This is a genomic window from Cryobacterium sp. TMT1-66-1, from assembly GCF_004403435.1.
GTDB lineage: Bacteria > Actinomycetota > Actinomycetes > Actinomycetales > Microbacteriaceae > Cryobacterium > Cryobacterium flavum.
In genome coordinates this window covers 1-183677 of sequence record NZ_SOGP01000001.1, presented here as the reverse complement: position 1 = coordinate 183677, position 183677 = coordinate 1, and the positions used below count along the sequence as shown (strand labels likewise).

Genomic DNA, 183677 nt, shown 5'->3' with positions numbered 1-183677 from the left:
GCAAGTTTGAAACTGACAAGAACAAATCATTACTGACTTGCTTTGTTTAGTTGCCCAACCGAAGTCAGGACTTGTTCAATATTATTTCCAAAGGAATCTCCCGGCTGCAACCCGCTAGAAACGGGTGGGCAACCACGAGGTTTTTGGCATTTGACATTGTGCACGCTGTTGAGTTCTCAAGGATCGGACACACCCAGCCGCCGGCCACGAAGACCATTGCACTGGAGTACTTCTCTTATTTCTTGTCGCCCAGCACGAGTTAAATTGAATCGACTTCGTGTGAACTTCATCAAGTCACTGTCACGCGGAAAATTCCGGGCTATTTTGACTTGGGATTGGTCCCGCTTGAGGCCGGAAGCGCTTGTCTTTTTCCGAACCTGTGGGGTGACTTAGATGACATTACGGTGAATCCTGATACCCCGCAACTCACTGCTACATCCCGGGCGTGTCGGGGGCGGTCATCCGCTCGAAACACGCCCGAAATGCCCCTCGCGGGCCTCCCGGCGCGTCCGGGCCCACCTCCTAGCCGTGGGCCCAGTTTATAAACTGGGCCCACGGACGGGGCCTGGGCCCCGTCCGAAAGCAGGGAAGCGCGGAGGCTAGGGTTCGGGGGCGAACGCCACGAAGAGTTCGCTCACCGAGTTGTAGTACTGGTCGGTCCTGCCCTTATGCGTCATGCCGATACGAAGGCACACCCGCTGCGACGGCCGGTTGCTGGGCGTGGTCACCGCCACCACCCGATCGAGTCCCGTCTTCCAGCCTTCGGCCAACACAGCGGATGCCGCTTCAGTCGCGTAGCCGTGGTGCCACGCGTTCGGGTGAAAGTGCCAGCCGATCTCGGTATCCCCCGACGGCACGAGCGGTGTCACCGGACTCGACGCCGGAATGGACTTGAGTAATAGGTTGCCGAAGATCTCGCCGGTGTCGGCATCCGTCACCGCTCGAATGGCATGAATGGGATGTTCCATTCCCTGCCAGCGGTTGATCACCGCGATCGCCTCGGCGCGGTCGGTCATCACCCGTGGATTCAACCCGATGTGTTGTTGCACGGACCACAGCGAATACAGGCCGAAGACGAAGTCGGTGTCATCGAGGGTCCAGGGGCGCAGCAGCAGGCGTTCGGTTCGAAGAGTTTCCACGTCGACATCTTGCCACCCGCATCTGCCGACCCCCTGCAACGGAGCCGTCGAGGTGGCTACTCGACGAAAATACCCGCGAGCGTCTTCTTGCCGCGGCGCAGCACCGCTACTCCCCCGGGAAGCACCGATCCCTCAATGGTCAGGTCGACACTGGTGACCTTCTCATTGTTCAGGTACACCCCACCCTGCTGAACCGCACGCCGGGCGTCACCGATGCTCTTCGACAGCTCGGTGTCGACGAGCAATTGCAGCACGGTCGCGTGCGGCGCCGTCGTGGTGTGCGGAAGTTCGCGCAGGGCGGCCTCCAGAGTGTCCGGGTCGAGCTCGGCCAGGTCACCCTGGCCGAACAGGGCCTCGGCGGCGTGGATGGCAGCATCCGTCGCCGCCTGGCCGTGCACGAGGCTGGTCACCTCGAGCGCGAGCCGGCGCTGCGCTTCTCGGCGGAACGGTTCGGTTTCGACGAGTTCGGCGAATCGCTCGATCTCACTGCGTGAGAGAAACGTGAACACCTTGAGCCGAAAGACCACGTCGGCATCATCGGTGTTGAGCCAAAACTGGTAGAAGGCGTAGGGGCTCGTGAGGTTCGGGTCGAGCCAGACCGCGTTGCCCTCGCTCTTACCGAACTTGGTGCCGTCGCTGTTGGTGATGAGCGGGGTGCCGATGGCGTGCACGGTGCCGCTTTCGGCGCGACGGATGAGATCGGTTCCGCTGGTGAGGTTGCCCCACTGGTCGCTGCCACCGGTCTGCAGCACGCAGCCGTAGCTGCGGAACAGTTCGAGGTAGTCCAGGCCCTGCAGAATTTGGTAGCTGAACTCGGTGTAGCTGATGCCGGCGTCGGAATTAAGACGCGCGCTGACGGCATCCTTTTTGAGCATGGTGCCCACGCGGTAGTACTTGCCGATTTCGCGCAGAAAGTCGATCGCGCTCAAGGGCGCGGTCCAGTCCAGGTTGTTCACGAGCGTGACGGCGTTCTCGCCCTCGGAACTCAGGAACCGGGAGACCTGCGGCTGCAGGTAGCCCACCCACTCTGCCACGGTGTCGGTGGGAGTCAGCGTGCGCTCGGCGGTGGGGCGCGGGTCGCCGATGAGTCCGGTGGAACCGCCGACCAGGCCGAGCGGATGATGCCCCGCCAGTTGCAGACGCCGCATCAGCAGCAGCTGCACCAGGTTGCCGAGGTGCAGGCTCGCCGCGGTCGGGTCGAATCCGCAGTAGTAGGTGATCGGGTCACCATCGAGCAGCGCTTTGAGCTCGGTTTCGTCGGTGGAGACGTGCACGAGGCCGCGCCAGTTGATCTCCTCCCACACGGAATCGAAGGAGGGATCATTGGTCTGCTGGGCAAGGATGGTGGGGTCTGACACGCGTTCAGATTACCAGCCGGGGCCGCCTCACCGAATCGGCGGCAGCATCCGCTCTCCTCGTGCGACAATTCAGCCTAAAGCCTATACTGGGCTTGATTTAGCCTCTGGGCTTAATTAGACTGAATGCAGGACGGAGCCTGCGCCATGTTTGTCATCACCGCTGACCAGATAGACAGCCGCAACGATCACGATCGTGCGCGGGAGATGATCGCCCGGCTCCTGGCGCAGAATCCGGATGCCTTCAGCCTGCCGCCCGACCAGACCGCCGGCGATGAGATTCAGCTGCTCGTGTCGGCGGCCCGGCCGACGCTCTCCACCATTCTCGCGCTCCATCGGTCCGGCCACTGGAGCGTCGGGCTCGGCGTGGGAAGCGTGCGCACTCCCCTGCCGGCGTCTACCCGGCAGGCCACCGGCGGTGCGTTCATCGCGGCCCGCGATGCCGTGGTGCGCGCGAAGCGAACCGAGGCGCACTTTGCGCTCGAGGTCAGTCCAGCTGATGCAGCCGCCCCGGGCATCGAGGCACTCGTCACCATGCTGTTGCTGCTGCGTCAACGCCGTACCCCCCAGGGCTGGGAAGCCGGCGACCTCTTCGAAAGCGGGCTGGCCCAGACCGATATCGCTGCCGAGCTTGGAATCACGACCGGGGCCGTGAGCCAGCGACTCAAGGCAGCGCAGTACCGGGTCGATCAGGCAGCCCGACCGGCGTTGGTTAGGCTGCTAGAGCAAATCGACCACGACGCGAACGAATCGGAACCCCTATGACTTTCACCGTTCTCACGTTCCTGTACTGGGTCGCCCTGATCCTGGTCACCCTGGCCTCGCTCACCTGCGCCGCGATCGCCTTCAAACTGCACCGCCAGCTCTACGCGATCGCTGCCATGGCCACACTCGCCCTGGCCCTCGTGCTCGCCGCGGTCCCGATGGGCCCCGGCCCCAGCGCGTTCGGTATCGTGCTCGGAATGCTCGCGCTGGCCCTCGCCGTGATCGGCGGCGGCCCGGTCGCCGTGCTCGCCCTCGATCTGGCCACCAACAACTCGGTACCGCCCGGCCAGCACGGCGGAATCATGGTGCTGAACGCCGGCAAACCGGCCCCGACCATGGCCGGGGTCAGCGACCCGGAGACCCACGAGGTGCTGCGGGGCGGCGTGACCATCGGCATCCTGGAACGTCTGGCCGTGGCCGGCGCGATCCTGGCCGGCTTTCCCGAGGCCATCGCCATCGTCGTCGCCATCAAGGGTGTCGGCCGGTTCACCGAGCTGGCCGCAGCCGAATCGCGTGAGCGGTTCATCATCGGCACCCTGTCGAGCCTCATCTGGGCCTGCGGCTGCGCTGCCCTGGTGCCGATGGCGCTGGTCTAGCGACGCGCCTGCCGGGTCGATCGCCGATACGGCGAAACGGATGCCTCCCCCGGCACCCAGAAGCGCCACGGGTACTCGACTTCCCCACCGAGACCGCTCACCCCGGTACGCGGCCCGGTGGCGAAATCGGCGCGGCGGGCCGGCACCTCAAGGTCGAACGGCGCCACAGTCAGATCGGCGCCGTCATCGCCGAGCACAATGCCGAGGGCCTTGGTCAGCCGGGCCGGGCCGCGCGCGAGGTCGGCATCCGTTTTTGACGTCAGGCGTCGACTGCGGGCCTCGTCGATTCCCGCGACGACCTCGCCGCCGCGCAGGAGTACGGCCGATGCCTCACCGTCCGGCGAGCAGACAACGTTGGCGCAGACGTACATGCCGTAGCTGAAATAGGCGTAGAGATGCCCGGGCGGGCCGAACATGGTTTGCGTGCGGGGTGTGCGACCGCGAAAGGCGTGCGAACCGGGGTCGCTCTCGCCGAGGTAGGCCTCAACCTCGGTGATGCGTACGGAGACCGCCCCACGGGTCACTAGCGCGCCGAGCAGCAGCGGGGCGACCTCGAGTGCGGGTCGCTCCAGCAGGCCCGGCGCGAACGTCACTACTACCGGCTGAGCGCGGCCGTCAGGTCGCGTACGCGGGCCACGAGGTGGGCGCGCTGCTCGGCGACTCGCACCGGAGCGGTGCCGCCGGCGCCGTCACGGCTGTCGACCGATCCACGGATGGTGAGAACGTCGCGCACTTCCGGAACGAGGTGCGGCGAAATCGCCAGCAGCGCCGCGTCGTCGACCTCGTGCAGGTCGAGTCCGTTGGTCTCGGCGAACTTCACCAGGGAACCGGTGATTTCGTGCGCGTCACGGAACGAAACGTGGCGTTTGACCAGCCATTCGGCGACATCGGTGGCGAGGGAGAAGCCCTGCGGTGCGAGCTCGGCCATCCGCTCGGTATGGAAGGTGAGGGTCGCGACCATGCCGGTGAAGGCGGGCAACAGTACTTCGAGGGTCTGGATCGAGTCGAAGACCGGCTCTTTGTCTTCCTGCAGGTCGCGGTTGTAGGCGAGCGGCAGTCCTTTGAGCGTGGTGAGCAGCCCGGTGAGGTTGCCGATCATGCGGCCCGACTTACCGCGAGCGAGCTCGGCGATGTCGGGGTTCTTCTTCTGCGGCATGATCGAGGACCCGGTGGAATAGGCGTCGTCGAGGGTGACGAACCCGAATTCGCGGGTGTTCCAGAGAATGATCTCCTCGGCCAGCCGCGACATGTCGATGCCGATTTGCGCGGTGATGTAAGCGAATTCGGCGACCAGGTCGCGGCTTGCGGTGCCGTCGATGGAGTTCTCGACGACGGCGGCGAAGCCCAGGTCGGTGGCAACGAGGTGCGCGTCGAGACCGAGGGTGTTGCCGGCGAGGGCGCCGGACCCGTAGGGCGAGGCATCCGCTCGCCGGCCCCAGTCGGCGAAGCGGTCGAGGTCGCGCACGAGCGGCCAGCAATGCGCCAGCAGGTGGTGGGCAAGCAGCACAGGTTGGGCGTGCTGCAGGTGGGTGCGGCCGGGCATGATGGCGTCCTCGTGCGCTTCGGCCTGTGCGGCGAGGGCGTCGATGAGCTCGATCACGAGCGAGGCGAGAATGGCGGCGTGGTCGCGCAGCCACATGCGCACGAGCGTGGCGACCTGGTCGTTCCGGCTGCGGCCGGCGCGCAGCTTGCCGCCCACCTCGACACCGATGATGTCGATCAGGCCACGTTCAAGAGCCGAGTGTACGTCTTCATCGGCTTCGGCTGGCAGAAATTCGCGGGCGACGACGGCGCGCTCGAGTTCTTCGAGCGCGCCGACCATCTGGGTCAATTCGGTGTCGGTGAGATATCCGGCGGCGGCGAGGGCCCGCGCATGCGCGCGGCTGCCCTGCAGGTCGTATTCCGCCAGCATCCAGTCGAACTGGGTCGACTTGCTCAGCCGCGCCAGTTCCGGCGACGGTCCCCCGGCGAAACGGCCACCCCAGAGGGCGCCAGCTCGGCCGGCGCGGTTTTTCTCACTCGACACGCGGGCCCTACTTCGCGGCGGCGTCGCGGCGTGCGGCGACCTTGCTCGGCAGCGACCACAGTTCGATGAATCCCTTGGCCATGGTCTGGTCGAAGGAGTCGCCGGTGTCGTAGGTGGCGAGGTTGAAGTCGTACAGGCTGGTCGTGCTCGAGCGTCCCGTGACGACGGCGGTGCCGGCGTGCATTTTCAAGCGGATGTCGCCGGTCACGTATTTCTGCGTGTCCTCGATGAACACGTCGAGGCTCTTCTTCAAGCCGGAGAACCAGAGTCCGTCGTAAACGAGTTCTGCCCATTTACTCTCGACGCCGCGCTTGTAACGGGCTACGTCACGCTCGAGGGTCATGTTCTCGAGTTCTTCGTGCGCGGCGATGAGCGCTATTCCGGCGGGGGCTTCGTAGATTTCACGGCTCTTGATGCCGACCAGACGGTCTTCGACGATGTCGATGCGGCCGACACCCTGGTCACCGGCGAGACGGTTCATGAGCTGGATCATCTGCAGCGGACTGACCTTCTTGCCGTCAATAGCGACGGGCACGCCCTGCTCGAAGGAGATGACAACCTCGGTCGGGGCGCGGGTGACCGAGGGATCCTGGGTGTAGGTGTAGAGGTCTTCGATTGGCGCGTTCCACGGGTCTTCGAGGAATCCGGTTTCGACGGCGCGACCCCAGACGTTCTGGTCGATGGAGTACGGGCTCTTCTTGGACTGCGCGATGGGCAGGTCGTGCTTGGCGGCATACTCGATGGCCTTGTCGCGGGTCAGTTCGAAGTCGCGCACCGGGGCGAGCGAGGTCAGCTCGGGGGCGAGGGCCGCGACGGCCGCTTCGAACCGAACCTGGTCGTTGCCCTTGCCGGTGCAGCCGTGGGCGACGCTGTCGGCGCCGAGTTCGATGGCGGTGGAGGCGAGGTACTTGGCGATCAGCGGACGGCTGATGGCCGAGACCAGCGGGTATCGCTTCTGGTACAGAGCGTTCGCCTTGAGCGTCGGCACGATGTAGTCGTTCGCGAACTCGTCCTTGGCGTCGATGACGATGGATTCGACGGCTCCGCAGTCCAGGGCGCGCTGACGGATCACGTCCATGTCTTCGCCCTCCTGTCCGACGTCGACGGCGAGGGCTACAACCTCTTTGCCGGTGGCGTCCTTGAGCCAGCCGATGCCGACCGAGGTATCCAGCCCGCCCGAGTATGCGAGTACAACGCGTTCCGCCATGGTTCTCCCTAAATCTTGATCTGTCTAAAGTTTACGTGTTGCGGCGCGGCCCCCGGTCGCCCGCCTGCACTGCGGACGGGGCCCAGGCCCCGTCCCGGGGCGAGGGGTCGGTCAGGCTGCGTTTTGCGCGAGCAGCCAGACCAGCAGCGCCTTCTGGGCGTGCAGGCGGTTCTCCGCCTCGTCCCAGATGATGCTCTGCGGGCCGTCGATGACCTCGGCGGTGACCTCGTAGCCGCGGTCGGCCGGCAGGCAGTGCATGAAGTGCGCGCCCGGCTTGGCCAGGCCCATGAGCTGGGCATCGACCCGGTACTGACCGAGGTCGCCGAGCCGCGCGGCCTTCTCCTCTTCTTTGCCCATCGACACCCAGGTGTCGGTGATGACCACGTCGACGCCCGCGACAGCCTCACTCGGGTCGGTGAAGAGGGCGACCGAGCCGCCGGTGCGGGCGGCGATGACCGTCGCATCCGCTACCACCTGGTCGGTCGGCGTGTAACCGACCGGTGAGGCGATGCGCACGTGCATGCCGGCAGTGGCACCGGCGAGCAGGTAGGACTGGCCCATGTTGCAGGCGCCGTCGCCGAGAAAGGCGAGGGTCTGGCCCGCCAGGTCGCCACGGTGTTCGCGAATCGTGAGCAGGTCGGCGAGCAGCTGGCAGGGGTGGAAGTCGTCGCTGAGCGCGTTGACGACGGGCACCGTGGTGCCGAGCGCCATTTCTTCGAGCCCGGCCTGGCCGTAGGTGCGCCAGACGATCGCGGCGACCTGGCGTTCGAGCACGCGGGCGGTGTCGGAGGCGGTTTCCTTGCCGCCGAGCTGGCTGTTCGCGGTGCTGATGATGAGCGGGCTGCCTCCGAGGTCGGCGATGCCGACGGCGAAGGAGACCCGGGTGCGGGTGGAGGACTTGTCGAAAATGACCGCGACGGTCTGCGGGCCAGCGAGCGGGCGCACCGCGAATCGGTCTCGCTTCAGCTCCAGGGCCAGATCGAGAATCTCGGCCTGTTCGGCCGGGGAGATATCGTCGTCGCGCAGGAAATGGCGGGTCACGGTGTCACTTTCGGTTGTCGTTGTTCAGTTGCAGAGCGGATACCGCCCCACCGTCTTAAAATCACACGCGCCAGCGTAAAACCGGCGCAAAGTGGGATTCGTCCAGCCTAGAGGCTGGCGAGGGCGCGCCCGAACCGCACTTGGAAGTCGGCGATTTCGGCGTCGCCCACGATCAGCGGCGGGGCGATGCGAATGCTGGTCTCGTTGGCGGCGTTCACGATGAGTCCGTTGGCCAGGGCGGCCGCACCGAGCTTCAACGCGACCGGTTCGGCCAGGCCGACGCCGAGCAGCAGGCCGCGTCCGCGAACCTCCTCGATCAGCGGCGAGTGGAAGCCGAGGATGATCTCGCGCAACTGCTGGCCTCGCCGGAAGGCATTCGCGGCGAGGTCGTCGCGTTCGATCACGCCGAGCACGGCGTTTGCTGTCGCGGTGACGAGCGGGTTGCCGGCGAAGGTCGAGCCGTGCTGGCCTCGCCGAAACAGGTCGGAGGCCCAGCCGAAGGTGACCAGCGCACCAATCGGAACACCGCCACCCATCCCCTTGGCGATGGTGACGGCATCCGGAAGAATCTCAGCGTGGTTGTAGGCGAACCAAGCGCCGGTGCGGGCGATGCCGGTCTGGATCTCGTCGATGATCAGCAGAACGCCGTGTTCGGTGCAGAGTTCGCGGGCGCGTTTGAGAAAGCCGTCGGGCAAGTCGATGACGCCGGCCTCGCCCTTGACCGGTTCCAAGAACAGGGCGGCGACGGTGTTGTCGATCGTCGCTTCGAGGGCCTTGATCGTGCTGTCGATGTGTTCGACCCCGCCGGGAACCGGTTCGAACGCCTCCCGCATGTGTGGCTTGCCCGAGAGCGCGAGTGCGCCCATGGTGCGACCGTGAAAGGAGTCGTGCAGCGAGATGATGCGGTTGCGATGGCCCGTGTTATTCAGCCGGGCCAGTTTGAACGCGGCCTCGTTGGCCTCGGCGCCGGAGTTGCAAAAGTAGACGCGACCTTCGTCGCCAGCGCCGGTGATGCGCTTGAGGCGTTCGGCCAGTTCAATCTGCGGCGGCGTGGCGAAATAGTTGGAGACGTGGCTGATGGTGCTGATCTGCTTCGTGACCGCCGCGACGACCTCGGGGTGGGCGTGACCGAGCGAGTTCACGGCGATTCCGGCCAGAAAGTCGAGGTACTGGGTGCCCTTTTCGTCCCAGACGTAGCAGCCTTCACCGCGCACGAGCATCGCCAGTGGCGGGCTGAACGTGCGCATCATCGAATCGGCGAACCGGTTCTGCCAGGGTTGGTCGGTCATGCGGGTACTACCTCCGTGCCAATGCCGCTTCCAGTGAAAATTTCGAGCAGGATCGAGTGCGGCACTCGCCCGTCGATGATCGCGGCCTTGGCGACTCCGCCGTCGACAGCGTCGAGGCAGGCCGTCATCTTGGGAATCATGCCCGATTCCAGCTCGGGCAGCAGGCCACGCAGCTCGAGAACGTCGATGATCGATACGAGCGAATCCCGGTTCGGCCAGTCGCGGTAGAGCCCCGCAACGTCGGTGAGAATCACGAGTTTGGCCGCGCCGAGGGCGATCGCGAGTGCGGCAGCAGCAGCGTCGGCGTTGACGTTCAGGGATTGACCCGGGACATCCGTATCTGGGGCGATCGATGACACCACCGGGATGCGGCCGGCCGCTAGCTGCGCGAGCACGGCTTCGGGGTCGACGCCGACGACGTCACCGACGAGTCCGAGGTCGACCTCGACGCCGTCGATGACGACGCCACGACGCCGTCCGCGAAACAGGCCAGCGTCCTCACCGCTGAGCCCGGCGGCGAGCGGACCGTGCTGATTGATGTGGCTGACCAGGTCGCGGTTGATCTGGCCGGTGAGCACCATGCGCACGACGTCCATCGCCTCTGGGGTGGTCACCCGGTAGCCGCCGCGAAACTCGCTCTCGATGCCGAGGCGTTTCAACATGGCCGAAATCTGCGGGCCGCCGCCGTGCACGACGACCGGGCGGATGCCCGCGTAGCGCAGGTAGACCATGTCTTCGGCGAAGGCACGCTGCAGGTCTTGGCTCACCATGGCATTACCGCCAAACTTCACGACGATGATCTGGTCGTGAAAGCGTTTGAGCCACGGCAAGGCTTCGATCAGCGTTGCCGCTTTAACGGATGCTTCGGCCTGGCTGGTCTCGTCGAGCTGGGTTCTGGGTGTCTCGGTCATGGTCAGCTCGAGTACGCGCTGTTCTCTTCGACGTAGTCGTGGGTGAGATCGTTGGTCCACAGGGTGGCCGTTTCGTCCCCCGCGTGGAGGTCGATCAGCACGGTGACCGAGCGCTTCGTGAGGTCGACGAGGTCGCGCGGCTGGTCGGGCTCCCCCGCGGTACACACCTGCACACCGTTGATGGCGACGTCGATGCCGTACGGGTCGAAGGCGGCGTCCTTGACCGGGACGGTTCCGGCTGCGGCGAGCACGCGGCCCCAGTTCGGGTCGTTACCGAAGATGGCCGACTTGAACAGGTTGCTGCGGGAGACGGCGCGGGCCACCGTGACGGCTTCGTCTTCGGAGACCGCGTTGGTGACAGTGATGGCCACGTCGTGCGCGGCGCCCTCGGCGTCGCCCTGCAGCTGAAGGGTGAGGTCGCGGCAGATCTCGACGAGCGCTGCGGTGAATTCGGCCAGGTCGGCGCTAACGCCGCTGGCCCCGGAGCAGAGCAGGCTCACGGTGTCATTGGTCGACATGCAGCCGTCCGAGTCGAGGCGGTCGAAGGTCACTCGCGTGGCCGCGTGCAGCGCAGTGTCGAGCTCAGCCGAGTCGAGCACGGCGTCGGTCGTGATGACGACGAGCATGGTGGCCAGTCCGGGCGCGAGCATACCGGCCCCCTTGGCCATGGCGCCGATGCTCCAGCCGGCCGGGGAAGTGTGCGCGGCCTGCTTCGGCCGGGTGTCGGTGGTCATGATGGCCTGCGCGGCCAGGAGGCCGGCGGCGGGGGTGGTGGCGGCATCCGTTTTGATGGCGAGGGTCGCGTCCCAGACGCCCGCGGTGACGAGGTCGAGGTTGAGCTGTTCGCCGATCAGGCCGGTGGAGCAGACCAGAACGTCGCCGGAGGAGAGGTCGAGCCGCTTCGCGACCGCTTCGGCGGTGGCGTGCGTGGTCTGAAAGCCGATGCTGCCGGTGTAACAGTTGGCCCCGCCGGAGTTCAGCACGATTGCGCTGACCTGGCCATCGCTCATGACTTGGGTGCTCCAGATGACGGGGTTGGCCTGGCAGCGGTTGCTCGTGAACACGGTCGCGGCGTTCTGCAGCGGGCCGAGGTTCTGCACGAGGGCGAGGTCGAGCCCACCGGACTTCTTCAGGCCGGCAGTGACGCCGGCGGCAGCAAAACCGGCGGGAAGGGTGACACTCACGGAGCAACTCCATTCATGGTCAAACCGAGTGTTTCGGTCAGACCGAGGGCAATATTGGCGGATTGGATGGCAGCGCCGGCGGTGCCCTTGACGAGATTGTCGATCGCGGTGATGGTGACGACCCGGCCGGCTGCTTCGTCGACGGCCAGTCCGATCAGTGCGGTGTTGGCGCCGAGTACGTCGGCCGTGCGCGGAAAATGTCCGTCGGGCAACAGGTGCACGAACGGTTCGTCGGCGTAGGCGTCCTCCCAGGCAGCGCGCACGGCGGCGGCGCTCGTTCCCGGCACGAGTCGAGCGGTCGCCGTGGCGAGGATTCCGCGGGACATCGGCACGATCACCGGGGTGAACGAGATGGTGGCGTCGGGGGACGAAGCGGATGCTGCGCTGGTCGGGTCGGCGGGGCCCGCCGCCGCGGCCCAGCGCAGCAACTGCACGATCTCCGGAATGTGCCGGTGCGTGCCGCCGACCGCGTACGGGTTAGCTGAACCCAGGATCTCGGCCGCGAGGTTCGGCACCTTAAGGCTCTTGCCGGCGCCGCTCGGGCCGACGGCGAGCACGGCCACGAGGTCCTGCGCTTCGATCACGCCCGCGTGGATTCCGGGGGCCAGGGCGAGGGCGACGGTGCTGGCGTTGCAGCCGGGAGCGGCGATGCGGCGAGCGCCGACGAGCCGGTCGCGCTGTTTGCCGGCGCCGATGGGCAATTCCGGGACACCATAGGTCCAGGCGCCGAAGTAGTCGCCGCCATAGAAGGCCGCCCAGTCGTCGGAATTCTCCAGGCGGTGGTCGGCGCCGCAGTCCACCACGAGGGTTTCGGCGGGGAGGTGGGCGGTGATCTCGCCGGACTTGCCATGCGGCAGGGCGACGAAGACGACGTCGTGGCCGCTGAGATTCTGCGGCGTCGTGTCGACCAGGGTGAGCTGGGCGAGGGAACGCAGCGAGGGTTGAACGTCGATCAACCGCTGCCCGGCGTTGCTGTGCGCGGTGACCGTGCGCACCTCGAATTCGGGGTGTCCGGCGAGCAGCCGCAGCAGTTCGCCGCCCGCATACCCGCTCGCGCCCGCCACTGCCACCGAAAAAACCATGTGTTAAACCTAGCGCGGCCCTGGCGGCCCCGTTTCCGCGCCGGGCGCGGCGTCATGCGCGGGTCGGGGCGCATCCGCTTGCTGCGCCGCACCCCACCGCGCACGGCTCGTGGCACCCGGTCGGCTCGCAGCACCCGTCCGGCTCGTGGCCCGTGTTTGCGAAGCTCGCACGTGTTCAAACCAGTGCCACGTTCCCCAACACGTGCCACGAGGAACGGATGCACCTCCTGCACATCACCCCTTGGCACGAATACTCCACAGATCGTCTCCAGGTCACGGCTCACCCTCGTGCCCGCGGCACACTGGCCACATGCGCGAGATCTTTGAGACCTGTGAGGCCCTGCACGATGGTCTGATCCCGGCCGAGGCACTGCGCGCCTCGGGCATGAACTCCCATGCCGTGGATTCACTTCTCAAACGCGGCGAGCTCGTGCGGGTGCGACGGGGGTGGTATGTCCTCGGCCCGCGCTGGGAGGAGATCGGTGCAGATGGTCGATACCGCCTCCTCGTTCGGGCGACAGCGGCCCAGGCCAAACGTGACTTGATGTATTCGCACCATTCCGCCGCCGCACTGCACGGACTGCCTCTTATTGGCCAGTGGCCCCAGGGCGTGCATGCCATCGATCCCGACACCGCCGGTGGCAGCAGCTCGAGGCTCCTCACGACTCACCGAGGGCCGGTCGACCCATCCCCCGTGATCATCGACGGCGTCCGAGTAACGAGCCTGTCGCGCACTCTGATCGATGTGGCCGCGACGTCGAGCTTTCTAGTCGGAGTCACGATGATCGACCACGTTCTACATTGTGAAGCAGCCCGGATGGCCGCCGCCCAACGGTCCGGGAGCGTAGGCGCACCACCGATCACTCATGCGACCCTGCTGACCGAGCTGGATGGGGTGCAGCCGAGAAATGGGCACCGGGCGGCCGAGAGGGCCATCGCATTTGCCGATGGGCTCTCAGCTAACCCCGGCGAGTCGCTCGGGCGCGTGCGGTTCGAGGAATTGGGCTTCGAGATTCCCGAATTGCAAGTGCGTTTCGACGTGGGCGGGCGCACCTACTACGTGGACTACTTCTGGCGAGGGGTGCGCAAGATCGGCGAGTTCGATGGCCACATCAAGTACACCCGTGCGGCGGTTATGGCCGGTCGCGACATCGTACAGGTTGTCGTCGACGAAAAGGACCGGGAGAGCGTTCTACGGCCGGAGGTCAACAGCTTCGACCGGTGGGGATGGAAGCTCGCGCTCTCGCCGCAGGCGTTTTATCGCTTCCTGATGGACAAGGGTGTGCCGCGAGCGCCCACAAGACGCGACAGGTGACGACGGCACGCGCCTGACTCACGAGAGGGCTCGTGGCACTCATGAGGGAAGCCCGCACGTGTTCAAACCAGTGCCAACTTCTCAAACACGTGCCACGAGAAGCGGATGCCGCGCAGCCGGCCCCGTTAGGGCGACTCGCGGCATCCGCTGCCCGCGGGCGGCACAGGCACAGGCACCAGCGCTACTCGCGCAGGGTGGCCCCGAACTGGTCAGCGGCCAGGGCCACGCCGGCCAGACGGGCGGCGCTCGCCTCGGCGGCGGTCAGCGTGCGCTCCTCGCCGCGAAAACGAAGCGCGAAGGTGAGCGACTTGTGGCCGGGTTCGACACCGGCACCACGGTAGTCGTCGACCAGCTCGATGCTCTCGAGCAGCCCACCGGCCCCCTCGGCGACGGCCGTGCGCAGGGCCGCAGCCGGCACTGAGGCCGCGACGACGAGCGAGAGGTCCTGCGTGGCGGCAGGCATCGTGCGAATCGGAGTGACCGTGAGATCCCCGTCGGCCCGCGCGAAGACGAGCCCCAGGTTGACCTCGGCGACGGCGACGACTGCGGGCAGGTCGTAGTCGTCGGCGACTGTGGGAAGCAGCTCGCCGGCGAATCCGACCGATACCGCACGTGCCGAAGCGGTCGCGGCGGGAACGGTGACGAACAGCTCGGCCGTGCGGCCGGGGTGCATCGCCGGGTGCAGGCCCTGGCGCACCTCGATGCGAACCCCGGTAGCCAGAGCCACCTGCTGCACGGCGGCCAGCGCCGACTGCCAGCCGGCAGCAACAGCGGGCTGGTTCGGCTGGTGCCGCACGTCGTTGCCGACGAGAACGACGCCGACCAGCAGTGGCTGCGGAACGATTCCCGCGTAGAGGACCGCCTCCACCTCAGCGCTCGGGCGTTCTCCTCCAGTCGGAAGCACGGGCGTGCCATAGGTCACTCCGGGTTCGGGCCGAAAAACCAGTCCCTGCTCGTAGATGGCGAGATCCACGAGGCCGCGAGAGCGGTTGCGGTGTGCGATCTGCAGCAGGCCCGGCAGCATCGTGGTGCGCAGGAACGGCGCCTCCCCGTCGAGCGGGTTGGCGACCTTCATCTGCGGCACCGAAACGGGCGCCGCAACCGAACCCGCCAGAGCGGATGCCGCACCCGCGTCGGTAACGCCGGCGTCAGCATCCGCTTCGCCAGTTGGCACGGAAACAGACGCCGCACCGGCCGAAGCAGCGGCGGGCGCAACGGCCACGCCAAACAGGTTGTTCGCCGCTTCCGACACGAACGGATAGGTCAAAACCTCGGTGTGACCGGTGGCCGCGAGGGTCTGCGCGACCGTGCGCCGCAGTGTCTGCGTGCGGGTCAGGCCGCGGCCGGGCGGCGCGACGGGCAGCACGGAGGGAATGCGGTCGTAGCCGACGATGCGGGCGACTTCCTCGGCGAGCGTCCACTTGTCGGTGAGGTCGGGGCGCCAGCTCGGCGGGGTGACCTGCAGGTCACCATCGGCCTCGACCAGCGAGGTGCCGATCTGAACGAGGGCATCGCGTACTTCGTCACCGGTGTAGGCAAGGCCGATGAGGCCGGACACGAACCCGGTCGGCAGCAGAATCGGCTCGGGGGCCGGTGCCACGTCGTAGACCGAGCCGAGGTCGTCGGCGACTCCCCCGGCGAGGTCCACGAGCAGCTGTACGACGCGGGCGGCGGCAACGGCGGCCACGCGGGGGTCGACGCCGCGTTCGAACCGTTTGCTCGCCTCGCTCGGCAGCTTGTGGCGGCGGGCCGAGCGCGCGATCGACACCGGGTCGAAGTTGGCGGCCTCGACGAGTACGTTGACGGTCTGCGGGGTGATTTCGGTGCTCGCCCCGCCCATCACGCCGGCCAAGCCAATCGGCCCGGATTCGTCGGTGATCAGCAGATCTTCGACGTTGAGCGTGCGGCTGACTGCGTCGAGCGTTGTAAATTTCTCCCCGGCGGTCGCGCGACGCACGATGATGCCGCCGGCCAACTTGTCGAGGTCGTAGCCGTGCAACGGCTGGCCGAGCTCGAACATCACGTAGTTGGTCACGTCGACCACGAGGGAAATGGAACGGATACCGACCAGCCCCAGCCGGGCGATCATCCAGGCCGGAGTCGGCCGGGTCGGGTCGACGCCGCGCACAACGCGGGTCACGAAGACGGTAGAGCCGATCCGGTCCCGGATCGGAGCCTGATCGTCGATGGTGACCGGGAAGCGGGTGACCGGGGCCACGACGGTGAGGGCGAGGGCAGGGTCGCGAAACGGCACGCCGGTGGCGTGCGAGTATTCGCGGGCGACGCCGCGAATGGAGAAAGCGTAGCCGCGGTCGGGGGTGACGTTGATTTCGACGGCGCTGTCATCCAGGCCGAGCAGGGGAATAGCATCCGTTCCCACCGGGGCGTCGATGCCGAGGTTCTTCAGCAGCAGAATGCCGTCGTGCTCGTCGCCGAGGCCGAGTTCACGGGCCGACGCGATCATGCCGTCGGAGACGTGGCCGTAGGTCTTGCGGGCCGCGATCGGAAATGGGCCGGGCAGCGAGGCGCCGGGCAGGGTCACGACGACCTTGTCGCCGACGGCGAAGTTGTGGGCGCCACAGATGATGCCGTGCACGGCGGGGCCGCCGTCAGCGGCGAGTTCACCGTCGGGGGCAACCCGCACCTGGCACCAGTTGATGGTTTTGCCGTTGGTCTGCTCTTCGCCGACGAATTCGAGTACTTCGCCGACCACGATGGGGCCGGAGACCGCGATTCGGTGAATGTCTTCCTCTTCGAGGCCGACGCTCACGAGGGCAGCATGGACATCTTCCGGTGTGGTGCCGGGCGCGAGGTCGACGTATTCGCCGAGCCAGCTCAGTGGTACGCGCATTAGAGGTTCATTCCGAACTGCTGGCTGAACCGGATATCGCCCTCGACCATGTCGTGCATGTCCTTTACGTCATTTCTAAACATCACAGCTCGTTCTACACCCACGCCGAACGCAAACCCGGAGTACAACTCGGGGTCGATCCCGGCCGAACGCAGCACATTGGCGTGCACCATGCCGCAGCCGCCCCACTCGATCCAGCGTGCGCCGTCCTTGAAGGTAGGGTGCCAGACGTCGAGCTCCGCGCTCGGTTCGGTGAAGGGGAAATAGTTGGGGCGCAGCCGCACCTTGGCCTCCGGGCCGAACAAGGCCTGCACGAAGTGGTCGAGCGTGCCGCGCAGGTTGGCCATGGTGAGGCCCTTGTCGATGGCGATGCCCTCGATCTGGTGGAACACCGGCGTGTGGGTGGCGTCGAGCTCGTCGGTGCGAAACACGCGTCCGGGCGCCACCACGTAGACCGGCAGTTCGCGGCTGAGCAACGCGCGCAGTTGCACCGGCGAGGTCTGCGTGCGCAAAACGAGGTGGGCATCCGTCGGTTCGACGAAGAAAGTGTCCTGCATGGCGCGGGCCGGGTGGTCCTCGTCGAAGTTGAGGCCGTCGAAGTTGAACCATTCGCTCTCGAGCTCCGGCCCTTCGGCGACTTCCCAGCCCATGGCCACGAACACGTCGGCGGCGCGTTCCATGAGGAGCGACGTGGGATGCCGCGCCCCGGCTTTCCAAGCGGATGCTGCAGCGGTCACGTCCACCGTTTCAGCCAGGAGCCGGGCGGCTGCTTCCGCCGTGCCAATCTCGTCTTCGCGAGCGGTCAGCGCCTTGGTCACGGCGCCGCGGGCCTGGCCGACGAGCTTGCCGGCAGCGGCTTTCTGGTTGCCGGGCACGCTGCGCATGAGGGCATTGAGCTTCGACAGCGGAGAGGACTCCCCCGCGTGCTCGCTGCGTACGAGCTTGAGCGCGGCGGTCGTAACGGCTTCGGCGATGGCGGCCAGTGCGGCGTCAACCGCGGCGTTCACTGCCTCTTCGGTAATGGCGGGTGGGTCGATGGGACCAGTGGAATCAGACACAGTCCCTGAGTTTACCTGCCTCAGGCGCCCTGGCTTCTGCTCTGGGCGCCCAGCGCGCGCGGGTCGACCTGCACTGGGTCAATCGGAGGTACCGAGTCGTCCTTGGTGACGCTGCCGGCCTGCGGGCCGGTGCGCTTGGCAATTCGGCGTGCCAGCCAGGACAGTGAGAGGTTCATGGCCAGATAGATGGCGAGCACGATGAAGAAAAACGAGAATTTGTACTGTTCGCCGAAGAAGTTGGCGAGCTGGTTCAGCCCGGCCCGGAGCAGTTCGTTGTAGCCCACGATGAAGGACAGCGACGTGTCCTTGAGTAGAACGACTAGCTGGGCGATGATGATCGGCAGCATCTGGCGAAAGGCCTGCGGGAACTCAATGCGGAACCGGGTGGCCACCGGGGTCAGGCCGATGGCGAGTCCAGCCTCGCGCTGCCCGCGCGGCAGGGCGTTGACGCCGGCGCGGAGCGCCTCACCGATGATGGCACCGTTATAGACAGACAGAGCAGCCACACCCGCCCAGAACGACCCGGTGGAGAACACCAGGAGGATGAACAGCATCATGAGCAGTACGGGCATGCCGCGGAAGAATTCGAGCAGCACCGTGGTGGGCACCCGGATCCAAGCGGATGCCGACAATCGCCCGAAGGAGAACAGCACTCCGATCACGAGCGCGAAGACGGCGGCGACCGCGGCCATGCGCAGGGTCGCAAGGGCACCGAGCCCGAGAGTACGCCAGACCAGCAGGTCATTGAAGACGTCCCAGCGGCTGATATCCCAGAGGCCGGGCTGCACCGCACCGTTGGCGCTGGTCTTGGGCAGGCCGAGCACCACAATCAGGGCGAGCAAGCCACCGGCCAGGATGATCGTGCCGACAACGGAAATGAGACGCGATCGCGCGCGGGACTTCGGTCCGGGGGCGTCGTACAGTACAGAACTCATCGGAGCACCGCCACCTTCTTCTCGATCCTGCCGGCGATCAGGCCAAGAGGAATGGTGATGACCAGGTAAAACGCTGCGACCGCGAGCAAAATCGGGATGACGGCATCACCACGGTCATTGGTCACCTTGCGAGCCGCGCCGAACAGTTCGAAGACGAAGAACGCACCGGCGACCGACGTGTTCTTGGTGAGAGCGATGAGCACATTGATCAGTGGCGGCACCACCATGCGGATGGCCTGGGGCATCACCACGAACGTGAGGGTCTGTCCGAAGGTGAGGCCCACGCTGCGTGCTGCTTCGGCTTGCCCCACGTGCACGCCATTGACGCCGGACCGAAGCGCCTCGGCCACGAAGGGAGATGTGTACACCGTGAGCCCGATGGCTGCGAGCTGAAAGTATCCAGGGCTGAATTCCAGAAGGGGCAGGAGGTAGGCGCAAAAGAACAGTACGAGCGTCAGCGGAGTATTGCGAACCAGTTCCGTGTAGGCGGTTGCGAACACGCGGAAGGACGAGATCGGCGAGATGCGCATCGCTGCGACAACAAGCCCGATAACGGATGCGCCGACTCCGGCGATGAGAAGCAGGCCCAGTGTGTTCCGGAAGCCTTCCAGGAACAGCGGCAGGTTGTCGATGACTGCGTCCACAACTCACCTCCTCGTCTTTGTCTGTCTGTGGTCGGGCTAGAACATGCTGGTGGCCACCGCGGCGACCCGTCCTTGAACGGGTCGCCACGGCTCAATACTGATTAGCGACGTGCTGGATATTAATGTGCCAGGTTTGACCTAGTAGCGGTCGACGGCCGGCGGGGTGGGGGTGTCGAGCACGGTGCCGGCGGTGGATTCCCAAGCCGAGACCCAGCTTCCGTCCGCATACGCTTCTTCGAGCACGTCGTTGATGAAGTTGCGGAACTCGGTGTCATCGTGCGCGAGGCCGATGCCGTAGGGCTCTTCGGTGAATGCGTTGTTGACGACCTCGAACTGTCCGGCATTCTGGTCGGCCAGGCCGGCCAGAATCACGTTGTCGGTGGTCACTGCGGCGACCTCACCGCTGCGCAGCGGGCCGAGGCAGTTGGAGTAGGTATCCGAGGCGATGATATCGGTCGTGAACTCGGCGATGTTCTTCTCCGAGGTGGAACCGCTCACGGTACACACCTTCTTGCCGGCGAGGTCTTCGGGGCCGGTGATCTTGTCGGGGTTGCCCGCGAGCACGAGCAGGTCCTGTCCGGCCGAATAGTACGGTCCGGCGAAGGACACGACCTCCTTGCGGGTGTCGTTGATCGTGTAGGTCGCGATCACGAGGTCGACCTGGCCGTTCTCAATGAACGGCTCGCGGTTGGCCGAAACGGCCTCACTCCAGTTGATGCCCGAGGCTGGGATGCCGAGCTTGGCCGCGATGAGCTTACCCATCTCAACGTCGAAGCCGACGGGGTCGCCGCTGGGGCCGAGCAGGCCGAACAGCGGCTGGTCGAACTTTGTTCCGATGTTGATGGAACCGGCGTCGGCCAGGCGGGCCATGGTGCTTCCCTCGGGGAAGGACACCGCGGTCTCCACGGGGGCGGCGGCATCGGTGGGGGCTCCCGAGTCCGCGCAGCCACTGAGCACGAGCGCACTTGCGATCGCAACGGCCGAAATCACTAGACCTTTTTTGAGTCTCATGGTTTTTCTCCTGATTGCTGGTACTGCTGCTGTGTAAACCCTGTCCACCGATTAGTGGGCAAGTATTTTGGAGAGGAAGTCTTTCGCTCTCATGCTTTGGGGGTTGGTGAAGAATTCCTCGGGAGTGGTCTCCTCCACGATCTCGCCCTCCGCCATGAAGATGACGCGGTCTGCGGCCTTGCGGGCGAAACCCATCTCGTGAGTGACGACGATCATGGTCATACCGTCGTTGGCGAGGTCGACCATGACCTCGAGCACCTCATTGATCATCTCCGGGTCGAGGGCGCTGGTCGGCTCGTCGAGAAGGATGACCTTTGGATCCATGGCGAGGGCACGCGCGATGGCGACGCGCTGTTGCTGGCCGCCGGACAACTGTGCCGGCATCTTCTGGGCCTGATTGGCTACTCCCACGCGGTCGAGCAGGGCCATCGCCTTTTTCTCGGCGTCAGCTTTCTTCAGGCCGCGCACCTTGATCGGTCCGAGCGTGACGTTCTCGAGCACGGTCTTGTGCGCGAACAGGTTGAACGCCTGAAAGACCATTCCGACATCGGCCCGCAGGTGGGCCAGGGCTTTGCCTTCCTCGGGCAGTTTGACGCCGTCGATGGTAATCACCCCGTCATCGATGGTCTCGAGACGGTTGATGGCCCGACAAAGAGTCGACTTGCCCGACCCACTCGGTCCGATGACTACGACCACCTCGCCGCGGTTGACCACGGCGTGGATGTTCTTGAGAACGTGCAGTTCCCCGTAGTGCTTGTTGATGTCTTTGACGACGACTAGCGGTTCCCCCCGGCGAACGGTGATGTTCGACGTAGCCGGGGACGAATCTGATGGCTCCATACCCCCTAACTTAGGTCAGAACGCGGGTCTAGGCATGCCAAACGCCCGGACAGTAACGCATTTGTAACAGTCCGGGCATCCGTCGTTTGTGCTATGCAGCAGGCGAGCCTGCGGTCATCGGCCGTGCCCGTCTCAGCCCTTCGGTCGGTTCGGCAGTCGCAGAAAGAGCGCGACCGCGAGAGCCGTGACGAGGCACAACGCCGTGTTGATGACAATGGCGTCGGACACCCCGCTGAGCACGGTTTCGGACGTCTCGACACCGAGTTGGTTCACCCGGGCTGCAACGATCGCACTCATGATCGGAATACCCAGGGTGATGCCCACTTGCTGGCTCATGGTGGCCAGGCCGGTGGCCAGGCCCTGCTCTCGATCGGGCAGTCCCGAGGTCGCGGTGACCATGAACCCGACGATGACGACCAGGTTGGCCACGCCACCCACAAAGGTAGCGATGAGCAGCAGCACAATGGAACTTCCGTTCGTACTGAGCAACAGCAGGGATCCAGTAGCTGCTGCCTGCACGACAAAGCCCCAGACGATCGACGTCTTCGTGCCCCAGCGACCGATGATGCGGGGGCCAACGATTCCGCCGAGCACGGTCCCGATCCCGAGCACAGCGAACGAGAGTCCAGCCATCAGGGGCGAGTAGCCCAGCGTCTTCTGCAGGTACAACGTGAGTAGAAACACCAGCGACGTCTCGGTGACGAAGGCGAGCATGCCGGCAATGTTGCCCCAGGCGATGGTGCTGCGGCAAAGAACGGCAAACGGTACGAGCGGATGCTCCGCCTTGCGTTCCACCGCCCAGAAGAGCACCAGAAGCAGCACGCCCGCTCCGAGCGACCCCACGGTGACCGGGTCCGTCCAGGATGTCTGCGCCGCTGAGGACAGTCCGTAGACAATGGCCAGGAGCCCCGCCGTCACGGTGATCGCCCCGGGCAGGTCCATTTTCGAACGGTTAGCCGGTCGCGATTCGGCCACAACCATCGGCGCCAGCACAACGACGGCGAACGCGATGGGAACGTTGATGAAGAACGCCCACCGCCAGGAGAGCAGGTCGGTCAGCACACCGCCAAGAATCGCGCCGGTGGTGAAGCCTGCGGCCATCAGGGCTCCGTTGAGCCCGAGGGCCTTCTCCCGCAACTTTCCCTCGGGAAAAGTTGTCGTCAACAGGGACAGTGCCGCCGGAACCACGGCGGCCGTTGCCAACCCCTGCAGAACGCGCGCGATGAGCAGCAGGGCAGGAGACGTTGCCAATCCCCCGATGAGCGACCCGACGCCGAGCACCGCCATGCCCAGAACGAAGAGACGCCGGCGACCGACGAGGTCCCCGACGCGGCCGAAGAGCAGCGTGAACCCGGCCGCGCAGAGGGCGAATGATGTAGCCACCCACTGCAGGGTGTCCAGGCCGAAGCCGATCTCATCGCCGATCGCCGGCAATGCCACGTTGAGAATAGAGAAGTCGACAGCGAGGGTGAAACTCGCAGTCAGGAGCAGCACGAGGATCAGCCTTTGCTTGCCGGTCATGCTCGTGGATGACGTCGCCGCGCCCGCCACAGTGGGTGGCGGTGTTGCGTTCGTCGTCTCGCGGACGCCGTTCGTTTGTGTCATGGGGTGCACCTTCCGGTTGCCAGTGGCGGTTGTCTTTTTCCTGCCTCCAGCCTGTGCACTCCGGCCGGGAACAACCACACCGCGTCGTGCGTATCCCCGGCAAGGGTAGGTAATCCTCGCTCGGGTAGGACAGACTGAAAATATGACTGGCCCCACAGAACTTGGTGAATTTCTCCGGATCCGACGTTCGGGGTTGCAGCCGGAGGACGTCGGGCTTCAGAATTACGGCGTCCGGCGCGTTCCCGGGCTGCGCCGGGAGGAACTGGCGATGCTCGCCGGAGTGAGCATTACCTACTACACGCGTCTCGAGCAGGGCCTGAGCAGCAATGCCTCGGAATCGGTGCTTGAAGCCATCACCAGGGCACTCCAGCTGAATGAGGCCGAGCGCTCGCATCTGATGGATCTCGCCAAGCCGACGAGAACAAAACGTCGCAGTGGCGCGAAACCAGACAAGGCCAGGCCCGGAACCCTTCGCCTGATCGAATCGATGTCGAGCATGCCGGCCGTTGTGTTGGGCCGCCGCAGTGAGGTTCTGGCGTGGAATTCGCTCGGCCATAAACTCGTCGGGTCGCACCTGGACTTCGAGAGTCCGCACTGCCCCGCCGACCGGCCCAATATGACGCGGATGCTGTTTCTCGATGCCCACACGCGCGAGTTATATGCAAGCTGGTGCGAGGAAGCGACACGAGCGGTCTCGTCACTGCGCCTGTTGGCTGGACGTTTCGACGACGACCTGGACTTGATTTCGCTGGTCGGCGAGCTGACCGTAAAAAGTCCGGAATTTGCGAAACTGTGGGCGAAGCATCCGGTTGAGAATTGCATGTCGGGTCTGAAGTACTTCCAACATCCTTCCGTCGGTTCGATGGAATTGGACTTCGAGGTGCTCACCTCACCCGATGAATCGGGCCACCGAATATTGATGTACACCGCCGAGCCGGATTCTCCAAGCGCGGCGGCGTTGCAGCTTTTGCAGTCCACGGCGGCCTGACTCTCGGCCGCAGAGGTGGTTTCCGTCCAGGTCGGAAACCACCCTGAGGCCGGTGCAGACCTACTCGGTCAGAACCGGTACCGGCGCCGCGACCGGCACCCGACGAGGTCTGGCCCAGCGGTCCATCGCCGGCTTTTCGACCAGGGCATACAGCCCCCATCCTCCGAGCAGGGTCGCGCCGAAGAAACCAACCACCACGAGCAGCGCGATCGGGGTGGAATAGGTCTCGTTCCCGAGCAGAATTCGCCCGAAGAAGATCACGACGCCCTGGCACAGATAGAAGCCGAACGAGGTATTGCCCAGCCACTGCATGACTCGGCTGGCCAGGAAGGCGTTCCCGCCCCTCAAGTCGGCGGCAGCACTGGTGCAGATCAGGGCTCCGATAGGAATGATCATGGCCAGCGTGAACGAGTACACAAAGGGCACAACTTGGGCGACGCCGTAGCCCACGAGGCAGAGCAGGAGAGCCTGGTACATCTTGAGGGGAATCCACCGCCCCGACAGCACGATCAGGGCCAGGATCGAGCCGAAAATGAACTCGAACAGACGCGGGGGCGGAAAGATATAGCCGAACCAGAACTGGGTGACCGAAATGGGTGTCAGGGCCGAGACCGGCGTCGCGGGAATGAGGTAGAGCGTGACGAGCTGCACCCCGGCCATGCACAGCACCATGACTCCCGCCCACGCCCAGAGGTGCCTGGGCGGAATTCGCCGCAGAAGGTTGATGATGAGCGGGAACAGCAGATAAAAGAGCAGCTCACTGCACAGGGTCCAGGACGGCGGGTTGACTGCCACATAGACCGATCCATCGGGCGAGTACGAGTTCAGCAGGAAGAGATTCGATATCGCCCCTAGCGGTGTCGTCAAGGCCGCGGCGAACAACACCATCGCCAGTACCCACATCACGATGTGGTTGGGAAAGATCTTGAGGAGTCGACGACGCCAGAAGCGCACGAACGGTTCCCCCGGTCTCGACGCCCACGCGAGCAGGAAGCCGCTAAGCACGAAGAAGAACGAAACTCCCGCGTAGCCCGCCTTGCTGAAGATGGACTCGAGGGTGTCCCCGAGCTCCTGGTCCTCGAACGGGTTCATGGCGTTGTTCGGCGGGATGGGCGAGTTCGACAGGGTGATGTGGAAGCAGAACACCAGGAGCGCTGCAAAAAAGCGCAGCCCGGTGAGCGACGGGAGCTTGCTCCGGACTGCATGGGGCACCGGCTGTAGGTTCGCGCTCATCGCCGGGCCGCCGCTCGGTCTTCAGCGGATGCTGCTGGCAGTTCGATTCCGAGCCGGTGGCCGAAGAAGCCGGTCGGATCCCACTCCAGTTTGGCTTGCTGGAGGCGGGGATAGTTGTCCTTGAAGTACAGCTGTTGCCAACCAACGCCGGAACGATTGTGCTCCGCCATGGCAACGTCCGTGTCGGGATAGTTGATGTAGCAGCCGTCCGTGTCATCACCGGGAACAGGGACTCCACCGGTGGCTGCGAACATGCCCTCGTAGGTGTCTCGCTCCCACCCGAGATAGTAAGCGTCTTCGGCCTGGTCGGACCAAAACGTCTGCAGGCAGAGCTTGAACGATGAGTTGCGCTGCGCGTTTGCCGTGGCGTGTTGTTCGACGGCATTCACCTGCCCACCGAAGGAGAACAGCACCATCATGGTGTTGGGGTTGGTGAAGCCGGGCTTCGTCATCTGCTGGTAGAGCACGCGGAGCTGCTCATTCGAAAACCGCTTATTCATGTAAGCCGACTTGTGCGCCCCCCGGCTGGTGGGATTCGTGATGGTGGGGTTGTCTGTTCCCACGAGTCGGGTGGCCTGCAACCAGGGGATCTCCTGGGGAGTGAAAAAGTCCGGAACGGCCGGAATCTCCCCGTTCGCCGTCGTGACCGGTTGTGGAGTGATTGCGACGCCAGCGAGGATGGCCGCCAGGTATTCCTCCAGTACAGCGCGCGCCTGGGGCGCGCCCGAGTCGATCTGGGTGAACATTCCCAGACTCCCGTGTGCCTTGTGGCTCACGTTGAACAGGCTGCTCAAATTCGCCTCTGGTGTTCCCGGCGCGCGATGCCTCTCGTGCCAGTCACCGAAATTCGTCAGCAAACGGCTGAATTTCTGCTCGTCCAGCTGGTCCCAGGGCAGGCTGATGGCGCTGACGAGAACCTTCGACGGTGCCGGGATGAGCTGCTTCTGGGGAGAAGCACCCCTGGCTCCCGGTGAACGAAACCAATATTTCGTGATGAGTCCGAAATTGCCGCCACCCCCGCCGGTATAGGCCCACCATAGGTCGCGTTTGTCCCCGACATCGTCTCGGGTCGCAACAACGGTTTTTACCGTGCGATCGGCGGCGACGGTCACCACCTCCACGGCATACAGGTGATCGACGGTGAGTCCGTGGGCGCGGGACAACAGTCCATACCCACCACCGGAGATGTGCCCACCAATTCCGACGCTGTAACAGATGCCCCCGGGGATGGTGACTCCCCAGTTCTTGTACAAGGTCTCGTAGACGTTCATGATGCGGGCGCCCGGCTCAACGGCGAAAGCCCGCATGCCTTTGTCGTAGTACACGGCGGTCATCGGCGAGAGGTCCAGGATGACCTGAATCTCCGGGTTGCAGACGAAGTCGGCAAAGCAATGCCCGCCGCTGCGGATCGACACCTTCTTCGTCTGGGCGACGGCATCTCGGAGTGCTGATTCCGCATCCGTCGTTGTGGTGATGAGTCTGACGTAGTCAGGGTTCGCCACAAATCGCTGGTTATTTCCGGTTATCAGATCGGCGTACCGCCCGTCCCCCTTAGGCACAGTGGACCCGTCGGGGGTGTTGGGGCCGGACGATGACGGAATCGAGCCGGTCAGCGTATCGGGCGTGGCCGCGGACAGCGAGCCAGGTGACAGCGCCAGGGCTGCTCCGGCAAGGGTGCCGGTTGAACCGGTGAGGAACAACCGACGGTTGAGCGGGGAAGCTATTGAGCGCTTCACAGGAATTCTCCTGCCGCGGGTGCTCGAACGGTCAAATTTTGGTGCAGGGTGATCTGCGCCTTCGGTGCGACAAAATAGTGCGCGACCGAGTATGAGATGGTGGCGAAGTCGTCCACGCCACTTCCGCTAAAATCGCCCGCCACGATTCGAGCGACCGATTCGCGCGATACCCGCCACTTCAGGAACAAACCCCGCGCTGCGTCGACCGCCTTGTAATACATCGCGCCCTGCCACGGATCAGGTCCGCGCAGCCCGACCAGAAATTCATCGTCACCGTCCCCATCGAAGTCGCGACACATGACCGTGTGGCCCGTTCCCTCCCCGTTCTCATTCGGGTCACCGTAGATATCGAGCACGTGCCGCCTCCACTCGCCCGGGACCCCGTTTTCGGTCGCCGTGCGGGCATACACCGCCACGGTATTTCCGTGGAATGGCTCGACAGCGGCGACGTACGCCAAAGCATTCGTTCCGAGACGTCCCCCGTCGACATCCCCGCTGCCCTTGAATGTGGTCTGCTCGAACTGTGATTCCTCGCCGTCACCGACGTGCTCCCAAGTCCACTCCCTCGCAACCGCGTCGTAGTAGAGCCAGGTCACACCCTCATCCGATGCCATCAGGATGGAATCAAGGTCGGACCCGGGAATCAGGCCTTCCTTTCGGGCAACGCCATGGATCATTCGAAAGTCCCGGTTGGAGACGACCTCCATCGGCCACTCCGCAGCAGACCTGACATCCGCTGGTTGGGTGAAGAGCACGATGGGGAGCACGGCATGCACGCCCTCCACGGCCACGATCGGAAAGCCGATTATCTGCATCACATCGTTGCGTGTGAAGTGACCCAGGCGCAGGCGGTGCATCCCCGTGGCGCGACCAACATAGTGGCGCATCCATTGCTCACTCGTTTCGGCTGCGTTTCCCGGGTTTTCCAACCAATCGATCTTGCCGCCCTCCGGGTCGGCGTGGTGGATCGTTCCGCCAGGGCCGTAGAGCTGGTAGCACACGGCAAGATCGGCCAGACCGTTACCGGTAATGTCGCCGTGGTCCATCCCCACGGGTTCCTTTACCTTGTCCACAACAAGGCGCTTCTGCCACCCAGGGTTCTGGTACCAATAGATCTCACCGAGCGAGAGGCCGTAGCCGACCAGGTCCGGTCGACCGGTTCCCGTGATATCAGCGGCCTCAAGCCAGTACCCGTCGCGAAGGAAGTCGGTGACCGTCTCGGAACCGAAACGCGGTTCGAGGATACGAGACCCGTACGCGGACATCGTCATGCTGCGACTCTCACCGGCTCGGCCCCGGGAACAAAGGGCATGACAGCCGGTCCCCGGCCGAAGAAGTGCGCCACCGCGGCGACGGTGCGTTGGGTGGCGCATCCGTCTCCGTACGGGTTGATGGCCTCGGCCATCTCACGATACGCATCTTCGTCGTCGAGAAGGTGCCGCACCTGTGCCACGATGTGCGGGCGGGACCGGCTGACGAGTCGGGAACTGCCCGTCAGGATCGATTCCTGTCGCTCGGTGATGTCGCGCAGCACGAGCGTCGGCTTGCCGAGGGCCGGGCCTTCTTCTTCAGCCCCCGAACTGTCCGACAAGATGATGTCGCTGCGAACGAGCAATCGGCAGAAGCTCAGATAAGGGAGCGGATCCACGATCGTGACGTTGTCGAGGCCGGAGAGGATGGGAAGCATGATCGAACGCACGAGGGGGTTCAAGTGCAGGGGCACGACAATCCGCACCCCAGGATCCTGGGCGATATCGAACAGTGCGCCCGCGATTTCCCGCATCGGCTGACCCAATGATTCCCGTCGGTGTGAGGTGGCGACGATCACGCGACGCGGATCGTCGTCCAGGTCCTCGAGCGCGGCGTCTCCATAGGAACCGAGGTTCTGCAGCCCCCATTCAAGGGCATCCACGATGGTGTTTCCGGTCACGACGATCCGATTCTCTGGGATTCCCTCGCGAATGAGGTTGGCGCTGTTCCCCATCGTCGGTGCGAGGTGCAGGGCGGCGATTTGACCCACGAGCTTTCGGTTCACCTCTTCCGGATACGGAGATAGGTTGTTACCGCTCCTGAGACCGGCTTCGACGTGGATGATCGGAATCTGTTGGTGCAATGCGGCCAGCGCCCCAGCCAGAGTGGATGCCGTATCGCCGTGAACCATGACCGCGTCCATGCCGGCCAGGTGATCGCCGTCGCTGATGCCTTCGAGGATGCGGTGGGTGACCTGGCTGAGGGTCTGCTTGTCGCGCATAACCCGGAGGTCGAGATCGGGGGTGATACCAAATTCGGCCAGCGTCGAATCCAACATCTCCCGATGCTGCCCGGTTGAAATAAGTATCGGCGTGAATCGGGCGTCTTCCTGCAACGCTTTAATGATGGGTGCGAATTTCACGGCTTCGGGCCGGGTTCCAAAAATTAATCCGATGGTCTTCATGGTGCTCCTCAAGAGGTCGAGCCAGGTTTCGCAAGGGTGCCCCGCACTATGGCGAGGACTCCGAATTCAGATCCGGTGGTATTCGACGGCAAGCCACACGCAGTCGGTGTCGGCGTGGTATTGGTGCCAGGGGTAGTGGAAGGTTCCGCCGACTCCGATGCAGAACGGAGTCGGGTTGGTATTCCCCGGGCTGAGCAACTGATCTTCGTAGAGTGTGTCTTCGTTTTCGGACATGAATTTCTGCATTCGGCCGCGCCCGAGCACCTGGGTGTGCACCTCGATGAAGTCGTGTTGATTGTGAATGCCGCAGTCAGTGCCGGCCGGGCTGAACCAGAGGTTGGCTCGCACCTCGAAGCGGGACGTCCCGATGGCGTTGTCAGTGATTCCGAGTATGTCGGCGCAATTCAGCTCCACCGTCCCCAACCGGTCCTGCGGCGATTTCAGAAGGACCGGAGAACCAAACTGGGAATCATAGAAGTTCGTCCACCCACGGTGTACGAGTTGAGCTTCCTGCACGGCTGGTGATTCTATGGTCAGGACGATGAGTTTCTCGCCGGCGACCGTGCCCTGCCGAAGAATCGTAGATGAGAGGGCGGGGAGGATGCTCCGTTGGGAACCGGAGGTGAACGCGCGGGTGGGTGCCACATTCACGACGATGCCTGCTCCGACGATCGGCACTTCTGCCGGATCGTCGAGCACGCGGGCTGAAATAAGATCGCTGGTGAAGTTAAGGAGTCTCGCTCTTTCCATTTCTTAGGTCCCTCAGTTTGGCCTCTGCGAGGCTTTTAGGACACAAGATGCCGCTTCAGCGGCCCGGGAAGAGAACTGAAACAACGCGGTCACCTGCGCCGATCAACAGCTCTGTTACAACGCCCCCAGTATGGGTGGTGGTATTCCCCAGTATCCACACCCTGTCAGTGATAGGCAGCGCAGGGAGAGGCGGTGACCCGCCGTTCTTGTCAGGATCGACCTATGAGATTCGGCGCGATGACAGCAGCATCCGTGCGGTGGTCCGAGTCGGAAGTGCAGGCCGAAGACGGGTATCGCATCCCGCTCAGAATCTATGACGGTCCCCGAGCCGGCCTGGCCACACTGGTATGGGCGCACGGCGGAAGCTGGACGCGCGGTTCCCTTGAGGACTGGCACGCGGCATGCCTGGCCCTGACCTCCCTGTGCGGCCTTCGTATCGTCAATGTCGGCTATCGGCTGGCTCCGCGGTGGACGCACCCCACCGCCCTGAATGACCTCCTCAGGGTGGTGCGGTGGGCGTCCGCGCATCTGACAGACCCCGCGAGCCAGCTGGTGATTGGCGGGGACAGCGCCGGAGGCACGATTGCCGCTGGCGCTGCATTGTGGTGCCGTGATCACGGAATTCCCCTCGCGGGACAAATACTGGCCTACCCACCCTTGGACCCAGAGTGCACAGCGCCTTCCTACCTCGCCATGCCGGCACGATTCCCGGAGCGTCGCCAGCTTCAACAAGCGTGGGCTCGCTACCGGGGGCCACTCGCCGACCGAATGGGTGAGTCCTACCTGACACCGTTGAACGGGGCAAACCTGTCCGGACTCTGTCGCACCGCCCTCATCACGGGGACCTTCGATCCTGTCTCAGACGACGTGCGATCCTACGCCGCAAACCTGCAGCGCGACGGAGTTCCTGCCCTGTTGCACACCGATCCGGCGCTGGAGCACGGCGACTTTCTGTTTCAGAGAGGACCGCGGCCCAATCCTGTGCACGTCTGGATCAACACAGTGCTGGACACCTGGTTCGACACCACACACGACCACAACAGAATGAGGACCCCACGATGACCAGCCCATACCCGATTGACCTCTCGGTAACAGACAATGCTTCAGCCCTTCTCCGGCACTTCGCCGATCTCCGCGACGGCACGCACGGTGAGGCGCACAGTCGTGCCGACAAGGAGGCTCTGTTCGCGACCACAGCGACGCTCATGGATTCGCCGTGCCGCTCAGCGCTGACAGAACTGAATGCGGCGCTCTTGCTGAACACTGGAACGATCCACAGTACCGGTGTGGCCCGAACGCAGGACGGCGGGCTCGGCTGGTCGTGGACGCTGTCGTGGCCCCGTCAGGTAGCCGCAGAGATCCCTCCGATCACTCTGACGGCCTACTTCGGCCGCAACTTTCACCATCCACATCTCCGCGGAGGGACGGTGCGCGACTGGCCTCTCAACGTATTCACCCCCCTGCAGGCTGCGGGCGAGCTGCCGACGTTACGCGCGATAGCGGCCGCCGAACTGCACAACCTGGTCTTCCTCGCGGATTTCCGCATCGTGCCGGCAACCGGACCTGCTGAAGCAATTTCGCCGTGGTGAGGCTGTCGATTCTTGACCAGTCGCCGATCGCCGAAGGCACGACCGCTGCTGCGGCAATCCGCGACACGGTGCGGCTGGGGACGGTGGCGGCCGAGCTCGGTTATGAGCGTTTCTGGGTGGCCGAGCATCACGACTCCCCCAGTTTCGCCGGCACTGCACCGGAGATTTTAGCGCTCGCGCTCCTCGAAAACACGAGCGGGATCCGGATCGGTACCGGCGGGGTGCTGCTCGCTCGGTACACTCCGGCGAAGGTGGCCGAGACGTTCAATATTCTGGCTGCCTTGCACCCAGGGCGAGTCGATCTGGGGATCGGGCGGGCCGGCGACCGCGACGGTTCATACCCCGCGAAGGTTGTTGAGTTGCACGAGAGGCTGGGTCTCCTGCCCCATGATCCGGAACGCACGGATCTTCGACTCTGGATGCTGGGCGCCGGCCGCAGCACTGCCCCGGTCGCCGGAGCGATCGGAAGCGGCTACGCGCACGCCCACTTCTTGAATCAGGAATCCGCACAGGCTGCCCTGCACGCCTATCGAGACAGTTTTCTTGCGACCGTCCATCGCCCGGAGCCCGAGCCTCTTCTTGCCGTACGAGTCATCACAGCGGAGCACTCCAGCGTCGTGTCCGGGTTGCGGGAGATCGCCCTGCTGTGGCGGTCACGCAAAGACCTGGGTGATGACAGCCCGTTCCCCGCCATGAACGTGTCCTTGGCGCACCGCTGGAGCGGGCATGAAACGACCCGCCGCGCTGCCAACCAGTCATCGATTATTTCGGGAACACCACAGGACGTGAGACGTCAGCTTGAAGATCTGGCCCGCCTCCACGGTATCGACGAGATCATGGTCAACAGCCCGATTGCCGGGTATGCGGATCGAGAAGCTTCGTACGCCTTGCTCGCTGAGGCTTTTGCCCTGGTGCGGAAGTGATGCTCAGGCGCGCTGGGCGAATGCACTTTCATACAGGCAAACGGATGCCGCGGTCGCCAGGTTCATCGACTCGGCTTCGCCGTAGATCGGCACGCTGACACTGCGGTCGACCCGAGCGAGGTCTTCGTCGGTCAGGCCTCGAGCTTCGTTGCCGAACAGCCACACGGTCGGAGCTGCGAGCAGCCCCTCGTTGCGGGCGGTGAGCAAGTCGGAGCCTTTAATGTCGGCGGCGAACAGCTGCAGGCCGGCGGCGCGGGCACGGTCGAGCACGTCGGAAAGGTCGGCCGCGATGGCGACGGGCAGGTGAAAGATGGAGCCGGTCGAGGAACGGATGACCTTGGGGTTGTACAGGTCGACGCTGCGACCGGTGAGGATGACGGCGTCGGCGCCGGCGGCATCCGCTGCGCGAATGATGGTTCCGGCGTTTCCCGGGTCGCGTACCTCTTCAAGGATGGCGACGAGTTTGGGTTCGGCGTTGAAGATCTTCTTCACCGAGGTGGGGAACTGGTGGCAGACGGCCACGAAGCCCTGGGGGGTGACCGTGTCGGCCATGGCCTCGAGCACCTCTTCAGAGACGAACTCCACCTCAACCTGGGCGTCGACCGCTTTCTGGGCGAGGTCGGAGTAACGATCGAGCGCGGTCGGTGTGGCAAACAACTCCACGACCAGCTCTGGACGAAAGGTGAGGGCTTCGGAAACGGCCTGTGGGCCTTCGAGCAGAAACAGACCGGACTCGAGGCGCGCGTCGCGCTTAGCAAGTTTTGCGACGGCACGGACGCGCGGTGAACGTGAATTATCAAGCATGTACCCCAGTTTAGGTGCACAGCGAATGCGCACAAAAAAGGAGCGGGTGACCAGGTCACCCGCTCCTTATTTTGAGCCGTTCACGACATTCACGCCCAGGAGGCAGCCAGTGATGAACGGTTCGGTTGACGCATTACGCCGTGACGGCGACCTTCGGTGCCGAGGTGTCGGCGGGAAGAGCAGCCTTGGCGCTCTCAACGAGGGCGGCGAACGTCGCTGCCTCGTTGACGGCCAGGTCGGCGAGGATACGACGGTCAACCTCGATGCCAGCCAGGCCGAGGCCTTGGATCAGACGGTTGTAGGTGAGGCCATTCGCGCGCGACGCAGCGTTGATCCGCTGAATCCACAGGCGACGGAAGTCGCCCTTGCGTGCGCGACGGTCACGGTAGCTGTAGGTGAAGGAGTGAGTGAGCTGCTCCTTCGCCTTGGTGACCAGGCGTGAACGCTGACCGCGGTAGCCCTTGGCGCGTTCGAGAATAACGCGGCGACTCTTGTGGGCGTTTACGGCCCTCTTTACTCTTGCCATTTTCTACAAATCCTTATTCGTATTTACGAGGCCTGGTTTCCGGTGTTGGAATTTACAGACCGAGAAGCTTCTTGATGACCTTCTGGTCTGACTTGGCCAGCACCTGGTCCTGGTTCAAACGGGACTTGCGCTGCGTGCTCTTGACCTCGAGGTTGTGTCGAAGTCCGGCCTGCTGCTTCATGATCTTTCCGCTGCCGGTGACCTTGAAACGCTTCTTGGTTCCGGAGTGGGTCTTCATCTTAGGCATCTGGTTCCTCCTGTTTCGCTGCCTTGTCGGCAACCTTGTCTGCCTTATCGGCTACCTTGTCTGCCTTCTCGGCAGCCTTGTGGGCGTTGATCTCAGCCTTGGCTTCTGACTTGTTCTTCAACGGGCCAATCACCATGACCATGTTTCGACCGTCGATCATCGGAGTAGATTCCACGGAACCGTACTCGGCGACATCCTCGGCAAATTTTTGGAGCAGTCGTACGCCCTGATCGGGTCGGGACTGTTCGCGGCCACGAAAAAGAATCATGGCTTTGACCTTGTCACCGCTCTTCAGGAAGCCCTCGGCGCGTTTGCGCTTGGTCTCGTAGTCGTGCGTATCAATCTTGAGACGGAAACGAACCTCCTTGAGGATCGTGTTCGCCTGGTTGCGCCTGGCCTCCTTGGCCTTCTGCGCAGCCTCGTACTTGAACTTGCCGTAGTCCATGATCTTGGCCACGGGCGGCTTGGCTTCGGGTGCAACTTCGACGAGGTCGAGGTCGGCATCCTGTGCCAGGCGCAGGGCAACATCAATCGCCACGACCCCGACCTGCTCGCCGTTGGGACCAACGAGACGAACTTCGGGGACGCGTATACGGTCATTTGTACGGGGATCGCTGATGCGTCTCTCCTCTTGGTTAACTTCGTGATCACAACCAGCCAGCGGATGCTGACCAGGGACGAAGAGAGGAAAATCACGCGTTTTCCACACCAACTTTTTCGTTGACGTGTTCCACACGGCACCCTGTCTACCCTCGCCCTGCCACCTTCCCGGAAGAGGTGATAACGCGACGGCGGAGTGCAATCTACCCGGTAACCTTGACGAAGCGGTATGCGCGGGTGGGAGATTCTCCACTTTCGTACCGAGACTATTGTCCCGGAACCAAAGATTAGCCTAGCAGAGGAATGCAGTGAGCCAAAGTTTTGAGCACGATACGAGTTTTGAGCAGGATGCAGCACAAGCCACACGCGATATCGCCGATGTGGCCGCTGTGGAGATCATCACCACGGCCGCGGTGCACCTGATGAGCGCGGCCGCCGTGAAGTGCGGACTGGCCGAAGACCCCGACGCCCAGATCGACCTCGACGAAGCCCGCAAACTCATCACGGCCCTCGCCGGGCTGGTCACGGCAGCGGCTCCCGACATCGCCGATATGCATGCCCGCAGCCTGCGTGACGGACTGCGTTCCCTGCAACTCGCGTTCCGCGAGGCATCCGCCATTCCCGACGCCATCGGCGAGGGCCCCGGCGAGAAGTACACCGGGCCGGTCAATTAGCCCATTTTTTGTCGAGCGGATGCCGCGGTCGCCCCGACCGACGGCATCCGCTTTGTGTTGTGAGCACCGGAGCGGACCCGAGCTAGATCTGGCAGCGGGGGCACCAGAATGTGTTGCGCTGCTCGACATCACTCCGGCCCAGGGTGCCGCGACTGATGCGGGTACCGCAGCGCCGGCACGGCTGGCCGCCTCTCCCGTACACCCACACTTGCGCTCCGCGGCGCAGGTTGCCGGTGGTCGTGCGTTCGTCGCGGTCCTTGTTGGCCAGAAGCAGGCGGCGGGCCAGCGCGACGAGCCCGGCGATATCGCTGACCTCAGCCATGGGCCGGGTCGGCAGCAGTCCACGCAGAAAACAGAGCTCGTTGACGTAGACATTGCCGAGTCCGGCGAGATTGCGCTGGTCGGCGAGCGCGAGAATAACCGGTTGGTCGGGCCTGGCAGCGAGTCGATTGGTGGCCTCGGCACCGTCGACCGCGCTCCAATCGGGGCCCAGCAGGTCGGGCCCGAGATAGCCGACCACCTCCGACTCGGCGCGGGTCGGCACGAGTTCCAGAATACCCAGCTCGAAACCGACGGCGACCCACTCGAGGGTCTGCAGCACGATACGCGCCTGGAACGCCGGCCGGTGCCAGCGCGTGCCCGGCCGGTAGAGGTGCCAGGCACCCTCCATTTTGAGATGCGAGTGGATACTCGTCTCGCCGACCCGATGCAGCAGGTGTTTGCCGTAACTCACGACCTCGTGCACGGTCTGCCCGGTCAGGTCGACGGTGGCGAAGGCCGGCACCCGAATGTCGCAGCCGGTCAGGATGTTTCCGCGCAGGGCCTGGTCGAGGGAACGAGCCGTGCGGTAGACGGTATCGCCCTCAGGCACGCAGCCTCAGCCCCTTCGGCGTTTCGGTGAATCCGGCGGCGCGCAGGGCCGCGCCGAGTTCGGTGCCGATCACGAACACGCCGTTGGCCGTTTCCACGGCGATTTTCTGGATGCGCCCGGCAGTGACGAGGGCGGCCAGACTGGCGGTCGCTGCGGCGAGCACGGCAGCATCCGTCTCGTAGACAACCACAGTCTTGCCACCGCGCTCGACATAGAGCACGAGGCCGCCGTCGACGATCACGACCAGTGCTCCCGCCTTGCGACCCGGGCGGTGGGTGGTGTCCCCGGGCAGCGGCGGCCACGGCAGCGCGGCGCCGTAGGCGTTCGCCGGGTCCGCTGCGGCCAGGGTCACCGCGACGGCTGGCGAGGTGCGTCGGGCAGCGGACGGGTCGGATGCCCCCGCAGCGAAGGTGCGCAGCCGGTCGATGGTGCCGCCGGTGGCGAACTGGGCTGCGCCGAGCCCTTCGATGAAGTAGCCGCGACGGCAGCGGGCCATTTCTTCGAATCCGGTGAGCGTGCGGTAGACGAGCGAGTACCCCCCGGCGATTCCCTCGGCCATCACCGCGCCGCGGGTCACGACGCCGTAGCGTTCCAGCAGGGTCTCCCCCAGCGCGTGCGCACGACGGGTCGGCGAGTCATCGGCCACCGGCAGGATCGACCACCGCCCCGACACCGTTGGTGGTCCGCTGCGACTCGGCAGACTGGGCCGCGGCATCGACCGCCCGCGATGCAGGCGCGCCCGGGGCACGGCGCGGCTCTGCCGGTGCGCGGTATGCCCGCCGGCCAGGAGCGAGCGAACCGGGGCGAAGGTGTCGTTGTTGATCAGCCCGGCCCAGACCAGGTCCCACAGCGCCTGCACCAATTCCTTGTCGTCTTGGCTGCCCACGGCATCGGCGAGCTGGCGAAAGAAGTAGGCCCCGCCGCTGCCGAGGGTCGCGAGGATCTCCTGCTGCAGGGGCGTCGTGTCCACATCGATGGGCAGTGGCAGCGTGAGCTGGGCGGTTTCGGCGAGGTGCAGGCTGACCCAGCCGTCATTGCCGGCGAGGGTTCCCGCGCCCGCCCAGAGTACTTCGCCCGCGTTGGTGAGTTCGTCGAGCATGCCCGGCTGGTAGTCGCTCACTCGGGCTGGTAGAATGAGCGTCTCCCAGGCGGACGCCGGTATGCGCACTCCCTCGAGCTGTTCCACAACGGATGCGACGCCGTCGATTCCGCGCAGCTTACCGCCCACGTGTTGCCAGGCCGGCAAAAACCGGCCGATAGCCTTCTGATCGACGGGTTCCACCTCGTGCCGAAGCGCGGCGAGGGAACGGCGGCGGAGGCGGCGCAGCACCTCGGAGTCGCACCATTCCGGGCCGGTGCCGTTCGGTCGGAATTCGCCGGCCACGATGCGTCGGGCATCAGCGAGGCGGCCGAGGGCAATCTGTACGACGGCCTCGCCCAGCCCGAACCGCTCGGCGACAGCCCGCGTGGTGAACGGTCCATGCGAGCGAGCAAAGCGGCTCATCAGGTCGCCGAGCGGGTCCTTGACGGATTCGGTGAACGCTGCCGGTACACCGATTGGGAGCGGAACCCCGAGTGCGTCGCGCAACCGGCTGGCGTCTTCGACGGCCGCCCAGCGGTCCTGGCCGCCGATGCTCACCCGGATCGCGCGGCGGGAGTCGACGAGGGCGTGCAGGGCGTCGTCGGCGACAAGCGGGTCGGCGGCGGGCTGCGACTCGGGCGTGAGCATCCGCTCGGCCACTTCGATGGTGCTCAGCGGGCCGAGCGTGCGCAGCAGGTCGGCGACGCCTTCCACGCCATTCGCTAAATAGTCGGGGGCGAGCCGTTGCAGCTCCCGGTCGGTCTGGTCGATGACGGTGGGGTCGAGAAGTTCACGCAGTTCCACCCGCCCGAGCAGTTCGGCGAGCAGGCTCGAGTCGATTGCGAGGGCCGTGGCGCGCCGCTCGGCCAGCGGAGTGTCGCCCTCATACATGAACGCGGCCACGTAGCCGAACAGCAGGGTGCTGGCGAACGGGCTGGCGGTCTCAGTTGTGGTTTCGACCAGGCGCAGTTCGCGGGAGGCGATCTGCCGGGCCAGCACCCCGAGGGCCGGCAGGTCGTAGACGTCCTGCAGGCATTCGCGCAGGGTCTCGAGAATGATCGGAAAGGTGGGAAAGGTGCGGGCCACGTCGAGCAGTTGCGCGGCTTTTTGCCGCTGCTGCCAGAGGGGCGAGCGGACACCGGGCTTGTACCGGGGCAGGAGCAGGGCCCGAGCGGCGCACTCGCGAAACCGGGAGGCGAACAGCGCGGAGCCGCCGACCTCGTCGGTGACCAGCTGTTCGAGCTCGTCGGGATCGAACACGAACAGGTCACTGCCGGGCGGTTCGGTTTCAGTGTCGGGGATGCGCACGACGATGCCGTCGTCGCTAGCGACGCAGGAGCCATCGATTCCGTAGCGCTCGCGCACGCGGGCCCCGACGGCGAGTGCCCACGGTGCGTGCACCGGCGTGCCGTATGGCGAGTGCAGCACCACGCGCCAGTCCCCGAGTTCATCGCGGAACCGTTCGACCACGAGCGTGCGGTCGGTAGGCAGCTGGCCCGTTGCACCGCGTTGCTCGCCCAGGAAGGCAAGCAGGTTACTGATGGCGCGCTGATCGAGGCCGCCCACGGCACAGCGCTCCCGCGCCGCATCGGCCGGCAGGCTCCCGACTTCGCGCACGAAAGCACCGATGGCCTGACCGAGTTCAGCCGGGCGGCCGAGGCCGTCACCCTTCCAGAACGGCAACCGCCCCGGCTGCCCAAACGCGGGCACGACGAGTACCCGGTCGTGGGTGATCTCCTGGATGCGCCAGCTCGTAGTGCCGAGCGCGAAGACATCGCCCACCCTCGATTCATAGACCATCTCTTCGTCGAGTTCGCCGACCCGTTTGCCGGTGATCTGCTCGCCGCCGACCATGAAGACGCCGAACAGACCGCGGTCGGGGATGGTGCCGCCGCTGGTGACGGCCAACCGCTGCGCGCCGGGACGGCCGGTCAGGGTGCCGGCGTCGCGATCCCAGACGATGCGCGGGCGCAACTCGGCGAACTGGTCAGAGGGGTAGCGGCCGGCGAGCAGGTCGAGGGTGGCCTCGTAGGCGGAGCGGGGCAGCGTTGCGAACGGTGCGCTGCGCCGAACCATGTCGAACCAGGTCTCCACGTCGATCGGTTCAAGCGCGCAGGCCGCGACGGTCTGCTGGGCCAGAATGTCGAGCGGGTTGGTGGGAACCCGCAGCGATTCGATCGCGCCGGCCACCATTCGCTCGGCCGCGACCGCCGCGTGGATCAGGTCTGCACGGTGCTTGGGGTAGATCACCCCGCGGCTGATCTCACCGACCTGGTGCCCGGCGCGGCCGAGCCGCTGCAGTCCGCTCGACACCGACGGCGGTGACTCGACCTGCACGACCAGGTCGACGGCGCCCATATCGATGCCGAGTTCCAGGCTCGACGTGGCAACGACACAGCGCAGCCGGCCCGATTTCAGGTCGTCTTCAATGAGCGCGCGTTGTTCTTTGCTGACCGAACCGTGATGTGCGCGGGCGAGCAGCGGCTCGGCGCCATCGGTTTGGCCGCTCGCGCCCATCAGTTCGGCTGGCGGGCGAACGGCCGGAGGACTCCCCACAACACCTCCGTGCACCACGGGAACCAGCGCGGAGGCCGCCAGCCTCTCGGCATAGATTTCGTTGAACCGGGCCGTCAGGCGTTCGGTGAGCCGTCGCGAATTGGCGAACACGATGCTCGAGGAGTGTGCCAGCACTTCGTCGACGATGGCCTCTTCGACGTGGGGCCAGATCGATCCGGTCTGCGGCGCCGCGGCCGACGTGACCCCCTCGCGTTGAGGCACCGGCCCGAGGTCGCTCATGTCATCGACCGGAACGACCACACGCAGATCGAACCTTTTCAGCGCGGGCGGCGACACGATCTGCACCGGGGCGGCGCCGCCCAGAAACCGTGCGACTTCGCTCTGCGGGCGTACCGTGGCCGACAGTCCGATTCGCTGGGCCGGCTGATTGAGCAGTGCGTCGAGTCGTTCGAGGGACACGGCCAGGTGGGCGCCGCGTTTGCTCGCCGCGACCGCGTGCACCTCGTCGATGATGACCGTCTGCACACCGCGCAGCGATTCGCGGGCCGCTGACGTGAGCATCAAAAACAACGACTCCGGGGTAGTGATGAGAATGTCGGGCGGCGTGGTGATCAGTTTGCGGCGGTCGGCGGCAGGTGTGTCTCCGGAGCGCACCCCGACCGAGACGTGCGGCGGCTCGAGCCCGAGCCGCTCAGCGGCGCGGCTGACGCCCACCAGGGGGGCGCTGAGGTTGCGTTCCACGTCGACGCCGAGTGCTTTGAGCGGCGAAATATAAAGCACACGAGTAGCGGGTGCATGCTTGGTTTGCTCTGTTCCTGGCGCTGACTCGGTATAGAGCCGGTCGATGGCCCACAGAAACGCGGCCAGGGTCTTCCCTGATCCGGTCGGAGCCACGACGAGGGCGTGCGAGCCCTGCGAAATAGCGTTCCACGCCCCGAGTTGAGCCGCGGTCGGCGCGTCGAACGCTTCGGTGAACCAGGCTCGGGAGGCCAAGGAGAAACGATCGAGAACGTCGGTCATAGGGTTATTGTCGCCTACCCCACCGACATTCGTGCTGCGCAAAATCTAGGCCGAGGCGATGAGCTTCACCCGCAGCGAATCGACACCGGTCGTAATGACCTCGCTCTCCGACCAGCGAGTGCCGAGCCGGCTCAGAATGGCGTCCAGGTCGGGCTGGGTGAGGCCGTCGACCAGTTCCAGTTGAACCACCAGTTCGGGCCCCTCCAGCCGCCCCAACGGGTCGCCGGCTGAGAGCTGAACGGTCAGCACCGACAGCTCCGTTGCGATGGATGCGGCGAACGCGTCGGCCACATGATGGCTGGCATAACTCGGTGTCCAGGGCAGGGATTGGGCGATCGCCCAGAGCGCCGGTCGCCGGATGACGAATTCGCCGGGCGAGGTGGGGTCGAGCACCACGAGGTCGGTGTTTTCCTGCGCGGCGGCCAGGGCGACGCGCACGGCATCCGCTGGAACGGGTCGGGCGAGGGGATTCCAGGCCGTCATGGCGGCCGTGGAGGAGAAGGCGGGCAACACGGTGCGGCCGTCGGGACCGGCCACGGTGATGATCGACAGCTCCTGGGTTTTATCGATCGTCTGCCCGCGTGCGTTCAGGGCGGCCTCGCCGAGCTTCGTCACCAGCGGAATCAGCAGGCGGGAACCGCGGATGGCGTCGATGACGCTTTCTTCGCCCGCTTCCCGGGCCTGAAAGCGGGTGAGCGCCTCGGCAAGCGCGGCGGGGGCTGACCCGTCATCGCCGGCGTCCAGATTGGCCTCGAATTCTCGGCCGGCCCAGGGCTGACCGGCCGAATCGGCCAGCTCGTTCGGCTCACCGGGCTGGCCCGGCGAGCTTTGGGAACCGGGCTGGCTCTGTGAACCCGGTCGACCGGAGGGATCGCCCGTTGAGCCGAGGTTGCGCGCCTTTGCCATTAGTCCCCCGCGACGTCCAGGGCCTCGGCCAGAGTGAACGCGCCGGCATAGAGCGCTTTGCCAACGATGGCACCTTCCAGGCCGAGCGGCACCAGCTTGCGCAGCGCTTCGATGTCATCGAGGCTGGAGATACCGCCGGAGGCGATGACCGGCTTGCGGGTGCGATCGAGTACCTGGCGGAGCAGGTCGATATTCGGGCCTTGCAGGGTGCCGTCCTTCGTGACGTCGGTCACGACATATCGAGCACAGCCGGCCTCCTCCAGCCGTTCGAGCACCTGCCAGAGGTCGCCCCCGTCCTTGGTCCAGCCGCGGGCGGCGAGGGTCGTGCCGCGCACGTCGAGTCCCACGGCCACGGCCTCGCCGTATTGCGCGATCACGCTGGCCGCCCACTCCGGGTTTTCCAGGGCCGCGGTTCCGAGGTTGATGCGTTTGACGCCCGTTGTCAGTGCTGCTTCCAGCGATGCATCATCGCGGATACCACCGGACAGCTCGATGTTGACACCCTTGACCTGGCGAATGACCTTCTTGATCACGCCGGTGTTGGTGCCGCGGCCGAATGCCGCATCGAGGTCCACGAGGTGAATCCATTCGGCGCCCTGTCTGGCCCAGTCGGCCGCAGCATCGACGGGGTCACCGTAGTTCGTTTCCGTACCAGCCTCGCCCTGCGTCAGGCGCACGGCCTTGCCTCCGGCCACATCGACGGCGGGCAGGAGGACGAGCCTCGGTGTCTTGTTGAACTCGCTCATTGGTTTCCTCGGTTGTGCGGTCGCAGGCTGCGGCCAATTTCATAGTGGTGGGGCGGATTGTGCAGTCTAGGCGCGCAGTTCTATTAGCGCAGGGTACCGATCCAGTTTTTCAACAAGCGGATGCCCGCCTCGCCCGATTTCTCCGGGTGGAACTGGGTTGCGGTGAGCGGACCGTTCTCGATCGCGGCCAGGAACGGCGCTCCGTGTTCGGCCCAGGTGAGCCGTGGTTCGGGGAACGGGGGCATGACCTCAAGCGTCCAGGACTGCGCGGCGTAGGAGTGCACGAAGTAGAATCGCTCGTCTTCGATCCCGCGAAACAGCTCGGAGCCCGGCGCGCTCGTGACGGTGTTCCAGCCCATGTGCGGCAGGATCGCGGCGGGAAGTTCGGTGACCGTTCCGGGCCATTCGCCGAGGCCCTCGGTGTCGACGCCTCGTTCGACCCCGTGCTCGAACATGACCTGCATTCCCACGCAGATTCCGAGTACCGGGCGATCACCGGCCAGGCGACGGTCGACGATCTCGTCGCCGCGAACCGCTTTGAGGGCCTGCATGACGGCGCTGAACGCGCCAACACCGGGCACTACGAGGCCGTCGGCTTCGAGCGCGACCGTGCGGTCGCTCGTCAGGGTGACGTCAGCGCCGGCCAGTTCGAGCGCCTTGACCGCGGAGTGCACGTTGCCGGTGCCGTAATCGAAGACGACGACCCGAGTCACAGGGCTCCCTTGGTGGAGGGGATGCCCTGCACGAGCGGGTCGAGGGCCTTGGCGAGACGGAACGCACGGGCGAAGGCCTTGAACTCGGCTTCGGCGATGTGGTGCGGGTCGCGGCCGCCCAGCACGGTGACGTGCACGGTCAGCCCGGCGTGAAAAGTGATCGCTTCGAAGACGTGACGCACCATGGAGCCGGTGAAGTGTCCGCCGATGAGGTGGAATTCGAAGCCGGCCGGCTCGCCGGTGTGCACGAGGTACGGGCGACCCGAGATATCGACGACGGCCTGGGCGAGCGCCTCGTCGAGTGGCACGAGGGCATCACCGTAGCGGGAGATGCCCGACTTGTCGCCGAGCGCCTGGCGAATGGCCTGGCCGAGCACGATTCCCACGTCTTCGACGGTGTGGTGCACGTCTATTTCGATGTCACCGCTGGCGCGCACCGTGAGGTCGGTCAGGGAGTGCTTGGCGAAGGCTGTCAGCAGGTGGTCGTAAAACGGCACCGAGGTGTGGATATCGCTGACGCCGGTGCCATCGAGGTTCAGTGAGAGATCGATGCTGGATTCACTCGTCTCCCGTTGCAGGTGTGCGACGCGGGGCGCGGAAATGCCAACAGGTGAGCTCATAGCGCTAGTTTATCGGTCGTCCGAGGCGGGCCAGAGCGTCAAGGAACAGCGAAGTCTCCTTCTCGGTACCCGCCGTCACCCGCAAGTGGTTCGGGATACCGACATCACGAATGAGAATTCCCTCCGCCAGCAGCGCCTCAAACGTCTGCTGCGGGTCGGCCACTCCCCCGAATAATACGAAGTTGCTCCAGCTTCGGTGCGGGGCATAGCCCAGACGGGCCAGCTCGACCACGAGCCGATCGCGCTGTCCACGAATATCGTCGACCATGGCGAGCATCTCCGCGCTGTGCGCCAGGGCAGCGTTTGCGGCCGCCTGGGTGAAGGTGGAGAGGTGGTACGGCAGGCGAACCAGGCGCAGGGCATCCGTTACCGCCGGATCGGCAGCCAGATAGCCGACCCGCGCACCGGCAAAGGCAAAGGCCTTGCTCATTGTGCGTGAGACCAACAGTCGCTCCCGGCCTGGCAGCAAGGTGAGCGCACTCGGAGTTCCGGCGGGCGCGAACTCGGCGTAGGCCTCGTCGACGACGACGATGCCATCGGTCGCGTCGTAGGCGGCGGCGATGGTCTCGAGCGAGAGCGGGGTGCCGGTGGGGTTGTTCGGTGAGCAGAGAAAGATGATGTCCGGATTGGTGCGAATGATCTGGCTCACTGCGGTGGCCGGCGACAGCTCGTAGTCGGCATCGCGCGTGCCGGCAATCCAGGTGGTGTCGGTTCCGGCCGCGAGGATCGAGTACATCGAATAGGTGGGGGCAAACCCGAGCAGGGTGCGCCCAGGTCCACCGAAAGCCTGCAGTACCTGCTGGAGCACTTCGTTGGAGCCGTTGGCCGCCCAGATGTTGTCGGAGGTGAGTGCCTCGCCAAGATACTGCGCGAGTGCCTCACGCAGGGCGGTGAACTCGCGGTCGGGGTAGCGATTCACCGAGCGGATGGCCTCGGCCAGGCCGGCGAGAATGTCGCGGGCCACTGCTTCGGGAATTGGGTGCGTGTTCTCGTTGACGTTCAGGGCCACCGGAACGTGTAATTGCGGAGCACCGTACGGGGTGAGGCCTTGCAGGTTGGTGCGGAGCGGAAGATCGTCGAGAGTGGTCACACTCTCCATGCTACGACCCTGTGCTGGCGCGCATTGCTACTTACGAGTTGGCGGGCAGTTCGAGTCGCTGACCGGGCTGGAGCGTTTCGACGGTGAGCGCGTTCAGTCGTTTGATGTCGGCGACGACGTCGCGCGGGTCGGCGGACGGCGAGACCTCTTCGGCGAGGTCCCACAGGGTTTGGCCGGGTTCGACTGTGATGAACCGGGCAGACCCGACGTCGGTCGGCGAGTAGGCCAGCGTCGCCACGATTCCGGAGTCGGTCGTGTACGACGTGAGGTCGATGCCCGTAGCGGAATTGGATGCTCCGGCCGCTCCCCCGTTGAGGGCGAATGCGACGGCACCGATGACGAGGGGCACGGCTGCGAGGGTCGTGAACACCACTCGCCCACGCCGGGTGAGGTGCAGACGGGTGCCGGGGGTACGAGAAGCGCCGTATTCACGGGCTGTGGGTGCAAGTGCTGTGGTCATGTCAAACCTCCAAGGTAGGCGGGCTGCGAGTCTCGTATCCGGCCCTCGGCCGGGAAGGCCGGATACGAAACTATGTTCCGAATATAACTTCGAACAATCGAACATGCAAGCTTTTTCTGATCCTCACCCCGAATTTCCCGCAACACACTCGAATAAGTGTTTGTTTCAGGGTTCGGAACTGGATAAACTTTCGATAGGACAATTGCTTGATTTACACTCAACCAGACACCACCGACATCCCCGTGTGACACGGTTTCAGACCACGCGGGGCCAACTCCAGGAGGGCACATCGTGACACAGGACACCAGCGGTACCCGTGACAAGGGCGGCACCCGGCGCCGCAAGAGTTTGAGCCAGCGGCAGCTCGCTATTCTCGACGTGATTCAGCGTTCGGTGAGTTCGCGCGGGTACCCGCCGAGCATGCGTGAGATCGGTGACGCGGTCGGGCTCGCCTCACTGTCGAGCGTGACCCACCAGCTCAACCAACTCGAACTCAGTGGCTACCTGCGCCGCGACCCGAATCGTCCGCGGGCACTCGAAGTTCTCATCGAGATTCAGCGCGCTCCCGAAGATGTCGGTACCGGCGACCAGGACAGCTTCCACCCCGGCGTTCAGGTCGGCGACGCCGCGATGGTGCCCCTCGTCGGTCGTATCGCCGCGGGAATCCCGATCACGGCCGACCAACAGATCGACGAGATTTTCCCGCTCCCCCGCCAACTCGTTGGGCAGGGCGAGCTGTTCATGCTCAAGGTCGTGGGTGAGTCCATGATCGACGCCGCCATCTGCGACGGTGACTGGGTCGTGGTTCGCCAGCAGAAGACCGCGGAGAATGGCGAGATCGTCGCGGCCATGCTCGACAACGAGGCCACCGTGAAGGTTCTGCGAAAGCGCGATGGCCACACCTGGCTGCTGCCGCGCAACAGCAACTTCGAACCGATTGTCGGCGACTTTGCGGACATCCTCGGAAAGGTCGTCGCGGTGCTGCGTTCGGTTTAATCGACGAAGGCCCGACCACCAACCGGTGATCGGGCCTGTTTTCGGTCTGCCCCGCTAAACGCCGACGGTGGCACCGAGGCGTTCACGCACCACCCGCGTCGCGGCGAGCATGTTGTGCAGCGACTGCACGGTCTCGTCGTAGCCACGCGTTTTCAGTCCGCAGTCCGGATTCACCCACACTTGGCGTTCGGGAATGGATTCCAGGGCGGTGTCGAGCAGGATGGTCAACTCGTCCACACTCGGTACGCGCGGCGAGTGGATGTCGTAGATGCCGGCGCCGATGCCGTGGTCGAAGCCGCCCGCCTCGATTTCCCGCACAACTTCCATGCGCGACCGGGCCGCTTCGATGCTCGTGACGTCGGCGTCGAGGTTGCGAATGGCTTCGATGACAACACCGAATTCTGAGTAGCAGAGGTGGGTGTGGATCTGGGTCGCATCCGCGACCCCGGCCGTGGCGAGCCGGAAAGACCCGACCGACCAGTCCAGGTAGTCGGCCTGATCCCTCTTCTTCAGCGGCAGCAACTCGCGCAGGGCCGGCTCGTCCACCTGAACGATCTTGATGCCCGCAGCCTCGAGGTCGGAGATTTCATCGCGCAGGGCCAGAGCCACCTGGCGGGCGGTCTCGCCCAATGGCTGGTCGTCGCGCACGAAGGACCAGGCCAGAATTGTCACGGGGCCGGTGAGCATGCCCTTGACCGGCTTGGTGGTGAGGCTCTGCGTGTAGACCGACCAGTCCACGGTGATCGGTGTCGGGCGCGACACGTCGCCCCACAGAATGGACGGCCGGGTGCAGCGACTGCCGTAAGACTGCACCCAGCCGTTCTCGGTCACGGCGAATCCGTCGAGGTTCTCGGCGAAGTACTGCACCATGTCGTTGCGTTCGGGTTCGCCGTGCACGAGCACGTCAAGGCCGATCTCCTCTTGCAACTGCACAACGCGGCCGATCTCGGCGCGCATCAGCTCGCGGTAGGCATCCGCTGCCAGGGTTCCCTTGAGGAACTGTGCGCGTGCTCGGCGAATGTCGGCGGTCTGTGGGAAGGATCCGATCGTGGTCGTCGGCAGTGGCGGAAGGTGCAGCGCCGCCTCCTGGGCGAGGAGTCGATCCGCGTAGTCGCCACGAGTGAAGTCGGCTTCCCTCAGCGCGGCGGCACGGCCGCGCACGGCTCCGTCACGCACGCCGGGGGCGCTGCGCCTGGCCGCCAGGGCCGCCTCGGCCTCGGCCAGCGGCGCCGCGATGGCCTCACGTCCGGCGGTGAGTCCGAGCGCGAGGGTGGCGACCTGACCGACCTTTTGGTCGGCGAAGGCCAGCCATCTGGTCAGTGAGCCCGGCAGCGATGTCTCGTCGGCAACATCGTGCGGCACGTGCAGCAGTGACGTCGAAGTGGACACGGTGACCGAGTCGGAGAGGGCACGCACGCTCTCGGCGGCCTCGAAGGCACCGGTCAGATCGCCGCGCCAGATGTTGTGCCCGTCGACGACGCCGGCGACGAGGGTCTTGTCGGCCAGTCCGGGGACGGCCCGGGGCAGGGTGCCCCGCACCAGGTCCAGCCCGATCGCCTCGACGGCGGTGGCCGCAAGTACCGGCAGGGCGTCGTCGAGGCTGCCGTAGGGCGCGGCAACAAACAGGGCGGGCCGGCCGGTCAGTCGACCAAGCACTCCATAAGCGGATGCGACGGCCGCCAGCGTCTCCGCGCGCGGTACGTCGATGGATTCACTGACCAGGCCCGGCTCATCGAGCTGCACCCAGTCGGCTCCGGCATTCGCTAACCGCGCCAGGAGCGCCGCATACACGGGAAGGAGATCGTCCAGCCGCGACAGGGGCGAAAAGCCAGCCGGGGCTTCGTCACTGGCCTTGCTGAGCAGCAGGAAAGTGACCGGGCCGACGAGCACCGGACGGGTGAGGAACCCGGCCGCTTTGGCCTCGATGAATTCACGTACGATGCGGTCGCCGGCCAGCGAGAACGCGGTCTCCGGTCCGATCTCGGGCACGAGGTAGTGGTAGTTGGAGTCGAACCACTTGGTCATCTCGAGGGGCAGGTTCTCGCCCGCGCCACGGGCCAGCGTAAAGTATCCGGCCAGGTCGAGGGTGCCGTCAGCGGCGACGAGCGAGGCGAACCGGGCGGGAATCGCGCCGACGGCAACGATGGTGTCGAGCACCTGGTCGTAGTAGGAGAACGACTCGGGGATCGACGAGTCGGTGCGGCCCAGCCCGAGACTGGCGAGCCGATCGCGGGTCTGCTGCCGCAGCCCAGCGGCGACGGCCTCCAGGGCCGGCGCGTCGATCGTCCCCGACCAGAACGCTTCGACGGCTTTCTTCAGTTCGCGCCGTCGGCCGATGCGTGGGTAGCCGAGGATGGTGCCGGTGGGAAAGGTGCTGGAAACTGGCGAAATGGGCATGGTGATTCCTTCACTGGAGCGATGATGGCTGGAACGGTCGGAGGAACGAACGTGGTGGGTGGGCCTCGCGCCTGAGCGGCGTGCGGCCTAGGGCATGGCAGCGGGCACTGGCAGTGCCCCACACCCTTCGAGAACCTTCAGCACGGTGTCGTGCTGGTTGAAGGCGTAGAGGTGAAGCCCGGGGGCGCCGCCCGCGAGTACGTCCTGGCCGAGGCGTACGGCGTAGTCGATGCCGATCTGGCGCTGGCCTTCGTCGGTCGGTTCGACCTCGAGCTGGATGGACAGTTCGGCGGGCAGCTTCTCACCGGAGAGCTGCAGAATACGGCGCAACCGGTTCGGGCTGGTCACCGGCATGATGCCGGGAAGGATCGGTAAGAGCACTCCGGCGGAGCGAGCCCGCTGGATGAAGCTCAGGTAGTCGTCGGCGTGGAAGAACAGCTGGGTGATCGCCAGGTTGGCTCCGGCGGCCTGCTTGGCCAGCAGGGTGTCGATGTCTTGGGTGACCGACCGCGAGTTCGGGTGGCCGTTGGGGAAGGCCGCAACGCCGATGCGCACCTTGCTGCGTTCCGTTTTCACCCCGCGGGCACCGGGCAGGCCCGGAATCACCGTCTCGATGTACGGCACCCGTTCGATCTGCACTCGATGGATGAGCTGTACCAGCTCCCCCGCGCTGTGCAGGTCGCCGAGAAAGGGGGTGTCGCCCTCATCCGCGCCCTGCGGCGCGTCGCCGCGAATGGCCAGAAAGCTGCGGATGCCGGCGTCGAGAAACTCGCGAATGAGGCGGCTGGCTTCTGTGTGCGAGGAGCCGACGCAGGTGAGGTGAGCCATGGCATCCACTGAAGTGTGGTCTTTGATGTAGCGCAGCACGTCGAGCGAGGAATTGCGCGACGAACCGTTGGCGCCGTAGGTGACCGAGATGAACTCGGGGCCGGCGGCGGCAAGGTGATCGATGGTGCGGGTGAGAGCGGATGCTGCGGCCACCGATTTCGGCGGGTACACCTCGAACGAGAACGCCGGGCGGGCGTCACACGCGTTGGGCGTTGGGGCGGTCATGGTTCCTCATTCGGCAGAAGCGGTACAGCGGGTGATGGCCGGGCGGCCGCGGACACACCAGAACACTGGTGGGTTTTCGCGGGCGGGTGCCGGGCTCGGCTGTCGCTCCATGCCGGGGAATGGATTCCGTCGGCAACGATTGATTAGACACTAACAACACCAGCGCCGGGTCGCACCAATGTGACAGTTCGTGTCATTGGTGCGCCGACGGGCGGTGGCAATCAGACGGAGAGCGCGGGCAGAATGACGAAGGGGTCGAACTGCGGCTCGATCTCGGGAGTGACGAACGCGGTGACGTGGGTGCCGGTCTCGATGTACTCGGTCGTCTCGATGCGGCCCACGTCGTGCAGAACGGCGATGAGGTCGCCGCGATCATAGGGAATGAGCAGGTCGAGTTCGATCTGCGGTGTCGGCAGCAGCAGCGCAACGGCAGCGAGCACGGTGTCGATGCCCTCACCGGTGCGGGCCGACACGAACGTTGCCTTGGGCTCCAGGCCGCGCAGTACCAGCCGGTCGTCATCGCTGATCAGGTCGCTCTTGTTGAAGACGACCAGTTCGGGAATATCGCGGGCGCCGACCTCGGAGATGACGTCGCGCACGGTGGCGAGCTGGGCCACGGGGTCGGGGTGGGACCCGTCGACGACGTGCACGATGACGTCGGCGTCGGCGACCTCTTCCAGGGTTGAGCGAAAGGCTTCGACCAGCTGGTGCGGCAGGTTGCGCACGAAACCGACCGTGTCGGTGAGGGTGTACAGACGCCCGTCGGCGGTCGTCGACTTGCGCACGGTGGCGTCGAGGGTCGCGAACAGGGAATTCTCGACCAGCACTCCGGCCTTGGTGATGCGGTTGAGCAGGCTGGACTTGCCGGCGTTGGTGTAGCCGACGATGGCGACCGAGGGAACGGCATTGCGCTTGCGGTTGGCGCGTTTGGCCTCGCGGGCCGGCTTCATCTCGACCATCTGCTTACGCAGTTTGGACATCCGGGTGTGAATGCGGCGTCGGTCGAGTTCGATCTTGGTCTCACCGGGGCCACGGGAGCCCATGCCGGCACCGGTGCCACCGACCTGGCCACCGGCCTGGCGAGACATCGAGTCGCCCCAGCCACGCAGGCGCGGGAGCATGTAGGCCATCTGGGCGAGTTCGACCTGCGCCTTGCCCTCTCGGCTCTTGGCGTGCTGGCTGAAAATGTCGAGGATCACGGCGGTGCGGTCGATGACCTTCACCTTGACCACGTCTTCGAGGGCACGGCGCTGGCTGGGCGCGAGTTCGGTGTCGGCGATGACGGTGTCGGCGCCGAGCGCCTTCACGATGTCGGCAACTTCCTGGGCCTTGCCCTTGCCGAGGTAGGTGCTCGGGTCGGGGGTGGCCCGGCGCTGCAGCAGACCGTCGAGTACGGTTGCCCCGGCGGTTTCGGCGAGGGCGGCCAGTTCGCGCATGGAGTTCTCGGCGTCATCGACCGTGCCGTGCGTGTAGACACCCACGAGAACGACGTTTTCGAGCCGCAGTTGGCGGTACTCAACCTCGGTGACATCTTCCAGCTCGGTCGAAAGCCCGCCGACTCGCCGCAGGGCGTTGCGGTCAGCACGTTCGGACTGGTCGCCGTCGTGCTCGCTACCGTCATACTCGCCGGATGCGTGAGTTTGCAGGGCCTGGGCTGCCCCGCTGCGGAACAGGGAGTAGCCGGCAGCTTTGCTGTCGGCGCTGGCCAACACGCGCGCGACGACATCATCAGCGTCTGCGGCGTCTGCGCCTGTGTTTACTACCGCGGTGTTTTCTACCGCGTCGTTGCCCGAGGGCGCCGTTGGATCATTCATCCCATTAACCTTAGTTCAACGAAGTTGAAAGGTTCCTCTTATGTCGTCCGACCACTATTTTTCTCCGGCGCCCGGCACCGTACTGAAAACCCGCCAGATCACCGTGCAACTGCACGGCCAGGATCGGCTCTTGACGACCGCCAATTCGGTCTTCAGCCCCGCCCACATCGACGGTGGCACCGAGGTTTTGCTCAAGTACACGCCTGAGCCGCCGCTGACCGGTCACTTTCTCGACCTTGGCTGCGGCTGGGGCCCGATCGCCCTGCACCTCGCCATGGCCTCCCCCAACGCCACCATCTGGGCCGTCGACGTCAACGAGCGTGCCCTCGATCTCGTGCGCACGAACGCCGCCGCGCTCGGCCTGACCAACATCAACGCCGTGCTCGCCGCCGATGTGCCCACCGACATCAGCTTTCGCACCATCTGGTCGAACCCGCCCATTCGCGTCGGCAAGGACGAACTGCACGGGCTCATGACGACCTGGTTACCCCGCCTCGAATCAGAAGCGGATGCCTGGCTCGTCGTGCAACGCAACCTCGGTTCGGATTCGCTCCAGCGTTGGCTCGCCGCCGAACTCCCCGACAACTTCGAAACCACGCGTGAGGCCATCAGCAAGGGCTTCCGTGTGCTGGCAGTGCACCGCGACTAGCCCAGGTTCAGAACCCCGTCGAAGACGAGCTCTGCCGGCCCGGACAGCGACACGTGCTCGCCGTCCTCGGCGGGGAACATGCGCACTCCGAGCACGCCACCGGGAACCTCGACCCGCCACTGGTGCGGCGCCGATTTGCCGGCCCAGTGCCGGGTGGCGAGGGCGGCCGCGACCGCTCCGGTGCCGCAGGACAGCGTCTCCCCGCTGCCGCGTTCGTGTACGCGCATGCGGAAGCGCCCGACGCCGTTGACGACCAGCGGTTCGTTGGGCACGACGAATTCAACGTTCACACCGTCGGCCGGCTCGGGATCGAGTTGCGGAATGAACGTGAGGTCGGCCGCGTCAAGTTCATCGTCGTCGGCGAGGGCGACGACCGTGTGCGGGTTGCCAACATTGATGCCGAGTCCCGGCCGCGCCACGGGCAGGTTCTTGGTGCGCACGAGCGGTTCGGTGCCGTCGAGCTTCCATCGGCCGAGGTCCACCTGAAAGCCGGAGGCGTTGCGCTGTACGTCCCGCACGCCCCCGCGAGTGCCGATGGTCAGGGTGTCGCCGGGCAGCAGCTCGGCGAGGTCGTTCTCAATCAAGAATTTGGCATACACACGGATGCCATTGCCGCACATTTCCGAGACGGTCCCGTCGGCGTTCCAGTAGTCCATGAACCACTCGGCAGCGTCGTCTTCAGCGAGAGCGGCCGCGCCGTCAGGCAGGTTCTTGCTGCGAACCGCACGGATGATGCCGTCCGCACCGACGCCGAATTTGCGGTCGCACACAGCACGAATCTGCGCCGGCGTGAGCTCCGTTGTTCCGTCGGGATCAGCGAACAGCACGAAGTCGTTGCCCGTGCCGTGGCCCTTGGTGAAGTTCAGAGTGATGCCCATGCTGCCAGTTTACGGGGCGGCCGCTGCGAGACTTTCCGGGCAGCTCAGAGCGGTCGTGCCGGGAGGGCACTGGGCGCACTGCCCCGGTCGACGTGTGCGAGGGCGTCATCGACCCGGTCTGCCGCATCGGATTCGACCCAGTGGGCGTGCGCGTAGCGTTTAAACCAGCTCACCTGCCGGCGGGCATAACGCCGGGTCAGCTGCTGGGTCGCTTCGACGGCCTCAGCTTGGCTGCGCGTGCCGTACACCTGGCCGAGTGCCTGCGCGTAGCCGATCGCGCGGCTCGCCGTCACTCCATTTTCGATGCCGGCCGCAAGCAGCCCTCGGGCTTCGTCGACGATGCCGGCCGCCCACATCCGCTCGACCCGGGCATCAAGCCGCGGGGTGAGCTGCTCGCGCGGCGTACGCAGGCCGAGCAGCACGGTGGGCTTCCAGTAGACCGGTTCCTCGGGCAAGGCCGCCAGATGCGGGGCGCCAGTGAGCTCGACGATCTCCAGGGCCCGCACCAGTCGGCGACCGTTGCTCGGCCCGATCCGCAGGGCGGCCTGCGGGTCGACGGCCTGCAGCCGGGTGTACATCAGGCCGGGTCCGCTCATGCTGAGTTCGGCTTCAAGCCGGGCGCGCAGTATCGGATCGGTGCCGGGAAACTGAAAGTCGAACACGACCGACGAGACATAGAGGCCCGAGCCGCCCACCACGATGGGCACAGCCCCGCGCGCGCGGATCTCGGTGATGACGGCGCGGGCATCCGTTTGGTAATTGCTGACGGTGGCCTCGTCGGTCACGTCCAGCACGTCGAGCAGGTGGTGCGGAATGCCGCGGCGTTCGGGCACGGTGAGCTTCGCCGTGCCGATGTCCATGCCGCGGTAGAGCTGCATGGCGTCGGCGTTGACGATTTCAACCGACTGTCCGCGCTGAATCAGCCTTTCGGCCAAGTCGAGGGACAGCTCCGACTTGCCGGTGCCGGTCGACCCGACGATCGCAATCAGAGCCGCTGGGTCGGCTGTGACCGCTGGTACTGTCGACACGGCTCCTAGCGCTCGTCGTCGTTCACGTTATAGATGGGGATGGTGGTAGAGCCACCCTCGAGCCGCAGGCCGATCGTCGGCAGACCGAGCGAAACGGGGCCGGGGCCACCGGTTGCGCCGCCATGAGCGGGTACCCCGCAGGATTCGACTTCCATACGGTCCCACGCCTCGCCGGCCCGAGTCGTTCGGATGCGGAGCGGCGCACCGTCGGTGGAGTCTGCGATGAGGTGGAAGGGTGCGGCCTGGGTGACGACGACAGTGACCATATCGCCGGGACGGGGACGGGGTGAACCGGCTGGCACGTCGAAGTGCACGAGGCGGCTGTCGGGCGCCCGGCCACTCAGCCGGTGGGTATCGCTGTCCTTGCGGCCCTCGTTGGCGACGAGCAGTTCCACCTCACGGCCGATCATCGCCTGGTTCTCTTCGAGGGAGATGCGCTCCTGCAGGGCCGCGAGTCGCTCGTAGCGGTCCTGCACGACGGCCTTGGGAACTTGGTCAGGCATTGTCGCGGCCGGAGTGCCAGGGCGAATGGAGTACTGAAAAGTGAACGCCGTCGCGAACCGGGCCTGTTCAACAAGCCGCAGGGTTTCCTGAAAGTCCTCTTCGGTTTCGCCGGGGAAACCGACGATGATGTCGGTGCTGATGGCCGCGCTCGGCATCTGGGCACGCACCCGGTCGAGAATGCCGAGGAACTTCGCACCGCGGTAGGAGCGTCGCATCGACTTGAGGATACGGTCGGAGCCCGACTGCAGCGGCATGTGCAGCTGCGGCATGACGGCCGGCGTTTCCGCCATGGCGTCGATGACGTCGTCGGTGAACGCGGCGGGGTGCGGGCTGGTGAAGCGAATGCGCTCCAGCCCCTCGATCTTGCCGGCCGCGCGCAACAGCTTGCCGAAAGCGAGCTTGTCGCCGAATTCGACCCCGTAGGAGTTCACGTTCTGGCCGAGCAGGGTGACCTCGATGGCACCGTCATCGACAAGGGCCTGGATCTCGGCGAGAATCTCGCCCGGGCGGCGGTCTTTCTCCTTGCCGCGGAGGGCCGGCACGATGCAGAACGTGCAGGTGTTGTTGCAGCCGACCGAGATCGAGACCCAGCCGCTGTAGCTGGAGTCCCGTTTGGTGGGCAGGGTCGAGGGGAAGGTCTCGAGGGATTCGAGAATTTCGAGTTGAGCCTCACCGTTGTGCCGGGCCCGTTCAAGCAGGCTGGGCAGGGAGCCCATGTTGTGGGTGCCGAAGACGACGTCGACCCACGGTGCCTTTTCGAGGATGGTGGTCTTGTCTTTTTGAGCGAGGCAGCCGCCAACGGCGATCTGCATGCCCGCGTGCTTGCGCTTGACCGAGGCGAGGTAGCCGAGGTTGCCATAGAGCTTGTTGTCGGCGTTCTCACGCACGGCACAGGTGTTGATCACGACGATGTCGGCCTCGCCGCCATCGGCCGAGACGTAGCCGGCCGCCTCGAGCGAGCCGCTGAGCCGTTCGGAGTCGTGCACGTTCATCTGGCAGCCGAAGGTGCGAACCTCGTAGGTGCGCGCGCGCCCCGACTCGTCGATCGCGGCTGCCGAGGGTGTGATCACGGTTCGGCGGGCTAGTTCGGGGGCGACGATACTCATAGTAGGTATAGTTTACGCGAGCAATTCGGTGTGCGGGCCGTGAGCCAGGCCCGCGCCTGCATCAGCGGCCAGCATCAACGAAAACGCACGCGGGAGGTGCCGCCGCCACCACGGCTGTCCATGGCTGCTTTGACGGCGAGTCGTACCGCTGCCGAGCTGTAGCCCTTACGCATGAGAAAGCCGGTGAGTCGACGGTCGATGGTCTGGTCGTCGAAGCGTTCCATCTGCCCGATGCGCTTGGTGGCCAGGTCGATGGCGCGTTCGGCTTCGTCGTCGGGAAGTTCCTCGAGCTTGTCCATCATGACGCCCGGGTCGAGTTTGCGCCTGCGCATCTCCGCTTCAACGCCGGTGCGGCCGAGGCCCTTGCGCACGTTGTGGCTGTGGATGATCTGGTCGGCAAGCTTGGCTTCGTCGAGGTAGTTCAGCTCAATGAATTTCTCGATGATCCCGCTGGCATCACCGGAGTCGACCCCGGTAGCGTTCAGTACCAGGAGGGCTTCGACCGTGGAGAGGGAGCGGCCGCGCAGCCGGTGCAACAGCACCTTTTCGGCCCGCTCCCGCTGATCGGCCGCATCAGCGACAAAGTCTGCTGCGGTGGCTTCGTCGTCGACCTGGTCGCTGTCGATACTCTCGGCCTCGTTATCGGCGGCGGCCTCTGCCTCCCGAGCGGCAGCCGCCGCGGCGGCGAACCTGTCGGCCGCCGCCGGGCGGGGTTCGAGCGGCGAGCGGCGTTTCATGCCCGGTGCCGCACCGGGCAGGTAGGTCACGGAAGCCAAACCGGAGTCGGCGCGTTCTGCTGCATCGTCCGGGGGTTCGAAGTGCACCATTGGCGTGACCTGCCTTTTGTTGTCGTTGCGGAACTGATGTTTGGTGTGGCGCGGCCGGTTAGGCGATCTTGCGGGCGGGGGCCGCCTTGGTGACGACAGGGCCGCTGGCCAGCACGGCTGCGGCATCCGCTTCGGCCTTAGCCTTGATTTCGGCCTCCAGCGCGATTGCGGCAGCGGCCTTTTCGGCGGCTTTGGCCGCGATGCCCTCTGGACCGACACCGAGCTTGATCAGAATCTTGCGCTCGATCTCGTTGGCCATGTCAGGGTTCTTCATCAGGAAGTTGCGCGAGTTCTCTTTACCCTGGCCGAGCTGGTCGCCGTCGTAGGTGTACCATGCGCCGGACTTCTTGACGATGCCCTGGTCGACACCGAAGTCGATCAGGCTGCCCTCACGCGAGATGCCGATGCCATACATGATGTCGAACTCGGCCTGCTTGAAGGGCGGCGCCATCTTGTTCTTGACGACCTTGACCCTGGTGCGGTTACCGATGGCATCCGTGCCGTCTTTGAGAGTTTCAATGCGGCGAATGTCGAGGCGCACCGAGGCGTAGAACTTGAGGGCTTTACCGCCCGAGGTGGTCTCGGGGCTGCCGAAGAACACACCGATCTTCTCGCGCAACTGGTTGATGAAGATCATGGTGGTGTTGGTCTGACTGAGGCCACCGGTGAGCTTACGCAGGGCCTGGGACATGAGCCGGGCCTGCAGGCCGACGTGCGAGTCACCCATCTCGCCCTCGATCTCAGCGCGCGGAACCAGGGCGGCAACGGAGTCGACGACGATGAGGTCGATGGACCCGCTTCGCACGAGCATGTCGGCGATTTCGAGGGCCTGCTCACCGGTATCGGGCTGGGAGACGAGGAGGGCATCGATATCGACGCCGAGCTTCTTGGCGTACTCCGGGTCGAGGGCGTGCTCGGCGTCGATGAAGGCGGCGATGCCGCCGTTCTTCTGCGCGTTCGCGATGGCGTGCAGGGTGAGTGTGGTCTTACCCGAGGATTCCGGGCCGTAGATCTCCACGATGCGACCACGCGGTAACCCGCCTATGCCGAGTGCGACGTCGAGAGCAACCGACCCGGTAGAAATGGTCTCGACGGGGGCGCGCTCGTCGCTGCCGAGGCGCATGACCGATCCCTTGCCGAACTGACGATCGATTTGCGCGAGGGCGGTTTCGAGGGCTTTCTCGCGGTTCGCTTGTGATGCCATGGTGGTGATCTCCTTGGGTTCTGCACTGTCGCCGGTTGTGAACGGCGCTGCGGGTGTGCGTGGTGGCGCCTATAGGCTGTCGGCCCGCGCAGGGTCGGACCCTGATGCACGTTTCGACAAGGCATTTGCCGACTTTCTCTGAAAAATTCGACTGTACGCCGCACCTCCGACACTGGTCGGGAGCACGATCAAACGGTGCGCAATCTGTCAGATTGTCTGCTGTGGAGGAGCCTATCAAGGCCGAACAGGTATTCGACCATTGTCGGGAATGTTTTTGCGGCGTGTCGAAATATCGGCCTAACCCGAGGAGGCTGAACGACGCTACTGGCGCGGAGCAGGAATGCCGGCACCGTGCCAGCGGCTGCGCGGGACATCGACTTCGGCGCAGAGCGCCAGCCAGACCTCGCGGGCGGGAACACCAGCAGCGAGGGCCTGATCAGCGGTACGCCCATCGAGCGGGGTGAGAACGAGGTCACGGGTGAGCACGCGCCCGTAGGCGTCGCCGAACTCTTCTTTCATCGCGGTGCGAAATTCACTGAGTCGCACGACACTCCTTCAACCTGAAATGACAACCACCGCCGACACTCTGTGTCGACGGTGGTTGATGATACTCAAAATACTAGGAACGCTACCGGTTGATGACTAACGCACCATGAGATCGGCATCGAACGTGTTGACGAACTCGTCCGGTACCGTGTCGGGGAACTGATCGATTCCCTCGATGACGGCGAGACGGTCGCCAACTTCGCGCATGATGACCGAGATCGGGGTTTCCAGTGCATCGGCGACAGAAGCGAGAATCTCCGAAGAGGCCTCTTTCTGTCCTCGTTCTACCTCACTGAGGTAGCCGAGCGCGACGCTGGCTTTGCTTGCGACCTGACGCAGGGTACGCCCCTTTTGCAGGCGGAAGTCCCTGAGCACATCGCCGATTTCCTGACGAACAAGAATCATCGGAACCTCCTTCTTATGCCTAATAACTACCGGAATGCGAAGCTGGATGCTTACAATACTGCATTCATCCGACTCGTTGACACTACCGAGAATCACTGGGCTTTGCTTGTGAATGTCTTCGATGTAACCAGCCCGTAAGAGGAACTATTCCGCGTCACCCTGCGCTATCAGCGCACGCACAGCATCGATCGCTTGGCTCACGGTTTCGGCGCGAATCTCTCCCCGGTCACCATGGAGGTGCAGTGGAACAGCCCAGGATCCAGTACCTTTGGAGAGACCGATGAACACCGTTCCAGCCGGGTGTCCCCCGTCGGGCCCGGGCCCGGCGACACCGGTCGTCGACACACCGATGTCGGCGCGTACGCCGTTCACCGCGAGCAGGGTGCGCACCCCGCCGGCCATCTGCTTGGCGACGTCGGCGTGGACGGGGCCGTGCACGTTCAGCACACTGCTGTCGACGTGCAGCAGGCTGCGCTTCAGGGCAGTGTCGTAGGCAACGACTCCCCCACGCACCACAACGGATGCCCCGGGAATGCGCACGAGCTCAGCCACGAGCAGTCCGCCGGTCAGCGACTCGGCCACGGCGATGGTGAGGTGATGGGTGGTGAGCTCGGCGATCAGCTCGGCCGTCGCATCCGCTGGCCCAGCCGACTGGGCCGGGTGAGTTACGGGGAGTGAACCCGTGACCGTGGCCGGGTCAGGCAACGTCGTGCTTTCGCAGGCGCCAGGCCGAGATCAGATAGTCGAGGCCGGAGACTACGGTGAGCACGAGCGCGATGGTCATGGTGGCCGTGTTGAGCCAGTCCACCCAGTCGCCGAACACCTGGTTGAACGGCAGCAGGGCGAGCGAGATCGACACGGACTGGGCAACGGTCTTGAGCTTGCCGCCGCGACTGGCCGGAATGACCCGGTCGCGCAGCATGACGAAGCGGAACACCGTGATGCCGATCTCTCGCACCAGGATGACGATGGTCACCCACCAGGGCAACTCCCCCAGAATAGATAGGCAGACCAGGGCGCCACCGGTGAGGATCTTGTCGGCGATCGGGTCGAGAATCTTGCCGAGGTCCGTGACGAGGTTGTGGCGGCGGGCGATCATGCCGTCGATGCCGTCGGTGGCGATGGCGATGATGAACAGCACGGCGGCGACCCAGCGCAGGGTATCCTGAGGGCCGTCGGCGGCCAGCAGCATCCAGATAAAAACGGGGGCGAGCAGGATGCGCACGACCGTGATCAGGTTGGGAACGTTCCAGTTACTGGGCCGGGTGACGGATGCTTGTGGTGATGCCATGGTTCAGTCCCTGCCGGTTAGTTTCCAGGCATCCTCGTCGTCCAAGGCGCCGTCCACCTCAGGATACCCCTGTGACATTTTCTCGACCGGGTCATCGGCGTAGCGTGGGTCGGGCGCGGAGGCAGCACGCGAATCGTCGGACTGCGCCTTGAGGGCGTGCTGTTCGTCGTCGGAGCCGCGCAGGCGGGCGAGCACACTCGGCAGCTGTTCCGCGTTCACGAGCACGTCGCGCGCCTTGGAGCCTTCGGAGGGGCCGACGATCTCGCGGGATTCGAGCAGGTCCATCAGGCGGCCGGCCTTGGCGAAGCCGACACGCAGTTTGCGCTGAAGCATCGACGTGGACCCGAACTGGGTGGACACGACGAGTTCCGCCGCTGCAAGCAGCACCTCGAGGTCGTCGCCGATGTCGGAGTCGATTTCCTTGCGCGGGGCGACCATGGAAACGTCGGGCCGATAGTCGGGACGGGCCTGCATGGTGACATGCTTGACGACCTTCTCGATCTCGTCTTCAGTGACCCAGGCGCCCTGCACGCGCACGGCTTTGGAGGCACCCATCGGCAGGAACAGGGCGTCGCCCTGCCCGATGAGCTTGTCGGCGCCGGGCTGGTCGAGGATGACCCTGGAGTCGGTGACGCTCGTCACAGCAAAGGCGAGGCGTGAGGGCACGTTGGCCTTGATCAGACCGGTGACGACGTCGACGCTGGGCCGCTGGGTGGCGAGCACGAGGTGAATTCCCGAGGCGCGGGCCAGCTGGGTGATGCGCACGATGGAGTCCTCGACGTCGCGCGGGGCGACCATCATGAGGTCGGCCAGCTCGTCGACGACGACCAGCAGATAGGGGTAGGGCTTGAGTTTGCGTTCGCTGCCGGCCGGCAGCACGATCTCGCCATTGACGACGGCCTTGTTGAAGTCGTCGATGTGGCGAAAGCCGAAGCTCGCAAGGTCGTCGTAACGCATGTCCATCTCTTTCACGACCCACTGCAGCGCTTCAGCGGCTTTCTTCGGGTTCGTGATGATGGGCGTGATGAGGTGCGGCACGCCGGCGTAGGCGGCGAGTTCGACCCGCTTCGGGTCGATCAGCACCATGCGCACGTCGCTCGGCTTGGCGCGCATGAGCAGGCTGGTGATCATGGAGTTCACGAAGCTGGACTTGCCGGATCCGGTGGAGCCGGCGACGAGCAGGTGGGGCATTTTTGCGAGGTTGGCGATGACGAAACCGCCGCCGACGTCCTTGCCGACACCGATGGTCATCGGGTGGGTGGCATTAGTGGCGGTGCTCGACCGCAGTACGTCGCCGAGGGTAACGATTTCACGGTCGGTGTTGGGGATCTCGATGCCGATGGCACTCTTGCCGGGGATGGGCGAGAGGATGCGCACCTCATTCGAGGCGACCGCGTAGGAGAGGTTCTTGCTGAGCGCGGTGACCCGCTCTACCTTGACGCCCGGGCCGAGTTCGATCTCGTACTGGGTGACCGTTGGGCCACGGGAGAATCCGGTGACCTTCGCATCGACCTGGAACTGGCGCAGCACCTCGGTGATCGACTTCACGACGTCGTCGTTGGCGGCCGAGCGCGCTTTGGCCGGCGGGCCGGCGGTGAGAGTGGATGCCGCGGGCACGAGATAAGGAATGGCCGGGTGGGGGTCAGTGGAGGCGAGAGGGGGAAGGGCCGCGCCAGAGGCATCCACTGCCTGGCTGAGTTCGGGGAAGACGTCGTCGAAGCCGGGTAGTACTTCGGTGTGCCCGGCCGGGTCGTCGGAGTGCAGGCCGGTGGACGGACCGGTGCCGAGGTCGACTTCGCCGGTGAATCGTTTGACGGCGAGCTCCGCCTTGCGCAGGTCTTCGAGCACCTCGGTGCCGTAGTGGTCGCGTTCGGGCGGAGCGGTGTGGTCGGTGACCTCCGATTCGATGGCGCTGTCGAAGCCGCCGCGCGATTGATTGCCGCCAAGCAGCACGCTGAGCGGGTCAGGAGCCAGCTCAGCCGGGCCGGCCTTCGACTCGGTCGACAGCGCGCTGCCGAAGTCGGGGTCTTCCTCGCGCTTGCTGTTGTTGCGCCGCCACCACGGCAGCGCGCCTTCGGAGTCGTCGTCATCGCCTGAAACAACATTGACGCCGTCGAGCTCGACCTGCGCGGTCTTGCCCGGCTTGCCGTTCTTGGTCGCTTTCGTGGCCGCTTGCTCTTCGTCAGCCGTCAGCTGGGCGCCGAACAGCCAGTCGTAGAGCTCCCGGGAACGCTGACCGACCCGGTTCGGCGGGGTCTTGGTGATGATGAACAGGCTCAGCAGCAACAGCAGGATGACGACGATTGTGGCACCGATCGACGTGGTGAGCATGATCAGCGGGGCGGCGATCATCCACCCGATGACCCCGCCGGCCAGCGCGAGGGCCGGCATGCCGTCTTGCGGCTGCGGCTGCACGCCGAAGATATGGCAGAGCCCGGAGATGGTCACCAGCAGAAGGCTGAGTCCGATGCCGATGCGGCCGTTATCGTGCACCGAACTGGGTTTGCGAAACAGCCAGACCGAGAACAGCAGCAGAATGACCGGCAGGGCGAAGGCAACCCGGCCGAACAGGCCACCGAAGGTGTAGGCGTCGAGCCGCTGGGCGACGAGGTTGTTAATGAGGAACCACTCAACGATGGCGCCGGAGATGGCGAGCAGCACGAGAAAGAACGGCAGACCGTCGCGGCGTTCGTCTTTGGAGAGTTTTTCCGGGCCGAGGGCACGGGCGGCGCCGCCCGTGAGGTGGGCCAGGCCCATCCAGGCGCGGGCACCCAGGCTCGGCTTCACGTCGACAGCGGTGAATTTGACGGTCTTCTGCGCGGTGGTACCGCCGGCGCTCGTCGCCCTCGGTTTGCGCGCCGGAGCGCCCTTCGCTGCCGGGGTGCGGGCACGCCCGGTCGACTTAGTGCTCGTAGCCATGAAATAACGCTACCAAGCACCACCGACATTCGGCCGACCCCACGCCCACGGCCCTCGCGACAGGCGGGTATTGCGCACGCGGCAGCATCCGTTTGTCGCGCGTAAGTTTAGTAGCGGATGGCGTCGATCACCTTCACCCGCACCGCGACAAGTGCGGGGATCAGCCCGGCGAGGGCTCCGACCACGGTGGCGCAGACCAGGCCGAGCACGGCGGCTTCGACCGGGAACGGTGGAAAGTCGGTGACCTGGCCCTGGCTGATGAAGTCCTCGACAAATGGACTCTTGACAATGAGAACGGCGGCGATGACGCCGACGATGCCGGCGACGACGGTGGCGACAACACTTTCCATCATGACCGCGAAGAACACCCGGCCGGCGGTCGCCCCGAAGCTGCGCCGAATGCCGATCTCGCGGATGCGCTGTTTGAGCGTGACCAGGGCGATATTGACCAGTCCGAGCGCTCCGAGCAGCAGCACCAGCCCGGCGATGGCGCCGACAGTGAGTTTGAGCGAGAGGTAGGGGTCGCCGTCCTGGTAAGCCGCGAAATCTTGCCGGTTCACCTGCACGAACGCGTCAGCACCCAGGGCGCCCTGAACGTCACGTTGCAGAGCGGTCACGAGCTGTTCTGAGATGTCAACGGGTACCCACAGCTCGTAGGACGGCGGCCCGAATTGAAAATTGGGGTCGGTGACGACCGGCGTGATGGCGGTGAGTGCGTCGGCGAGCATGTACATCGCCGGCTCGGTCTCGTAGGAGAGGGCCGGATAGACGCCGGTGACGACGGCCGTCGTAGAGCCTTCACCGAGCAGGGTGGTGGTCGGGTGAGTGGCCAGGTCGGGTCGGCCAAGGCGGTCCCAGAAAATGGAGTTGATGAGCACAGCCGGAGCGAGCCGGGTCTGGTCGTCATCGGTGAACCAGCTCCCCTCTTCGAGAGTAATGCGGTGCATGGTGCCGTAGGGCGGATCCACCCCGATCGTCTGCACCGGTACGGCGCCGTCGGTGAATTGCACCGTCTGCTGCGTATTGACGACACGGCTGGCGTAGTCGATTTTGTACCGTTCGAGCGCGGTGCGCCAGATTTCAGGCATCTCGGTGGGGGTGGAGCCATCGTTCATCGACGCAGACAGATACAGGCTGGCCGGGCGGCCGCCCGATCGTTCGTTGGATTCCACGGTGGCCTGCTGCGCGACCCCGCCGAGGCCGACCACGGTCGTGATGGCGCAGACGGCGACGGCCACCCCGATCAGGGACAGCATGACGCGGGTCTTATGGATGCGTACTTCCTGCCAGGCCTCGATGATGGCGCCGACCACGTTGCTCGCGAGGCGCTTCATGCTGGCACGCTACTGGCGGGCACGGTGCTGGCGACCTGCAATACGCCGTGGTCGAGCCGCAGATGCCGGGTGGCCCGGGCAGCGATGGCCGGGTCATGGGTGATGGTGACGAGGGCCGCCCCGGATTCGGTGGCGACCTCGTCGATCAAGTCCATCACCGTCTCGCCGGTTTCCAGGTCGAGGGCGCCGGTCGGTTCGTCGGCGAGAATGAGCCGCGGGCCGCGCACCAGGGAACGGGCGATCGCGACGCGCTGTTGCTCACCGCCGCTCAACTTGTCGGGCAGTGAAGCCAGCCGATCTCCGAGGCCAACCCGTTCGAGCATCTCGGTGGCGATGCGGGCGCGCTGCCAGAATTGGCGACCCTCGGCGTAGAGCAGCGGGGTCATCACGTTTTCCAGGGCGGTGCGGCCCTGCAGCAGGTTGAACTGTTGAAAGATGAAGCCCACCTCACGGCCGCGGAGGCGGTCGCGGGCGCCGGAGGACAGCGACTGCACCGGGCGATCTTCGAACAGCATGGTGCCGCTGGTGGGGGAATCCAGCAGGCCGAGCAGGTTCAGCAGGGTGGTTTTGCCCGAACCTGAGCGGCCGACGATCGAGACGCGGTCGCCCACGTTCACCTCGAGGTCGATACCGGAAAGAATCGTCAGCGGCGGCGCATCGATGAGCTGCACGGTACGGGTCACGCCCTCAAGGTGCAGCAGGGTCATTTGGAGATCCCGGTGCTGGAAATGCTCGGCATGTAGCAGACTTGGCTACCATCGGGTTGTGTATCGCAGCCGTCGGCTCCCGGTGCCACGGGGCGCCGGGCACGAACTGGTTGATCAGGTCGCCCTCGACGAGTCCGTCGATGACCTGCACGTTGGTGCCGTCGGTCATGCCGAGCGTGACCGGGCGTTCTTCGGTGCCGCCGTCGGCCAACACGAACCAGACGACACCGGTCTCGGCCGACCCCTTGACCGCAGTTGTTGGCACGACAAGCACGTTTTCGGCGAGGCCGGCCGCGATCGTGATCTGCGCGGCCAGTCCGGAGAACACTGTCACCTCGGCCGGAATCGCACAGGTGACGGTCGTACCGCTCGTGCCCGTCTGGCCGCCGGTCCCACTGTCACCGCCGGCCGCTTCCCCAGCCAGCGGGGTCGTGATGGTCAGGCCCGTGCAGGTGAACGGCGCCGGCCCATTGGTGATCGCGACGGATGCTTCGGTCGGCTTGGATAGCAGCCGATACTGCTGCTCGGGGCTGAGCGCTCCGCTCACCGAGAAGCTCGGTGGTGCCACCTGGCCGGTCGAATCCCCCACGGCCACGCTTTGGCCGTGGATCACCGTGAGCGAGCTCAGGATGCCGGTGATCGGGGCCAGTACCTTGGCGAAGGTGATCACCGGTTTGGGCTGGGTGATGGTGACGTTACCGTCGGCATCCGTTGTTTCGACCGGGTCTTTGATCGTCTCGACCCGAATGTCGTAGATCTTGTCGTCCTTGTTCACGGCCTGGCTGGCAGCCACGAAGATCTCGTCGACCGTTCCGATGGCGGTCGCTTTGACGGCGACGGCCGGGTCGGCGCTGACCGTGCCCGGCAGGGTGACGTCGTTGCTGATGGTGCCGAGGGCAACCGGAATCTGGGGTTCGACGATGACGCCGGTCGGTTCGGCGGGATTACTGTCCACCGCGTTGTCGGGGTAGAACGCCAGCTTGACCAGCGCCACCGCGATGGCCGCGATGACAATCAATCGAAGAATAGGAAAGACCCATTTGCGTGCAACGTTCACGACACTCCCCACACGGCCGACCCGACTTGGTCGCGCTCGATGGGCTGATCCTAGCGTTTTACGAGCGGAGACGCCTCAGCCGACTCCGGCGCCGACGGCGCAAGCGCTTAGCGGGTGGTGCCGGCGATCTTGGGCAGCGATCCGCCGGCGGCCGCGTTGCGGTCGGGGCGGAAGTTGGAGAAGTCCACGCCGGGAATGTTCTGCACCAGCGACAGCTCGTCCTCGATCTGAGCGGCTTCAGAGTCCTCCGGGCCGACCAGGGGCAGGCGAACGCGTGGGCTGCCGATGCGGCCGAGGCCGTGCAGGATGTACTTCACCGCGACGGTGCCGGGAACGTGGGTCATCACGGCGCGCACGAGCGGTTCTAGCTGCTGGTGGGCTTTGGTTGCGACCTTGAGGTCACCGCGGTTGACGGCGTCGACCATGTGCCGGTACGGGGTCGCCGTGATGTTGCCGGTGACTCCGATCAGGCCGGTCGCACCGATCGAGAGGTGTGCCAGAACGTTGGGGTCGTCGCCGGAGAAGTACAGGAGGTCGGTCTGGTTAAGTACCCGGCTGACCTGCGCGAAGTCGCCCTTGGCGTCTTTGATGGCCAGGATGTTGGGGTGCTTGGCCGCGCGCAGGATGGTCTCGTAAGCGATTGCAACACCGGTACGGCCGGGGATGTCGTAGAGGATGACGGGCAGATCGGTGGCATCCGCGATCATGCGGAAGTGGGTGAGGATTCCGGCCTGGGTCGGCTTGTTGTAGTACGGGGTAACGATCATGTTGCCGTCGGCGCCGGCCTTTTCGCTCTGCCGGGCGAGCTGCATGGCGTGTGCGGTCTCGTTCGAACCACCACCGGTGATGATCTTCGCGCGGCCGTTCGCGACTGACTTGCCCACCTCTACCAGGCGGATCTTCTCCGGGTCGGTCAGGGTGCTCGTCTCACCGGTCGTGCCCGTGACGACGATGCCGTCGGCACCGGCGTTGATGACGTCGTCGATGTGCTTCTCCACCCCGGCCCAGTCCACTTCGCCATCAAAGGTAAACGGGGTGACCAGTGCGACCAGCACCTGGCCAAAGGGATTCGTAGAGGTAGACACGAAGTACAGGCTATCGCTTCGCCGCATCCGCTCTGCTACGGGGAGACTCGGCCGTTCTTATTGAATGCGGAGTAGGTGAGGGGCATCAAGGCCTCGAAGTGGATTTCCATCTGCTCGGCGCACATTTCGATTTCGCGCTGCGGGAACGAGGGGAACGTCGTCCCCTCCCGTTTCGTGCGCAGGCTGAGAAAGTTCATCAGCGAGCGAGCGTTGAGCGTCACGTACATGGAGGAGTAGATGTTCAGCGGCAGCACGATGCGCGCGACTTCGCGTGCAACGCCAGCTTCGAGCATCCGCTGGTAGGCCTCGTAGGCGTGAATCGCGGCGGCGCGGGTCTGCTGCTGCACCAGCGCGGTCTGCTCGGCCGTGCCGGGCAGAAAGTCGTAGGCTCCCGGCTTGCCGACCTGCACGAGGTTGCGCTCTGCGGACGGCACGTAGAAAACGGGGTTCAGCTCCCGGTAGCGGCCCGACTCTTCGTTGTAGGAGGCGATGCGGTGCCGCATGAACTCCCGGAACACGAAAATGGGCGCGCGCACATAGAACGTCATCGAGTTGTGTTCGAATGGCGAACCGTGCCGGTCACGCATGAGGTAGTTGATCAGCCCGCGGTCGCGCTTTTCGTCGGCCTCGCTCGCTGAGCCGTCGAGCTGGCTCTGCTCGAGGGTCTGCTCCCCCAGGGTCGACACCCGGGCGGCAAACAGCACGTCAGAATCGTGGGCGCTCGCGCGCACCAGCTCCACGGTCATTTCAGATCGAAACTCAATTTCAGACACCGCCTCAGGCTAGCCGGTCTGCTCGCCGGCACGCCCGCGCGCAGCCGTAATGTCGCGTCACAGTCCCCCGAATAGGCCCGCGCCCACGTAACGTCAACACCATGAACCCACTCGAAGCGATCGGACTGCTACTGGCCCTGTTAGCGGCCACGACCGTTCTTGGACTCGTCTGGCGAGCCCGCCAGGGACGCGTGGCCCGCGTTGCCGGCGACGTCATCACGCCAGCGGATGTCGCGGCCTCGGCCCCGTTCGGCGCCATCGCTACCCTGCTGCAGTTTTCGACCGAGATGTGCGCCCGTTGCCCCGGAACCCGCCGGCTGCTGGGCGACGTGGCCGCTGAGCGCCCGGGAGTCGTGCACGTCGATGTCGATCTCACCCACCGCGCCGATCTCGCCAACCGCTATTCAATTCTTCAAACCCCGACGACCCTGATTTTGGACGCGACCGGGCGAGTGCGAGCTCGCGTGGGCGGCGCGCCGAACCGGGCCGCGATCAACTCGACCCTCGATGCGATCACGCAGCACTCCCACCCCTTCATTACCAGTCAACGGAGCTGACATGTCGACGTCGTCCCGCCCCCCGCTCGATCCGCGCGGCCCCCGCTTCGGCGCAGCCATCACGGCCCTGCTGCTACTCTCGGTCGTGTTTTTGTCGCTGACCAGGGCATCCGCTGCCGCACTGGCGCTGCTGGCTGTGATTACGGCCCTGTTCGCCTGGGGCGCGTTCGCCGGCGCCGGGCGGCACCCCTACGGCCTCGTGTTCAAGCGGTGGGTTCGACCACACCTGGCGCCACCGACCGAGCTCGAGGACGCCGCGCCGCCCACTTTTGCCCAGGGCGTCGGCCTCGTGGTGACCCTGATTGGGCTGGCACTGGGCCTGGCCGGAGTTCCCGGCGCTATCCCCATCGCCGCGGCCGCAGCATTCGTCGCGGCCTTTCTCAACGCCGCCTTTGATTACTGCCTCGGCTGCCAGATCTACCTGCTGCTCGTGCGATTCGGTGTGCTCAACCGGGCCGGCCGAACCGTCGGGAACGCCTGAGCCACCCAGCCCAATGCTGCCGGGACACGCCCGGCAGGGTACCCCGCCTGCTCCCCGGGCGTGTCGGCTGGCTCTCAGGTAATTCCCAGACGGGACTCGTTCGCGGGGCAGGTGAGACGGTTAGGGTGGAATCAATCACCTGGAGGTAACACCATGCCCACGACGCTCACCAGTGAAGCAACCACCGTCTGGACCGGCGATCTTCCGACCGGCTCCGGCACCGTCACCCTCGATTCCTCGCACGCCGCCGAATTCTCGGTGAACTGGAAAGCCCGCGCCGAGGGAGTGTCGAACACGACCAACCCGGAGGAACTGCTCGGTGCAGCCCACGCGGCCTGCTTCTCCATGGCCCTCGCCAACGCACTCGGTTCGGCCGGCCACACTCCCGAGAGCATCCAGACCACCGCGGCCGTCACCTTTGCGGCCGGCACCGGGGTCATTGGAAGCCACCTTCTGGTCAGCGCCAAGATTCCGGGCCTTACCGAGGCCGAGTTCGAGGTGTTCGCCCAGGATGCCAAGGACAACTGCCCGATCTCGAAGGCACTCGCGGGCATTCCCATCACCATTGAAGCCGAACTGGCCTAGGTCAGGGCGTGCGCGTTCTGATCGCCGGAGCCTCCGGCCTCATCGGTCGGGAGCTTAGTCGCCAGCTGGCCGCCGCCGGGCACACCCCGGTGCGGCTGGTGCGGCGGGAAGCCCTCGGCAAGAACGAGGTTCGGTGGGACCCCGCAGCCCATGCCCTCGACGTGAACGTGCTCGACACCATTGACGCGGTCGTCAACCTCTCGGGTGCATCACTGGCGCGGCTGCCGTGGACGGCGGGGTATCGCACAGAGATCCTGAGCTCACGGCTGTCGGCCACCCGCACGATCACCGATGCCCTCGCCCAGGCCGCCACTCCCCCGACGGTTCTCCTGAACGGTTCTGCCGTTGGGGTCTACGGCGATCGGCCCGGGGAGATCCTGAGCGAAACATCCGCTGTGGGAACCGATTTTCTAGCCGACGTCGTTACTCAGTGGGAGGCTGCGGCCCAGCTGGCGCCGGAGCCGACCCGCGTTGTGACGCTGCGCACCGGCCTCGTTCTGGCCAAGGGCGGCGCGCTGAAACCGGTGCTTCCCCTGGCCAAGCTCGGCCTGGCCGGACCACTCGGTGGCGGACAGCAGCACTGGGCCTGGATCAGCCTGCACGACGAGGCCGCGGCCATCGTGCATCTGCTGACCTCGACGTTGTCCGGCCCGGTAAACCTGGTCGGGCCGACCCCGGCGACCTCGAACGACATCATCAAGGCGCTGGCCACGGCGCTGCATCGACCGTTCGTCGTGCCGGTGCCCAAGCAGATCCTGACGCTGCTGCTGCAGGATGCCGCCCGCCAGCTGCTGCTCGCCGACCAGCAGGTCAGCGCCCAGAAGCTCCTGGACGACGGGTTCGAGTTCTTTCATCGCAATCCGGCGACCGCGATCGCCTGGATGCTGCGCCAGCCGTAGCCTACTCGCTACTTCGGCGTGCGCTCGAGTGAGATCGCGGTGCGGATCGCACCGCGAGCGCGCTTGCGGTCACCGGACGCGTCGTAGGCGAGGCCGAGGCGCAGCCAGGCATGCCAGTTCTCCGGCTCAGCTTCGACCGCAGCCTGTGCCGCCGGAAACTGCTCGTCGGCGGCATCCCGGTAGGGGCGACCACTCGGACGCACCGGCAGATCGGTGCCGGGAAGCTCCCCCAGGTCGTCGAGCTGACGCACCAGGCGTTCAGAGCGGATGCCGAACGCAACTTCACGCGCCAGCGCCCAGAAGCCGATCAGCGGCAAAATGAGCAGTGCGAGCCCGATGGCGATGCCGACCGGCTCGCCACTCTGAATGAACGCGACGGCCCGCACTCCGGCCAGCACAAGGTAGAAAACCAGCAGCACCGCCATGACGACGACGGCGATCTTGCCCTTCACTGGAAAGCCTTTTCGGTGGTGCCGGCAATGCCAAATCCCAGATCGACCACCTGATCGAGGCCGACTGTCACCCCGGTAGCCGTTCGGGTCGCATTGAGGGCCAGCAGAATGCCGCTCTCGTAGGCGTTCGGCGAGAGTGTGTTGTGGCTGATCGTGAGGGTTTCACCGGTACCGCCGAGAAACACGTCCTGACGGGCCAACAGTCCGGACAGGCGCAGGCTGTGTACGGGCACGCTCGACACCTGCTGCCCGCGGGCACGTTGGTCGGTGTGCGGCGCGGAGACCGGACCGAGTTCGGCGCGCGCCCGGCCGATCAGTTCGGCGGTGCGCACCGCGGTCCCAGACGGTGAATCGACCTTGGATGGCTGATGGGCTTCAACGATCTCGATGGAATCGTAAAACCGGGCGGCGAGGGCCGCGAACGCCGTGGCGAGCACCGAGCCGATCGAGAAGTTCGGAATGATGATGACACCGGTATCGTCACGACCGGCGAGGCGGCGGTCGAGCGAATCGATGCCGTCCTGGCTCCAGCCGGAGGTGCCGACGAGTACGCGCAAACCGTGCTCGGTCGCAAAGTCGACGACGCTCCGGCTCACGTCCGGTCGGGTGAGGTCGATGGCAATCTCTGCCCCGAGCATCTCACTGAGCTCGCTCTTCGAGTCCAGGCGGGCGACGACCTCAAAACCCTCGGTTCGGTCGATCAGGTCGGAGACCAGGCGGCCCATCTTGCCCGTTGCGCCAATGATGGCCACCGTCGTTGTCATGAGACCAATCTACCAATTGATCGCGCTTGCACTTGCCCGCGCAATAGCCTTGGCAGATGCCTCAGTTTCACGCCGTGTCCGTCGCGGATGCCGCGGCCCTCGCCCTGCTCACAGAATATTTCAGCAGCCCCGAACTGTCGTTTCGGCAACCCCAGGGCACCTACCACCCGACCTATCCGCTCGCGGAGCAGTTCGTGCCGCCGCAGGGCATCTTTCTCGTGGTGCTCGACGAACCCACGAGCGATGGCCCGGTGGGCAACGACGCGAGCGGCGCGTATGTCGGGTGCGGGGGCATCCGTCGGTTGGGTAGCGCCGAAGGAGAGAACGAACCCGTTCGCTTCGAGGTCAAACATTTGTGGATTCAACCCACAACCCGCGGGCGTGGATGGGGGCGCCTGCTGCTGGCCGAGCTCGAGCGGCGGGCGGCAGAACTCGGAGGCGCTGAAGTGGTGCTCGACACCAACGTGGTTCTCGCCACCGCCGGGGCACTGTATCAGAGCACGGGCTACGAAAGCATTCCGTCGTACAACGACAATCCCAATGCCACGCACTGGTATTGCAAGCGACTTTAGAACATCAGGGGTTCCGGCAGCCCGGTACGCAGCTCGACCGGCAGGTGGCCGAGGTCGTTGTGGGTGATCAGAGTCCAGGGACGGCCCGGCTTTTGCTGCAGCACGGTCAAGCCGCAATTGGCCTGATTGATGCCGACCCAGCGCCAATCGGGAGCGCCGAGAACCTCACGCACAAACCAGGCGATCACGAAATTGTGGGTGATCAGCAGGTCGTGCCGCTGGCTGCGGCGCGGTTGCAGAAATTCGGCGACGGCGTCTTCCATCTGCGCTCGTCCGGCGGCGATCTCATCGTCGGTGACGGAGCCGAAGAACGGGTCGTAGGCCGACGGCGTTTCGGCTGCCCGGCCAGAGGGGATGCAGTCGAACAGCAGCGCCGACGATTCGCTGTGCAGGGCGGGCAGTCGTTCCGCCATGATCTCGGCGGTCTCAGCAGCCCGCTGCAGCGGTGAGTGCCAGGCGCCGGTGAACGGAACCCCGCTCAGGCGGTCGGCGATCAGCAGCGCCTGGCGTTTGCCGCGCGGTGACAGCGGACCGTCGTGCAGGCCGTGTTCGGCATCCTGCTGCTCGCCATGGCGTACCAGGTAGATGTACTGGGGCATCATCGTCCATTTCAAAGTTCAGAAGTCCGCCGGGGCGGATGGAGCACAGGCTGTGGGGTGAAGGTCAGCTTGGAAGGATCGCGGCGAAGGCATCATCCTCGAGGGCCCCGACCGCGGCGATCGAGACCGGACCGCTCGCGAGCTCGGCGGCGAGCTCCTGCACATCGGCCGCTGTGACGAGCGCAAGGCGGCGCAGGGCTTCGTCGAGATCGGCGAACTCGCCGAGGGTGATCTCGGACCGCCCCAGCCGAGACATGCGGGTGTCCGAGTCTTCCAAGGCCAAAGCGGATGCCCCGCTCAGCTGGCCGGACGCACGCTTCATCTCGTCAGCCGTGACACCGTCAGCGGCGAGGTGGTGCAGTTCACTCAGCATGAGCTCAGCGACCTGCCCGGCCTTGGCGGGCGTGCACCCGGCATACATGCCGAACAGGCCGGCGTCGGAGTAGCCGGGCGCGAAGGAATAGACCGAATAGGCCAGGCCGCGCTTCTCACGTACTTCTTGGAACAGTCGGCTCGACATTCCCCCACCGAAGATCGAGGTGAGCACGCTCATCGTGACGCGACGGTCGTCGGTTGCCAGCAGGCCGGGCATGCCGAGCAGCAGGTTGGCCTGCTCGAGCGGACGTTTGACGATCGTCAGGGCCTGTCCTTGGTGGATTTCGGCCGGCGCACCGCCACGGCGGCTCACCGGAGTTTGCGCGATGCTGAGGTCCCAGCCGGCCCGTTCGAGCGCGCGGGTGACGGCGTCGACCAGCTGGTCGTGGTCGACGGCACCGGCCACCGTCACGACGAGGTCCTGCGGGCGATAGTTGGCCTGGTAGTGCTCCCACACGGCCGTGCGGGAGGCCGCGCGAATATCGTCGGCGTTGCCGCCGATGGGGCGGCCCAGCGGATGTTTTCCCAGCACGGCTTCGAAAAATCTCTCGTTGGCGACATCGGCCGGGTCATCGTCGGCCATGGCGAGTTCCTCGAGAATGACGCCGCGCTCGGTTTCGAATTCACCTTCATCCAGTTTGGAGGACGTCAACATGTCGGTGAGTACATCGATGGCCATGCCGAGGTCCCGGTCCTGCACCTTGGCGTAGTAGCAGGTGTATTCCTTGGCGGTCATGGCGTTGTGTTCGCCGCCGACCGCGTCGAACGAGATGGCGATGTCCAGTGCTGACCGCGTCGGCGTGCCCTTGAACAGCAGGTGCTCGAGAAAGTGGGTGGAGCCGAAATGCCCCGGTTGTTCGTCGCGGGAACCGACGGCAACCCAGTAACCGATCGTGAGGCTGCGGGCGCCCGGTACTTGCTCGCTGAGAATGCGAACACCGCTCGGCAAAACGGTGCGCCGCACGAGGGCATCGCCGGCGGCCCGAAACGAGAGTTCGGCCTGGTCTAGGGGAAAGTCGACTGCACCGTTCATATCATCCACCACCTTACAAGACCCGATCGGGGCGGCCGCCTCTCCCGTGGGAACTCGCTGGCCTACCCCCAGTTTGGCCAGAATGCTCCGTGGGGTCGATTGCGACAGACTGGTCTGTCTAGGGTGTGTTACAGTCTGGGAGCCGACCGGAGAAAACTCCCGGATTTGCGCTCATCGGGGCTGTTTTCTGCCCCCTAATAAAGGAGTGCCGCATGACCACGCTGACAGCTGAAGCCGTTCGGCCGGCGACGCACGCCAAGGTGCGCATCCTCGCCACCGCCGACCGACTCTTTTATACCGAGGGTGTTCACACCGTGGGTGTGGACCGCATCATCAGCGAGTCGAAGGTCACCAAAGCAACCTTCTACAAGTACTACCGCTCGAAGGACGCCCTCATTGTCGTGTACCTGCAGGGCCGCGACCGCCTGGCTCGCGATTTTCTCGCCAGCCTTGACACGCGATACGACACCCCGGAGCAGCGATTGCGCGGAGTCGTCAACGAGATCTCGGCGCAGGTCATCCGCGAAGGCTTCCACGGCTGCCCGTTCATCAACGCGGCCGCCCAGTTCACCGACCCGGCCCACCCGGTGCGCCAGGCCGTGTCTGCACACCGGGACTGGTACGGCCGGTCGATCGAGGACATGTTCCGCGGCATGGGCCACGCCCGGCCCGGGGACGCCGCCGACGACTTCTTTCTCGCCCGCGACGGCGCCTTCGCCGGTGCCAACCTCGGCGACCCGATCGGTGCCCATACCGCCCTGCTGCGCGCCATCCAGCGAGTACTCGACGAGTCGGGCGCCTAACGCTGCGAGGTCAGAAGGCCGATACCCGGTCGAGGTCGAGCAGGTCGTTACGGCCGAGACGGATGCCCGCCGCCGCGACCAAAGACTGCACCTGGTCGGCCCGGCCCGCGCCAGCCACCGGCGCCACCACGTCGGGCCGGGCGAGCAGCCAGGCCAGGGCGATCGACGCCGGGGCCGTGCCCTGCGCTGCGGCGATGCGGTCGACCACGGCGAGAACGCGCAGCGATCGACGGTTGAGGTAGACCTTGGCGAGCTGACCGCGGGCGGTGTCGGCGGCATCCGCTTTGTTGCGGTACGCGCCGGCCAGAAAACCGTGGGCGAGGGCGAAGCCGGGCATCAGGGCCAGGTGCTGGGCGCGGGCGACGACCGCGACGTCTTTTTCGAGTTCGGCGCGATGTACGAGGTTGTACGGGGTTTCGGCGGCGACAAACTTGGGCAGGCCGAGGGCTGAGAGCACCCGGGCTTCCATGAGCCGTTCCGCCGAGAAGTTCGAGGCACCCAGGTAGCGCACCTTGCCGGCGCGCATCAGCGCGTCCACGGCAACCAGGCTCTCTTCGAGGGCGACGGTCTTGTCGTCGAAGTGAAAATAAAGCAGGTCGACGTAGTCGGTACCGAGCCGCACCAGGCTCGCCTCGACAGCGGCGACGATGCTGCGCTGGGTCAGTCCGGGGTTGTCGAGATTGCGGCCGATCTTCGTGGCCAGCACGGTTTCGGCCCGCGCGCCCCGAGAACGCAGCCAGGACCCAATGATCACTTCGCTTCGGCCGGCCGCGAAGCTGTCGGCGGTGTCTAGAAAATTGCCGCCGAGATCGCGGTGCGCGTCGAGAATGGCCAGGGAGGCATCATTTGTCGCGGTCCAGCCGAAGGCGTTGCAGCCCAGGGCGAGTGGATGCACGCACAGATCGGTTCCCACAATCTGCCGGCGAACCGGGCGCGAACCGACGGTCGTCTCGGACGGCCCCGTCTCGGCATGTACGCGGTCGACCGACATCGCATCCAGAGATGATGACACCACCTGTCGGGGCATTGCGTTCTCCTCCCGGGGTGTTCGCCCGACCTGTGCGTTCTGCCGGGTTTTCTCGTCGTAAAGTGCTCTTGGGCCGACTTTAGGCGAGGCCACCGAGATTTCCCGGCGGCACGCTAAACCGTTACCAAAATGTACGTCGCGGGCGGCCGAACAGGGGGCGGTGGCTGCCGACCGCCAGTCGGTGCGCCCCCGATTTGTTAGACTGAAGATTGCGCAAAAATTGGGCTGCCTGTGCAGGTGCACATCCGCCCTGGGCCGCCGCCTGTCGAATCACGTGATCGATCGGCTGGCAAGGTATCCTGCCCGAATCAGCCGCAGGAAAGCAGCCATGACCACCGACGCCTCCGTGCCCAACCCCCAGGTTCCCCGCGAGGCCCTCCGTCGCCGCACCTTCGCGGTGATCAGCCACCCCGACGCGGGCAAGTCCACTCTGACCGAGGCCCTTCTGCTGCACGCCCGCGCCATCACCTCCGCCGGTGCCACCCACGGCAAGGCCGGCCGTAGCGGCACCGTCTCGGACTGGATGGAGATGGAAAAGGCCCGCGGTATCTCGGTCACCAGCGCCGCCATTCAGTTCGAATACCACGACGCCGTGATCAACCTCGTCGATACCCCCGGGCACGCCGACTTCTCCGAGGACACCTTTCGGGTGCTCTCCGCAGTGGATGCCGCGGTGATGCTCGTCGACGCGGCCAAGGGTCTCGAGCCGCAGACCATGAAACTGTTCGCCGTCTGCAAGCAACGCGGCCTGCCGGTCATCACCGTCATCAACAAGTGGGACCGCCCCGGCGACACTCCCCTGGCCCTGATGGACGAGATCCAGACCCGCACCGGCCTGCTGCCGACCCCGCTGAACTGGCCGGTCGGCGAAGCCGGCGACCTGCGCGGCGTGCTCGATCGCCGCTCCGGCGACTTTCTGCGCTTCACCCGCACGGCGGGCGGAGCGACAGTGGCCGAATCGGTGCGGCTGGATGCCGCCGACGCGGCGATCGAGGAAGGCCCGGCCTGGGCATCCGCTGTCGAAGAATCCGAGCTGCTCGACGCTGAGTCGCAAAATCACGACTCCGAGCTGTTTCTCGACGGCCAGACCACCCCGGTGCTGTTCTGCGCGGCCGTGGCCAACTTTGGCGTACAGCAGCTGCTCGACACCCTGGTGGAGTTCGCGCCGCCGGCCGAAGCCCGCATCGACATCGACGGCAACCCGCGAAAGGTCACCTCACCGTTCTCCGGTTTCGTGTTCAAGGTGCAGTCCGGCATGAACTCCGCGCACCGCGACCACGTGGCCTTCGTGCGCGTGTGCTCGGGCGAATTTCGCCGCGGCATGATCGTCACGCACGCGGCGACCGGGCGGCCCTTCGCCACCAAGTATGCCCAGCAGCTGTTTGGCAAGGAACGCACCGTCACCGACCAGGCCTGGCCCGGCGACATCGTGGGGCTCGTGAACGCGTCGGCGCTGCGGGTGGGCGATTCGATCTTTGAAGACGAGCGGGTGGAGTTTCCGCCGCTGCCGCTGTTCTCCCCCGAACATTTTCGGGCGATCCGCCCCGTGGACTCGAGCAAGCACAAGCAGTTTCGCCGCGGCATCGACCAGCTCGACCACGAGGGTGTCATCCAGGTGATGCGTTCCGAGGTGCGCGGCGAGCAGGCTCCCGTGCTCGGCGCCGTCGGACCGATGCAGTTCGAGGTGGTCGAAGACCGCATGGTGCACGACTTTCACGCCGACATCCGCATGGAAGCGCTGCCCTACCAGGTGGCCCGCAAGACCGACAAAGAGAGCGCGCTCGTGCTCGCCGGAACCCGCCAGGTGGAGGTATTCACCCGCTCCGACGGCACCCTGCTCGCCCTGTTCAGCACTCCGTGGCGCCTGCAGGCCATTGCCAAGGAGAACCCGAAGCTTGTTTTGATCGACATCGCGAACGCGACCGCCGAAGACTTCATGTAGCTGGTTCGTTCAACCAGAAAGGGCCGCATCCTCGTGGAGGATGCGGCCCTTTCTGTTCGGTGCTGCTTACGCGTCGACCACCACGGAGGTGATGACGGGGCTGCGACGGTACTTGCGGTTCATCCAGCGGCTCACGGACTGCGTGAACAGGTCTTCGAGCTCGGCGCCGTCGACGATCTTGATGCGGTTCGCGGCCTTCATGGCCTCGTCGATGACCTTGGTGGCTCCCTTGACCCACTCGTCGTCGTGCACGAATCCACGGGCCAGGAACTCGACCGGCTCGGAGAGCGTGCCGGTCTTGGCGTTGAGAATTCCGAGGATGGTGATGGTGCCGTCCTCGGCGAGCTTACGGCGATCTTCCATCGCAGCGGATGCTGCCCCGCCCACGGTCATCCCGTCGACGAAGACGTAGTCGGCGACGACACGGCCGGTGACCTTGGCGTGACCGTCGATGAGGTCGACGACAACGCCGTCTTCGACGACGATGACGTTCTCTTCGGCAACACCGGTCGCGATGGCGAGGTCGGCGTTGGCCGTCAAGTGACGCCATTCGCCGTGGATCGGCATGACATTGACCGGCTTGACGATGTTGTAGCAGTAGACAAGCTCGCCGGCACTGGCGTGACCGGAGACGTGCACCTTGGCGTTGCCCTTGTGCACGACGTTCGCGCCCCAACGGATCAGGCCGTTGATGACGCGGTAGATGGAGTTTTCGTTTCCGGGGATCAGCGAGCTCGCGAGCAGCACGGTGTCGCCCTCGCCGATCTTGATGACGTGCTCGCGGTTGGCCATACGCGACAGCGCAGCCATCGGCTCACCCTGCGAACCGGTGCAGATGAGAACGACCTTGTCGTCCTTCATGCGCTCGAGCGCCTTCATGTCAACGAGCAGGCCCTTGGGAATGTTGAGGTAGCCGAGCTCGCTCGCGATGCCCATGTTGCGCACCATGGAGCGTCCGACGAAGGCCACCTTGCGGTTGTGCTTGACAGCGGCGTCAATGACCTGCTGGATGCGGTGCACGTGGCTGGCGAAGCTCGACACGATGATGCGGCGCGGGGAGGTGCGGAACACGGTGTCGATCGCCGGTCCGATGTCCTTCTCGGCGGTGGTGAAGCCGGGAACCTCGGCGTTGGTCGAGTCCGTCATGAACAGGTCGACGCCCTCTTCGGCCAGGCGTGCGAAGGCACCGAGGTCGGTGAGGCGCTTGTCGAGCGGGAACTGGTCCATCTTGAAGTCACCGGTCGCGAGCACAAGGCCGGCTTCGGTACGAATGGCGATGGCCAGGCCGTCGGGGATGGAGTGGTTGACGGCGATGAACTCGAGGTCGAACTGGCCGATCGTGCGGCGCTCGCCCTCTTTCACCTCGATGAAGTTCTGGCTGAGGCGGTGCTCCTGCAGCTTTGCAGCGAGGAAGGCCAGGGTGAGCTTGGAACCGACGACGGGAATGTCGCCGCGTTCCTTGAGCAGGTACGGCACTGCGCCGATGTGGTCTTCGTGGCCGTGGGTGAGCACGATGGCCTCGATGTCGTGCAGGCGGTCACGGATGGCGGTGAAGTCGGGCAGGATCACGTTGATGCCGGGCTGGTTGTCTTCGGGGAAGAGGACGCCGCAGTCGATGATGAGCAGCTTTCCCTTGTGCTCGAAGACGGTCATGTTGCGGCCGATCTCGCCGAGGCCTCCGAGCGGGATGATGCGCATGCCGCGAGCCGGCAGTGCCGGCGGAGTGCTCAGGTCGAGGTAGTGGTTATTCATGAATCTCATTTCGTTGTCTGCGGTACTGCATGTCCAGGTGTGTGGGGACCGAGATCGGGCATACCGAAAGCCAGCGAGCAATACTCAGGGGGCTTCAGCGCGCATACGCGTACCTCGTGTCGTGCCTGGCGGGCAAGTAAAATACCGGCCAGGTACCTCACTAGTCTACCGATGCATCAACACGCAGCGTTTTCGGTCACAAAAAAGGGACCCCGCACGTGGCGGAATCCCTCTTTTGGTGTTGCTCACCGCTCAAGCGGCCTGGCCGGTGGCTACGCGGCGCGGCGCCCGGCAGCGCTCGGCTGCGGCGAAACGTAGTCGCCGGCTTCGAGGTGCTGCGCGGTGCCGCTGACGTAACCGGTGGCAGTGATCGCGCGACGAACGTCGTGCGTGACGTACTCGTTGGCGGTGGTGGCGCGCTTGGTGGACTTCGATACGTAGGAATTCATGGTGCTCCTGGTGCGATTAGTACTAGCGGATGCCGACGGCTAGTCAGAGCACACAGTCTCGTACGAGAGTGACAGCGGCACACATTGGCGGAGCTGATTCGAGTGAAACTGGGGTGTTGGCCCGGTCGGCGGAAGAATGCGCTGCGCCGCGCGGGCTGCAGAAACCCGGATCCTCTAGTGGATCGCCATGATTTCTGAGCTGATACCAGAATACCTGAGCCTGCCACCCATTTGGGGCAAATACATGATCTACACAGGCGCCGTGCAGGTACAGGATGGCCTGCAGCTACACAGGTGCCGTGCAGCCAGCATGGAGGCTTTCGTCGATAACATCTTTCAATGACTTCTTCTGCGCTGTACGACCTCCCCCTCACCCTCATCGACGGAACAGAAACAACCTTCGGCGCCTACCAGGGCAAGACCGTTCTCGTGGTCAATGTGGCCTCGAAGTGTGGCTTCACGCCGCAGTACGCCGGGCTGGAGGCGCTGTACCAGCGCTTCGCCGACGCGGGACTCGTCGTGCTCGGGCTGCCGAGCAACCAGTTCATGGGCCAGGAACCGGGCACCGAAGCGGACATCGTGGAATTCTGCGGCATGACCTACGGGGTGACCTTTCCCATGACGGCCAAGGTTGATGTGCGGGGCAAGCACCAGCATCCGCTCTATGCGGAGCTCACCAAGTTCAAGCGGGGACTGCTGCCCGGCCTGATCAAGTGGAACTTCGAGAAGTTCCTAGTGACCCCGACCGGTGAGATCGTCGACCGTTTCGCCTCCTCGGTCGAGCCGGAGTCGACCGAGATCGTCGAAGCTATCGAGACGGTTCTGGCCGCCAAGGCCGCCTGACCCGCCCTTCTGTTGCGGACGGGGCCCAGGCCCCGTCCACGGGCCCAGTTTATAAACTGGGCCCCGGGCTACAAGGCGGGCCCGGTGAATTTAGCGCGCGGCCGTCAGCGGGCGGCGCGGCGCAACACGGCCTCGGCGTGACGCAAGACCGGGCCGTCGATCATGCGGCCCTCGTGCTGGAAGACGCCGCGCGCGCTTGCGGCGGCCTCGAGCAGCCCGAGGGCATAGTCAACCTCGGCTGCCGTCGGCTGGTAGGCGGCGCGAATGACGGCGACCTGGCTCGGGTGGATGCACGCGGTGGCGGTGAAACCGCTGGCGACGGCATCCGCTGCCTCAAGCTCGAGCCCTGCCGTGTCGGTGATGTCAAGGTGCACCGTGTCGATCGCCGCCTTGTCGTGCGCACGGGCGGCCAGCAACACCTGGGAGCGGGCCTGGCGAGCGACGTCGCGGTAGCGACCGTCCTCGAAACGGCTCGACGTGCCTCCAAGCGAGGCGACGAGGTCTTCGGCGCCCCACATGAGCCCGACAACGTTGCGCTCGGCGGCGATCTCGGTCGCCGAGATCACACCGGCGGCGGTTTCACACAGGGCGATCACCCGAAATGCTTCGAGCCGCTCGACCTGGCCGGCGCTGACCGTCTTGGCGAGCATCACGTCGCGATACTCCGTGCGGGCCAGCGCGGCCAGATCGAGTGCGAAATCGTCGGTGTCGGCCGGATTGATGCGCACGATTGTCGTGGCCGGGTCAAGCGGATGCTCGATCAGCGCGCGCCGCGCCGCCGCCCGGTCAGCGGGCGTGACGGCGTCTTCCAGGTCGAGGATGACGGCGTCGGCGCGCTCAGCGGCCTTCTCGTAACGCTCCGGCCGGTCGGCGGGGCAGAACAGCAGGGCTGGACCGAGGGTGAACGGGGCCGGCGTGAACGGGCTGAGACCGGCGGGGCTGTCGTCGAAGGGGTCGAGGCCGGCCGGGTCGCTGTAGTCATCGAAGGAGCCCGCATCGAACGGGCCGCCATCGAACGGGCCGCTCATGCTGCTCCCTCGCGGCACCAGACCAGCACGGTGCGCACGGCCGAGCCGACGACCACTCCGTGCTGGTTGCGTCCGGTGTGTTCGAGCGTAATGATTCCCTGACCGGGGCGACTCTTCGACAACCGTTTGTCGGTGACGATCGTCTCCGAATAGAGGGTGTCGCCGTGGTGCAGCGGATGCGGAAACGTCACGGCCGAAAATCCCAGGTTCGCCACGATCGTGCCCTGGGTCAGCTGGGCGACCGAACTGCCGACCATGGTCGACAGAGTGAACATGGAATTCACCAAGCGTTCGCCGAACGGCTGGGTGGCCGACCACGCCGCATCGAGGTGCAGCGCCTGCGTGTTCATGGTCATCGTCGTGAACAGCACATTGTCGGCCTCGGTCACGGTGCGACCCGGACGGTGCTGGTACCGAGCATCGAGGTCAAACTCCTCGAAGTAGAGGCCGCGCTGCTGAACCAGGTGGCGTTCTGGGGTACCGGGGTCGGTCATCCGCTTCTCCAATTCAGTCAGGTCAGGCCGCGAAGCCCAGCGCCCGCGAGATGACCATGAGCTGCACCTCGGTGGTACCCTCGCCGAGTTCGAGCACCTTCGAATCACGATAGTGCCGCGCGACCGGATTCTCATTCATGAAGCCGTATCCGCCGAAGATCTGCGTGGCGTCGCGGGCATTGTCCATGGCCGCTTCGCTGCCTACCATCTTGGCGATCGACGCCTCCATCTTGAACGGCTTGCCGTTGATCAGCTTCAGCGCTGCGTCGTAGTAGGCGAGGCGTGCGGTGTGCACGCGCGCCTGCATCCGGGCGATTTTGAAGGCAATGTGCTGGTTGGAACCGATTGAACGGCCGAAGACGTTGCGGCTGTTCGCGTAGCGAATCGATTCCTCCAGGCAACCCTGCGCTGCGCCCGTGCAGAGCGCGGCGAAGGCGACGCGGCCCTCGTCGAGGGTCTGCACGAAGTTGGCGAACCCGCGGCCGCGTTCGCCGAGCAGGTTGGCCTCCGGTACGCGCACGTTGTCGAACACGAGCGGATGCGTGTCGGAGGTGTGCCAGCCGACCTTGTCATAGGGTGGCAGCGCCGTGAAACCGGGGGTCGGGGTCGGCACCAGAATCGCGGTGAGTTCCTTCTTGATCGAACCGTCGGCTCGAGTGGACTCCCCCGTGACGGCGGTCACCGTGACGAGGCGGGTGATCTCCGACCCGGAGTTGGTGATGAACTGCTTGGTGCCGTTGATCACCCATTCGCCGGCCTCCAATAAAGCAGTGGTCTTGGTGCCTGCGGCGTCTGAGCCGGCATCCGCTTCGGTGAGGCCAAACGCGGCGAGCGCCGAGCCACTCGCGAGGCGGGGAACCCATTCCTGCTTCTGCGCTTCGGTGCCGCTGCGGTAGACCGGCATGATGCCGAGGCCCACCCCGGCCTCGAGGGTGACGGCGATGCTCTGGTCGGCACGGGCTAATTGTTCAACCGCGAGGCAGAGCGAGAAATAGTCGCTGCCCTGACCGCCATATTCCTTTGGGAACGGCAAGCCGAACAATCCCATCTCCCCCATCTGGGCGATGATGCCGTAGGGCAGGCGGCGCTTGGTGTCGTACTCGTAGGCGGCCGGGGCGACGACGGTGTCGGCGAAGTCGCGCACCATGTCGCTGAGGGCCTGCTGGGTAGGGGTGAGTTCGTAGCTCATTCTGTGTCTTCCTTGTCTGAAGAGGTTTCGGGGGTCGTGATCGTTTCTGGAATAACGGTGGCGACGATCTGGTCGAGTGCCACGAGATCACCGGTCTTGAGGTTCACGGTGACGCGGCCGGCCGTGGCGGCCACGAGTTTGTGTTCCATCTTCATGGCCTCGACCACAAGGAGGGTTTGGCCCGCGCTGACCACGTCGCCGGTGGCGGCGTGCACCGCGATGACGGTGCCGGGCATCGGCGAGCGTACGTCGGGGCTGAGCGCCCCTGGTACCCGGCCGCGGCTGGCGAGGTGTTCCGCGAGCTGCTCGGCCCGGGATCGGTGCCGCAGTTCGAGCGAGAAGCCGTCAGCGCCGATATACACGCGCGTTCCGAACTTCTCGATCGCGAACACCCGGGTCTGGCCGTCGTAGTCGACGCTGAACGTGCCGTCTCCGACGCGAACGAGTCCGGCCGGCACGGCCGTGCCATCACCGACCGAAACGGATGCCGCCCCCGGCTCCCCCACAACCCGCACCTCCACGACGTCGGTCGCGCCCACCCCCAGCGCGTACTTCACGGGACGCGGCGAGCCGGCCCGCCATCCGCTCGGCCGCGTCCAGACCCCGTTCGTGCCGGCAGCGGACGCCGCGAGCCCGTGCAAAAACAGCGCCCCGGCGGCAAGCAGGTGCTCCTCGGCACCGCGAAACTGGAGGTCGGGAAGCTTGCGTTCGATCAAGCCGGTGTCGAGGCGGCCGGCGCGCACGTCGGCGTCCGCTAACAGCAGCCGCAGGTATTCGGTGTTGGTCTGCACGCCGAGCACGACGGTGTCGGCGAGCGCCCGGTCGAGCCGGTTCAGCGCTTCCAGCCGGGTGGGAGCCCAGGCGATCACCTTGGCGAGCATCGGGTCGTAGTGCGAGGCGATCGTCAGACCCAGACTCAACGAGCTGTCCACCCGCACGCCCTCACCAATGGCCTCGTTCAGCTGCAACACCCTGCCCGTGGTCGGCAGAAAACCGCGCTCGGGATTCTCAGAGTAAACCCGCGCCTCGATCGCATGCCCCCTGAGGCATATATCGGACTGCGTGACCGTGAGCGGCTCCCCCGCTGCGATGCGCAGCTGCCAATCCACGAGGTCGAGGCCGGTGACCAGCTCGGTGACCGGGTGCTCTACCTGCAGTCGGGTGTTCATCTCCATGAAGAAGAACTCGTCGGGCGCGGCAGCGGAGACCAGGAATTCTACGGTGCCGGCGCCGCTGTAGCCCACGCTGCGGGCGGCAGCGCAGGCCGCCTCCCCGATGCGCGCCCGGGTCGCCTCGTCGAGCAGCGGCGAGGGCGCCTCCTCGATGACCTTCTGGTGCCGGCGTTGCAGCGAGCACTCGCGCTCACCGAGGTGAATCACGGCGCCGTGGTTGTCGGCGAGCACCTGCACCTCGATGTGCCGCGGGGTCGCCACGAGGCGTTCGAGCAGCAGGGTATCGTCGCCGAAGGCACTCAGCGCCACCCGCCGGGCGGTTTCGAGGGTGGCGGGCAGGTCTTCAGCGCGTTCCACCACGTGCATGCCCTTGCCGCCACCGCCGGCGGACGGCTTGATCAGCATCGGGTAGCCAACGTCGACGGCGGCCGCGATGAGCTGCTCATTGCTGAGGCCCGGCTCTGCCACCCCGGAAATGACCGGCACCCCGTAACCGGCCACATGGTTCTTCGAGCGGATCTTGTCGCCCATCACGTTCAGCGCGTGCACGCTCGGCCCGATGAAGACGATCCCGGCGTCGGCACAGGCCTGCGCGAAAGCCTGGTTCTCGCTCAGAAATCCGTAGCCGGGGTGAATCGCCTGGGCTCCGGTTCGCGCCGCAGCGGCCAGCACGGCCTCGACATTGAGATAGCTGTCGGCCGGGGCGGCGGCGCCGAGGCGCACCGCGGCATCCGCTAGCGACACATGTAGGGCGTCACGGTCGGCGTCACTGTAGACGGCGATAGAGCGGATGCCGCGTTCCCGCAGGGTGCGGATGATGCGGCAGGCGATTTCGCCGCGGTTGGCGACCAGAACGATGTCAAATGTCATGGCTCACATCCGGAACAGGCCGAAGGCGGACTCGCCGAGCGGCGCGGTGGCGCAGACGGACAGGGCGAGGCCCAGTACCGTGCGAGTGTCGGCTGGGTCGATGACGCCGTCGTCCCAGAGCCGGGCGGTGGAATAGTACGGGCTGCCCTGAGTCTCGTATTTCGTCAGGATCGGATCCTTGAACGCGGCTTCCGCCTCGGCCGACCAGGTGTCGCCGCCGCCCTCGATCTGCTCACGCTTGACGGTTGCGAGCACGGACGAGGCCTGCGGGCCGCCCATCACGGAGATGCGGCTGCCCGGCCACATCCAGAGAAAGCGCGGGGAGTAGGCGCGGCCGCACATGGAGTAGTTGCCGGCACCGAAGGAGCCGCCGATCACGACGGTGAGCTTGGGCACCCGGGCGGTGGCGACGGCGGTGACCATCTTGGCGCCGTGCTTGGCGATGCCGCCGGCCTCGACCTCTCGGCCCACCATGAAACCGGAGATGTTCTGCAGGAAAACGAGCGGAATTCCCCGCTGGTCGCAGAGTTCGATGAAGTGCGCGCCCTTCTGCGCGGACTCGGCGAACAGGATGCCGTTGTTGGCAACGATGCCCACCGGGTGGCCGTGGATGTGCGCGAACCCGGTCACGAGGGTGGTGGCGTATTCGCGCTTGAATTCGTGGAATTCGCTGCCGTCGACGATGCGCGCAATGACCTCGTGCACGTCGTACTGGCCCTGCACGTCGACCGGGACTGCTCCGTAGAGTTCGCCCTCATCGGCGACCGGGTCGACGGTGGCGATCACTTCCCAGGCCGGGGCCTGGGAATGCGGCAGGGTCGAGACGATGTCACGCACGATCTGCAGGGCGTGCTCGTCGTTCTCGGCGAGGTGGTCGGTGACGCCGGAGACGCGAGAGTGCAACTCGCCGCCGCCGAGCTCCTCGGCGGTGACGATCTCGCCGATCGCGGCCTTCACCAGGGGCGGTCCGCCGAGAAAGATGGTGCCTTGGCCCCGCACGATCACGGTCTCGTCGCTCATCGCCGGAACGTAGGCGCCACCGGCGGTGCAGGATCCCATGACCGAGGCGATCTGCGGAATCTTGGCCGCGGACATCCGTGCCTGGTTGTAGAAGATGCGGCCGAAGTGGTCGCGGTCGGGGAAAACCTCGTCTTGCAGGGGCAGGAAGGCTCCGCCGGAGTCGACGAGGTAGATGCAGGGCAGCCGGTTTTCGAGGGCGATCTCCTGGGCGCGCAGGTGCTTTTTCACCGTCATCGGGTAGTAGGTGCCGCCCTTGACCGTGGCGTCGTTGGAGATCACGAGTACGTAGCGGCCGTGCACGAGGCCGATGCCGGCGATGACGCCCGCGCCGGGACTGTCGTCGTTGTAGAGGCCGGTCGCGGCGAGCGGCGCGATCTCGAGGAAGGGGCTGCCGTCGTCGAGCAGTTGGTCGATGCGCTCGCGGGGCAATAACTTGCCGCGGTCGAGGTGCCGCTGCCGGGACTTCTCCGGACCGCCAATGGCCGCCGTGGCGAGGTGCTGTTTCAGGTCGGCCACGAGCTGCCGCTGGGCGGCGTCATTGGTGGCAAAGGCCTCAGCGGAGGAGTCGAGCTGACTCGCGAGTGTCTCCATCGACATCTTCCCGTTTGTGGGGCCGGAGCGCCCGGCATCAACTACAGTTAGTGTTTACTAACTGAAATTCAGGTTAGTCATGATTAACTGAAATGTCTAGTTGAAAGGCTCGCATGAGCACACCGACCGAAACGACGCCGCGCAGCCAGGCCAAGGCCGACCGCAGGGACGCCCTGCTCGGCGCTGCGGCAACCCTGTTCGCCCGCTCGGGCTTCAACGGCGTCTCGATCGAGGACCTCGGTGCGGCCGTCGGGGTGAGCGGACCGGCGGTCTACCGTCATTTCAGCGGCAAGCAGGCCGTTCTCGCCGCCCTCCTCATCGATGTGAGTGAGGATCTCGTGGCCGGCGGCCACACTGTCGTGACCGAAACAACGGATGCCGCGGCCGCCCTGCCCGAACTGGTGCGCTTTCACGTGCGCTTCGCCCTCTCCAACCCCGATGTGATCCGGGTGCAGGATCGCGACCTCGACAGCCTCGCCGAGGCTGACCGGCACCGGGTGCGCCTGCTGCAGCGCGAGTACGTGGAACTGTGGGTGGAGGTGCTGGGGCGCGTGCACCCGTCGATCGACGAAGCCCTGCTCCGAATTCGAGCCCACGCAACCTTCGGACTGCTGAACTCAACACCACACAGCGCCCGCGCCTCCTCGAAGGCGGCCGTGCGCGCCCTGCTCGAGGAAATGGCGCTGGCGGCTCTGGGCCTGCGGAGCTAGTTCCCGAGCGCGAGGCGCACACCGAGGGCGATCATCACCACGGCAATGACCGCATCAAGCACTCGCCAGGACGCCGGCTTGGCGAACATCGGCCGCAGCAGGCGCGCCCCGAAGCCAAGCGCGGAGAACCAGACGAAGCTGGCCGCAATAGCGCCTCCCGCCCACCACCAGCGTTCCGTTGCGCCCTGCTGGTTGGCGACAGCGCCGAGAAACAATACGGTGTCGAGGTAGACGTGCGGATTCAGCCAGGTGAGGGCCAGCACGCTCACGACCGCGACCCGCATGCCGGTCGTGGCCACGACCCCCGAGACGACGAGTGCACCAGGGCGAGTTGCCCGACGAGCCGCGACGAGCCCGTAGATGATGAGGAAGGCAGAGCCGAGCACGCGGATCACGATGATCGCCACCGGCGCTGCGGCGACGACTACCCCGAGCCCGAGCACGCCGGCCAGGATGAGCACGGCGTCCGACACCGCGCAGATCGCGACGACGGGAACGATGACCCGGTTGCGCCCCTCGATGCCGAGTCGCAACACGAATGCATTCTGCGATCCGATCGCGATGATGAGGGAGAGCCCGGTGGCGAGGCCGAGCAGGACTGGCAGAAAAGTTGAGGTCACCGGTGTAACGCTAGGCGCTCGCGATAATTCAGTACAGCTATTGTTTCTTAGGCTGGATAAGCTGGTCTAATGCAACGATTTACGCTCGAACAGCTCGCGACTCTGCTCGCGCTCGTGAGCGAGGGGTCGTTTGAGGCGGCCGCTGCCCGGCTGCACGTGACCCCCTCCGCGGTGTCGCAGCGCGTCAAGGCGATGGAGCAGACGAGCGGGCGGGTGCTCGTGCAGCGCACGACCCCGGTCCGGCTCACCGACGCCGGCGACGTGCTGCTGCGCTACGCGCGCCAGGTGGAGCTGCTCGAGGCCGACACGGTGCGCCAGCTGCACGAGGGCAGGTCCGACGGTCGGGCGTTTCCTGTGTCGCTCGCGGTGAATGCGGACAGCCTCGCCACCTGGTTTCTCGATGCCCTCGCCGGACTCGGAGAGACCCTCGGTGTGGCCTTCGACCTGCACCGGGAAGACCAGGAACACACGACGAGACTGCTGCGCGCCGGGACGGTCATGGCAGCAGTGACCTCCACGCGGGAGGCCGTGCAGGGGTGCATCACCGAGCCGCTCGGTCAGATGCGCTATCACGCCGTCGCGACGCCCACGTTCATCGAGCGCTGGCTGCCGACACATGGCGGCCTGATCGCCCTTCCCGGCGCACCCGTCGTCGCCTTCGAGCGCAACGATGACCTGCAGGAATCGTTTCTGCGCGACCATGCCGGCAGTGGCAGCAGCGGGCCGATCCACTACATTCCGACGTCGAACGACTTCGTGCGGGCTATTCTGCTGGGCTTCGGCTGGGGTATGCTGCCCGAACAGCAGTGCGCTGTCGAGATCGCCGATGGTCGTCTGGTCGATCTGGCCCCCAAGTCGGCGGTCGATGTTCCCCTGTTCTGGCAGCGGTGGAACCTCTCTTCGCCCCTGCTGGATGCCGTCTCGACGGCCGTGCGAGCCGAAGCCCGGACGACCCTTCGGCCGTTCTAAGCGTCAGAAGGCGGCGGTGCAGACGCAGAGCTCGTTGCCCTCGACGTCGGCGAGCACCCACCAGTCGGGTGCGTGCTCGTCGGTGAGTAGCACGCCGCCGACTTCAAGCACGGCCGCGACCCGTTCCTCGGCGTCGTCACTTGGCACGTAGACGTCGAGATGGATGCGGTTGCGGTCGGTGCGGGCGATCTCCATGTGCTGAAACCAGACCTTGGGGGCGAGGCCGCGCGGGTCCACGAGTTCGATGCCGTCGTCGCCGGCCACCTCGGTGTAGCCGAGGCCAGCGCGCCAGAATGGGCGCACGGCATCCGCGTCGGTGCAGTCGATCGCGATGTCATAGCGCGTCGGCTGCGCGGGACGCGAGGTGGCACCGAGGGTGTCGGCGATCTGCTGCACGCGGGCGGCGAGCTCGAGGTCACGCGCGGTGACTCCCCCGGCGTCGTGCGAGGTGAGGGTGAGTGAGACGGTGCCGTAACCCAGGCGTACGTCGGGGTGGTGGTTCATCTGCTCGGCCACGTCGCCGACCCGGTTGACCAGTTCCAGGGCGGAGACGAAGTCCTTGGTGCGGAAAGCGGCGTGCAGGCATCCGTCGAGGTGCACGAAAGCTGTGCCCGTCAGCTGCTTCTTCGTCGTGAGGGGGGCGAGGAGTGCACGTTGAGCGTTCATGCCTCCACTCTGCTCCGCCGCCGCACCCCGGTCAACCGCCCGTCTGGTGCATAACTCCTGCAATTTGCAGAGCCAAAACCCGGATACCCCGGAATTCCGCGGAACTCTTTGGGCGGGCTGACAAATTGCAGGAGTTATGCGCACCAGAGTGGGTAAAGACGACTAGTGCAGGGGAGGGAGCGGATCGGCCAGGGTCAGACCATGGTCAGCACGCGGGCCGGGTCGGCCAGGATCGTACCGATGTCGGCGAGAAAGCGGGAACCCTGCTCGCCGTCGACCAGTCGGTGGTCGAACGACAGGCTGAGCGTGAGCACCTTGCGCAGTGCGACCTCGCCGCGGTACTCCCACGGCCGAGAACGGATGGCGCCCATCGCCAGAATCGCCGCCTCGCCAGGGTTCAGGATGGGCGTGCCGGCATCGATGCCGAACACTCCGATATTGGTGATGGTGATCGTGCCGCCGGACAGCGCCGCCGGGGTGGTGGTGCCGGACCTGGCCGCCGTGGTGAGTTCGGCGAGCGCGGCAGCCAGGCCACGCAGGTCGAGCCGGTCAGCATCGACGATGTTCGGCACGAGCAGCCCACGCGGGGTTGCGGCAGCGATGCCGAGGTTCACGTGGTGGAACTGCACGATCTCACCGGCCGGCTCGTCCCAGCGGGTGTTCACCGAGGGGGTGCGCCCGACGGCGAGGCAGAGCGCTTTGGCCACGACGGTGAGAATCCCGATGCCGGCGCCTTCGAACTGCCGGTCGGTGCGCAGGGAATCGAGCAGTTCGACGGTCGGTGTGACGTCGATGGTGAGGAACTCGGTCACGTGCGGCGCGGTGAACGCGCTCTGCACCATCGCTGCCGCGGTGAGCTTGCGCAGGCTCTTGATCGGCGAGCGGGTCTCGCGCACGTCGTCGCCGCGGCTCGTGGCCGGTGCCGCTGTGGCCGGTGCCGCTGTGGGCGATACAGGCTCCCCGTGCAGGGCGGGAGTCGGCACGGATTCAGTGATGTGGGCGCGAACGTCGTCCCGAGTGATCAGGCCGTCTTTTCCGGTTCCGGTCACCGTAGTGAGGTCGATACCGAGGTCGCGGGCCAGGGCCCGCACCGGCGGTGTCGAGCGCGGGCGTTCGGCAAGGGAAACCGGGACGGGTGCCACGGCGGGCTGGTCGGTGGATACTGCGGCCGGCGTCACCGCGGGCACCGGCGCGGCTGTCGTCGGAGTTGCGGGAGCGGGCACCGATTGCGCGCCACCCGCGCGGGCCCGACGCTGGGGGTGGCCGCCGCGCTCGACGGCGGGGCCATAGCCGACCAGGTTGGCCTCGCGCTGCTCAGCCGGAGCGGCGGCGCCGGCCGTGGCATCCGTTGGTGCCGTAGAAGTCGGTTCGGCCCCGCCGCCGATGTCGAAGCTGACAATGGGTTCGCCGACGTGCACGACCACACCGGTCGGCTGGTGCAGCACGCTGACCACTCCAGCGAACGGGCTCGGCAGTTCGACCACGGCCTTGGCGGTTTCCACGTCAGCGATGTGCTGGTTGAGCGTAACCTCGTCGCCCGGAGCTACGAGCCAGGCCACAATCTCACTCTCGGTGAGACCCTCACCGAGGTCGGGCAGTTTGAATACCTTGATCATCGACGCCCCATGACCCGGTCGACACCGTCGAGAATGCGGTCGAGGTCGGGCAGGTAGTGGCTCTCCAGCTTGGCTGGCGGGTAGGGCACGTCGAAGCCGGTCACCCGCACCGGGGCGGCCTCCAGGTAGCTGAAGCAGCGTTCGGTGATGGTCGCGATGATCTCCCCGCCGAGTCCACCCGACTGGGCCGCCTCATGGGTCACCACCACACGCCCGGTCTTTCGAACAGATGCCTCCACCACCGCATAGTCCACCGGTGACAGCGACCGCAGGTCGATGACCTCGATCGAGATTCCCTCGTCGAACGCGGCCAGCGCCGCGTCCTTCGCGGTGGACACGAGCGCGCCGTAGGTGAGGAGCGTGACATCCGTTCCCGGAGTCACGATGACGGCTTGCTCCATCGGGGCGCCGAGCTCCGGCACGACCTCACCCTTCACGTGGTAGCGACGCTTGGGTTCGAAGTAGAGCACCGGGTCGTCGCTGGCGATGGCCTGGCGAATGAGGCTGTAGGCGTCTTGGGCATTGGAGACGGCGATCACGCGCAGTCCGGAGGTGTGGGTGAAGTAGGCCTCGGGTGATTCGGAGTGGTGTTCGGCCGCTCCGATTCCGCCGCCGAATGGCACCCGGATGGTGATCGGCATGCGCACGGCTCCCTGGGTGCGGTAGTGGAACTTCGCGACCTGGCTGACGATCTGGTCGAAGCCGGGAAAGATGAAGCCGTCGAACTGAATCTCGCAGACCGGGCGGTAGCCACGGTAGGCCAGGCCGACTGCGGTGCCGATGATTGCCGATTCGGCGAGCGGTGTGTCAATGACCCGGCGAGCGCCGAACTGGGCGAGCAGGTCGCTCGTGACCCGGAAGACACCACCGAGGGCGCCGATGTCCTCGCCGAGGAGCACCACCTTGGGGTCGTCGAGCATGGCCTGGCGCAGGCCCTCGTTGATGGCCTTGCCCATGGTGAGGGTCTTGGTCTCGGTCAACGGGACCGGCTTCGGGGCATCAAGGCCGGGCAAGGTGGTGGGGGTCGTCAGGGTGGTCATGGTCATCACATCGTTCCATTTTGTTCAGCAATATCGAATTGTGTTCCAAAGCTCGTGAGATACCCGGCATACTCGGCGCGCTGGCGCTCCAGGGTGGCGTTGGGAGTGGAGTAGACATGGTCGAATACGCTGAGCGGCTCGGGGTCCGGCATGCCGATGCAGCCGGCGCGCAACTCGGCGGCCGCGGCATCGGCGATCGCCTGGGTGGCCGCTTCAACCTCGGGGGTGATTTCACCGAGCTTCGTCAGTAACCGGTGCAAACGCAGCAACGGGTCGCGGGTCTTCCACTCGGCCAGTTCGGCCGGGTCTCGGTAGCGGGTGGGGTCATCCGCTGTGGTGTGCGGTCCCATGCGGTAGGTGACCGCTTCGATGAAGGTGGGGCCGCCGCCGGTGCGGGCCCGGTCGAGTGCGATTCGGGTCGCGGCCATGACCGCGATCACGTCGTTGCCGTCGATGCGCAGGCTCGGGATGCCGAAACCCGGCGCGCGATCGGCGATGTTGCGGTGAGCCTGTACCCCGATCGGTTCGGAGATGGCCCACTGGTTGTTCTGGCAGAAGAAGACGACCGGGGCCTGGAAACTCGCCGCGAAGACCATGGCCTCGTTAACGTCCCCCTGGCTCGTGGCGCCGTCACCGAAGTAGGTGATGGCCACGGCATCGATTTCGTCGCGCTGGGCGCCGAGGGCCCAGCCGGTGGCGTGCAGGGTCTGCGCGCCGATGATGATGTTCGGGGTGGCCATCTGGACGGTGTACGGGTCCCAGCCGGACTGGGCGTTGCCGCGCCAGACCTTGACGATGTCGGTGAGGTTCACGCCGCGACAGTAGGCGACCGCGTTCTCGCGGTAGCTCGGAAAGATGAAGTCGTCGCTGCGCAGGGCGCGAGCGGAGCCGACCTGCGCGGCTTCCTGGCCGAGCAGCGGCGGCCACAGGCCGAGTTCGCCCTGGCGTTGCAGGGCGGTCGCCTCGGTGTCGATGCGGCGCACCACGACCATGTCGCGGTAGAGCGCCAGAAGGGCCAACCCGTCGAGATCGTCGACCCACGGGTCGAAGTCGGGCCGGGGCATCCGCTCGCCGTCAATCGAGAGAAGCTGCACCAGCTGGGGGGAGAAATCAATCATGGGTCGCTCCGAGCGTCATTGCTAAAGTTGACGTGAGCCTATGTCGACCCGACAGGGAGCACAACCACTGTGAAAAATAGTGAGCAGAGTGCCCTATTCAGGCTCGCCAGACCGTGTTAATGTTTTACACTATGTACAGCCTTGACAAGACCGACACGAAGCTACTCCAAGCGCTCTCCGCCGACCCGCGCAGCACCTTCGTCGCGCTCGCCGACACCCTGGGCCTCTCCCGCAACACCGTGCAGGCGCGCATGAAGCGATTGGAAGACTCTGGCGCGTTTCTCGGCTTCGATCGCCGGATTAATCCGGCCGCCCTCGGCTACCCGCTGACCGCATTCATCGAGGTGCACGTGCAGCAGAAAAGGCTCGCGCAGATCGTGATCGACCTCGCGCTGATCCCCGAAATCGTGCAGGCGCACGGCATGAGCGGGCAGACCGACCTGCTGGTACGGGTCGTCTGCACGGATGCCGCCGACCTGTTTCGCATCGACGGCACGATCCTCGCCTGCGAGGGTGTCGAACGCACGGAGACCTCGCTGGCCATGGGCGAGGTCATCCCGTATCGCCTCACCCCGCTGCTCGACCGTGGCTAGTCGTCGGGATCTATTTGCTAATTTCTTCATATAGTTATATAAAGAAGTAATGAAGTTATTTGCGCTGGTAGTCTTGCACTCAACCAGACGCACCGCAGAATCCGTCGCCTGCCCAACACCTTCGACTTTCGCGCTCCCCACAGAAGGCACCAGCTTCGTGAACATGCATGCACACCGGGGACTCGTATGAGCTTCCTGCGATTGGCCACCCTTATTCGTAACGGCTCACGCATCGCCGAACCGGCCCCGCCCGCCCCGCCACTGTTGGCGGGAGCTGAAGTGTTCGGTGGCAGCGTGCAGGTGCGGTTCATCAACGCCGGCGGCTGCAACGACTGTGCGCTCGAAGTGTCCGCAGCCTTCGGCCCGGTCTACGACGTGGAACGCTACGGCGTGCGCCTCGTGCCCTCACCGCGGCATGCCGACGTCCTTCTCATCGTCGGCAGTGTCACCCGCAATATGGCGGAGCCGCTACGTCGGACGATTGAGGCCACCCCGACCCCCCGGTTTGTGATCGCGGTCGGCGACTGTGCCCTGCACGGCGGTGCCTTCCGCGACGGCTACGGCATCATGGGTCCGGTGTCCGACTTCGTGCACGTAGATATCGAGGTACCAGGCAGTCCGCCGGAACCGACCGAAATCGTGCAGGCCCTCCGCCGGATGACCGGCCGATGACCGGCATCGGAGCTGGGCTCCTCCTGCAACTGGGCCTCGGCGCGCTGGCCGTCACGAGCGCCCTTCTGGCGGCACCCTCCCTGCGGTCACGGGCGGGCGGCATCCTCTGTACCCTCATCGCCGTCACCGGCTTTGTGACCGGCCTCGGTGCCCTGCTCGGCGCCACCGGCGGCCTGCTCATTCCGATCGCCCTGCCGATGGACCCGCTACTGCTGGCCCCCGACCGCCTCGGCGGCCTGTTCATGCTCGTGGTTTCCGGCGTCGGCATTCTCGTGTCGCTCTACTCGATGAGTTCCACCCGCGGCCCCGACGCCAGCCGCACCGCCTGGGTGGCGATGCCGGTATTCCTCGTGGGAATGCAGCTGGTACCGGCCGCGACCGACTCGGTGTCGTTCCTGCTGGCCTGGGAGATCATGACCCTCGGCTCCACCGTGCTGCTGCTCGCCGACCATGCCAGCCGCGCCACCGTCGCCTCGGCCGGCATCTGGTACTCGGCCATGTCCCAGTTGAGCTTCTTCTTCATTCTGGCCGGATTCGCCGTGCTCGCTGCCGCGTCGGGCGGAACCAGCTTCACCAACCTGCAGGCGATCGAACCCGGTTCGTGGGCGGCGAACGTGGCCTTCGTGCTATTCCTACTCGGTTTCGGCGGCAAGGCCGAACTGGTGCCGCTGCACGTCTGGGTCCCCCGGGTGCTGCCCGAAGCTCCCAGCCACGTCTCGGCCGCGATGAGCGGGGCCATGGTCAAGATCGGCGTGTACGGCGGTTTGCTGGTCTGCGTACGGCTGCTGCCCGACGGTCCGGCTTGGTGGGGGATCGCGATCATGCTGGTTGGAGGCGCATCCGCTCTTTACGGCATTCTGCAGGCGTCCGTGTCGAGTGACCTCAAGGTGTTGCTCGCCTACTCGACCACTGAGAACATGGGCCTGGTCTTTCTCGGCCTCGGGGCGAGTATGCTGCTGCGCGGCTACGACGCCACCGCAGCAGCAGATGCCGCGCTCGTCGCCGCCCTGCTCCTCGCCGTCAGCCACGCCGCGTTCAAATCCACGCTGTTCCTCGGTGCCGGCGCCGTCATCCACGCCACCGGCGAGCGCAACCTGGACCGCCTCGGCGGACTCGGCGCCCGCATGCCGGTCACCGCCGCCGCGTTCGGCATCGCGAGCCTCGGCGCCGCCGCCATTCCGATCACCAGCGGCTTCGTCGCCGAGTGGATGCTGCTGCAGTCGCTCATCCACGGTGGTCGTCAGGGCGGGGCGGTCGTCTCGGTCGCGGCATCCGTCGCCATGCCCCTGGCCGTCGCCGTGATCGCCCTCACCGCGGGCCTGGCCCTGCTCACCTTCGTCAAGGCCTACGGCATTGCCTTCCTGGCCCGCCCCCGCAGCGCCCCAGCAGCGGATGCCCGCGAGGTGCCGCCGCTCATGCAGCTCTCCCTCGCGCTCGGCGCCCTCTCCGTGCTCGCTCTCGGGCTACTCCCCGGGCCGATCGCCGCGCTCGTGGCGAACACGGTCAGCTCGAACCCCACCGCCGCGGTGCAGTCGGTCGGTCTGGGCGGGGTGTCGCTACCCGGTATCGGGGCGGTACTGGACCCGATCATGCTCGTCGTGCTCTCCGCCCTCGTCGCCATCCCGGTGGTCGTGTCGATCGTCGTGTCGGCCCGGCGGCATCCGCATCGCACCGTCGACCTGCCCTGGGGCGGCGGCGGTTCCCGGGCGCGGCCGCGCATGCAGTACACGGCGACGTCCTACGCCGAACCACTGGTGCGGGTCTTCGACGACGTGCTCAAGCCGTCCCGTGATGTGCAGGTCACCCACGTGGCTGAGTCGCGCTATCTGGTGGAAAAAGTACGGGTCGAACAACACGTCTCCGACGTGATTGAAACCCGGCTGTATCGGCCGGTACTCAACCTGTTCCAGCGTTACGGCATCGTCGTACGGCATGTGGCCAACGGCAGCATCCACCGCTATCTGTCCTATTCTTTCGTTGCTCTGCTGATCGTGCTGATTGTGGTCTCGCTATGAACGCCGTCGTCAGCGCCATCATCATCGCTTTCGTGCAGGTCCTGCTGTTTGTCTTCCTCGCCCCGCTCCTCATGGGCGTGATCCGCCAGGTGCGGGCCACCATCGAAGGTCGAGCCGGTGCCGGAATCTGGCAGCCCTGGCGCGACGTGCGCAAACTGCTCGCGAAGAATCCGGTGCGTGCCGAAGGCAGCAGCTGGATGCTCAAGGCAGGCCCGGTCGCTCTGATGGTCTCCAGCCTGCTGCTCTGCGTGCTGCTGCCGCTCGTGGGGACCATACCGTTCCCGTCCATTCCGAGCGACCTGTTCGTGGTCGTCTCGGTCATGCTCATCGGCGTGGTCGCGCTCGCTCTCGTCGGACTCGACGGCGGTACGGCCTTCGGCGGCATGGGATCCAGCCGACATATGACCGTCGCGGCCCTGGTCGAACCCACCCTGTTGCTCTCGGTCTACGCTCTGTCGATTCCGGCCGGAACCAGCACGATCTCGGCGATCGTCGAGACCCGGCTGTTCTCCCCCGAGGTGATCATCTCGCCGGTCAGTGTGTTGGCGCTCGTGGCATTGTCGATTGCGATCATGGCTGAAACAGCTCGGCTGCCCGTCGATAATCCGGGCACCCACCTCGAACTGACCATGCTGCACGAGGCAATGACCCTCGAAGCGAGCGGCCGCGACCTGGCCTGGCTCGAGGTCGGCTCCTGGCTGAAACTGGCCGCCCTGCTCGGCCTGGTCAGCAACCTGGTCGTGCCGTGGGGTGTCGTCACCGATTTCAGCGCCCTGGGCCTCGCGATCGGCGTGGTCAGCATCGCCGTGAAAGTGCTCGTGCTCGGTGTTCTGCTCAGTGTCGGCGAGATCTTTTTGGCCAAGGTGCGCCTGTTCCAGGTCCCCGAGCTTCTCGCGGGTTCCTTTGCCCTCGCCTTCCTGGCCGTCACCGCCTCCTACCTGGTCGCCTGAGGAGCATCCGTCGTGTTTGAAACTTTCTATCCCCAACTGATCGGCTTCTGCACCGGCGCCCTGCTGCTCACGAGCGCGCTGATGGTCTGGCGTCATTCCCTGCTCGCCTCGATCCGGCTGCTCGCCCTGCAGGGCGTTGCCCTTGCCGCACTCGTCGCGGTGATCGGCATCGCCGAGGGCGAGTCCGAACTGGTGCTGGTGTCGCTGCTGATCCTGTCGGTGAAGGGCGTCGGCCTGCCCTGGGTGCTCGCTCACCAGTCCAAGGCGTCGATCAAGCAGATTCAGGAATCGCCCCGGCTCAACCCGACCGCCGCGCTGCTCGCCGTCACCCTGCTGACCATTCTCAGCTATGTCGTGGTCAGCCGCGTCTTCGGTCTCGGCGACAGTGAGACCGGCCACGCCGCACCGATCGGCCTGGCCATGGTGCTCATCGGCTTTCTGCTGCTGATCAGCCGGCGCCGCGCGCGCTCCCAGCTCATCGGCTTTCTGCTGCTCGACAACGGCATCGCCACCATCGCTTTTTTGACCAGCGGCGGCGTGCCTATTCTGCTCGAATTCGCAGTCTCCCTCGACGTTCTGCTGGTCGTGCTCATTTTGCACGTGTTCGCCGGCCGCATGCGCACCAAGTTCGGCGGCACTGCCGTTGATCAGCTCAGAGAGTTGCACGACTGATGTCATTTGTTCTGTGGATTCCCCTGGTCGGCCCACTCGCCTTCGCCGGCCTCAGCCTGCTTCTGCGCGGCTCGGCGCACCGCCGTTTCGTCGGAGTCGCCGCGTCGAGCGCGGTGCTCGTCTCCGGCCTGCTGCTGGTCAGCGCAGTGCTCGACGGTGCCGTGTTCGAAAGCGGCGGCGGCATGCTGCGTGCCGACGCCCTCTCGGCCTACATGCTCAGCGTCGTCGGAGCGGTCGGACTCATCTCCACCTGGGGTGGCCTCAGCAGCGCGGCGTCGAGCCGCACCAGGGATGCCGCCGGCTACGAGGCGCTCATCGCCTTGTTCCTGGCCGCGATGTCACTCGCCGTGCTGGCCGACAGCATCGGCCTGATGTGGGCCGCCGTTGAGGCAACGACCATCGCCACCGCATTCCTGGTCGGCCACCACCGCACCCGCCGGTCCCTCGAAGCAGCCTGGAAATACGTCATCCTCGGCTCGGTCGGTGTGGCCATCGCGCTGCTGGGTATCGTGCTGATCTACGCTGCCTCGGTCGGTACCGACACCCCGACCCTGTCCTGGGTGCTCCTGAGCCAGGCCGACCGAGGCCTCGACCCGGCGCTGATCACCGCCGGCGGCGCCCTGGCCGTGCTCGGTTTCGCCACCAAGTCGGGTCTCGCCCCGATGCACAGCTGGCTGCCGGATGCCCACAGCCAGGCCCCAGCTCCGGTCTCCGGCCTCATGTCGGGCGTGCTGCTCTCGGTCGCGCTCTACGCGATCCTGCGCATCCAGTCGATCACCAACCTCGTGATCGGCCCGGAGTTTCTGCGCACCATGCTCAGCATCGGTGGCCTGCTCTCCCTGCTCGTGGCCGCGTCACTGCTCATTCGCCAACGCGACTACAAGCGGATGCTCGCCTACTCCAGCATCGAACACATGGGCCTGATGGCGATCGGTGTGGCGATCGGCCCGGCCGCGCTCCCCTCGGTGCTGCTGTACATTCTCGGCCACGGCCTGATCAAGGCGACCCTATTCGTGATCTCCGGTCGTATCCTCAAGGTCGAGGGCACCCCGGTGATCTCGGACGTGCGCGCATTGTTGGTGCGACGGCCTGGCCTCGCCGTACCCTGGCTCATCGCCATGGCCGCCATCGTCGGCTTTCCCCCGTTCAGCATCTTCTTCTCCGAGGTCGGCATCATCATGGCCGGCTGGTCGGTGGGCCTCGGCGGCGTCGTCGGAGCGGCCCTCGTGCTGCTGCTGGTGATCTTCGCCGCGTTCACCCGCCTCACCGTGCAGATGACCATCGGCGCTCCCCCGGACGGCGCCGCGTTCACACCCGACTATTCGACCCACGGCCCGCGCCTGCCGATCATCCTGGCCCTGGCCACGACAGCCACGATCGCTTTCGTGGCCGAACCGGTCGGCACTCTACTGTTGCAGGCCACAGCCGTTCTCGGAGGTACCAACTAATGGCTGACGAACTAATGCCCGGCGAACTCCGCCACCTCGACCGTGCGGAATTGCCGGCCGCCGCCGGGGCGCTGCTCGATGCCGGCAGCCGGCTGGCCCTGGTCGCCTGCCACGAAGACGACGACCACTTTCGCATCGTCTATTCCTTCGTCGGGGATGCATCGTTGCGGGCCGACCTGGTGGTCACTGTGCCGCGGGACGATGCCTGGATTCCCAGCCTCGCCGAGATCTCCCTGCCGGCCGGCAACTTCGAGCGCGGCATCCGCGACCTGTACGGCGTCGTTCCCCGCAATCACCCGCAGCCGCACCGCCTGGTTCGCCACGGCCACTGGCCGCGCGGCTGGTACCCGATGCTGCGCGCCAACGCCGCCGTGCCCGAGTTTGAGCCCGACGTGGAATCATTCCCCTTCGTGCCGGTTGAGGGCCCTGGCGTCTATGAGATCGCCGTCGGCCCGATTCACGCCGGCATCATCGAGCCCGGCCACTTTCGCTTCTCGGTCGTCGGCGAGACCATCGTGCGCATGGAAGCCCGCCAGTGGTACTTACACCGTGGTGTCGAGAAGGTGTTCGAGGGCAAGACTGCGGGCGAAGGCGTGCTTCTGGCCGAGCAGATCAGCGGCGACACCGCCGTCGGTCACTCCCTCGCGTTCGTCATGGCTGTCGAGCAGGCCGCCGGTATCGAGGTGTCGGAGCCCGACCGGCTGCTGCGTGCTCTGCTTCTGGAACTCGAGCGTCTCTACAACCACGTGACCGATCTTGGTTCCCTGGCCAACGACGTGGGGTTCAGCATCATTGACGCGCACGCCCAGGGGCTCCGTGAGCAGCTGATGCGCATCAATAAGTCGGTCACCGGACACCGCCTCCTGCGCGGTGCGCTGAGCGTCGGCGGCATCCGGGTGAACGCGCTCCCCGAAGCCGCCGATCTGGTGCGCATTGCCACCGCCATGGCCGAACTGGCCGGCATCACGCTCGGCCATGCCATCGTGCGCGGCCGTTTCACCGGCACGGCCCGGCTCTCCAACGCGCACGCGACCCAGATCGGAACGCTCGGCTACGTCGCGCGCGCATCGGGCATCGACACGGATGCCCGCAACGAGCATCCGTTCGTCAATCTGGGCGAGGTCTTTCACGTCGTGACCGAAGACAGCGGCGACGTGCTCGCCCGGTACACCGTGCGCGCCCGCGAGGTCGAGGTGTCGACCGCGGTCGCCGTCGACCTGCTCCGACGCCTGCAGGGCCACACCGGAACCGCGTTCAGCGTGAACCCGACGAGCGCCGGCACCGGGCTCGCCCTGGTCGAAGCGTGGCGCGGAACGGCAACCCACCGGGTAGAACTCGCCGCCAACGGCACGCTCGCCCGCGTCAAGGTCGTCGACCCGTCGTTCCTGAACTGGCCGGCCGTACCGGATGCCCTGTCGGAAACCATTGTTCCCGACTTTCCGCTGGCCAATAAGAGCTTCAACCTCTCCTACGCCGGCAACGACCTGTAGGCCGGCTCAGGCCCAGCAGCAACTACTCTTGCTCGAGGTGGCGGAGCAGGGCGTGCGAGTCGGTGAGGTTGGCCAGCACCATACGCTTGGCCGCGGCCAGCAGCTCAACCGCGCTCGGGTCGCGCAGTGCATAGAAAATGGAGTTACCCTCCCGGCGGGTGACGACGACGCCGGCACGCCGCAGTACGCCCAGCTGCTGGGACAGGTTGGACAGTTCGCAGCCGAGTGCTTCGGCGAGTGACCCCACCGAGCGTTCGCCGGCGACGAGCTGTTCCAAAACCTGCACGCGCAACGGATGCCCGAGCGACTTGAACAAGTCGGACTTCAATTGGGCAGCGGGCAAACCTGAAGACAACACAAGTTTAGTATATCGTTACCTTATGATTCTTTCAACTAGATAGGGCCGCTCTCACCTGCGGCGCAGCAGCCCGTCATTCACGAGGGCCCGCGCGTAGCCGAGGCTGTTGCCGAGGGCGTTCGGGTGAAAGTTGGCCGACGCGAATGGGTTCAGCGGATCAAACGCGAAGTATGGTATTCGCGAACCTACACCGTGCGCGGCGAATTCCTGCGAGGCATCAACGAAGCGGATGCGCGGGGTCGTCATCGCAGCGACGGATCCGGCAAGCACCGTGTTCAGCGCGTCTATGGCCCCATTGAGTACATCGCCCAGCTGGGAGAATCCGGGCTTGAACTGGCGCGGGTAGCTCAAGACCGCGATCTTCGCCTGCGGCAGCGTATCCGCTACCAGGCCATACGTGCCCACGAGCTTGGGAGGGAGAACGCTCAGCTGAGCCACGCTGTTGTTGATTGCACCGAGGCAAACCGGACTGGCCGGGTCGGGCGCACAGGCCGTCAACACGACGTTGGAGCCGGCATCGATGCCGCCAACAGTGAGGGTGACGAGGGCGGTACTGGGGCTCACTCCGAGAAGTTGACCCGGGATATCCGCTGTGCTGGCCCCGGAACAGGCATTATTCGACACAAGTCGATAGGGGCTGACCACGGCCGAGAAGATCGGGTAGCTCGCCCGCTTGGAACGCAGGCAAGCGGTGCCGTCGAACGCGTACGGCGGCGCGCCCTGACCAGAGGTGAATGAGTCGCCCAGGGCGACATAGCCGGGAGCGGATGCGCCAACCGAGGCTGCGGGATCGGAATTGGTCTCAGCCAGTGCCGGGGCGCTCACCGCGCCAGCGAGCAGGGCGGCCGCGAGTACGGCGACGGCACCGAGGCGTTGCAGGAATCCTGAAACTAATCGTTGATTTGTCATGCCGCGAACGTAGACCCGGTCATCAGACCCGCAAGGCGTTGTCAACGACTCAAATTCGGGCCGCGCGCGAAAAGGCCCGCACTGCAAGCAGTGCGGGCCTTCCGTCTACCCGACCGACCTGGCGAGAGGTGATCGGGAGATCTATTGGGACCGGTCTTCGTAAGTACTAGACCTCGATCGAAGCGTCTGCGCTGTCGGAGGCCGCAGCGCGACCCTCGGTGTCAGCAGCCTCTTCCAGTACCGGGGCGAGCGAGAGCTTTCCACGGTCATCGATCTTCGTGATTTCCACGAGAACCTTCTGGCCGACGCCGAGCACGTCTTCGACGTTCTCCACGCGCTTGCCACCAGCAAGTTTACGCACCTCAGAGATGTGCAGCAGACCGTCCTTGCCCGGGAGCAGAGAAACGAAGGCACCGAACGCGGCGATCTTGACGACGGTTCCGAGGAACTGCTCGCCAACCTCGGGGTTGGTCGGGTTCGCGATGGCGTTGACCTGGGCGCGTGCGGCCTCAGCCGACGGTCCATCAACGGCACCGATGTACACGGTGCCGTCTTCCTCGATCGAGATGTCGGCACCGGTGGTGTCCTGGATCGAGTTGATCGTCTTGCCCTTCGGGCCGATCAGCTCGCCGATCTTGTCGACGGGGATCTGCACGCTGATGACGCGCGGCGCGGTGGGCGCCATCTCGTCGGGAGCGTCGATCGCCGCGTTCAGCACGGAGAGGATCGTGGTGCGGGCATCCTTCGCCTGCGTCAGCGCGCCGGCCAAAACCGAGGCGGGGATGCCGTCGAGCTTGGTGTCGAGCTGGATCGCGGTGATGAATTCGCTCGTGCCAGCGACCTTGAAGTCCATGTCGCCGAGGGCGTCTTCGGCGCCGAGGATGTCGGTTAGTGCCGCATAGCGGGTCTGACCGTCGACGGTGTCGCTGATCAGGCCCATGGCGATACCGGCGACCGGGGCGCGCAGCGGCACTCCGGCGTTCAGCAGGGACAGGGTGGAGGCGCAGACGGAACCCATCGAGGTGGATCCGTTGGAGCTGAGCGCCTCGGAAACCTGACGGATGGCGTAGGGGAATTCCTCACGCGTCGGCAGCACGGGAACCAGGGCACGCTCAGCGAGCGCTCCGTGGCCGATCTCGCGACGCTTCGGCGTTCCGACGCGACCGGTTTCACCGGTCGAGTAGGGCGGGAAGTTGTAGTTGTGCATGTAGCGCTTCTTGGTGACCGGGCTCAGCGAGTCGATCGACTGCTCGAGCTTGAGCATGTTCAAGGTGGTGACGCCCAGGATCTGGGTTTCGCCGCGCTGGAAGATGGCCGAGCCGTGCACGCGCGGGATGACCGCAACCTCGGCGTCGAGCGGACGGATGTCTGCCAGCCCACGACCGTCGATGCGGATGCCCTCGTTGAGCACGCGCGAGCGCACAACGAGCTTGGTGACCGACTTGTAGGCCGCGTTGACCTGGTTGTTGGCGCTCGCGTCGAGCTCGCCGGCGTCGACCTTGGCCGCGATGGCGGCCTTGACGGATGCCTTGAGCGCGTCGTCGGCGTTCTGACGTTCGACCTTGTCGGCGATCGTGTAGACCGTCGCCAGCTGGTCGTACGACAGCGCCGCGACGGCGTCGTAGGTGGCCGGCTGGTAGGGCGGGAACAGGGCGAAGTCCGCGGTGGGCTTGGCGGCGGCATCCGCTACCTGCTGCTGCGCGAAGACGAGCTGCTTGATGAAGGGCTTGGAAGCCTCGATGCCCTGGGCAACGACCGCTTCGTTCGGCGCGATGGCGCCACCCTTGATCAGGTTCCAGGCGGCGTCGGTGGCTTCGGCCTCGATCATCATGATCGCGACGTCCTGCACTCCGGCGGCGTCCGTTACAACGCGGCCGGCGACGACCATGCTGAACACGGCATCATCCAGCTGCGAGTGCTTCGGGAAGGCAACCCACTGGCCGCCACCGTTCTCGTCGGGAATGAGGGCAACGCGAACGCCACCGATCGGTCCGGAGAACGGCAGGCCGGCGAGCTGGGTCGACATGGAGGCCGCGTTGATAGCGAGCACGTCGTACAGTTCGTCGGGCTCGATGGCCAGAACGGTGATGACGACCTGGATCTCGTTGCGGAGACCGTCGACGAACGACGGGCGCAGCGGGCGGTCGATCAGGCGGCAGGTGAGGATCGCGTCGGTTGAGGGACGACCTTCACGACGGAAGAAGCTGCCCGGGATGCGACCGGCGGCGTACATACGCTCTTCAACGTCGATGGTGAGCGGGAAGAAGTCGAAGTTGTCCTTCGGCTGCTTGCTGACGCTCGTGGCGGAGAGCAGCATCGTCTCTTCGTCAATGTAGGCGGCGGCAGAACCCTGCGCCTGCTGGGCGAGGCGCCCGGTTTCAAAGCGGATGGTGCGCTTGCCGTACTTGCCGTTATCGATAACGGTTTCGGCGAACGTGATTTCTGGACCCTCCATGTGGGGGTTTTCTCCTTTAAGTTTGCTTCTCGCCATGCTGGCGACGAAGGCTCGCGTGCCCGTATGACAGGCGAGTGGGACGAGGAGCTCGACCAGGCAGGACTAAGCCGCGTTTCAACAATCTCTGTGTAAACACTGTCGTTTTGCTGGCCACCAGTAGAAATTCACCAGAAGCTGCGCGCCTGAAATACGCGAGTCTGGGAAACCACCACCGAGGACCAGCTTCCTGCCAGTTGCGCTCCGGTTGCTCGGCCGCTTCCAAAGAAGGACCGTCATCAAGCTTATCAGACACAGAATCAGCCCCGAACTGGTGCCACCAAGTCGGCGGGCACGGTCGGAGTCTCGGGCAGAGTGATAGGGACTGAAATGAGGGTGCGACGGTGCAGGGACTCAGACGACTGCTGGTTGTCGGAATCATGCGCGCGTGGGTGAAACTGGCTCTGCAGGACAGCGCGAGTGTTCCGCGACCAACCGGACCGCCACAGGCGCACTCGCCGGGGACAAACAGCGATCGTGTGCTCATTCTCGGCGGTGGACCCGCCTCCGGCTGGGGAGTCACAAGCCACGATCTTGCCCTGCCCGGATCGTTGGCCCGTGCACTATCGACTCGAACGGGCCGCGGCACCGATGTGAGCCTGGTGGCCGACCCGTTTGGACTTCTCGATGAACTCCCGAATCTGCTCATTGGGCAAGATCTGAGCCGGATCAATGCGGTCGTCGTGTTTGTCGGCGTGAATGATGCCGTGAATCTCACCGCTGAAAAAGCCTGGGAGCGAAACATGGGCCTCCTGCTCCGGGCCCTTGAACGGGAAACGTCCAACGAAACGTCCGTGTATGTGATGGACATCCAACCGATTCGATCAATCCCGGTTTTTGACAGCTTGCTCGGGTCCATCGCCAACGCGCACGCACGTCGTTTGACCGCGCGCACGGAGCGCGTCTGCCGATCCATCCTACGAGCGGTCTATCTACCATTGACGGAGAACACAATTTTGGTCTCCGGCCGGTATCGAAATTCGTCGGACTACCGCCTGTGGGGGGAATTCCTGGCCTGCGAAATGGCCGCTCGACTCGATCTGGCCCACGACCGCCACGGGTCGAACATGGTCAGTCCCGTGCAGATCACAGCGCCGCCCGAAGTCGAAGCCGGTGTGGAATCACACTTTGATCCTGTCCTCGCGTTGGCGCAACAGTCCTTCGGTACCGAGTCCGCGGCCTTCGTGCTTCGCGACCATTCCGGGTTGCGAGTGGTGGCAAGTGCTGGGCCCACGGGTGTCAATCCGGCGAGATCCGATTCGATGTCGGCGACGGTCGTTATCCAGCCGGGAGCACTCGTCGTGGGCGATACCGAGACAGACGAGCGTTTTCGCGGCAAGCCCTACGTAACGGGTCCCCCATTCATGCGATTTTTCGCGGGTTTTCCGATCGAATCACCGTCGGGTGAACGAATCGGAATTCTGTGCGTGTTCGACCCAAAACCACGCAGTCGTGCGGATACTGACATCGTGCTCCTGCGGCAACTGGCCCTCATGATTCAGCACGAACTGCAGGCGATCAGATCGTAAAGGCATCACGCCAGGCCAGGCCAGCGACGGTCTCCTTGGCTGGCCGATACTCCAGACCGATCCATCCGTCATAACGAAGAGTGCGCAGTTCGGCAAAGAACGAATCCCAGCCGATCTCGCCGGTGCCCGGCTCAGTCCGGCTGGGCGGGTCGGCGATCTGCACGTGGGCAACGTGCTGAAAGAGATTGCGCAGGCGGCTGATCACATCGCCCTGCTGCACCTGGGCGTGGTAGACGTCATAGAGGATTCCGAGGGACTCGCTGCCGATGGCTTCAACGACCGAAGCGGCCTGCTCTACGGACTCGAGCACGAATCCGGGAGCATCTCCCTGATTCAATGCTTCGAGCACGAGGATGACGTCGGTCGACGCCGCCTGCTCGGCCGCCCAGGCCAGGTTGGTGACATAGGTCGCGAATGCGCGATCCCACCGCACACCTTCGGGCACGAGGCCGCCCATGACGTGGATGCGCGTCGCACCGAGACCAGTGGCGTATTCCAAGGATCGGGAGATGCCATCGCGGAATTCGCCGACCGAGTCAGGAACGCAGGCGTAGCCGAACGTAGACGGTCCTGGCGTATTGATCAGCACCTGGTGCAACCCGGCGTCCGCCAGGCACCGGCGCAACTGCGCGAGTGGAAAGTCGTAGGGGTTCGCGTATTCGACGCCGGCGAAACCGGCCGCGGCCGCGGCATCGAAGCGTTCCAGAAACGGTCGTTCCGTGAAGAGCCATTTGAGGTTCGCATCCAGGCGGAGCGGAATGAGTTCGCGCATGGTTTGTTCTCCGTCGACAGTCATCTGCGGATGCAACTTGCCACTAAACGGCGCGAAGACCGCTACGTTCGTAGGCGGCGCGGGCGACGTCACCGTTCAAGAATTCCAGCAACGCCAGCGCCTCCGGCTTCGCCGCCGCCGCGTTGCTCAGGGCTGCTGCGAATTCGGTGAGGTGCTGGACCTCGTCGGGGAATGGTCCGACAATGGCAATTCCGGGCACGAAGGCGAGCTCGCTGAGCTGCTGCACCGCGAGATCAGCACGGCCGTCACGTACGGCCACGCCGGTAAACCCCTTCGCGAGTGGCGTGGCTCTGGCATCCACTTCAGCGGCGATGCCGAGTCGCTCGATCAGGGTGCGAAAGTAGATGCCGCTCTGACCGGCCTGAGAGTAGGCGACCGAACGGGCGTTGCGCAGTGCGCTGGTGAGCGCCGGCACGGTCGAGATATCGGGTTTGTCGGCACCGTCGGCCACGCCGATTCCGATGCCGGTCGTCACCAGGGGGACGACGGTTGAGGGGTCGATGACACCGTCGGCCGCCAGACTCGCGAGGGCCGGGGTCGCGACGATGACAATGTCCGGCCGCTCGCCGGCCGCGAAGCGGCGTTGCAGTTCGGTGGTGGGGTCGAAGTGGGCATCGATCGCTATGCCTGTTTCAGTCGTGAACGCGGCGAAGATTTCGGCCTCGAGGGCCTTCTGAGTCGCCAAGCCGCTGAACAGTACGACGCTCGGTTTCGTGTCAATCGGGTTGCTCATGATAGACATCCTGCCGTCGTTGGTGGAATTTCTGGCCCAGCGAGAACATATTGCCGATGCACTCCAACTATAGGGGCAGTTTGTATCCTATAGCGGCTTGGAGGAGTCGACCAGAGTGTTGCTGGCGGCCGCACGCTGCTTGATGCCGAGCACGGAGTGGCTGCGTCCGTAAGCGAAGTACACGATGAAGCCCACGACCAACCAGACCGCGAAACGCACCCAGGTGAGGGTCGTGAGATTCAGCATCAACCAGATGCACAGCACGGCAGAGAGAATCGGGAGCACCGGTGAGAACGGTACCTTGAAGGCGCGCGGCAGGTCGGGGCGCTTCTTGCGCAGCACGACCACGGCGATGCTGACCAGCACGAATGCCGACAGTGTGCCGATATTGATCATTTCTTCGAGCACACCCACGTCGGTGAGGCCGGCGATCACAGCGACGGCGGCGCCGGAGATAATCTGAATGCGCGCCGGAGTGCGGCGTTTCTCGCTCGTCACGCTCAGCCAACGCGGCAGCAGGCCGTCGCGGCTCATCGCGAACAGCACGCGGGAGAGGCCGAGCAGCAGCACCATGATCACCGTCGTGAGACCGACCAGGATTCCAATCGAGATGACCTGGGCAGCCCAGCCGGCACCGACAGCGACGAAGGCCGTGGCGAGGGATGCGTTCGGGTCGTCGGCCAGCACCGTGTACGGCACCATCCCGGTGAGCACGAGACTCACGCCGAGGTAGAGCACCGTGACGATGGCGAGCCCCGCGAAGATGCCACGCGGCAGGGTCTTCTGCGGGTTCTTGACCTCTTCGGCGCTCGTGGCCACGACGTCGAAACCGATGAACGCGAAGAACACCAGGGACGCACCGGCGAGCAGCCCGAACAGGCCGTACTGGGCGGGAGCTGCACCGGTCATGAAGGAGAACAAGGACTGCATCCAGACATCACCATCGCCGCCCGTCGTGGGCACCTCGGCTGGAATGAACGGGCTGTAGTTTGCCGTGTTGATGAAGAAGGCGCCGACGATAATGACGAAGACGACGATGGCGACCTTGATGATCGTGAACACGCTCGCGACCCGGGCCGACAGCTGGGTGCCGAGCACGAGCAGCGTGGTGAAGATCGCGACGATGACGAAGGCGCCCCAGCTGACGTCCAGACCGAGCACCTGGATCGTGGACGGGACGTTCCAGCCGGCCAGGTCGAACACTGTGCTCAGGTAGATACCCCAGTATTTGGCGATTACTGCGGCCGCGGTGAGCATCTCGAGGATGAGGTCCCAGCCGATAATCCAGGCCAGCAACTCTCCGAGGGTGGCGTAGGTGAAGGTATAGGCGGAGCCGGCGACGGGCACGGCCGAGGCGAATTCGGCGTAACACATGATCGCCAGCGCGCAGGTGAACGCGGCCAGCAGAAAGGCCAGGGTGACCGAGGGCCCGGCGTAGCTGCCGGCGGCCTTGGCGCCGACCGAGAAAATTCCCGCTCCGACGGCCACGGCGACACCCATGATCATGAGGTCCCAGGTACCGAGGGTGCGTTTAAGGCTGTGGCCCTTCTCCAGCGAGTCTGCTATCGAATCTTCAATACTCTTGGTGTGCCAGAGACTCATGCGTTGTGGTATCCGTTCGTTATTGCCAACCCCTATGTTAGCAACTCCGTTCTACCCCCATTCGGCAGCCAAACGCACAACGGGTCGCCACCCGAAGGTGACGACCCGTTGTGAAGAAGTTCGCGTTATCAACGCTGCGTTCGCACCGTGCAAATTACTTGCATGAAATTAGCGACGCAGGCCGAGGCTGCCGATCAGTGTGCGGTACCGAGTGATGTCGATGTCCGACAGGTAACCGAGCAGACGGCGACGCTGACCAACCATGAGAAGCAGGCCACGACGTGAGTGGTGGTCGTGCTTGTGCTCTTTCAAGTGCTCGGTGAGGTCGAGAATGCGCTGCGTAAGCATTGCAATCTGAACTTCCGGGGACCCGGTGTCGCCTGGGTGGGTAGCGTACTTTTCGATGATCGCCTTCTTAGCATCTGGTTCGAGTGCCATAAAGTGGGATCCCCTTTCTCTCACTGCGCGGTGCCCTTGGCCAAATGCCTGAGCTCTCTTTATCCGCGGCCGTTGAACGGCAACCTTCATACTTTAGCAGAGTGGGCGGCCGACGCGGTCACGCTGCGGGAATTGTCGGCGACGAGCCGGTCTGTCCCCTCCCCCGGCTACCGCTACAGTGGTGGAATAATCGAGGAGGTGCACGTATGGGTACATTGCTTTACGGCAATCCGGGCATCGTGATCACCTTCGACGATCGCGCCCTCATGCACTTGCAGATCGTGATCAGTACCAAGCTGCGCCGGCGCGAAAGTTTTGTGTTCACCTGGACCGATTCCGCCGACGTCGGCAGCGGCCGGAGCGCGATCTGGCTCGACCCCACGAGCACGCTCTACTACCGGTATTTCGGCAGCCGAATCCCGTCGATCAATCGGGACTGGATCGAAGCGCTCATGCTCTCGGCCAACAGCGCCGGCGGACTGGTCTTCATCGCCGAGCCCGACCCGACGGTAACCCTCCCGGAGAAAACACGCCGCTAGCTCAGCCCGCGAGCTCGCCGAGCACGTCTTCGAGAGCGTGCAGAAAATGGTCGGCGCTGGCGACGGTGAGGCAGAGCGGCGGCTTGATCTTAAGCACGTTCTTGAAGTCGCCGGTGGGCTGCACGATGACGCCCCGCAACAGCAATTCGTCACAGAGCCGGGCGGCCACGGCGGTGGCTGGCATGAAATCGACCCGGTCGAGCACCAGTTCGACGCCGAGGTAGAGCCCCATGCCGTAGACCGCGCCGACCAGGTCGAACCGTTCGCCGAGCTGTTCCAGCCCCCGCTTGAGGTGCCCGCCGACGACCTCGGCATTGCCTTGCAGGCCCTCATCGCGCATGATGTCGAGCACGGTCAGGCCGATGCGGCAACTGAGCGGGCTGCCGCCGGCCGAAGAGAAGAACGATCCCTCCTGGGCGAAGCGATCGGCTATGTCGCGGCGGGTGATGACCGCGCCGAGCGGATGCCCGTTGCCCATCGCCTTCGCGATGGTGATGATGTCGGGAACCACGTTCTGCTGTTCAGTACCCCAGAAGTGGTGACCGAGGCGCGCGTAGCTCACCTGCACCTCGTCGGCGATGCAGAGCCCGCCGCGGGCGCGAACCTTCTCGTAGACGCCGGTCAGGTAGCCGTCGGGCAGCAGCACTCCGCCGGCGTTACCGAACACCGGTTCGGCAATGAATGCGGCGACGCTGTGGCCCTCGTCGTCGAGGGCGGCCAGGTCGCCATCGAGGTCATTCAGGTACTGCGGCGCCGATTGCATGCCCCGATACTTGCCGCGCACGGCGTTCGGCGCCTCGACCAGATGCACCCAGTTTGGCCGGGTCTGAAGGGCCTTGGGGTTGTCGGCGACCGAGGAGGAGACGGCATCCGCTGCCATCGACCAGCCGTGGTACGCCTCCCGCACCGAGAGTACCGTGTCATGGCCAGTGTACGTGAGCGCCAGGCGCAGCGCGAGGTCCACGGCCTCGGTGCCGCTGTTGACCAGGAAGACGGTGTCGAGCGGGTCCGGCGCGAGCTCGGCAAGTCGTTCGGTGAAGCGCACGAGCTCGTCGTAGTGAAAACGCGAGTTGGTGTTCAGCAGCGACCACTGGCTTCGGGCTGCTTCGGCAATGCGCGGGTGTCCGTGGCCGACGGTCGTGACATTGTTGACCATGTCGACGTAGCTCTGCCCGTGCATGTCGATCAGGTGGTGCTTCCAGCCGCGCTCGATCTGCGGCGGGGCCGCGTAGTAGTGCTCCTGCACGCGCGCGAACGACGCATCACGGCGCTCAAGCAGCGCGGCCGGGTCGGCGAGTGGTCGGGCCGTCTCCAGCCCGATCAGGGCTGAGGGGTCGGGGCAGACCCGCTGCCATTGCGCGGCACCCGAGGGTGCGACGAAAAACGGCGGGCGGATGCCGCGCAGCCGGCTGGCCTGCACTGTCACCCGGGCGCCGGTCGTTCCGAGGCCGGATCCGGCCTGAATCCGCTGGCCGTCGAGCCCTCCCCCGTGAACCCCGGTCAGCCACAGGTCGTAATCTGCGCCCTCGAGCCGCACGGTGTCGGCATCCACCACCACGATGGTCCCGTCGATCGGCGCTGTCACCGGGCTGCCGGCCGGCAGATACACCTCGACCCCGAGGGCCAGGGTGACCGACTCCTCGGCCGTGTCGATGCGGGTCTGCGACAGGCGATACTCGCCGTAGCGGGTGACTGCGTGCCCTGAGCGGGCGGCGGCATCCGCTGCCACGCGCCCGTCAATGCCGGGTTCGAGCCAGATTCCAGCGTCGAACGCTGCGCTGGTGACCGACAGATCGATGATCGCACCGGGGTCGACGGTGCCCGCCAGGGGGTGATCAGTGTCCACGATCGGCGCCGGCTCGCCGGTCACCACGAAACGGATGAGGGCCTCGAGCTCTGCGCCGTCTTGCTCCGCCGCGGTGGCGAACGCGAGCCACTCGCGAGAGCGGTTGGCGTCGGCGTAGTCGTTATCGTGATCGAGGTGCACCTGCTGCTCGCCGCTCACCACGAGCACCGCGGTGCGCAGCACGATCAGCGGCCAGAGGGCGGCGAGTTCGGTGTCGGTGAGCGGTACCCTCTGGGTGAACGCCTCGATTGCGTCGAGGACGGCGAGCGGATGCCGCGGACTGCGATACAGCACGCAGGCGCAGGTCGCGGCGAGTTCGGCGACGAGCCAGCCCTGGGCCACGTCCCCGAAGTCGATCACTCCGGTGATCGTCTCGGCGTCGGTGCGGCTGACCACGTTGTCGTCGGTCAAGTCACCGTGGATGGTCTGAACGCGCAGGTCGGTCGCGACGCGGTCGACCTGCTGCCGTGCGACCTCGGTTACGGTGCGGAGCCGTTCGCGGCGCACGTCGTCGTCAACGTAGCCGAGGAGGGCATCGATGACCTCCCCGCCGCGCCGCAGATCCCACTGTGACAAGCGGTCCGTTCCCGGGTGTTCGAAGTCGGCGAGGCCCTGAACCAGGCGCCCGGCCACGTCACCGAGCGCGCGAATCTGCCCGACCGACAGACGCACGGCATCGGTCAGCGGATGCCCGTCGACGTATGTCAACAGGCGCAGGTCGAGGTTCTGCCCGTCGATCGTGACACGCTGAACCTCGCCTCCATCGATCCCGGCTATCACGGCGGGCAGGTCGAGACCCAGGTTGGCGAGGTGCCCCAGGGCAGCGTTCTGAGCCTCGAGCTCCACCGTCACGATGGCCGGGTTGGCGACTTTGAGAACGAGGGAACCGGCATCCGTTTCGATCCGAAAATTGCGGTCCTGATTACTGCCGAGCTCGGTGACAACGCCCGAGACTCCGAACCGGTCCCGGACCAGCTCGGTTGCCTGCTCGGGCGTCAGGTGCGGGCGCGGCAGGTGATAGGGGCTCTGCTCGGTCATGGTTCTCCAGTCATGCAGGGGGCAGCGGTGGCACGAGCAGGGTTGAACGGATGCCGGTCAGCGCTTTTGCACGCGACGCTTCGGCGGCATGGCGCGCGGGGCATCCGGGGTGTTCCAGGCCTTGGCGATGGCCCAGGTGACGGCCGCGATCGGCACCGAGAGCACGGCGCCGACGATGCCGCCGAGAATGGTTCCGGCGGTCAACCCGACCAAAATCACCAGCGGATGCAGCTTGAGGGACTGCGCCATGACGACCGGCTGCAGAAAGTTTCCCTCGAGCTGGTTGACCGCGATCACGATGATGATGACGATGAGCGCGACGCCCGGACCGCTCGCGACGAGGGCCACCAGGGCGGCGAGCACGCCGGCCGCGGTCGCGCCGATCAGCGGGATGAACGCGCCGAGGAACACGATGACCGCCAGTGGCAGAGCCAGCGGAACCTGCAAAATGGCCAAGCCGATACCGATCGCCGTGGCATCGACAGCGGCGACGATGGCGGTGCCGCGCACGTAGCCGCCGAGCACGCGCAGCGAGGTGTGGCCAATGCGGCGTCCGCGGGCGAGCCGCTCGCCCTTGAACGGCGTGAGGAAGAAGTTCCAGATCTGGCCGCCATCCTTGAGGAAGAAGAACAGAATGACCACGAGCAGCACCGCGCCGGTGATCAGTTCGAACACAGCGGATGCCCCGGCGAGCGCCCCGGTACCGAACTGGCTGCTGGTGAGAAAGTCCACGACGGCGGTGCGCGCCGTGTCGATCTGCTTCTCATCGACCTGGATCGGTCCGTCGATCAGGAACTGCTGAAGATGGTCGATGCCCGCCGAGGCCGAGGAGAACAGCTCGTTCCACTGGTCACGCACCGCCAAAACGATGAGGGTGATGATTCCGCCGAAGACAACGATGCCGCCGAGCAGGGTGATCCAGGTGGCGAGGATGGCGGCGACTCCGCGCTTGCGTAGCCCGTTGATCACCGGGCTGAGCGCTGAGGCGAGGATGATCGCGATCAAAACCGGGATGACGACGAGCTTCAGCTGCACCAGGCCGAAGATGACCACGGAGGCCAGCAGGATGACGAGCAGAATCTGGCCGCTGCGCAGGCCGAGCCACCCGAGCCGATCAGTCAGCGGGGTGCGGGGAACGATGGGCCTGGGGTCGTCGTGTGCGCGCATGAAACCAGCCTAGACATCCGCTGGCCGGAAACCCCGATCGACCGGCCTCTTTGGCCGATTCAGTTCAGGGTTGCCGCGACCGTATCGAGGATGGATTCGTCGCCGGCGTAGATGCCGTGCTCGCGTGGCCAATGGCTGATCACGTCGGTGAAACCGAGCTCGGCGGCCCGGCCGACGGCATCCTCAAACGCGTTCATGCTCTGCAGGGAGTATGTTCCGCCGCTGTCGAGTGAGAGGTAACGGTCAATCGTGGCGGGGTCGCGGCCGGCTCCGCTGACGACGTCGTCGAGGCGCATGGTCAGGCCGCGCACACTGGTCCACCATTCTTCTCCCTCGACACCGTCCTGTCCGGTGGTCACCCAGCCCTGCCCGAACCGGCTGACCAGCCCGAGACCCCTCGGCCCGTTGGCCGCGATCAGGAACGGCACGCGCGCCCGGTCAGAGCCGCCCGGTGTCACCATGCGAGCATTCTTGGCGGTATACCACTCGCCGGTGAAACTGATTCCGTCAGTGGAGCCCGGTTCTTCGCCGCGTAACAGCAGGTCGAGGTCCGTGATGAATTCGGCGAACCGTGCGTGACGTTCACGGGGGGTGTACTCCGGCTGGCCGAGCACGCGCGCGTCAAAACCGGTGCCGCCCGACCCGATGCCGAGCAGAAACCGCCCGCCCGAGACGTCGTCGACCGTTGCGACATCTTTAGCGAATGGCACCGGATGCCGAAAGTTCGGCGACGAGACAAAGGTGCCCAGTGCTATCCGTTCGGTCACGGCCGCAGCGGCGGTGAGGGTGGGGATGGTCGCGTTCCACGGCTCGTCAGCGAGTGAGCGCCAGGACAGATGGTCGTAGGTGAAGGCGTGGTCGAAGCCGTACTGCTCGGCGCCGAGCCATTTTCTGCGGGCGACCGGCCACGGGTCCTGGGGAAGGATGACGATTCCAAAGCGCATGAGGCGAGTCTATTCAGCGTGACCAAAACACGCGGTTGCAATGTCGGCGGCCGGTGCCAGACTCTGCACATGGACACTCGCGAGCTCCACACCACGTGCACGATCGTTCCGCCCTACCTGCTGGTGCGGCTGGCGAAACTTGATGATCCCCGATTTGCGCAGGCCGCGGCGGCCGCCCGGGCCTCGCTGCTGCGGGACTCGCAGATTCGCCAGTTGCGGGGCGGGGCGCATCCGTTTCCCTACTCGGGGGCGCGCACGCTGCCGGCTCGAACCCCCGGTGAGTCTGACCGTACCATTTCGGATGCCGGTGGCCAGGAACGCCTGCCGGGTCGCCGGGTGCGCGCCGAGGGCCAGCCTGCCGGCACCGACCCGGCCACGAACGAGGCGTACGACGGGCTCGGGGCCACCCAGAACCTGTTCTGGACGCAGTTCGGGCGCGACAGCATCGACGGCAACGGACTGCCCATGGATGCGACCGTGCACTACGGCAAGCAGTACGACAACGCCTTCTGGGATGGCGAACGTATGGTGTTCGGCGATGGTGATGGGCAGGTTTTCACTCGCTTCACGATTTCGCCCAGCGTGATCGGGCACGAGCTCACCCACGGAGTCACCCAGTTCACCGCCAATCTCACCTACCAGGGCCAGTCGGGGGCGCTCAACGAATCCATCTCCGACGTGTTCGGTGCCCTGGTCGAGCAGCACGTCAAGAACCAATCGACGGCCGAGGCCAGCTGGTTGATCGGGGAAGGGCTGTTCACCGACCAGGTGGAGGGCGTGGCCCTGCGTTCAATGAAAGCGCCAGGTACCGCATACAACGACGATGTGCTCGGCAAAGATCCGCAGCCAGACACCATGGCCGGGTACGTCGAAACCGAGGACGACAACGGTGGAGTGCACCTCAATTCAGGCATTCCCAACCGGGCGTTCTATCTGGTCGCCGATGCCCTCGACGGCAACGCCTGGGAGACACCGGGCCACATTTGGTACGAGACTCTCACCGGCGGTGCGCTGGCCAGCACGAGCGATTTCGCGGCGTTTGCCGCGGCCACGGCCGATACCGCGGCGCGTCTCTACGGCAATGGCGGTGCCGCCCACGACGCAGTAATGCGCGCGTGGGCGACGGTGGGCGTGGTGGCAGCGATTCCGTCGCCGCTTCCCCAGCAACCAGCCCCGCCACCACCCCCGAGCCGGCCAGGCGTACCCCGGCCACCGGAGTAGCATCGCGGTATGAAAGTCATCGTCTCCCGCAGCGGCGGGACGGCGGGAATCCGCCTGACCTGGGAAGTGCGAGTTGAAGAACAGCCCGACCCGAATACCTGGGCTGAGTTCCTGAACTCCCTGCCCTGGGACGACGTCACCGACAGCGAGGCCACCCCGGACCGGTTCGCCTACCGCATTCGGTGCGCCCCGCACGAGGTAGTGCTCGCCGAACCCCAGGTGAACGGTCCGTGGCGCGATCTGGTCAACCGGGTCAGGGCAGCCAACGGCATGTAGCGGCTGCCCGTCTCACACCCTGTCCCGGTTCAGGTCTCAGGCCTTCGGGCGACGACCCCAACGCGGTCGGCGGGCCGGATCGTCGGTCAGCGCTGCCTCGATGTGGCCGTCGACCTGCTCACCGAAGTGGTCGTCGAAGTTCTCCTCGAGGTGCGCGGTGACGGTCTTGCCGATGCGGCGGGCCATTTCCTCCCGGCGTTGACGGCGTTCGGCAGCCACCAGAACCTCGTGCTCGATGCGGAACGCCTTGTAGATGGCAATACACATACCGATCATGACGATGCTCACCGGAATAGCGGTCAGAATCGCGCCGGTCTGCAGGGCGGCCAGTCCGCCAGCCAACAGCAGGGCGATAGCCACGAGCCCGCTGAGGCTGGCCCACATGATGCGGCTCCACTTGGGCGGATTGGTGTCTCCGCCAGAGGCCAGCATGTCGATGACGAGTGAACCCGAGTCGGCCGAGGTGATGAAGAAGATCGCGATGACGATGACCGCGATCACCGAGAGGATCACGCCAAACGGCAGGGTGCCCAGAAAATTGAACAGTACGTTCTCGGGGATGATGCCGACCTTGGGGTCGAACAGACCACCGCCGTCGCCCTCCCAGGCCTGACGGATGGCGCTGCCGCCCATGACCGCAAACCAGACGAACGTGACCAAGGTCGGAACGAGCAGCACGCCGGCGATGAACTGGCGTACCGTGCGTCCACGGGAGATGCGCGCGATGAACACGCCCACGAACGGTGCCCAGGAGATCCACCAGCCCCAGTAGAAGACGGTCCAGGCGCCCTGAAAGTCAAGGCCGGCCTGGCCGGTGAAAGCTCCGGTATCGAAGGTGAGTCCGACCACGTTCTGAAAGTAGCCGCCGACCGATTGCACCAGCAGACGCAGCAGGTACATTGTGGGGCCGAGCAGCAGCACGGCCACGAGCAGCAGGCCGGCCATGCCGAGGTTGATGTTGGAGAGCCACTTGATGCCCTTGCCGACGCCGCTGACCACAGAGGCCGTCGCGATGATGGTGATCACGACGATCAAAACCACGAGCAGGGTGTTGGTGACGTCGCCGACCACGCCGAGGTAGCTGAGGCCTGCGGCGATCTGCTTGACGCCGAGGCCGAGAGAGGTCGCGACACCGAACAGGGTACCGACGATGGCGATCACGTCGATCGCGTCACCGAGACGACCCTTGACCCGTTTGGTACCGAGAAGCGGCTCGAGGGCCCAGCGAATCGAGACCGGACGTCCTTTGCGGTGGATCGAGTAAGCCAAGGCCAGGCCGACCACGGCGTAGATGGCCCAAGCATGGAACCCCCAGTGCAGGAAGGTCTGCGACATCGCGGCGGAGGCGAGATCTGCGGAATCGCCGGTCACCCCGGGCTTGGGTGTCGTGAAGAAGGTGAGCGGTTCTGAGGCGCCCCAGAAGACCAGGCCGATACCCATCCCGGCAGCGAAGAGCATCGAAAACCAGCTCGTCAGACCGAATTCGGGTTCGTCATCGTCTTTGCCGAGCTTGATGTCGCCGAAGCGGCTGAGGCCCATCCAGATGGCGAAGACCACAAACGCCGCCACGATGACGACATAGTACGGGCCGAGGCCGGCCACCACCCAGCCCTGCAGCAGGGCAAGAACGCTGCCCGTGCGCACCGGAAAAGCGATGGCCACGATGACGACGGCCAGAATGATGCCGAGTGCCGGATAAAACACTCGGGGGGCCGGAACGACGAAACGACGGGCTTTGGGTGAACTGCTGTGCGGCGTTTTCGCCGGTACTTCGGGTAATGCACTCACTGTGGAACTTTCTCAAAGAATAGATTGCGGCGCGGTGGGGAACCGCTCTGGCACCGCCAGGTACCTGCCCCGCTGGGCAAATTTCCAGCTTACAGGCAAACCACCCTGCACTGGGGCAATATGTTTTCGGTGCCAGTGTTTGCCTGCCAGCGTGCAAAACGCGCTTCTCCCGCTCGCCCTGAGGCTCGGGGCGTGTGACGATGGACCATGACTTTCAACGACGTGAACGCGGCTGCATCGGCCGTGCAGAATCTCAGCGAAGAGGAATGCTGGAATGCCTTACTGTCGGCCAGTCTGGGCCGCCTCGCCGTGGCCGTCGGTGGCATCCCGGATATTTTTCCGGTCAATTTTGTGGCCGCCGACCGGCACCTGCTGTTTCGCACCGCGTCGGGCACCAAACTGATCGAGCTCACGGTCAACAACCGAGTCGCGTTCGAAACGGACGGCGTGGGTCGCGACGACGCGTGGAGCGTCGTCGTGCACGGAACAGCCAGAGCGCTCGACACCCAGCGGGAGATCGACGCCGCCGCCGCCCTGCCGCTACGGCCGCTGATCCCCACGGTCAAGCCGGTGTTCGTCGAGATCGTGCCGGAGTCGATCACCGGACGGCGTTTTCTACTCGGCCCGGAACCAACGGCGGCTTTGCTCTAGCCTCAGCACGTTAGCGTTAACGAGCGCCCCTCACCACGAACCGGGGCAAACAGGAGTGCCGTGCCCGCCATGCTCAATCTCACGGTGCACGTGAAGCCCGGCAGCCGCAAGGGTCCGCTCGTGGTGGACGACCCGGAGAATACGCCGGAACACGCATCCGTTACGGTCTTTCTGCAGCAGCGAGCCGTGGAGGGCGCCGCGAACGACGCCCTCGTGGCTCTGCTGGCCAAGCATTTCAAGGTGGCTAAACGCGACGTGAGCATCATCCGCGGTCACACCTCGAAGATCAAACACCTGCGCATCGACCGCTCGTAATCAGGGTCGAACGACTCAGCTCACGCCGAGCAGGTCGATCACGAAGATCAGGGTCTGGCCGGACAGTCGGTGTCCGGAACCGGCCGGTCCGTAGGCGAGGTGCGGGGGTACAACGAGCTTGCGACGGCCGCCGACCTTCATGCCGGGAATACCTTCCTGCCAGCCGGCGATGAGTGAGCGCAGCGGAAAGTTGATCGACTGGCCGCGGTTCCAGGACGAGTCGAACTCGTCGCCGGACGCAAACTCGACGCCGAGGTAGTGCACATCGACGGTAGCGCCAGCGGTAGCCTCGGCACCGTCACCGACGACGACATCGGTGATCTCGAGTTGTTCGGGCGCAGCGCCCTCCGGGAAGTCAATTTCGGGCTTGGAATTCAAATCAGTCATACCCCCATCCAACCGGATCGGGCGGAGAAATGCACACCGGCGACCCACCTGGCAGGTCGAAAAAAATAATGCTTGCGCCGGACCGCTCGCGGGTGCACTCTTGGTGTACACCAACTCGTCGCATCGGGAGAGTCGTCGGCACCGCCACACCACCGAAGCGGCGAGTTTCTGTTGGTTCCGCGCCTACGATACCGCTGGTGCCGTACCCGGCCGCACCTGCCCCAGCACATCGGCCCGATGATTCATCAACCGTCCGAGCAGGCGAGCCTCGTGGGCGTGCAGCGCCGGCGTGCTCTGGCCACGCACCAGGCGGTCACGCACGAAGGCGAGGCGGGTCGCATCCGCTATGAACAGGCGCATGGCGATCTTCTTGGGTCGTTGCTGCCGTCGGCCCCAGGCGAGCGCTTGACGTCGGCCGGCGCCCGTGCCGAGCATCGAAACCTCCGCGGCGGTGAACCAGCCGGCCTGCGAATATTCGTGCAGCCGCCGCAGGGTGATGCGGGCTTCCTGCCGGCGGAGAAACACCACGACGAGAATGGCGACGATGAACAGCGGCACCTGTATGACCGCGTAGTAGATGAGCACGGAGGCATCACCGCTCAGCACAAAAGTGGAACCGTTCCACAGTGCGTGCAGCAGGATCGCGGGGATGAGGCCGAGCAGAATATAGCCGACCGCGCCGCCCTTGCTCGCGCTGCGCCGTGCGGCCAGCCCGAGGGCGAGCCCGGTACAGATCGTGAACGTGACGTGCGCGAACGGCGAGAAGACCCCGCGCAGCAAGAACGTGATGCCGAGGCCCTGCGCGTTGCCCTCGGTCATGGCCAGGCCGAAGTATTGAATGTTCTCGGAGAACGCAAAGCCGGCCGCAATCGTCGCGGCGTAGACGACGCCGTCGACCGGGCCGTCGAAGTGCCTCCGAACCGCCCAGAACAGCACGAGAATGCCGAATCCCTTGGCGACTTCCTCCACGATCGGGGCCTGAATGACAGCGGATGCGAAATCACTCCCGGTCAGTGCCCCCGAGCTGGCCGCGATCGTGATCTGAACGCCAAGGTCGAAGAGCAGTGCGGTGACGATGGAGATGCCGGCACCCCACAGCAGTGCGAAGATGAGGGCCGGCCGCGGCTCCGGATCCCAGCGGTCGATCCAGCGCACCGCGAGCAGCACGACAGTGAGCGGCAGAAGCGCCAGGATCAGCCCGACCAGCAGGGCGCCGGCACCGAGGAACGTGGTGAGGTACAAGAACACGGCGAGCAGGGCCAGCCCGGCGAGCACAATGCCGATCACGGCCAGTACGATCGGGCCGGCGCGAGACGGGCGTACCGGCTGGCTCCAAACCGGCTGCACCGGGGCCGGACTCTCCTGCACGGGCTGCTGCTGGGATGGCTGCTGCGGGGCTGGCTGCTGGCCCGGTGGCTGGTCGAGGCTCATTGTTCGAGAATACCTGCCCGGGCGGCCCAGCTCAGGCGGCAAACATGGTGCCGGGGTTCAGAAGACCGAGCGGGTCAAAGACCGCTTTGAGCTGGCGTTGCAGCTCGAGGCTCGTGTCGCCGATCTCATCGCGCAGCCAGCGACGTTTCAGCACGCCGACGCCGTGTTCGCCGGTGAGCGTGCCGCCGAGGGCGAGTGCGGCCTGGAACATCTCGTCGGCGGCGGCCCAGATCTCGTCGGGCACCGCCGCATCCGCTTCCCCGCCACGGGGAATGACGAAGTTCGGGTGCAGGTTGCCGTCACCGGCGTGGGCGACGGTGGGGATGGGGATGCCGGTGCGGGCGCTGATCTCGGCGATCGCGGCGAACATCTCGGCCATGCGCGAGCGCGGTACGGACACGTCCTCGATCAGCACCCGGCCGAACTGCTCCAGGGCTGGGTGCATGGCGCGGCGGATGGCCAGCAGGCGGTCGCCGGAGGCAGCATCCGTTGACAGGCTGGCTTCGCCTCCTGCCGCCCGCAGCACGGCAACGGCCTGTTCGGCTTCGGCGAGCGCCGCCGGACCGTCGGTCTGCACCAGCAGGAATGCGCCGCGACCGAGCGGCAGACCGGCCGAGCCCTCAGGCCCCAGGTAGGCGGCGACTAGACCGAGCGCGACCGGATCGATCAGTTCCATCACGGCGGGGCGGATGCGTGCGGCCGTGATCGCCGCGCTGGCTGCGGCCGCCGCCGTGACCGTGTCGAAAACCGCACCGATCGTGGCAACGGCGCCCGCCGTGAGCGCGCGCACCCGCACGGTCGCCTCGACGATGACGCCGAGGGTGCCCTCGGAGCCGGTGAGCAGCGCGGTGAGATCGTAACCGGTGACGCCCTTGACCGTGCGGTGCCCGGTGTGCAGCAGGCTGCCGTCGGCGAGTACGACGGTCAGACCGAGCACCGCCTCCCGCGTGACGCCGTACTTGGCGCAGAGCAAGCCGCCGGCGTTCGTGGCGATGTTGCCGCCGACGGTGGAGATGGCTTTGCTGGCCGGATCGGGGGCAAACCACAGGTCCTGCTTCGCGAGCTCGTCGTTGAGGTGCTGGTTGATCACTCCGGCCTCCACGACGGCGAGTTCGTCGTCGGCGTTGATTTCGAGGATGCGGGTGAGCCCGGCCACGCTCAGCACGATGGCACCGTCGGTGCCGCAGGCTCCGCCGGACAGTCCCGTTCCAGCGCCGCGGGTGACCACCGGCACCCGGCATTCGGTGGCGATGCGCAGCACGGCCTGCACGTGGGCGACCGTGGTGGCACGCACCAGGGCGAGGGGGGTACCGTCGGCGATCCAGCCGGATTTGTCGGTGCGGCTGGCCGCGAGGTCGAGTGGTGCAGTGCTGACGATGTCGCCAAGCTCGGACTGGAGGCGCAGCAGTGCGTTCATTCCCCCAGCCTATCGACGAGCACCCATGTCTGATTTCCGCTACCACCCCGCGCCCGATCGTGACAGGCTCGAGGTATGACGTCCTCCGCTTCAGCCGATCAGGTCTTCGCCGAGCGGTACCGCATAATGTGCTCGCGCGACACTCGTTTCGACGGCCAGTTCATCACCGGCGTGCACACGACCGGCATCTACTGCCGGCCGAGCTGCCCGGCCGCAACGCCCAAACCGGGCAATGTGTCCTTCTACCTCACCGCGGCGGCCGCCCATGAGGCCGGGCTGCGAGCCTGCAAACGGTGCCTGCCCGACGCCGTGCCCGGCTCACCGGCCTGGAATCTGCGGGACGACCTCGCCGCCCGCGCGATGCGACTGATTTCTGACGGCGTGCTCGAACGCGACGGCGTGCCGGGGCTCGCCGCCAGCCTCGGCTACACTCCCCGGCATCTGACTCGGGTGTTGGTCGCCGAGCTCGGTGCCGGTCCGCTCGCCCTCGCCCGCGCGCATCGTGCGCAGACCGCACGCCTGTTGTTGCTGGGCACCGACCTGAAGATTACGGATGTGGCGTTCGCCGCCGGCTTTGGCAGTGTGCGCCAGTTCAACGACACCGTCACGGCCATCTACGAACGCACCCCCACCGAGGTGCGAGCGACCCGGCGCCCACTACTGACGCACTCGGTCCCCGACGTCGATCCCGCCGAAACCAGGATCACCCTGCAGCTGCCGGCCCGAACGCCGTTCGACGGCACCGGGCTGCTGCGCTTTCTCGCAACCCGCGCCCTCCCGGGCGTCGAAACGGCCACCGCAACGAGCTACGCCCGCGCCGTGCGGCTACCGAACGGCACGGCCACCATCGACGTGACCCTGTCGGGAACGGATGCCGCCTCCGCGCTGGCCTGCAGCATCCGTCTGACCCAGCTCGCCGACCTGGCACCGCTGGTGAGCCGGGTGCGTCGACTGTTCGACCTCGATGCCGACGCACAGGCCATCGATCACCATCTGGCCGCGGACCCGGCGCTGGCCGGGTCGGTCGCCCGGGCCCCTGGCATCCGTGTACCGGGCAGTATGGACGCCGAGGAGACACTGTTCCGGGCGCTGATCGGGCAGCAGATTTCGGTCGCCGCGGCCCGCACCGCGTTGACCAGGCTGGCTGACACGCTTGGCGAACGCCTGCCCGGGGCCGAGTCTCGGCTGCTCTTTCCCACCGCGGCGCAGATCGCCGCCGGCGGCCGCGGCGTGCTGCGCGGGCCGGGCGCTCGCATCGAGACGATCCTGCGGGTCGCGGAGGCGCTGGCTTCGGGCGAATTGCAACTGTCAGCCGGGCAGACCCGCACCGAACTCGAAGCACGTCTGGTCGCGCTGCGGGGAATCGGACCGTGGACGGCCGGGTACGTGGCCATGCGCGTGCTCGGCAGTCCGGACATCCTGCTGACCAGCGACTTGGCACTGCGGCAGGGTGCCGGCCGACTCGGTCTGCCGGTTCAGCCCCGGGCTCTGGCCGCGCGCGGGGCTGACTGGGCGCCCTGGCGGAGTTACGCCGGAATGCACCTGTGGCGCGCTGCCGGTGCACCCGCTTTACCGCAGGGGGCCGTTACCTCCAAGCAGACCGACCGAGGGTTGGAGCACCTCACAGGGCAACCCGCAGGCTGAGCCGGTTAGCCTAAAGGAGTGAAATTTGCGCATTTGAGAGTTGACGGCTCCTCCGTTCCCCGATTGGCCGTGATCTTCGACGATGCGGCACTGTTTCTCGACGACGTCATGGACGACGCCCCCCGCGACCTGCAAGACCTGCTCGAACGCGGCGACGCCGGCTACGAGCGGGTGCGCGCGATCAGCCTCGACGCCGTCTCCAACGGTGCCGTGCTGACTCAGGTCGACGAACTGCGGCATTCCTCCGCGGTGCTGCGCCCGCCGCAGATCATCGCCATCGGCGCCAACTACGCCGCACACTCCTCCGAGCTGAGCCTGCGCCTCGAAACCGCCGCTACCGTGTTCTCGCTCTGGCCCAACTCGCTCACCGGGCACGGCTCAACCATCACCTGGCCGCGCGACCTCACCACACAGGTCGACTACGAGGCTGAACTCGGTGTGATCATCGGTCGCCCGGCCCGCAACGTGACGGTCGCCAACGCCCTCGACTACGTCTTCGGCTACACCGTCGTCAACGACATCACCGCGCGCGACCTGCAATTCTCCGAAGCGCAGTGGTCACGGTGCAAATCCTTCGACGGCTTCACCCCGACCGGACCGCTCGTCGTCACCGCCGATGAGATCGGTGACCCGCAGAACCTCTGGTTGACCACGCACGTCGACGGCCGCATCCTTCAGGACGCCTCGAGCGGCGACATGGTGCGCACCGTCGCGGAGATCATCTCCTACCTGTCCAAAACGTCAACCCTCATGCCGGGAACCCTGATCTCCACCGGCAGCCCGGGCGGCGCCGGATACAGCCGCAAACCCCCGATCTTTCTGCGCGACGGGTCCACGGTGACCATCTCGATCGACAAGATCGGCATGCTCACGACGCACTGCCGCGAAATCTAACAGCGCCGATATCTACCCGACGTGGCGATGATCGACGCTGCAACCAGCGGGGTGATGCCTCCGCCGACCAGGGCACCGAGGTTGTAGGCCATCCCGGCGCCGGTGTAGCGGTAACGGGTGGCGAACAGTTCGGGCAGGAACGCGCCGACCGGGCCGTAGATCCCGGCGACGATGAGCAGCGTGCCGGAGAGTCCGAGGCCGAAGGACCAGGCCGTTCCGATATCAAGGATGGAAAACAGCACGAGCGACCACGGCACCGCCACGATGCAGGACGCGACGATGACCGCCCGGCGACCGACCCGGTCAGAGAGGATAGCGCTCGCGATGGTGCCGACGGCGAAGACGAGGGCTCCGATGATGCCGAGAGTCAGGATGGTCGGCCGGCTGTGGGCGAGGCCCTCGGGGTTGGTGCCGTAGCTGGAGAGGAATGCGGTGCCGGTGTAGAAGAAGGCGAACAGCATCATGGTCGACGCTCCCCCGAGCAGAATCTGGCGGGGCTGCTTGCGCACGACTTCCCAAACCGGAAGTTTGCGGGCAACGGGCGCGGCACGCCTGGCATCCGTTGCGGCCTTGAACACGGGCGTCTCTTCGATCTTGAGCCGGATGTAGAGGCCGATGTAGAGGCCGATGATCACGAGTACCGCGCTCAGAATGAACGGGATACGCCAGCCGTAGCTGAGGAACGCGTCGGAGACGTCACCGAGGGTGAGGTTGATGATCAGAAAGGTCATGCTGGCCAGGGCGAATCCGATGGACGGGCCGAGTTGCGGAAATGCGGCGTACAGCCCGCGACGCTTCGGCGGTGCGTACTCGGCGGCTAATAATGCCGCTCCGGGCCACTCGCCGCCGACTGCGAAGCCCTGCAGAAACCGCAGCAGCACGAGAATGATCGGGGCGGCGAGCCCGATCACGCTGGCGCTCGGCAGCAAACCGATCGTGACGGTCGCGAAACCCATAATGAGAAGGGTACTGACCAGGGTCTTCTTGCGCCCGAGCCGGTCTCCGAAATGCCCGAACAGAATGGCGCCGAGCGGGCGCGATACGAACGCAACGGCGAACGTTCCGAACGAGGCGAGCGTGCCGGCCCCGGTGCCGAGCTCCGGGAAGAACACCTGCGGAAACACCAGTGCGGCGGCCGTGCCGTAGATGAGAAAGTCGTAGAACTCGATGATGCTGCCCATGGAACTGGCGACGGCCACCCTGGCCATCGAGGTGCGGCGCGGCGTCGGCCGAGCCTGCCGGATTGCGGTGCTTTCGAGCATGCGATATCTCCCTTGACATCGTGAGTCACAACGCTGTTGTCGTGGCGAATGTCAGCGTGGCAGCGGGTGCCGGCGGCCACCACCTCCTCCCGGGGGGAGGTGGTGGGGGCAGAAGCCGGAAGGCGCGGGCGATTCGCACGGCCTGGTCATGGTGGTGGGTGATGCGGTGCGAGTCGAAATAGTCAGCGACGCCGAACGGCCGGGACTGGTGCAGGGCCCGCCCGCCGACGCCCTCACCCGGCTGCACGTTGAGATTCTTCAGCCCCTGCGTCGTGGTGCCGACGAACTCGGTGATGACGAGTTCGCCATGGTTGACCAGCCCGGCGAAGATCACCGCAATGCCGGTTTGGGCAGCAAGCTGCCTGATCGCGCCCTTGAGCAGGTCGCGATCGCTCGGGCGGTAAACGTCGTCGTTTGCTGCGTGCATGATTCCCGGCTTACGAATCGGATCGGTTACCGGGTGCTAGCAGGTGCCTCGGTTCAGCCGATCAGCGCTTCCACCGGGCCGCGCACGAAGAACAGCACGAAACCGACCGCGACGACCCAGAGCAGCGGGCTGATCTCGCGGCCCTTGCCGGAAAGGCTGCGCACGAGCACCCAGCTGATGAACCCGGCCCCGATGCCGTTGGCGATCGAGTAGGTCAGCGGCATCACGATGATGGTCAGAAAGATCGGCAGCGTGCTGGAGAACTCGGTGAAGTCCAGGTGACGAATCTGCGAGACCATGAGCGCCCCGACGATGACGAGAGCGGCGGCAGCCACTTCGAGCGGCACGATCTGGGTCAACGGCGTGAAGAACATGGCGGCCAAAAAGAGGATGCCGGTGATCACGTTGGCCGCGCCGGTGCGAGCACCCTCGCCGATTCCGGCACCGGATTCGATGAAGACGGTGTTCGAGGAGGCGCTCGTGGCGCCGCCGGCGACGGCGCCGATGCCCTCCACGATCAGGGCGGACTTCAGCCGGGGAAACTTGCCGTCCTGGTCGGCGAGGCCGGCCTCACTGGCCAGGCCGGTCATCGTGCCCATGGCGTCGAAGAAGTTCGTGAACACGAGGGTGAAGACGAGCATCACTGCGGCGAGCATGCCGATGCGTTCGAACGCGCCGAAGGACACCTGGCCGATCAGGCCGAGGTCGGGCAGCGCCACGACGCTCGTCGGCAGCACGGGGGCGTTCAGGTTCCAGCCGGCCGGGTTCGTACCGAGCGAGGGGCCGACCTTGAAGATGGCCTCGAGGATCACGGCAATGGCGGTGGTGGCGACGATGCCGATCAACAGCGCTGCCTTGACCTTGCGGGCCAGGAGCACGCCGATGATGATGAGCCCAATCACGAAGACCGCGGTCGGCAGGGTAGCGATCGAGCCGGCGTCGCCGAGCTGAACGGGCGGTGAGTTCGCGCCGCTGGCCCGCACGAAGCCGGAGTCGACCAGTCCGATGAACGCGATGAACAGGCCGATGCCGACCGTGATGGCGATCTTCAGCGGACGAGGGATGGCATTGAAGATGAGTTCACGCAGGCCGGTCGAGGCCAGCAGCACGATGATGAGGCCGTTGATGACGACCAAGCCCATCGCTTCGGCCCAGGTGACCTGGCCAACGACGCTCACAGCGAGGAACGAGTTGATGCCGAGCCCGGCAGCGAAACCGTAGGGCAGTCGGGCGATGAGGCCGAACAGAATGGTCATGACGCCGGCGGTCAGGGCGGTGACGGCGGCAACCTGCTCGTTGGGCAACCAGCCGCCTTCCACGTCGACGGCGGCCTGGTCGGCGCTGAAACCGCCGAGAATCAGCGGGTTCAAAATGACGATGTAGGCCATCGTGACGAAGGTCACGACGCCGCCGCGAAATTCCCGCGACCAGGTGGAGCCGCGGCTGGTGATCTCGAAGTAGGAGTCGACCCGGGCCTTCAGGCCACGTGCTGCCGGTTGCGGCGAGGCCGCAGTGGTGGGTGTTTCAGTGCTCGAAATGGTGTGCTCCCAGTGCCGTGGCCTTTAACGCAAGGTTCCAGTCTACGACCGGGCCAGCCGGGTCAGCTCAAACGTGCGGCACGAACCGTCCCCAGGCCAGTCGTCGTTCCTTGTGCGGATCGGATTCGACGTGGTCTGTTTGGTCGATGATGAGCGTTTCCCGGGTGCTTTCGTCGTAGCGCGGCCAGGCCGCCGATGGCACCCCGCCGGCGACGAAACCCAGCCACCAGCCCTGCATCCTCGTGGCAATGTCCAGAAAAGTGCGGCGCCCGCCGAGCGCCGTCATGCCGCGGCCGAACCAGCCGTCGAGCCGGTCGAACAACGGAAACAGTTCGAGGCCGTGGGTCGCGTCGAGGCCCATCAGACGCAGCAGCCGCGGCGCGGCGTCGAACCGGTAGAAGTACACCGGCGCATAGCGCGAGTGTCGTTCTGCGACCTTCACGCTCGGATACCAGAACGAATAGTCGCCGCCGAAATCGAGCGCCGCCCGCAACGCGGGAATACCCGGGTACTGCGCCTTGAGGGCCTTTTTCGCCTTCTTCTTGGTTTTCTTGAATATCGCGCGGATCCGCGCCGGGGTCGTCGCCAGAATGTCGATCCGGCCGCTGAACAGTGATCCCTCCCGCGCGTTGGTGCCGATGATCAGCGGGATGCGCGCGGCCCGGCCGTCCCGAAAGGCATCGAGCGGTCGCTCGGGCAGAAAATGGCCGTCAATGACGGGGCAGAGCGGGATCGTGCCCGGGTCTTGGTCGGGAGTGCGCACGGTCAGCGCTGTCGTCGCTGCGGCCAGTTGCGCGGGGTCGGCCGCGAGGAGCAGTCGGGCGGCATCCGCGTCGCTGTACGGGCCGTCGGTCAGGCTGTCGACGAATTCGCCGGCCCAGCGCGCGGTGAGATCGCTCGGGTAGACCGCGTTCGGCGGCGCACTCTGCGCGATCGCCCGGTGGAACAGTCCGGCCGCGCCCGGCACGGTCATCAGCGTGGTGACCGCGTTGCCGCCGGCCGACTCGCCGAACAGGGTGACGGCATCCGGGTCGCCGCCGAAGGCGTGAATGTTCTCGTGCACCCATTGCAGGGCGGCGACCTGGTCTCGTAATCCCAGGTTGCTCTCAAACGGATGCTCCGTCGTGGCATACCGGGAGAAGTCCAGGTACCCGAGGGCCCCGAGCCGGTAGTTGATGCTGACGTAAACGATGCCGCCCCGTCGCACCAGGCCCTCCCCCTGCCGCGGAACCTCACGGCTGGAGCCGACGCTGTAAGCGCCGCCGTGGATGAACACCATCACCGGCCGCAGTGCGTCCTGGAGCTGCGCGCTGGGGCGCATCCGCTCGTCTGGCGCGATCACGTTGAGGTTGAGGCAGTCTTCGCCCTGCGGAATGCGCGGGTGAGCGCCGCGAAACTGGCCCTTGTGACTCTGCGGGGCGATCGGGCCCCACTCGCTCGCGTCGCGCACGCCGTGCCAGGCCGGAGCCGGCTGCGGCGCACGAAATCGTCGCTCACCCACCGGAGCCGCCGCATAGGGGATACCGCGCCAGGCCAGCACACCGCGCTCGCGCACCCCACGGAGCAGTCCGTTGGCCACTCGCACCTCCAGCCCCGTCTCGGTGGTGGGATCAGCGAGTTGGCTCATGCGCCCGAGTCTATTCCGCCGTGCTGTGAGGACCGTGCCGTGAGGACCGGTTGTCGGCTGCGACTACGCTCGACTGTGATCAGGCAACAGGACTGATCACGCAGCATAAAGAAACGAGAACCGCAATGGCACTGCCCTGGACCCTGCACGGCGACGGAAAAACAGTCGGGGCACAGGAGGTCGTAGGTCCGGGCGAACGCCTGAGCTGGCCGCTGACCATCGGCATCGGCTCGCAGCACGTCGTGGCCATGTTCGGTGCGACCTTTCTGGTGCCGCTGCTCACCGACTTTCCGCCGAGCACCACACTGCTGTTCTCCGGTATAGGAACCCTCCTGTTTTTGCTGATCACCGGCAACAAACTGCCCAGCTACCTCGGCTCGTCGTTCGCGTTCATCGCACCGATCACCGCGGCAACCGCCTCGGCCGGCATGGGCAGCGCCCTGTTCGGCATCATGGCCGTCGGGGTACTCCTAGCCCTGGTCGGCGTGATCGTTCAGCTCACCGGCACCGGGTGGATCGACCGGCTCATGCCGCCGATCGTGTCGGGCGCCATCGTCGCGCTAATCGGATTCAACCTCGCCCCGGTGGCTAAGGCCAACTTCGACAAGGCACCGCTCACCGCTCTGATCACCCTTGTCGCGGTGATTCTGTGCACGGTGCTGTTTCGCGGCATCCTCGGTCGACTGTCGATCTTTCTCGGCGTGGTCGTTGGCTACGTCGCGGCCGTCTTCTTCGGCGAGGTCGACTTCAGCCGCGTCGCCGACGCCGCCTGGATCGGGCTGCCGCCGTTCACCGCCCCGGCCAACCCGTTTGAGAACCCGGCCGCAGTCTTCGGGGTGCTGCCCGCTTTTATCCCCGTCGTCCTCGTGCTGATCGCCGAGAACGTTGGCCACATCAAGGGCGTCGCCCAGATGACGGATGCGAAGGTGAACCGGCTCACCGGACGGGCCCTGCTCGCCGACGGCCTCGCCACCATGCTGGCCGGTTTCGGCGGCGGCAGCGGAACTACGACCTACGGCGAGAACATCGGCGTCATGGCGGCCACCCGCATCTACTCCACGGCGGCCTACTGGGTGGCCGGCATCGTCGCGATTCTGCTCGGCCTCTCCCCCAAGGTCGGGGCGATCATCTTCACCATCCCCGACGGGGTGCTCGGCGGTGTCACCACTGCGCTCTACGGGCTGATCGGTGTCATCGGCGTCAAGATCTGGCTTGACAACAAGGTCGACTTCTCCAAGCCGGTTAACCAGTTCACGGCCGCGACCGCGCTGATCATAGGCATCGCCGACTTCACCCTGAACGCGGGCACCCTGAGCTTCAACGGCATCGCCCTCGGCACCGTGGCGGCCATCACGATCTACCACCTGATGACCCGGCTCGGCCGCCTGCGCCAAACCACCTGACCCACCCTCACACGGACGGGGCCCAGGCCCCGTCCGTGGGCCCAGTTTATAAACTGGGCCCGGGCCCCGTCCGTGGAGGCAGGCTATCGGTGCAGGGCGGGCACGATCAGGTAGACGCCGTAGAGCACGGCGATGCCGCACAGCACGAAACAGGCATAGCCGGCGTAAAGCGCCAAGCGTTTCAGCCCGGGCGCGAGCGGGTTGGCCGCGGCGGCCTTGCGCGCTCGTTTGACCTGTTTCGCGGCCTTCTTCGGGCTCAGCACGGTGATCGCGCCGGTGAATTCGTGCGGCTCCACCAGCGGGATGCGACCGGCCGTGGTAAGCAGGCGCAGGCCCAGCGAGTAGAGGCTCACGAGCAGAGCGGCCGAGAACAGTGACGCGGCCGAGACGATGAGAAAGGCGCTCCAGTCGATCACAGCGATACCTTCTTGCGGTCGCCGCGGCCACGCCGCGTGGGCCGGCGCGGCGTCTTCTTGATGTTGACCACCCGTCCCGCATCATCGATGTCGTTGAGCAGGGTGTGGTGCGAGACCCGGTTGCGACGCGACCAGCGGAACAGGGCCATGATGACGATCGTTCCGATCACCATGTCGAGCACGATGCCGATCGGCCCGAGCAGGGCGAGTCCGGCGGCGAATGCGCCCATGATGGCCGAAGCCGGCAGGGTCATGACCCAGCCGAGAGCGATGCGGCCGGCCATCCCCCAGCGGATGGTCGACCCGCGGCGGCCCAGGCCGGAGCCGATCACCGAGCCGGAGGCAACCTGGGTGGTGGAGAGGGCGAATCCGAGATGGCTGGAGGCGAGGATCGTGGCCGCGGTGCTGGTTTCGGCGGCGAAACCCTGGGCCGGCTTGATCTCGGTCAGGCCGGTGCCCATGGTGCGGATGATGCGCCAGCCGCCGGTGTAGGTGCCGACGGCAATGGCGAGGGCGCAGGCGGCGATGACCCAGAAGGTGGGCCCGCTGCCGACTGCCTGAAACCCGCCGGCGATGAGGGTGAGGGTGATCACTCCCATGGTCTTCTGGGCATCGTTGGTGCCGTGGGCCAGCGCGACGAGCGAGGAGGAGAAGATCTGCGCGTAACGGAACCCGCCGCGGCCGTCTGGCTTGCCGACGTCGCGCCGGGTGATCGTGTAGGCCAGGCGGGTGGCGACGAGCGCCACGCCTCCCGCGATCAGCGGCGCGATCAGCGCGGGCAGGATCACCTTGGCGGCCACGACGTTGTAGTCAACGGCCTGGGTACCGACGCCGATGATCGTGGCGCCGATCAGCCCACCGAACAGGGCGTGGCTCGAGCTGGACGGCAGGCCCATCAGCCAGGTGACCAGGTTCCACACGATCGCGCCGATCAGGCCCGCGAAGATGAGTTCGGGGGTGATCAGTACCCCGCCGTCCCCCTCCTTGATAATGCCGCCAGACACTGTGCGGGCAACCTCGGTCGAGAGAAAAGCACCGACCAGGTTGAGAATGGCGGCGACGCCAACGGCGACCTTGGGCTTCATCGCGCCGGTCGCGATCGGGGTGGCCATGGCATTGGCCGTGTCGTGAAAACCGTTGGTGAAGTCGAAGATGAGTGCCAGCGCAATGACCAGCACGATGATGAGGCTGAATTCAGGCACGAGACACCACGCTTTCCAAGTCGGCTCCGAAGGTGAACGTGGCGCGCACCGGCACTCCGTCGAGCACCCCGGGCAGCCAATGCCGGGCGTCGTCCCACATCTCATCGACCGGCAGGCTCGCCACCTCGAACCAGACGGGGTTCAGCTCGTTCGATTCCCGCGGCGTTCCGGACCAGTCGTCGCAGACGAACACGGTCGATTCCTGGCTCCACTCCTGGCGGTGCGGAAACAGGTAGGTGAGATACCCCAGTTCCGTCAAAGCGGATGCCGCCACCACCAGCCCGGATTCCTCTTCGATTTCGCGCACGGCAGCATCCACTGCACTTTCGCCGATTTCGAGCTTGCCGCCGAGGCCGACGATGTTGCCTACGCCGAGGCCTTTCTTCTTGCGGCCCAGCAGTACCTGCCGGTTGCCTTCGGGAGATAGTCGAGTGAGGTAGCACACGCATACCTGGGGCAAAGTCATTGCTTCATCTTAACGCGCACGCGGTGCATTCGGATGCGGCTCGGATAAGCTTGCAGAATGAACTTTGTACCCGCTACCGGAACCATCACCATGTTCACCACCGATTGGTGCGGCTACTGCAAACGATTGAAGAAACAGCTCGACACCGCCGGTATCGGCTACACCGAGGTGAATATCGAGCAGGTTGACGGCACACCCGAACTCGTGATGAGCCTGAACAACGGCAACCAGACCGTGCCGACCATTCTGTACCCCGACGGATCGGCCGCGACCAATCCCTCGCTGGCCCAGGTGCAGGCCAAACTCGCCTGAGCAGCCCGCCGGGCCCAGCTCGGCACCTCGCGGCACTCGTTTGAGAAGCTGGCACTGGTTTGAACGCGTGCCACGAGCTCAAACGCGTGCCACGAGCGCACTCTTCTAGCCGAAGAGTACGGCAGCCTCGTCGTAGCGGGCCGGTGAGACCCGCTTGAGGCCGATCGTGGCCGATGCGATGCTCACGACGTCGATCTCGGTGCCGCGCAGCGACACCATGGAGCCCCACTGGGAGTTGTGGATCGCGTCGACCGCCGCCATACCCAGGCGGGTGGCGAGCACCCGGTCGTAGGCCGACGGTGCGCCGCCGCGCTGGGTGTGGCCGAGCACCGTGGCCCGGCTTTCGATGCCGGTGCGTTCTTCGATCAACGGGGCGATGATCTCGCTGATTCCGCCCAGACGAGGCCGATGAAAGGCGTCGAGGCCCTTGGTGGAGTGCGCCTTCTCCATGCCGGAGAGCAGAAAACCCTCCGAGACGACGATGACCGGGGCCCGACCGCGGTCGCGAACGTGCTCGACCCAGTCGCAGATCTGCTCGATCGACTTGGGCTGCTCAGGAATGAGGATGGCGTGGGCGCCGCCGGCCATGCCGGAGTGCAGCGCAATCCAGCCGACGTGGCGTCCCATGACCTCGACGACCATGCAGCGCCCGTGCGATTCGGCGGTCGTACGCAGCCGGTCGATGGCTTCGGTGGCGATTTCGACGGCGGTGTTGAAGCCGAACGAGTAGTCGGTCGCCTCGAGATCATTGTCGATGGTTTTCGGCACGCCGACAATGTTGAGTCCGGCCTCGGTGAGGCGGTGCGCTGCGGTCAGCGTGCCCTCCCCGCCGATCGCGATCACGGCGTCGATGCCGTTGGCGTCGAGGGTGCGCTGGATATTCTCCGGGCCGCCGTGCTCGCCCTCGAACGGGTTGGTGCGGGAACTGCCCAAAATGGTGCCGCCCTGGCGAGACAGGCCGCGCACGCTGTGACGATCGAGTTCCATGAACTCGCTCTGCACGAGTCCGCGCCAGCCATTGCGGATTCCGACGAACTCGAAATCATGCGTGCGCACCCCCTTGAGCACGGCGCCGCGAATGACCGCGTTCAGTCCGGGGCAGTCGCCGCCGCTGGTGAGAATACCGATCTTCATGCGGGTTACAGCTTTCCGTCGAGGGCCTGGGTGAGCAGGAAGATAAGCGCACTTGCCTGCACCGATTCGGTGGCCGAAAACTCTGCCTGAGACCCATCGAGGGCGCGGGCGGCCAGACCCTCTTTGCTGCCGATCAGGTCGGCGATACGCGCATCGATGGTGTGCGCGGCGATGATGCGCCACGCGGTGACCGGCTCGTCCTGGCCGATGCGGTGCACCCGGTCGATGGCCTGGGTCTGCTCGGCAGCGGTCCAGCTGAGTTCGGCGAGCACCACGTTGGACGCGGCCTGCAGGTTCACGCCGACACCGGCCGCGGTGAGCGAACACACCGCGATCGCGACGTCGGGATCGTTGTTGAACGAGTCGATCGCGGCCTGGCGGGCCAGGGCACTCTGGTCGCCGCGCAGCGAAACCGTTTTCAGGTCGCGCTTGGCGAAGATCTCCTCCGCGGTGTCCATGACGTCGATGTGCTTGGCGAAGAACACCACCTTGCCGACCGAGCGGGCGAGTTGCGCAGCGTAATCGGCTGCGAGCCCGGCCTTGGCCTGACCGATCTTGCGCACCATCGTGAAGACGTTTTCGCCAGTGGTCTGGCCCTTGGAATCTTCGAGCTCGGCGTGGGCGACGGAGCGAATATAGGCATCCCGCTGGTCTTCGTCGGGAACAGCTGGACCGCCGGAACCGGCATGGCGGGCAGCCACGAGCGCCTGGTAGCGGGTGACCAGACGGGCACCCAGCTCACGTTCGGCTTGACGAATGGATCGGCCGAGGTCATCGTCGAGTTCCACCGGCAGGTCGGCGATGCGCTTGGCCGGCAGGTCGGCGGCGACGTCGACCTTGCGGCGACGCACGATGCCCATATCAATGACAGCGGCGCGGGCTTCCTTGTAGAACCCCATGTCGGCGGGAGTCAGCCCGGTCTCTTCGAGGCGTTTCAGAAGGGCGGGGGCCGGCTTGTCGCCGTCGATCCAGCCGAGGAACTGCCAGATGGCACGAAAATCATCGACGTCGTTGATGAGAGGGGTGCCGGTGAGCGCCATCAGCAGCGGGTTGCCGCCCGGAGTGCGGCGGCGGATCTGGTCGGCGAGCGACAGCACGTGTTTGGACCGCTGCGAGGACAAATTCTTGATGAAGTGCGCCTCATCGACGACCATGCCCTTGAACCCGAGCGTGCCGAGCCAGGCCAGGTGGCGGTCGAGCACGTCGTAATTCACCACGACCACGTCGGCGAACGCGTCGAGGGTGTCTCCGTCGCCGTGGATGACGGTGGCCCGCCGGTTCGGCGTCCACAGCTCAACTTCGCGGGCCCAGTTCATCTTGACCACGTTCGGCACGATGGCCAGCAACGGGTAGGCGTTGGCAACGGATGCCGCCAGCAGGCTTTGCGCGGTTTTGCCGAGGCCAGGCTCGTCGGCGAGCAGGTAGCTGCGGTGGCCGAGGCGGGCGCTCTCGATGAAACGTGCCTGGTGCCGCATGAGCTCCATGCCGCCCGGGGAGAGCCGGTCGAGGCGGGGGGCTTCCGGCATGTCCATGCTGGCCGCCTGGCCGCCTGAACCGTACTCGAAAGATTTGAACAGGGGGCCGAGCAGTTCCCAGTTGGCGAGTCGACGCGGGTGCACGATCGGCTGGGCCGCTGCGCTGAAGTCGGGGGCCAGGAACGGGTTAGCCAGCTGCCGGGCTTTCACCGACTGCGGGATGACCTGGTTCTGCAGCACGACCGGTGCGGCCTCGGGCTCACGGGTGATGATGAGTTCGTCGGGGCTGAGCTCGGCACCGGATTCGAGCAGCCAATCGCGCCGAAACCGCTGGGCGACGGTGGAGACGCCCGCATCGGGTTCGAGCAGGGTTATCAGGCTCGTGTCACGGGCGGCCGTCTTGGCCAGAATCTGGGCGATCCCATCGAGGCGTTTGAGCAGCTCTGCTCGGTTCGCGTCGGAGAGCTCTTTGTCGCCTTTGACCCGGGCGCGTTCCTCTCGCATCAGCAGGGCGATGACCTGGTATTTCGTGCGGTTGGTCGGCCCGAGCTTGGTACCGGACTGCGCCTTCGCTTCGACCTCGCGCACCTTGCGGGCGAGAATCGGAATGATCGGCGCATCATCGTCGCGGGAACGCGGGTGAGCCCGATTGCGGGTGGACCCACTACGACCGAGGTTGTTCCGGCTGCTCGAGGCATCGGTGCGGGTATAAGCCATTGTTCTCCACTTCGAAGCAGCACGGTACGGGTACCGGCTGTACCTATCCGAGCGTGCCGGTCACGGCATTCTGGTGTTACCGAAACGCGCAGTGCGCGCACACCGTTTCTCCGGCGTGCAGAAACAGGTGGTACACGAAACACAGCACGGGCCCTGATCATGACGCCGGACCCAAGGTCAAGCGGATGCTGTCGCAACGGTGGTGCAGATATGACAGGTACTGCCACCGAATGCGAGAGCCAGTAGAGATCTGATCGAGTTCTCTCAACGCGATAGTAGTCTACGCCCGACGTTCAATCCTTGCGAATTGGCACTTTGGTGCGCAGACCGACGACGATGAAAACGATCGCCGCGATGAACTGAGCCGAGACCCAGCCCTGACCGCTGAGGTCGATGATCACGACCGGGTTCCACAGGATAGCCATCGGAACGAGACCGATCAGCCAGTACCAGGACCGGGCCTGAATCACGAAGACGCAGATGATGAGCGCCAGAATACTGACCGCGTAGCGAATGATGATGAAACTCTCGCCGTCCAGAAGCGCGAGTCCGGCGAGCAGAACGATGGCGCCCAGCAGGCCAGGCGCGAGAGCCGAGCGAGTGAACGTCGGTGCGGCTGGAGTGCCCATCAGACTCCTCCCCCGCCCCCGCCGCCGCCTCCGCCGCCCGAGAAACCGCCGCCGCCTCCACCGGAGCTCGATGAGCTCGTGGCGCTGCCCGACCAGGACGCCGTCGTGGCGGCCTGGAAGGAGCTGATCGCACCCGCGAAGTACGCCGCCTGGAAGATTCCGGACCCGTAATACCAGTCGGGCTGGGTGTTGCTCTCGGCGTAGTACTGGCTCAGCACGCCGGACCAGTCCTTCTCCTGCCCGAACAGTACGGCCAAGGGCAGCACGCGTTCGTAGAGTTTCACGATCTGTACGGCGGGGGCATCCGCTGTCGCGGTGGCAAGGCCGAGATTTGGCCGACCGTTTTCCGGCCGATAGACGGAACGCACGGCTCCCTCCGGACTCTGCAACACTCGCAGCCGATCGGCTTCGGCGAGACCTATATACAACTTGACGCCCTTCAGATAGTCACGCAGTTCCGCACCACTTTCAGTGAGCGTTCTAAAATTGGCGACCAACGCGATCGTGGCAACGGCAGCCACGACGCCCAGCGCGATGATCAGCAGGGGCCAGAACCCGCCCACCACCGTGATGACGGCGCCCAGGCCGGCCACGACGGCGACACCACCGCTGACCACGGCAATCCCCATGAGCACACTGCGCAGGGCGACGTTTTTCTGTTCCCGCAAACCCAAACGCAGAGATTCCGCGTGGCTCGCCGTGCGTTCCTTCGCCAGCGCCTTGCTCAACGAAATGCTCTTCTTCTTCAGGTCACGTTGGTCGCCGGGCTGCAGTCCGGGAAAGAGCTTGCCGAGAATGCGGCTCTCGGTCTCGTCGACGCCGTCGGCGTGCACGAATTCGAGCAGAAAGTGACTCTTCTTGTCGCCGGTCTCGAGAATACGCACGTTGCCACGCACCGCGAAGCTGATGAACTGGGCCGCCATCGCCTTGCTCGAGGCACCGACGATGTCTCCGGAGGTGAGCAGGTTCACCCCTCGCGGCGGAAGATACTCGGCGATGATGGTGAATCGACCGCGCGCGTCACGCAATCGGGTGGCGCGTAACAGTGCGGCCAACAGGGCCGTCAGCAACGCCACGATGGCGGCGGCCAGCCCAATGCTGGGGAAGGCGTTGGCGGTGAAGGAATCATCGCGCGGCACAAAGGTACCCGGCTGAAACTCGACATCGATGGTCAGGTTCTCCTGCGGCCCGAGCTCGCGGGTAACCGCGGAGACGGTGGGTTCAGTGTCGGACCCGGTGAAACGGATGCTGTCACAGGGCAACTGAGAATCATCCCGCCCCTGAAAACACCGCAGCTTGCCGCTCAACCGGTCGACGAGCTCCGGATCGAACCGCACCGTTGCGGTGACCAGGCCGAACGGCTGGTCCCATCCGGTGCCGTTTACGTCCCAGTAGAACTCTTCGGTTTCGGCGTTGTCGGGATACAGCGTGACGTTGGATTGCGCGTACGTGATCACGTAGGTCTCTGCACCGTGCACGAATTCGTCGGCGGCACTCGTCACCACGAGAAACTCTTCATCGCGGTCTTCGCTGGTGGTCTCGGTGCCAAACGGTCGGGGCGTGCCGTTCTCGTCGGTGACGCTCTCGATCACGATGTCGGTGGGACGCCCCCGGTAGTGCGTGGGGATGGCGCGCTGAATGCCGTGGTTTTGGTCGATCTCTGGGAAGCGGGCCACGATGGTCTCGACGGTTGTCAGCGTTGACCGGCCGTCAGCGTCCAGGCCAAGGTCGTATTGGGCGTCGAAGGAGTCAAAGCTGAAGTCGTTGACGCCTGCGCCCACCAGGCTGAGCGGAGCGGTGGCGGCCTGCGCTGGCGGCGTCGGGGCGAGCACGGCTCCCCCGATGACCAGACCCCCGCTAATCAGCGCACCGAGAGTGAGGACGAGTGCGGGGCGAACCGATCTGAGCATGAGTCCACTCTACCGAGCGTGCCAAGCAGGCAGCCGTGCGCTCGTCCCTGGCGGTTCAGGCGTGCTGGATGGGAATCGATGTCGTCGACGGCGGGCGTTCGAACAGCATCTCCAGCCCCGGCTTCAGTTCGGCGAGCCAGGCCGCGTACCCGGCCGGATTCAGGTGCAGGCGGTCGATACCGAGTGCCGGGTCGAGCTCGCCGTCCGGCAGGGCGAGAGCTGGCCAGAGGTCAAGGTATTGCACGTGCTGGGTGGGTGCATACTGCCACACGTGCCGGTTTATTGAGCGGATGGTCTCGGCAAAGTCCCGGTCACGCGGTAAAACGGACTGCACCATTATGCGGGTCTCTGGCAGGGCTCGACGGAGGGTGTGCAGGATGGTCTCGACGTTGCGCACGACGTATTCGTCGGACTTGCGCCAGCCGAGATCGTTGGTACCGACCCCGATCACGATGGCGTCCGGCCGCAACTCAATCACCCGATCAATCTGCGCGATCACCTCATCAGTGGTGTTTCCACTGGCGGCCAAATTGTGCACATCGTGCTCGGGAAACCACTCGTCCCACAGACCGCTCGCGACAAGGCCGTCGCCCAGAAAGGCGAGAGAAACTGACATAGTGGCCTCCTACTCGTAACCATCATGCCCCGAACCAGGCCGAGCCGCCAGAATTCTCAGAGTATACTCACGTTCTACTGGAACCTCAGTTATCCTCAGAGCGAGATACTGCGCCGAGCGGATGCGGCACCTCGGTTTTCGGCTCCACCGCCGCCGTGGCCGTGATGCGGGTGGCCATGCCCTCGAAAATGATGCCGTGGAACGGCAGAATCGCCGCCCAGTACAGCCTCCCGCCGAGGCCGCGGGGAAAGAACACCGCGCGCTGGCGGTAAAGGGAGCCGCCGGCATCCGTTGGTGTCACGCTCATTTCGAGCCAGGCCCGGCCTGGGACGCGCATTTCGGCGCGCAGGCGCAGAAAGCTTCCGTGGTCGATCTGCTCGACCCGCCAGAAATCGAGCACCTCACCGTTGTGCAGGTGGTCGGGGTTGCGGCGGCCGCGGCGAAGACCGACCCCGCCGACGGCCTTGTCCATGAGACCGCGAACGGCCCAGGCCAGCGGAAAGGAGTACCAGCCGTTTTCGCCGCCGATGCTCTCGATGACCCGCCACAGTGCTGCGGGGTCGGCCGGGGTGGTCTTCTCGCGCAGGTCGGTGTAAACGGAGTGGCCGGCCCAGTCCGGGTCGCTCGGAAGCGGGTTGCTCGACGCACCCTCGATCGAGGAGTTGCGCCAGCTGGTCTCCACGTCGCCGTCTCGCATGCGGCCGAGGGCCAGACGCACGGCGCGACGATAGCCGGTGAGGCCGCCCTCCGGCTGCGGAATGAACTCGTCGATATCACTCTCGTGCACGACGCAGTCGTATTGCAGCGAGGCGATGATGGGGATGGCGAGGTTGCGTGGAATCGGCGTGACCAGGTTCACCCACTGCGAGGCGAGCCACGGGGTGAGTACCGGCAGAGCCGCGATGGCCCGCTGCTTGAGGCCGGCTTCGAGGGCGTAACCGTTCATCATCTGGCCGTACCGCAAGACGTCCGGACCGCCGATGTCGAAGGTGCGGTTCACCTCGGGCGGCAGGTCGGCCGCGGCCTGCAGGTAATAGAGCACGTCACGCACGGCGATCGGCTGGATCTTGTTGCGCACCCATTTGGGCGCGGGCATGTAGGGCAGCACGTCGGTCAGGTGGCGGATCATCTCGAACGAGGTGGAACCTGAGCCGATCACGACGCCGGCCTGGAACGCGATGGTGGGCACGCCACTGTCGATCAGGATGCGGCCGACTTCCATCCGGGAGCGCAGGTGGGCCGACAACGTCTGCGTGTCGGGGTGCAGCCCGCCGAGGTAAACGATCCGCCCGACGTGGGCGGCGAAGGCCGCCCGGGCGACGTTCTCCGCCGCCGTGTGCTCGGTTTTCTCGAAGTCGCCGGCCGCACCCATCGAATGCACGAGATAGAACAGCACGTCGATATCGACGCACGCGCGCTCAACCGACGCCAGGTCGCCGAGGTCTCCCTCGACTACCTCGACCTGATCGGCCCAGGGCACATCGCGCAGTTTCGACGGCGTGCGCACGAGCACCCGCACGGTGAAACCGGCGTCGAGAAGTTTGGGAACGAGACGTCCACCGATGTAGCCCGTCGCGCCGGTGACGAGTGCTCTGCGTAAGGTCATGCGCCGCAGCCTATCGCGGCCTGGGACACCCGTTGCACGGTCACAGCGGATGCCCGGGCGGCGGCCAGCGGATACCCGGGCGACAGGCTAGAGGATAGCCTTGGTGTGCCAGACCGTTTTGACTTCGGTGAAGGCGAGGATGCGGGACAGGGCGGGGGCTGCGGCATCCGCTCCCGACTCGGGTGGGAGTACCCGCTTGAGCGTGTCGGCGGCGCTGATCTGCAGCTCCACCCAGTCGAGGTCGCCGGCACCGACGAGGTCGAGCGCGTTGACGTCGGCGTGGCTGGCCAGCCACGGCGCAATTTCGGCCGGCGAACCGGTGATGATGTTGACGACTCCGCCGGGCACATCGCTCGTGGCGAGCACCTCGCCGAGACTGATCCCCGACAGCGGTGCGAGTTCGTTGGCGACGACGACGACGGTGTTACCGGCCACGAGGGCCGGTGCGATGGCGCTGACCAGTCCGAGCAGCGATTCGCCGCCCTGCGGGGCGATGATCGCGACGACGCCGGTCGGTTCGGGCACCGACAGGTTGAAGAACGGACCGGAGACCGGGTTGGCGTTGCCAGCGACCTGCACGTACTTGTCAGCCCAGCCGGCGTACCAGACCCAGCGATCGATGGCCTCGTCGATTTGGGCACTCGCTGCGGCGGCGTTGACGCCCTCGCAGCTCTCGATCTCGTCGATGAACTGCGCCCGGCGGCCCTCGAGCAGTTCGGCGATGCGATACAGCACCTGGCCACGGTTGTAGGCCGTGGCACCGGCCCAGCCACCGAGGGCGCTGCGGGCGGCAACCACGGCGTCGCGGGCATCCTTGCGGCTCCCCTTCGCGGCGTTGGCGAGAAAGTCGCCTTTGTGCGAGAGCACCTCGTAGACGCGGCCGGATTCGCTGCGCGGAAACTTGCCGCCGATGTAGAGCTTGTATGTCTTGGGAATGGCGAGGCGGTTCACTTGGTGGCCTTCTCTGCGGATGCGGACTTCTTGCTGGCGGATGCGGACTTCTTGCTGACCGGAGCGTGCTCCGCGGCCGGGATCGACCGCGAGCCGGTGCGTACGGCGGGCTTGAGGTACGCAGCGAGGCCGTGGCGGCCGCCTTCGCGGCCGTAGCCGCTCTCCTTGTAGCCACCGAACGGGCTGGACGGGTCGAATTGGTTGAAGGTGTTCGCCCAGATCACGCCGGCGCGCAGCTTGTCGGCGACGGCGAGGATGCGGCTGCCCTTGTCGCTCCAGATTCCGGCGGAGAGACCGTACGGGGTATTGTTCGCCTTGGCAATTGCTTCGGCCGGGGTGCGGAAGGTCAGCACGGAGAGCACCGGGCCGAAGATCTCGTCGCGCGCGATGCGGTGGCTGGTGGACACATTGGTGAAGATGGTCGGCGCGAACCAGAAACCGTTCTCGGGAATGACGCAGTCGGTACTCCAGCGTTCGGCGCCTTCCTGCTGGCCGAGATCGGACAGTTCGCGAATACGGGCGAGCTGTTCTGCACTGTTGATGGCACCGATGTCGGTGTTCTTGTCGAGCGGGTCGCCCAGGCGCAATGTCTGCATGCGGCGCTTGAGCCGCTCGATGACGTCGTCGTGGATGCTTTCCTGCACGAGCAGGCGGCTGCCGGCGCAGCAGACGTGACCCTGGTTGAAGAAGATGCCGCGCACGATGCCCTCGACAGCCTGGTCGATCGGGGCGTCGTCGAAGACGATGTTGGCGCCCTTGCCGCCGAGCTCGAGGCTGAGCTTTTTGTCGGTTCCGGCGACGGAGCGGGCGATGGCCCGACCGACCGAGGTCGAACCGGTGAAGGCGACCTTGTTGACGCCTGGGTGGTTGACCAGGATCTGCCCGGTGCTTCCGTCACCCGTGATGATGTTCACGACGCCGGCGGGCAGGTCGGCCTGCTGCAGAATCTCCGCGAACAGCAGCGCGGTGAGCGAGGTGGTTTCGGCGGGCTTGAGCACGACCGTGTTCCCGGCGGCAAGGGCAGGGGCGATCTTCCAGGCGAGCATCATGAGCGGAAAGTTCCACGGGATGACCTGCGCGGCGACGCCGAGCGAGGCCGGGTTCGGACCGACTCCGGCGTGGTCGAGCTTGTCGGCCCAGCCGGCGTAGTAGAAGAACCAGGCGGCGACCAGGGGAATGTCGACGTCGCGGGTTTCCTTGATCGGTTTGCCGTTGTCGAGGGTCTCAGCGACGGCGAGTTCGCGGGCGCGTTCCTGCACCAGGCGGGCGATGCGAAACAGGTACTTGCCCCGGTCGCTGCCGGAGAGGCGGGACCAGACGCCATCGTAGGCGTGACGGGCGGCCGCGACTGCGGCGTCGACATCCGCTTCGTTGGCGGTGGCGATCATGGCGATCTGCTGCTCGGTAGCCGGGTTGATGGTTTGGAACGGGGTTCCGCGACCGGCCGTGAAATCGCCGTTGATGAAGAGGCCGTAGTCGCTTTTGAGGTTCAGCAGGGCCTGCGACTCTGGGGCCGGGGCGTAGTCAAGAAATTTCATGGTTGTTCCCTAATCGATCGTCACGTAGTCGGGGCCGGAGTAGTGCCCGGTCGTCATCTTTTGGCGCTGCAGCAGCACGTCGTTGAGCAGGCTGGAAGCCCCGAAGCGAAACAGGTGCGGCGTGAGCCAGTCCTCCCCCACGGTTTCGGCGACCGTCACGAGGTATTTGATGGCGTCCTTCGACGTACGGATGCCGCCGGCCGGTTTCACGCCGATCTGCACCCCGGTGAGGCGGTGCCAGTCGCGCACGACCTCGAGCATCGACAGCGTCACGGGCAGCGTCGCGGCCGGGGCCACCTTGCCGGTGGAGGTCTTGATGAAGTCACCGCCGGCCAGAACGGCCAGCCAAGAGGCGCGGCGCACGTTGTCGTAGGTGTTCAGTTCGCCGGTCTCGAGAATCACCTTGAGGTGAGCCATCGAACCGTCGACCCGACGGCAGGCGTCTTTCACGGCGACGATCTCGTCGTAGACCTGGCCGAACCGGCCGGCCAGAAAAGCACCACGGTCGATGACCATGTCGATTTCGTCGGCGCCGGCCGCGACCGAGTCGCGCACGTCGGCGAGCTTGATCGCCAGGGAGGCGCGGCCGCTCGGAAAAGCGGTGGCGACGGCGGCCACGTTGACTCCCTCCGTGCCGCCGGCGGCATGGGCGGAGCCGAGCGCGTTGACGGCGGTACCGACCATGTCGCCGTAGACGCAGACCGCGGCGACACGGGGGGTACCGGGGTCGCTCGGGTCTGGCACCAGCGCCTTGGCGACGAGCGAGCGCACCTTGCCGGGGGTGTCAGCGCCCTCGAGGGTGGTGAGGTCGATCAGGCCGATGATGGTGTCGATCGCCCAGCGTTTGGAGCTGGTTTTGATCGAGCGGGTGCCGAGGTCGGCGGCGCGGGCTTCGAGGCCGACGGCGTCGATTCCGGGGATTCCGTGCAGGTACCGGCGCAGGTTGGCGTCGGTGGCCTCCCCGCCGATCAGCGCGAGGGCACGCTGTTCCGGCTGGTAGGTAGCCAGGGGGCTGTGAGTCATGGGGTGTCCTTTTCCTGGAGCAGAGCGTTCGCGGTGTCTTCGTCGGTCACCAGCACGGTGCACAGGCCGTTACGCACGACGGCGCGAGCGATGGCGTGCTTGTTGTTTCCGGAGATGACGGCGATGGTGAGCGGGGCGCGGCGCAACTGGTCGATCTGGATGCCGACCGTGCGTTCGTTGAGTTCGGGGTCGACGATGCGGCCGTTGGCATCGATGTACCGGCCGACGACATCGCCGACCGCGCCGCGGGAGACGAGGTCGTCGATCTGCTCCACGGTGAGGTAGCCGCTGTCGACGAGGGCGGAATTCGCATCCGCCTGCCCGGCGCTGAAAACGTAGGCCTGCGCGTTGCGGGCCAGGGCGAGCACCCCTGCGACGGTGCGGTCGGCTTCCATCGCCTGCTTGGTTTCGAGGCGTTCGAAGATGGCGGGGCTCGGCAGCAGAGTGGCCGAACCGTCGGCCTTGTGGGCGATGGTGACGGCAGTGGATGCCGCGGTGCCGGTGCGCTGGTTCAGGCTGACGCCGCCGTTGATCTGCACCACGTTCACCCCCGGAGCCCACCCCTGTTTGAGGTGCAGGGAGACATCGTGCAGGGTGCGACCCCAACTGATGCCGAGGGTGCGCGGAATCGGGCGGAGGCTGGTGAGGTAGTCGGCGGCGGCCTGCGCGGTGCGGGACTGCAGTTCGGCGTCACTCGATACGCCCGCGGAGGAGACCACGATGGCGTCGGTGAGGCCGGTCGATTCGCGGAGGCGGCGTTCGATCGGCAGCCGGCGGGCGCGCGGATGCACGATCTCGATGCGGATGAAACCGTTGGCCTTGGCACTGGCCAGCAACCGGCCGACCTTCCACCGGGTCAGGCGCAGAATCACGCCGATCTCGTCCTGGGTCTGATTCTCTTCGTAGTAAAGCTCGGCGGCGCGGATGGACAGGAGTTCGTCGGTGTCGCTCATGGAAAGATCGCGGTCCAATCGTTTGAACCCAGCCTACGACGGTCCGCGGCACGAATCAACAGCCGTAGGGATTGTTGCTCATCTGAGCAGATGCGCGATCTTCTACGATGAGTGCATGCCCGCTATTGAAGCCTCCACGTACGTTCTCGCCGTCGATGTGGGAGGCACCAAGGTCGAAGCTGCCCTCGTAAATGACCTCGGAGTCGTGCTCGGTACCAGCCGACACCGCGCACCGACCGGGGCGCGCGCGACGAGCGACGAACTGGCATCCGCTGTCAGTGGTGTGGTGCTGCAAACCCTGGCGAGCCTGCCGCCGGAATATCCGTTGGTCGGGGTCGGTATCGGCTGTGCCGGGCCGATCCAGCTGGCGCAGGGGGCGGTGTCACCGTTGAACCTGCCGGTCTGGCGCGAGTATCCGCTCAAGGAGCTGGTGGTCGGCCTAGTTCCCGGCCTGCCGGTGCGCCTGCGCATGGACGGGCTCTGCATCACCCTCGCCGAGCACTGGGTCGGCGCCGGCCAGGGCGTCGACAACCTGATGGGCATGATCGTGTCGACCGGCATCGGCGGCGGCCTGATCCTCGGCGGGGTGACCGCGTCGGGGCCGACCGGAAACGCCGGGCATATCGGCCACATCGAGGTCGGCGGTTTTGGCGACCCCTGCGCCTGCGGTGGAGTGGGCTGCATCGAGGCCATCGCCTCGGGGCCGAAGACCGTCGCCTGGGCACGCAGCCAGGGCTTCACCGGCGAGTCGGGCGAAGACCTCGCGGCAGCCTACGCGGCCGCCGATCCGATCGCGGTCGCCGCCGTTGCACGCAGCGGCGAGGCGCTCGGTCAGGCCATCGCGTCCGCAGCAACTCTGCTCGACCTTGACCTCGTGGCCATCGGCGGCGGCTTCTCCAACGTCACCCCCGACCTGCTCGAGTTCGCCCGCGAGGCGATCAAACGGCGGGTGCAGTTCGCCTATGCCACCCGGGTGCGAGTGGTTCCGTCAGCGCTGTCGGGCGACGGCCCGCTGATCGGTGCTGCGGCACTGATCCACCGAGCCGAACTGGTGCCCTGAAGTCCGTCAGCGTGAGCGTTCCAGATCGTCCTCGAGCATGTGCGGACGACCGATCACGGTCCCCGCGATGATGATCGCCGAAGCGGTGGCGAGCAGAAAGCCGAGCGGCCAGGTCCAGCCGCCGCTGAGCTCGTGCAATAGACCGAAAACCAGCGGCCCCAGGGCTCCCAGTGTGTAGCCGACGCTCTGCACAAAGCCGCTGAGAGCCACAGCGCCAGCATGGGTGCGGGTGCGGAGGTTGATCAGCACGAGCGCGAGCGGAAAGAACAACGGCCCCAGGCCCGCAAAGCTGACCCAGAGCCAGGTCAGGGTCTCCGGCGCGAACAGTAGACCGAGATCACCGGCCACGAACAGGAACACTCCGATATAGACAAGCGGCCCGACGTTGGCCATGCGGGCGGTGAGCACGGGAATGATCAGCGCGCACGGTATTCCCATGCCGGCATAGACCGCGAGGAGGGTTCCAGCCTGGGCCGGACTGACCCCCGCAGTATCGACGAGCAGTTGCGGCAGCCAGGCGAACATGGCGTAAGCATTGAGCGCCGAGGCCGCAAACACCCCGGCGATCGCCCAGGCGATCGATGATTTCCAGAGGCGACCGAGAATGGCAGCGTCGGCCTCGTCGACGACCGGGCCGGGGGTTTGCGTGGTGCGATGCCGCAGGAGCATGGTGATCCACGGCACCAGAGCCAGCAGAGCCAGCAGCATCCATATGCCGAGCGAGACCCGCCAGCCGGCGGCATCCGCTACCGGAACGGCGATCAGGGGCGGCACGAGGGCGCTCAAGGACACCACGGTGACGTAGACGCTCGTCATGAGCCCGACGCGGTCCGGAAAGTACTTCTTGACCAGTGGCGGCAGCAGCACGTTGCCGATGCCGAGTCCGGCGAAGGCGATGACACTGCCGATGATGAGCATGGTGATCGAGCCGGACAAGCCTCGAGTGAGGTGACCGAGAAGAATCGCGATGAGGGCGAGCACGAGTGGCGCTTCGAGTCCGTGGCGGCGAGTGATCATGGGGGTGAAGATGCCGAACAGCGCGAAGCAGACCGGTGGGAGCATGCCGAGCACCCCGATTGACACCGTGCTCAGGGGGATATCGACGTTGATCTCGGTCACGATCGGCGAGAGCGCTGCGACAGCGTTGCGCAGGTTGGCCGCCACGAAAATGATGCCTAGCAGGGCGAGGCCGCGCCCCGGCCACAGTCGGCGGGAGGAGGCGGTATTCACTCGGTCAGTCTAGGGCTGCGGTCGGCTGCGTTCCCGCTGCACCTCGACGGCCAGATTCTTCAAGTCGTCCCAGCGTTCGGGGGCTACGAGACCGGGCAGCATCAGCGACCACATCTCGGTCAGTCGCTGGTCGATGTCGCCGCGCCTGGTCAGAACGTCCGAGACGACCTGCACGCCGGTGAAACCGGCGGTGAAAAAGCGTGCTGCAGCCGGCACATCGACCGTTGGCGCCACATCTCCGTCGGCGATCCCCCGGCGCAAAAATTCCTCACAGGCGACCATCCAGTCGAGATAGGGAGCCGACACCGGCGTGGAAAAATTGACGGCCTCAATGGTCAGGCGCACCCCGGCGCTGACGATGAGGTCATCGCGCAACTGGCGAGCCAGCTCGTAGGACATGGAGACGAGGGCGCGCAGGCCCGGCACGTTTCTGTCGAGCAGCGCTCGGCCGGCACCGACCGATTTCTCGTGCTGGGCATCGATAATGGCCACCGCGAGGGCTTCCTTGGAATCGAAGTGAAAGTACAGGGCTCCCTTGGTTACCCCGGCGGCAGCACTCACCTGCGCGAGGGACGTGCTCCCGTATCCGCGTTGCTCGAAAGCTTCCGCGGCACCGCGAATTATCGCTGCGCGCGTTTCTATTGCTCGTGCTTGTTGTGACATAAAACCCCCAGGAAATTACTCGTGTTCCCAGCGTACCGGGGCGAAGTAGCCCCCCACGCGATGACCCCGGAGGCCTCCACCATTCTCTGTTTGTGACTGTACAATAAAAATACTATTTGGTATGGTTTCTGATATGGGGGATGTGGGCGATAACGGCTGGGTGGGCATCATTGTGGCGGTGTGTGCCGGCGTGATCGTGCTCACGCTGTCGCTCGTGGCCATGATTCAGATCGGGCGGGCCGCGCACCTGCGCCCCAGCGTTCGTACCAACTGGGTACTGGCGGTCCTGCTCGCCCCGTTGTTCGGCGCGACGGCCTGGTTCGCCGTCGGCAACCGGCTGCGGCTGGACTAACGCGCGTTCGTGCGGCTCAGAATTGCCCGAACCCGCGCGACGTCATCGCGGATTTGCTCGATTAACGGGTCGATGCCCGAATAGGCAACCATGCCGCGAATCCGCTCCACGAACGATACGTCGACGACGTGGTCATAGAGGTCAAGATCCACTTCGTCGAGCACGTACGCTTCGACCTGCTTCGGGGCCACGCCGTCGAAGGTGGGGTTGTTGCCCACCGAAATGGCTGCCGGGTAGCGGGATCCCGCATCGCTCAGCCAGCCGGCGTACACGCCGTCGGCGGGAATCAGGCCGTCGGAATCGGCTGACAGGTTGGCGGTGGGAAAACCGAGCTCACGGCCCCTGGCGGCACCGTGCACGACGACGCCGCGAACGGTGGGCAGGTGGCCGAGCAGTTCGCCGGCTTCGGTGACCTCGCCGCTGCCGAGCAGCTCGCGGATCCAGGTCGACGACACCCTTCGGGCGCCGTCGGGCTTCAGGTCGTCGATCAGGCGCACTTCGTAGCCGAACTCGGTGCCGAGCTCACGGAGCAGGGCGAGGTCGCCCGCGCCCTTCGCCCCGAACCGAAAGTCGCGACCGACCAGCACAAACCGGGCATGCAGCGCGGTGACCAGGATGCGCTCGATGAAGTCACGCGGAGGCAGGCTGGAGAGAGCCTGGTTGAATTCGAGCAGCAGCGTGGCATCAACGCCGGTCTCGGCGATCAGGTTGAGTTTCTGCTCGGCGCTGACCAGCGTGCTCGGGCAGGTGGCCGGCGAAAGCAGGGCGAGCGGATGCCGGTCGAACGTGACGACGACGGTCGCGAGTTGTTCCCGGGCCGCGATGGCCTTGAGTTCGGCGATGACCGCGCGATGCCCGGCGTGCACACCATCGAACTTGCCGATGCTCACGGCCGACTTGGGCCAGTCGATCGGCACCGAGTCGACACCATAGAGGATTTTCATGAGCGTCCCTCGGCCAACGCGACCGGGTGACGTCGAAGCCACCACATGCCCAGCAGCGGGAGTACCAGCGGAATGAAGACATAGCCGCTGCCGTAGACCGACCACACGGTGGCATGCTGGAACAGCGCCGGGTCGACCAGGCTCAGCGTTCCCACGACGAGCACTCCGAGCAGTTCGAAGCTGATCGTGATCCAGGCGATGCGATACCAGCGGGCGCTGCGTTTGATCAGGGCGATCGTGGCCACAATGTAGACGACGGCAGCGAGAGCCGACAGTGTGTAGGCGAGCGGCGCTTCATCGTAAGCCCGCACGATCTGAACGAACGAACGCCCGGTGGCCGCGAGGGCCAGCACGCCGTAGACGGCAATCAAGAGTCGACCGATGCCGCTCACTCGGCTGGAGGGGGCTGGCGTTCCGGTGTCTGATTGTGTCATTGCTCGGCATTCATCTGGTTCTGTAATTATTGCAGCATCGGAGCGAACCTGGAACCGCTTAGCTGCCCTGCACGTTCCAGATCTGGTTCATGCGGTACAGCATGACGGCGACCGACAGGCAGGTGACGCCGAGGATCACCGTGCTCCAGCGGCTGCGTTCGACCAGTGCCCAGAATCCGGCCGCGACCGGCAGCAGGATGGCGCTGATTAGGTAGGTGTAGAACTCGAGCAGGCTGCCGGTGGCCGTGTTGCCGGCCAGCGGCGCCGCGATCGCGGCCGCGAGCTGCACGATCAGCAAGAGTTCGACGAGTGCTGTCGCGCCCATGGTGAGGTCGGTGGGTTTGCGCCCGAACAGGCCCAGGACGACACAGAGCACGCCGCCGGGCACGGCGATGGCCAGTTGCAGCCAGGTGAACCATTCGATCATGGGGTGGGTGTCGATTCGCTCGGTTCATCGGGTGGAAAGTTCAGCAGAGACTTGGCCTGGTCGCCGCGGTATTCGACCAGTCCGACCAGGCGGCCGTCGGGAGCGATGGCAGCGACCGGTCCGGTGCGGGTGGCATCCGGCTCGACCGTGATGCGTTTGCCATGGCCGAGGTCGACGGCCTGCTCGCGGGTCAGCGTGAGGCGCGGGAGCAGCCGGGTGGCGGCATCCGCTGGCGAAATGAGTTGGGCGGCGACGTCGACTTGTTCGAGGGTCGCCGCTTTCTCGATGCGGAACGGGCCGATCCGGGTGCGGCGCAGCGCGGTGAGGTGCCCACCGACGCCGAGCGAGCGCCCGAGGTCGCGGGCGAGGGCTCGAATGTAGGTGCCGGAGGCGCACTCTACGCGCACCTCGAGGTCAAGAAATCCGTCGCGGCGGGTGCTGGAGAGCAGTTCGAATTCGCTCACCGTCACCGGCCGGGACGGCAGCTGCACGTCTTCACCGGCACGCACCCGGGCGTAGGCACGCTTACCGTCGACCTTGATGGCGCTGACCGCGCTCGGCTGCTGGCTGATGTCGCCCGTGAGGTCCTTTATGCCGGCAGCGACGGCCGCGGGGGTGATACCGGCGACCTGCTCGGCGGTGGCGCGGGTGAGGCAGTCGCCCTCCGCGTCGTCCGTTGTGGTGGACTGGCCGAGGCGGATGGTGGCAAGGTATTCCTTGTCGAGGCCGACGACGTAGCTGAGAAGCCGGGTCGAGCTGTTGATGCCGAGTACGAGCAGCCCGGTGGCCATGGGGTCGAGGGTGCCGGCGTGGCCGACCTTGCGGGTTCCGGCCAGACGCCGGGTTCGGGCGACAGCGTCATGGCTGGTCCAGCCCTGCGCCTTGTCAATGAGTAGAAGGCCGCTGGTCACTTCCTGAGGGTACCAGCGTGCGACGGGGGCCGCGGTGCGAATCGGCTAATGAGCCGTAGTATATGAGCCGTGAGAATCTCGGTGATCGGTGCTGGCGCCCTGGGGAGTACGTTCGCCTGCCTGCTCGCGGCCGAGGGGCATGATCTGGTGGTGACTGCCCGCGGGGCGGCGCTGCCGGCTCTGCTGTCCGAGGGCATCCGCTTGACCGGGGGCTTCGGCGATCGGCTCGCGCGGCCGCTCGCGGTTGAACGGCTGACGGAACCGTGCGATCTGGCGCTGATCTGTACCAAGGCGCAGGATGCCGCGGCGGCAATTGCCGAGAACTCCGCCGTGCTCGACGGCACCCCGGTGATCGTAGTGCAGAACGGGCTCGACGGGGTGGAGACCGCCCGGCGGCTGCTGCCGCGGTCGGACTGTTTCGGGCTGATCACGATCATTGCCGCGCACTATGAGGGACCGGGCCGGGTGCGGGTCACCACGGCCGCCCAGAGCTATCTCGGCCGCGGCGATGGCAGAGCGGATGCCGCCACCTTGCGCTGGCAGGCGCTGCTGGACGCCGCCGTGCCCACCCTGGCCCTGGATAATTTCGTTGGTGCACAGTGGACCAAGCTCGTTGTCAACATGCTCAACGCCCTGCCGGCCATCACCGGGATGAGCGTGCAGGACGTGATCGGTCAGGCCGGCCTTCGCCAGCTCATGACCCGGAGCATGCGCGAAACCGTGCGTGTCGGCCGAGCCAGCGGAGTGCGGTTTGGCTCGTTGCAGGGGCTTTCGCAGTGGCGCCTGCGTCTCTTTGCCCTCGCGCCGGTCTGGGCCGGGCAGGTGCTGCCACTCTCGATGCGCACCCGCATGGGCACTGTGCCAAACCAGGGTTCGACCCTGCAGAGTCTCGCGCGCGGTCAGCGCACCGAGATCGATTTTCTGAACGGCGCCGTGATGCGGGCCGCGGCGGCGGCCCGCACCACGGCGCCGGTGAACGCGCGACTCACCGAACTGGTGCACGAGGTCGAGCAGAGCGGTGTCTTTCTGACGCCGGCCGAAGTACGGGGCCGGTTTCGCTAGCAGCGGTCGGTCAGCACGCGGCGCGGGGCCTGCGGGTTGGTCTCGTCGACCACGGCCGACACGATATCGCGTGGGTGCACCTCAGCGAGGTAGCGCGTTTGGGGCTCGCTGCCCCGTTCGCCCTCCAGCAGCACACTGAACAGCCAGAGCCCGTGCAGTTCGGGGCGGTTGATGTAGTCGCCGTCGATGATCAGCGTGGCATCGGCGGGCGCGGTCTGCCAGGTCGGCTGAATCCAGGCATCGCGGTCGGGGTCGAATTCCTCGGTGACGAAGCCGGTACTGCCGCCCATCCGAAACGGTTCAACCAGCGCCCGGCGGAGTGCGGAGTAATCGTAGCCGACTCGGTAGAGCCGGTCTGGTGTGTCGGGTGCCAGGCGCTCTTGTTCGGCGCGGGAGTGCTGAAAGTAGCGCAGGCTGGCCCGAAACACGTGCCGCTCCTGTTCCCGAAAGACCGCGGCGAGGTCGTCGGCGAAGGTGGCGCGAGCGGCGGCATCCGTTCCGTCGATGGCGATGATCGTGCGGCCTCGACCGTAGTTGTGCAGAATCTCGGCGGCGAGGGTGCGCAGAAAGTCGATGCGCGGTGTGGAAACCAGCTTCATGAATCGAGCCTAGGTTAGAACGGATGAACGTCACACCCTCTCCGCAGACCAATGCGGCCTCTGTCAGCGCCACGCTCAACGCCTGGTTCACCGAGAACGCCCGCGACCTGCCGTGGCGCCGCGACGGCTTCGGGGCCTGGGGCATTCTGGTGAGCGAGTTCATGCTGCAGCAGACGCCGGTGAACCGGGTCATTCCCCGGCTGGAAGAGTGGCTGGCACGCTGGCCCACACCGGCCTCGCTGGCCGCGGTTCCGCCGAGCGAGGCGGTACGGGCCTGGTCCAGCCTCGGCTACCCGAGGCGCGCGCTGTGGCTGCACGCCGCGGCGGTGCAGATCACCGAGCTGCACGGGGGCGTCGTGCCGTTCGACCTTGACGATCTGCTGGCCCTGACCGGCATTGGGGATTACACCGCGCGGGCGGTGGCGACGTTTGCGTATGGCTATCGGCATCCGATCGTGGATACCAACACGCGGCGGGTGATCGCCCGGGCGATTGCCGGCGCCGGCGAACCCTCCCCGCCCAGCCGAGGCCGCGACCTCGAGGCGATGGGCACGTTGCTGCCGCAGAGTGCCCAGGAGGCGGCCCTGTTCAACGCCGCGATCATGGAACTCGGTGCGGTGGTGTGCACCAGCCGCAGCCCACACTGCGATGTATGCCCGATTCGGAATGTGTGCGCATGGCGGGCCGCTGACTACCCGGAATACACCGGCACCCGCAAGGCCGTGCAGAAGAAGTTCGAGGGCAGCGACCGGCAGGTGCGCGGCCTGATCATGGCGGAACTGCGGTCCACCCACCGTTCGGTGACGGATGCCGAGCTCGATATGCTCTGGCCGGATTCAGTCCAGTTGCGGCGCGCGCTGGCCAGCCTCCTGGCCGACGGCCTGGCCATGCGGGCGCAGGGCGGCTACACCCTGCCGGTGTGAACGCATCGCTTACGATTGACCGGTGACCGTTACTACTTCTTCAACCGCCGATGCCCAGTACTCAGCGCTCCTGCGCGACACCCTCGAGAACGGTGCCCGCAAGGCCGACCGCACCGGAACCGGCACCCGCAGCGTGTTCGGCCGTCAGCTGCGCTTCGACCTGGCCGCAGGCTTTCCGCTTGTGACCACGAAACGGGTGCACTTCGCGTCGATCGCCTACGAGCTGCTCTGGTTTCTGCGCGGCGACTCCAACGTCACCTGGCTGCAGGAGAAGGGTGTGCGCATCTGGAACGAGTGGGCCGACGAGAACGGCGAGCTCGGTCCGGTCTACGGGGTGCAGTGGCGGTCCTGGCCCACCCCGGGCGGTGAGACCATCGACCAGATCAGCCAGGTGCTCGACACCCTGCACACCGATCCGGATTCACGGCGCATGATCGTCTCGGCCTGGAACGTGGCCGACCTGCCGAAAATGGCCCTCGCCCCCTGCCATGCCCTGTTCCAGTTCTACGTGGCCGACGGCAAGCTGTCCTGCCAGCTGTATCAGCGCAGCGCCGATCTGTTTCTCGGCGTGCCGTTCAACATTGCCAGTTACGCCCTGCTCACCCAGCTCGTCGCCGAGCAGGCCGGCCTCGAACTCGGTGAATTCGTCTGGACCGGCGGGGACTGCCACATCTACGACAACCACGTCGAGCAGGTCACGGAGCAGCTCTCGCGCGCTGCGTTCCCCTCCCCCACGCTGCGCATCAAGCCGGGCCGCGCGAGCCTGTTCGACTACGAGTACGACGACCTCGTGCTGGAGAACTACCAGCACCATCCCGCCATCCGCGGCGCGGTGGCGGTATGACACTCGGCCTGATCTGGGCGCAGACGCTCGGCGGCGTCATTGGGGCGGATGGGGTCATGCCCTGGCACCTGCCGGAGGACCTCGCCCATTTTCGTGCCGTCACGAGTGGCAGCGCCGTCATCATGGGCCGGCGCACCTGGGATTCCCTCCCCGAACGATTCCGCCCCCTGCCGGGCCGAAAGAACGTGGTGATCACCAGGCAGCTCGGCTGGGCCGCGGCGGGGGCATCCGTTGCCCACACCCTGGAAGACGCTCTCGCCCTCACCGAGGGTGACCTGTGGGTGATCGGCGGCGCTGAAATCTATGGGCTCGCTCTGCCCTACGCCGACGTGCTCGAGGTGACCGAGATCGATGCCTCCATTGCCGGCGACACCTACGCCCCCGCCATCACGGCCGCCTGGACCCGCGTGACCGCAAACCCGCCAAGCGGATGGCTAAGCTCGACCACGGCACTCCCGTACCGTTTCGCGCGTTACGAGCGCACCCCCGCACCCGCCCCGGCCCCGACGTCCTAGCCCGCCGCAGCCGCCGGGAGTGCACCCCTCAACGCGGACGGGGCCCAGGCCCCGTTCAGTGTGCTGGTGGTGCTAGTGCTTCGCGGTGCTCGCGGCGTCGGATTCGTCGGACTCATCGTCATCAGAGTCGTCGTCGAGGTCGTACTCGCGCGGCTTCTTGTACGGGTCGGCGTCGCCGGCGTACGTGGCCGTGCCCTTGCTGTCCTCGGTCGCACTGTCGCGGTCGTGCGCTTCGCGCAACAGATCGTCGATGAGCGCCGCGTTCTCCGGGATACCATCCGCGATGAACTCGATCGACGGTGTCAGCCGCGCGGTGATGTTCTTTCCCACTTCGCTGCGCATCAGCCCGGTCGCAGCCTTCAACGCCGCTGCGCTGTCGGTACGCTCCTCGATCGAGCCGTACACGGTGTAGAACACCGATGCGTGCTGCAGATCGCCCGTGACCTTCACGTCCGTGATGGTCACGAACCCGAGCCGCGGGTCGCGAAGTCCCCGCTCCAGCCGCTTGGCAATGATGACCTTAATGCGGTCCGCCATCTTTCTGGCGCGTTCCGGATCTGCCATGACTTACTCCTTGTTAGCCGGCACCGAAGCGCCAGGTACTTCTATGATTTCATGCCGTATTAGACGGATGCTGCCTACCCACTGAGGGTCGGAGCGGAATTTTGCATTAAAAGGGAATCGGGGTAGGGGTCCTGCGCTCTCTTCCCTTTTAATGGAAAATTCCGCGGAGACCCGACCCCAACGGGGTCGGATTCCCAACGGAACCCGACCCCCAAGCCAATCGCTAGACGCGCGGCTTTTCCTTCATTTCGATGGTCTCAATCTCATCGCCAATTCGGATGTCGTTGAACTTGCCCAGTCCGATACCACACTCGAAGTCCGTACGAACCTCGGTGACGTCGTCCTTGAAGCGACGCAGCGACTCGATGCCCAGGTTGTCCCCCACCACGATGCCCTCGCGAATAACGCGAGCCTTGGCATTTCGGGTGATGGTACCGGAGCGCACGATGACACCGGCGACGTTTCCGAACTTCGACGAGCTGAAAACCTCGCGAATTTCGGCGATACCGCTCTGGATCTCCTCGTACTCGGGCTTGAGCATTCCCTTGAGGGAATTCTCGATGTCCTCGAGGGCGGAGTAGATGACGGAGTAGAAGCGCACGTCGACCCCTTCGCGGGCAGCACGCTCGCGGGCCTTCGTGTCGGGGCGAACGTTGAAACCGATGATGATGGCGTTGTCGACGGTAGCGAGGTTGACGTCGCTCTCCGTGACCGCACCGACACCACGGTGGATGATGCGCAGCTGAACCGAATCGTCGACCTCGATCTTGAGCAGCGACTCTTCCAGGGCCTCAACGGCACCGGAAACGTCACCCTTGATGATGAGGTTGAGCGATTCGACCTTGCCCTCTTCGAGAGCACGGGTGAAGTCTTCGAGGCTGATGCGCTTGCGGGCCTTGGCCAGCAGTGCGTTGCGCTCGGCGGCTTCACGCTTCTCAGCGATCTGACGGGCTGTACGGTCTTCCTCGATGACGAGGAAGGTGTCGCCGGCGCGGGGAACGCTCGACAAACCCTGCACCTGAACCGCGCGGGACGGCGTGGCGGCGAGAACGGCAACACCGTTTTCGTCGGCCATCGCACGAACGCGGCCATAGGCCGTTCCGGCGACGATGGAGTCTCCAACGTGCAGCGTTCCGGACTGGATGAGCACGGTTGCCACCGCGCCGCGGCCCTTGTCGAGGCGAGCCTCGATGGCGACACCGCGGGCATCCTTGTTCGGGTTGGAGCGCATGTCGAGTCCGGCGTCAGCGACCAGGAGCACGGCGTCGAGGATTTCCTTGATGCCGGTCTTGTTCTTGGCCGACACGTCGACGAACATGACGTCTCCGCCGTATTCTTCGGCGACGAGGCCGAATTCGGTGAGCTGCTGACGCACCTTCTGCGGGTTGGCGCCGGGCTTGTCGATCTTGTTCACTGCGACGACGATCGGCACGTTGGCGGCCTGGGCGTGGTTGAGTGCCTCAATCGTCTGCGGCATGATGCCGTCATCGGCAGCGACCACGAGGATAGCGATGTCGGTGACCTGCGCACCACGAGCACGCATGGCGGTGAACGCCTCGTGACCCGGTGTGTCAATGAAGGTCAGCGCGCGGTCGATACCCTCGTGCTCGGTGATGATCTGGTACGCACCGATGTGCTGCGTGATTCCACCGGCTTCACCCTCGGCGACCTTGGCGTTACGGATCGCGTCAAGGAGCGCGGTCTTACCGTGGTCGACGTGGCCCATGACGGTGACGACGGGAGGACGAATCTCGAGGTCTTCATCGGTTTCGTCTTCGAGTTCCTGGTCGATGTCGATGTCGAACGCGAGCAGCAGCTCACGGTCTTCGTCATCGGGCGAGACCATCTGGATCTTGTAGCCGAGCTCGCTGCCGAGCACGTCGAACGTGGCCTCATCGAGGGACTCCGTTGCCGTGGCCATTTCACCGAGGTGGAACAGTACGGTAACTAGGTTTCCGGGGCTGGCGTCAATCTTGTCGGCGAAGTCCGTAATGGATGCTCCGCGACGCAGACGCACAACGGTTCCGCCGTCGCCGCGGGGTACGGATACTCCACCCAGCGACGGGGCCTCGCGCAGCTCGAACTCTGCTCTCTTCGTACGCTTCGACTTGCGCGCCTTGTTCTTGCCGCCACCGCGACCGAAGGCACCAGCGGTGCCACCGCCCGGGCCGCGACCGCGACCGGCTCCGCCTCCTCCACCGGCGGGGCGAGGCGGGCCGAAGCCGGGAGCTCCGGCGGGAGCGCCGGGACGAGTGAATCCGGGGCGTGCGGCGCCTGCTCCACCCGGAGCGCCGCCTGGACGCTGGAAAGCGCCCGGACGCTGTCCGAAACCGGTCGGGCGTGCAGCCTGGCCGGGTCCGCCAGGGCGCGGGGCGCCTGGGCGAGGCGCCGGAGGGCGCGGAATGTTGCTCGGGGTGGGTGTTGCGGGGCGCTGGCCCATGCCCTGCGCACTCGCGAACGGGTTGTTACCCGGACGCGGCGGCTGGGCCGGACGCTGACCCATGCCCTGGTTGCTGGCGAACGGGTTATTGCCCGGTCGTGCAGCTCCGGGGCGAGGCATACCCGGCTTGACCGGCGTAGCCGATCCTTCCGCGGTCTTCGCTTCCGGGGTATCGGTGCTGGGCTTGTCGGCGGCCTCAGCGGCGGCGGCCTTGTCGGCGGCAGCGGCCTTCTGGGCAGCGGCAGCCTTCTCGGCGGCCTGGGTCTGGCGCTCGGCGACGGTGAGCGGCGCGACCGGAAGGGGCGCGGCATCCACTGCGGGAGCGGCCTCGGACGCAACCGGGGCGACCGGTTCGGCAGCGGGCTTCGGGCCCGGACGAGCTCCCGGCTTGGCGCCGTGGCTCGGACGAGCCGGAGTTGGGGTACTGGCAGCGGGCGCGGGCGTTGCAGCCTTGGCGGCGGCGCTGACGGCTTCAAGAGCGACGCGGAGGCGACGCGCTACGGGCGGTTCAACACTGGAAGACGGTCCTTTGACGAACTCGCCCATTTCTTTCAATTTAGCAAGGACATCCTTGCTTTCGAGTCCGAGTTCGGTAGCGATCTCGTGCACGCGTGGTTTCGCAGCCACAATTCTCCTGTTCCGGGCCTGCACCCGGAAAGGGGCAGACCGTTAGTAACGGACGGGTCTCATTTCGAGCCGCTCATTAGTTATCCATAAGCCAATTCAGCCTGTTCTCTAGTTGTTTCGCGTCCAGTGACCTGGTCACGCGAAAGGCACGCCCGAAAGCGTGTCGCCTTACGGCATCCTGAAAGCACGATTCACGGGCGTGCAGCCACGCACCTCTACCGGGGATTGTGGCGGTTTCATCCACCACAACTTCTGATTTCCCAGCAACGATCCGCAAAAGTGAGGATCGAGGGGCGCGCGAACGGCAGCCAATACACGTTCTTACGGAGTTCATCGTACCCCCTATTCGGCATCCTCCAGAATGCTGTCCGGCTGAATGTCGATTTTCGCGCCGGTGAGCTTTGCCGCGAGGCGGGCATTCTGGCCCTCCTTGCCGATGGCGAGCGAGAGCTGGTAGTCGGGCACGAGGGCTCGCACTGCCTTGATCGACTCGTCGATCACATAGGCGCTGGTCACCTTGGCCGGAGACAGTGCGCTCGCGACGAAGGTCGCGAGGTCGGGCGAGAAATCGACGATGTCGATCTTCTCGTTGTTGAGTTCGACGGTCACGGCGCGCACACGCTGGCCGAGTTCGCCGATGCAGGCGCCCTTGGCGTTGACGCCCGGCTCGGTCGCGCGCACCGCGATCTTGGTGCGGTGGCCGGCTTCGCGGGCGAGTGACACGATCTCGACGACTCCGCTGGCAATCTCGGGCACCTCGAGTGCGAACAGCTTGCGCACGAGCGACGGGTGGGTACGCGACACGGTGATCTGCGGGCCCTTGAGCCCGCGACCGACGGCCGTGACGAACACGCGGATGCGCGCTCCGTGCACGTAGCTCTCGGTGGGGACCTGCTCCTCGGGGGGCATGATCGCTTCGATGGTACCGAGGTCGACGTGGATCATGCGCGGGTTCGGACCCTGCTGGATGATACCGGCGACGATGTCGCCCTCGCGGCCTTTGAACTCGCCGAGCACTGCATCGTCTGCCAAGTCGCGCAGACGCTGGTTGATGACCTGCTTGGCGGCGAAGGCCGCAATACGACCGAAGTCGGTCGGGTTGTCGACGGCTTCGCCGATGACGTTGCCCTCGTCGTCATGCTCGGGAATGTAGATATCCACGTGCCCGGACTTGCGGTCGAGAACGACGCGCGCTTCGGGCACTTCCTGGATATCGTGCTTGGCTTCAGCAATCTTCGAAGCCTCAAGCTTCGACACGTCCTGCTGGATGTGCTTGACATAGGCGGTCAGAATCGCCTGTTCGATGATTTGCACGAGTTCCTCGAAGGGAATCTCTTTTTCGCGCTCCAGTAGCCGCAAAACACTGAGGTCGATGTCCATGGCCGGCCTCCTCTACGTACGATCTAGTCGCATGATCTTGCCGCCGCGAAACCGCGCAGCGGGCTGAATACTACGGTACCCGAATCTGCGGCGCCCCGTCACCCACTCGCCCGGGCTGGTCCGGTCCTGCTGGGTTCGCTGCAGAACGGATGCTGCCGGCTGGGCCAGGCAGCATCCGTTCTCGATACTGACTCGTTAGACGAAGTGCTTGGCGACGTCAGCGACGTCGACCTGCTCGCGATCGCCGGTGCGGCGGTTCCACAGTTCGACGATGCCGTCGGCGGCGCCGCGGCCGACGATGACGATCCACGGCACGCCGATGAGCTCGGCGTCACCGAACTTGACACCCGGCGACACCTTGCGGCGGTCGTCGTAGAGCACCTCGCGGCCGGTGGCTTCGATGGCGGCGACGACGGCCTCCGAGGTGTCGAAGACGATCTCGTCCCGGCCGGTGGCGATCACGTGCACGTCGAATGGCGTGACCGATTCGGGCCAGATCAAGCCCTTCGCGTCGTTGTTGAGTTCGGCGATGACCGCGAGGATGCGGGTGACGCCGATGCCGTATGAACCCATCGTGACCGTGACCAGCTTGCCGTTCTCATCGAGAACCTTGAGGCCGAGCACTTCGGCATACTTGCGGCCGAGCTGGAACACGTGACCGATTTCCATACCGCGAATGAGCTCGACCGGGCCGCTTCCGTCGGGGGCGGGGTCGCCGGCGCGCACGTCAGAGGCCTCGACCACGTCGTCGATGGCGAAGTCACGGCCGGCGACGAGGCCGAACACGTGCCGATTGTCTTCGTTGGCACCGGTGATCCACTCGGTGCCCGCAACCACGCGCGGGTCGACCAGAAAACGGATGCCGGTGGTCGATTTGGTACCAAGAACGGCGCCCTGGGCGCCCCACGGGCCGATGTACCCCTTGACCAGGCCGGGGTTCTTGGCGAAGTCGCCCTCGTTGGCCGCCTCGACCTCGGCGGGGGCGAAGGCGACCTCGACGCGCTTGAGGTCGACCTCGCGGTCGCCGGGAACGCCGATCGCGATGAGTTTCCGGGTGCCGTCAAGGTGCGTGAGCGCGAGCACGACGTTCTTGAGGGTGTCGGCTGCGGTCCACTCGCGACCGTCGAGGCGCGGGTGCTCGGCGTTGGCCTTGTCGACCAGGGTCTGGATGGTCGGGGTGTTCGGGGTGTCGAAGATCTGCGCGGCGGGCAGCGCGCTGAAGTCTTTGCTTTCCGGAACGAGCGTGCGAAAGGCCTCGATGTTGGCCGCGTAGCCGCCGGGGCTGCGCACGAAGGTGTCCTCGCCGACGGGAGTCGGGTGCAGAAATTCTTCGCTCTTGGAGCCACCCATGGCGCCGGCATCCGCTTGGACGATCTCGTAGTCGAGGCCGAACCTGTTGAAGATGCGCTCGTAGGCGTCGCGCTGCAGCTGATAGCTCAGGTCGAGGCCGGCGTCGGTGTAGTCGAAGGAGTACGCGTCTTTCATGGTGAATTCGCGGCCGCGCAGCAGTCCGCCGCGTGAGCGTGCCTCGTCGCGGTACTTGTCCTGAATCTGGTAGATCGACAGCGGCAGGTCCTTGTAGCTGCTGTACAGGTCTTTCACGAGCAGCGCGAAGACCTCTTCGTGGGTCGGCGCGAGCAGCATGTCGGAGCCCTTGCGGTCCTTCAGGCGGAACAGGCCCTCGCCGTACTCGTCCCAGCGGCCGGTCAACTCGTAGGGCTCACGCGGCAGCAGGGCCGGAAAGTGCACCTCGTGCGCGCCGGCCGCGGTCATCTCCTCACGGATGATGCGCTCCACTTTTGCCTTCACCCGCAGGCCGAGCGGCAGCCAGGCGAAAATACCCGGGGCCTGGCGACGGATGTAGCCGGCCCGCACGAGGAGGCGGTGGCTGGTCACCTCGGCGTCGGAGGGGTCTTCGCGGAGAGTACGGAGGAAGTAGTTGGAGAGACGTGTAGGCACCCGTCTACCTTACGCGCGCGCCGCGATCCGCTCCCCCACTGCCTGGTTCAGCCGACCTCGCTCAGGGTGCGCTCGATGGCGACCAGTCGCGTATCCAAAGAAGTCAGTTTTTCGAGCAGGGCGGCGTTGGTCGCATTGCTCTCCGCCAGCGCGTGAGTCAGGGCGGTTGAACCCTCGGAACCGGCTGCCTGCCGACGCGACTTGAAGTACAGGTTGAAGATCGCGTAGGTGATTCCGCCGATGATCGCGACGATGGGAACGAGGTAGGCGAAGTCGAAGTTCATGGTGTTTCCCCCTGCTGGTTGGACGCCGCGGCGTGTGCCACGGCGTCGGTGATGGTGTCGATGGTGATGCTGAGTGAGAACGGTGCCAAGGCGACGTGCTTGAGAGCGGTCCCCTCCGGGGAGAGTTCCAGCGACGTCGTGACGAACCCGCTCGCCTCCAGCTTTGCGAGGTGCATGTAGAGCAGAGCACGCGACATCCCGACGCGTCGTGCCAGCTCGCTGACGTGCACGCGACCGCCCTGCAACTCGGCGAGAATGAGCATCCGTTGCGGACTGGCGACCGCAGCAAGGGTGGCACTGAGCTGTTCAACATTCATTGCAACACCTCCTGACAGGTGCAACTATATTCTGACACCCGAAAGAAAAGCAAGCAACCATCCGCTTTCGCGGATCAGGAGAGTTACTTCGCGCCGACGGAGACCGTGGGGCTGCCGAGCGCGGCAGCGGGCATCTCGGCGGCGAGCCGGTTGGCCTCTTCGATGAGGGTCTTCACGATCTCGGACTCTGGCACGGTCTTGATAACCTCGCCGCGCACGAAGATCTGGCCCCTGCCGTTGCCGCTCGCGACACCGAGGTCGGCTTCGCGAGCCTCACCCGGTCCGTTGACGACGCAGCCCATGACGGCGACGCGGAGCGGCACGGTCATTCCCTCGAGCCCGTCGGTGACATCATTGGCGAGCTTGTAGACGTCGACCTGTGCCCGGCCACAGCTCGGACAGGAGACGATCTCCAGCTTGCGCTCGCGCAGGTTGAGCGACTGCAGAATCTGCAAGCCCACCTTGATCTCCTCGACCGGCGGAGCGCTGAGCGAGACGCGGATGGTGTCGCCGATGCCTTCGCCGAGCAGGATGCCGAACGCCGTTGCGCTCTTGATCGTGCCCTGAAAGCTGGGACCGGCCTCAGTCACGCCGAGGTGCAACGGCCAGTCGCCGCGTTCGGCGAGCAGGCGGTAGGCCTTGACCATGATCACCGGGTCGTTGTGCTTGACCGAGATCTTGAAGTCGTGAAAGTCGTGCTCCTCGAACAGGCTCGCCTCCCAAACGGCGCTCTCCACGAGCGCCTCCGGGGTGGCCTTGCCGTATTTCTGCATGAGACTCGGCTCGAGCGAGCCGGCGTTGACGCCGATGCGCAGGCTGACACCGGCGGCCTTGGCGGCCGCAGCGATCTTGCCGACCTGGTCGTCGAATTTGCGGATGTTGCCGGGGTTGACCCGCACGGCGGCGCAGCCGGCGTCGATCGCCGCGAAGACGTAGTTCGGCTGAAAGTGGATGTCCGCGATCACCGGAATCTGGCTCTTCTTCGCGATGATCGGCAGCGCCTCGGCGTCATCGCGAGTCGGCACGGCAACACGCACGATGTCGCAGCCGGTCGCCGTGAGCTCGGCGATCTGCTGCAGCGTCGCGTTGATGTTCGTTGTCGGAGTGGTCGTCATCGATTGCACGCTCACTTGAGCATTGCCACCGACCAGGACCTTTCCGACCTTGATTTGACGGGATTTACGTCTGGGAGCGAGTACCTCAGGTACTTTGGGCATCCCCAAGTTGATTGCAGCCACTTACCTAGCTTAGTTGTCGTAGTGCGAGCGAAGCTGAATGCCGCCAGCGGATCAGCGTTCCAGCTGGGCCAGCAGCGCCGCCAGAAACTCGGCCGGGTGTTCGAGGTGCGGTGAGTGCCCACAGTCGGCCAGTTCCAGCTCGGTCAGCGTGCCGCCGGCGGCCTGGTAGGCGCCAAGCACAGCCCGGGTCTGCTGGATCATCGGCTGGGGAGGGGCCACATCAGCGCCAGGCCAGCCTGGAATCACGCCGAGTTGCCCAAGATAGTTGAGATCGAAGAACGAGGTGTCCGACACGATGACGTCGTCGCTGCCGTGAATCCAGAGAATGGCCGGCTTCTCGGCCAGGTCGACAATGCCGCTCGTGTTGAAATGACCGGGAGACATGGTGTTGAGCACGCCGCTGTCGCCGGGGGCGAATCCGGGCCAATTATCTGAAACTATCGAATCCCCGGGGTAGTTACCGACGCCGGTGGCCGTGGTCAGCATGGAGTCGATCCAGATTTCATCGTGGTTCGAGCTGAACGGCGGCTTGACGTAGGTGGTCTGGTAGACGGTGCGGGGGCTGGTCTGGTCAGCGCCGTGGTCGCCGTCATGCAGCTTGGCGACGAAGTCGGGGTTCGCTCCGCCGGCGCCCGTTCCGGCGTCGTCAACGCTCAGCCGATGGCCATCCGCTCCCCCGGTGCCGCCGAATCCGTAGGGGGAAACCGGCGCGACCAGGGTGAGGGTCGCCGCGAGGCCGGGGTGATCGAGCAGCAGCTGCATGGTCACACCACCGCCCATACTCCAGCCCACAAGGTGCGCTCCGTCGACGCCGAGTTCGGTGAGCACAGCGGCGATATCGTCGGAGTAGTCGGCCAGGCCGCGGGTGGCATCGACCGGCAGGGTTTCGCTGCTGCCGAAGCCGCGCAGGTCGATGGCGAGCGCACGCATCGACGCGGGCAGGGCCAGCATCAGCGGCTGCCAGAACAGCGATGACGACACGTTGCCGTGCACGAAGACGACGGTCGCCGCAGCCGTTCCTGTTGCCGGCCGTTCGAGCACTCCGGCGCGCAGGCGCGGGGTGACAACACTGTGCGCGGTGATGCCGTCGAAAATGTTGCCCGTACTGGTGGTGATGGTGTCGCTCATGATCGGGGTCCTCTCGGGTAGCTGGCGGGGGTGTACAGGTTCACGGCCCGGGCGACCTGGTCGGCGCCCCGGTCGCTCATCACGATCGTGTAGTGGTTGACGTCGTCGACCTCCCGCACGGTCAGCCGCAGCAGTCGTGTCGCCCAGTCGGCGACAACCGCCCGGTCGTACAGTGCGGTCGGCTCGTCCAGCAGCCCGCGCGGGGCACGCAGAAATTCGATCGGCAGACTGAGGTCGGCGAGCGCCTCCGCGTAGCCGTCGGCACCGTTGAGCTCCAGCGCATTCGCGGCCACCGCCTCCAGCCGCGCCGAGGGGTGCAGAGCCGGCGCCGTGCCATCGAGGTCGTAGCGGGCAAAATCGGCCACCCGCGATGACCAGTCGGCGACGAACGCGGGGTGGTTCTGCCAAAAGTCCTGGTAGGCCTCGACCGTCTCGAAGGTCTGCGATAGCCGTTTGGCGGCTGGGCCGAGCATGAGCAGGGGGTCGATGCCCACGTCGCGTGGAATCGGCAGGCCACCGTCCACCAGAACGAGAGAGCCAACCCGGTCGGGGTAGAGGTGGGCGAGCCATACGGCGACAAACGCGCCCATCGAGTGCCCGACCACGACCGTACGGTCGACCTCCAGAAAGTCCAACAGCCGGGCCAGGTCTTCGGCGTGCTGCCGCAGCCCGTAGGGCGCCGGCAGGGCGTTGCTGCGAGCGCGACCGCGCAGGTCGGGAGCGATCACCCGCGAGCCCGGCAGGCGTTCCACCAGCCACGGCCAGCAGAGGTGCGACGCGGTGATGCCGTGGATTGCCAGCACCGTCGACTGCCCCTGGGCAGCGCGCCACTGGCCACCGCGCAGGTCTCCCCCGGCGACCCGAGCCCGGAACGGCTGATAGTGCTCACTCATCGCTGCCTCATTTCCACGGTGCTGCTGGAGACGGTGCTGCTCGAGACGGTGCTACCGGCACCCAGTGCACCCTCGATGAACCGCATCATCTGCTCGAAAACGTGCTCGGGCACGGCACGGGTTCCGCTCGCGAACGGATCGGACCCGGCCCCTTCGAGCGCCTCGTCATCTCCCCAGAGCACCCAGCGCATGCCGATCATCTCGCCGATTCCCATGAGCGCCCAGGCTGCAACGGTGGGATCGATGTCGCTGATCTGACCTGCCGCGCCGGCCGCGCGCAGCCCCGCTATGTAGCCCTCGACGATGCGCGTGTAGTGCAGGCGCAGAGCGCCAGGCGAGACGAACTCTGCCTCACGAATCACCCGGTACAGCGCGGGGTGGTCGGCGGTGAATTGAAAAAAGGCCCGAAACCCGGCGCGCTCCGAATCGATCCGATTTTCCGTAGCAGCGGATGCCGCACTCATCGCCAACCGCACGCGGTGGTTGAGGTCTTCGACCAGTTCATTGAAGATCTGCAGTTTCGAGTCGAAGTAGAGGTAGAACGTGCCCTGGCCGATGCCGGCGGCATCCGTTATGCGCGAGATCGACGCATCGGCGTAGCCGACCCGCGAGAACACCTGCTCGGCTGCTTCGATGAGTTTGCGCTTGGTTTCTTCGCCTCGGGCGGTTCGCGGCATTCCGGCGCTCATAGTTTGTTTCCTATCTTTTCAAAATCAAGTCCGTGTTTCCAGTTCTCCAGCAGCTGGCGCCGCAGCACCTTGCTGCCGAGGGATCGCGGAATTTCCGGTACGAAGCGCACGAACGCCGGAACCTTGAACGCGGCCAGTTGGGTGCGGGCGTAGGCCAAAATGCCGAGCTCATCGGCCGCGAATCCGGGTGTCAGCACGATGAAGGCCACACCGACCTCTCCCCACCGATCGTGCGGCACCCCGATGACCGCCACCTCGGCGACCGCGGCGTGTTCGATCAGCACGGTCTCCACCAGGGCCGGCGCCACGCTCTCGCCGCCCGAGATGAAGATGTCGGTGAGCCGGTCGATCACGGCAAAATAGCCGTGCTCGTCGCGGCGCACGAGGTCACCGGTGTGCAACCAGCCACCGCGCAGGGTGCGAGCGGTCTGCTCGGGAGCACGAAAATAGCCCGAGAACACGCCGGGCCCACGCACCAGCAGTTCACCCGTCGCGGCCCCGCCGAGCAGGTCGCCGGTGATCGGATCGGCCACGGCGACCTCCACGTGCGGATACGGCTTGCCGGCGTAGCCGACCATGCTGCGGGCTTCGTCGTCGGGCAGACACAACACGTTCGGGGAGGCCTCGGTCAGACCGTACCCCTGGGTGGGTGCAACTCCGCGGGCATGCCAGGTACGCAGCAGCTGCGCGGGCATTGGTGCGCCACCAACCACGGCGTGATTCAGGCTGGACAGGTCGGTCGCAGCGAAATCGGGGTGCTGCGCGAGGAACAGGTAGTTCGCCGGAACGCCCATCATGGTCGTGATGCGACGGTCCTTGATCAGGTGCAGCACCCGGCCGGGGTCGAAGGTGCGCTCGAGCACGACCGTGGCCCCCGTCCACCAGGCCAGCAAAGGCTGAATATTCCAGCCGCCCACGTGATACTGCGGCATGACCGAGAGCACCACATCTTTTCTGGTGATCTCGGTGATGCGGGAGAGCGACAGGTTGGTCCAGAAACAGTTCGCGTGGGTCAGAACCACGCCCTTGGCCGGGCCGAGCGTGCCGGAGGTGAATACGATCAGCAGGGCGTCATCGTCACGAACCGTGCGGGTCACCAGCTCATCGTCCGGGCGTGGTGCGAGCCGCCACGACAGCGGAACGAACACGAGGCCGGCCTGCGCGCAGGCGAAGAACAACACGACCTGGTCTGAGCTGTTGCCGGTGATGGTCGCCACCCGATCGCCGACGCCGTAGCCGGCGGCCCGAAAAGCCGCGGCGAGGTCGCTGGCCCGGTCGTCGAGGTCGCGGTAGCGCAGTGTGACGCCGCGGTCGTCGACGGCGACTCGTTCGGGCGTGGCCCTGGCGCGGTCGCGGGTCCATCGGCCCAGCGTGTGCAGGCCATCATCGGTCATGTCGTCTCCTCTGAGTCAAGCATGCGCTCCCGACCTCGAGCCCGAGGCCGTTGCGGCCGGCCGTTGCGCCGGGTCAGCCCAGCCAGCCCACCCGGAAGAAACAACACCACGAGAATAAACAGTGTTCTGAGAATGAACAACGGCTGCGACAAAGGAATCCGCAGAACGTCGGGCAGGCCGGCGATGAATTCCGATCCGGCCAGGGCGGTCAGCCGCTGGTCGAGAAGCGTGTAGACCAGCGCGCCGAGGACGGCGCCCCCTCGCAGCCCGACGCCGCCGAGCACGACGATCACCAGCAGGGTCAGCGTGAAGTCGGGCGTGGCGACGCGCGGCGAGACCCCGCTCTGCAGCAACAGAAACGCGGCTCCAGCGAGGGCGGCGAGCGCCCCGGCAATGCTGAAGACCAGCAGCCGCACAAAATAGGGACGGATGCCGATGACCCGCACCCGGAGTTCGTTTTCGCGAGTCGCGGCCACAACATGGCCCGCGCGGGATTTCTCCACCCACAACACCACGAGGTAGACCGTGACCAGAACAGCGAGCGACAGCCAGTACAGGTTGCGGGTGTTGAGTACGCCGACCAGTGCGTCTGGCACATGCGAGACGTCGAGGGTGAGCCCCTCGTCGCCGCCGGCCTGCCCGCCCGGATTGCGCCGTACCACGACCGAGCCGGCCTGCGCGAAGGCGAGCGTGACCATGGCAAAGGAGATACCGGTGACCCGCAGGCTGACCGAACCCACGAGTGCGGCCAACACGAAGCCGATCAGCACCGTGATCAGAATCGACGCTACGAACGTCGCACCGGCTGGCAACCAACTCGGTGAGAAGTTGCGCAGCACGATGCCCAGGCCGTAGGCGCCGGCCGCGAAGAAGAGAGCGTGCCCGAACGAGAGCATGCCGGCCAGGCCGAACACGAGGTGGTAGCTGAGCGCTAGAGCCGCGATGAGCATGGCGTAGGCGAGCAGTTGCAGGGTGCCCGGCGTGTAGGTCGCGCCCGGAAAGACACCGGGAATCGTGATGTTCAGAAGCGGCAGCAGCACCATGAGCAGCACCAGCGCCGCGCTGGCCGTGATTTTGGTCATTGGTCTGGCCCGGAAGGCGCTCATGCTTTCGCTCCCATCAGTCCGCGCGGACGCAATAACAGCACCGCGGCCAGGGCCAGCACCACGGCGAGGTCGCCGGTTCCGCCCAGATAAAAGTTTGCGAACTGCTGCAGCACTGCCACCAGAACGGATGCGATGGCCGCCCCGGCCAGAGCCCCCAACCCTCCGATGACCGTCACGATGAAGGCGAAGATCAGCAGGGACCCGCCGATGTGCGCCGAAACGTAGCCGTAGTAGATCGAGGCGAGCACCCCGCCGAGTCCGGCGGCGGCACCACCGATCGCGAACACCAGGGTGAAGGCGCGGCGCACATCGATGCCGAGCGCGGTGACCATGAGACGGTTCTCGACGCCGGCCCGAATGATCAGGCCGTACCGGGTGAACTTGAGGAACAGCACGATCGCCACGAGCACCAGCACCGCCACCAGAATGAGCATGAAGCGGTTGTTCGGAATGCGCGCGCCGAGAATCTCGGTGGTCTGCCCGAGCCAGGACGGGCTCGTCACGTAGGTCGGGTCGGTGCCCCAGATTCCCTCGAACAGAGCTACAGAGGCCAGCGCGAGGCCGACCGTCACGAGTACCTGTTCGATGTGCCGGTTGTACAGCCGCCGGATCAGGAAGAATTCGGTCGCGGCGGCGACGAGCGCCCCGACCACGGCGCCGGTCAGCATGGCAGCGACCAGTGCCCACCACGACCCGTCACTGAGCCGACGGGCTACCTCCCAGCCGATGAAGGCGCCGATGGTCAGAAAGGAGCCGTGAGCGAAGTTGAGCACGCCCATCAGGCCGTAGATGAGGGAGAGCCCGGAGGCGACCAGAAAGTACAGAGCCCCGAGGCCGAGGCCGGTGATCAGCAGCAGAACGATGGTGCTCATGCCGGCACCTGCTCCGTGTTGCAGTGGTCGGTGCTGCTGTGGTCCGCGCCGCTGTGCACGCCCAGGTAACGCTGGATGCGTTCGGGGTCATCGAGCAATTCGGCGGCTTCGCCGGTGAAGACGACGCGGCCGCCGGAGAGCACGACCACCCGGTCGGCGAGTTGGCGAATCACCTGCAGGTTCTGTTCGACCAGAAGGATCGGCACTGTTTTGGCGGCGGCCAGTAGTGCCTGGGTGACCTCGGTGACGATTTTCGGCGAGAGTCCCTTGGTGGGTTCGTCGACCAGCAACAGCCGGTTTTGGTTGAGCAGGGCTCGGGCGAGCGACACCATCTGCTGCTGCCCTCCGGAGAGGGTACCGGCGCGTTGGGCGTGGCGTTGCACGAGGTCGGGAAAGAGTTCCTCGACCAGGGCGCGGTTCGGGGGGGGCGGAGCGTTCGGCCAGTTTCAGGTTTTCGGCGACGCTGAGCTTGCCAAACACCTCGCGGTCTTCGGGCACGTAGCCGACGCCGAGCTGCACGACCTTGTGGGTGGGCAGCCGGTCGACGCGGCGCCCGGCGAGGGTGATCGCGCCGGCGCGGTCGATCAGGCCGAGGATCGATTTGATGGTGCTGGTTTTGCCGACGCCGTTCCGGCCGAGCAGAGCGGTGACGCCGGTGTCTGGTACGTCGAACGAGGCGTCTTCGACGACCTGCTGGCCCTCGATGCGTCCGTACAGGTTGCGCACGGTGAGGATATTGGTTCTTGATGTGGTGCTCATACCGGGTCTCCGAGGTAGGCGGACTGAACCGTGGGATTCTTCATCACGGCGTCGGGGGTGTCGCAGGCGAGCAGCTCGCCGTGGTGCATGACCGCAACGCGGTCGACCAGGCCGAGCACGACCTCCATGTGGTGCTCGACCATGAGCACCGTGCGGCCACCGTGGTGCAACGCGCGAATGACCTCCATCAGGCCGGGCACGTCGCCGGAGCCAACGCCGGCCATCGGCTCGTCGAGCAGGATGACGCTCGGGTCCATCGCGAGCAGCATGGCGATCTCCAGCTTGCGCTTGTCACCGTGGGAGAGGCCACCGGCTTTGGCTTCGGCAAGATCAGCCAGCCCCACCTCGTCGAGACGATCGGCGGCAAGCCGGGTGGCGGCATCCGTCCCCTTCGGAAACCGGGTGACCAGACTGCCGCCGCCGGCCTTGGCCTGTGCGGCCAGCCGCACGTTTTCGGTGGCGCTCAGCCCGTTGAACAGGCTCGAGGTTTGAAAGGTGCGACCGAGGCCGGCCCGTGCCCTGACGTGGATCGGTTCCCGGGTCATGGTGCGGCCGTTCAGTCGCACCACGCCTTCCGTGGCAAACAGCACACCGGAAATCAGGTTGAACAGGGTTGTCTTACCGGCCCCGTTGGGGCCGATCACACCGAGCATCTCGCCCCGCGGGATCGACAACGACACATCGTTGAGGATGCGTGCACCGCCGATCTGCAGGCCCAGATGCTCGATGCTGAGCACGGGCTGGTCCGGCATCGCGATCTACTTTGCTGCGACGATGGGCGGCGCGACGGTCTTGGCGTCGACAGTCTCAATCAGTTCCGGCGCCCAGGTACCGAGTCGAACGTGTATCCCTCGAGCGAGGCGATCATGTCATCGACGTTGTCACCACCGCCCTCGCGAACGGCCTGAACGAGCATCTGCGCGGCCACGAAACCGTCGGGCGAGAACAGGTCTGCCTGTGCGTCGTTGGCTTTCAGGTGATGTCCAGTTCGCGGCCGTCGACAGCGCCGGTGCCGTCGGTGGCGTAGTCGAGGCCGGCCTCGAACCCGGCGGTGTACGCGGCGCCGTAGGCGGCGAGCGGGCCGGTCGCTGAGGTGATCATGCCCACCTGCACCGCGGGCTTTGTGGTGGAATTATCGGTGGCTGCGCCGCCGGTCGTGGCCGTGGGGGCGCATCCGACCAGGGTCAGGGCGGCGACGGCGAGAATTGCCGGGGCCAGGAACATCTTTGTTACCCGCATGAAATTTGCCTCTCGTTCTACAAACCTGACAGGTGGTTCAGGTATCAGGAATCCATGGGCGATCGACGGTACTGTCAAGAGGCAGGAGTGAACCGATACCCAGACGTGGCCAATATGCTGGGGTGGCACGCATCAATTTTTTGACAAAGGAGTCCCGATGACCGAAACCGACGTCGTAATCCTGGCCGGATCACGCACCCCGCAGGGTCGCGTGAACGGGCAACTCTCGTCCCTCACCGCCGTCGACCTCGGCGCCGCCGCCATTGCCGGTGCCCTCGCCCGCGCCGGAGTGGCACCGGAGCAGGTCGACTTCGTGCTCATGGGTCAGGTCCTGCAAGCCGGGTGTGGGCAGAACCCGGCCCGGCAGTCCAGCGTGGCTGCAGGCATCCCATGGAATGTGCCGGCGATGACACTCAACAAGGTCTGTCTGTCCGGCCTTGCCGCAATCATTGATGCCGCCCGCCTGGTGCGGCTCGGCGAAGCGGATGTCGTCGTGGCCGGTGGTCAGGAATCCATGTCCCGCGCGCCCCACCTGCTGCCTGGCTCCCGCCAGGGCTGGAATTACGGAACCGTGTCAGCGCTCGACCACGCCGCTCACGACGGACTCACCGACGCCTTCGACGGCCTCTCGATGGGGCTCTCCACCGAGCGCGCGAACGTTGAACTCGGACAGACCCGCCTCGAGCAGGACGAAATCGCCGCTGCCTCGCACCAGCGCGCTGCTGCCGCAGCCGCGAGTGATGTGTTCAGCGACGAGATCACTCCGATCAGCGTGCCGCAACGGAAGGGCGAGCCGCTCCTGATCAGCACCGATGAGGGCGTTCGCGCCGAAAGTACGACCGAGACGCTCGGCCGCCTGCGCCCGGCATTCGACCCGGCGGGGAGCATCACTGCCGGCAATGCAGCCCCTCTCAGTGACGGCGCGAGCGCTGTCGTCGTGACCAGTCGCGCCTGGGCCGAGAAGCACGGCCTGCCTTGGCTCGCCGTGATCAACGCGAGCGGCCAGGTGGCCGGCCCCGACAACTCCCTGCACTCCCAGCCGGCCAATGCCATCGCGCACGCCCTCAAGCGCGAGGGCTGGACCGCCGCCGATCTCGACCTGGTCGAGATCAACGAGGCGTTCGCCTCGGTCGTGGCCCAGTCGTCGAAAGTGCTCGGCGTGTCGGCCGATGTCGTGAACATTCACGGTGGCGGCATCGCCATCGGCCACCCGATTGGGTCGAGCGGCGGGCGCATTGCACTGCACGCTGCCCTCGAACTGGCCCGGCGTGGCACCGGCAAAGCCGCCGTCGCGCTGTGCGGCGGCGGCGGCCAGGGTGAGGCGCTGCTGCTGTCCCGGTAACGGCTTCTAGGCGGGCGGTGCCTGACTGTCCGGGCGGTTGGCGCGCAGCACTTCGAGGCGGGCGCGGTACTCGACCTCGTCGATGTCGCCCTGGGCGAAGCGTTCGGTATCTCCGCCGCGGCCTCTCCGGAACGCGCTGCCAGTGCATCAACCAGGGTCACCTCCAGTTTCTGTGCGCTGAAGGACTCTACGAGCGCCGGCAGGCTGGCCAGGTCGGGCTCAGCGGCCAGCGGCGCAGTGCCCGGCTCGTTGCCTGAGCGCAGAATACCGAGCACCAGACGCACCTCTTCGAGCGCGGTTTTACTGGTGCTCTTGATGAACCAGAACCCAGGCCGCTGCGACGGAGCTATACACCCAGACGCGCACGCCCCGCACGATGCCGAGAACGATCGCGAAAATCAGGGCAACATAGGGCAGGCCGATGTCGGAACGCACGAGGGTGAATGCACCGGCCGCGGCGGCGACGACGGCCACGACCGGACCGGGAAACCGCCGGGCGCCGATCAGGGCGAGCGGGCCGATCAGGGCCAAAAAGACGGCGAGAAACCACCCGGTCAGGGCCAGGCCTGGCCGGTCAGAACCCGGGAGTGTTCCGGGTCCGCGCATCATGTCAAACCGGTCGAAGCCGCCCCGGCCCCGGCCAGGCCAGCACGGCCACCGCCGGCACCTGGATCAGAAAGGAGATCACCACGGGCAACCACAATCGAACGGGCCGCGGCATGCCGTACCCGTTCCCGCTGCACTCCCCGTGTGGTGGCATGGCTTGATGCTACTTCCGTGCGCCGGGCGCCGCATCCGCCCACGGGAGTACCTGCCGGCTACCCGAAGAAGTTGATCGGCTTGACGATGTCGGCGTAGATGAGCAACAGGCTCATCCCGCCAAGCAGAACCACGACCGCCAGCGTGAGCGGCATGAGCTTGGCCATGTCGACCGGTCCGGGGTCAGGCCGCTTGAACAGCTTCGCGAAGAATCGACGGATGCCTTCCCACAGTGCACCGGCGACGTGGCCGCCGTCGAGTGGCAGCAGGGGAACCAGGTTGAACACGAACAGGGCGATATTGAGCGATCCGAGCAGCTGCAGCATGCTGGCGACCTTCGTGGCGACCGGAATGGTGTCCATGCTCGCCAGTTCGCCGGCTACCCGGCCAACACCCACCACGCTGATTGGTCCGTTCAGGTCGCGCTCCCCCGGGCCGAACGCGGCCTTGGCCACGGCCACGAGCCGGTCGGGCAGGTTGAGAATCACGTGCGCGACGGCGGAGATGTTTTCGCCCACCAGGGGCAGCACGGCTGTCGCGGGCTGAGGCACCAGTTCGCTCGCCGCTCCGATGCCGACGAACCCGACCTCCTCGGTAATGGCAGCGCCGGAGGCGTCCGTTTTGATTTTGTTGTCGGCGGTATACACGTAGCGTTCGGTGAGTTTGGGGGTGAGCGAGAGGTCGACGTCGGCGCCGGCACGCTCGACCACCGCGGCGAGGGTGCGCCCGGGCGCCGAGCGGATGACCTCGGTCGACTGCTCCCAGCTCGTAATGGCTGTTCCGCCGATGCTGACCAATCGGTCACCAGGCTTCAACCCGGCAGCGGCACCGGGCGAGGCTTCATCGGTTGATTCGCAGGTCTGCCGGTCGCTCGAGGCGGGGAGCACGCACTGGCTCACGCTGCCGATGGTCGTGCTGATCTGCGGGCTGCCGAATCCCATGACCAGAATGGAGAACATCACGATGGCGATGAGTAGGTTCATGGTGGGCCCACCGAGCATGATGATCACGCGTTTGTAGACCGACAGCTGATAGAACGCGCGGTGCTCTTCACCATCGCCGATGGTCTCCGCGCTGGCCTTGCGGGCATCGTCGACCAGGGTGGACAGGGCGCTGGTCTTCTTCTCAGGTTCGCCCTCCTGAACCATCTGGTCGAAGAACCCGGTGGTGGTGGTGCGGGGAGCTCCGCCCTTTTTCGACGGTGGAAACATGCCGATCATGGCGATATAGCCACCGAGGGGCAGCGCCTTGACGCCGTACTCGGTCTCACCCTTGGTGCGCGACCAGAGCGTCGGGCCGAAGCCGATCATGTACTGGGTTACCTTGACGCCAAACAGCTTGGCGGGCACGAGGTGGCCAATTTCGTGCAGGCCGATAGACACGGCGAGTCCCACGACCACGATCGCGACGCCCAGTATGAACAGCAGTACGGTTTCCACTGTCGTAGAGTAACTGCACCAAGCTGCAAAGGGGCTGGCTGTGCGGCCGAACGTCCCTTTTAGGGCGCGCATGTGCTTTGCTAGAGGGTGGACGCACCAGGAGGTCCCCCTGTCTTACGAACCCATTCCCATCCAGCAGCTACCGGCCCCCGGCCCGGTGGGCAGCCTACTTGGCGACCGTTTTCTGATCGAGACCCTCATCGGCACCGGCGGGATGGCATCCGTTTATCGGGCAACGGATACCGCGCTCGGCCGTACAGTGGCCGTCAAACTCTTTCGAGCTGATGGTGGCGCCGCAGAGCCGGAGCGTCAGAGCGGCGAGATCGCCCTGCTGGCGAGCCTGAACCATTTCGCCCTGGTCACCCTGTTCGACGCCGGCACCGCCACCGTCGACGGCGTGCCGCGCACCTTCATCGTGATGGAACTCGTGGACGGCCCCGATCTGCGCGCCCGCATCGCGAGCGGCCCGCTGCCAAGCCTCGAGGTGGCCGTGATGGGTGCCGATCTGGCCGAGGCGCTGCACTACGTGCACGAGCAGGGCATCATCCACCGCGACATCAAGCCAGCCAACGTACTGCTGTCGCCCTCCGGCTTTCCTGGCCGCAGCATGCACGCCAAGCTCGCCGATTTCGGCATTGCCCGGCTGCTCGATGAGTCAAGGCTCACCGCGACCGGTTCGCTGCTCGGCACCGCGAGCTACCTGAGCCCCGAGCAGGCGCTCGGAGCTTTGATCGGTGCACCAACGGATGTCTATTCCCTCGGTCTCGTGCTGCTCGAATGCCTCACCGGGGTGCGCGCCTACCCCGGAACCGCCGTGGAGTCGGCGATGGCCAGGCTGCAACGCCAGCCGGAGATTCCGAGCACGCTCGGCCGGGACTGGACCGAGGTACTGGCGGCCATGACCGCCCGCGACACCGGCGACCGGCCCACCGCTTCCGAGGCGTCCCTGCTGCTCCGCGCGCTCGCGACCGGAGCCGAAGACCAGGCCGTGGCCACGCTGCTGCTACCCGCTCGCGCAGTTGAGGCGGCTGCGACCGAGGTGCTGCGTGCCGATCCGGCCCCCACGCCCAAACCGGCAACTGCGGCCATCTCCTGGAAGCAGACGGGGACCACGCCTGCACCGCGCCGCAACCGGGTCATCCTCTGGATCGTCCTGGCGGCCCTGGTGGTCACCGCGATCGTGCTCGGTGCGTTGTTTCTGGGCAGCGGAGACGATCCGCCAGCGGTTCCGCCGAGTTATCCGGCGGTCGACGGCACCCTCGGCACGCACCTCGAACAGCTTCAGGAAAGCGTGAACCCGTGATGCGCAAACGACTGACCCTCGCGCTCGTTTCCGGATTGCTTCTGCTCCTGCCGCTGGCCGGTTGCGCGGCTGAGCCGGTCGAACTTCAGGCCGCCACGGCCGAAAATCTGCAGTCTGCGATGCTCGGCATCACCGAGGCGGCGGCCGGCGGCGACTTCACCGAAGCCCAGTCGCTCCTCACCGCGATGCAGGGTAATTTGCGCACCGCGGCCGCCGCCGGCCAGGTCAGCGCCGAACGGTCGGCGTCGATTCAGACCGCGATCAACCGGGTCAGCACCGATCTGACGGTTGAGATCGAAGCTGCTGCTATCGCTGCTGAAGCCGCAGCCGAGGCGGCGGCCCTCGCCGAGGAACAGAATGCCAAGGACGCCGCCGAAGACGCGCGCGACGCGGAGAAAAAGGCCGCCGAGGATGCCAAGGACGCACGCGAAGAGTGCCTGGACGACAAGGACCGGGTCAAAGCGGGCGAGTGTAATTAGGCCGTCAGCCTGCCGCGATGAGCTGATCGGCGGTAGCACGCGCCCAACGTTCAGCCTCGGCGAGTGACTCGAGGGTGAGCTCGGAATCGTACTCGTGGCTCTCGACCACGCGTAGCACCGTGTCGACGATGTTCAAAAAGCCGATGCGCCCGGAGTGAAAAGCGGCGACGGCCTGCTCGTTGGCCGCGTTGAACACGGCCGGATAGGTGCCGCCTAGGCGGCCGACCTTCTTGGCGAGTTCGACCGCGGGAAAAGCCGTGTCGTCGAGGGGCTCGAAGGTCCAGCTCTGCGGTAGGGTCCAGTCGATCGGAGCGCCGACCGCAGCCACGCGGTTCGGCCAGTCCAGCCCGAGTGAGATCGGCAGTCGCATGTCGGGCGGGCTGGCCTGGGCGATGGTCGATCCGTCCACGAATTCGACCATGGAGTGCACCACGGATTGCGGGTGCACGACGGCGTCGATGCGGTCATATTCCACGTCGAACAGAAGGTGCGCCTCGATGATCTCGAGTCCCTTGTTCACGAGGGTGGCCGAGTTGGTGGTGACCACCAGGCCCATGTTCCAGGTCGGGTGGGCCAGGGCCTGCGCGGGCGTCACGCCGGCAAGCTGTTCCCTGGTGTAACCGCGAAACGGCCCACCGGATGCCGTCAGCACGAGTCGACGCACCTCGTGCTGGGTTCCCGAGCGCAATGCCTGCGCGATGGCGGAGTGTTCGGAGTCGACCGGAACGATCTGGCCTGGTGCAGCAAGATTCTTCACGAGTTCGCCGCCGACGATCAGCGACTCTTTGTTGGCCAGAGCCAGGGTGCGACCAGCTTTCAGCGCGGCCAGGGTCGGCCCCAAGCCGACCGAACCGGTGATGCCGTTGAGCACGACGTCGACGTCGACGTCCCGCACGAGCTGCTCCGCAGCATCCGCTCCCAGGGCGGTGTGCTCGACCTGAAAGTCCAGGGCCTGCGCATCGAGCAGTTCTCGGTTGCTTCCGGCAGCGAGACCGACCACCTCAAACCGCTCCGGATTGGCACGAATGACGTCGAGCGCCTGGGTTCCGATCGAGCCAGTGGACCCGAGAATGATTACTCTGCGCATACCTCCATGCTAGGTGCCGGGCGCGGCGTATGTCCGATGCTGGCCAGTGGTGGCGTAGTGTCAACGGGTGACTGGTGCCGATGCAGAACCCAAAGACAACGCCGAAACCATCACGATCGATAGTTCTGATCAAGGCGTTCCGGCCGAAGAGGCCGACGATCAGGAGCGTGTCAAGCGACCGGGATTCGTCTATTTTCTCGGCTACGGCATCATGGCCCCCGTCGCCCGAATCGTTTTTCGACCGAGCATTATCGGGCGCGAGAATATTCCGGCCACCGGCCGCGTCATTCTCGCCAGCAACCACCTCTCCTTCATCGACAGCATCGTCATTCCCCTCGTCGCGACCCGCCGCGTGCAGTTTCTGGCCAAGTCGACCTACTTCACCGGGACCGGATTCCAGGGCTGGGTGTCACGAACATTCTTCACCGCCATCGGTGCCATCGGTGTGGAACGCGGAGCCGGCCAGGCCGCGCAGGTCGCCCTCGACGCCGGCCGTGCCGTGCTCGAGGCCGAGGGCGCATTCGCGATCTACCCGGAGGGCACCCGCTCGCTCGACGGCCGCCTCTATAAGGGCCGCACGGGCGTCGCCTGGCTCGCCCTCACCACGGGCGCGGTCGTCGTTCCGGTCGGTTTGATCGGCACCCAGGAGATTCAGCCGGTCGGCACCAAGGTGCCGCGTATTCGCAAGGTCACTGTCACCTTCGGTGAACCGCTCGACCTCGGCCATCACGGCCCGGCCACCTCCGGTAAGGCACGCCGGCAGGCAACGGATGAGATCATGGCGGCCATCCACCGACTGTCCGGTCAGGAATTGGCCAACGCCTACAACGAATCGCCACCGGTCGGTACCCTCAATCGCCTCGCCCACCGGGTCTTTCCGCGCGAACGCCTGTAGCCGCGGTCTTACCGTCGAGCTGGCGGTCATAGGCTGGAGCAATGACTGCTACGTATTCGGTGCCCCAGAAACGCAAGCTCGTGACGGCTCTCCCCGGCCCCAAGTCGGTCGAGCTTCAGGCCAGGCGAGAGAAAACGGTTGCCCGCGGCGCCGGAACGCTCGCCAACATTTACATGGACCACGGCGCCGGAGCGATCCTGGTCGACGTTGATGGCAACCAGATCATCGACCTCGGCTGCGGTATCGGGGTGACCACGATCGGTCACGCGCATCCCGACGTCGTGGCGGCAGCATCCGCTCAGGCAGCGAAACTGACCCACACTCTTTTCACGGTCACGCCCTACGAGAACTACGTGGCGGTCGCCGAGAAACTGAGCCAGATCACCCCCGGCGATTTCGAGAAGCACTCGGTGCTCGTGAACACCGGCGCGGAAGCGGTGGAGAACGCGGTGAAGATCGCCCGTAAGTTCACCGGACGCCGGGCCATCGTGGCCCTCGACCACGCTTTTCACGGTCGTACCAACCTGACCATGGCGATGACCTACCGGCCGTGGCCGGAGCGCGCCGGAATGGGCCCGTTCCCCGGCGAGATCTACAGCGTGCCGACGAGCTACCCGTTCCGTGACGGCCTGAGTGGTCTGGAAGCGGCTGAGAAGACCATCGACTACATCAATACTCACATCGGCGCGACCGAGGTCGCGGCGTTCTTCGTCGAGCCGATCCAGGGCGACGGCGGCATCGTTATTCCTGCACCCGGCTATTTCAAGCGCATTCGCGAATTTTGCACCGAGAACGGCATCGTCTTCGTGGCCGATGAGATTCAGGCCGGCATCGCCCGAACCGGCGTCTGGTACTCGATCGAGCACCACGATGTCGTTCCCGACCTGGTCACAACCGCCAAGGGCATCGCCGGCGGCTTTCCGCTGGCCGCCGTCACCGGCCGCGCCGACATCATGGACTCCGTGCAGCCCGGCGGTATCGGCGGCACCTTCGGCGGCAACCCGGTCTCCACCGCGGCCGCCCTCGCAGTGTTCAACCTGATCGAGCGGGACAATCTGCTCGGTGAGGCCAAACGTGTGGAAGCCGCCCTCTGGGCGCGAATCGGCGACTGGGCCGAGAAGTTCTCCATCGTCGGCGAGGTCCGCGGCAAGGGAGCCATGTTCGGCGTCGAGCTCGTGCACCCGGGAACCAAGAAGCCCTACCCCGAGGCCCTGACCGCCGTGATCAAGCACGCCACCACGAACGGTGTCATCGCGCTCGACGCCGGCAGCTGGGATTCGGTGCTGCGCATCATGCCGAGTGTCGTGATCTCTGACGAGCTCATCGACGATGCTGCCACCGTGCTCGAGGAGGCCCTCGCTGCGCTGGTAGCCGCCTACCCCGCGTAGTCGCCCCTCACCCAGTCCGTGATGTCGACGGACTGGGTCGGCGGCAGGTCGATGTCCGAGGGGCTGATGACCGCCGCCCCACCGCCGGCCGGGCGCATCATGGTCCGGCCGTTGGCGAAGCGGATGCTGTCGGCACCGGCACAAGCGTGGGTGACGGCGATGGTGTCGGCTCCCCCGTTTCGGAAACCGGCACGAGGGGCCGTACCTGGGCGAACGGGAACGGCGACGGTGCGGCATCCGCCTGGTAGGCCTGGCCAAGAAAGTCGTAGGTGTAGTCGATATCGCCTGACGCCACCAGCCGGAGCGGAAACACGTTCCAGCCGCCGCCGGGCACCAACAGGCTCGGCACCACCATGTCCTGCTCCCCGGCGTCGAGCACCGCCGTACCGGCCGCACTCGAGCGGATGCGCCGGGCCGCGCCCGCCCGCGCGGCACCGACCCGGGTGCGCAGCCGGCGCAGCCGCGGCACGCGGGCT

174 protein-coding genes and 2 pseudogenes are annotated in these 183677 nt (G+C 65.7%); 48 read left to right on the top strand and 128 right to left on the bottom strand.

Going from position 1 to position 183677, the window contains the following annotated elements:
- Window positions 1-599 precede the first annotated feature (599 nt).
- Together E3T29_RS00875 and tyrS are read right to left on the bottom strand one after the other, a co-directional pair.
- A complete protein-coding gene (locus tag E3T29_RS00875) occupies window positions 600-1139 on the bottom strand; it encodes a GNAT family N-acetyltransferase (RefSeq protein WP_134343685.1) in 540 nt (179 codons plus the stop codon).
- 56 nt (window positions 1140-1195) lie between these two features.
- Window positions 1196-2497, bottom strand: coding sequence for a tyrosine--tRNA ligase (tyrS, locus tag E3T29_RS00870; RefSeq protein ID WP_134343684.1), 1302 nt, complete (start codon window positions 2495-2497; stop codon window positions 1196-1198).
- 144 nt (window positions 2498-2641) lie between these two features.
- Here tyrS and E3T29_RS00865 point away from each other — a divergent pair, with 144 nt between their 5' ends.
- Both E3T29_RS00865 and E3T29_RS00860 read left to right on the top strand, forming a co-directional pair.
- Entirely contained in the window at window positions 2642-3259 is a 618-nt protein-coding gene (locus tag E3T29_RS00865) for a DNA-binding protein (RefSeq protein ID WP_134343683.1), read from the top strand.
- Entirely contained in the window at window positions 3256-3855 is a 600-nt protein-coding gene (locus E3T29_RS00860; protein ID WP_134343682.1) for a hypothetical protein, read from the top strand. The genes E3T29_RS00865 and E3T29_RS00860 overlap by 4 nt, the downstream gene beginning before the upstream one ends.
- On the opposite strand, the gene E3T29_RS00855 is transcribed toward E3T29_RS00860, so the two are convergent.
- The 8 genes from E3T29_RS00855 to argC all read right to left on the bottom strand — a co-directional run bounded on the left by E3T29_RS00855 (window position 3852) and on the right by argC (window position 12595).
- Window positions 3852-4448 (bottom strand): DNA-3-methyladenine glycosylase, encoded by a 597-nt coding sequence (locus E3T29_RS00855; RefSeq protein WP_134343681.1) that lies wholly within the window; start codon window positions 4446-4448, stop codon window positions 3852-3854. The genes E3T29_RS00860 and E3T29_RS00855 overlap by 4 nt on opposite strands.
- Window positions 4449-4450: 2 nt before the next feature.
- A complete protein-coding gene (gene argH / locus E3T29_RS00850; RefSeq protein ID WP_134343680.1) occupies window positions 4451-5881 on the bottom strand; it encodes an argininosuccinate lyase in 1431 nt (476 codons plus the stop codon).
- 7 nt (window positions 5882-5888) lie between these two features.
- Window positions 5889-7088: an argininosuccinate synthase gene (locus E3T29_RS00845; protein WP_092341079.1), complete on the bottom strand. Its 1200-nt coding sequence runs from the start codon at window positions 7086-7088 to the stop codon at window positions 5889-5891.
- Between the two features lie 111 nt (window positions 7089-7199).
- Window positions 7200-8129 carry an ornithine carbamoyltransferase gene (argF, locus tag E3T29_RS00840; RefSeq protein ID WP_134343679.1) on the bottom strand — a complete coding sequence of 310 codons (930 nt, stop codon included), beginning with the start codon at window positions 8127-8129 and terminating at the stop codon, window positions 7200-7202.
- Window positions 8130-8236: 107 nt separating this feature from the next.
- Window positions 8237-9418 carry an acetylornithine transaminase gene (locus E3T29_RS00835; RefSeq protein WP_134343678.1) on the bottom strand — a complete coding sequence of 394 codons (1182 nt, stop codon included), beginning with the start codon at window positions 9416-9418 and terminating at the stop codon, window positions 8237-8239.
- On the bottom strand, window positions 9415-10329 hold the full coding sequence (gene argB, locus E3T29_RS00830) for an acetylglutamate kinase (protein WP_134343677.1): 915 nt from the start codon (window positions 10327-10329) through the stop codon (window positions 9415-9417). The genes E3T29_RS00835 and argB overlap by 4 nt, the downstream gene beginning before the upstream one ends.
- Window positions 10330-10331: 2 nt before the next feature.
- On the bottom strand, window positions 10332-11513 hold the full coding sequence (argJ, locus tag E3T29_RS00825; RefSeq protein WP_134343676.1) for a bifunctional glutamate N-acetyltransferase/amino-acid acetyltransferase ArgJ: 1182 nt from the start codon (window positions 11511-11513) through the stop codon (window positions 10332-10334).
- Entirely contained in the window at window positions 11510-12595 is a 1086-nt protein-coding gene (argC, locus tag E3T29_RS00820) for an N-acetyl-gamma-glutamyl-phosphate reductase (protein WP_134343675.1), read from the bottom strand. Before argC ends, argJ begins: the two co-directional genes overlap by 4 nt.
- A 310-nt stretch (window positions 12596-12905) precedes the next feature.
- Between argC and E3T29_RS00815 the strand changes: the two genes are divergently transcribed.
- Window positions 12906-13910, top strand: coding sequence for a type IV toxin-antitoxin system AbiEi family antitoxin domain-containing protein (locus E3T29_RS00815; protein ID WP_134343674.1), 1005 nt, complete (start codon window positions 12906-12908; stop codon window positions 13908-13910).
- 181 nt (window positions 13911-14091) lie between these two features.
- Here the strand turns inward: E3T29_RS00815 and pheT are convergent, their stop codons facing one another.
- The 7 genes from pheT to E3T29_RS00780 form a co-directional block, all read right to left on the bottom strand.
- Window positions 14092-16761, bottom strand: coding sequence for a phenylalanine--tRNA ligase subunit beta (pheT, locus tag E3T29_RS00810; protein ID WP_134343673.1), 2670 nt, complete (start codon window positions 16759-16761; stop codon window positions 14092-14094).
- Complete coding sequence (pheS, locus tag E3T29_RS00805) at window positions 16761-17819, bottom strand: phenylalanine--tRNA ligase subunit alpha (protein WP_134343672.1); 1059 nt, start codon at window positions 17817-17819, stop codon at window positions 16761-16763. The genes pheT and pheS overlap by 1 nt, the downstream gene beginning before the upstream one ends.
- Window positions 17820-17839: 20 nt before the next feature.
- Window positions 17840-18754: an amino acid ABC transporter permease gene (locus tag E3T29_RS00800; RefSeq protein WP_134343671.1), complete on the bottom strand. Its 915-nt coding sequence runs from the start codon at window positions 18752-18754 to the stop codon at window positions 17840-17842.
- Window positions 18751-19398, bottom strand: coding sequence for an amino acid ABC transporter permease (locus E3T29_RS00795; protein WP_134343670.1), 648 nt, complete (start codon window positions 19396-19398; stop codon window positions 18751-18753). The genes E3T29_RS00800 and E3T29_RS00795 overlap by 4 nt, the downstream gene beginning before the upstream one ends.
- A 138-nt stretch (window positions 19399-19536) precedes the next feature.
- Entirely contained in the window at window positions 19537-20409 is an 873-nt protein-coding gene (locus tag E3T29_RS00790; protein WP_134343669.1) for a glutamate ABC transporter substrate-binding protein, read from the bottom strand.
- Window positions 20410-20460: 51 nt separating this feature from the next.
- Complete coding sequence (locus E3T29_RS00785; RefSeq protein WP_134343668.1) at window positions 20461-21249, bottom strand: amino acid ABC transporter ATP-binding protein; 789 nt, start codon at window positions 21247-21249, stop codon at window positions 20461-20463.
- 132 nt (window positions 21250-21381) lie between these two features.
- The gene (locus tag E3T29_RS00780) at window positions 21382-22854 is read right to left on the bottom strand and encodes an MFS transporter (protein WP_370449081.1); all 1473 of its coding nucleotides are present in this window, start codon (window positions 22852-22854) and stop codon (window positions 21382-21384) included.
- A 142-nt stretch (window positions 22855-22996) separates the two neighbouring features.
- On the opposite strand from E3T29_RS00780, the gene E3T29_RS00775 reads away from it, so the two are divergent.
- Window positions 22997-23842 (top strand): helix-turn-helix transcriptional regulator, encoded by an 846-nt coding sequence (locus E3T29_RS00775; RefSeq protein WP_134343667.1) that lies wholly within the window; start codon window positions 22997-22999, stop codon window positions 23840-23842.
- A 60-nt stretch (window positions 23843-23902) separates the two neighbouring features.
- Here the strand turns inward: E3T29_RS00775 and E3T29_RS00770 are convergent, their stop codons facing one another.
- The 5 genes from E3T29_RS00770 to E3T29_RS00750 all read right to left on the bottom strand — a co-directional run bounded on the left by E3T29_RS00770 (window position 23903) and on the right by E3T29_RS00750 (window position 29995).
- Window positions 23903-25054 (bottom strand): acyltransferase, encoded by a 1152-nt coding sequence (locus E3T29_RS00770; protein ID WP_241987566.1) that lies wholly within the window; start codon window positions 25052-25054, stop codon window positions 23903-23905.
- 17 nt (window positions 25055-25071) lie between these two features.
- The gene (locus tag E3T29_RS00765; RefSeq protein ID WP_241987565.1) at window positions 25072-26811 is read right to left on the bottom strand and encodes an FAD-dependent oxidoreductase; all 1740 of its coding nucleotides are present in this window, start codon (window positions 26809-26811) and stop codon (window positions 25072-25074) included.
- Entirely contained in the window at window positions 26808-28082 is a 1275-nt protein-coding gene (locus tag E3T29_RS00760) for a VCBS repeat-containing protein (RefSeq protein ID WP_198417698.1), read from the bottom strand. The genes E3T29_RS00765 and E3T29_RS00760 overlap by 4 nt, the downstream gene beginning before the upstream one ends.
- Window positions 28079-29245, bottom strand: a complete 1167-nt coding sequence (wecB, locus tag E3T29_RS00755) for a non-hydrolyzing UDP-N-acetylglucosamine 2-epimerase (protein ID WP_092341061.1) — start codon at window positions 29243-29245, stop codon at window positions 28079-28081. The genes E3T29_RS00760 and wecB overlap by 4 nt, the downstream gene beginning before the upstream one ends.
- A 66-nt stretch (window positions 29246-29311) precedes the next feature.
- Window positions 29312-29995 carry a hypothetical protein gene (locus tag E3T29_RS00750; RefSeq protein WP_134343665.1) on the bottom strand — a complete coding sequence of 228 codons (684 nt, stop codon included), beginning with the start codon at window positions 29993-29995 and terminating at the stop codon, window positions 29312-29314.
- Between the two features lie 222 nt (window positions 29996-30217).
- Between E3T29_RS00750 and E3T29_RS20575 the strand changes: the two genes are divergently transcribed.
- Genes E3T29_RS20575 through E3T29_RS00735 form a run of 3 tightly spaced genes read left to right on the top strand, consistent with a single transcriptional unit; the run spans window position 30218 to window position 32507 of the window.
- Complete coding sequence (locus tag E3T29_RS20575) at window positions 30218-31057, top strand: alpha/beta hydrolase fold domain-containing protein (RefSeq protein WP_134343664.1); 840 nt, start codon at window positions 30218-30220, stop codon at window positions 31055-31057.
- Window positions 31054-31584, top strand: a complete 531-nt coding sequence (locus E3T29_RS00740; protein ID WP_134343663.1) for a hypothetical protein — start codon at window positions 31054-31056, stop codon at window positions 31582-31584. Before E3T29_RS20575 ends, E3T29_RS00740 begins: the two co-directional genes overlap by 4 nt.
- On the top strand, window positions 31578-32507 hold the full coding sequence (locus E3T29_RS00735; protein WP_134343662.1) for an MsnO8 family LLM class oxidoreductase: 930 nt from the start codon (window positions 31578-31580) through the stop codon (window positions 32505-32507). The genes E3T29_RS00740 and E3T29_RS00735 overlap by 7 nt, the downstream gene beginning before the upstream one ends.
- Window positions 32508-32510: 3 nt before the next feature.
- Here E3T29_RS00735 and E3T29_RS00730 read toward each other — a convergent pair whose 3' ends face one another.
- From E3T29_RS00730 to infC, 4 genes are all read right to left on the bottom strand, one after another.
- Window positions 32511-33311, bottom strand: a complete 801-nt coding sequence (locus tag E3T29_RS00730) for an RNA methyltransferase (protein WP_092341056.1) — start codon at window positions 33309-33311, stop codon at window positions 32511-32513.
- A gap of 133 nt (window positions 33312-33444) precedes the next feature.
- Complete coding sequence (gene rplT, locus E3T29_RS00725; protein ID WP_104196972.1) at window positions 33445-33837, bottom strand: 50S ribosomal protein L20; 393 nt, start codon at window positions 33835-33837, stop codon at window positions 33445-33447.
- 52 nt (window positions 33838-33889) lie between these two features.
- Entirely contained in the window at window positions 33890-34084 is a 195-nt protein-coding gene (gene rpmI, locus E3T29_RS00720) for a 50S ribosomal protein L35 (protein ID WP_092341054.1), read from the bottom strand.
- Window positions 34077-34703, bottom strand: coding sequence for a translation initiation factor IF-3 (gene infC, locus E3T29_RS00715; RefSeq protein ID WP_104130035.1), 627 nt, complete (start codon window positions 34701-34703; stop codon window positions 34077-34079). Before infC ends, rpmI begins: the two co-directional genes overlap by 8 nt.
- Before the next feature lie 289 nt (window positions 34704-34992).
- Between infC and E3T29_RS00710 the strand changes: the two genes are divergently transcribed.
- The gene (locus E3T29_RS00710) at window positions 34993-35358 is read left to right on the top strand and encodes a DUF1844 domain-containing protein (protein WP_092341053.1); all 366 of its coding nucleotides are present in this window, start codon (window positions 34993-34995) and stop codon (window positions 35356-35358) included.
- Between the two features lie 82 nt (window positions 35359-35440).
- Here E3T29_RS00710 and E3T29_RS00705 read toward each other — a convergent pair whose 3' ends face one another.
- The 8 genes from E3T29_RS00705 to E3T29_RS00670 all read right to left on the bottom strand — a co-directional run bounded on the left by E3T29_RS00705 (window position 35441) and on the right by E3T29_RS00670 (window position 45391).
- Entirely contained in the window at window positions 35441-36229 is a 789-nt protein-coding gene (locus E3T29_RS00705) for a DNA-formamidopyrimidine glycosylase family protein (RefSeq protein WP_104088855.1), read from the bottom strand.
- On the bottom strand, window positions 36222-40847 hold the full coding sequence (locus tag E3T29_RS00700; RefSeq protein WP_134343661.1) for an ATP-dependent helicase: 4626 nt from the start codon (window positions 40845-40847) through the stop codon (window positions 36222-36224). The genes E3T29_RS00705 and E3T29_RS00700 overlap by 8 nt, the downstream gene beginning before the upstream one ends.
- Before the next feature lie 45 nt (window positions 40848-40892).
- A complete protein-coding gene (locus E3T29_RS00695; protein WP_134343660.1) occupies window positions 40893-41753 on the bottom strand; it encodes an SseB family protein in 861 nt (286 codons plus the stop codon).
- Window positions 41753-42499, bottom strand: a complete 747-nt coding sequence (priA, locus tag E3T29_RS00690) for a bifunctional 1-(5-phosphoribosyl)-5-((5-phosphoribosylamino)methylideneamino)imidazole-4-carboxamide isomerase/phosphoribosylanthranilate isomerase PriA (protein ID WP_092341049.1) — start codon at window positions 42497-42499, stop codon at window positions 41753-41755. The genes E3T29_RS00695 and priA overlap by 1 nt, the downstream gene beginning before the upstream one ends.
- Before the next feature lie 83 nt (window positions 42500-42582).
- Window positions 42583-43212, bottom strand: coding sequence for an imidazole glycerol phosphate synthase subunit HisH (gene hisH / locus E3T29_RS00685; RefSeq protein WP_134343659.1), 630 nt, complete (start codon window positions 43210-43212; stop codon window positions 42583-42585).
- Window positions 43209-43832: an imidazoleglycerol-phosphate dehydratase HisB gene (gene hisB, locus E3T29_RS00680; protein ID WP_134343658.1), complete on the bottom strand. Its 624-nt coding sequence runs from the start codon at window positions 43830-43832 to the stop codon at window positions 43209-43211. Before hisB ends, hisH begins: the two co-directional genes overlap by 4 nt.
- A gap of 4 nt (window positions 43833-43836) precedes the next feature.
- Window positions 43837-44931 carry a histidinol-phosphate transaminase gene (locus tag E3T29_RS00675; RefSeq protein WP_134343657.1) on the bottom strand — a complete coding sequence of 365 codons (1095 nt, stop codon included), beginning with the start codon at window positions 44929-44931 and terminating at the stop codon, window positions 43837-43839.
- Between the two features lie 31 nt (window positions 44932-44962).
- The gene (locus tag E3T29_RS00670; RefSeq protein ID WP_092341045.1) at window positions 44963-45391 is read right to left on the bottom strand and encodes a LysM peptidoglycan-binding domain-containing protein; all 429 of its coding nucleotides are present in this window, start codon (window positions 45389-45391) and stop codon (window positions 44963-44965) included.
- A gap of 291 nt (window positions 45392-45682) precedes the next feature.
- Between E3T29_RS00670 and lexA the strand changes: the two genes are divergently transcribed.
- Window positions 45683-46387 carry a transcriptional repressor LexA gene (gene lexA / locus E3T29_RS00665; RefSeq protein ID WP_092341044.1) on the top strand — a complete coding sequence of 235 codons (705 nt, stop codon included), beginning with the start codon at window positions 45683-45685 and terminating at the stop codon, window positions 46385-46387.
- Window positions 46388-46441: 54 nt separating this feature from the next.
- Here the strand turns inward: lexA and metE are convergent, their stop codons facing one another.
- From metE to hflX, 3 genes are all read right to left on the bottom strand, one after another.
- Complete coding sequence (gene metE / locus E3T29_RS00660; RefSeq protein WP_134343656.1) at window positions 46442-48784, bottom strand: 5-methyltetrahydropteroyltriglutamate--homocysteine S-methyltransferase; 2343 nt, start codon at window positions 48782-48784, stop codon at window positions 46442-46444.
- Between the two features lie 87 nt (window positions 48785-48871).
- Window positions 48872-49837, bottom strand: coding sequence for a methylenetetrahydrofolate reductase (locus E3T29_RS00655; protein WP_134343655.1), 966 nt, complete (start codon window positions 49835-49837; stop codon window positions 48872-48874).
- Between the two features lie 221 nt (window positions 49838-50058).
- Entirely contained in the window at window positions 50059-51651 is a 1593-nt protein-coding gene (gene hflX / locus E3T29_RS00650; RefSeq protein WP_134343654.1) for a GTPase HflX, read from the bottom strand.
- Between the two features lie 40 nt (window positions 51652-51691).
- Between hflX and E3T29_RS00645 the strand changes: the two genes are divergently transcribed.
- Window positions 51692-52300 (top strand): class I SAM-dependent methyltransferase, encoded by a 609-nt coding sequence (locus tag E3T29_RS00645; protein WP_134343653.1) that lies wholly within the window; start codon window positions 51692-51694, stop codon window positions 52298-52300.
- Here the strand turns inward: E3T29_RS00645 and dapF are convergent.
- The 15 genes from dapF to thyX all read right to left on the bottom strand — a co-directional run bounded on the left by dapF (window position 52297) and on the right by thyX (window position 67937).
- Window positions 52297-53178: a diaminopimelate epimerase gene (gene dapF / locus E3T29_RS00640; RefSeq protein WP_092341039.1), complete on the bottom strand. Its 882-nt coding sequence runs from the start codon at window positions 53176-53178 to the stop codon at window positions 52297-52299. The two genes, E3T29_RS00645 and dapF, sit on opposite strands and share 4 nt — an antisense overlap.
- A gap of 44 nt (window positions 53179-53222) precedes the next feature.
- A complete protein-coding gene (miaA, locus tag E3T29_RS00635; RefSeq protein ID WP_241987564.1) occupies window positions 53223-54206 on the bottom strand; it encodes a tRNA (adenosine(37)-N6)-dimethylallyltransferase MiaA in 984 nt (327 codons plus the stop codon).
- 5 nt (window positions 54207-54211) lie between these two features.
- Complete coding sequence (gene miaB / locus E3T29_RS00630; protein WP_134343652.1) at window positions 54212-55816, bottom strand: tRNA (N6-isopentenyl adenosine(37)-C2)-methylthiotransferase MiaB; 1605 nt, start codon at window positions 55814-55816, stop codon at window positions 54212-54214.
- 74 nt (window positions 55817-55890) lie between these two features.
- Window positions 55891-56643, bottom strand: a complete 753-nt coding sequence (locus E3T29_RS00625; RefSeq protein ID WP_166792298.1) for a regulatory protein RecX — start codon at window positions 56641-56643, stop codon at window positions 55891-55893.
- Window positions 56644-56701: 58 nt separating this feature from the next.
- On the bottom strand, window positions 56702-57847 hold the full coding sequence (gene recA / locus E3T29_RS00620) for a recombinase RecA (protein ID WP_134343650.1): 1146 nt from the start codon (window positions 57845-57847) through the stop codon (window positions 56702-56704).
- Window positions 57848-58168: 321 nt separating this feature from the next.
- On the bottom strand, window positions 58169-58393 hold the full coding sequence (locus E3T29_RS00615) for a DUF3046 domain-containing protein (RefSeq protein WP_092341035.1): 225 nt from the start codon (window positions 58391-58393) through the stop codon (window positions 58169-58171).
- A 96-nt stretch (window positions 58394-58489) separates the two neighbouring features.
- Window positions 58490-58798 (bottom strand): helix-turn-helix domain-containing protein, encoded by a 309-nt coding sequence (locus E3T29_RS00610; RefSeq protein ID WP_092341034.1) that lies wholly within the window; start codon window positions 58796-58798, stop codon window positions 58490-58492.
- 144 nt (window positions 58799-58942) lie between these two features.
- Complete coding sequence (locus E3T29_RS00605; protein WP_370449080.1) at window positions 58943-59503, bottom strand: CinA family protein; 561 nt, start codon at window positions 59501-59503, stop codon at window positions 58943-58945.
- Window positions 59496-60089, bottom strand: coding sequence for a CDP-diacylglycerol--glycerol-3-phosphate 3-phosphatidyltransferase (gene pgsA / locus E3T29_RS00600; RefSeq protein WP_092341033.1), 594 nt, complete (start codon window positions 60087-60089; stop codon window positions 59496-59498). Before pgsA ends, E3T29_RS00605 begins: the two co-directional genes overlap by 8 nt.
- 3 nt (window positions 60090-60092) lie before the next feature.
- Window positions 60093-63008 (bottom strand): DNA translocase FtsK, encoded by a 2916-nt coding sequence (locus E3T29_RS00595; RefSeq protein WP_134343649.1) that lies wholly within the window; start codon window positions 63006-63008, stop codon window positions 60093-60095.
- A 107-nt stretch (window positions 63009-63115) separates the two neighbouring features.
- The gene (locus tag E3T29_RS00590; RefSeq protein ID WP_104088838.1) at window positions 63116-64342 is read right to left on the bottom strand and encodes an ABC transporter permease; all 1227 of its coding nucleotides are present in this window, start codon (window positions 64340-64342) and stop codon (window positions 63116-63118) included.
- Window positions 64339-65049, bottom strand: a complete 711-nt coding sequence (locus E3T29_RS00585) for an ABC transporter ATP-binding protein (protein WP_134343648.1) — start codon at window positions 65047-65049, stop codon at window positions 64339-64341. The genes E3T29_RS00590 and E3T29_RS00585 overlap by 4 nt, the downstream gene beginning before the upstream one ends.
- A complete protein-coding gene (locus tag E3T29_RS00580; RefSeq protein WP_174776382.1) occupies window positions 65030-66106 on the bottom strand; it encodes an efflux RND transporter periplasmic adaptor subunit in 1077 nt (358 codons plus the stop codon). The genes E3T29_RS00585 and E3T29_RS00580 overlap by 20 nt, the downstream gene beginning before the upstream one ends.
- Window positions 66107-66213: 107 nt before the next feature.
- Window positions 66214-67191, bottom strand: a complete 978-nt coding sequence (dapA, locus tag E3T29_RS00575; protein ID WP_134343647.1) for a 4-hydroxy-tetrahydrodipicolinate synthase — start codon at window positions 67189-67191, stop codon at window positions 66214-66216.
- A 35-nt stretch (window positions 67192-67226) separates the two neighbouring features.
- Window positions 67227-67937: an FAD-dependent thymidylate synthase gene (gene thyX / locus E3T29_RS00570; RefSeq protein ID WP_134343691.1), complete on the bottom strand. Its 711-nt coding sequence runs from the start codon at window positions 67935-67937 to the stop codon at window positions 67227-67229.
- A 128-nt stretch (window positions 67938-68065) separates the two neighbouring features.
- Here thyX and E3T29_RS00565 point away from each other — a divergent pair, with 128 nt between their 5' ends.
- From E3T29_RS00565 to E3T29_RS00550, 4 genes are all read left to right on the top strand, one after another.
- The gene (locus E3T29_RS00565) at window positions 68066-68521 is read left to right on the top strand and encodes a thioredoxin family protein (RefSeq protein WP_134343646.1); all 456 of its coding nucleotides are present in this window, start codon (window positions 68066-68068) and stop codon (window positions 68519-68521) included.
- A gap of 1 nt (window position 68522) precedes the next feature.
- A complete protein-coding gene (locus tag E3T29_RS00560; protein WP_134343645.1) occupies window positions 68523-69002 on the top strand; it encodes a DUF4395 domain-containing protein in 480 nt (159 codons plus the stop codon).
- Window positions 69003-69155: 153 nt separating this feature from the next.
- Complete coding sequence (locus E3T29_RS00555; RefSeq protein WP_092341026.1) at window positions 69156-69587, top strand: OsmC family peroxiredoxin; 432 nt, start codon at window positions 69156-69158, stop codon at window positions 69585-69587.
- Window positions 69588-69595: 8 nt separating this feature from the next.
- Entirely contained in the window at window positions 69596-70486 is an 891-nt protein-coding gene (locus E3T29_RS00550) for a TIGR01777 family oxidoreductase (protein ID WP_134343644.1), read from the top strand.
- A gap of 8 nt (window positions 70487-70494) precedes the next feature.
- Here E3T29_RS00550 and E3T29_RS00545 read toward each other — a convergent pair whose 3' ends face one another.
- Both E3T29_RS00545 and dapB read right to left on the bottom strand, forming a co-directional pair.
- Window positions 70495-70911, bottom strand: coding sequence for a hypothetical protein (locus tag E3T29_RS00545; protein ID WP_370449084.1), 417 nt, complete (start codon window positions 70909-70911; stop codon window positions 70495-70497).
- A gap of 23 nt (window positions 70912-70934) precedes the next feature.
- Window positions 70935-71702, bottom strand: coding sequence for a 4-hydroxy-tetrahydrodipicolinate reductase (gene dapB, locus E3T29_RS00540; RefSeq protein WP_134343642.1), 768 nt, complete (start codon window positions 71700-71702; stop codon window positions 70935-70937).
- Window positions 71703-71758: 56 nt separating this feature from the next.
- Here dapB and E3T29_RS00535 point away from each other — a divergent pair, with 56 nt between their 5' ends.
- A complete protein-coding gene (locus E3T29_RS00535) occupies window positions 71759-72274 on the top strand; it encodes a GNAT family N-acetyltransferase (protein WP_134343641.1) in 516 nt (171 codons plus the stop codon).
- Here E3T29_RS00535 and E3T29_RS00530 read toward each other — a convergent pair.
- Both E3T29_RS00530 and E3T29_RS00525 read right to left on the bottom strand, forming a co-directional pair.
- Window positions 72271-72873: a histidine phosphatase family protein gene (locus tag E3T29_RS00530; protein ID WP_134343690.1), complete on the bottom strand. Its 603-nt coding sequence runs from the start codon at window positions 72871-72873 to the stop codon at window positions 72271-72273. The two genes, E3T29_RS00535 and E3T29_RS00530, sit on opposite strands and share 4 nt — an antisense overlap.
- Window positions 72874-72937: 64 nt before the next feature.
- On the bottom strand, window positions 72938-74281 hold the full coding sequence (locus tag E3T29_RS00525) for a pitrilysin family protein (protein ID WP_134343640.1): 1344 nt from the start codon (window positions 74279-74281) through the stop codon (window positions 72938-72940).
- A 212-nt stretch (window positions 74282-74493) separates the two neighbouring features.
- Between E3T29_RS00525 and E3T29_RS00520 the strand changes: the two genes are divergently transcribed.
- On the top strand, window positions 74494-75084 hold the full coding sequence (locus tag E3T29_RS00520) for a TetR/AcrR family transcriptional regulator (RefSeq protein WP_092341016.1): 591 nt from the start codon (window positions 74494-74496) through the stop codon (window positions 75082-75084).
- Between the two features lie 10 nt (window positions 75085-75094).
- Here the strand turns inward: E3T29_RS00520 and E3T29_RS00515 are convergent, their stop codons facing one another.
- Window positions 75095-76111 carry an aldo/keto reductase gene (locus tag E3T29_RS00515; protein ID WP_134343639.1) on the bottom strand — a complete coding sequence of 339 codons (1017 nt, stop codon included), beginning with the start codon at window positions 76109-76111 and terminating at the stop codon, window positions 75095-75097.
- 328 nt (window positions 76112-76439) lie between these two features.
- Here E3T29_RS00515 and E3T29_RS00510 point away from each other — a divergent pair, with 328 nt between their 5' ends.
- Window positions 76440-78053, top strand: coding sequence for a peptide chain release factor 3 (locus E3T29_RS00510; RefSeq protein ID WP_092341013.1), 1614 nt, complete (start codon window positions 76440-76442; stop codon window positions 78051-78053).
- A gap of 66 nt (window positions 78054-78119) precedes the next feature.
- On the opposite strand, the gene E3T29_RS00505 is transcribed toward E3T29_RS00510, so the two are convergent.
- Together E3T29_RS00505 and E3T29_RS19495 are read right to left on the bottom strand one after the other, a co-directional pair.
- Window positions 78120-79805, bottom strand: a complete 1686-nt coding sequence (locus tag E3T29_RS00505) for a ribonuclease J (protein WP_134343638.1) — start codon at window positions 79803-79805, stop codon at window positions 78120-78122.
- A gap of 272 nt (window positions 79806-80077) precedes the next feature.
- On the bottom strand, window positions 80078-80254 hold the full coding sequence (locus E3T29_RS19495) for a hypothetical protein (RefSeq protein WP_158253290.1): 177 nt from the start codon (window positions 80252-80254) through the stop codon (window positions 80078-80080).
- Window positions 80255-80593: 339 nt separating this feature from the next.
- On the opposite strand from E3T29_RS19495, the gene E3T29_RS00500 reads away from it, so the two are divergent.
- Complete coding sequence (locus E3T29_RS00500; protein WP_134343637.1) at window positions 80594-81097, top strand: glutathione peroxidase; 504 nt, start codon at window positions 80594-80596, stop codon at window positions 81095-81097.
- Window positions 81098-81201: 104 nt separating this feature from the next.
- Here E3T29_RS00500 and E3T29_RS00495 read toward each other — a convergent pair whose 3' ends face one another.
- From E3T29_RS00495 to E3T29_RS00475, 5 genes are read right to left on the bottom strand one after another with little or no spacing between them, the layout of a single operon-like run.
- Entirely contained in the window at window positions 81202-82125 is a 924-nt protein-coding gene (locus E3T29_RS00495) for a CoA ester lyase (protein WP_134343636.1), read from the bottom strand.
- A complete protein-coding gene (locus E3T29_RS00490) occupies window positions 82122-82619 on the bottom strand; it encodes a MaoC family dehydratase (RefSeq protein WP_134343635.1) in 498 nt (165 codons plus the stop codon). The genes E3T29_RS00495 and E3T29_RS00490 overlap by 4 nt, the downstream gene beginning before the upstream one ends.
- 22 nt (window positions 82620-82641) lie before the next feature.
- Complete coding sequence (locus E3T29_RS00485) at window positions 82642-83808, bottom strand: acyl-CoA dehydrogenase family protein (protein WP_134343634.1); 1167 nt, start codon at window positions 83806-83808, stop codon at window positions 82642-82644.
- A complete protein-coding gene (locus tag E3T29_RS00480; RefSeq protein WP_134343633.1) occupies window positions 83805-85850 on the bottom strand; it encodes a biotin carboxylase N-terminal domain-containing protein in 2046 nt (681 codons plus the stop codon). The genes E3T29_RS00485 and E3T29_RS00480 overlap by 4 nt, the downstream gene beginning before the upstream one ends.
- 3 nt (window positions 85851-85853) lie before the next feature.
- A complete protein-coding gene (locus E3T29_RS00475) occupies window positions 85854-87461 on the bottom strand; it encodes a carboxyl transferase domain-containing protein (RefSeq protein ID WP_134343689.1) in 1608 nt (535 codons plus the stop codon).
- Between the two features lie 113 nt (window positions 87462-87574).
- On the opposite strand from E3T29_RS00475, the gene E3T29_RS00470 reads away from it, so the two are divergent.
- A complete protein-coding gene (locus tag E3T29_RS00470; RefSeq protein WP_134343632.1) occupies window positions 87575-88171 on the top strand; it encodes a TetR/AcrR family transcriptional regulator in 597 nt (198 codons plus the stop codon).
- Here the strand turns inward: E3T29_RS00470 and E3T29_RS00465 are convergent.
- The gene (locus tag E3T29_RS00465; RefSeq protein ID WP_134343631.1) at window positions 88168-88791 is read right to left on the bottom strand and encodes a LysE/ArgO family amino acid transporter; all 624 of its coding nucleotides are present in this window, start codon (window positions 88789-88791) and stop codon (window positions 88168-88170) included. The genes E3T29_RS00470 and E3T29_RS00465 overlap by 4 nt on opposite strands.
- A 69-nt stretch (window positions 88792-88860) precedes the next feature.
- On the opposite strand from E3T29_RS00465, the gene E3T29_RS00460 reads away from it, so the two are divergent.
- Window positions 88861-89760, top strand: coding sequence for a LysR family transcriptional regulator ArgP (locus E3T29_RS00460; RefSeq protein WP_134343630.1), 900 nt, complete (start codon window positions 88861-88863; stop codon window positions 89758-89760).
- Between the two features lie 3 nt (window positions 89761-89763).
- On the opposite strand, the gene E3T29_RS00455 is transcribed toward E3T29_RS00460, so the two are convergent.
- From E3T29_RS00455 to pdhA, 4 genes are all read right to left on the bottom strand, one after another.
- Window positions 89764-90426, bottom strand: coding sequence for a VOC family protein (locus E3T29_RS00455; RefSeq protein ID WP_134343629.1), 663 nt, complete (start codon window positions 90424-90426; stop codon window positions 89764-89766).
- Between the two features lie 194 nt (window positions 90427-90620).
- On the bottom strand, window positions 90621-92042 hold the full coding sequence (locus E3T29_RS00450) for a dihydrolipoamide acetyltransferase family protein (protein ID WP_134343628.1): 1422 nt from the start codon (window positions 92040-92042) through the stop codon (window positions 90621-90623).
- Window positions 92039-92998 carry an alpha-ketoacid dehydrogenase subunit beta gene (locus tag E3T29_RS00445; RefSeq protein WP_233206121.1) on the bottom strand — a complete coding sequence of 320 codons (960 nt, stop codon included), beginning with the start codon at window positions 92996-92998 and terminating at the stop codon, window positions 92039-92041. The genes E3T29_RS00450 and E3T29_RS00445 overlap by 4 nt, the downstream gene beginning before the upstream one ends.
- 89 nt (window positions 92999-93087) lie before the next feature.
- Window positions 93088-94200 (bottom strand): pyruvate dehydrogenase (acetyl-transferring) E1 component subunit alpha, encoded by a 1113-nt coding sequence (gene pdhA / locus E3T29_RS00440; RefSeq protein ID WP_134343627.1) that lies wholly within the window; start codon window positions 94198-94200, stop codon window positions 93088-93090.
- A gap of 131 nt (window positions 94201-94331) precedes the next feature.
- Between pdhA and E3T29_RS00435 the strand changes: the two genes are divergently transcribed.
- The 7 genes from E3T29_RS00435 (at window position 94332) to E3T29_RS00405 (ending at window position 102040) form a co-directional block, all read left to right on the top strand.
- Window positions 94332-94793 carry an Lrp/AsnC family transcriptional regulator gene (locus E3T29_RS00435; RefSeq protein WP_092340996.1) on the top strand — a complete coding sequence of 154 codons (462 nt, stop codon included), beginning with the start codon at window positions 94332-94334 and terminating at the stop codon, window positions 94791-94793.
- A gap of 186 nt (window positions 94794-94979) precedes the next feature.
- Window positions 94980-95465 (top strand): NADH-quinone oxidoreductase subunit B family protein, encoded by a 486-nt coding sequence (locus E3T29_RS00430; RefSeq protein ID WP_092340995.1) that lies wholly within the window; start codon window positions 94980-94982, stop codon window positions 95463-95465.
- Window positions 95462-97480: a proton-conducting transporter membrane subunit gene (locus tag E3T29_RS00425; RefSeq protein ID WP_134343626.1), complete on the top strand. Its 2019-nt coding sequence runs from the start codon at window positions 95462-95464 to the stop codon at window positions 97478-97480. The genes E3T29_RS00430 and E3T29_RS00425 overlap by 4 nt, the downstream gene beginning before the upstream one ends.
- Window positions 97477-98430, top strand: coding sequence for a respiratory chain complex I subunit 1 family protein (locus tag E3T29_RS00420; RefSeq protein ID WP_134343625.1), 954 nt, complete (start codon window positions 97477-97479; stop codon window positions 98428-98430). Before E3T29_RS00425 ends, E3T29_RS00420 begins: the two co-directional genes overlap by 4 nt.
- Before the next feature lie 12 nt (window positions 98431-98442).
- The gene (locus E3T29_RS00415; protein WP_092340991.1) at window positions 98443-99102 is read left to right on the top strand and encodes a hypothetical protein; all 660 of its coding nucleotides are present in this window, start codon (window positions 98443-98445) and stop codon (window positions 99100-99102) included.
- Window positions 99102-100550: a proton-conducting transporter membrane subunit gene (locus E3T29_RS00410; protein ID WP_134343624.1), complete on the top strand. Its 1449-nt coding sequence runs from the start codon at window positions 99102-99104 to the stop codon at window positions 100548-100550. The genes E3T29_RS00415 and E3T29_RS00410 overlap by 1 nt, the downstream gene beginning before the upstream one ends.
- Window positions 100550-102040 (top strand): NADH-quinone oxidoreductase subunit C, encoded by a 1491-nt coding sequence (locus tag E3T29_RS00405; protein ID WP_198417697.1) that lies wholly within the window; start codon window positions 100550-100552, stop codon window positions 102038-102040. The genes E3T29_RS00410 and E3T29_RS00405 overlap by 1 nt, the downstream gene beginning before the upstream one ends.
- 22 nt (window positions 102041-102062) lie before the next feature.
- Here E3T29_RS00405 and E3T29_RS00400 read toward each other — a convergent pair whose 3' ends face one another.
- From E3T29_RS00400 to E3T29_RS00390, 3 genes are all read right to left on the bottom strand, one after another.
- Window positions 102063-102398, bottom strand: a complete 336-nt coding sequence (locus E3T29_RS00400; RefSeq protein WP_198412796.1) for a metalloregulator ArsR/SmtB family transcription factor — start codon at window positions 102396-102398, stop codon at window positions 102063-102065.
- A gap of 51 nt (window positions 102399-102449) precedes the next feature.
- On the bottom strand, window positions 102450-103307 hold the full coding sequence (locus E3T29_RS00395) for an SGNH/GDSL hydrolase family protein (protein ID WP_134343623.1): 858 nt from the start codon (window positions 103305-103307) through the stop codon (window positions 102450-102452).
- Window positions 103308-103473: 166 nt separating this feature from the next.
- On the bottom strand, window positions 103474-105762 hold the full coding sequence (locus E3T29_RS00390; protein ID WP_134343622.1) for a polyribonucleotide nucleotidyltransferase: 2289 nt from the start codon (window positions 105760-105762) through the stop codon (window positions 103474-103476).
- Between the two features lie 638 nt (window positions 105763-106400).
- Between E3T29_RS00390 and E3T29_RS00385 the strand changes: the two genes are divergently transcribed.
- Window positions 106401-107327 carry a GAF domain-containing protein gene (locus E3T29_RS00385; protein WP_166792296.1) on the top strand — a complete coding sequence of 309 codons (927 nt, stop codon included), beginning with the start codon at window positions 106401-106403 and terminating at the stop codon, window positions 107325-107327.
- Here E3T29_RS00385 and E3T29_RS00380 read toward each other — a convergent pair.
- The 4 genes from E3T29_RS00380 to rpsO form a co-directional block, all read right to left on the bottom strand.
- A complete protein-coding gene (locus E3T29_RS00380; RefSeq protein ID WP_198417696.1) occupies window positions 107317-108123 on the bottom strand; it encodes a hydroxypyruvate isomerase family protein in 807 nt (268 codons plus the stop codon). The genes E3T29_RS00385 and E3T29_RS00380 overlap by 11 nt on opposite strands.
- A 19-nt stretch (window positions 108124-108142) precedes the next feature.
- The gene (locus E3T29_RS00375) at window positions 108143-108853 is read right to left on the bottom strand and encodes an extracellular solute-binding protein (RefSeq protein ID WP_092340986.1); all 711 of its coding nucleotides are present in this window, start codon (window positions 108851-108853) and stop codon (window positions 108143-108145) included.
- Window positions 108854-108940: 87 nt separating this feature from the next.
- Window positions 108941-110455, bottom strand: coding sequence for an amino acid permease (locus E3T29_RS00370; protein ID WP_134343620.1), 1515 nt, complete (start codon window positions 110453-110455; stop codon window positions 108941-108943).
- 168 nt (window positions 110456-110623) lie between these two features.
- Window positions 110624-110893, bottom strand: a complete 270-nt coding sequence (gene rpsO / locus E3T29_RS00365) for a 30S ribosomal protein S15 (protein ID WP_092112143.1) — start codon at window positions 110891-110893, stop codon at window positions 110624-110626.
- A gap of 206 nt (window positions 110894-111099) precedes the next feature.
- On the opposite strand from rpsO, the gene E3T29_RS00360 reads away from it, so the two are divergent.
- The gene (locus E3T29_RS00360; protein WP_134343619.1) at window positions 111100-111432 is read left to right on the top strand and encodes an ATP-dependent DNA ligase; all 333 of its coding nucleotides are present in this window, start codon (window positions 111100-111102) and stop codon (window positions 111430-111432) included.
- 1 nt (window position 111433) lies between these two features.
- On the opposite strand, the gene E3T29_RS00355 is transcribed toward E3T29_RS00360, so the two are convergent.
- Genes E3T29_RS00355 through E3T29_RS00345 form a run of 3 tightly spaced genes read right to left on the bottom strand, consistent with a single transcriptional unit; the run spans window position 111434 to window position 116427 of the window.
- A complete protein-coding gene (locus E3T29_RS00355) occupies window positions 111434-114316 on the bottom strand; it encodes an aminotransferase (protein WP_134343618.1) in 2883 nt (960 codons plus the stop codon).
- 57 nt (window positions 114317-114373) lie between these two features.
- Window positions 114374-115483 (bottom strand): AI-2E family transporter, encoded by a 1110-nt coding sequence (locus tag E3T29_RS00350; protein ID WP_134343617.1) that lies wholly within the window; start codon window positions 115481-115483, stop codon window positions 114374-114376.
- A 59-nt stretch (window positions 115484-115542) separates the two neighbouring features.
- Window positions 115543-116427, bottom strand: coding sequence for an LLM class flavin-dependent oxidoreductase (locus E3T29_RS00345; RefSeq protein ID WP_134343616.1), 885 nt, complete (start codon window positions 116425-116427; stop codon window positions 115543-115545).
- Window positions 116428-116496: 69 nt separating this feature from the next.
- Here E3T29_RS00345 and E3T29_RS00340 point away from each other — a divergent pair, with 69 nt between their 5' ends.
- Window positions 116497-117648 carry a M4 family metallopeptidase gene (locus E3T29_RS00340; protein ID WP_134343615.1) on the top strand — a complete coding sequence of 384 codons (1152 nt, stop codon included), beginning with the start codon at window positions 116497-116499 and terminating at the stop codon, window positions 117646-117648.
- Between the two features lie 9 nt (window positions 117649-117657).
- Window positions 117658-117924 (top strand): protealysin inhibitor emfourin, encoded by a 267-nt coding sequence (locus E3T29_RS00335; protein WP_092340977.1) that lies wholly within the window; start codon window positions 117658-117660, stop codon window positions 117922-117924.
- Between the two features lie 36 nt (window positions 117925-117960).
- Here the strand turns inward: E3T29_RS00335 and E3T29_RS00330 are convergent, their stop codons facing one another.
- The gene (locus E3T29_RS00330; protein ID WP_134343614.1) at window positions 117961-119712 is read right to left on the bottom strand and encodes a BCCT family transporter; all 1752 of its coding nucleotides are present in this window, start codon (window positions 119710-119712) and stop codon (window positions 117961-117963) included.
- A 207-nt stretch (window positions 119713-119919) separates the two neighbouring features.
- Here E3T29_RS00330 and E3T29_RS00325 point away from each other — a divergent pair, with 207 nt between their 5' ends.
- Together E3T29_RS00325 and E3T29_RS00320 are read left to right on the top strand one after the other, a co-directional pair.
- A complete protein-coding gene (locus tag E3T29_RS00325) occupies window positions 119920-120363 on the top strand; it encodes a pyridoxamine 5'-phosphate oxidase family protein (RefSeq protein ID WP_134343613.1) in 444 nt (147 codons plus the stop codon).
- 69 nt (window positions 120364-120432) lie between these two features.
- Window positions 120433-120678 carry a DUF167 domain-containing protein gene (locus tag E3T29_RS00320; RefSeq protein ID WP_134343686.1) on the top strand — a complete coding sequence of 82 codons (246 nt, stop codon included), beginning with the start codon at window positions 120433-120435 and terminating at the stop codon, window positions 120676-120678.
- Window positions 120679-120693: 15 nt separating this feature from the next.
- Here the strand turns inward: E3T29_RS00320 and E3T29_RS00315 are convergent, their stop codons facing one another.
- The 3 genes from E3T29_RS00315 to E3T29_RS00305 all read right to left on the bottom strand — a co-directional run bounded on the left by E3T29_RS00315 (window position 120694) and on the right by E3T29_RS00305 (window position 123913).
- A complete protein-coding gene (locus E3T29_RS00315; RefSeq protein WP_104197031.1) occupies window positions 120694-121065 on the bottom strand; it encodes an FKBP-type peptidyl-prolyl cis-trans isomerase in 372 nt (123 codons plus the stop codon).
- Window positions 121066-121248: 183 nt separating this feature from the next.
- Entirely contained in the window at window positions 121249-122496 is a 1248-nt protein-coding gene (locus E3T29_RS00310; protein WP_134343612.1) for a PrsW family intramembrane metalloprotease, read from the bottom strand.
- Window positions 122497-122527: 31 nt separating this feature from the next.
- Window positions 122528-123913, bottom strand: a complete 1386-nt coding sequence (locus tag E3T29_RS00305; RefSeq protein WP_104129998.1) for an FAD-binding oxidoreductase — start codon at window positions 123911-123913, stop codon at window positions 122528-122530.
- Window positions 123914-123988: 75 nt separating this feature from the next.
- Here E3T29_RS00305 and E3T29_RS00300 point away from each other — a divergent pair, with 75 nt between their 5' ends.
- Both E3T29_RS00300 and E3T29_RS00295 read left to right on the top strand, forming a co-directional pair.
- A complete protein-coding gene (locus tag E3T29_RS00300; RefSeq protein WP_134343611.1) occupies window positions 123989-125557 on the top strand; it encodes a DNA-3-methyladenine glycosylase 2 in 1569 nt (522 codons plus the stop codon).
- Between the two features lie 18 nt (window positions 125558-125575).
- Window positions 125576-126451 carry a fumarylacetoacetate hydrolase family protein gene (locus E3T29_RS00295; RefSeq protein ID WP_166789992.1) on the top strand — a complete coding sequence of 292 codons (876 nt, stop codon included), beginning with the start codon at window positions 125576-125578 and terminating at the stop codon, window positions 126449-126451.
- Here the strand turns inward: E3T29_RS00295 and E3T29_RS00290 are convergent.
- The 4 genes from E3T29_RS00290 to E3T29_RS00275 form a co-directional block, all read right to left on the bottom strand.
- Window positions 126448-127713, bottom strand: coding sequence for an MFS transporter (locus E3T29_RS00290; protein WP_134343610.1), 1266 nt, complete (start codon window positions 127711-127713; stop codon window positions 126448-126450). The two genes, E3T29_RS00295 and E3T29_RS00290, sit on opposite strands and share 4 nt — an antisense overlap.
- A gap of 25 nt (window positions 127714-127738) precedes the next feature.
- Window positions 127739-128140, bottom strand: a complete 402-nt coding sequence (locus tag E3T29_RS00285; protein ID WP_134343609.1) for a hypothetical protein — start codon at window positions 128138-128140, stop codon at window positions 127739-127741.
- 53 nt (window positions 128141-128193) lie between these two features.
- Entirely contained in the window at window positions 128194-129621 is a 1428-nt protein-coding gene (locus tag E3T29_RS00280; RefSeq protein WP_370449082.1) for an NCS2 family permease, read from the bottom strand.
- A gap of 124 nt (window positions 129622-129745) precedes the next feature.
- Window positions 129746-131305, bottom strand: coding sequence for a carboxylesterase/lipase family protein (locus E3T29_RS00275; protein WP_134343607.1), 1560 nt, complete (start codon window positions 131303-131305; stop codon window positions 129746-129748).
- A gap of 125 nt (window positions 131306-131430) precedes the next feature.
- Here E3T29_RS00275 and E3T29_RS00270 point away from each other — a divergent pair, with 125 nt between their 5' ends.
- Window positions 131431-132708, top strand: a complete 1278-nt coding sequence (locus E3T29_RS00270) for a uracil-xanthine permease family protein (RefSeq protein ID WP_134343606.1) — start codon at window positions 131431-131433, stop codon at window positions 132706-132708.
- Window positions 132709-132791: 83 nt separating this feature from the next.
- Here the strand turns inward: E3T29_RS00270 and E3T29_RS00265 are convergent, their stop codons facing one another.
- From E3T29_RS00265 to E3T29_RS00255, 3 genes are read right to left on the bottom strand one after another with little or no spacing between them, the layout of a single operon-like run.
- Window positions 132792-133124 carry a peptidase gene (locus E3T29_RS00265; protein ID WP_092340960.1) on the bottom strand — a complete coding sequence of 111 codons (333 nt, stop codon included), beginning with the start codon at window positions 133122-133124 and terminating at the stop codon, window positions 132792-132794.
- Window positions 133121-134326: an inorganic phosphate transporter gene (locus E3T29_RS00260; protein WP_233197330.1), complete on the bottom strand. Its 1206-nt coding sequence runs from the start codon at window positions 134324-134326 to the stop codon at window positions 133121-133123. The genes E3T29_RS00265 and E3T29_RS00260 overlap by 4 nt, the downstream gene beginning before the upstream one ends.
- Complete coding sequence (locus E3T29_RS00255; protein WP_134343605.1) at window positions 134319-134792, bottom strand: 8-oxo-dGTP diphosphatase; 474 nt, start codon at window positions 134790-134792, stop codon at window positions 134319-134321. Before E3T29_RS00255 ends, E3T29_RS00260 begins: the two co-directional genes overlap by 8 nt.
- A gap of 57 nt (window positions 134793-134849) precedes the next feature.
- Here E3T29_RS00255 and E3T29_RS00250 point away from each other — a divergent pair, with 57 nt between their 5' ends.
- On the top strand, window positions 134850-135104 hold the full coding sequence (locus E3T29_RS00250) for a mycoredoxin (protein WP_134343604.1): 255 nt from the start codon (window positions 134850-134852) through the stop codon (window positions 135102-135104).
- Window positions 135105-135209: 105 nt separating this feature from the next.
- Here the strand turns inward: E3T29_RS00250 and E3T29_RS00245 are convergent, their stop codons facing one another.
- From E3T29_RS00245 to E3T29_RS00200, 10 genes are all read right to left on the bottom strand, one after another.
- Window positions 135210-136238, bottom strand: coding sequence for a 6-phosphofructokinase (locus E3T29_RS00245; RefSeq protein ID WP_092340956.1), 1029 nt, complete (start codon window positions 136236-136238; stop codon window positions 135210-135212).
- A gap of 5 nt (window positions 136239-136243) precedes the next feature.
- The gene (locus E3T29_RS00240) at window positions 136244-138430 is read right to left on the bottom strand and encodes a DEAD/DEAH box helicase (RefSeq protein WP_134343603.1); all 2187 of its coding nucleotides are present in this window, start codon (window positions 138428-138430) and stop codon (window positions 136244-136246) included.
- Window positions 138431-138723: 293 nt separating this feature from the next.
- Entirely contained in the window at window positions 138724-139059 is a 336-nt protein-coding gene (locus E3T29_RS00235) for a DUF6804 family protein (protein ID WP_241987563.1), read from the bottom strand.
- Window positions 139059-140969 carry a DUF2207 domain-containing protein gene (locus tag E3T29_RS19490; protein ID WP_166792295.1) on the bottom strand — a complete coding sequence of 637 codons (1911 nt, stop codon included), beginning with the start codon at window positions 140967-140969 and terminating at the stop codon, window positions 139059-139061. The genes E3T29_RS00235 and E3T29_RS19490 overlap by 1 nt, the downstream gene beginning before the upstream one ends.
- A 55-nt stretch (window positions 140970-141024) precedes the next feature.
- The gene (locus tag E3T29_RS00225) at window positions 141025-141585 is read right to left on the bottom strand and encodes a GDSL-type esterase/lipase family protein (protein ID WP_104088789.1); all 561 of its coding nucleotides are present in this window, start codon (window positions 141583-141585) and stop codon (window positions 141025-141027) included.
- 85 nt (window positions 141586-141670) lie between these two features.
- Window positions 141671-143191, bottom strand: a complete 1521-nt coding sequence (locus E3T29_RS00220; protein WP_134343601.1) for an SDR family oxidoreductase — start codon at window positions 143189-143191, stop codon at window positions 141671-141673.
- An 87-nt stretch (window positions 143192-143278) separates the two neighbouring features.
- Entirely contained in the window at window positions 143279-144142 is an 864-nt protein-coding gene (locus E3T29_RS00215) for an aldehyde dehydrogenase (protein WP_134343600.1), read from the bottom strand.
- Window positions 144139-145680: an aldehyde dehydrogenase family protein gene (locus tag E3T29_RS00210; protein WP_134343599.1), complete on the bottom strand. Its 1542-nt coding sequence runs from the start codon at window positions 145678-145680 to the stop codon at window positions 144139-144141. Before E3T29_RS00210 ends, E3T29_RS00215 begins: the two co-directional genes overlap by 4 nt.
- A gap of 9 nt (window positions 145681-145689) precedes the next feature.
- Entirely contained in the window at window positions 145690-146703 is a 1014-nt protein-coding gene (gene deoC / locus E3T29_RS00205; RefSeq protein ID WP_134343598.1) for a deoxyribose-phosphate aldolase, read from the bottom strand.
- Window positions 146700-147656 (bottom strand): sugar-binding transcriptional regulator, encoded by a 957-nt coding sequence (locus E3T29_RS00200; protein WP_092340944.1) that lies wholly within the window; start codon window positions 147654-147656, stop codon window positions 146700-146702. The genes deoC and E3T29_RS00200 overlap by 4 nt, the downstream gene beginning before the upstream one ends.
- Window positions 147657-147771: 115 nt before the next feature.
- Here E3T29_RS00200 and E3T29_RS00195 point away from each other — a divergent pair, with 115 nt between their 5' ends.
- Window positions 147772-148716, top strand: coding sequence for an ROK family protein (locus tag E3T29_RS00195; protein WP_134343597.1), 945 nt, complete (start codon window positions 147772-147774; stop codon window positions 148714-148716).
- 6 nt (window positions 148717-148722) lie between these two features.
- On the opposite strand, the gene E3T29_RS00190 is transcribed toward E3T29_RS00195, so the two are convergent.
- Entirely contained in the window at window positions 148723-149946 is a 1224-nt protein-coding gene (locus E3T29_RS00190) for a CynX/NimT family MFS transporter (RefSeq protein WP_134343596.1), read from the bottom strand.
- A gap of 9 nt (window positions 149947-149955) precedes the next feature.
- The gene (locus tag E3T29_RS00185; protein WP_134343595.1) at window positions 149956-150609 is read right to left on the bottom strand and encodes a ScbR family autoregulator-binding transcription factor; all 654 of its coding nucleotides are present in this window, start codon (window positions 150607-150609) and stop codon (window positions 149956-149958) included.
- Window positions 150610-150730: 121 nt separating this feature from the next.
- Here E3T29_RS00185 and E3T29_RS00180 point away from each other — a divergent pair, with 121 nt between their 5' ends.
- A complete protein-coding gene (locus E3T29_RS00180) occupies window positions 150731-150961 on the top strand; it encodes a hypothetical protein (protein WP_134343594.1) in 231 nt (76 codons plus the stop codon).
- Here E3T29_RS00180 and E3T29_RS00175 read toward each other — a convergent pair.
- The 4 genes from E3T29_RS00175 to truB are packed head-to-tail and all read right to left on the bottom strand — an operon-like array spanning window position 150958 to window position 153677.
- Entirely contained in the window at window positions 150958-151905 is a 948-nt protein-coding gene (locus E3T29_RS00175) for a bifunctional riboflavin kinase/FAD synthetase (RefSeq protein WP_134343593.1), read from the bottom strand. The two genes, E3T29_RS00180 and E3T29_RS00175, sit on opposite strands and share 4 nt — an antisense overlap.
- Complete coding sequence (locus E3T29_RS00170) at window positions 151902-152339, bottom strand: hypothetical protein (RefSeq protein ID WP_134343592.1); 438 nt, start codon at window positions 152337-152339, stop codon at window positions 151902-151904. Before E3T29_RS00170 ends, E3T29_RS00175 begins: the two co-directional genes overlap by 4 nt.
- A 58-nt stretch (window positions 152340-152397) precedes the next feature.
- Window positions 152398-152766 (bottom strand): hypothetical protein, encoded by a 369-nt coding sequence (locus E3T29_RS00165; protein ID WP_092340934.1) that lies wholly within the window; start codon window positions 152764-152766, stop codon window positions 152398-152400.
- A complete protein-coding gene (gene truB, locus E3T29_RS00160) occupies window positions 152763-153677 on the bottom strand; it encodes a tRNA pseudouridine(55) synthase TruB (RefSeq protein ID WP_134343591.1) in 915 nt (304 codons plus the stop codon). The genes E3T29_RS00165 and truB overlap by 4 nt, the downstream gene beginning before the upstream one ends.
- A gap of 69 nt (window positions 153678-153746) precedes the next feature.
- Between truB and E3T29_RS00155 the strand changes: the two genes are divergently transcribed.
- The gene (locus E3T29_RS00155) at window positions 153747-154739 is read left to right on the top strand and encodes a ketopantoate reductase family protein (RefSeq protein ID WP_134343590.1); all 993 of its coding nucleotides are present in this window, start codon (window positions 153747-153749) and stop codon (window positions 154737-154739) included.
- Here E3T29_RS00155 and E3T29_RS00150 read toward each other — a convergent pair.
- Window positions 154736-155338: a hypothetical protein gene (locus E3T29_RS00150; protein WP_134343589.1), complete on the bottom strand. Its 603-nt coding sequence runs from the start codon at window positions 155336-155338 to the stop codon at window positions 154736-154738. The genes E3T29_RS00155 and E3T29_RS00150 overlap by 4 nt on opposite strands.
- 23 nt (window positions 155339-155361) lie before the next feature.
- On the opposite strand from E3T29_RS00150, the gene E3T29_RS00145 reads away from it, so the two are divergent.
- From E3T29_RS00145 to E3T29_RS00135, 3 genes are read left to right on the top strand one after another with little or no spacing between them, the layout of a single operon-like run.
- The gene (locus E3T29_RS00145; RefSeq protein ID WP_134343588.1) at window positions 155362-156261 is read left to right on the top strand and encodes an A/G-specific adenine glycosylase; all 900 of its coding nucleotides are present in this window, start codon (window positions 155362-155364) and stop codon (window positions 156259-156261) included.
- 22 nt (window positions 156262-156283) lie between these two features.
- Window positions 156284-157105: a thymidylate synthase gene (locus E3T29_RS00140; RefSeq protein ID WP_134343587.1), complete on the top strand. Its 822-nt coding sequence runs from the start codon at window positions 156284-156286 to the stop codon at window positions 157103-157105.
- Window positions 157102-157620 (top strand): dihydrofolate reductase, encoded by a 519-nt coding sequence (locus E3T29_RS00135; protein ID WP_134343586.1) that lies wholly within the window; start codon window positions 157102-157104, stop codon window positions 157618-157620. Before E3T29_RS00140 ends, E3T29_RS00135 begins: the two co-directional genes overlap by 4 nt.
- A gap of 72 nt (window positions 157621-157692) precedes the next feature.
- Here E3T29_RS00135 and rbfA read toward each other — a convergent pair whose 3' ends face one another.
- The 17 genes and pseudogenes from rbfA to E3T29_RS00050 form a co-directional block, all read right to left on the bottom strand.
- A complete protein-coding gene (rbfA, locus tag E3T29_RS00130) occupies window positions 157693-158184 on the bottom strand; it encodes a 30S ribosome-binding factor RbfA (protein WP_134343585.1) in 492 nt (163 codons plus the stop codon).
- A 223-nt stretch (window positions 158185-158407) separates the two neighbouring features.
- A complete protein-coding gene (gene infB / locus E3T29_RS00125; protein WP_134343584.1) occupies window positions 158408-161251 on the bottom strand; it encodes a translation initiation factor IF-2 in 2844 nt (947 codons plus the stop codon).
- Window positions 161252-161327: 76 nt separating this feature from the next.
- Window positions 161328-161585 carry a YlxR family protein gene (locus E3T29_RS00120; RefSeq protein ID WP_134343583.1) on the bottom strand — a complete coding sequence of 86 codons (258 nt, stop codon included), beginning with the start codon at window positions 161583-161585 and terminating at the stop codon, window positions 161328-161330.
- A gap of 8 nt (window positions 161586-161593) precedes the next feature.
- Window positions 161594-162631 (bottom strand): transcription termination factor NusA, encoded by a 1038-nt coding sequence (gene nusA / locus E3T29_RS00115; RefSeq protein WP_134343582.1) that lies wholly within the window; start codon window positions 162629-162631, stop codon window positions 161594-161596.
- A gap of 195 nt (window positions 162632-162826) precedes the next feature.
- On the bottom strand, window positions 162827-164590 hold the full coding sequence (locus E3T29_RS00110) for a proline--tRNA ligase (protein ID WP_134343581.1): 1764 nt from the start codon (window positions 164588-164590) through the stop codon (window positions 162827-162829).
- 47 nt (window positions 164591-164637) lie between these two features.
- The gene (locus tag E3T29_RS00105; protein WP_104088773.1) at window positions 164638-164874 is read right to left on the bottom strand and encodes a hypothetical protein; all 237 of its coding nucleotides are present in this window, start codon (window positions 164872-164874) and stop codon (window positions 164638-164640) included.
- A complete protein-coding gene (locus tag E3T29_RS00100; protein WP_134343580.1) occupies window positions 164871-165191 on the bottom strand; it encodes a winged helix-turn-helix domain-containing protein in 321 nt (106 codons plus the stop codon). The genes E3T29_RS00105 and E3T29_RS00100 overlap by 4 nt, the downstream gene beginning before the upstream one ends.
- Window positions 165192-165274: 83 nt before the next feature.
- Window positions 165275-166429: a flavodoxin-dependent (E)-4-hydroxy-3-methylbut-2-enyl-diphosphate synthase gene (gene ispG, locus E3T29_RS00095; protein ID WP_174774977.1), complete on the bottom strand. Its 1155-nt coding sequence runs from the start codon at window positions 166427-166429 to the stop codon at window positions 165275-165277.
- 51 nt (window positions 166430-166480) lie between these two features.
- A complete protein-coding gene (locus E3T29_RS00090) occupies window positions 166481-167557 on the bottom strand; it encodes an alpha/beta fold hydrolase (RefSeq protein ID WP_134343579.1) in 1077 nt (358 codons plus the stop codon).
- On the bottom strand, window positions 167554-168450 hold the full coding sequence (locus tag E3T29_RS00085) for an alpha/beta hydrolase (protein WP_134343578.1): 897 nt from the start codon (window positions 168448-168450) through the stop codon (window positions 167554-167556). Before E3T29_RS00085 ends, E3T29_RS00090 begins: the two co-directional genes overlap by 4 nt.
- Window positions 168447-169139 (bottom strand): TetR/AcrR family transcriptional regulator, encoded by a 693-nt coding sequence (locus E3T29_RS00080; protein ID WP_134343577.1) that lies wholly within the window; start codon window positions 169137-169139, stop codon window positions 168447-168449. Before E3T29_RS00080 ends, E3T29_RS00085 begins: the two co-directional genes overlap by 4 nt.
- Window positions 169136-170533 (bottom strand): class I adenylate-forming enzyme family protein, encoded by a 1398-nt coding sequence (locus tag E3T29_RS00075; protein WP_134343576.1) that lies wholly within the window; start codon window positions 170531-170533, stop codon window positions 169136-169138. Before E3T29_RS00075 ends, E3T29_RS00080 begins: the two co-directional genes overlap by 4 nt.
- The gene (locus E3T29_RS00070; RefSeq protein WP_241987562.1) at window positions 170530-171615 is read right to left on the bottom strand and encodes a branched-chain amino acid ABC transporter permease; all 1086 of its coding nucleotides are present in this window, start codon (window positions 171613-171615) and stop codon (window positions 170530-170532) included. The genes E3T29_RS00075 and E3T29_RS00070 overlap by 4 nt, the downstream gene beginning before the upstream one ends.
- Before the next feature lie 20 nt (window positions 171616-171635).
- Window positions 171636-172511 (bottom strand): branched-chain amino acid ABC transporter permease, encoded by an 876-nt coding sequence (locus tag E3T29_RS00065; protein WP_134343574.1) that lies wholly within the window; start codon window positions 172509-172511, stop codon window positions 171636-171638.
- A pseudogene (locus E3T29_RS00060) lies at window positions 172508-173270 on the bottom strand (ABC transporter ATP-binding protein). The gene E3T29_RS00065 and the pseudogene E3T29_RS00060 overlap by 4 nt, the downstream one beginning before the upstream one ends.
- Complete coding sequence (locus tag E3T29_RS00055; protein WP_092340908.1) at window positions 173267-174022, bottom strand: ABC transporter ATP-binding protein; 756 nt, start codon at window positions 174020-174022, stop codon at window positions 173267-173269. The pseudogene E3T29_RS00060 and the gene E3T29_RS00055 overlap by 4 nt, the downstream one beginning before the upstream one ends.
- 220 nt (window positions 174023-174242) lie before the next feature.
- Complete coding sequence (locus E3T29_RS00050; protein WP_134343573.1) at window positions 174243-174509, bottom strand: hypothetical protein; 267 nt, start codon at window positions 174507-174509, stop codon at window positions 174243-174245.
- A 157-nt stretch (window positions 174510-174666) separates the two neighbouring features.
- Between E3T29_RS00050 and E3T29_RS00045 the strand changes: the two genes are divergently transcribed.
- A complete protein-coding gene (locus E3T29_RS00045) occupies window positions 174667-175851 on the top strand; it encodes an acetyl-CoA C-acetyltransferase (RefSeq protein ID WP_134343572.1) in 1185 nt (394 codons plus the stop codon).
- 300 nt (window positions 175852-176151) lie between these two features.
- Here E3T29_RS00045 and E3T29_RS00035 read toward each other — a convergent pair whose 3' ends face one another.
- Window positions 176152-176460: a hypothetical protein gene (locus tag E3T29_RS00035; protein ID WP_134343571.1), complete on the bottom strand. Its 309-nt coding sequence runs from the start codon at window positions 176458-176460 to the stop codon at window positions 176152-176154.
- Between the two features lie 209 nt (window positions 176461-176669).
- A complete protein-coding gene (locus tag E3T29_RS00030; RefSeq protein WP_166789991.1) occupies window positions 176670-178049 on the bottom strand; it encodes an RIP metalloprotease in 1380 nt (459 codons plus the stop codon).
- A 157-nt stretch (window positions 178050-178206) separates the two neighbouring features.
- On the opposite strand from E3T29_RS00030, the gene E3T29_RS00025 reads away from it, so the two are divergent.
- Window positions 178207-179352 (top strand): serine/threonine-protein kinase, encoded by a 1146-nt coding sequence (locus tag E3T29_RS00025; RefSeq protein WP_241987561.1) that lies wholly within the window; start codon window positions 178207-178209, stop codon window positions 179350-179352.
- Window positions 179349-179831, top strand: a complete 483-nt coding sequence (locus E3T29_RS00020) for a mucin-associated surface protein (RefSeq protein WP_134343568.1) — start codon at window positions 179349-179351, stop codon at window positions 179829-179831. The genes E3T29_RS00025 and E3T29_RS00020 overlap by 4 nt, the downstream gene beginning before the upstream one ends.
- Window positions 179832-179835: 4 nt before the next feature.
- Here the strand turns inward: E3T29_RS00020 and dxr are convergent, their stop codons facing one another.
- Entirely contained in the window at window positions 179836-180918 is a 1083-nt protein-coding gene (dxr, locus tag E3T29_RS00015; protein ID WP_134343567.1) for a 1-deoxy-D-xylulose-5-phosphate reductoisomerase, read from the bottom strand.
- Window positions 180919-180985: 67 nt separating this feature from the next.
- Here dxr and E3T29_RS00010 point away from each other — a divergent pair, with 67 nt between their 5' ends.
- Window positions 180986-181813, top strand: coding sequence for a lysophospholipid acyltransferase family protein (locus tag E3T29_RS00010; RefSeq protein WP_370449076.1), 828 nt, complete (start codon window positions 180986-180988; stop codon window positions 181811-181813).
- 41 nt (window positions 181814-181854) lie between these two features.
- Window positions 181855-183201, top strand: a complete 1347-nt coding sequence (locus E3T29_RS00005) for an aminotransferase class III-fold pyridoxal phosphate-dependent enzyme (protein WP_134343566.1) — start codon at window positions 181855-181857, stop codon at window positions 183199-183201.
- Between the two features lie 97 nt (window positions 183202-183298).
- Here the strand turns inward: E3T29_RS00005 and E3T29_RS19485 are convergent.
- A pseudogene (locus E3T29_RS19485) lies at window positions 183299-183677 on the bottom strand (hypothetical protein); the annotation flags it as partial.

Excerpts from the sequence above, each read along its gene's own strand:
- E3T29_RS00865 (WP_134343683.1), top strand. The coding sequence starts at position 2,642 with ATGTTTGTCATCACCGCTGACCAGATAGACAGCCGCAACGATCACGAT.
- E3T29_RS00860 (WP_134343682.1), top strand. The coding sequence starts at position 3,256 with ATGACTTTCACCGTTCTCACGTTCCTGTACTGGGTCGCCCTGATCCTG.
- E3T29_RS00845 (WP_092341079.1), bottom strand. The coding sequence starts at position 7,088 with ATGGCGGAACGCGTTGTACTCGCATACTCGGGCGGGCTGGATACCTCG.
- E3T29_RS00835 (WP_134343678.1), bottom strand. The coding sequence starts at position 9,418 with ATGACCGACCAACCCTGGCAGAACCGGTTCGCCGATTCGATGATGCGC.
- argB (WP_134343677.1), bottom strand. The coding sequence starts at position 10,329 with ATGACCGAGACACCCAGAACCCAGCTCGACGAGACCAGCCAGGCCGAA.
- argC (WP_134343675.1), bottom strand. The coding sequence starts at position 12,595 with ATGGTTTTTTCGGTGGCAGTGGCGGGCGCGAGCGGGTATGCGGGCGGC.
- E3T29_RS00815 (WP_134343674.1), top strand. The coding sequence starts at position 12,906 with ATGCGCGAGATCTTTGAGACCTGTGAGGCCCTGCACGATGGTCTGATC.
- pheT (WP_134343673.1), bottom strand. The coding sequence starts at position 16,761 with ATGCGCGTACCACTGAGCTGGCTCGGCGAATACGTCGACCTCGCGCCC.
- E3T29_RS00800 (WP_134343671.1), bottom strand. The coding sequence starts at position 18,754 with ATGAGTTCTGTACTGTACGACGCCCCCGGACCGAAGTCCCGCGCGCGA.
- E3T29_RS00790 (WP_134343669.1), bottom strand. The coding sequence starts at position 20,409 with ATGAGACTCAAAAAAGGTCTAGTGATTTCGGCCGTTGCGATCGCAAGT.
- E3T29_RS00785 (WP_134343668.1), bottom strand. The coding sequence starts at position 21,249 with ATGGAGCCATCAGATTCGTCCCCGGCTACGTCGAACATCACCGTTCGC.
- E3T29_RS00780 (WP_370449081.1), bottom strand. The coding sequence starts at position 22,854 with ATGACACAAACGAACGGCGTCCGCGAGACGACGAACGCAACACCGCCA.
- E3T29_RS00775 (WP_134343667.1), top strand. The coding sequence starts at position 22,997 with ATGACTGGCCCCACAGAACTTGGTGAATTTCTCCGGATCCGACGTTCG.
- E3T29_RS00760 (WP_198417698.1), bottom strand. The coding sequence starts at position 28,082 with ATGACGATGTCCGCGTACGGGTCTCGTATCCTCGAACCGCGTTTCGGT.
- wecB (WP_092341061.1), bottom strand. The coding sequence starts at position 29,245 with ATGAAGACCATCGGATTAATTTTTGGAACCCGGCCCGAAGCCGTGAAA.
- E3T29_RS00750 (WP_134343665.1), bottom strand. The coding sequence starts at position 29,995 with ATGGAAAGAGCGAGACTCCTTAACTTCACCAGCGATCTTATTTCAGCC.
- E3T29_RS20575 (WP_134343664.1), top strand. The coding sequence starts at position 30,218 with ATGAGATTCGGCGCGATGACAGCAGCATCCGTGCGGTGGTCCGAGTCG.
- E3T29_RS00740 (WP_134343663.1), top strand. The coding sequence starts at position 31,054 with ATGACCAGCCCATACCCGATTGACCTCTCGGTAACAGACAATGCTTCA.
- E3T29_RS00730 (WP_092341056.1), bottom strand. The coding sequence starts at position 33,311 with ATGCTTGATAATTCACGTTCACCGCGCGTCCGTGCCGTCGCAAAACTT.
- rplT (WP_104196972.1), bottom strand. The coding sequence starts at position 33,837 with ATGGCAAGAGTAAAGAGGGCCGTAAACGCCCACAAGAGTCGCCGCGTT.
- rpmI (WP_092341054.1), bottom strand. The coding sequence starts at position 34,084 with ATGCCTAAGATGAAGACCCACTCCGGAACCAAGAAGCGTTTCAAGGTC.
- E3T29_RS00700 (WP_134343661.1), bottom strand. The coding sequence starts at position 40,847 with ATGACCGACGTTCTCGATCGTTTCTCCTTGGCCTCCCGAGCCTGGTTC.
- E3T29_RS00695 (WP_134343660.1), bottom strand. The coding sequence starts at position 41,753 with ATGGCAAAGGCGCGCAACCTCGGCTCAACGGGCGATCCCTCCGGTCGA.
- priA (WP_092341049.1), bottom strand. The coding sequence starts at position 42,499 with ATGAGCGAGTTCAACAAGACACCGAGGCTCGTCCTCCTGCCCGCCGTC.
- hisB (WP_134343658.1), bottom strand. The coding sequence starts at position 43,832 with ATGAGCTCACCTGTTGGCATTTCCGCGCCCCGCGTCGCACACCTGCAA.
- E3T29_RS00675 (WP_134343657.1), bottom strand. The coding sequence starts at position 44,931 with ATGGAGAGTGTGACCACTCTCGACGATCTTCCGCTCCGCACCAACCTG.
- E3T29_RS00670 (WP_092341045.1), bottom strand. The coding sequence starts at position 45,391 with ATGACCACAGCACTTGCACCCACAGCCCGTGAATACGGCGCTTCTCGT.
- metE (WP_134343656.1), bottom strand. The coding sequence starts at position 48,784 with ATGCCCATTTCGCCAGTTTCCAGCACCTTTCCCACCGGCACCATCCTC.
- E3T29_RS00655 (WP_134343655.1), bottom strand. The coding sequence starts at position 49,837 with ATGACCGCCCCAACGCCCAACGCGTGTGACGCCCGCCCGGCGTTCTCG.
- hflX (WP_134343654.1), bottom strand. The coding sequence starts at position 51,651 with ATGAATGATCCAACGGCGCCCTCGGGCAACGACGCGGTAGAAAACACC.
- E3T29_RS00645 (WP_134343653.1), top strand. The coding sequence starts at position 51,692 with ATGTCGTCCGACCACTATTTTTCTCCGGCGCCCGGCACCGTACTGAAA.
- dapF (WP_092341039.1), bottom strand. The coding sequence starts at position 53,178 with ATGGGCATCACTCTGAACTTCACCAAGGGCCACGGCACGGGCAACGAC.
- miaB (WP_134343652.1), bottom strand. The coding sequence starts at position 55,816 with ATGAGTATCGTCGCCCCCGAACTAGCCCGCCGAACCGTGATCACACCC.
- E3T29_RS00625 (WP_166792298.1), bottom strand. The coding sequence starts at position 56,643 with ATGGTGCACTTCGAACCCCCGGACGATGCAGCAGAACGCGCCGACTCC.
- recA (WP_134343650.1), bottom strand. The coding sequence starts at position 57,847 with ATGGCATCACAAGCGAACCGCGAGAAAGCCCTCGAAACCGCCCTCGCG.
- E3T29_RS00610 (WP_092341034.1), bottom strand. The coding sequence starts at position 58,798 with ATGATTCTTGTTCGTCAGGAAATCGGCGATGTGCTCAGGGACTTCCGC.
- pgsA (WP_092341033.1), bottom strand. The coding sequence starts at position 60,089 with ATGGCATCACCACAAGCATCCGTCACCCGGCCCAGTAACTGGAACGTT.
- E3T29_RS00595 (WP_134343649.1), bottom strand. The coding sequence starts at position 63,008 with ATGGCTACGAGCACTAAGTCGACCGGGCGTGCCCGCACCCCGGCAGCG.
- E3T29_RS00590 (WP_104088838.1), bottom strand. The coding sequence starts at position 64,342 with ATGAAGCGCCTCGCGAGCAACGTGGTCGGCGCCATCATCGAGGCCTGG.
- E3T29_RS00585 (WP_134343648.1), bottom strand. The coding sequence starts at position 65,049 with ATGACCCTGCTGCACCTTGAGGGCGTGACCCGTACCGTGCAGCTCATC.
- thyX (WP_134343691.1), bottom strand. The coding sequence starts at position 67,937 with ATGACCGTGGAGCTGGTGCGCGCGAGCGCCCACGATTCTGACGTGCTG.
- E3T29_RS00565 (WP_134343646.1), top strand. The coding sequence starts at position 68,066 with ATGAACCCACTCGAAGCGATCGGACTGCTACTGGCCCTGTTAGCGGCC.
- E3T29_RS00560 (WP_134343645.1), top strand. The coding sequence starts at position 68,523 with ATGTCGACGTCGTCCCGCCCCCCGCTCGATCCGCGCGGCCCCCGCTTC.
- E3T29_RS00555 (WP_092341026.1), top strand. The coding sequence starts at position 69,156 with ATGCCCACGACGCTCACCAGTGAAGCAACCACCGTCTGGACCGGCGAT.
- E3T29_RS00545 (WP_370449084.1), bottom strand. The coding sequence starts at position 70,911 with ATGGCGGTGCTGCTGGTTTTCTACCTTGTGCTGGCCGGAGTGCGGGCC.
- dapB (WP_134343642.1), bottom strand. The coding sequence starts at position 71,702 with ATGACAACGACGGTGGCCATCATTGGCGCAACGGGCAAGATGGGCCGC.
- E3T29_RS00535 (WP_134343641.1), top strand. The coding sequence starts at position 71,759 with ATGCCTCAGTTTCACGCCGTGTCCGTCGCGGATGCCGCGGCCCTCGCC.
- E3T29_RS00530 (WP_134343690.1), bottom strand. The coding sequence starts at position 72,873 with ATGCCCCAGTACATCTACCTGGTACGCCATGGCGAGCAGCAGGATGCC.
- E3T29_RS00525 (WP_134343640.1), bottom strand. The coding sequence starts at position 74,281 with ATGAACGGTGCAGTCGACTTTCCCCTAGACCAGGCCGAACTCTCGTTT.
- E3T29_RS00520 (WP_092341016.1), top strand. The coding sequence starts at position 74,494 with ATGACCACGCTGACAGCTGAAGCCGTTCGGCCGGCGACGCACGCCAAG.
- E3T29_RS00515 (WP_134343639.1), bottom strand. The coding sequence starts at position 76,111 with ATGCCCCGACAGGTGGTGTCATCATCTCTGGATGCGATGTCGGTCGAC.
- E3T29_RS00510 (WP_092341013.1), top strand. The coding sequence starts at position 76,440 with ATGACCACCGACGCCTCCGTGCCCAACCCCCAGGTTCCCCGCGAGGCC.
- E3T29_RS00505 (WP_134343638.1), bottom strand. The coding sequence starts at position 79,805 with ATGAATAACCACTACCTCGACCTGAGCACTCCGCCGGCACTGCCGGCT.
- E3T29_RS19495 (WP_158253290.1), bottom strand. The coding sequence starts at position 80,254 with ATGAATTCCTACGTATCGAAGTCCACCAAGCGCGCCACCACCGCCAAC.
- E3T29_RS00500 (WP_134343637.1), top strand. The coding sequence starts at position 80,594 with ATGACTTCTTCTGCGCTGTACGACCTCCCCCTCACCCTCATCGACGGA.
- E3T29_RS00495 (WP_134343636.1), bottom strand. The coding sequence starts at position 82,125 with ATGAGCGGCCCGTTCGATGGCGGCCCGTTCGATGCGGGCTCCTTCGAT.
- E3T29_RS00490 (WP_134343635.1), bottom strand. The coding sequence starts at position 82,619 with ATGACCGACCCCGGTACCCCAGAACGCCACCTGGTTCAGCAGCGCGGC.
- E3T29_RS00485 (WP_134343634.1), bottom strand. The coding sequence starts at position 83,808 with ATGAGCTACGAACTCACCCCTACCCAGCAGGCCCTCAGCGACATGGTG.
- E3T29_RS00480 (WP_134343633.1), bottom strand. The coding sequence starts at position 85,850 with ATGACATTTGACATCGTTCTGGTCGCCAACCGCGGCGAAATCGCCTGC.
- E3T29_RS00475 (WP_134343689.1), bottom strand. The coding sequence starts at position 87,461 with ATGGAGACACTCGCGAGTCAGCTCGACTCCTCCGCTGAGGCCTTTGCC.
- E3T29_RS00470 (WP_134343632.1), top strand. The coding sequence starts at position 87,575 with ATGAGCACACCGACCGAAACGACGCCGCGCAGCCAGGCCAAGGCCGAC.
- E3T29_RS00460 (WP_134343630.1), top strand. The coding sequence starts at position 88,861 with ATGCAACGATTTACGCTCGAACAGCTCGCGACTCTGCTCGCGCTCGTG.
- E3T29_RS00455 (WP_134343629.1), bottom strand. The coding sequence starts at position 90,426 with ATGAACGCTCAACGTGCACTCCTCGCCCCCCTCACGACGAAGAAGCAG.
- E3T29_RS00450 (WP_134343628.1), bottom strand. The coding sequence starts at position 92,042 with ATGATCAAGGTATTCAAACTGCCCGACCTCGGTGAGGGTCTCACCGAG.
- E3T29_RS00445 (WP_233206121.1), bottom strand. The coding sequence starts at position 92,998 with ATGGGCAAGGCCATCAACGAGGGCCTGCGCCAGGCCATGCTCGACGAC.
- pdhA (WP_134343627.1), bottom strand. The coding sequence starts at position 94,200 with ATGATTGATTTCTCCCCCCAGCTGGTGCAGCTTCTCTCGATTGACGGC.
- E3T29_RS00435 (WP_092340996.1), top strand. The coding sequence starts at position 94,332 with ATGTACAGCCTTGACAAGACCGACACGAAGCTACTCCAAGCGCTCTCC.
- E3T29_RS00430 (WP_092340995.1), top strand. The coding sequence starts at position 94,980 with ATGAGCTTCCTGCGATTGGCCACCCTTATTCGTAACGGCTCACGCATC.
- E3T29_RS00425 (WP_134343626.1), top strand. The coding sequence starts at position 95,462 with ATGACCGGCATCGGAGCTGGGCTCCTCCTGCAACTGGGCCTCGGCGCG.
- E3T29_RS00420 (WP_134343625.1), top strand. The coding sequence starts at position 97,477 with ATGAACGCCGTCGTCAGCGCCATCATCATCGCTTTCGTGCAGGTCCTG.
- E3T29_RS00410 (WP_134343624.1), top strand. The coding sequence starts at position 99,102 with ATGTCATTTGTTCTGTGGATTCCCCTGGTCGGCCCACTCGCCTTCGCC.
- E3T29_RS00405 (WP_198417697.1), top strand. The coding sequence starts at position 100,550 with ATGGCTGACGAACTAATGCCCGGCGAACTCCGCCACCTCGACCGTGCG.
- E3T29_RS00395 (WP_134343623.1), bottom strand. The coding sequence starts at position 103,307 with ATGACAAATCAACGATTAGTTTCAGGATTCCTGCAACGCCTCGGTGCC.
- E3T29_RS00390 (WP_134343622.1), bottom strand. The coding sequence starts at position 105,762 with ATGGAGGGTCCAGAAATCACGTTCGCCGAAACCGTTATCGATAACGGC.
- E3T29_RS00380 (WP_198417696.1), bottom strand. The coding sequence starts at position 108,123 with ATGACTGTCGACGGAGAACAAACCATGCGCGAACTCATTCCGCTCCGC.
- E3T29_RS00375 (WP_092340986.1), bottom strand. The coding sequence starts at position 108,853 with ATGAGCAACCCGATTGACACGAAACCGAGCGTCGTACTGTTCAGCGGC.
- E3T29_RS00370 (WP_134343620.1), bottom strand. The coding sequence starts at position 110,455 with ATGAGTCTCTGGCACACCAAGAGTATTGAAGATTCGATAGCAGACTCG.
- rpsO (WP_092112143.1), bottom strand. The coding sequence starts at position 110,893 with ATGGCACTCGAACCAGATGCTAAGAAGGCGATCATCGAAAAGTACGCT.
- E3T29_RS00360 (WP_134343619.1), top strand. The coding sequence starts at position 111,100 with ATGGGTACATTGCTTTACGGCAATCCGGGCATCGTGATCACCTTCGAC.
- E3T29_RS00355 (WP_134343618.1), bottom strand. The coding sequence starts at position 114,316 with ATGACCGAGCAGAGCCCCTATCACCTGCCGCGCCCGCACCTGACGCCC.
- E3T29_RS00350 (WP_134343617.1), bottom strand. The coding sequence starts at position 115,483 with ATGCGCGCACACGACGACCCCAGGCCCATCGTTCCCCGCACCCCGCTG.
- E3T29_RS00345 (WP_134343616.1), bottom strand. The coding sequence starts at position 116,427 with ATGCGCTTTGGAATCGTCATCCTTCCCCAGGACCCGTGGCCGGTCGCC.
- E3T29_RS00340 (WP_134343615.1), top strand. The coding sequence starts at position 116,497 with ATGGACACTCGCGAGCTCCACACCACGTGCACGATCGTTCCGCCCTAC.
- E3T29_RS00335 (WP_092340977.1), top strand. The coding sequence starts at position 117,658 with ATGAAAGTCATCGTCTCCCGCAGCGGCGGGACGGCGGGAATCCGCCTG.
- E3T29_RS00325 (WP_134343613.1), top strand. The coding sequence starts at position 119,920 with ATGACTTTCAACGACGTGAACGCGGCTGCATCGGCCGTGCAGAATCTC.
- E3T29_RS00320 (WP_134343686.1), top strand. The coding sequence starts at position 120,433 with ATGCTCAATCTCACGGTGCACGTGAAGCCCGGCAGCCGCAAGGGTCCG.
- E3T29_RS00315 (WP_104197031.1), bottom strand. The coding sequence starts at position 121,065 with ATGACTGATTTGAATTCCAAGCCCGAAATTGACTTCCCGGAGGGCGCT.
- E3T29_RS00310 (WP_134343612.1), bottom strand. The coding sequence starts at position 122,496 with ATGAGCCTCGACCAGCCACCGGGCCAGCAGCCAGCCCCGCAGCAGCCA.
- E3T29_RS00305 (WP_104129998.1), bottom strand. The coding sequence starts at position 123,913 with ATGAACGCACTGCTGCGCCTCCAGTCCGAGCTTGGCGACATCGTCAGC.
- E3T29_RS00300 (WP_134343611.1), top strand. The coding sequence starts at position 123,989 with ATGACGTCCTCCGCTTCAGCCGATCAGGTCTTCGCCGAGCGGTACCGC.
- E3T29_RS00290 (WP_134343610.1), bottom strand. The coding sequence starts at position 127,713 with ATGCTCGAAAGCACCGCAATCCGGCAGGCTCGGCCGACGCCGCGCCGC.
- E3T29_RS00285 (WP_134343609.1), bottom strand. The coding sequence starts at position 128,140 with ATGCACGCAGCAAACGACGACGTTTACCGCCCGAGCGATCGCGACCTG.
- E3T29_RS00275 (WP_134343607.1), bottom strand. The coding sequence starts at position 131,305 with ATGAGCCAACTCGCTGATCCCACCACCGAGACGGGGCTGGAGGTGCGA.
- E3T29_RS00270 (WP_134343606.1), top strand. The coding sequence starts at position 131,431 with ATGGCACTGCCCTGGACCCTGCACGGCGACGGAAAAACAGTCGGGGCA.
- E3T29_RS00255 (WP_134343605.1), bottom strand. The coding sequence starts at position 134,792 with ATGACTTTGCCCCAGGTATGCGTGTGCTACCTCACTCGACTATCTCCC.
- E3T29_RS00250 (WP_134343604.1), top strand. The coding sequence starts at position 134,850 with ATGAACTTTGTACCCGCTACCGGAACCATCACCATGTTCACCACCGAT.
- E3T29_RS00245 (WP_092340956.1), bottom strand. The coding sequence starts at position 136,238 with ATGAAGATCGGTATTCTCACCAGCGGCGGCGACTGCCCCGGACTGAAC.
- E3T29_RS00240 (WP_134343603.1), bottom strand. The coding sequence starts at position 138,430 with ATGGCTTATACCCGCACCGATGCCTCGAGCAGCCGGAACAACCTCGGT.
- E3T29_RS00235 (WP_241987563.1), bottom strand. The coding sequence starts at position 139,059 with ATGGGCACTCCAGCCGCACCGACGTTCACTCGCTCGGCTCTCGCGCCT.
- E3T29_RS19490 (WP_166792295.1), bottom strand. The coding sequence starts at position 140,969 with ATGCTCAGATCGGTTCGCCCCGCACTCGTCCTCACTCTCGGTGCGCTG.
- E3T29_RS00225 (WP_104088789.1), bottom strand. The coding sequence starts at position 141,585 with ATGTCAGTTTCTCTCGCCTTTCTGGGCGACGGCCTTGTCGCGAGCGGT.
- E3T29_RS00220 (WP_134343601.1), bottom strand. The coding sequence starts at position 143,191 with ATGACCTTACGCAGAGCACTCGTCACCGGCGCGACGGGCTACATCGGT.
- E3T29_RS00210 (WP_134343599.1), bottom strand. The coding sequence starts at position 145,680 with ATGAAATTTCTTGACTACGCCCCGGCCCCAGAGTCGCAGGCCCTGCTG.
- deoC (WP_134343598.1), bottom strand. The coding sequence starts at position 146,703 with ATGACTCACAGCCCCCTGGCTACCTACCAGCCGGAACAGCGTGCCCTC.
- E3T29_RS00200 (WP_092340944.1), bottom strand. The coding sequence starts at position 147,656 with ATGAGCGACACCGACGAACTCCTGTCCATCCGCGCCGCCGAGCTTTAC.
- E3T29_RS00195 (WP_134343597.1), top strand. The coding sequence starts at position 147,772 with ATGCCCGCTATTGAAGCCTCCACGTACGTTCTCGCCGTCGATGTGGGA.
- E3T29_RS00185 (WP_134343595.1), bottom strand. The coding sequence starts at position 150,609 with ATGTCACAACAAGCACGAGCAATAGAAACGCGCGCAGCGATAATTCGC.
- E3T29_RS00180 (WP_134343594.1), top strand. The coding sequence starts at position 150,731 with ATGGTTTCTGATATGGGGGATGTGGGCGATAACGGCTGGGTGGGCATC.
- E3T29_RS00175 (WP_134343593.1), bottom strand. The coding sequence starts at position 151,905 with ATGAAAATCCTCTATGGTGTCGACTCGGTGCCGATCGACTGGCCCAAG.
- E3T29_RS00170 (WP_134343592.1), bottom strand. The coding sequence starts at position 152,339 with ATGACACAATCAGACACCGGAACGCCAGCCCCCTCCAGCCGAGTGAGC.
- E3T29_RS00165 (WP_092340934.1), bottom strand. The coding sequence starts at position 152,766 with ATGATCGAATGGTTCACCTGGCTGCAACTGGCCATCGCCGTGCCCGGC.
- E3T29_RS00150 (WP_134343589.1), bottom strand. The coding sequence starts at position 155,338 with ATGAAGCTGGTTTCCACACCGCGCATCGACTTTCTGCGCACCCTCGCC.
- E3T29_RS00145 (WP_134343588.1), top strand. The coding sequence starts at position 155,362 with ATGAACGTCACACCCTCTCCGCAGACCAATGCGGCCTCTGTCAGCGCC.
- E3T29_RS00135 (WP_134343586.1), top strand. The coding sequence starts at position 157,102 with ATGACACTCGGCCTGATCTGGGCGCAGACGCTCGGCGGCGTCATTGGG.
- rbfA (WP_134343585.1), bottom strand. The coding sequence starts at position 158,184 with ATGGCAGATCCGGAACGCGCCAGAAAGATGGCGGACCGCATTAAGGTC.
- E3T29_RS00120 (WP_134343583.1), bottom strand. The coding sequence starts at position 161,585 with ATGAACTCCGTAAGAACGTGTATTGGCTGCCGTTCGCGCGCCCCTCGA.
- nusA (WP_134343582.1), bottom strand. The coding sequence starts at position 162,631 with ATGGACATCGACCTCAGTGTTTTGCGGCTACTGGAGCGCGAAAAAGAG.
- E3T29_RS00105 (WP_104088773.1), bottom strand. The coding sequence starts at position 164,874 with ATGAACTTCGACTTCGCCTACCTCGTTCCCATCGTCGCGATCATCGGC.
- E3T29_RS00100 (WP_134343580.1), bottom strand. The coding sequence starts at position 165,191 with ATGAATGTTGAACAGCTCAGTGCCACCCTTGCTGCGGTCGCCAGTCCG.
- E3T29_RS00090 (WP_134343579.1), bottom strand. The coding sequence starts at position 167,557 with ATGAGCGACACCATCACCACCAGTACGGGCAACATTTTCGACGGCATC.
- E3T29_RS00085 (WP_134343578.1), bottom strand. The coding sequence starts at position 168,450 with ATGAGTGAGCACTATCAGCCGTTCCGGGCTCGGGTCGCCGGGGGAGAC.
- E3T29_RS00080 (WP_134343577.1), bottom strand. The coding sequence starts at position 169,139 with ATGAGCGCCGGAATGCCGCGAACCGCCCGAGGCGAAGAAACCAAGCGC.
- E3T29_RS00075 (WP_134343576.1), bottom strand. The coding sequence starts at position 170,533 with ATGACCGATGATGGCCTGCACACGCTGGGCCGATGGACCCGCGACCGC.
- E3T29_RS00070 (WP_241987562.1), bottom strand. The coding sequence starts at position 171,615 with ATGACCAAAATCACGGCCAGCGCGGCGCTGGTGCTGCTCATGGTGCTG.
- E3T29_RS00065 (WP_134343574.1), bottom strand. The coding sequence starts at position 172,511 with ATGAGCACCATCGTTCTGCTGCTGATCACCGGCCTCGGCCTCGGGGCT.
- E3T29_RS00055 (WP_092340908.1), bottom strand. The coding sequence starts at position 174,022 with ATGCCGGACCAGCCCGTGCTCAGCATCGAGCATCTGGGCCTGCAGATC.
- E3T29_RS00050 (WP_134343573.1), bottom strand. The coding sequence starts at position 174,509 with ATGCGGGTAACAAAGATGTTCCTGGCCCCGGCAATTCTCGCCGTCGCC.
- E3T29_RS00045 (WP_134343572.1), top strand. The coding sequence starts at position 174,667 with ATGACCGAAACCGACGTCGTAATCCTGGCCGGATCACGCACCCCGCAG.
- E3T29_RS00035 (WP_134343571.1), bottom strand. The coding sequence starts at position 176,460 with ATGATGCGCGGACCCGGAACACTCCCGGGTTCTGACCGGCCAGGCCTG.
- dxr (WP_134343567.1), bottom strand. The coding sequence starts at position 180,918 with ATGCGCAGAGTAATCATTCTCGGGTCCACTGGCTCGATCGGAACCCAG.
- E3T29_RS00005 (WP_134343566.1), top strand. The coding sequence starts at position 181,855 with ATGACTGCTACGTATTCGGTGCCCCAGAAACGCAAGCTCGTGACGGCT.